At 41.4% G+C, this 230686-nt stretch carries 219 protein-coding genes, 1 tRNA gene and 3 riboswitches (2 of these 223 only partly in view); of the genes, 143 read left to right on the top strand and 77 right to left on the bottom strand.

The window, feature by feature from the left end:
- Positions 1-2154: the 3' portion of a S8 family serine peptidase gene (locus ACXAF2_RS08705; RefSeq protein ID WP_475138196.1), read on the top strand. 1992 nt of this gene lie to the left of the window's left edge; 2154 of the gene's 4146 nt are visible here — the last part of the coding sequence; its start codon lies off the left edge, out of view; the stop codon is at positions 2152-2154.
- Positions 2155-2779: 625 nt separating this feature from the next.
- Positions 2780-6943: a S8 family serine peptidase gene (locus ACXAF2_RS08700; protein ID WP_475138195.1), complete on the top strand. Its 4164-nt coding sequence runs from the start codon at positions 2780-2782 to the stop codon at positions 6941-6943.
- 64 nt (positions 6944-7007) lie between these two features.
- Here the strand turns inward: ACXAF2_RS08700 and ACXAF2_RS08695 are convergent, their stop codons facing one another.
- Positions 7008-8234: a helix-turn-helix domain-containing protein gene (locus ACXAF2_RS08695; protein ID WP_475138194.1), complete on the bottom strand. Its 1227-nt coding sequence runs from the start codon at positions 8232-8234 to the stop codon at positions 7008-7010.
- Between the two features lie 235 nt (positions 8235-8469).
- On the opposite strand from ACXAF2_RS08695, the gene ACXAF2_RS08690 reads away from it, so the two are divergent.
- Positions 8470-9726: a helix-turn-helix domain-containing protein gene (locus ACXAF2_RS08690; RefSeq protein WP_475138193.1), complete on the top strand. Its 1257-nt coding sequence runs from the start codon at positions 8470-8472 to the stop codon at positions 9724-9726.
- A 200-nt stretch (positions 9727-9926) separates the two neighbouring features.
- On the opposite strand, the gene ACXAF2_RS08685 is transcribed toward ACXAF2_RS08690, so the two are convergent.
- Entirely contained in the window at positions 9927-13985 is a 4059-nt protein-coding gene (locus tag ACXAF2_RS08685) for a S8 family serine peptidase (protein ID WP_475138192.1), read from the bottom strand.
- A gap of 542 nt (positions 13986-14527) precedes the next feature.
- Between ACXAF2_RS08685 and ACXAF2_RS08680 the strand changes: the two genes are divergently transcribed.
- The 7 genes from ACXAF2_RS08680 to ACXAF2_RS08650 all read left to right on the top strand — a co-directional run bounded on the left by ACXAF2_RS08680 (position 14528) and on the right by ACXAF2_RS08650 (position 24438).
- Entirely contained in the window at positions 14528-18625 is a 4098-nt protein-coding gene (locus ACXAF2_RS08680) for a S8 family serine peptidase (protein WP_475138191.1), read from the top strand.
- A 231-nt stretch (positions 18626-18856) separates the two neighbouring features.
- Positions 18857-20095, top strand: coding sequence for a helix-turn-helix domain-containing protein (locus ACXAF2_RS08675; protein WP_475138190.1), 1239 nt, complete (start codon positions 18857-18859; stop codon positions 20093-20095).
- Between the two features lie 506 nt (positions 20096-20601).
- The gene (locus tag ACXAF2_RS08670) at positions 20602-21141 is read left to right on the top strand and encodes a signal peptidase I (RefSeq protein WP_475138189.1); all 540 of its coding nucleotides are present in this window, start codon (positions 20602-20604) and stop codon (positions 21139-21141) included.
- A 19-nt stretch (positions 21142-21160) separates the two neighbouring features.
- Positions 21161-21874, top strand: a complete 714-nt coding sequence (locus tag ACXAF2_RS08665; protein WP_427599170.1) for a hypothetical protein — start codon at positions 21161-21163, stop codon at positions 21872-21874.
- Between the two features lie 115 nt (positions 21875-21989).
- Complete coding sequence (locus ACXAF2_RS08660) at positions 21990-22490, top strand: protease inhibitor I9 family protein (RefSeq protein ID WP_475138188.1); 501 nt, start codon at positions 21990-21992, stop codon at positions 22488-22490.
- 418 nt (positions 22491-22908) lie between these two features.
- Positions 22909-24138, top strand: coding sequence for a helix-turn-helix domain-containing protein (locus tag ACXAF2_RS08655; protein ID WP_475138187.1), 1230 nt, complete (start codon positions 22909-22911; stop codon positions 24136-24138).
- A 39-nt stretch (positions 24139-24177) separates the two neighbouring features.
- Positions 24178-24438 (top strand): hypothetical protein, encoded by a 261-nt coding sequence (locus ACXAF2_RS08650; protein ID WP_475138186.1) that lies wholly within the window; start codon positions 24178-24180, stop codon positions 24436-24438.
- Between the two features lie 1032 nt (positions 24439-25470).
- Here ACXAF2_RS08650 and ACXAF2_RS08645 read toward each other — a convergent pair.
- Positions 25471-26856: a DUF2254 domain-containing protein gene (locus tag ACXAF2_RS08645; protein WP_475138185.1), complete on the bottom strand. Its 1386-nt coding sequence runs from the start codon at positions 26854-26856 to the stop codon at positions 25471-25473.
- Positions 26857-27111: 255 nt separating this feature from the next.
- Positions 27112-27222, top strand: a riboswitch (SAM riboswitch).
- A gap of 150 nt (positions 27223-27372) precedes the next feature.
- On the opposite strand from ACXAF2_RS08645, the gene ACXAF2_RS08640 reads away from it, so the two are divergent.
- Both ACXAF2_RS08640 and ACXAF2_RS08635 read left to right on the top strand, forming a co-directional pair.
- A complete protein-coding gene (locus ACXAF2_RS08640) occupies positions 27373-28620 on the top strand; it encodes a homoserine dehydrogenase (protein WP_475138184.1) in 1248 nt (415 codons plus the stop codon).
- A 45-nt stretch (positions 28621-28665) separates the two neighbouring features.
- A complete protein-coding gene (locus ACXAF2_RS08635) occupies positions 28666-29862 on the top strand; it encodes an aspartate kinase (RefSeq protein WP_475138183.1) in 1197 nt (398 codons plus the stop codon).
- Positions 29863-29901: 39 nt separating this feature from the next.
- Here the strand turns inward: ACXAF2_RS08635 and ACXAF2_RS08630 are convergent, their stop codons facing one another.
- On the bottom strand, positions 29902-30396 hold the full coding sequence (locus ACXAF2_RS08630; RefSeq protein ID WP_475139161.1) for a L,D-transpeptidase family protein: 495 nt from the start codon (positions 30394-30396) through the stop codon (positions 29902-29904).
- 127 nt (positions 30397-30523) lie between these two features.
- Positions 30524-31162, bottom strand: coding sequence for a spore coat protein (locus ACXAF2_RS08625; protein WP_397548102.1), 639 nt, complete (start codon positions 31160-31162; stop codon positions 30524-30526).
- Positions 31163-31292: 130 nt separating this feature from the next.
- On the opposite strand from ACXAF2_RS08625, the gene ACXAF2_RS08620 reads away from it, so the two are divergent.
- Both ACXAF2_RS08620 and ACXAF2_RS08615 read left to right on the top strand, forming a co-directional pair.
- Complete coding sequence (locus ACXAF2_RS08620; RefSeq protein WP_475138182.1) at positions 31293-31922, top strand: LysE family transporter; 630 nt, start codon at positions 31293-31295, stop codon at positions 31920-31922.
- 64 nt (positions 31923-31986) lie between these two features.
- Positions 31987-32733 (top strand): YqcI/YcgG family protein, encoded by a 747-nt coding sequence (locus ACXAF2_RS08615; RefSeq protein WP_475138181.1) that lies wholly within the window; start codon positions 31987-31989, stop codon positions 32731-32733.
- Here the strand turns inward: ACXAF2_RS08615 and ACXAF2_RS08610 are convergent.
- The gene (locus ACXAF2_RS08610; protein ID WP_475138180.1) at positions 32723-34048 is read right to left on the bottom strand and encodes an amino acid permease; all 1326 of its coding nucleotides are present in this window, start codon (positions 34046-34048) and stop codon (positions 32723-32725) included. The two genes, ACXAF2_RS08615 and ACXAF2_RS08610, sit on opposite strands and share 11 nt — an antisense overlap.
- 126 nt (positions 34049-34174) lie before the next feature.
- Here ACXAF2_RS08610 and ACXAF2_RS08605 point away from each other — a divergent pair, with 126 nt between their 5' ends.
- From ACXAF2_RS08605 to ACXAF2_RS08570, 8 genes are all read left to right on the top strand, one after another.
- Positions 34175-35119: an arginine deiminase family protein gene (locus ACXAF2_RS08605; protein WP_475138179.1), complete on the top strand. Its 945-nt coding sequence runs from the start codon at positions 34175-34177 to the stop codon at positions 35117-35119.
- A 727-nt stretch (positions 35120-35846) separates the two neighbouring features.
- Complete coding sequence (locus ACXAF2_RS08600; protein WP_475138178.1) at positions 35847-37196, top strand: diaminobutyrate--2-oxoglutarate transaminase; 1350 nt, start codon at positions 35847-35849, stop codon at positions 37194-37196.
- A gap of 4 nt (positions 37197-37200) precedes the next feature.
- Positions 37201-38724, top strand: coding sequence for a pyridoxal phosphate-dependent decarboxylase family protein (locus ACXAF2_RS08595; RefSeq protein WP_475138177.1), 1524 nt, complete (start codon positions 37201-37203; stop codon positions 38722-38724).
- Entirely contained in the window at positions 38721-40514 is a 1794-nt protein-coding gene (locus ACXAF2_RS08590) for an IucA/IucC family protein (protein ID WP_475138176.1), read from the top strand. Before ACXAF2_RS08595 ends, ACXAF2_RS08590 begins: the two co-directional genes overlap by 4 nt.
- Complete coding sequence (locus tag ACXAF2_RS08585; protein ID WP_475138175.1) at positions 40504-41091, top strand: GNAT family N-acetyltransferase; 588 nt, start codon at positions 40504-40506, stop codon at positions 41089-41091. Before ACXAF2_RS08590 ends, ACXAF2_RS08585 begins: the two co-directional genes overlap by 11 nt.
- Positions 41066-42412 (top strand): lysine N(6)-hydroxylase/L-ornithine N(5)-oxygenase family protein, encoded by a 1347-nt coding sequence (locus ACXAF2_RS08580; RefSeq protein WP_475138174.1) that lies wholly within the window; start codon positions 41066-41068, stop codon positions 42410-42412. Before ACXAF2_RS08585 ends, ACXAF2_RS08580 begins: the two co-directional genes overlap by 26 nt.
- A 44-nt stretch (positions 42413-42456) precedes the next feature.
- Positions 42457-44271: an IucA/IucC family protein gene (locus tag ACXAF2_RS08575; protein WP_475138173.1), complete on the top strand. Its 1815-nt coding sequence runs from the start codon at positions 42457-42459 to the stop codon at positions 44269-44271.
- 51 nt (positions 44272-44322) lie between these two features.
- Positions 44323-45558, top strand: coding sequence for an aspartate kinase (locus tag ACXAF2_RS08570; protein ID WP_475138172.1), 1236 nt, complete (start codon positions 44323-44325; stop codon positions 45556-45558).
- 287 nt (positions 45559-45845) lie between these two features.
- Here the strand turns inward: ACXAF2_RS08570 and ACXAF2_RS08565 are convergent, their stop codons facing one another.
- On the bottom strand, positions 45846-47489 hold the full coding sequence (locus ACXAF2_RS08565; RefSeq protein WP_475138171.1) for a M4 family metallopeptidase: 1644 nt from the start codon (positions 47487-47489) through the stop codon (positions 45846-45848).
- 358 nt (positions 47490-47847) lie between these two features.
- Between ACXAF2_RS08565 and ACXAF2_RS08560 the strand changes: the two genes are divergently transcribed.
- The gene (locus ACXAF2_RS08560) at positions 47848-48738 is read left to right on the top strand and encodes a TIGR01777 family oxidoreductase (RefSeq protein ID WP_475138170.1); all 891 of its coding nucleotides are present in this window, start codon (positions 47848-47850) and stop codon (positions 48736-48738) included.
- Positions 48739-48779: 41 nt separating this feature from the next.
- Here the strand turns inward: ACXAF2_RS08560 and ACXAF2_RS08555 are convergent, their stop codons facing one another.
- Complete coding sequence (locus ACXAF2_RS08555) at positions 48780-49151, bottom strand: winged helix-turn-helix transcriptional regulator (RefSeq protein ID WP_475138169.1); 372 nt, start codon at positions 49149-49151, stop codon at positions 48780-48782.
- Between the two features lie 174 nt (positions 49152-49325).
- Here ACXAF2_RS08555 and ACXAF2_RS08550 point away from each other — a divergent pair, with 174 nt between their 5' ends.
- On the top strand, positions 49326-50306 hold the full coding sequence (locus ACXAF2_RS08550; protein WP_475138168.1) for a zinc-binding dehydrogenase: 981 nt from the start codon (positions 49326-49328) through the stop codon (positions 50304-50306).
- 47 nt (positions 50307-50353) lie between these two features.
- Here ACXAF2_RS08550 and ACXAF2_RS08545 read toward each other — a convergent pair whose 3' ends face one another.
- Both ACXAF2_RS08545 and ACXAF2_RS08540 read right to left on the bottom strand, forming a co-directional pair.
- A complete protein-coding gene (locus ACXAF2_RS08545) occupies positions 50354-51109 on the bottom strand; it encodes a sugar phosphate isomerase/epimerase family protein (protein WP_475138167.1) in 756 nt (251 codons plus the stop codon).
- A 21-nt stretch (positions 51110-51130) separates the two neighbouring features.
- The gene (locus tag ACXAF2_RS08540; RefSeq protein ID WP_475138166.1) at positions 51131-51565 is read right to left on the bottom strand and encodes a MarR family winged helix-turn-helix transcriptional regulator; all 435 of its coding nucleotides are present in this window, start codon (positions 51563-51565) and stop codon (positions 51131-51133) included.
- A gap of 171 nt (positions 51566-51736) precedes the next feature.
- Between ACXAF2_RS08540 and ACXAF2_RS08535 the strand changes: the two genes are divergently transcribed.
- From ACXAF2_RS08535 to ACXAF2_RS08525, 3 genes are all read left to right on the top strand, one after another.
- The gene (locus ACXAF2_RS08535; protein WP_475138165.1) at positions 51737-52942 is read left to right on the top strand and encodes an MFS transporter; all 1206 of its coding nucleotides are present in this window, start codon (positions 51737-51739) and stop codon (positions 52940-52942) included.
- Between the two features lie 165 nt (positions 52943-53107).
- On the top strand, positions 53108-53575 hold the full coding sequence (locus tag ACXAF2_RS08530) for a flavodoxin (RefSeq protein ID WP_475138164.1): 468 nt from the start codon (positions 53108-53110) through the stop codon (positions 53573-53575).
- A 17-nt stretch (positions 53576-53592) separates the two neighbouring features.
- Positions 53593-54354 (top strand): PD-(D/E)XK nuclease family protein, encoded by a 762-nt coding sequence (locus tag ACXAF2_RS08525; RefSeq protein WP_475138163.1) that lies wholly within the window; start codon positions 53593-53595, stop codon positions 54352-54354.
- A gap of 41 nt (positions 54355-54395) precedes the next feature.
- Here the strand turns inward: ACXAF2_RS08525 and ACXAF2_RS08520 are convergent, their stop codons facing one another.
- Complete coding sequence (locus ACXAF2_RS08520) at positions 54396-54671, bottom strand: hypothetical protein (RefSeq protein WP_475138162.1); 276 nt, start codon at positions 54669-54671, stop codon at positions 54396-54398.
- A gap of 143 nt (positions 54672-54814) precedes the next feature.
- Between ACXAF2_RS08520 and ACXAF2_RS08515 the strand changes: the two genes are divergently transcribed.
- On the top strand, positions 54815-54970 hold the full coding sequence (locus tag ACXAF2_RS08515; RefSeq protein WP_082051198.1) for a DUF1540 domain-containing protein: 156 nt from the start codon (positions 54815-54817) through the stop codon (positions 54968-54970).
- A gap of 1441 nt (positions 54971-56411) precedes the next feature.
- Entirely contained in the window at positions 56412-61064 is a 4653-nt protein-coding gene (locus tag ACXAF2_RS08510; protein ID WP_475138161.1) for a S8 family serine peptidase, read from the top strand.
- A 72-nt stretch (positions 61065-61136) separates the two neighbouring features.
- Here ACXAF2_RS08510 and ACXAF2_RS08505 read toward each other — a convergent pair whose 3' ends face one another.
- Positions 61137-61319, bottom strand: a complete 183-nt coding sequence (locus tag ACXAF2_RS08505; protein WP_475139160.1) for an IS3 family transposase — start codon at positions 61317-61319, stop codon at positions 61137-61139.
- A gap of 366 nt (positions 61320-61685) precedes the next feature.
- The gene (locus ACXAF2_RS08500) at positions 61686-62888 is read right to left on the bottom strand and encodes an MFS transporter (protein WP_475138160.1); all 1203 of its coding nucleotides are present in this window, start codon (positions 62886-62888) and stop codon (positions 61686-61688) included.
- 68 nt (positions 62889-62956) lie between these two features.
- On the opposite strand from ACXAF2_RS08500, the gene ACXAF2_RS08495 reads away from it, so the two are divergent.
- Positions 62957-63247 carry a hypothetical protein gene (locus ACXAF2_RS08495; protein ID WP_475138159.1) on the top strand — a complete coding sequence of 97 codons (291 nt, stop codon included), beginning with the start codon at positions 62957-62959 and terminating at the stop codon, positions 63245-63247.
- A 7-nt stretch (positions 63248-63254) separates the two neighbouring features.
- Here ACXAF2_RS08495 and ACXAF2_RS08490 read toward each other — a convergent pair whose 3' ends face one another.
- Complete coding sequence (locus tag ACXAF2_RS08490) at positions 63255-63569, bottom strand: winged helix-turn-helix transcriptional regulator (protein ID WP_148970114.1); 315 nt, start codon at positions 63567-63569, stop codon at positions 63255-63257.
- 160 nt (positions 63570-63729) lie between these two features.
- On the opposite strand from ACXAF2_RS08490, the gene ACXAF2_RS08485 reads away from it, so the two are divergent.
- A complete protein-coding gene (locus ACXAF2_RS08485; RefSeq protein ID WP_475138158.1) occupies positions 63730-64578 on the top strand; it encodes a VOC family protein in 849 nt (282 codons plus the stop codon).
- Between the two features lie 122 nt (positions 64579-64700).
- Here ACXAF2_RS08485 and ACXAF2_RS08480 read toward each other — a convergent pair whose 3' ends face one another.
- The 3 genes from ACXAF2_RS08480 to ACXAF2_RS08470 all read right to left on the bottom strand — a co-directional run bounded on the left by ACXAF2_RS08480 (position 64701) and on the right by ACXAF2_RS08470 (position 66802).
- Positions 64701-64961: a spore coat protein gene (locus ACXAF2_RS08480; protein ID WP_475138157.1), complete on the bottom strand. Its 261-nt coding sequence runs from the start codon at positions 64959-64961 to the stop codon at positions 64701-64703.
- A 157-nt stretch (positions 64962-65118) separates the two neighbouring features.
- Positions 65119-65661, bottom strand: coding sequence for a DUF6944 family repetitive protein (locus ACXAF2_RS08475; protein ID WP_475138156.1), 543 nt, complete (start codon positions 65659-65661; stop codon positions 65119-65121).
- 58 nt (positions 65662-65719) lie between these two features.
- Entirely contained in the window at positions 65720-66802 is a 1083-nt protein-coding gene (locus ACXAF2_RS08470) for an MBL fold metallo-hydrolase (RefSeq protein ID WP_475138155.1), read from the bottom strand.
- 162 nt (positions 66803-66964) lie between these two features.
- Between ACXAF2_RS08470 and ACXAF2_RS08465 the strand changes: the two genes are divergently transcribed.
- Genes ACXAF2_RS08465 through ACXAF2_RS08445 form a run of 5 tightly spaced genes read left to right on the top strand, consistent with a single transcriptional unit; the run spans position 66965 to position 71014 of the window.
- Positions 66965-67480, top strand: coding sequence for a DM13 domain-containing protein (locus tag ACXAF2_RS08465; protein WP_475138154.1), 516 nt, complete (start codon positions 66965-66967; stop codon positions 67478-67480).
- A 13-nt stretch (positions 67481-67493) separates the two neighbouring features.
- Entirely contained in the window at positions 67494-68201 is a 708-nt protein-coding gene (locus tag ACXAF2_RS08460; RefSeq protein WP_475138153.1) for a response regulator transcription factor, read from the top strand.
- Complete coding sequence (locus ACXAF2_RS08455; RefSeq protein WP_475138152.1) at positions 68191-69240, top strand: sensor histidine kinase; 1050 nt, start codon at positions 68191-68193, stop codon at positions 69238-69240. The genes ACXAF2_RS08460 and ACXAF2_RS08455 overlap by 11 nt, the downstream gene beginning before the upstream one ends.
- Positions 69240-70382 (top strand): peptide-methionine (R)-S-oxide reductase MsrB, encoded by a 1143-nt coding sequence (msrB, locus tag ACXAF2_RS08450; protein ID WP_475138151.1) that lies wholly within the window; start codon positions 69240-69242, stop codon positions 70380-70382. The genes ACXAF2_RS08455 and msrB overlap by 1 nt, the downstream gene beginning before the upstream one ends.
- Positions 70379-71014, top strand: a complete 636-nt coding sequence (locus tag ACXAF2_RS08445; RefSeq protein WP_475138150.1) for a Crp/Fnr family transcriptional regulator — start codon at positions 70379-70381, stop codon at positions 71012-71014. Before msrB ends, ACXAF2_RS08445 begins: the two co-directional genes overlap by 4 nt.
- 17 nt (positions 71015-71031) lie before the next feature.
- Here ACXAF2_RS08445 and ACXAF2_RS08440 read toward each other — a convergent pair whose 3' ends face one another.
- The 3 genes from ACXAF2_RS08440 to ACXAF2_RS08430 form a co-directional block, all read right to left on the bottom strand.
- Positions 71032-72222 carry an NAD(P)/FAD-dependent oxidoreductase gene (locus ACXAF2_RS08440; protein WP_475138149.1) on the bottom strand — a complete coding sequence of 397 codons (1191 nt, stop codon included), beginning with the start codon at positions 72220-72222 and terminating at the stop codon, positions 71032-71034.
- 254 nt (positions 72223-72476) lie between these two features.
- Entirely contained in the window at positions 72477-72887 is a 411-nt protein-coding gene (locus ACXAF2_RS08435; RefSeq protein WP_475139158.1) for a VOC family protein, read from the bottom strand.
- A gap of 133 nt (positions 72888-73020) precedes the next feature.
- Positions 73021-73443 (bottom strand): organic hydroperoxide resistance protein, encoded by a 423-nt coding sequence (locus ACXAF2_RS08430; protein ID WP_475138148.1) that lies wholly within the window; start codon positions 73441-73443, stop codon positions 73021-73023.
- A gap of 177 nt (positions 73444-73620) precedes the next feature.
- Here ACXAF2_RS08430 and ACXAF2_RS08425 point away from each other — a divergent pair, with 177 nt between their 5' ends.
- Positions 73621-74049, top strand: a complete 429-nt coding sequence (locus ACXAF2_RS08425; protein WP_475138147.1) for a MarR family winged helix-turn-helix transcriptional regulator — start codon at positions 73621-73623, stop codon at positions 74047-74049.
- 114 nt (positions 74050-74163) lie between these two features.
- On the opposite strand, the gene ACXAF2_RS08420 is transcribed toward ACXAF2_RS08425, so the two are convergent.
- Positions 74164-74700 (bottom strand): flavodoxin family protein, encoded by a 537-nt coding sequence (locus ACXAF2_RS08420; RefSeq protein ID WP_475138146.1) that lies wholly within the window; start codon positions 74698-74700, stop codon positions 74164-74166.
- Between the two features lie 78 nt (positions 74701-74778).
- Entirely contained in the window at positions 74779-75234 is a 456-nt protein-coding gene (locus tag ACXAF2_RS08415; protein WP_475138145.1) for a hypothetical protein, read from the bottom strand.
- A gap of 89 nt (positions 75235-75323) precedes the next feature.
- Here ACXAF2_RS08415 and ACXAF2_RS08410 point away from each other — a divergent pair, with 89 nt between their 5' ends.
- The 4 genes from ACXAF2_RS08410 to ACXAF2_RS08395 all read left to right on the top strand — a co-directional run bounded on the left by ACXAF2_RS08410 (position 75324) and on the right by ACXAF2_RS08395 (position 81131).
- Positions 75324-76775: a DEAD/DEAH box helicase gene (locus tag ACXAF2_RS08410; RefSeq protein ID WP_475138144.1), complete on the top strand. Its 1452-nt coding sequence runs from the start codon at positions 75324-75326 to the stop codon at positions 76773-76775.
- Between the two features lie 183 nt (positions 76776-76958).
- Positions 76959-78539, top strand: a complete 1581-nt coding sequence (locus ACXAF2_RS08405; protein WP_475138143.1) for a long-chain-fatty-acid--CoA ligase — start codon at positions 76959-76961, stop codon at positions 78537-78539.
- Positions 78540-78718: 179 nt separating this feature from the next.
- A complete protein-coding gene (locus ACXAF2_RS08400; RefSeq protein ID WP_475138142.1) occupies positions 78719-79576 on the top strand; it encodes a dimethylarginine dimethylaminohydrolase family protein in 858 nt (285 codons plus the stop codon).
- Positions 79577-79751: 175 nt separating this feature from the next.
- Positions 79752-81131 carry an alkaline phosphatase gene (locus ACXAF2_RS08395; RefSeq protein ID WP_475138141.1) on the top strand — a complete coding sequence of 460 codons (1380 nt, stop codon included), beginning with the start codon at positions 79752-79754 and terminating at the stop codon, positions 81129-81131.
- A gap of 65 nt (positions 81132-81196) precedes the next feature.
- Here ACXAF2_RS08395 and ACXAF2_RS08390 read toward each other — a convergent pair whose 3' ends face one another.
- On the bottom strand, positions 81197-81376 hold the full coding sequence (locus ACXAF2_RS08390) for an H-type small acid-soluble spore protein (RefSeq protein ID WP_475138140.1): 180 nt from the start codon (positions 81374-81376) through the stop codon (positions 81197-81199).
- A 115-nt stretch (positions 81377-81491) separates the two neighbouring features.
- Between ACXAF2_RS08390 and ACXAF2_RS08385 the strand changes: the two genes are divergently transcribed.
- Positions 81492-81647 carry a hypothetical protein gene (locus ACXAF2_RS08385; protein ID WP_475138139.1) on the top strand — a complete coding sequence of 52 codons (156 nt, stop codon included), beginning with the start codon at positions 81492-81494 and terminating at the stop codon, positions 81645-81647.
- A gap of 46 nt (positions 81648-81693) precedes the next feature.
- On the opposite strand, the gene ACXAF2_RS08380 is transcribed toward ACXAF2_RS08385, so the two are convergent.
- On the bottom strand, positions 81694-81834 hold the full coding sequence (locus ACXAF2_RS08380; RefSeq protein WP_475138138.1) for a hypothetical protein: 141 nt from the start codon (positions 81832-81834) through the stop codon (positions 81694-81696).
- A gap of 188 nt (positions 81835-82022) precedes the next feature.
- On the opposite strand from ACXAF2_RS08380, the gene ACXAF2_RS08375 reads away from it, so the two are divergent.
- The 5 genes from ACXAF2_RS08375 to ACXAF2_RS08355 all read left to right on the top strand — a co-directional run bounded on the left by ACXAF2_RS08375 (position 82023) and on the right by ACXAF2_RS08355 (position 88038).
- A complete protein-coding gene (locus ACXAF2_RS08375) occupies positions 82023-83021 on the top strand; it encodes a permease (protein ID WP_475138137.1) in 999 nt (332 codons plus the stop codon).
- A gap of 14 nt (positions 83022-83035) precedes the next feature.
- Positions 83036-83938, top strand: a complete 903-nt coding sequence (locus ACXAF2_RS08370) for a TIGR03943 family putative permease subunit (RefSeq protein ID WP_475138136.1) — start codon at positions 83036-83038, stop codon at positions 83936-83938.
- 96 nt (positions 83939-84034) lie between these two features.
- Positions 84035-85192 (top strand): FAD-dependent oxidoreductase, encoded by a 1158-nt coding sequence (locus ACXAF2_RS08365; protein ID WP_475138135.1) that lies wholly within the window; start codon positions 84035-84037, stop codon positions 85190-85192.
- Positions 85193-85234: 42 nt separating this feature from the next.
- Positions 85235-86416 carry a GTP-binding protein gene (locus tag ACXAF2_RS08360; RefSeq protein WP_475139156.1) on the top strand — a complete coding sequence of 394 codons (1182 nt, stop codon included), beginning with the start codon at positions 85235-85237 and terminating at the stop codon, positions 86414-86416.
- A 197-nt stretch (positions 86417-86613) separates the two neighbouring features.
- Positions 86614-88038 carry an esterase/lipase family protein gene (locus tag ACXAF2_RS08355; protein ID WP_475138134.1) on the top strand — a complete coding sequence of 475 codons (1425 nt, stop codon included), beginning with the start codon at positions 86614-86616 and terminating at the stop codon, positions 88036-88038.
- A 61-nt stretch (positions 88039-88099) separates the two neighbouring features.
- Here the strand turns inward: ACXAF2_RS08355 and ACXAF2_RS08350 are convergent, their stop codons facing one another.
- Entirely contained in the window at positions 88100-88414 is a 315-nt protein-coding gene (locus ACXAF2_RS08350) for a thioredoxin family protein (protein ID WP_475138133.1), read from the bottom strand.
- Positions 88415-88537: 123 nt separating this feature from the next.
- On the opposite strand from ACXAF2_RS08350, the gene ACXAF2_RS08345 reads away from it, so the two are divergent.
- Complete coding sequence (locus ACXAF2_RS08345; protein WP_475139154.1) at positions 88538-89578, top strand: oxidoreductase; 1041 nt, start codon at positions 88538-88540, stop codon at positions 89576-89578.
- A gap of 43 nt (positions 89579-89621) precedes the next feature.
- Here ACXAF2_RS08345 and ACXAF2_RS08340 read toward each other — a convergent pair whose 3' ends face one another.
- The 4 genes from ACXAF2_RS08340 to ACXAF2_RS08325 form a co-directional block, all read right to left on the bottom strand.
- Complete coding sequence (locus tag ACXAF2_RS08340; protein ID WP_475138132.1) at positions 89622-90722, bottom strand: Ger(x)C family spore germination protein; 1101 nt, start codon at positions 90720-90722, stop codon at positions 89622-89624.
- A gap of 2 nt (positions 90723-90724) precedes the next feature.
- Complete coding sequence (locus tag ACXAF2_RS08335; protein WP_475138131.1) at positions 90725-91810, bottom strand: GerAB/ArcD/ProY family transporter; 1086 nt, start codon at positions 91808-91810, stop codon at positions 90725-90727.
- Between the two features lie 17 nt (positions 91811-91827).
- Positions 91828-93333, bottom strand: a complete 1506-nt coding sequence (locus ACXAF2_RS08330) for a spore germination protein (RefSeq protein ID WP_475138130.1) — start codon at positions 93331-93333, stop codon at positions 91828-91830.
- Positions 93334-93534: 201 nt separating this feature from the next.
- A complete protein-coding gene (locus ACXAF2_RS08325; protein WP_475138129.1) occupies positions 93535-94497 on the bottom strand; it encodes an ABC transporter substrate-binding protein in 963 nt (320 codons plus the stop codon).
- A gap of 228 nt (positions 94498-94725) precedes the next feature.
- Here ACXAF2_RS08325 and ACXAF2_RS08320 point away from each other — a divergent pair, with 228 nt between their 5' ends.
- The 5 genes from ACXAF2_RS08320 to ACXAF2_RS08300 are packed head-to-tail and all read left to right on the top strand — an operon-like array spanning position 94726 to position 98655.
- The gene (locus ACXAF2_RS08320) at positions 94726-95712 is read left to right on the top strand and encodes a FecCD family ABC transporter permease (protein WP_475138128.1); all 987 of its coding nucleotides are present in this window, start codon (positions 94726-94728) and stop codon (positions 95710-95712) included.
- A gap of 3 nt (positions 95713-95715) precedes the next feature.
- Positions 95716-96771 carry a FecCD family ABC transporter permease gene (locus ACXAF2_RS08315; protein ID WP_475138127.1) on the top strand — a complete coding sequence of 352 codons (1056 nt, stop codon included), beginning with the start codon at positions 95716-95718 and terminating at the stop codon, positions 96769-96771.
- Between the two features lie 15 nt (positions 96772-96786).
- Positions 96787-97605 (top strand): ABC transporter ATP-binding protein, encoded by an 819-nt coding sequence (locus ACXAF2_RS08310; protein WP_475138126.1) that lies wholly within the window; start codon positions 96787-96789, stop codon positions 97603-97605.
- Positions 97602-98363 carry a siderophore-iron reductase FhuF gene (gene fhuF / locus ACXAF2_RS08305; RefSeq protein ID WP_475138125.1) on the top strand — a complete coding sequence of 254 codons (762 nt, stop codon included), beginning with the start codon at positions 97602-97604 and terminating at the stop codon, positions 98361-98363. The genes ACXAF2_RS08310 and fhuF overlap by 4 nt, the downstream gene beginning before the upstream one ends.
- Before the next feature lie 25 nt (positions 98364-98388).
- Complete coding sequence (locus tag ACXAF2_RS08300; protein WP_475139152.1) at positions 98389-98655, top strand: DUF2573 family protein; 267 nt, start codon at positions 98389-98391, stop codon at positions 98653-98655.
- Positions 98656-98927: 272 nt separating this feature from the next.
- Here the strand turns inward: ACXAF2_RS08300 and ACXAF2_RS08295 are convergent, their stop codons facing one another.
- Together ACXAF2_RS08295 and ACXAF2_RS08290 are read right to left on the bottom strand one after the other, a co-directional pair.
- Positions 98928-99275, bottom strand: a complete 348-nt coding sequence (locus ACXAF2_RS08295; protein ID WP_148970081.1) for a spore coat protein — start codon at positions 99273-99275, stop codon at positions 98928-98930.
- 16 nt (positions 99276-99291) lie between these two features.
- Entirely contained in the window at positions 99292-99555 is a 264-nt protein-coding gene (locus tag ACXAF2_RS08290) for a hypothetical protein (RefSeq protein WP_113969038.1), read from the bottom strand.
- A gap of 315 nt (positions 99556-99870) precedes the next feature.
- Between ACXAF2_RS08290 and ACXAF2_RS08285 the strand changes: the two genes are divergently transcribed.
- From ACXAF2_RS08285 to ACXAF2_RS08275, 3 genes are all read left to right on the top strand, one after another.
- Positions 99871-100788, top strand: coding sequence for a proline dehydrogenase family protein (locus ACXAF2_RS08285; RefSeq protein WP_475138124.1), 918 nt, complete (start codon positions 99871-99873; stop codon positions 100786-100788).
- 82 nt (positions 100789-100870) lie between these two features.
- Positions 100871-101386 (top strand): N-acetyltransferase family protein, encoded by a 516-nt coding sequence (locus ACXAF2_RS08280; protein ID WP_475138123.1) that lies wholly within the window; start codon positions 100871-100873, stop codon positions 101384-101386.
- 156 nt (positions 101387-101542) lie between these two features.
- Positions 101543-103006 carry a potassium/proton antiporter gene (locus ACXAF2_RS08275; RefSeq protein ID WP_475138122.1) on the top strand — a complete coding sequence of 488 codons (1464 nt, stop codon included), beginning with the start codon at positions 101543-101545 and terminating at the stop codon, positions 103004-103006.
- Positions 103007-103123: 117 nt separating this feature from the next.
- Here ACXAF2_RS08275 and ACXAF2_RS08270 read toward each other — a convergent pair whose 3' ends face one another.
- From ACXAF2_RS08270 to ACXAF2_RS08260, 3 genes are all read right to left on the bottom strand, one after another.
- Positions 103124-103750 carry a YczE/YyaS/YitT family protein gene (locus ACXAF2_RS08270; RefSeq protein ID WP_475138121.1) on the bottom strand — a complete coding sequence of 209 codons (627 nt, stop codon included), beginning with the start codon at positions 103748-103750 and terminating at the stop codon, positions 103124-103126.
- A gap of 367 nt (positions 103751-104117) precedes the next feature.
- On the bottom strand, positions 104118-104255 hold the full coding sequence (locus ACXAF2_RS08265) for a YuzL family protein (RefSeq protein ID WP_475138120.1): 138 nt from the start codon (positions 104253-104255) through the stop codon (positions 104118-104120).
- Between the two features lie 67 nt (positions 104256-104322).
- The gene (locus ACXAF2_RS08260; RefSeq protein WP_475138119.1) at positions 104323-105924 is read right to left on the bottom strand and encodes a bifunctional metallophosphatase/5'-nucleotidase; all 1602 of its coding nucleotides are present in this window, start codon (positions 105922-105924) and stop codon (positions 104323-104325) included.
- A gap of 245 nt (positions 105925-106169) precedes the next feature.
- Here ACXAF2_RS08260 and ACXAF2_RS08255 point away from each other — a divergent pair, with 245 nt between their 5' ends.
- The 31 genes from ACXAF2_RS08255 (at position 106170) to ACXAF2_RS08105 (ending at position 135584) form a co-directional block, all read left to right on the top strand.
- Entirely contained in the window at positions 106170-108554 is a 2385-nt protein-coding gene (locus ACXAF2_RS08255; RefSeq protein WP_475138118.1) for a 3-hydroxyacyl-CoA dehydrogenase/enoyl-CoA hydratase family protein, read from the top strand.
- A gap of 37 nt (positions 108555-108591) precedes the next feature.
- Positions 108592-109770, top strand: coding sequence for an acetyl-CoA C-acetyltransferase (locus ACXAF2_RS08250; RefSeq protein ID WP_475138117.1), 1179 nt, complete (start codon positions 108592-108594; stop codon positions 109768-109770).
- A 70-nt stretch (positions 109771-109840) separates the two neighbouring features.
- The gene (locus ACXAF2_RS08245; protein WP_475138116.1) at positions 109841-111625 is read left to right on the top strand and encodes an acyl-CoA dehydrogenase family protein; all 1785 of its coding nucleotides are present in this window, start codon (positions 109841-109843) and stop codon (positions 111623-111625) included.
- Between the two features lie 157 nt (positions 111626-111782).
- Entirely contained in the window at positions 111783-112562 is a 780-nt protein-coding gene (locus ACXAF2_RS08240; protein WP_475138115.1) for an SDR family NAD(P)-dependent oxidoreductase, read from the top strand.
- Between the two features lie 32 nt (positions 112563-112594).
- Positions 112595-112897: an ArsR/SmtB family transcription factor gene (locus ACXAF2_RS08235; RefSeq protein WP_475138114.1), complete on the top strand. Its 303-nt coding sequence runs from the start codon at positions 112595-112597 to the stop codon at positions 112895-112897.
- 117 nt (positions 112898-113014) lie between these two features.
- Positions 113015-113371, top strand: a complete 357-nt coding sequence (locus ACXAF2_RS08230) for an arsenate reductase family protein (protein WP_475138113.1) — start codon at positions 113015-113017, stop codon at positions 113369-113371.
- A gap of 128 nt (positions 113372-113499) precedes the next feature.
- Positions 113500-113883, top strand: coding sequence for a glycine cleavage system protein GcvH (gcvH, locus tag ACXAF2_RS08225; RefSeq protein ID WP_044338178.1), 384 nt, complete (start codon positions 113500-113502; stop codon positions 113881-113883).
- Positions 113884-113981: 98 nt separating this feature from the next.
- On the top strand, positions 113982-114218 hold the full coding sequence (locus ACXAF2_RS08220; RefSeq protein WP_475138112.1) for a YusG family protein: 237 nt from the start codon (positions 113982-113984) through the stop codon (positions 114216-114218).
- A gap of 182 nt (positions 114219-114400) precedes the next feature.
- On the top strand, positions 114401-114760 hold the full coding sequence (locus ACXAF2_RS08215; RefSeq protein ID WP_148970066.1) for a toprim domain-containing protein: 360 nt from the start codon (positions 114401-114403) through the stop codon (positions 114758-114760).
- 5 nt (positions 114761-114765) lie between these two features.
- Positions 114766-115080, top strand: coding sequence for a thioredoxin family protein (locus tag ACXAF2_RS08210; RefSeq protein WP_475139150.1), 315 nt, complete (start codon positions 114766-114768; stop codon positions 115078-115080).
- Positions 115081-115358: 278 nt separating this feature from the next.
- The gene (locus tag ACXAF2_RS08205; RefSeq protein WP_475138111.1) at positions 115359-115709 is read left to right on the top strand and encodes an SCP2 sterol-binding domain-containing protein; all 351 of its coding nucleotides are present in this window, start codon (positions 115359-115361) and stop codon (positions 115707-115709) included.
- A gap of 110 nt (positions 115710-115819) precedes the next feature.
- Positions 115820-115926: riboswitch (SAM riboswitch) on the top strand.
- A 149-nt stretch (positions 115927-116075) separates the two neighbouring features.
- Entirely contained in the window at positions 116076-117098 is a 1023-nt protein-coding gene (locus ACXAF2_RS08200) for a methionine ABC transporter ATP-binding protein (protein ID WP_475138110.1), read from the top strand.
- Positions 117095-117763 carry a methionine ABC transporter permease gene (locus tag ACXAF2_RS08195; protein WP_148970063.1) on the top strand — a complete coding sequence of 223 codons (669 nt, stop codon included), beginning with the start codon at positions 117095-117097 and terminating at the stop codon, positions 117761-117763. Before ACXAF2_RS08200 ends, ACXAF2_RS08195 begins: the two co-directional genes overlap by 4 nt.
- 15 nt (positions 117764-117778) lie before the next feature.
- A complete protein-coding gene (locus tag ACXAF2_RS08190) occupies positions 117779-118600 on the top strand; it encodes a MetQ/NlpA family ABC transporter substrate-binding protein (RefSeq protein WP_475138109.1) in 822 nt (273 codons plus the stop codon).
- Positions 118601-118738: 138 nt separating this feature from the next.
- Positions 118739-119104 carry a carboxymuconolactone decarboxylase family protein gene (locus tag ACXAF2_RS08185; protein ID WP_187443384.1) on the top strand — a complete coding sequence of 122 codons (366 nt, stop codon included), beginning with the start codon at positions 118739-118741 and terminating at the stop codon, positions 119102-119104.
- Between the two features lie 913 nt (positions 119105-120017).
- On the top strand, positions 120018-120164 hold the full coding sequence (locus ACXAF2_RS08180; RefSeq protein WP_475138108.1) for a YuzK family famiily protein: 147 nt from the start codon (positions 120018-120020) through the stop codon (positions 120162-120164).
- A gap of 338 nt (positions 120165-120502) precedes the next feature.
- A complete protein-coding gene (gene sufC / locus ACXAF2_RS08175) occupies positions 120503-121288 on the top strand; it encodes a Fe-S cluster assembly ATPase SufC (protein WP_044338171.1) in 786 nt (261 codons plus the stop codon).
- 17 nt (positions 121289-121305) lie between these two features.
- Positions 121306-122616: a Fe-S cluster assembly protein SufD gene (sufD, locus tag ACXAF2_RS08170; RefSeq protein WP_475138107.1), complete on the top strand. Its 1311-nt coding sequence runs from the start codon at positions 121306-121308 to the stop codon at positions 122614-122616.
- Complete coding sequence (locus ACXAF2_RS08165; protein ID WP_475138106.1) at positions 122616-123845, top strand: cysteine desulfurase; 1230 nt, start codon at positions 122616-122618, stop codon at positions 123843-123845. Before sufD ends, ACXAF2_RS08165 begins: the two co-directional genes overlap by 1 nt.
- Positions 123835-124275 carry a Fe-S cluster assembly sulfur transfer protein SufU gene (gene sufU / locus ACXAF2_RS08160; RefSeq protein WP_475138105.1) on the top strand — a complete coding sequence of 147 codons (441 nt, stop codon included), beginning with the start codon at positions 123835-123837 and terminating at the stop codon, positions 124273-124275. Before ACXAF2_RS08165 ends, sufU begins: the two co-directional genes overlap by 11 nt.
- A gap of 39 nt (positions 124276-124314) precedes the next feature.
- On the top strand, positions 124315-125712 hold the full coding sequence (gene sufB / locus ACXAF2_RS08155) for a Fe-S cluster assembly protein SufB (protein ID WP_044338167.1): 1398 nt from the start codon (positions 124315-124317) through the stop codon (positions 125710-125712).
- Between the two features lie 152 nt (positions 125713-125864).
- The gene (locus ACXAF2_RS08150; protein ID WP_475138104.1) at positions 125865-126707 is read left to right on the top strand and encodes a DUF72 domain-containing protein; all 843 of its coding nucleotides are present in this window, start codon (positions 125865-125867) and stop codon (positions 126705-126707) included.
- A 21-nt stretch (positions 126708-126728) separates the two neighbouring features.
- Complete coding sequence (locus tag ACXAF2_RS08145; RefSeq protein WP_475138103.1) at positions 126729-127553, top strand: sulfite exporter TauE/SafE family protein; 825 nt, start codon at positions 126729-126731, stop codon at positions 127551-127553.
- Between the two features lie 27 nt (positions 127554-127580).
- Complete coding sequence (locus tag ACXAF2_RS08140) at positions 127581-128933, top strand: bifunctional metallophosphatase/5'-nucleotidase (protein ID WP_475138102.1); 1353 nt, start codon at positions 127581-127583, stop codon at positions 128931-128933.
- Positions 128934-128989: 56 nt separating this feature from the next.
- A complete protein-coding gene (locus tag ACXAF2_RS08135; protein WP_475138101.1) occupies positions 128990-129292 on the top strand; it encodes a YunC family protein in 303 nt (100 codons plus the stop codon).
- A 193-nt stretch (positions 129293-129485) separates the two neighbouring features.
- The gene (locus ACXAF2_RS08130) at positions 129486-130598 is read left to right on the top strand and encodes an HD-GYP domain-containing protein (protein ID WP_475138100.1); all 1113 of its coding nucleotides are present in this window, start codon (positions 129486-129488) and stop codon (positions 130596-130598) included.
- Between the two features lie 59 nt (positions 130599-130657).
- Positions 130658-131422 carry a sporulation protein YunB gene (yunB, locus tag ACXAF2_RS08125; RefSeq protein ID WP_148970790.1) on the top strand — a complete coding sequence of 255 codons (765 nt, stop codon included), beginning with the start codon at positions 130658-130660 and terminating at the stop codon, positions 131420-131422.
- 79 nt (positions 131423-131501) lie between these two features.
- Positions 131502-131683: riboswitch (Lysine riboswitch) on the top strand.
- A gap of 115 nt (positions 131684-131798) precedes the next feature.
- A complete protein-coding gene (locus ACXAF2_RS08120; protein ID WP_475138099.1) occupies positions 131799-133364 on the top strand; it encodes a Na+/H+ antiporter NhaC family protein in 1566 nt (521 codons plus the stop codon).
- 120 nt (positions 133365-133484) lie between these two features.
- Positions 133485-133703: a hypothetical protein gene (locus tag ACXAF2_RS08115; protein WP_475138098.1), complete on the top strand. Its 219-nt coding sequence runs from the start codon at positions 133485-133487 to the stop codon at positions 133701-133703.
- Between the two features lie 245 nt (positions 133704-133948).
- Positions 133949-135475, top strand: coding sequence for a sodium-dependent transporter (locus ACXAF2_RS08110; RefSeq protein WP_475138097.1), 1527 nt, complete (start codon positions 133949-133951; stop codon positions 135473-135475).
- Between the two features lies 1 nt (position 135476).
- On the top strand, positions 135477-135584 hold the full coding sequence (locus ACXAF2_RS08105) for a methionine/alanine import family NSS transporter small subunit (protein WP_201714229.1): 108 nt from the start codon (positions 135477-135479) through the stop codon (positions 135582-135584).
- Between the two features lie 47 nt (positions 135585-135631).
- On the opposite strand, the gene ACXAF2_RS08100 is transcribed toward ACXAF2_RS08105, so the two are convergent.
- A complete protein-coding gene (locus ACXAF2_RS08100; protein ID WP_475139149.1) occupies positions 135632-136591 on the bottom strand; it encodes a M23 family metallopeptidase in 960 nt (319 codons plus the stop codon).
- Between the two features lie 268 nt (positions 136592-136859).
- Between ACXAF2_RS08100 and lipA the strand changes: the two genes are divergently transcribed.
- Entirely contained in the window at positions 136860-137777 is a 918-nt protein-coding gene (gene lipA / locus ACXAF2_RS08095) for a lipoyl synthase (RefSeq protein ID WP_148970786.1), read from the top strand.
- A gap of 115 nt (positions 137778-137892) precedes the next feature.
- Here the strand turns inward: lipA and ACXAF2_RS08090 are convergent, their stop codons facing one another.
- Positions 137893-138612, bottom strand: a complete 720-nt coding sequence (locus ACXAF2_RS08090; RefSeq protein ID WP_475138096.1) for a YhcN/YlaJ family sporulation lipoprotein — start codon at positions 138610-138612, stop codon at positions 137893-137895.
- A 111-nt stretch (positions 138613-138723) separates the two neighbouring features.
- Here ACXAF2_RS08090 and ACXAF2_RS08085 point away from each other — a divergent pair, with 111 nt between their 5' ends.
- On the top strand, positions 138724-138999 hold the full coding sequence (locus ACXAF2_RS08085) for a YutD family protein (RefSeq protein ID WP_475139147.1): 276 nt from the start codon (positions 138724-138726) through the stop codon (positions 138997-138999).
- Positions 139000-139043: 44 nt separating this feature from the next.
- Here the strand turns inward: ACXAF2_RS08085 and ACXAF2_RS08080 are convergent, their stop codons facing one another.
- Positions 139044-139346, bottom strand: a complete 303-nt coding sequence (locus ACXAF2_RS08080; protein WP_475138095.1) for a cytosolic protein — start codon at positions 139344-139346, stop codon at positions 139044-139046.
- A 77-nt stretch (positions 139347-139423) separates the two neighbouring features.
- A complete protein-coding gene (locus tag ACXAF2_RS08075; protein WP_148970783.1) occupies positions 139424-139693 on the bottom strand; it encodes a DUF3055 domain-containing protein in 270 nt (89 codons plus the stop codon).
- Positions 139694-139824: 131 nt separating this feature from the next.
- On the opposite strand from ACXAF2_RS08075, the gene ACXAF2_RS08070 reads away from it, so the two are divergent.
- From ACXAF2_RS08070 to ACXAF2_RS08060, 3 genes are all read left to right on the top strand, one after another.
- Positions 139825-140262 (top strand): DUF86 domain-containing protein, encoded by a 438-nt coding sequence (locus ACXAF2_RS08070; protein WP_475138094.1) that lies wholly within the window; start codon positions 139825-139827, stop codon positions 140260-140262.
- Positions 140263-140392: 130 nt separating this feature from the next.
- The gene (locus ACXAF2_RS08065) at positions 140393-141157 is read left to right on the top strand and encodes a TIGR01457 family HAD-type hydrolase (protein ID WP_475138093.1); all 765 of its coding nucleotides are present in this window, start codon (positions 140393-140395) and stop codon (positions 141155-141157) included.
- Positions 141158-141742: 585 nt separating this feature from the next.
- Positions 141743-141994, top strand: coding sequence for a helix-turn-helix domain-containing protein (locus ACXAF2_RS08060; protein ID WP_098350080.1), 252 nt, complete (start codon positions 141743-141745; stop codon positions 141992-141994).
- Here ACXAF2_RS08060 and sda read toward each other — a convergent pair.
- Positions 141991-142113, bottom strand: a complete 123-nt coding sequence (gene sda, locus ACXAF2_RS08055; RefSeq protein WP_113969158.1) for a sporulation histidine kinase inhibitor Sda — start codon at positions 142111-142113, stop codon at positions 141991-141993. The genes ACXAF2_RS08060 and sda overlap by 4 nt on opposite strands.
- Before the next feature lie 318 nt (positions 142114-142431).
- Positions 142432-142932 carry a phosphatidylglycerophosphatase A family protein gene (locus ACXAF2_RS08050; RefSeq protein ID WP_113968983.1) on the bottom strand — a complete coding sequence of 167 codons (501 nt, stop codon included), beginning with the start codon at positions 142930-142932 and terminating at the stop codon, positions 142432-142434.
- Positions 142933-143219: 287 nt separating this feature from the next.
- On the opposite strand from ACXAF2_RS08050, the gene yutH reads away from it, so the two are divergent.
- Positions 143220-144221, top strand: a complete 1002-nt coding sequence (gene yutH / locus ACXAF2_RS08045; RefSeq protein WP_475138092.1) for a spore coat putative kinase YutH — start codon at positions 143220-143222, stop codon at positions 144219-144221.
- A gap of 90 nt (positions 144222-144311) precedes the next feature.
- Positions 144312-145274 (top strand): 2-hydroxyacid dehydrogenase, encoded by a 963-nt coding sequence (locus tag ACXAF2_RS08040; RefSeq protein WP_475138091.1) that lies wholly within the window; start codon positions 144312-144314, stop codon positions 145272-145274.
- A gap of 49 nt (positions 145275-145323) precedes the next feature.
- Here ACXAF2_RS08040 and ACXAF2_RS08035 read toward each other — a convergent pair whose 3' ends face one another.
- On the bottom strand, positions 145324-145560 hold the full coding sequence (locus ACXAF2_RS08035) for a NifU family protein (RefSeq protein WP_034763763.1): 237 nt from the start codon (positions 145558-145560) through the stop codon (positions 145324-145326).
- Between the two features lie 833 nt (positions 145561-146393).
- On the opposite strand from ACXAF2_RS08035, the gene ACXAF2_RS08030 reads away from it, so the two are divergent.
- The gene (locus ACXAF2_RS08030) at positions 146394-146720 is read left to right on the top strand and encodes a YuzD family protein (RefSeq protein ID WP_475138090.1); all 327 of its coding nucleotides are present in this window, start codon (positions 146394-146396) and stop codon (positions 146718-146720) included.
- An 88-nt stretch (positions 146721-146808) separates the two neighbouring features.
- On the opposite strand, the gene ACXAF2_RS08025 is transcribed toward ACXAF2_RS08030, so the two are convergent.
- Positions 146809-147876 carry an NAD(P)/FAD-dependent oxidoreductase gene (locus ACXAF2_RS08025; RefSeq protein WP_148970776.1) on the bottom strand — a complete coding sequence of 356 codons (1068 nt, stop codon included), beginning with the start codon at positions 147874-147876 and terminating at the stop codon, positions 146809-146811.
- Positions 147877-148207: 331 nt separating this feature from the next.
- Here ACXAF2_RS08025 and ACXAF2_RS08020 point away from each other — a divergent pair, with 331 nt between their 5' ends.
- Positions 148208-148444, top strand: a complete 237-nt coding sequence (locus tag ACXAF2_RS08020; protein ID WP_173107417.1) for a YuzB family protein — start codon at positions 148208-148210, stop codon at positions 148442-148444.
- Between the two features lie 95 nt (positions 148445-148539).
- Here the strand turns inward: ACXAF2_RS08020 and ACXAF2_RS08015 are convergent, their stop codons facing one another.
- Positions 148540-149238, bottom strand: a complete 699-nt coding sequence (locus ACXAF2_RS08015; RefSeq protein ID WP_475138089.1) for a DUF2225 domain-containing protein — start codon at positions 149236-149238, stop codon at positions 148540-148542.
- A 217-nt stretch (positions 149239-149455) separates the two neighbouring features.
- Here ACXAF2_RS08015 and ACXAF2_RS08010 point away from each other — a divergent pair, with 217 nt between their 5' ends.
- Positions 149456-149818: a HesB/IscA family protein gene (locus ACXAF2_RS08010; RefSeq protein ID WP_148995260.1), complete on the top strand. Its 363-nt coding sequence runs from the start codon at positions 149456-149458 to the stop codon at positions 149816-149818.
- Positions 149819-149867: 49 nt separating this feature from the next.
- On the opposite strand, the gene ACXAF2_RS08005 is transcribed toward ACXAF2_RS08010, so the two are convergent.
- On the bottom strand, positions 149868-150512 hold the full coding sequence (locus ACXAF2_RS08005; RefSeq protein ID WP_475138088.1) for an SDR family oxidoreductase: 645 nt from the start codon (positions 150510-150512) through the stop codon (positions 149868-149870).
- Positions 150513-150772: 260 nt separating this feature from the next.
- Complete coding sequence (locus ACXAF2_RS08000; protein ID WP_475138087.1) at positions 150773-151771, bottom strand: NAD(P)/FAD-dependent oxidoreductase; 999 nt, start codon at positions 151769-151771, stop codon at positions 150773-150775.
- A 498-nt stretch (positions 151772-152269) separates the two neighbouring features.
- On the opposite strand from ACXAF2_RS08000, the gene ACXAF2_RS07995 reads away from it, so the two are divergent.
- The 5 genes from ACXAF2_RS07995 to ACXAF2_RS07975 all read left to right on the top strand — a co-directional run bounded on the left by ACXAF2_RS07995 (position 152270) and on the right by ACXAF2_RS07975 (position 155825).
- Positions 152270-153487, top strand: a complete 1218-nt coding sequence (locus ACXAF2_RS07995; RefSeq protein ID WP_148970826.1) for an NAD(P)/FAD-dependent oxidoreductase — start codon at positions 152270-152272, stop codon at positions 153485-153487.
- 59 nt (positions 153488-153546) lie between these two features.
- Positions 153547-154050 (top strand): NUDIX domain-containing protein, encoded by a 504-nt coding sequence (locus ACXAF2_RS07990; RefSeq protein WP_475138086.1) that lies wholly within the window; start codon positions 153547-153549, stop codon positions 154048-154050.
- A gap of 158 nt (positions 154051-154208) precedes the next feature.
- Entirely contained in the window at positions 154209-154334 is a 126-nt protein-coding gene (locus ACXAF2_RS07985) for a YuiA family protein (RefSeq protein WP_475138085.1), read from the top strand.
- Positions 154335-154548: 214 nt separating this feature from the next.
- Positions 154549-154866, top strand: coding sequence for a YuiB family protein (locus tag ACXAF2_RS07980; protein WP_475138084.1), 318 nt, complete (start codon positions 154549-154551; stop codon positions 154864-154866).
- A gap of 254 nt (positions 154867-155120) precedes the next feature.
- Positions 155121-155825 (top strand): 3D domain-containing protein, encoded by a 705-nt coding sequence (locus tag ACXAF2_RS07975; RefSeq protein WP_475138083.1) that lies wholly within the window; start codon positions 155121-155123, stop codon positions 155823-155825.
- Positions 155826-155871: 46 nt separating this feature from the next.
- Here ACXAF2_RS07975 and ACXAF2_RS07970 read toward each other — a convergent pair whose 3' ends face one another.
- Positions 155872-156660, bottom strand: a complete 789-nt coding sequence (locus tag ACXAF2_RS07970; protein ID WP_475138082.1) for a cobalamin-binding protein — start codon at positions 156658-156660, stop codon at positions 155872-155874.
- Between the two features lie 10 nt (positions 156661-156670).
- Positions 156671-157150, bottom strand: coding sequence for a divergent PAP2 family protein (locus tag ACXAF2_RS07965; RefSeq protein ID WP_475138081.1), 480 nt, complete (start codon positions 157148-157150; stop codon positions 156671-156673).
- A gap of 157 nt (positions 157151-157307) precedes the next feature.
- Between ACXAF2_RS07965 and ACXAF2_RS07960 the strand changes: the two genes are divergently transcribed.
- Both ACXAF2_RS07960 and ACXAF2_RS07955 read left to right on the top strand, forming a co-directional pair.
- Positions 157308-158813 carry a leucyl aminopeptidase gene (locus ACXAF2_RS07960; RefSeq protein ID WP_475138080.1) on the top strand — a complete coding sequence of 502 codons (1506 nt, stop codon included), beginning with the start codon at positions 157308-157310 and terminating at the stop codon, positions 158811-158813.
- Between the two features lie 395 nt (positions 158814-159208).
- Positions 159209-160525, top strand: coding sequence for a Na+/H+ antiporter family protein (locus ACXAF2_RS07955; protein WP_475138079.1), 1317 nt, complete (start codon positions 159209-159211; stop codon positions 160523-160525).
- Positions 160526-160759: 234 nt separating this feature from the next.
- On the opposite strand, the gene ACXAF2_RS07950 is transcribed toward ACXAF2_RS07955, so the two are convergent.
- The gene (locus tag ACXAF2_RS07950; RefSeq protein WP_475138078.1) at positions 160760-161146 is read right to left on the bottom strand and encodes a YuzC family spore coat inner layer protein; all 387 of its coding nucleotides are present in this window, start codon (positions 161144-161146) and stop codon (positions 160760-160762) included.
- Between the two features lie 175 nt (positions 161147-161321).
- Between ACXAF2_RS07950 and ACXAF2_RS07945 the strand changes: the two genes are divergently transcribed.
- Both ACXAF2_RS07945 and ACXAF2_RS07940 read left to right on the top strand, forming a co-directional pair.
- The gene (locus ACXAF2_RS07945) at positions 161322-161705 is read left to right on the top strand and encodes a PaaI family thioesterase (protein ID WP_475138077.1); all 384 of its coding nucleotides are present in this window, start codon (positions 161322-161324) and stop codon (positions 161703-161705) included.
- Between the two features lie 85 nt (positions 161706-161790).
- Positions 161791-162159 (top strand): DUF2188 domain-containing protein, encoded by a 369-nt coding sequence (locus tag ACXAF2_RS07940; protein ID WP_475138076.1) that lies wholly within the window; start codon positions 161791-161793, stop codon positions 162157-162159.
- Positions 162160-162217: 58 nt separating this feature from the next.
- Here ACXAF2_RS07940 and mnhG read toward each other — a convergent pair whose 3' ends face one another.
- Genes mnhG through ACXAF2_RS07905 form a run of 7 tightly spaced genes read right to left on the bottom strand, consistent with a single transcriptional unit; the run spans position 162218 to position 167976 of the window.
- Positions 162218-162580 carry a monovalent cation/H(+) antiporter subunit G gene (gene mnhG, locus ACXAF2_RS07935; protein ID WP_148970747.1) on the bottom strand — a complete coding sequence of 121 codons (363 nt, stop codon included), beginning with the start codon at positions 162578-162580 and terminating at the stop codon, positions 162218-162220.
- Positions 162564-162848, bottom strand: coding sequence for a Na(+)/H(+) antiporter subunit F1 (locus tag ACXAF2_RS07930; RefSeq protein WP_113968950.1), 285 nt, complete (start codon positions 162846-162848; stop codon positions 162564-162566). Before ACXAF2_RS07930 ends, mnhG begins: the two co-directional genes overlap by 17 nt.
- A complete protein-coding gene (locus tag ACXAF2_RS07925) occupies positions 162848-163324 on the bottom strand; it encodes a Na+/H+ antiporter subunit E (RefSeq protein WP_475138075.1) in 477 nt (158 codons plus the stop codon). Before ACXAF2_RS07925 ends, ACXAF2_RS07930 begins: the two co-directional genes overlap by 1 nt.
- A 6-nt stretch (positions 163325-163330) precedes the next feature.
- The gene (locus ACXAF2_RS07920; RefSeq protein ID WP_475138074.1) at positions 163331-164812 is read right to left on the bottom strand and encodes a Na+/H+ antiporter subunit D; all 1482 of its coding nucleotides are present in this window, start codon (positions 164810-164812) and stop codon (positions 163331-163333) included.
- Positions 164805-165146, bottom strand: coding sequence for a Na(+)/H(+) antiporter subunit C (locus ACXAF2_RS07915; protein WP_044338125.1), 342 nt, complete (start codon positions 165144-165146; stop codon positions 164805-164807). The genes ACXAF2_RS07920 and ACXAF2_RS07915 overlap by 8 nt, the downstream gene beginning before the upstream one ends.
- Positions 165146-165574: a Na(+)/H(+) antiporter subunit B gene (locus ACXAF2_RS07910; RefSeq protein ID WP_148970744.1), complete on the bottom strand. Its 429-nt coding sequence runs from the start codon at positions 165572-165574 to the stop codon at positions 165146-165148. Before ACXAF2_RS07910 ends, ACXAF2_RS07915 begins: the two co-directional genes overlap by 1 nt.
- The gene (locus tag ACXAF2_RS07905) at positions 165571-167976 is read right to left on the bottom strand and encodes a Na+/H+ antiporter subunit A (protein ID WP_475138073.1); all 2406 of its coding nucleotides are present in this window, start codon (positions 167974-167976) and stop codon (positions 165571-165573) included. The genes ACXAF2_RS07910 and ACXAF2_RS07905 overlap by 4 nt, the downstream gene beginning before the upstream one ends.
- A 305-nt stretch (positions 167977-168281) precedes the next feature.
- Here ACXAF2_RS07905 and ACXAF2_RS07900 point away from each other — a divergent pair, with 305 nt between their 5' ends.
- Together ACXAF2_RS07900 and ACXAF2_RS07895 are read left to right on the top strand one after the other, a co-directional pair.
- On the top strand, positions 168282-168539 hold the full coding sequence (locus tag ACXAF2_RS07900) for a hypothetical protein (protein WP_475138072.1): 258 nt from the start codon (positions 168282-168284) through the stop codon (positions 168537-168539).
- 165 nt (positions 168540-168704) lie between these two features.
- Positions 168705-169280 carry a DUF5366 family protein gene (locus ACXAF2_RS07895; protein ID WP_475138071.1) on the top strand — a complete coding sequence of 192 codons (576 nt, stop codon included), beginning with the start codon at positions 168705-168707 and terminating at the stop codon, positions 169278-169280.
- A gap of 35 nt (positions 169281-169315) precedes the next feature.
- Here the strand turns inward: ACXAF2_RS07895 and ACXAF2_RS07890 are convergent, their stop codons facing one another.
- Together ACXAF2_RS07890 and ACXAF2_RS07885 are read right to left on the bottom strand one after the other, a co-directional pair.
- Positions 169316-171163: a transglycosylase domain-containing protein gene (locus ACXAF2_RS07890; protein WP_475138070.1), complete on the bottom strand. Its 1848-nt coding sequence runs from the start codon at positions 171161-171163 to the stop codon at positions 169316-169318.
- Positions 171164-171179: 16 nt separating this feature from the next.
- The gene (locus ACXAF2_RS07885; RefSeq protein WP_475139145.1) at positions 171180-172391 is read right to left on the bottom strand and encodes an MFS transporter; all 1212 of its coding nucleotides are present in this window, start codon (positions 172389-172391) and stop codon (positions 171180-171182) included.
- Between the two features lie 255 nt (positions 172392-172646).
- Here ACXAF2_RS07885 and kapD point away from each other — a divergent pair, with 255 nt between their 5' ends.
- Positions 172647-173267 (top strand): 3'-5' exonuclease KapD, encoded by a 621-nt coding sequence (kapD, locus tag ACXAF2_RS07880; RefSeq protein WP_475138069.1) that lies wholly within the window; start codon positions 172647-172649, stop codon positions 173265-173267.
- A gap of 44 nt (positions 173268-173311) precedes the next feature.
- Here the strand turns inward: kapD and kapB are convergent, their stop codons facing one another.
- Positions 173312-173710 (bottom strand): kinase-associated lipoprotein KapB, encoded by a 399-nt coding sequence (gene kapB, locus ACXAF2_RS07875; protein ID WP_475138068.1) that lies wholly within the window; start codon positions 173708-173710, stop codon positions 173312-173314.
- A 95-nt stretch (positions 173711-173805) separates the two neighbouring features.
- Here kapB and ACXAF2_RS07870 point away from each other — a divergent pair, with 95 nt between their 5' ends.
- The 3 genes from ACXAF2_RS07870 to ACXAF2_RS07860 all read left to right on the top strand — a co-directional run bounded on the left by ACXAF2_RS07870 (position 173806) and on the right by ACXAF2_RS07860 (position 175666).
- Entirely contained in the window at positions 173806-174546 is a 741-nt protein-coding gene (locus ACXAF2_RS07870) for a peptidylprolyl isomerase (protein WP_475138067.1), read from the top strand.
- A gap of 210 nt (positions 174547-174756) precedes the next feature.
- On the top strand, positions 174757-174960 hold the full coding sequence (locus tag ACXAF2_RS07865) for a hypothetical protein (protein WP_148970735.1): 204 nt from the start codon (positions 174757-174759) through the stop codon (positions 174958-174960).
- Between the two features lie 175 nt (positions 174961-175135).
- The gene (locus tag ACXAF2_RS07860; protein WP_475138066.1) at positions 175136-175666 is read left to right on the top strand and encodes a superoxide dismutase family protein; all 531 of its coding nucleotides are present in this window, start codon (positions 175136-175138) and stop codon (positions 175664-175666) included.
- 161 nt (positions 175667-175827) lie between these two features.
- Here ACXAF2_RS07860 and ACXAF2_RS07855 read toward each other — a convergent pair whose 3' ends face one another.
- Both ACXAF2_RS07855 and ACXAF2_RS07850 read right to left on the bottom strand, forming a co-directional pair.
- The gene (locus ACXAF2_RS07855) at positions 175828-176991 is read right to left on the bottom strand and encodes a MalY/PatB family protein (protein WP_475138065.1); all 1164 of its coding nucleotides are present in this window, start codon (positions 176989-176991) and stop codon (positions 175828-175830) included.
- A 126-nt stretch (positions 176992-177117) separates the two neighbouring features.
- Entirely contained in the window at positions 177118-178026 is a 909-nt protein-coding gene (locus tag ACXAF2_RS07850) for an alpha/beta fold hydrolase (protein ID WP_475138064.1), read from the bottom strand.
- Between the two features lie 199 nt (positions 178027-178225).
- On the opposite strand from ACXAF2_RS07850, the gene ACXAF2_RS07845 reads away from it, so the two are divergent.
- Both ACXAF2_RS07845 and ACXAF2_RS07840 read left to right on the top strand, forming a co-directional pair.
- Positions 178226-178726 carry an Lrp/AsnC family transcriptional regulator gene (locus tag ACXAF2_RS07845; RefSeq protein ID WP_475138063.1) on the top strand — a complete coding sequence of 167 codons (501 nt, stop codon included), beginning with the start codon at positions 178226-178228 and terminating at the stop codon, positions 178724-178726.
- The gene (locus ACXAF2_RS07840) at positions 178723-179892 is read left to right on the top strand and encodes an aminotransferase (protein ID WP_475138062.1); all 1170 of its coding nucleotides are present in this window, start codon (positions 178723-178725) and stop codon (positions 179890-179892) included. Before ACXAF2_RS07845 ends, ACXAF2_RS07840 begins: the two co-directional genes overlap by 4 nt.
- Before the next feature lie 182 nt (positions 179893-180074).
- On the opposite strand, the gene ACXAF2_RS07835 is transcribed toward ACXAF2_RS07840, so the two are convergent.
- Both ACXAF2_RS07835 and ACXAF2_RS07830 read right to left on the bottom strand, forming a co-directional pair.
- Positions 180075-180446, bottom strand: a complete 372-nt coding sequence (locus ACXAF2_RS07835) for a helix-turn-helix domain-containing protein (RefSeq protein ID WP_475138061.1) — start codon at positions 180444-180446, stop codon at positions 180075-180077.
- Between the two features lie 130 nt (positions 180447-180576).
- Positions 180577-181905, bottom strand: a complete 1329-nt coding sequence (locus ACXAF2_RS07830) for a sodium-dependent transporter (RefSeq protein WP_475138060.1) — start codon at positions 181903-181905, stop codon at positions 180577-180579.
- Between the two features lie 344 nt (positions 181906-182249).
- Here ACXAF2_RS07830 and ACXAF2_RS07825 point away from each other — a divergent pair, with 344 nt between their 5' ends.
- The 8 genes from ACXAF2_RS07825 (at position 182250) to ACXAF2_RS07790 (ending at position 189566) form a co-directional block, all read left to right on the top strand.
- A complete protein-coding gene (locus ACXAF2_RS07825; protein WP_148970727.1) occupies positions 182250-182534 on the top strand; it encodes a spore morphogenesis/germination protein YwcE in 285 nt (94 codons plus the stop codon).
- Between the two features lie 143 nt (positions 182535-182677).
- A complete protein-coding gene (locus ACXAF2_RS07820; RefSeq protein WP_475138059.1) occupies positions 182678-183235 on the top strand; it encodes an RNA polymerase sigma factor in 558 nt (185 codons plus the stop codon).
- Positions 183228-184481, top strand: a complete 1254-nt coding sequence (locus ACXAF2_RS07815) for a hypothetical protein (RefSeq protein WP_475138058.1) — start codon at positions 183228-183230, stop codon at positions 184479-184481. Before ACXAF2_RS07820 ends, ACXAF2_RS07815 begins: the two co-directional genes overlap by 8 nt.
- A 209-nt stretch (positions 184482-184690) precedes the next feature.
- Positions 184691-185107: a S1 domain-containing post-transcriptional regulator GSP13 gene (yugI, locus tag ACXAF2_RS07810; RefSeq protein WP_044338107.1), complete on the top strand. Its 417-nt coding sequence runs from the start codon at positions 184691-184693 to the stop codon at positions 185105-185107.
- Between the two features lie 159 nt (positions 185108-185266).
- The gene (locus tag ACXAF2_RS07805) at positions 185267-185836 is read left to right on the top strand and encodes an MEDS domain-containing protein (RefSeq protein ID WP_475138057.1); all 570 of its coding nucleotides are present in this window, start codon (positions 185267-185269) and stop codon (positions 185834-185836) included.
- A gap of 201 nt (positions 185837-186037) precedes the next feature.
- Positions 186038-187558, top strand: a complete 1521-nt coding sequence (gene adh, locus ACXAF2_RS07800; protein ID WP_475138056.1) for an aldehyde dehydrogenase — start codon at positions 186038-186040, stop codon at positions 187556-187558.
- Position 187559: 1 nt separating this feature from the next.
- A complete protein-coding gene (locus ACXAF2_RS07795; protein ID WP_475138055.1) occupies positions 187560-187892 on the top strand; it encodes a DUF779 domain-containing protein in 333 nt (110 codons plus the stop codon).
- 213 nt (positions 187893-188105) lie between these two features.
- On the top strand, positions 188106-189566 hold the full coding sequence (locus tag ACXAF2_RS07790; RefSeq protein WP_475138054.1) for a catalase: 1461 nt from the start codon (positions 188106-188108) through the stop codon (positions 189564-189566).
- 325 nt (positions 189567-189891) lie between these two features.
- Here the strand turns inward: ACXAF2_RS07790 and ACXAF2_RS07785 are convergent, their stop codons facing one another.
- The gene (locus ACXAF2_RS07785; RefSeq protein ID WP_475138053.1) at positions 189892-191274 is read right to left on the bottom strand and encodes a sigma-54 interaction domain-containing protein; all 1383 of its coding nucleotides are present in this window, start codon (positions 191272-191274) and stop codon (positions 189892-189894) included.
- A gap of 298 nt (positions 191275-191572) precedes the next feature.
- Here ACXAF2_RS07785 and ACXAF2_RS07780 point away from each other — a divergent pair, with 298 nt between their 5' ends.
- From ACXAF2_RS07780 to ACXAF2_RS07770, 3 genes are all read left to right on the top strand, one after another.
- Positions 191573-192766: an ornithine--oxo-acid transaminase gene (locus ACXAF2_RS07780; protein WP_475138052.1), complete on the top strand. Its 1194-nt coding sequence runs from the start codon at positions 191573-191575 to the stop codon at positions 192764-192766.
- 151 nt (positions 192767-192917) lie between these two features.
- On the top strand, positions 192918-194162 hold the full coding sequence (locus tag ACXAF2_RS07775) for a Glu/Leu/Phe/Val family dehydrogenase (RefSeq protein WP_148970825.1): 1245 nt from the start codon (positions 192918-192920) through the stop codon (positions 194160-194162).
- A gap of 221 nt (positions 194163-194383) precedes the next feature.
- On the top strand, positions 194384-195775 hold the full coding sequence (locus tag ACXAF2_RS07770) for an aldehyde dehydrogenase (RefSeq protein ID WP_475139143.1): 1392 nt from the start codon (positions 194384-194386) through the stop codon (positions 195773-195775).
- 95 nt (positions 195776-195870) lie between these two features.
- Here the strand turns inward: ACXAF2_RS07770 and ACXAF2_RS07765 are convergent, their stop codons facing one another.
- Entirely contained in the window at positions 195871-196104 is a 234-nt protein-coding gene (locus ACXAF2_RS07765; protein WP_044338099.1) for a DUF378 domain-containing protein, read from the bottom strand.
- 199 nt (positions 196105-196303) lie between these two features.
- Here ACXAF2_RS07765 and ACXAF2_RS07760 point away from each other — a divergent pair, with 199 nt between their 5' ends.
- The 3 genes from ACXAF2_RS07760 to ACXAF2_RS07750 all read left to right on the top strand — a co-directional run bounded on the left by ACXAF2_RS07760 (position 196304) and on the right by ACXAF2_RS07750 (position 199519).
- The gene (locus ACXAF2_RS07760) at positions 196304-197467 is read left to right on the top strand and encodes an iron-containing alcohol dehydrogenase (RefSeq protein ID WP_475138051.1); all 1164 of its coding nucleotides are present in this window, start codon (positions 196304-196306) and stop codon (positions 197465-197467) included.
- A 204-nt stretch (positions 197468-197671) separates the two neighbouring features.
- Positions 197672-199021 carry a glucose-6-phosphate isomerase gene (locus tag ACXAF2_RS07755; RefSeq protein WP_475138050.1) on the top strand — a complete coding sequence of 450 codons (1350 nt, stop codon included), beginning with the start codon at positions 197672-197674 and terminating at the stop codon, positions 199019-199021.
- Between the two features lie 90 nt (positions 199022-199111).
- Positions 199112-199519, top strand: a complete 408-nt coding sequence (locus tag ACXAF2_RS07750) for a YugN-like family protein (RefSeq protein ID WP_475138049.1) — start codon at positions 199112-199114, stop codon at positions 199517-199519.
- Here ACXAF2_RS07750 and ACXAF2_RS07745 read toward each other — a convergent pair.
- The 6 genes from ACXAF2_RS07745 to nagA form a co-directional block, all read right to left on the bottom strand.
- Complete coding sequence (locus ACXAF2_RS07745) at positions 199512-200504, bottom strand: potassium channel family protein (protein ID WP_475138048.1); 993 nt, start codon at positions 200502-200504, stop codon at positions 199512-199514. The genes ACXAF2_RS07750 and ACXAF2_RS07745 overlap by 8 nt on opposite strands.
- 62 nt (positions 200505-200566) lie before the next feature.
- A complete protein-coding gene (locus ACXAF2_RS07740) occupies positions 200567-201109 on the bottom strand; it encodes a GNAT family N-acetyltransferase (protein ID WP_475138047.1) in 543 nt (180 codons plus the stop codon).
- Between the two features lie 190 nt (positions 201110-201299).
- Positions 201300-202517: a lactate 2-monooxygenase gene (locus ACXAF2_RS07735; RefSeq protein ID WP_475138046.1), complete on the bottom strand. Its 1218-nt coding sequence runs from the start codon at positions 202515-202517 to the stop codon at positions 201300-201302.
- A gap of 253 nt (positions 202518-202770) precedes the next feature.
- Positions 202771-202843: transfer RNA gene (locus tag ACXAF2_RS07730), tRNA-Ala, on the bottom strand.
- 152 nt (positions 202844-202995) lie between these two features.
- Positions 202996-203745: a glucosamine-6-phosphate deaminase gene (gene nagB / locus ACXAF2_RS07725; RefSeq protein WP_475138045.1), complete on the bottom strand. Its 750-nt coding sequence runs from the start codon at positions 203743-203745 to the stop codon at positions 202996-202998.
- The gene (gene nagA, locus ACXAF2_RS07720; RefSeq protein ID WP_475138044.1) at positions 203732-204940 is read right to left on the bottom strand and encodes an N-acetylglucosamine-6-phosphate deacetylase; all 1209 of its coding nucleotides are present in this window, start codon (positions 204938-204940) and stop codon (positions 203732-203734) included. The genes nagB and nagA overlap by 14 nt, the downstream gene beginning before the upstream one ends.
- A 229-nt stretch (positions 204941-205169) precedes the next feature.
- Here nagA and nagE point away from each other — a divergent pair, with 229 nt between their 5' ends.
- On the top strand, positions 205170-206552 hold the full coding sequence (gene nagE, locus ACXAF2_RS07715) for an N-acetylglucosamine-specific PTS transporter subunit IIBC (protein WP_475138043.1): 1383 nt from the start codon (positions 205170-205172) through the stop codon (positions 206550-206552).
- A 139-nt stretch (positions 206553-206691) separates the two neighbouring features.
- The gene (locus tag ACXAF2_RS07710) at positions 206692-207417 is read left to right on the top strand and encodes a GntR family transcriptional regulator (RefSeq protein ID WP_475138042.1); all 726 of its coding nucleotides are present in this window, start codon (positions 206692-206694) and stop codon (positions 207415-207417) included.
- A gap of 46 nt (positions 207418-207463) precedes the next feature.
- Here ACXAF2_RS07710 and ACXAF2_RS07705 read toward each other — a convergent pair whose 3' ends face one another.
- On the bottom strand, positions 207464-208207 hold the full coding sequence (locus tag ACXAF2_RS07705; protein ID WP_475138041.1) for an SIS domain-containing protein: 744 nt from the start codon (positions 208205-208207) through the stop codon (positions 207464-207466).
- Between the two features lie 53 nt (positions 208208-208260).
- On the bottom strand, positions 208261-208494 hold the full coding sequence (locus ACXAF2_RS07700; RefSeq protein WP_475138040.1) for a YczI family protein: 234 nt from the start codon (positions 208492-208494) through the stop codon (positions 208261-208263).
- A 197-nt stretch (positions 208495-208691) separates the two neighbouring features.
- Here ACXAF2_RS07700 and ACXAF2_RS07695 point away from each other — a divergent pair, with 197 nt between their 5' ends.
- Both ACXAF2_RS07695 and ACXAF2_RS07690 read left to right on the top strand, forming a co-directional pair.
- The gene (locus ACXAF2_RS07695) at positions 208692-209651 is read left to right on the top strand and encodes an aminoimidazole riboside kinase (protein WP_475138039.1); all 960 of its coding nucleotides are present in this window, start codon (positions 208692-208694) and stop codon (positions 209649-209651) included.
- A gap of 242 nt (positions 209652-209893) precedes the next feature.
- A complete protein-coding gene (locus tag ACXAF2_RS07690) occupies positions 209894-210715 on the top strand; it encodes a Cof-type HAD-IIB family hydrolase (RefSeq protein ID WP_475138038.1) in 822 nt (273 codons plus the stop codon).
- 87 nt (positions 210716-210802) lie between these two features.
- Here the strand turns inward: ACXAF2_RS07690 and ACXAF2_RS07685 are convergent, their stop codons facing one another.
- Positions 210803-211219, bottom strand: a complete 417-nt coding sequence (locus tag ACXAF2_RS07685; RefSeq protein ID WP_475138037.1) for a CotY/CotZ family spore coat protein — start codon at positions 211217-211219, stop codon at positions 210803-210805.
- A gap of 81 nt (positions 211220-211300) precedes the next feature.
- On the bottom strand, positions 211301-212503 hold the full coding sequence (locus ACXAF2_RS07680) for an ATP-grasp domain-containing protein (RefSeq protein WP_475138036.1): 1203 nt from the start codon (positions 212501-212503) through the stop codon (positions 211301-211303).
- A gap of 328 nt (positions 212504-212831) precedes the next feature.
- On the opposite strand from ACXAF2_RS07680, the gene ACXAF2_RS07675 reads away from it, so the two are divergent.
- Positions 212832-214082 carry an ATP-grasp domain-containing protein gene (locus ACXAF2_RS07675; RefSeq protein WP_475138035.1) on the top strand — a complete coding sequence of 417 codons (1251 nt, stop codon included), beginning with the start codon at positions 212832-212834 and terminating at the stop codon, positions 214080-214082.
- Positions 214083-214240: 158 nt separating this feature from the next.
- Here ACXAF2_RS07675 and ACXAF2_RS07670 read toward each other — a convergent pair whose 3' ends face one another.
- The 3 genes from ACXAF2_RS07670 to ACXAF2_RS07660 all read right to left on the bottom strand — a co-directional run bounded on the left by ACXAF2_RS07670 (position 214241) and on the right by ACXAF2_RS07660 (position 218523).
- A complete protein-coding gene (locus ACXAF2_RS07670) occupies positions 214241-215347 on the bottom strand; it encodes a UDP-N-acetylmuramoyl-tripeptide--D-alanyl-D-alanine ligase (RefSeq protein WP_475138034.1) in 1107 nt (368 codons plus the stop codon).
- A gap of 20 nt (positions 215348-215367) precedes the next feature.
- Entirely contained in the window at positions 215368-216411 is a 1044-nt protein-coding gene (locus tag ACXAF2_RS07665; RefSeq protein WP_475138033.1) for a YheC/YheD family endospore coat-associated protein, read from the bottom strand.
- 108 nt (positions 216412-216519) lie between these two features.
- Positions 216520-218523: a DUF2817 domain-containing protein gene (locus ACXAF2_RS07660; protein WP_475138032.1), complete on the bottom strand. Its 2004-nt coding sequence runs from the start codon at positions 218521-218523 to the stop codon at positions 216520-216522.
- A 271-nt stretch (positions 218524-218794) separates the two neighbouring features.
- Here ACXAF2_RS07660 and ACXAF2_RS07655 point away from each other — a divergent pair, with 271 nt between their 5' ends.
- From ACXAF2_RS07655 to pfkB, 10 genes are all read left to right on the top strand, one after another.
- Positions 218795-219187, top strand: coding sequence for a GNAT family N-acetyltransferase (locus ACXAF2_RS07655; protein WP_475138031.1), 393 nt, complete (start codon positions 218795-218797; stop codon positions 219185-219187).
- 26 nt (positions 219188-219213) lie between these two features.
- Positions 219214-220605, top strand: a complete 1392-nt coding sequence (locus ACXAF2_RS07650; protein ID WP_475138030.1) for a UDP-N-acetylmuramoyl-tripeptide--D-alanyl-D-alanine ligase — start codon at positions 219214-219216, stop codon at positions 220603-220605.
- 24 nt (positions 220606-220629) lie between these two features.
- Positions 220630-222048 (top strand): Mur ligase family protein, encoded by a 1419-nt coding sequence (locus ACXAF2_RS07645; protein WP_475138029.1) that lies wholly within the window; start codon positions 220630-220632, stop codon positions 222046-222048.
- Between the two features lie 21 nt (positions 222049-222069).
- Positions 222070-223455 (top strand): Mur ligase family protein, encoded by a 1386-nt coding sequence (locus tag ACXAF2_RS07640; protein ID WP_475138028.1) that lies wholly within the window; start codon positions 222070-222072, stop codon positions 223453-223455.
- 152 nt (positions 223456-223607) lie between these two features.
- On the top strand, positions 223608-225089 hold the full coding sequence (locus ACXAF2_RS07635) for a C40 family peptidase (RefSeq protein WP_475138027.1): 1482 nt from the start codon (positions 223608-223610) through the stop codon (positions 225087-225089).
- A gap of 173 nt (positions 225090-225262) precedes the next feature.
- The gene (locus ACXAF2_RS07630; protein WP_475138026.1) at positions 225263-226138 is read left to right on the top strand and encodes an ABC transporter permease subunit; all 876 of its coding nucleotides are present in this window, start codon (positions 225263-225265) and stop codon (positions 226136-226138) included.
- Between the two features lies 1 nt (position 226139).
- Complete coding sequence (locus ACXAF2_RS07625) at positions 226140-227147, top strand: ABC transporter permease (protein ID WP_475138025.1); 1008 nt, start codon at positions 226140-226142, stop codon at positions 227145-227147.
- A 422-nt stretch (positions 227148-227569) separates the two neighbouring features.
- Positions 227570-229549, top strand: coding sequence for a lipoteichoic acid synthase (ltaS, locus tag ACXAF2_RS07620; RefSeq protein WP_475138024.1), 1980 nt, complete (start codon positions 227570-227572; stop codon positions 229547-229549).
- 344 nt (positions 229550-229893) lie between these two features.
- Positions 229894-230646: a DeoR/GlpR family DNA-binding transcription regulator gene (locus ACXAF2_RS07615; protein ID WP_475138023.1), complete on the top strand. Its 753-nt coding sequence runs from the start codon at positions 229894-229896 to the stop codon at positions 230644-230646.
- Positions 230643-230686: the beginning of a 1-phosphofructokinase gene (gene pfkB / locus ACXAF2_RS07610; protein ID WP_475138022.1), read on the top strand. The gene runs 868 nt beyond the window's last position; 44 of the gene's 912 nt are visible here — the first part of the coding sequence; the start codon lies at positions 230643-230645; its stop codon lies beyond the right edge, outside the window. Before ACXAF2_RS07615 ends, pfkB begins: the two co-directional genes overlap by 4 nt.

The following is a 230686-nucleotide window of genomic DNA, read 5'->3' as shown; positions in this document are numbered from 1 at the left end:
ACGAGTGATGGAGGAGCCAAGACTCTTGCAGATGAGGGAATCCATACGATTAAAGACACGACTGGTGCCTTAAGCTTTGGCGCGCATGCTCCAGATGGAAAGCATTTAAGAGAGACCCGTTCTGTCACGCTCTACAACAACAGCAAAGAAACAAAAACCTACGATGTGAAAGTCGAGTTCCAAACACTTGAGGAAAGATTCGAGGGGGATTATTCTCATGTAGCCAAGGATGCGGCTGCTAACGGTGTAACGGTGGAGACAAAAGAAACATTGAAAGTAAAGGCAGGTAAGAAAAAGAAAACCGCAGTAACAATGTTAGTTCCGAAAACGGCTGAATTAGGAAACTATGAAGGCTATGTGGTGTACACGAATAAAGACAATCCGAATGAAACGTATCGAGTTCCATTTGGTATTCATACGGCAGAAGAGGGCATTGACCATATTGAGGTAAATCCGCCTGCTTTTACGACCGCTGTCGAGGCTGGTTATAATGGTATCCGATGGTCAGTTGGCCTTAACTTCCAATTAAAATCTCATATGCGTTCGATGGATCTCTTCCTTGTCAATCCAAAAACGAATAAAGAAATCGGTTTTCTTGGTTCATTTGACGGTATGGGTGCTGATGAAAATATTGAATATTATCTAAGAGGTGTGCTGAATGAAGGATATTACCACCCGTTAACGGGAAATCCAGATCAGCCAATCGCGTATGATAAGGAACAAACCGAGCCAGGATTGTACAAAATCAGGATGGTAGGGACAAATGATAAAGGGGAAATCTTTACGTCAGATGCACCGGTTTACTATAGCGTTACGCAGCCTACCCTCGATCTCAACGTGGACTCTGGTGTAGTAGAATATAGTCCGGATCAAACAACGGTACCATTAACAGGTTCGGTTTACGATCCAGGGATTGAAGAAATGAAAGCTGGCGGTATGGATGTGTCTCAGGCCGATAATACATTTTACTATCACTTTGGTAGATTCCCAACCGAAGTTCCATTAGACGCTGACGGAAACTTTACGACAGAACTTACACTGCCGGATGTACCAGTGCTTCCAGTGAAAATGTATGCACAAAACAAGGCTACAGTGCAAAACTATTCTAGCTATAAACATGTGTACTATGTGAAACAAGGCACGCAGTATGGAAGTGCGATTCCAGATAAAAAGAACGTAAAAACGGGCGATAATGTCACGGTTACCCTGGCGATGAACAATATGACAAACATGAAGCAAGCCGTATATTCCTTCGTAAACCCATTGAACGTCGACACCAAAAGCATTACACCACACACGACATTGGATGGAAAAGTGGATATTAAAACAGAGAATACAGAGGTAACCATAGAAGGACAGAAGAGAATACAAACGACCATTACCGCTACTTTAACCGGTGATGCCGCACAAACGGGGCAATCAGGCAAGGTTCCAATGGTAGATGTCACATACAAAGTAAAAGAGGATTCTGCCTTAGGGGATATGGGCTTAACACAATTCAATGGTACGTACACCAATACAGATGATAAGATGAATTCCGCCACGGGTATTAGTATTCCCTATCATGTGGAACGGACATATTCCATTTTGAAATCTCATGTATTTCCAGAAGCATTTAAGAATCCTTGGGTGCCAACTGAGCCATTAACACAATTTGATTATGTAAAAGCGGGCGCGAAAGTGAAAGTAACAGATGAAGCAGGAAAAGAATATCCAACCGATTTTGGAATTGTTCACCATACGACTAATGCTTTCTTCTTAACTCGATTACCAATAACGGATAAACCATTCACAGTAGAGATGGAGATGCCGGGACATTTCAAGGTGAAGAAAACCTTCACAGTCGGATTGAAAGAAAATGGAGAATTGAAACCATACGCAAAAGCAATCTTTCCAGAACCTGCACATGCGGGAGATGTGAACCAAGATCATGTAATTGATGTGAAAGACGCACTTTCCATTCAATCAAATTGGAACACAGACAAACGCGAAGCAGATATTAACTTCGATGGAGTAGTAGGCGTAAAGGATATGCAATTTGTCATCAACAATTATTTAATGCAAAATCCTTGGATGGATAACTCTCCTGAACCTCTGAAAACACAAAATGGACAAACATTAGAAAGTGTGCTGGAGGAATTAAATATTCAGTAAGGAAAAGAGGAGAGCAACGGCCAATGGCCGTTGCTTTTTTGATGGGAGAAAAACATCTTGCGGGAAGAATGAACGACAGTTCAAATAGAATACTAGAAAGAAAGCATTAGTGTTTACAGGTGTAATTTTTTAAAGTGATCGAAAATGCGACGCAGAATTATTCTTTTATTTTCAAACAAAACATAAGGTTGTATCAAAAGGGAAGGGAATTTTATAGGGGATTGTTGGTCCTTTTTCCTACTACTATCCTATTAGAAAATAGGATATGTGTTACTGCCTTAGAGAGTATCTTATAAATATCCTTGTTTAGTATACGCTATCTTTTACGTTACTACCGTGCTGTTCAAGGAACAAGCCTTTTCACACGTCTACTTAAATAGGAATCATATCTTTGAAGTCTACTGAACCTTTTTAACTGCAAAATGATCTGTTGATGTAAGATCAAATGTCATCTATTGAACTTTTTATCCGAAAAGGCTTGATGTTATAGCACAATTCCCCCCATTGCTGCTACATAGTAGTTTATTTAAACTTTGAGATAGGGTACCCATTCGTTTTGGAACAATCACTTGTTAACAGGTGTAATAGTAGTGTTTAACAAATAATCACGATCAGGGGGAACGATATGAATAGAAGAAAGCTCAAACCTATATTTAAGGGGACGTTAATTGCTAGTTTGCTAGTTTCCGCAGGAGCGCCATCTGGGGCTATTGCCGAGAATGATATTCAGAATAAACAGAAAACAATAGAGCAAACGCTGATAAATTTAACTGATCAGCAAAGGAAGGCATTGAAACAACTGGAAACATCACCAGGGTTCACCATTTCACCGGATATCAATCAAAACAGTTCTGAAATGGTAAAGGTAATCGTTGAATTTAATCAAGCTCCCCCAGAGGTTCAGGTAGCAAAAGAAGCTGTTAAAGGGAAAAGAATGTCTCTTTCTGCTGCTAAAGATAAAGCAAAACTTGAGCATGACACGTTTAAAAGAGAATGGAAAAAAGCCAAAAAACTGAATAGACCGAATGAAGAAAATATGAACGATGCCAAAGTTACCAGAGAATACCATGAGTCATTCAATGGGGTAGCGATGGAATTACCAGGAAGGGCAGTGCAAGAGTTGCTCAGTACTGGAGTCGTTAAGCGTATTTGGAAGGATAATGGAATAAACCTTGACCTCCCGCAAGAGGTAAAAGAGATGAACTCGGGTATACCATCAAAGGTCGATGACAGCCTTCCTCAAATCGGTGCAGACAAGCTTCATCAAGAGAACATTACGGGGACAGGGGTTAAAGTAGGGGTCATTGATACTGGCGTTGACTATAATCATCCAGATTTAAGAGGTGCATATAAAGGCGGATATGATTTTGTCGATAATGACTCGGATCCCATGGAGACGACTCTTAAAGACTGGAAGGATTCCGGGAAGCCTGAATACAATGGTTCTAGTTATTATACATACCATGGAACTCATGTAGCCGGATCCATTGCAGGACAAAAGGAAAACAGCTCGGCCTCTTCTGTTGAGGGGGTAGCCCCTGGAGTTGATCTCTACGCTTACCGGGTATTGGGTCCATATGGAAGTGGATCGAATGCCGCGGTCATGGCAGGAATTGAGAAGGCTGTAACAGATGGTATGGATGTGATCAACCTGTCCCTGGGTTCGGATGTCAATGACCCTCTTAATCCAACGTCTATAGCGATTAACAATGCGATGCTTTCAGGTGTTGTTGCGGTCGTTGCTTCAGGAAACGCAGGACCTGGTGAAAAAACACTGGGATCTCCAGGAGCAGCTGCCTTTGGGATAACAGTAGGAGCTAGCGATGTGTCATTAACAATCCCGACAATTAGTGCCAATGTTGGAAACCAAGAAATAGTGGATATGAAGCTGTTAGCCCGAAATTATACAGATCAATTGGAAGACCTCCAGAATATGACCCTTCCAATTGTAGATGCAGGGATAGGTACAAAAGGCGATTTTACTAATAAAGATGTGACTGGTAAGGTAGCGCTAATTGAACGTGGATCGATTACGTTCGATGAAAAAGTACAAAATGCACGAGCTGCAGGTGCAAAAGCAGCGATTGTTTATAATAACGTAGATGGTGAAATAGAAGCTTATATAGGGGAAGGTACTAATTATATTCCTGCTTTCCGCATATCCAAGTCTGCTGGTGAACAACTTAAATCACAATCAGAAATCACCTTTGAGACATTAGGCAGCATCAAGACGGAAGGTGATCACTTAGCGGAATTCAGTTCCAGAGGACCTGCTAACGGGAATGATGACATTAAACCAGATGTCACAGCACCAGGCGTAGCGATCTTCTCGACCCTACCTGAGTTTATCAATGACCCCCAAGATGGAGAAAATTATGATACGGCATTTGGCCGTCTCAGTGGTACATCAATGGCATCGCCTCACGTAGCAGGCGCAGCAGCACTCATCTTACAAGCACATCCCGAATATACACCTTTTGAGGTTAAGGAAGCATTAATGAATACGGCTGATGAAATGAATGGTGAGTATTCAGTCAATGAAGTTGGCGCAGGGAGAATTGATGTCCATGAGGCAGTCCATTCTGATATATTGATTAAGGTTCTGGACAAAACGCTGCATGAACAAGATGGAAACTTTGTCGAAATCGATGAAGAAACGGGTTCAATTGCTTTCGGAAGTCACTATATTCAGGATGGTGAACAAGTCGAAGACAGCAGAAAAGTGGTTATTCGAAACCTCAATGAAGAAGATGCAAAGGAATTTACCACTACGGTTGAATTTTTACCAGCTAAGGGAGAAATTCAAGATGCCGGCAAAAACGGCGTAGAAGTGGAGCTTCAACATTCAGTTAGGATCGAAGCGGGTAAATCTGCAGAGGTTGAGCCGACAATTCTTGTTTCAGACAGTGCGGAATTCGGAAGGTATGAAGGATATATTCACCTTGTAAATCCGAAAAATGAAGAAGAGCACTACCAAATACCTTTTTCAGTCCGTGTGGCAGATAAAGGACTAGAGAAGATGGAATTGACAAGACCGATGATAACGAATGATACATCGAAGTTGCATCCGTATACGACTCCATATACCAATGTGATTGTCAAATTATCAAGTCCATTAAAGACCATTGATATGTTAGTGAAAGATGGAAAATCTGGAGAACCAGTCGGATTAATTGGAACCATTAATGCAAGTCATTTATTGACGGGCATTGACTATTTTGGGAGTCAATTTGTTAAGGGAGAGGTGTACCCATTCACCAACGATCCTTCAAACCCAATTTCTGATAAAAAGGTGAAATTGCCTGAAGGAGATTATTTGTTCGAAATGATTGGGTACGATGAGCAAGGTAAACCACACAGTAAAGAAGCAATTTTCATGATTGACAATACGCCTCCGAAAGTGGAACTTGACATGGAACCTGGTCTTTATGAAGTGACCGATTCGATGTTTACAGAAGAAGAAGGGCTAGAAGGACCTGCGGTATGGGTACATGGAAATGTATATGATTCAACTGTCGATGCCCTTAAAGAAAAAGGGGTGGACATTGATCAATCCAGGAATGGTGTACTTTGGTATGAGTACTCGTTCTATAACCATTATTTTCTTAATGTAGATGGGGAAGGGAACTTTAGATTTCCTGCATCGAAGGAAAGAATGGACCAGATGACATATTTAGATTCCAACCTGTTTGTATTTGATAATGCGACAGCATCAGAAGGATATCCAGAAGGTATAAAAAAATACATGTTCATAAGAGAAGGAACGGAATATGCTGTTCCTAGTTATGACAAAGAGAAGGTCCGTCTGGGTGACGAAATTACAATGACTTTGAATTTAAACAATGTTAAGCAGCTCGCCTCCGGTGAATTCAGCGTACCTTACTATAAAGATTTACTTGAATTTAAAAATGTAAAAGTCAATGATACATTTATAAAATATGCCGATCAAAAAGGTGTAGAAGTAAACCTGAATGAGCCAACATTAAATGCTGGGAACGTTAAAGTAGGGGCTTCGATTCATCAGAATGACTTAACGATCGATAAAGATATTCCATTCTTGGATGTCACATTTAAAGTCATCAATGATGAGTACTATGCTCAAGAAAACATAACATTTGATACGAGTTCCTTTAAGTATAAGAAAACTTCAGATTCTAACCCAACTATTATTCGTGTAATGAAAGACGAGTCATTTAGAATTCTGGCTGGCCATTCTATTGTGAATGGAAATATCAAACCTGAAGCTTTCTTAAAAGAGAATGGGCAGTTGGATCATTCTGCTGACTACTCTAAACTTGGAGCGAAAGTATATGCAAAAGCTTCAGATGGTAAAACCTTTGAAGCGTCTGAGATTTTCGATACTGGATACTTTACAATCGATGACCTTCCGTTATCAGAAAATGAATATGAAATTTACGTAGACATACCAGGTCACCTCACTAGCAAGTATACGACAAAACTAGTGAGAAACGTCGATGGAGAAATGGCAGGTGTGCGAATGTACGCAACTATGGACAAGTCCCCAGCTGGTGATGTAACAGGAGATGAGATGATTGATATCAGAGATGCGATTATCTCAGTGTTCTCATACGGGAAAGAAAATCTCGGGGTAAACAAGGGCGACCTTAATCAAGACGGTAAAGTTGATGAATCAGATCTTCGTTTGATCGAGAAAAACTTCCTGGAAAAAGGACCTGATGTCAAAGAGAATAAAAAGCCAAAAGAAAAACAAGGAAAGATTACGTTGGAAAAGTTATTCCATTCAATTGGTCTTGAAACAAGAGAATAGTGAACAAAATAAAAATGCCAGGGGCGAACTCCTGGCATTCTTTTATGACGTTTCCATTATTTAATTAATCCGCCAATACTTTTGACGCCAGCTCAAGAGCTTTACTCTTTTCATCTTTTTTTACGTAATAATGAAAGAGTTCTTTTTCGTATTGTTTTAATAAAGATACATAACCAGACTGTTTAAAGTATGGAAGGGCGTTAGTGATTAGGTAGTTAAAATATTCAGTGTGATGATGGTTGATTAAATGGAGAAGAAGTTTGAAGCTGATCGAATATATATATTCCTTCATTTCCCTTGCAAGGGATAACCCCTCATATACTAGCTTCTCCAATTCTTTTTTCGCCATTAGGTTACCATCAAGGCAGCTCCGGATGAATCCTTCCAGGGAGGTTAAATAAAAGGAGGATTTTTTTTCCTTCAGATCCATGGATTGTTCATATAGTCGTTTAGCAGTTTCATATTCGTTTCGATTATAGAATTCATAGGCTAAGTTATGGAGCAGCCGTGCTTTCTTATCATAAGCATGACACAGATCGCAAGTATGAAGTAGAGCCTCGTATTCCTCGACTTTCAGTTGGAAATCACGACATCCATCACTTTCCCGTGTACTTAACATAATCATTTCTGCATCAATGATTTTAAGGACATTATTGTTATTGATGAAAGAACGCAATGATTTTTCTGCATAGTAATAGGCCATTACCCTTGATCCTGCCGCAAGATAGGCAGTAGCTAACGTTAAATAATATTCTTCATTCTTGTAATCTTCAATGTTAATAGATACTAAGGTCTCAAAGGCTTTTACTATATCCTTTTTAGATAAGTAATAAATGCCTGATAAATGCTTCAATAAGTTATTTTCATAAGGTGGTAAATGCTTATACTTCTTTTTTATGGCTTTAAGAATTTTGTCTGCCGGTTTCAAGTCTTGATGCAGTAAGTGGTATCTTGCGTTCAGCAGTTCATAAAGGATTTGATAGTCACTGATTTTTATTAATGGTTCTTTCTCCAGTTTGTTTTTAAGTGTTTCGATTTCTTTATCTCTCTGCCTTATCATTGAATCATGCCAGGAATGAAGGAGTCTCTTGATGTTTTTATACCGGATGAATTCCTCTTCTACATCAATCCCGAGCCGTTTAGAAAATAACAAGGTAATTTCTGAAGAATAATCTGTCTTCCCCTGTTCAATTTTGCTAACATGAGTATTTGAGCAGATCCCATATCCAAGCTGTTCCTGTGTCAATTTAGCTTTTTGGCGATAAAACTTTATGATTTTTCCTTTATGCATACAACATTCACTCCATAATTGAAAGGATAATAACAATAAGAAACCTCACTTGAAAGAACATCCTGTAGCGGACATCAAAGCATATACAGTACTGAACTCTTTCTATCTTTTTCCTTTGATTATAATTGAATTTGATGGGATAATATTTTTGAAAAATTCTATCAAATCTCTCCTTTCACAAATCCATCGTTACCATTAACTCCATTTGGTTACATCAAAGGAACGGGTGAATTAAATGAATGCAGCTCTCTATCAAGAAATTCAAAAGTATATGGAAAAGAAAAATTGGAATAAAACAGAACTTTCGAAGATTACAGGTATTCATATAAGCGAGATCAGTCGCATTCTTAACCACAGACAGCCCCTTTCACTTCAAAACCTGGATGCAATGACAGCTGCATTTGGCGAATCAGAAGGCACCCTTTATCCATACTATTTGGAGGAATGCTTAAATGAAGGAAAACGGGTGGACAAACGAAGAAGTGTCCAGTTCTTGTATAAGTGTGCTGCTGAAGGGTATGAGAAGTATTCCAATAAAATGGTAGATATCATGTTGGAAGAACGGTCTAAAACGATTAGAAAGAAAAATTTATTATATATATTTTCCGTTGCAGAAAAACTTTTTGAAGAAGGAAAGGGAAAGCAGGCCCTCCCTCTCTATGAAGTGTTGATCGAGAGCGAATCAGATCGATTCTCAGAAAAAGTAGCCGTAAGCTATTTCAGAAGGTTTTATATCGTAAAAGGAACAGACAAAGGGCAGCATGCTCTGTCTCAATTGTTAGACCAACTAGCCTACATGCCTGTTGACATTAGGAAGGAATCCTATATGTGGATAATGGCAGATTACTATCGACGTGAAGATTGGAGACAGGTCCTGAATTATGCAGAAAAACTGGAAAAAATGGCGGCTGAAGGGGAATATTATGGACGGGCACTCATGTATAAGGGTTTCGCTCTTTCCAGATTAGGTGCCTCTCTTGAAAAAGTGTTAAGTTTGATCGATCAATATTCACAAGTGAACAACTACTACGCAGAAACAGCTGTCGGAAACCGCTATGCAGCCTTATTGGATTCTGGAAAGTTGGATTATGCCGATGAATATCTCTCATGGTTGGAAAAAAGGGATGATGTGTATGCAGGATTACCGCGAATTTTCGAGACATACGTCCGCTTAAATCGGATAGAAGATGCAAAAAACTTGATGGAAAGATTCAGTCATGTGATTCAAGATATGGCTGTAAGTAAGGAGCCATGGTTAAAAGAGAAACGGTATCTGGATTTTCGCTACGCATTTGCTTTGTTTCAATGTAAAAGCAACCAGTATGATAGAGGGTTGAACGTATTATTGGAAGTAGCCGAATCATCTTTGAGAATAGGGAATATTGAAAGGTTCAAAAAATGTTTATTGGCTTTCTGGGAATATAGAACCCATGCAACACCCCAACATGATGAGAACTATTGCCTGTTATTAAGGGAAGGAAATAGGAGATAACAATATAGGCGTTGATTACAATTGGAAGGGTTGAAACAGGTTGATCCTTAGGTAATGGGAGAAGGGATCGATAAAAAAACAACCGTACTCGTGAACATCCTGAACATGAGTACGGTTCCTTCAGAACTAGACATTTATTGAAAAATTCAACTGCTACTCACTATTTTGTAAACAACAAATTCTTCATAAACGCCTTTGATTTAGTTTGTCATTCCTAATTCCTTTTTCACTTTCTCAAGTGTCATCCCTTGATCGTTTTTAACAACATCTTTTAACTCATCCAATGTATGATTACGCATAAGATAATTCGTCTCAACATAACTCCAATCTTTTTGATCGACAATGCCATCATCATTAATGTCTGCCGAGCGATCATCGGATTGCCATTTTTCTTTTAAAAATAGGGCATCAAAGATATCAATGACATCGTCTTGATTCACGTCCCCTGCATAAGTGAAGGCAGTAGTGTTAGTTAACGTTCCTGTGAGTTGTCCATCTTCCTCTGTATTGACCATAATCTTTTCATAATAAGGGAAGTGACCAGGTATGTTGACCTTGAGAGTATATGGCTCAGGGTTAACTGGAATGTTATCGTATCGGAAGAATCCACGAGTACTAATATCAGTCGTGTATTCTGTTCCATCGGGACTAACCAGCTCAACTGAAGCGCCAACCTGTGTATAATCCCTTGAGAAATCAATGGACGTATCAGGTTTTAAGAATCCTTGTCCTACAAAGCCTCCAGTAATAATCCCAGTTTGATTCAGTAATTTCAAACCTTCAATGTATCCTTGGGCAGGTACCGTTTTACCATTGGCGTCAATGTATCTGTTGCTAGTAGAGTTAAAACCTGCGAAATTGGTCCATTTATTATCAGTCACTTTAAAGGTGACATCTAACATAGGAATATCCCCGTTTATTTCTTGATCCTCATTCAGGGTAAGATCTATTTTTGCGTTGGAAAAGGATCCAATCGACAAATCGGTTTGTAGGTCAACGTCATAATCGGATAAAGCAGCGTTTTTCTTTATATCCAGGATTTCCATTGAATCAATATAGTAGAAAGTGAATTTCGCTTCTTTTAATTGTTTTACGTTGTTTGCAGTCATTGTAAACGTAACAATGTCTCCCGGCTTCGCAGACTTTTGATCATAGGTTCCGGTCATATAGGCAGTACCTTCTGGAACAAAATGATAAGTCTTTCTTTCTGTCTTGTTGGTAGCAGCATCGAAGCCTTCTAATCGTGCCAAATTGTTGGTAGGTCTGACAAGGGGAATTTCCTTTTCAAATGTTCCATCTGCATTTGGACGAATCAGGTTATCCGGAAACATGCTGTACAAATATTCATATGCGAAATTATCTGTTTGACTAATATCAATTCCAGCAGCCTGAATATCATCCACTTCATTGTCAATCAAGGTTCCGGTTATCGGATACGTTTGTTGACCTTCAGCGAACTCATAAACAAGTTGATCATCAATGCTTGTCTTCATTTCTGGAGTAGTATTGTCGACGAAAATGTCATCACTTTCTGTAAAGGTCTTACCGTTTTCATTTGTTGCAATGAACTTGAGCTTATAATGGCCTTGATCGGCTAATTTTTCTTTTAAATGGATAGGGTAATCCTCATCTCCAGTGAATGGGTAATAATTCCCCCCATAACCGTATAGTCCATAAGGGACACCAATCTGTAGGTCGCTGCCATTGAAATACCCGACATAACCAATGTCTTCACCTGTTTCGCCATCGGCTAAAACAACATCTACTTGTTCTACCTTTGAATTCAGCTGAAAGCCGAATGTGGCAACCGGAAATGAACCAACATAGCTTCCTGGATTGGTCGTTAATACTTGCTTATCTAATTGTAAAAAGTCGAATCCCTCTTTCGCTACTCTGATTGAAAATGGAATTTGGTACGTTTCTTCAGGATCGTTTACATTCGTATAAGTGATATATCCTTCATAAAAACCTTGATCAGCTGTTTTAGGGATCATCACAAAGGCATTGGTTTTCTTCGTTTTACCCGCTTTAACAGAAATCTTCTTATCAAACACCACATGAACACCGTTTTTGTCGGCCTTTAATGAATGGTTTGTAAATTCAACCTCACCAGTAAAGGTCTTCTTTTCATTTCCATGATTACTTACTTCAATGGTACGCTGGTCACGAATCGCTTGCCCGTCGTTGTATTGCAGTCCAAATCCGATAGAACCTGTTTTCTCATCAATCAACACTTCTTCACCGTTTGCAATGTTGGTTGTTTCATCGATGACTTGGAATTTCATAGAAGAATGGATCGCCTCATATGGGTCGACTCTACCCGCACCGACTTCAAACACGCTATAATCACCATTTAACGGATCCGCGGTGTTCATAAGAATGGTTTTGATGTCTTCTGGTTTTAGGTCTGGATTGGCTTCTAATAGTAATGCAGCCATTCCTGCTACTTGAGGGGATGCCATGGAGGTTCCGGATAATCGTTGATAGGCATATTCATAATTCTCTGATTCCTCATGGTTTACCATATAAGATGGAACCGTGGACTGAATACCAACTCCCGGTGCCGTCACTTCAGGCTTGATATCATAATTAAATTTAGATGGACCTCTTGAACTGAAATCAGCTAAATGATCCCCTTCTGTTTTAACCGTTCCTATTTTATTAAATGTAAATTCGTTAGAATCCGATAATTCTTCAAGTAAAGATTCTCCATCACTTTTAGTCAAACCGAATGCAGGAATGAAGTCTTTGTTTTCACCTAGAAAGTATGGGATTTGTCCCTCACCTTCATTATTGTAAATAAAGATCGCTTTAGCACCATGCAGTTTTGCAAATTTGATCTTGTCATTAAATGTGATTTCTCCACGACTGACGAGAACAATTTTACCCTCCACATCTTTACCGGTATAATCCTCAGGTTTACCTAATCCCACCTCTACGATAGGGAGTGTTTGACCTTCAAAATCTTCTATTCTATCACTGTAGTGCCTCCCCAATAACTGAAGAGCGACAGATTGTGTAGAAAGTTTCCCTTCGTATGTATCGATATCGAGGGGAGTATCACTGGCACCGACTGTAAGAGCTAAAGCAGAGGAAGCGGGTGATCCGAGAGTGTAGGCTGCGTTTCCTGAATTTCCTGCGGCTACCACAGTCGTGACTCCGCTCAAAACGGCGTTGTTGACAGCGACACTCGTTGGGAAATAGGGATCATTAATGGAAGCACCTAATGACATGTTGATGATGTCCATCCCATCTTCAACTGCCTGATCGATCCCTTTAAGCACATTTTCAGTCATTCCACTGCCGTATGGACCTAATACTCTATACGCATGAATTTCTGCGTCTGGAGCGACTCCTGTCGTCGCATAGTCACTTTTATTTGTCCCTTGACCAGCAATAATTCCAGAAACATGGGTTCCGTGTTGAGTATAGTAGGCGTTTCCGTTTGAGATTTCTGGTTTTCTTGAATTCTCCCAATCCTCATATGTTGTTTCCATTGGGTCTTCATCGTTATCGACAAAGTCATACCCGCCTTTGTAGGCCTGTTTTAAATCAGGGTGGTTGTAATCAATTCCTGTATCGATTACCCCGATTTTTAGACCTTCACCGGTTAAGCCTTCTTGATGCAGGCGGTCAACTCCTAAGTAAGGATTACTGTCGGCCATTCTAGTAGAGATATTAAGGCTTGAAACTTCTTTTTTACTTGGTGGTTCTATACTTACCGCTTCATTCCCCCAAATCGTTTTTACTGCTTCTGTTTGTAAGAGCGATTCTATTTTGTTTGCCGGCAAAGTCATCGCTACCCCGTTAAAGGCCTCTGTGTAATGATATTTAATGTCATAAGACTTATCATTTTCACCTTCGAATATTTTACCGAGATCCTCTTTAAATTTCTTTTGTTCTTTTGCTATGTTATCTTTAGCTTTTGTCTTTGATAAAACTTCTCCTTTTAAGCTTGCTTGAAGCTGGGCAACTTTGACAGGCTTATGATGAAACTCCACTATGATTGAGATATCCTCCTCTGTATCTAAGTGGATGGATGGGGACAATTGTAATCCAGTCTTGTTATTCAACTCTAAATCTTTTAGCGCTTTTCTCTGGGAATCAGTCAGGTGTTTTAGAGCGTTCAAACTTGATAGGGGACTAGTGTCGATTGTCTCGCCGTTAACACTACTAGGAATGGATGCTACGGTACTAAATACCATTCCAAATGATAGACCAGCTACTGTTACTTTTTTAAACAACTTTTGCTTGTACAAATCATTCACTCCTCTTTTTTCTTAATTAAGAAAAGGTAATATTTTCTTAATATTTAAAATCATCACATAAATGTATTTTAGTGTGTATGGGGATAATTAAGAAAAAAACGTTGTTAAAAAATAACAAATAAACATGCAAAAAGAACTATACATATGTGTAAATGGCAGTGTCTGAGTATGAATGAATGATCTGGTTAGTCCTTTTGAAGGTTTCAATTTTCCCAAATAACTGATGTAAAGGGTGAATAATTGAAGTTGAACGATAATAGTAAAAATTAAGAAAAGGATTGTTGAATAGAAAAATGTTCTTTATCCCCCAACTTTTATAGGTTAAAAGTTTCAGTTCAATTGAACTATTTATTGTTTAGGTGATGTTCATTCCATCTCAAATGATTGATTTTTCAGAGTTATAATAGGGGAAAGATACAACAATTTACAATAATTCCTAAGTTTCGTCTCCCTTTATTGACAAAATTCCCCCCAATGACTTATTTGTTATTCGACAATATAATGAACTTAAGAAAGTAAAAGGGGTTGAATTCATGAGAAACAGCAAATATCCAAAAATTGCATTAAGTGTAGGACTTCTTTTAGGGGCAGCAGCACCTTTAAGTTCTGAACCTGCAGTACATGCAGAGGCAGAGTCCAACGCTATGAAGGTCCTGGCTGGTCTCTCAAAGGAGCAGCTTGAAGCTTTACATAAACTGGAGGCTAATCGTTCTATCAAGGGTCTTCAGTTATCAAGAGATATTGACTTGAAGAGTGAAGAGAACGTGACCGTTATTGTCGAATTTGATCAGCTGCCTGCAAAAGCAGAACAAATTCAACAATCCCTAAAGGGGAAAGAGGTTTCTCTTGAAACGGCAAAGAAAAAGGTAGAAGAGTCCCATAAAAAGTTTAAAAAAGACTTAGATACTAAAATTGGGAAAAAGACGAAATCTGGTAAAGATCCTTATGAAATTAACTACTCCTATACGAATGCTTTTAATGGAGTAGCGATTACTCTCCCGGGCAATCAAGTTGAAAGTCTAGTAGAATCGGAAGCTGTTAAAGCCGTCTATAGCGAATTAGAGGTTCAACTTACTCCTCCACCTAAACATGATGAAGAAGAAGGATCTACTACAAAAGTGGATAGTATTCCTTTTATGAATGTTGATGAATTACATAAAGAGGGGTTTACAGGTAAAGGGGTCAAGGTTGGAGTGATCGATACAGGAATCGATTATAACCACCCTGATTTAAAAGATGCCTATAAAGGTGGATATGATTTTGTAGACAATGATGACGATCCGATGGAAGCAACGTATGATGACTGGAAAGCTTCTGGATATCCTGAAAACAATCAAGGGAACAGTTATTACACAGATCATGGTACACATGTCTCAGGAACGATTGTGGGTCAAGCTGTAAATGATTCAGATTACAAAGTGATTGGTGTCGCTCCAGATGCGGAATTAAATGTATACCGTGTATTAGGGCCATACGGATCTGGATCAACCAGTAATATACTTGCCGGGATTGACCGTGCTGTGGCAGATGGAATGGATGTCATCAACCTCTCCCTTGGAGCAGCAACGAATAACCCTTTGTATGCAACGAGCATAGCCGTTGATCATGCCGTGTTAAGTGGTGTTACAGCCGTTGTTGCCGCTGGGAACTCTGGGGATCAAGGGAATTATACGTTGGGATCTCCAGGTGCCGCTGCCCTTGCTTTGACGGTAGGAGCAAGTTCTGCACCATCTTTTGTCACGACTTATGATGGCGTGTTCTCTGTGGAAGGTAAGGATCTGGATGGAGTTCTACAATTAATGACCAACAAATGGACGGATGAGTTTAGTAAGCTCCAAGGCCAAAGCTTTGAAATGGTTGAAGTAGGAGAAGGTGGACCTGCTGATTACAACGGGAAAGATGTCGCTGGAAAAGTGGCATTCGTGGCTCGCGGCTCATATGCACTCATCGAAAAAATGGAATACGCGAAACAAAAGGGTGCAAAAGCCGTCATCATTTATAATATGAATCCAGATGAAGGGCATATCCCTCATTATTTAGGCGAAAGCAATGACAATATCCCGACTTTTTCATTAACGAATCAAGATGGTTTAGCAGTGAAAGAACTATTCAAAGATGGAACACCAACCATCACGTTGGGAGAAATGGGGGAAGCGGAAATCAGCGGTGATGAGCTTGCATCCTTCAGTTCAAAAGGTCCTTCAGGAACATTGTATGATATCAAGCCAGAGGTAACGGCACCTGGGGTCAATATTCTCTCAACCGTTCCATCCTATATGCAGAATAAAGAAGATTCATCGGATTATTCACATGCCTATCAACGGTTATCAGGCACATCAATGGCGTCACCTCAAGTAGCAGGGATAGCAGCATTATTACTTCAAGCACATCCTGAATATACGCCAAGCGAAATTAAATCTGTGTTAATGAATACGGCAGATCCATTGAAAAATCAATATAGCGTATTTGAAGTTGGAGCGGGAAGAGTCGATCCAATGCAAGCCATCCATTCGGACACGATGATTTCCGTTCTGGATGAAACGCCATTTATTGAAAACCAGGAAGAAATCATCATTCCGGAACAAACCGGTGGTCTAAGCTACGGTTTTATCCCGTTGGGGAATGAACATATTACAAAAACGACCAATCTATCAATTACAAATAATAGTAATAAAAACAACAAATATGATATTTCAGTAGAATATAATGTGGGGGCAAAGGCTTCTGGGTCTCTGGATGCTGAGGAAAATGGTGTGAGGCTCAATGTACCAAGCTCCATGAAAGTGAAAAAGAATAAAGAAGAACAATTCAATGCGATTCTTACCATCCCGAAAATGGCTCAAAAAGGAACATATGAAGGATACATCGTGATTCAAAATCAAAAGGATCCAGAGGACAGCTATCGTATCCCATTCGGAGCGAAAGTCGTGGAAGAAGGAATCGGGTACTTTGATGTCTATACGAAAAGTATTTCGACTAATCGTGTGAACAATCCTTATAGCAGAAAAGAAACTGATCTTGATTTCAGATTGAATTCCCCGATGGAAAGATTGGATTGGGTATTGGTTGATCCAGATACGAAAGAAGACCTGGGATGGATTACAGGTGTGAATGCAGCAGGAGCTGCAATCGATGTCGATTATTATATTGAAGAAGGGTTCTATGGTTATTATTATCCATTAACGGGACATGATAAGAAGCCGATTAGCTATACAAAAGTGAGAGTGGAAGATGGCATTTATGATGTGAAGATGATCGGAACGACGAAAGATGGAAAGCAGTTCACCAAAACATCAACCATCAGCTTGGATAACGGAGCACCAACAGTTGTTTATGATCAGACGAACGCAATGCCAGCTGGTGACTTCCCGATTGTAGAGCTGGAAGAAGGCCAAGAAACAGTCACTTTATCAGGAACATTATTGGATTCAGAAATAGAGGAAACGGCAAAGACCGATATCCCGCTCACTCAAGCAAGTAATAATATATGGTATGGTCAGAATGGTCCGAACTATCGACTGCAGGTGGATGAAAATGGACAGTTTTCAAAGGAAATCAGTGTAAAAACGTCATCCATCAGAGAAATCCAATATTTAGGAGCTGATTATGCTGGAAACACAGCTATTCCTAAAGTGGTCTACTATGCACCTAAGGGACTTCAATATGTTTTCGCGAAACCAGATAAAGAAGCTTACCAAATGGGTGACAAGATCACCTATACTTTCTACGCTAACAATTTAGAAAACGCCCATGACTTTTCAATGTATACCTACAACTCAAGTAAGTTTTTGGATTCAGTTGAGTTCCATTTAGCGGATGGTTTACCAGAGGGGACAGAATTGAATGTGACAAAAACCGGTACAACAAGTGTCAGAAATGATATTGAGATTAACATTCCAGGTGAAGGGGTATCAGGTGACGTTGCATTATTCAAGATTGTAGCTGATACGAATGAGCAGGAGTTTTTCAATACGTATTCTCCATTGTTCAGTAGTGTGAGTACGATGAAGATTAATGATGGACCACGGATCCCGACAAAAATGGGAGCTCACCCAGTCTATCCGAAAGTATCAAAGGTTAATGCAGGATTTATAGGCGCAGAGGGACTCCTGACAGATGCAGGTCGCTTTGATTATAGCCGGGATTACACACAGATAGGTGCCACTATACACTTAGAGGATACAAATGGAAATACTTATCCTGTCACCATACCGAAAAACGGTGTTATTACTATCGAACAACTACCATCATCTGTACAGAAGTATACCGTCGTTACGGATGTACCAGGACACTACACAACATATACACCACTTGAAGCGGGACGTACAGAAAATGGTGTAGATATTGGTGAATACATCACTTATTATATGGCCGTTTCCAAGCCTGGAGATATCAATAAAGACAATACCATCGATATTCACGATGCACTACTGCTTCAAGATCATTGGGGAACGGACTATCGAAATACGGATATCAATTTCGATGGTACGACAGATGAAAAAGACTTTACACTCCTTGAGAAGTATTACTTATCTGAAAATGATTTTGTATTAGATACTCCAGATCCTCAATCTGAAGTAGATGGTATAACAATTGACTCGATTAAAGGGGAATTGGGGATTAATCCTTAACGGTTTCATTTCAAAACACTTTGATGAACGTCATCAACCAGAAGAAAGAGTAGTCCGTTAAGGGCTGCTCTTTTTTCGTGAATGAAAATTCATCGAGATTACACTTACTCCCACTTTGAAAAGTCCGAATAGACAAAAAATAACACTGTTTTATTGAAGATTGAAAAGGTATGATGATAAAAAAGAGGTAATCAAAAATACAATTAGTATAATCTTTCGGGAGTGGATTCGATGAGTTTAGGACTACTTATAAAATTTTACAGAGAGAAAAATGAACTAACACAGGAAGAACTCGGAAAAGGGATTTGTTCCGTTACTCATATCAGTAAAATTGAGCGTGGCAACACCCAATATTCTCCTGAAATCACACATATGCTAAGCGAGAAACTCGGAATCGATCTGGAAAAGGAAATGCAGTCCCTTCAGAAATATGAGCGATTGCTTGAGCAATGGCACGATAGCATGGTATTACAACAAGTAAGTGAGATTGAACGTTTAAAAGACGAGGTAGAAAAGAATTCATTATTTCTCATCCAATCTGTTAAGAATAAGTATTTTTTATTACAATCCAGATATAACCTTTTGCAAGGGAACATCGCCCAAGCAGAAACGCTGCTGGATAAAATGAATAAACACCGTAAAGAATTAAACACTTATGAACTTCACCTCCTTCATCACCTTCTCGGAATCACAGCAGGAATAAAAGGAGACTTCAAGAAGTCACTCGAATATCTGCTTCAAATCAATGAAAAAGAATATTTAAATCATGAATTTTTCTATCAAATCGCCATCGCCTATCATAACCTTCAATTTAAAGTAAAGGCCTATTACTATAGTGAAGTCGCACTTGATTACTTCAGGAAAACGAATAACTTTAAAAAGGTCATTGACGCTGAAACCATCAAGTTGATAAACGAAGGAAGAAACGAACTTTGGGATTTCGAGGAACTGGTAGAACGGTATAATCGCTTAATTGCACAGTGTGATATTCTCAATGAAACGTCAAAAAAAGCGGCTTTATTAAGCAACTTAGCATACGAACACTCGTTTGTTGAAGACAATGAAAGGGCAAAAATGTACTACAAGAAGACGTTATCTTTATTGGAGAGTAACCAAAAGTCACCTATTTATCTTAATAATCTGATTGGGTACGTATACTGCAGTTTACATATCGAAGGAAATCAAGAAGAAGAGAACCTCAAACAACTGATAGAGTCAGGCACACAATTCGCAAAGGAAATTAACGATCAAAGCAGTTTTCTATTCTTCAAAATGCTTCGCTTGTTACATGAGGATAAAAAAGAGTTGTATTATCAGTTTATTGAAGAAAAAATCATTCCCATGCTGGAGGGGAGTGGAAAACATCAACAGCTGCATACGTATGAAAAAACGATGTATCAGCATTATTTAGATAAGGGAAATCAAGAGAAAGCCCTTCTTTATGCAGGTAGGTTAATTGAAAATTGTTAAGTCGTGAGTGTAAAACACTGAAATGAAAAACGGGTTGATCTAAACCAAGAGTACGGGAAAAAGTACCTTGGTTTTTTGATTTAGAGAAGTAGAAAACACTAATAAACCATCAAACAATCATAAATAGGGATGTTTTTTATCTAGATATGACAAAGAATGATAAGTTGACGGAAATTTTTTTACTATTCAACATTACTTTTCAAAAAGATGCCTCTAATCGACAATAATTGGGGGATTAAGATAGTAAAAAAAGACCGGTTGTTTTATCATATTCTCTGATTTTTCTTTAGAATAAAGTAACTTCTTCACTTTTAACGATAGTATATAACAGGTATTAATACCTATGAATCCGAAATCATAATCATGTGTATACCCCAATACACCAAGACTTAAAGCTATGTCATAATAAAGGTAGAAATCAGAATCTTAATTAAATTCTGATTAGGAAAACTTCTTTTGCTAGACCAATTATTTTTTTACAGCACAACCAGAATAGAGGGTGAGAAATGGAGCAGGTAGTGAAAATTGTCAAAAAAGCCATACCAATTGTAATCTTTTTATTCATCATGATGATCATCGTTTCCATCTTCATAAGCCTGAACAGCAGTAAACCGCTATCCTTTTTTGGATACAAGCCGTTAACCGTATTGTCGAATAGTATGGCTCCTACCTTTGAGGCTGGAGACGTGATCATTACCCGAGAGATGGATGCAGAAGATCTTAAAGAGGGAGATATCATCTCCTATTACAACCAGGAGAATAACCTGATTACTCACAGAATCACCTCCATTGTTGGGGAAGACGGAGTAAAGCACTTCTATACTCAAGGTGATAACAACAATACGGTGGATGAAGATGTTACAACGGCAGATGAAATCGTAGGGAAGGAACTTTTTCATATTCCAAATCTCGGTTTTCTTTCTCAATATACGAAAGGCCCGATGGGTTTCTTACTATTCATCATTGTTCCATTAACGGGGTATGTGTGTTTGACGGTTTATGAAAAAATCAAACCGAAGAAGCAAGAGGAGTATACCAAATCATAATAAATAATGGGGGATTGACATGTTTAAGTTGAAGAATGCATTTTTGGGAAGCGCTTTAGTAGGAGCAATCGTAGTATCTGGAAGCTTTGGTACATATTCTTGGTTCACATCCGAGACAAATGCCACAGGAGAGATCACAAACGGTACATTGGAAATCAACAACTCACAAGACATGGAAACCAAGATCATCGAAGCTACTGGGTTTGCCCCTTCTCAATTAAAGTACGGTGAATGGTTAAAGATTGAAAACACAGGTGATATGGATGCTTATCTTAAAGCTACATATAACCAGTCTCTAAGTGCAGATGTACCTTTAGATGCCTATAAAGTAGGGTATATCGCTTATAAGTTCTCTGAAGGACAAGAAATGACAGACGATATCCTGGAAGAATCAAGAATCTACTTAGATGAGTTATTCAATGGAACAACCAATGAAGTAAAATCTATGTCCAAAGCGATTGCTCCTGGTGTTGAAATGGTTGTCGGATTTGTAGAGGAAGAAGACGTTCAACCTGCTGCAAAAGGTATGAGCGGGAAAGCCAAGATGGTACTAGGAGATGGTTCTAAAGAGGGCGAGAAGCATGAATTCTGGCAATTAAATGATGACCAATACATTGACCTTTCTTTCGCAATCAAACTGGACGAAAAAGCTGGTAATGAATATCAAGGAGTTTCATACACATCGAATTTGAATGTAACAGCCAAGCAAATGGATGATGGAGCAAAAAACTAAGGTATCCCTAAAATAGAATAACTTCGTGAAACACGTTTGAAAAGACAATCGATAGGAGACAATCCTCATAGATTGTCTTTTTTTTCAACTCTTAAATAAAGGAGATTTAAAGTTAATGAAGAAGTGCTACTGGAGTGTCCCATTCCTGCTCTTGATGATGTACATGGGAGGGTGTCAGGAGAACGTAGGGGAGAATGCCTATCAAAACGAGGAAGAGGCGGTGAAAGAGACAATGAATTCGTCGGTCAAAGTTGATCCATCGATTAACCTTTCAAGTGAGAAGGTTGTTTCCGTTATTATTGAGTTTAAGACAAAACCTGCACAAATCGCCGTTCTGGAAGCAGAAGCTCAGGGCGTGAATATGACCTTGGACAAAGCCAAGGAACACGTTGAACAAAGTCATCGGGCTTTCGAACAGGAACTTCATGCCTTTCTGGATGATAATGAAGTGGAATATCGCATCAAACACAGGTATAAGATAGCCTTCAATGGGGTGTCAATGGAATTACCGGCAAATGAAATTAAGAGATTAATGGGCTCTTCTGTTATTTCAAAGATTTATCCAAACCAGGAAATCCAATTGGATCCTCCTATCCAACCTTCAGATCAAATGTAAATAAAGAAACCCCTCACACCTTGAATCAGAAAGGTGTGAGGGGTTTCTTTTTATCTAATAAAAAGATCCCAATCATTTTCGGAAAATAGCATAAAAAATGTGCAAGAAATCGGGAAAATAGATAAGGTCTAAAGAACTAATCCCGTTTTATTCACAAATCCATATTATTAAAAAACTATAAAAATTTGTAACAAATAGTGCCAGTATTTCATTGGAAAGCACTTAAAACAGTCAAGTGAACAATATATTATGAATAAAGAACTAGGTAAAAAGGTCCTCTTTGGGCTTTGTGAACCCTGCTGAAAACCCCAATTTTTTCATGATCACTTATTAGTATAATAGGAGTATAACGTATATTGAAATAAAGAATTTGGATGGAATGAATTATCGTAAACTACATCACCCTGGAGGTTAAATCATGCATATTGGGACATTTGTAAAGTATTATAGGATCTTTAAGGGGATGACCCAAAAGCAGGTGGGAGATGGGATCTGTACCCCTGGACATATCAGTAAGATTGAAAGCGGACACTTACAGATTACGAAAGACAAAATTGAATTGTTCAATCAAAGGTTAAATGTGAACGTTGAGAAAGAGTTAAAGGCATATAAAAAATTACAATTAGATTTGGAATTGTGGCATGATGTCATGATCAAGCAGGTAAACGGAAAAATTGAATTATTGAAGGATACCATCGAACAAAATCCATTAACCAAAATTGAAACCCTTAACGGTACCTTTAAGCTACTGAAAGCAAGGTACTTTATCATGAAAGGGGAAGTAAAAGAAGCTGCCTTCTATTTAAGTCAGTTTTCCAATAAGCGCCTGTCCTTCCATATGTTCAATTACGATTTTCAGTTATACTATCATATTAAAGGCATGTATGAGCTTGCCAAAGGGAATCCACAAACAGCCCTGAAGTATTTGGAGAAAATAGATCGAGAGATATACTCAAACCCTGAAGCCTACTATTATATGTCAGTTGGATATCATGATCTTGGGCAGCATGATAAGTCCCTGCGATATAGTCAGCTGGCTCTTAACTATTTCAAGGAAACGTTTAATTTTACGAGATGTATAGACGCTGCTACGATTCAATTGGTAGCTGAAAGTAGAAGCGAAGAATCAAGTCTGGCCACGTTGGTAGAGAAATATGATGAGTTGATCCAACATTGTGATAATCTGCATGATCATAGGAGAAAAGCCGTTCTTCACCTGAATTTAGGGAATCTTTATCGAGATGTCTTTGATGATAGAAAGGCAAGGGACGCATTTCAAACGGCATATGGGTTATTGAAGCATGAGTCCTATAAAGAGGTGTATGTAAACAGCCTGTTTGGCTATATTGATAGTTCCATGAATATAGACGGTTCAGGAAATAATGAAAAATATGCAAGTTTAATAGAAGAGGGACAGGCATCTTTGAGAGATATGAAGAATTCCTGCATGGAAACTTTCTTTACGATGCTTGAGAAAAGAGTTCAAGAGGGAGAGCAAGCATATTATCAATATATCGAGAAGGTCATCATCCCCCTAATGAAGGAAGAAGGGCAATACGCTCAGTGCAACTATTACATTCAAAAACTCTACATGCATAATCAAATGGACGGGATAGAGGCAAAAGGGAAAGAATGCGTGTTAAGCTGAAGGTAATATGATCAGACATTACAGAAAAGGAGTGGTTTGATGGAAAACCCGGATCGTTTAATTTCTTCATTTGATGAGGTGACATTAAGTGATTATAAGATGCCCATCATCTGTATTTATTCCAATCCGCAAGATTATCAAGGCATGTTTGTAGCAAGGCTATTCGATGTCAATCAACCGACCCATTATATTTTGATGAGACCTACATTAGAAGCAGTCAGAAGTGAAATTCCCGAACGTTTCTCCCTAGTTCCGAAAGCACAAGGGGAAGATTCCAGTATCGTCGAAACATGGATTTAATTCCTTGTAAAAAAGCTTCATCTCTCTAAACGTAACCCGTTCGGTTGATAAGGAGAAAGATACAATTCACAACTAAAATAGAATGCTTATTAACACATCAACTAACACAAAAAATAGCAGACCAAATGGTGAAACTTTTGGTCTTCTATTTTTGTTATGTAGTGTTTTTCAACAGGATATTTCGAAGATGCTGCCGCGAGGTTACTTGAAGAAGCTCATGATAAGATATAATTATATATCACAAGCAAGTATGCGAAAAAATTCACCCTTGAAATTGTAATCGGGGAGAAGGTACAAATTACAAACGATTATAGCGTTCCAAAAATTGAGGCTGAAATTGCACAATTAATGAAAAACTGTAAAAGAGAAGATCGGATGTGGCTATAAATTCTATTAGCAGATACGAAAGATGGGAAGATGAAGAGTGAGTAATCAGGGATAGAAAAATAAGCGGAGATTTTACTGTTATATGGAGATTAGAAGTAGTTTTGGGGGAAATTAAGTGGAGTTTTCCCTCTATACAAGGCAAAGCTACTTATTTTCACGTTTTTCGAGTCAAATAAGAGGATTTTTTCCCTTTATTTAAGCTGTTTTCAGTACTAGCTGCTAATTAAGGGAATTTTTTTCCCCTATAAACCTCATTTAGCAGAGAACCTGGTTTCATTGTTTAAGAATGCAAAAGTTTAACGGGAAACCTGATGTTCAACTATTCAGCGATCGTGGGCTTTCATGAAATACCAAAGGATCATACAACTTGGATGTTCCTATTTTCATCTTCAGTATTATTTTCAACAATGGAATTCACAACCCTTTTAGCAGTCGTGATTAAATTTATTCATTACTGCTAAAAGGGTTGTTAAAACCGATGTTAATTTGTATGCTAAGACACTCTTTTAAAGTTATAAACGTTGTCATATCAATAAAAAAAGGAGGAGCGAATGAACGTGCTAATTCCACCTCCAAAAGCAATGTTATTATTTTACGTTTACTCCCGCTCAACCGAACGGGTTACTCTAAAAGAGATGAAGCTTTTTACGTATTTTCATTGGCAGAAGGATAGAATTTACTTTCGATTTTCTTATATTCCCTAAGGTTTTCAGTTAAGCGTGCCAGCTTATGAACTTCTTGAAGAAGAAACGTTTTATCTAATTCATAGATGACCTCCCTTTCAATATGATCAATGGTATTACAGGCAAATTCCCAGATGTGCTTGTGTTTGGATGGCTGGATGGATTCTGCAATGAGCGCCAGTGCCCGCACAATGTCTGTAATGATTAAATGATTGTCTTTAGCATAATGTCGGATATAGCCAAACCCGCGATACAAGTAATAATCAAATGCTTCGGACTGGAGAACGACTCGGACTCTTCCTTCCCTATCGATCAAATAAGGAGTGAAGGATAAGTGATCCTCCACTGTCAGCATAAGGTCAGCCATTTGATCAATCGTATTAGAGGCGGTTTTTGGATCATCATTCCCGAGAGCTTTGATCGCCACTTCAGCCAGCTTGTGAATTCCCATTTGCAGGTCCTGGATTTCGGTCTCTTTATGCCCCATTTCAATGAAAGTGAGATAGAAACCATCCGAAACATCGTTGGTCTCAGGTCCCCAAATACTCATGATTTCATTACCGGCCAATATATAATCTCCGACTTTGTAATGAAGCTGAATGATGAGGTTATCCTGCTTAGCCCGTTCGATCATTCCATGGAAGTCGATTAACTGAATATATCCCGATTCCCTTGCCTGTAAGTGAATGATGTTCTCCTTCTCATGTTCCATAAGATCGCCATTTTCTGTTGTTCGGTGGGTTTCTAAATCATTTTTTAACGTCTGGTGGATCATCACTTCAGAAACCTGCTTCATATTGTACGTAATATTGTGTACCTGCATCCAGGTGGAAGCATGGTTAATGAAGAAGATAAATGTCACAGCAGTAAGGAAAGCAAGTCCGATCGTCATGATCGGCGCAGCAACAAACAGTTCTTCCTTTGAATCACCGATAAAAAGAAAGAGGAGAAGTACGTAAACAAAGCTGCCATTAAAAATTCCCAGGGCATGCTGTGTTTGTTTGTCCGAAATGAAGTCCAGGAGCATCCTGGGTGAAAATTGACCACTGAACATCGTGAGTACAACAAGCAGTGAATTCAAGGTGAAAGCACTGAGCGTCAGGATGGCCCCGATGAGTGTACTGACAAGCATGCGTGTAACAGATGCATCCATACTTAAGAAATCGGGTGTAAATTGAGAGATGTCGGCATACAGATCTAAAAAGAGGGTGAGTGCGACAAGCAGTATGGAAAAACAAATATAAAAGAACGGCATATACCATATGGTCAGCCGAATCTCCCGCATTCTTTGACGCTTGGACATGACCATATATTTTCTAATGGATAAGGGAAGCAATTTTTTCAACATAATTGATTTGGTTCCTTTCAAATACAGGGATATGGATTAGTTTTCCCCGCCAGGACATGTTAAAACGTCTCTTTGCAAAATAGATTTATAGGTTCTTAGACAAAGCTGAATAATAAGTGATAGGAAATATAACTGTCTTTGTCATTAGAAAGAATTTTTTAAAAATACTAAAAATAGTATTGACGAGTGAATAAATCCCCTATATAATCCAATTCATACTCAAATAGCAAGTAATACCAAAACGAAACATGATATCTCTTATCAAGAGCGGCGGAGGGATAGGCCCGATGAAGCCCGGCAACCTGCAGGATCAGACTGTAAAGGTGCCAATTCCTACAGATTCCAAACGAATCTGGAAGATAAGGGGAGGAGCATGCTCATTTAGCCCTCTTCTTAAAAGAAGAGGGCTTTTCTGTATACCTTTTTCTTTTCCGCTCATATACCTTAAGTGGATCTTCAACTGGAATGAATCATTCTTATGTACTAAATAAAAAATCGATAAAAGGAGAATGAATGATGTCAACGATTAATGTGGCACTTCTGGGGTTCGGAACGGTAGGGCAAGGGGTCTGTGAAGCAATCGATACTCATCAGGACAGATTGAAGGAAGTACTGGGTAAAGAGGTGAAGGTAAAGGCGATTCTTATTAAAGACCCCACAAAAGAGCGAAGGATTGAATCATCCATCCTCGTCACAACGGATTTTCAAGAAATCTTGGATATCCCGGACCTGCACGTGATCTTTGAAGCGATCGTGGGGGAAGAACCGAGCTTTACGTATTTAACACAAGCTATTGAGAAAGGGCTTCATATCGTCACGGCTAATAAAGCGATGTTTGCCAAATATGGTCCTGAACTATTAGATAAGGCGAAAAGGAAGGGGGTATCGGTCGGATTTGAAGCGACGACAGCCGGAGGGATCCCCGTGATCGGCAGTATCAGGCAGCTTCTGAAAGTGAATGAGATCAAACAAATTCAAGGGATTCTGAATGGGACGTCCAACTTCATTTTATCTCAAATGAGAAAAAGAGGTCTTGCCTTTGAGACAGCCTTAAAGATTTCTCAGGAGAAAGGATACGCTGAAGCCGATCCGACAAATGACATCGAAGGCTATGATGCGTTCTATAAATTGCTTATTTTAAGTCAGACGGCCTTTGGCAGACAGCCCGATTGGAAAAATATCCGACGAAAGGGGATATCCCACCTGACTGCAGAATGGCTTCAGGCAGCGGAATCCTTTCGGCTACGGTTTAAGCACGTAGGTTCTCTCCAGCGGGATTCAATCAATCATATCAGAGGAGAAGTAGAGCCCACTCTTGTCCATGATACCCATCCCTTTTACGGTGTGGAGGATGTGGAAAATGCCATTTCCCTTAAGGGGAGTCTTGTAGGAAGAATCACCCTTCTTGGTCCGGGCGCTGGAAAGTTACCTACTGGAAGCGCCATGGTAGAGGATTTTCTGTCGTTGATAGAGAGAAAGTATACCGATTCTGCCGAAAGTACCGTGAATACGGAAGAGGTTCTTGATGAGAGCAATCACCAATGGGTCTTAAGAGTCCGTGAAAATGAGGAGTATCAAAACTGGATCCCATCGTTCATATTGAAGGATCGTATTCAACTGGGGGATTACTTGTACGTATTTGTTGAAGGAAGAAAAGAGACAATGGAATCGCTCCTTGTGACACACGACCATATTCAAGCCGTTCCTATTTTAAATGAAATTCCGTTGGAAAATGAAGTGAAAACTGGCGTTGCAGTTTCTTAGAAGTAGTCTTTAATAAATAAGATCTGATGGAAAGTAGGGGTATCATTGAGTATGATCGTTCAAAAGTTTGGTGGAACCTCTGTTGGTTCTACAGATCGGATCAAGCGCATGGTCTTTCATGTCATGAAAGAAAGAGAAAAAGGTCATGATGTAGTGGTAGTGGTATCAGCCATGAATAAAACGACTGATACACTGGTAAGGTTGGCAGGAGAACTCTCAGCAAAGCCAAATAAGAGAGAGATGGATATGCTCTTAAGTACCGGGGAGCAGGTGACGATCTCCCTTTTGACAATGGCCCTCCATCATAAGGGGCTGGAAGCCGTATCCCTCACTGGCAGACAGGCGGGAATTCAAACCGATGGAGTATTTGGGAATGCCAAGATTACCTCGATCAATACCGATCGGATAAAATCGGAATTATCAAAAGGACGAATCGTCGTGGTAGCAGGTTTTCAAGGAATCACGGATAAAGGAGAAGTGACTACATTAGGGAGGGGCGGTTCTGATACGACGGCAGCCGCTCTTGCTGCCGCTTTAAAAGCGGATAGGTGTGACATTTATACGGATGTAGATGGGGTGTATACGTCGGATCCGCGAATCGTTCCCCGGGCAGCGAAAATTGACACCCTTTCCTATGATGAGATGCTGCGTTTAGCCATCATGGGAGCTGGTGTCCTGCATCCGAGGGCGATTAAACATGCAAGGGAACATCATGTTCCGCTTGTGGTCTGTTCCAGTTTGATTGAGGGGCGTGGGACCGTCATTAGTGGAAGAACACAGAGAAATGCCCCTATTGTGGGAGTGGCCTATCAGAGTGATATTTCTGTTCTGACAATAATGGACTGTAATGGTGGAGAGTCACTGATTCTTTATGATCTCGATTCCCATCATATTGAGACAGAAATCATTAAATATCAGGAAAGCCTTGTGCTCATCGTTAAAGATCAGGATTTTCATGAAGTAAAAAAGATCGTTGGACAATATAACCAGGCATACTCTCATATAGAGGAAAGAAAGGACCTATCTAAGGTATCCGTGATCGGTCAGATCAACTCTTCACAGGAGGTAAGAGAAAAGGTTACCAACGTTTTTCATGACTACCATATTGCAAAGGCGTCCATTTGGGAATCCCCTGTAGGATTAAGTACACTCGTTGATAGATGCGACGTAGAAAAAGCAGCCAGAGTCCTTCATATGCACTTCGGTTTGGACTATGTGGAATCAAGGAGAGCTGTTTTGTAAAAGGAAAAAGTGTATAGGCACTCCTATACACTTTTTTACCTATGGACTGATCAAAACAGGTGTACCGATTGGAACGATTCCCGCTAACTCCTCGACGTCTTTGTTATACATTCGTATACATCCCTTGGACACGGCATTTCCAATCGAGCTTGGGTCATTGGTCCCGTGAATCCCGTAACTTTCTTTCGATAAACTCATCCACATCGTTCCAAAAGGTCCGCCGGGATTTGGTGCTTTGTTAATGATGATAAATTCCCCAATGGGAGTTTCAAAGAGTACTCTCCCCACTGCAATGGGATACTGCTTGATTTGAACCCCATCCTTGAACAAACGGAGCCACCGATTGTTAACAGAAACCTGAATGCGGTAAGGATTATTGGTTGTATCCGGAATCCCTGGTATCGTAATCGTTTGACCTGGATAAATCACATCCGGATCAATACCGGGATTGGCATTAAGTATAGTAGGTAACGGAGTCCTGTAATCCCTTGATATTTGACTGAGTGTTTCCCCCACTCTGACTGTGTGAATCAGCTCAAACACCTCCCAATTTCACTCTCCCTCTATCCTATGTGCGAGAGAGAAAGTCGTTCAAGAAGATGAATAAGTAAAAAAGCCTGTGCCTCTTAAAATAAAAGAGACGACAGGCATCCATCCAACGTTATTGAGGCATGTTTTGTTGTGGAACGGTTGTATAGCTTTGGAGCATAAGGGTCATATCCTGGTCGTTTAATTGAGGGACCTGATAATAGCCGTGTTTATTTTGATAAAGGTAGATCTCATAGCTCATTTCAATGAAATTCGGGACGCTGTCAGCTACGACACGCCGTAATACAGGGTTTGTCATCTCAAGGGCTGTCATGGCAAGAAGCATGGCCAATGACTTGGTTTGTCCCAACATATAAGCAGACAAGCCTTTATCGGAAAGATCATTGACCGATTGATTCGGTTTTTTAGGTGCTCCTGGCTTGATGCCGTATGTGGTGGTATTGGTTTGAGTCATTTTGTATTGTTGGGTTGGAACGATGGGATCATGCCCTGTCGAAAAGCTGCCCACAATCGTATTATACATAGTCGTGACGAATGTTGACTGGCGCTTTAGTATATCCTTTAGTTCAGGATCTTGAATGTGCTGATCATACATTTGATACTGATCTAGCATGCTGATGATCCCTGCTATGATCTCATGGGCATCAAAGAGCTCATGTCCCCCATGGTTTTTACTTTGAGTGTTCATCATATTCGGGGGCATCTGGGTTCCTGGTGGTGTCATATTCGATTGTTGTCCTTGGTTTTGCATCATTTTTTCCTCCTTGAAAATAGCATCGATGATTAGAATATCCTTATTACACACAATTATGTATTTCGGTTTAATACTTGGCAGCCTGTCCGAATACAATAGGAAGAAGTCAATTTGAAGGTGGTCGAAGATGAGTATATTCATAAGCTATATCATTTTGGGATTATCGCTTTCTGCCCCAATGGGACCGATAAATGCCGCTCAACTGGACAAGGGGATCCGCTTCGGCTTTTTCCATGCCTGGCTTGTGGGGATAGGGGGAATGGTAGCGGATGGGATTTTTATGCTTCTGATTTACTTCGGAGTCTCTCAATTTATTGATACACCGGTCATTAAATTGTCCTTGTGGGTATTCGGGTTCTTTGTATTGACGTATACAGGGATTGAAGGCATCTTGAAATCGGGATCCATTACAAAACCCTCTCATCAAAGTCTGCATGAAACGAAAGGAAAAGCTTTTCGTACAGGCTTCTTTATGGCCATTTCCAATCCATTAAGCATTCTGTTCTGGCTTGGTATCTATGGTTCTATATTAGCCCATACTTCCGGCTCCTATGAAGCAGGTCAGCTCTTCCTTTATAGCATGGGGATTTTTCTGGGTATCACCATTTGGGATCTTACAATGGCCGGGGTGGCGACAGGGGCGAGGAAGTTGGTCAGTCCAGGGATTTTGAGGGGCATATCGATTATTTCCGGTCTCATTTTGATGGGGTTTGGGATCTACTTCGGTGTCCAGGCCTGCCGTTTATTATTCGGCTAGACAGACACCCACGATGTTCCTTCCTAATAGGATAAATGTGTACTATTTAGGAGGGATCGGCTATATGTTATGGTCTAAAAGTTTGATCGAACAACTAGGGGAGGAACTCGCTCCATGGCAAAGAGCAGCCTACGGGCATTTCTCGGCCGCGATGTGCGATGAAGAAAATCCTTATCCATGCGTACCTGGAAAACAAGGCTTTCAGACAGATACATTACGCTTCGGGTTTGCAGAAGATCCAAGAAAACCAGCAGCTTCTGAGAAACTTGCCTGCTTACTTAAACAGTATGGTCAAATCTCAATGGATACAGGGAAGTATGCATCGCTTGTTGTCTTTTTTAATTCAGAGGAGATAGTGGCTGAAAAACAATCGGTTGATTCTTATCAGGATATATTCTGGGGGCTGTTGAATCGGGTTCATGAATTGGATGAATCACCATGGCCGGAAGGTATTGCGAAGGACCCCCATCATCATACATGGGAATTTTGTTTTGACGGGGAGCCTTACTTTGCCTTCTGTGCAACACCTGCCCATACCGTGCGGAAAAGCCGTCATTTTCCTTATTTTCTTGTAGCCTTCCAGCCCCGGTGGGTGTTCGATGAAATCAACTCTTCCACAGCATTTGGCCAGAAATTAAAGAAAGTGATACGGAAGCGGCTCATTGAGTATGATGAGGCAGAACCCCATCCCAGCCTTAAATGGTATGGTCAGGAAGACAACTATGAGTGGAAACAGTATTATCTGAGTGATGATGATTCATCTCTATCGAAATGCCCATTTTTAAATAAGCAAAAGAAAATCAAGAGTTAAAGCGTTCCGGCTTAACTCTTTTTTCTTTTACAATTGTCGCCATCGCAATCAGCGCAATGAAGCCGATGCTTACAAAAAATCCAATGCGACTTACATGATCAAGAAGCGTGCCGCTGATTGCCAGTAAAATGAGGATGAGTGCAACGATTGTTTGGAATCGGTCCCACCAACCGCTGCTCAGCAGCTTGTGAAAGGAAGCAAGAATAAACATCCACGTGTACAGAAGCATGAGTCCCGCTGCTGTAGTGACATACTCAAATAATTTGTCAGGAAGTAGCATGGCGATCATTATCGAAGCAGCGACAACAAGCGTGATGAGTCCGAAAGCAGGGATGGGGACCTTCCATTTCCCCTTTTTGGCGAAAACCTTAGGAGCATCCCCTTCTTCAGCCAATGACACCAGCATCGTCGTGACTGCATATAAGGAAGCGACCATGGTGGAGAACCCCGCAATAATCAGTATGGCGTTGAATACATGGGGGACCCAGGGAAGGTCATATTGTTTAAGCGCCGTTAGAAATGGACTTTCATTCGGATGAATCCTGCCTAACGGTACGATCTTTAAGACGAGATAAAAAGATAGTAGGTAAAGGATGGTCAGGATGAGAAGCATGATATTCCCTGACTTTGGGGCATCCTTCGGGTCTTTAAGCTCCTGAGCCATCAGTCCCATCACTTCAATTCCCCCGAATCCATAAAAGGCAAAAAGAAGTGCGAGCCATAAACCCTTTCCACCGTGTGGCAGTATTTCTGTTAATGGAGATTGAAGCGTTTGGGCAGTATCACCGGTTCCTAACCACCCGAACATGGCGGCAACTGCGATGATGACAAACATAACGATGGCTGCTACTTTCATGATTCCAAACAGATTCTCCATCTGCTCCACTTTCTGGACGCCCATCAATATGATCAATAATCCAAGGCTTGCAAACCCGGCAGTGAACATCCATAGAGGAATGGAAGGAAACCAGAATTGAGCAAATAGAGCAAGAGCGGTTAGTTGACTCCCCATAATGAGCATTTCTGCCGACCAATAGACCCATCCGTTACTGAACCCTGCCCATGATCCGTAAGCCTGCTTTGCATAAGTACGGAAGGATCCCTTTTCCGGATGATGGGCCGTTAATTTTGCAAGGGCTTGAAACACTAACCATGTTCCAATTCCCGCCACGAAATAAGCAATCAAAACAGAGGACCCCGCTCGTTGAATAGGTATGGCTGATCCGAGAAAGTAACCTGTTCCAATGATACAGCCCACCCCGATTAATGAAAGCTGCCACCATGTAAGATTTGTTTGATTCGTACATTTACTCATTTGTTTTCACCTGACCTTTACGCTTCATAGTTTGACGTAGAGGCTCATGAATTATGTGAAGGGAACAGAATGATTTCCCCTACGAAAGGAGAAAGTAAAGGATACTGATACTAAGGAGGCTTGCTCATGATTAAGGTTCATCCGAATTGCTGGAGTGAACATGGAGAGTTAAAGACGGTGATGGTATGCTCGCCCTCTTCATTGGACATTCCTGACCAAAGAACGGCGGATTACGTTGGATGGGAAAAGCCTGTGAACCAGGATATTGCGAAAGAAAATCATGAAGGTATGAAGAAGGCCATGGAAGACGCAGGAATAACAGTTATTGACTATTCCCTGTACTTAAAGGGAGATAAGGCTGAACTTAATCATCAACTTATCAATAGGGTATTTGTGAGGGACCTGGCATGCGTATATGGAAATACTGTCATTCCGGGTAATGCGGGGATTACCATGAGGGCACCTGAATACGTACATAGTCATGAGCTGTTTCGAACTTGGTTTGACGAAAAGACGTTTTCAATCAAGGAGAATAACCGATTGAAGGCATTGGAAAATGGGGATGTATTCGTTCTGAATAAAGAGGCTGTCTTTATTAATACTGGAATGCGGACAAGTATAGAAAGTATTGAAGAGATTCAACAGGAGATCTTTCAGGCCGGTTTCTCAGAGATCGGGGTCATCGACTTGCCGCGAACCGGCGAAACCATGCATTTGGACATGAACTGCAATGTAGCCGGATCCGACCTTCTCATAGCCAAGAGCTATATGAGGCTCTTTCCAGTACAAATCATCACAGAAAATGGTGGCAGGTACGTGATGATGGAGGAATTCATCCGACGTCATGGCTTCGACGTTCTATGGACGGATGATGTAAAACACACGGTCGCGGATATCAATTTTCTGAACTTGGATCCCGAGACCCTATTAGTCAGCACCAAAGCCAATAAGAAGATATTGAAAGATCATCCGACATTAAAAGGGAAGAAATTGATAGAAGTCGATGTGAATGAACTTGAGAAAGGTGGAGGAGGGATTAGGTGTATGACACTGCCACTAGAAAGAAATTGAAAATTGAAGAGCTGACTAGAACAAATAAACTGGAGATTACTTCTCCGGTTTTTTTATTGCAATCGATCATTCTCAGTTAAACGTATTGGATGAAATGAGTTAACACCACTATTCTCCTGGTTTTAGGACTGGGACAATAGGATCATTATTTCACTTTAATAAAAGATAAAATGTAATTTTATGGATATTTCTACGAAGACACGTTTATGGTGCTTATTCATTATTAGAAACTCATGCTTATTAAGTTGATTGGAACGGAAGGTGCTCGATTCCTGCGGGAATAGCGGGAAAGTCCGAAAAGCGGAGGCGGCTTGCTCAGCCCCGACAAGCATAAGATGAATGGTCCGGGAAGGCGTTCTTTGCCTTCTTGGACCATTTAGCTTATGACCTCGAGGGGCTAGCCGCCGGAGCTGGACAGTTGAGACCCCACAGGGCAAAGCCCGAGGAGGCTCAACTCACGCCCCGCGGAAAGCGAGCACCTGGAGTGGAAATCAACCACTACTCGCTTTATCAAGTCCAACGATGTTTACGAAAATAGCCAAATGAAAGTTTCCTTTTTACAAGGATACAGGGACGACTACCTGAAAGTGGGGACTCATACAAATAGTCTAGAAATAATGAAAAATAATTGAGAATAGTTATCAACTACTATTGACATTGATAATCATTATCAATTAAGATGACGTTGGAAGCAAAAGCCAATCAATCACGAAAGGAAGATTTGATTATGAATGTACAAAGTGCCATTTCAAATAGAGAATTACTGGATCAACAAGAGAGACGCGAGTCAAATGCGAGATCCTATCCGAGAAGAATCCCACTGGCAATCAGTGAAGCAGAGGGAATCTATGTCACGGACATGGAAGGGAATAAATACTTGGATTGCTTAGCGGGAGCGGGAACATTAGCGCTGGGTCACAATCACCCGGCGGTCATTGAGGCCATGGAGCAAGTGATCCGTGATAAACGGCCATTACATACGTTAGATATTACGACGCCAGTGAAAGAGGAATTTGTGAATGAATTATTCTCCTCGTTGCCGGAAGGATTTCGTGATCGTGCGAAGATCCAATTTTGTGGGCCGACAGGCGGCGATGCGATTGAAGCTGCGTTGAAATTAGTGAAGACGGCAACCGGGAGACAAAGTATTCTTACGTTTCAAGGCGGATACCACGGTGCCACTCACGGAACGATGTCGATCAGCGGAAATCTGGGTCCAAAAAAGAACGTACAAGGACTGATGCCTGATACTCACTTCTTACCTTATCCTTATACATACCGTTGCCCATTTGGAATAGGAGGAGAAGAGAGCCATCGCATCAGCAGTCAATACATCGAGAATCTTCTGGATGACCCCGAGAGTGGAATATTACCACCGGCTGCCATGATATTTGAAACGGTCCAAGGTGAAGGTGGCTCCATACCGGCACCAATCGAATGGATCCGGGAAATGAGAAGAATCACTGAAGAACGTGGAATTCCACTCATCATCGACGAAGTACAGACGGGAATCGGACGCACTGGAGAACTATTTTCCTTTGAGCATGCTGGAATCGTACCCGATGTGTTTGTTCTTTCAAAAGCAATCGGTGGAAGTCTTCCTCTATCTGTCGTGATCTATGACCGCGACCTGGATGCCTGGGAACCGGGGGCCCATATCGGCACATTCAGAGGAAATCAAATGGCCATGGCAGCAGGGACCGCAACATTGAAGTTCATGAAGGAAAATCGCTTGGTTGCCCACGCCGGGGAAATGGGACAGAGACTTCTTCATTCCTTAAAAGAGCTTCAACAAGAATTTCCTGAGATAGGGGATGTAAGGGGCAGAGGACTGATGGTAGGTGTGGAAATCATAGATCCGGCTAAACCTCATTCAGCGAGCGGAAGTCAGCCGGCTAATCCTGAAGTCGCAAGCGGAATCCAACGTGAATGCTTCAAGCGGGGATTAATCCTTGAGGTAGGGGGAAGACATGGGGCAGTTGTCCGTTTCCTTCCGCCATTGATCATTACAGAAAAGCAAGTCGATGAAGTGGTATCGATATTCAGAGAAGCCTTAATCGCCTCTCTTGCGGAGTGAAATCATGAAAATGAAAACAATCGAAAGAAAAACCAGCCAGGACTCCTTCTTTTTGCATCAAGGGGAAGAAGGAATCCGTGCATTTAATGAACTGATAGAAGGAGCTAGCAGAAAACTGCAAAAGCTATATGAAGATACCGGGAAACCTTTTATCGGAAAAATGCCCGGTGCAATAAAAGAAGAAATCAAACCGATCATGGCGATTACTCCTGAAGGGAAATCCTTTGCAGAAGTCCTGGATGAAATCGATGAACCGATTTTAAAAAACAGTCTTCATATATCCCACCAGAAGAGTATGGCCCATTTACATTGTCCTCCTCTGCTTCCTGGAGTGGCGGCGGAATTGATCATCGGAACGCTCAATCAATCTATGGATTCCTGGGATCAGAGTACGGCTGCCACTTATGTGGAAGCGGAAATGGTGAAGTGGTTAACAGAAAAAATAAAGCTGCCGGCATCATCCAGCGGAGTCTTTACAAGTGGTGGAACCCAATCCAATTATATGGGACTCCTGTTGGCACGCGATGCCTTCTGTCATTCGAAATGGAACCATAACGTACAACGGGATGGTTTACCCGAAGGCTTTAATCGATTAAGGATTCTTTGTTCAGAAGAGGCCCATTTCACTGTGAAGAAAGCAGCTTCCCAACTAGGGTTGGGAGAACAAGCGGTTGTGACGGTTAAGACCGATGAAAATCATCGGATGAGCGTCCGGGAAGTGTATGAAACACTCCAGAAGCTTGATCAGGAGAACTTATTGCCCTTTGCCCTTGTTGCTACGTGTGGGACCACCGATTTCGGAAGTATCGACCCAATGGGGGAATTGGCAGAAATCGCACGCGGGCAAGGGCTGTGGTTCCATATCGATGCCGCATACGGCGGTGGACTGATGCTGAGTCATTCTCATGCGGACAAACTGAAAGGGTTGGAGAACGCCGACTCCATTACGGTGGATTTCCACAAATTATTTTACCAGCCGATCAGTTGCGGAGCTTTCCTCGTTAAGGATGAGGTCAATTTCCGTTATCTATCCTATCATGCTGATTACTTGAATCCCATCAAAGACGATGAAGAGGGCATCTTGAACCTGGTGAATAAGTCGGTTCAAACAACGAGAAGATTTGATGCGTTAAAACTGTATCTGTCATTAAAGACAGTAGGGACGGACCTTTTTGGAGGAATGATCGATGAAACGGTGAAGCTCGCCAGATACACAGCTTCTCATATGGAAGAATTAGAGGACATTGTGATTCAAAACCCTGAGCCGGAAATCAATACAGTCATCTTTCGCTATCAGCCAAAAGGGATGGAGGGAAAGGGTCTGGATCTCAATCATTTGAACCGGACGATCCAGCAAACCCTTCTTTATAAAGGGAAAGGTGTTATTGCGAAAACAGTGATTAAGGGTCAGACTTTCTTGAAATTGACGTTATTAAATCCAAGAACAAAGCCGGAAGATATTCATTCCCTTCTACACGAGATTGAAGAAGTCGGCACTGAATTAGTAAATGGAGGGGTTAAACATTGAGAAACACTAAGGAAATTGCTGAACATGCAACGATGCAAAGCTTTCTGAATTGCTATTTAAGAGAAACAGGGAACTACACTGAAGAGAGCCGCTACGATAATGATCCGTCATTTGGGCAATTTGAGAAAGTCATCGTCTCTCATTTGGTCCTGCAGCAGATTGAACTGATTATACCAGTGAAATATTGGTCTCTTACGGATCGTCATCTATTCGGCTTCCCTCTCTATTACCGGGTAGGGAAAAGCGAATTGAAACCACTCGACTACATTACCCTTACAACACTAGTGGTAAAAGAGTTCTTACTTGATAAGAGTCAAAATGGTGCAGAGGACGAACTGCTTTTAAGAGTGATCTTAAGCTGTCGGAGTATAAAAAGCTATGTTGAAAGTCGGGTACAGGACAACGAGGTACTTACAAATGAAGAATTCGACTACATCGATGCTGAGCAGTCCCTTCTATTCGGACATATGCTTCATCCAACCCCGAAAAGTAAACAAGGCCTGACGGAACAAGAAGATCATCTGTATTCTCCTGAATATAAAGGAGAATTTCAGCTACATTACTTTAGTGCGGAAAAATCGTTGGTAGAACAGGATTCAAGTGCCGACAAATCTGCAGCTTCCATCATTTTTGAAGAGTTAATGGATGATTCCGGTGTAGACCAGAAATGGTTACAGAAGCTGATGGAAGAGGGTGGACGCGTCTTGCTTCCTGTACACCCCCTTCAAGTGAAGACAGTACTGGAAAAGGTGTACGTTCAAGACCTGATGGAAGAAGGAAGACTGGAATACATCGGTCCGTTAGGGAAGCGCTTCACGGCTACGTCATCATTCAGAACGGTCTATAGCAAAGATTCTCGATACATGTATAAATTCTCCGTCCCTGTCAAAATCACAAACTCTCTTCGCATCAACCAAAAGAAGGAACTGGCAAGGGGAGTAGAGGTTTCGAGATTACTAGAAACGGAAGTGGGAAAAAGCCTTAACAGAGAGTTCCCACGATTTAAGGTCATCCAGGACCCTGCTTATTTAAACTTGGACTTGAAAGAAGAAGTTTCAGGGTTTGAGCTTGTCATCAGGGAAAATCCTTTCTATGAAAACAGTCGCGATACCAGCTTGATCGCAGCCCTATGCCAGGACCATGCTTATGGAGGAAAAGCCAGAATACATTCCATCATTAAAGGGATAGCGCAAAGAGAGAATAGAAGTCTGGAAGAAGTGAGCCTGGATTGGTTCGATCGATACTTATCCCTGACGCTTGATCCGATGATCTGGTTGTTCCACACGTACGGGATCGCCCTGGAAGCCCATCAGCAAAACTCGGTGATACAACTGAGGAACGGTTACCCTGAAACCTTCTATTACAGAGATAATCAGGGATACTATTATAGCGAATCTAAAGTAGAAAAACTAAAAGAATTCCTTCCAGAATTAAATCAAGAAAGCGACACCGTTTGTGCCGATGAAGTGGCAGAGGAACGATTGCGTTATTACTTCTTCTTTAACCATTTATTCGGACTGGTCAATGGTTTTGGAACAAGTGGTCTCATCGATGAAGAGAAACTTATGAATCTTGTAAAGGAACGTCTGGAGTACCATGAACAGCAGTGGGGGGAAGATTCCAATCTATTGAGCAGTTTATTATATCAACCGGTCCTTCCATGCAAAGCGAATCTATTGACCCGATTTTATGACATGGATGAACTGGTCGGTCCGATGGAAGCTCAATCGGTCTATACAATGGTGAAGAATCCCCTTGCCAAAGAGGTGGAAATCCATCATGTCCTTTGACTACGAAGTGTATGATCAAGAAATCCAAAAGACGATTCAATTTAAGAAGATTGATTTTGACCGGGACGCGGAGCTTATTCACAAATGGATGATGGAGGAGCATGTCCATCCATTCTGGAATTTAAATATTCCCTTTGAAACGTTCCAAGACCATTTAAAAAAAGCAATGTCTGATTCACATCAAACCCTGTACGCAGGGTATCTTGACGGTGTGGCGATGAGTTACTGGGAGGCCTATTGGGTAAAGGGCGACGTGGTCGAGGAAACGTATACTCCTGCTCCTTTCGACCAGGGAGTGCATCTGTTAATTGGAGAGAGGGAGTATCTTGGTAAAGGACTTTCCCTTCCGTTATTACGGACGATGGTTTCGTATCAGTTTCAAGAAAAGAAGACGACTAAAGTCATAGCGGAGCCGGATATTCGAAATGACAAAATGATCCATGTTTTTGAGAAATGCGGTTTTAAACCGGTTAAACCGATTACTCTCCCGGACAAAACAGGTCTGCTCATGTTTTGTGAAAGAAGCGAATTTGAAAAGAGGTGGCTGAATGATGGACTTCACGAACAGATCAAATGAATTATATGACGTCATCGGGATCGGATTGGGTCCGTTTAATCTGGGGTTAGCTGCCTTATTGGATTCGGTACCCGAAGTGAAAAGCGTATTTTTGGAAAAGAAGAAAGCCTTCAATTGGCATCCGGGCATGCTGATAGACGGAACGACCTTACAAGTGCCGTTCTTTGCGGATTTAGTCAGTATGGCAGATGTGCGAAGTGATTACAGTTTTCTCCGCTACCTTGAGGCTCATAACCGCTTATACCACTTCTATTTTCTGGAGAAATTTCATATCCCGCGGAAAGAATATAACCATTACTGCCAGTGGGTGAGTGAGCAGTTGGATACATGCCGATTCGGAATGGATGTCCAAAGTGTCGTCCCGGTCCAATTGGGAAGTGGGGACAGCGTATATGAAGTCACCGTGTGGAACGATGCCCTTCAACAAACTGAGACAATGTTTACGAAACATCTCGTACTTGGAATAGGTTCTGTTCCTTCTGTACCTGAAGCTTTTCAGGGAATGCTGGGAAAATCCGTATTTCACAGTGCCGATTATTTATCCAATAAGGAGGTATGCGCAAATGCTGAATCTGTTGCTGTGATCGGATCCGGCCAAAGTGCAGCAGAAGTGTTTCTTGATGTAGCCAAAGAGCAGGAGATTCAAGGGTTTTCACTGCAATGGTATACACGTTCAAAGGGATTCTTCCCGATGGAATATTCAAAACTCGGCCTTGAGTATTTCTCACCCGATTATACCCGTTTCTTTTATCAGCTCCCACAGGAAAAGAAGGATCAGCTCTTAAAGGAACAAGACCTTCTGTATAAAGGCATCAGTTCAGAGACGATCGCCGATATATATGATTATTTATATGAACGATCCGTCGGAAACGAGGAGCCGGACATCTGCTTACAGGCCATGACAGAGATCGTCGGAATCGAAAAAAATGAAACAGGGTTTGAACTTCAGGGCTATCACCGGATCAAGGATGAACATTTCGTAGATAAGGCAGATATCATCATTCTTGGCACTGGCTATAAGCCTGCATTCCCGGGATTCCTTTCAAAAATGAAAGAGTGGATTGCATGGGATGAATATGGCAGATACAAAGTGCAAGAAGATTATCGATTGGAGACCTATGTAGAAGGTCCGGGTGAAATTTTTGTTCAGAACGGTGAAATGCATACTCATGGAGTCGGGGCACCTGATCTTGGACTCGGTGCACACCGTAATGCGATCATCATCAATACCATTACAGGGAGAGACGTATATCCGGTTCAGAACAAAACTGTGTTTCAAACCTTTGGAACGAAAGCGGCTCACATTCCGGTACCTCTCTGATGCAAAGGAAACAGAAACATAGACTAAGTGAAAGTAGGGATAATATGTTATTCAGTGAAGAAATTCAACGTGTTTTTAAGAGTGATAGCTGGACGAAAGTAAACAAGAAATTGATTGGTAAAATGCTGTCTGAGTATATGTATGAAGATATGATTCGTCCTGAATCCCTCTCGGAAAATGGGGAAGATATTGAATATTCCCTGCAGGTCACAGATTCCAAGTACTATCACTATATCGCACAAAAACGATTGTTTGATAGTTTCGATGTGAAATGGACGACGGTATATATCGTTGAAAATGGAGGAAGAAAGGAAGCGGATAGCGCAATAGAGCTGTTGGTCGATCTCCAGGGGGTCATCGGGATGTCATCTGAGACGGCGGGGCACTTAATCAAGGAAATGAACAGCACATTAATAGCCGATGCCCATCTTCTTGAAAAAGAAACGAAAACATCGGACGAACTGATTCATGAAGGCTATGCCACCCTCGAAGGGTATATGACAGGGCACCCATGGATTACATATAACAAAGGGAGAATCGGGTTCGGATATGATGATTACCTTGCCTTTGCTCCTGAACAGCAGAAGGAGGTCCAGCTTTCCTGGATTGCTGTTCACAAGGACCTTGCAACGTTTCAATCGGTTGAAGGATTGGATTATGAAGCGTTGATCGCAGGTGAACTTAGTGAGGAAGACTGTATCCGCTTTGACAAAATCGTCAAACAAAATGGAAACGAACCATCGGAATACTATTTCTTGCCGGTGCACGAGTGGCAATGGAAAAACACACTCATTCAGAATTTTCCTGAGGAGCTGGCCATGGGTCGCATCATTCCTTTAGGAAAGGGAGAAGACAGCTACCTTCCACAGCAGTCGATCCGCACATTTGTGAATACAACGAACAAAGATAAGCATCATGTGAAGCTTCCGATGAGTATTTTGAACACGCTGGTTTATCGGGGACTGCCATCTGAACGAACGCTGATTGCTCCTAAGGTGACAGAGTTCATTAAAGGAATGGCTGAAAAGGATTCATTCTTAAAAGATGAATGCCGGGTCATCCTGCCAGGGGAAAATGCCAGTATGAATGTAAATCACCGCTACTACACACAATTAAAGCAGGCACCTTATCAATACTTGGAGATGCTCGGAACCATATGGAGAGAAAGCATCTACACGTATTTAGAAGACGGGGAACAAGCGATTACATTGGCCGCCTTATTGTATGAGGATCATAACAATAAACCGTATGTTGTCAGTTTAATTGAACAATCAGGCCTGGACTCAGAAGAATGGATGAAACAATTTTTCAAAGTCGCAATGGACCCTCTTCTCCATTACCTTTACCAATATGGAACGGTTTTTTCTCCCCATGGACAAAATACAATTGTCGTGTTGAAGGAAGGGAAACCACACCGATTAGCCATTAAAGATTTTGTGGATGACGTCAATATTTCAGACCAGGATTTCCCTGAGCTGCAAGGGCTGTCATCTGAATTTAAAGCGGTCCTTCGAACAGAGCCGCCTGAAGGGCTGACGCAGTTCATCTTCACGGGTCTCTTTATTTGTCACTTGAGATACTTGAGCAACTTATTGAAAAATAATCAAATGATGGAAGAAGAAACCTTCTGGGGTCTTCTTGCTGACTCAATACTTAACTATCAGGAAAGATTCCCGCAATTACAAGAACGTTTCAAGCTATTTGATTTCTTTAAACCAGAGCTGACGAAATTATGCCTGAACCGGAATCGTATGGTGGACTACGGATACTCTGATGACGAAGACCGTCCACACGCTTCCGAATTCGGGAAAGTAACAAACGCTTTGGCTGCATATAAACTAAACACGACTGTTGGATAATCGGATCCTCCAATCAAACGCGTGAATTTTAAACAGGAAGGAGGAGCACCTTTGAGTACAGTTGTTGTGCAGAAATTCGGTGGAACCTCTGTTGGTTCAACCGAGCGCATAAAACGTATGGCAGACAGAGTCATACAGGAAAAGAAAAAAGGTCATGACGTCGTTGTAGTCGTTTCTGCAATGGGCAAAACCACCGATGCACTTGTGAAAATGGTCGGTGATATCACAAGTGAACCAAGTAAGCGGGAGATGGATATGTTACTGTCAACAGGAGAACAGGTTACGATTTCCCTCCTTACAATGGCTCTTCATCAGCATGGGGTGGAGGCAATTTCTTTCACAGGATGGCAGGCAGGTATCCAAACGGATTCCGTCCTTGGAAATGCTCATGTTCAATCTATCGATACGAAACGCATCAGGAACGAATTAGATAATGGACAAGTGGTTGTGGTGGCAGGTTTCCAAGGAGTGACGGAGGATGGGGACATCTCCACACTGGGAAGAGGAGGATCAGATATCACGGCAGCTGCTCTTGCATCGGCGTTACAAGCAGAACGGTGTGAGATTTATACCGATGTGGATGGAGTGTATACCTCTGATCCCAGATTTGTACCTAAAGCATCAAAAATCACTTCCCTTTCTTATGAAGATATGCAGAACTTGGCTGCCATGGGAGCGGGTGTCCTTCATCCAAGGGCAGTCAAACATGCGAAGAAATTCGGAGTTCCACTGATAGTGAAATCCAGTTTTGAAAATGGCAGGGGAACCATGATCCATGGAAAGGCAAAGCTGAAGGAATCAACCCCTGTCATCGGTATCACATTCGAAAAGGATATTAATCGAATTGAACTATTTGATTGTGAAGATATTGAAAGGTTACAGAAAGCATTAATGTGTGAATTGGCATCTCGTCACATTCAGGCCGATCTTTATAAACAAAGTTGTAGAAATGTCCTGTCCTTATTGATCAAAGGAAACGATCATCAAGAGGTATTATCGATATTAAATGAAGAAAAAGATAAAGAGAATTGGGTGTACTCACGAATCGAAGGGAAAAGCGGTCTGTCAAAGGTGTCGGCTATCGGACAAAATATTAAATCACAGCCAATCATTAAAATGAAGATGTGCAAGATTTTATTGGAAAATGCCGTTAGAGTGAAACTGGTAGGTGAGTCTGCCATAAGCATAACGGCAGTCGTTGAGAAAAGTCAGGTCCAGCTGGCCGCAGAACGTTTGCATACCGGGTTTGGGTTGGATTATGAAGTCGTGATGAAGGCCTCAGTGTGAATCAAAGGTGCTTGCAACCATTATAGGAGCCATGTACTACCATAAGTGAAAAGGAGAAAAAATCGATTTCATCAAAATCGATTTTTTCTCCTTTTTTTACGTAGTTACGATAAGATTCAACATCATTTCCTGGGAAAAGATGTTGAATCTTGTTGATATCATGATAGGCTTCAACCATTTAGAAATCACATATACTTTATTCCGTCCCGTTCGATTATCCGGATAGAGTTATTTCTCCACTTGTTCAAATATATCTTCATCATAAGGAGAAACCATTTTATCTTGAATTAATACACCCCAACAGCATCCCATGCTCCTTTAACGGAATTGTAAGTAGCACTTCCATTACCGTAAAGATCTGCAGCCGACTGTAGAAGAGCCGCACGAGCATAACTGAAGTTACTTGTTGGTGTTAAGTAAACAGTTAAAGCACGATAGTAGATTTTTTCTGCTTTGGTTTTACCAATACTTGAGATCGTGTTGTAAGCCGCTTTATTTGGAATACCAGAGTTTGTATGAACGCCTCCGTTATCGGAGGAAGTGTTCACATAGTCATTCATATGAGCAGGCTGTCCATATTGAGTAGGGTTCGATAGACTGCGAAGAGCGTCTCCTGAGATGCCTGGAGTGTAGATATCTTCACCTAATAAGTAATCACCCGGATCTAAGAAATAACCAAAAACATCCGAGAATGATTCGTTCAAAGCACCAGATTGATATTGATATTGTAATCCGGCAGTACGTTCCGTTACGGCATGAGTCAATTCATGGGCAACGACATCCAATGCACCCGATAGGGAAGTGAAGGTTGTTCCGTCCCCATCGCCATATACCATTTGGGAACCATTCCAGAACGCGTTATTGTAATTCGAGCCGTAATGGACAGTGGAACGGATGGTAGCCCCGTTATTGTCATAGCTATTTCGGTTATGGGTATTCTTATAGTAGTCATATACTTTGCCTGCATACGCATGGGCATCTACTTCAGCCGCTTGGGAGTAAGCAGTCCACGCATTATTGCTATCGACTGTGTAGCTTCCTGGAAGACTTGAACCGTTTTGAGCGGTACGGGTTTCGATGACACCATTCATCGGCTTCGTCACATCATATAAGTAATAAGTACCATTTGAATAATAAGTATTAAGATCTTTATAGTCATCCAATACGCCATATCCGTAACCGGTTGTAGCAGCATCCGTCACTGCGTTGTAAGCTTCCACGATGGAGCCGTCAGTCGCATCGACGTACACCTGCCAGTTTGCTCCATACGGTTGGATGAATTGAAGCTGTACTTTATAAGCAAGCGTGAACTTCCCATCCTTTTCATGAATCACAAGATCATTTTTAACGTTTGTGTTTTCAACTTCACTGTCTTTCTTAGCATCAAGGGCATGTGCGTCGTGGGTACCTGCCACTGTGTCTGCTTCAGAAACACCAATGTACTTCCATGCTAAATCTGCAGCTGACTTTTGATTGATTTTTGATTTGGTATTGGTTACTTGTTTAGAAGCTTCTTTATAAAGTTGACCCGTTGTAGCCGTGACTTCATTCTTTTTATTTGTATGGACAATGAAGATCGCTCCATCAACAGGGACACCGTTCACTGCTTGTGTGAATTTATAATGTGACATTCCCAGTTCATCTGTCGTCTTTTCCAGCAATGTCAATTCAGAATGAGGATCTATGGCAAATAGCCCTTTATTATCTTTCAGGAATTTTTTAATATCTTTATCGTTCTTTACAATCCCTTTTGATAGTTTACCAGATAAGAAGCTAGGTCCTTTTTTATCTATGTTCATGACCTTTTGATGAACGTCCATTTTTGAAGTAATAGAATCTGAAGACTGAGCAAATGTGGTGGCACCTGTAAAGGATGCGCTGAATACAAGAGAAGTACCTAGTGCTAAACTAACGAGTTTCTTTTTCGACATAATTACAATTTCCCCTTTTGATCATAGATTTGAGAAATAGCTATTTCTTTTGGCCCCGGCGGCTAATTAGTAGTCTAGTAAAAAATGGTAAGATTGACAATGAAAAAAATGGTAATATTCAGTATATTTTAACTATTAAAAATTCTTCAGGTGTCATATTTTCTAATTTTCCGGGGGGATTCTACAGTTATCTATTCATTTCGAGGAAAAATATTTTTCTGGGAATATTCCACTATTTTTTGTGCATAGATGAATATAATAGAGTTTTAGTTTAAGTGAATAGAAAAATTTGGTATAGTTTATGTGAAGGTATTCACATGGAAATTGCGTAATATAAACTTGGGAGTGGGCTGCTAATATGGAAAAGAAACTCGTTATAGCTGGTGGAACTGGTTTTATTGGTCAGTATCTTCAAACGAAATTTCAAGAGTCAGATTATAAGGTGACCATAATTTCTAGACATGCCCCTTACGTAACGTGGGATCGCACAGAAGATATTGTCGAGGCATTGGAAGGTGCCGAACTCCTCATTAATCTTGCAGGTAAATCTGTAGACTGTCGTTACAATGAGAAAAATAAAGCAGAAATTTTTCAATCCAGAACTGGGACAACCAGGATACTCGGGGATGCCCTGTTAAAGTGTGGAAACCCTCCCTCCCTATGGATAAATTCCAGTACTGCAACGATCTATCGCCATGCAGAAGATAGGCCGATGACGGAGGAAACAGGGGAAATCGGTGCAGGTTTTTCTGTAGAAGTAGCGAAGGAGTGGGAGAAGGCTTTCTTTTCATTTGATTTACCCTGTACTCGGCAAGCGGCCTTACGTATCGCCATCGTATTAGGTTCGGGTGGAGGAGTGATGAACCCCTACAAAAATTTGGTCAAGTTTGGGTTGGGAGGAGTGCAGGGACCGGGGAATCAGATGTTTAGTTGGATTCATATCGAAGACTTGTTCAGGATCATTTTATTTCTCAAAGACAAGAAGGGGTTAAGTGGTGTATTCAATTGCTCTTCTCCAGATCCTGTCACCAATCGAGAGTTTATGGAACACTTGCGTACTGTCATGAATAAGAAAGCAGGGCTGTCGACCTCAAAGAGGATGCTAGAAATTGGTGCTTTCTTTATTAAAACGGAACCCGAATTGGTACTAAAAAGCAGGTGGGTCGTTCCGAAAAGATTGGAAGAAGAGGGGTACCAGTTTAAATATGAAACGGTGGAAAAAGCCCTTCGGCATATACTTTCCCATTAGTCACAAAAAAGGACTTAACCAAATTTGGCAAGTCCTTTTCATCAATTCTCCATGAAATCATATGAAGTCCAACAGCGATTCATCGCAATGCCTTTTTGCTTTGCATACTCATCGCCCCATTTACACATTTCAAAAAGGGTCGTTTGCAGTTTTTTCCCCATTTCTGTCGTAGAATATTCAACACGTGGAGGAACTTCCTGATACACCTTACGGGCGACCAGTCCATGTTCCTCCAGCTCCCGAAGCTGCTGCGTGAGCATTTTTTGCGAGATATTTGGCATGGAGCGCTTTAGCTCATTAAACCTCTTGACTTCTTCATTTAAATTCCAAAGAATGAGTACCTTCCATTTCCCTCCGATGACGTCGATGACCAGATCGATGGCGCATTGGTATTCCTGATTAAGTTGTTTCATAGTACCTCCTTGAATAGGCGGAAGTTGGATCATTTAACTTACTGAGATACTTCCCAGGTTCCTAAACGGTAACTAGGATACTAAATAGTGCCTACTTGTGGTTTTTCCTTACAGTATATATTATATACCACGAGAAGAAAATCATTAAAATACTCTCCAAGGAGATGAATGTATATGAAAGCACTGCTTTTAAAAGATAAAGGATTATGGAAGGACATGAAGGTTGAGGACATGGAGACACCTTCACCACAAAAAGGGGAATTGCTTGTTGAAGTCCATGCTGTCGGTTTGAACCCGGTTGATTATAAAACAGCAACCAACGGAATGCCAGTCTGGTCTTATCCGCATATTCTCGGTCTTGATGTGGCAGGAGTGGTTGTAGAGGCAGGGGAGGGAGTGAACGGTTGGAAGAAAGGTGATCGTGTCGTTTACCATGGAGACTTCACCAAAAAAGGTGGCTATGCAGAATATGCGGTTATTAATGCTCATACCGTTTCCCGTATTCCTGAACAAGTTTCATTTGAAGACGCTGCTGCCCTTCCAACAGCGGGATATACAGCCTATCAGGGGCTTCACCGTAAACTGCCGTTGGACAAGATCGACACGATCCTGATTCATGGGGGAGCAGGCGGTGTCGGAGGATTTGGTGTCCAGCTTGCCAAGCTTGCTGGCAAATCAGTAATTTCCACTGCTTCCTCCCATAATCATGATTATGTAAAATCACTTGGCGCAGATTACGTAATCGACTATCGAGAAGAAGACGTGAATGCAAGAGTGATGGAAATAACAAATGGACGTGGAGTGGACGCCGTTGTAGATGCGGTGAGTAGACAAAGTGCTACAGACTCATTAGAGGCACTGGCGTATATGGGTCACATGGTTTACATTGCGGGAGCTCCTGATTTTACAAAAGTTAAACCATTCACAAAGGTTGTATCCTATCATGAAATCGCCCTGGGATCTGCCCATCAATCGAATGACATGGTTGCCCAAAAGGATTATGCTGTAATAGGAGACCAAATGCTTTCCTTAGTAGAGGAAGGGAAAATAGACACAATGTTAACAGAAGTAGTGAGATTGGAAGAAGTTCCTGACGCACTGATACGTTTATCAGAACGCCATGTAAAAGGAAAGATCGTGGCCAAATTAAAATAATGGTGATGAAAAAGGAGAGCCTGTTTTGTCAGGCTCTCCTTTTTCCATTATATTTTGTTCTGACGTAAATAATCTAAACTCATCCGGACGCTTTCAATAGGGGAGACCCTGGACTCATCCTGCTCGACGATCCACCAATCCACATCACTGTGAATACCATAGTCGAGAACAGAAGTGAGATCAACACCGCCCGTTCCCAGTTCGGCAAAAAATCTTTCCCCATCCGTCGTCATGTCTTTCAAATGTACAAGGGGGGTTCGTCCCTGATATCGTTTCAGCCATTCGACCGGTTCTTCTCCTGCAAAGGTCAGCCAGTAAATATCGAACTCTGCTTTCACCCAGTGAGGGTTCGTTTCATTCAGAATCATTTCCAGTGCCGGTTTCCCGTTTGATAAGGTCGTCAATTCGAATTCGTGATTGTGATAGCAAAGGGTGACTCCTTCGTTGAAACATTTTTCCCCAAATGAATTTAAATCATCAATCAATTGAATATAGTGCTTCTCTGTTCTTTCTTCAGGTGAAAGATACGGACAAACAATGTAGCGGCTTCCAAGCTCCAGTTGATCATGAATCACTTTGTCGACATCGGTTCTTAATTCAGATAGAGGAATATGACTTGAAGCGGCACGAAGATTCAGACTATCGAGTGTGCCCTTAAGCTCTTTCGGGGATAATCCTCCATAGCCGGCAATTTCCACACCGGCATATCCTAACCGGGCTACTTTTTGAAGGGTGCCTGTAAAATCTTTTTCCGTTTCGTTGCGCAATGTATACATTTGCAGGGCAATCGGTATTTGTTTCATGTCCAACCTCCTATTGCTACGCTATTTTCCAGTAATGTTCTCATTCATTTGAGCAAGAACACTCTTATATACTTCTAAGTCCTCCTCTGAAATCCCTTTAAGGATCGTCTCTTCATATAATCCTTCTATAAAAGGAGACAGTTCATCCTTGGTAGCCATTCCTTTTTTCGATATGAAAATGAGAAATGATCTTTTATCATCAAGGTTTCTTTGTTTGTAAATCAATTCCTTCCGTTCCAAAATGTCTAAGATCCTCGTTACGGTCGGCTGGTCTTTTTCTGATTTCATCGCAAGTTCTTTTTGACTAATTCCATCCTGCTCCGCTAATCGCTTCAACACCGTCCATTGCTCGGGTGTCACATCAAATTCCTTCAGATGAAAAGTAAGGAATCGAATAATATTCTTTACTGTATGGCTCGTATACAAACCAATGGATTCATCACGGGACATCGTCATTATTTTTCACCTACTACATTCATTTTCTTTTCTTTATCATACATGAAATTCAGGATGATATGAGAGGTTCGATAAAAGTAATTCTATATAGTTGTTGTAACAACTATATTTACAAATATACATGTTGTAGATATAATTAGTATGACAACTATTTGAATGAAGGAGAATTCTATGAGTCATTCCAATCAAACAACTATATGGACACGGCCATTTTTCATGGCATTAGTGAATAATTTTTTTATCTTTTTAGTTTTCTATTCGTTGTTAACCGTCCTGCCACTTTATGTGATCGATGAGCTTCACGGAACGGAAGGGGAGGCAGGTCTCGTTACAACGATTTTTTTACTTTCGGCCATCATTGTTCGACCTTTCTCCGGGAAGATCATTGAGCTGTTTGGAAAGAAAAAGACGCTGATCATTAGTGTCATGTTTTTTGGGATTTCATCATTCATTTACTTCTGGGTGAATGATTATTATCTTTTAATGGGGCTTCGTTTTTTTCACGGCATATGGTTTAGTATTGGCACAACGGTTTTAGTTGCGATTGCCGCAGACATGATCCCTCCCCACAGGAAAGGGGAAGGTCTTGGTTATTTTGCCATGTCAATGAACTTAGCCGTGGTAGTCGGACCGTTTATTTCGTTAGCACTTATTCAATGGATCCCTTATTCAGCATTGTTTTTGGGTCTTGCCTTTGTAATCGTCATTGGATTCCTTTGTTCATTCGGCATTCAAGTTTCGGAGGGAGACAGGGAGGAGACGAAAGGGTCTGGACGATTAACGTTTAAGGACTTGATAGAAGTTAAAGCGATTCCCATTTCCCTGGTAGGATTTTTAACCTCCTTCGCTTACTCCGGGATCATGTCGTTTATATCCGTCTATGCCAAATCTGTCGGTCTATTCGAATCCGTCAGCTTATTCTTTGTCGTCTTTGCAGCTGCTATGCTGTTTTCGCGACCTTATACAGGTCGCTTATATGACAGGTCAGGACCAAACGCGGTCATCTATCCGTCCCTTATTATTTTTGCCATCGGTTTGATTCTTTTGAGTGTCACTCATTCAGTCCTTTTATTATTGGTTGCAGGAACGCTTATCGGACTTGGTTACGGTGCATTGCTTCCGAGTTTTCAAACCATGTCCATTCAGGCTGCCCCTAAGAGGAGAACAGGGCATGCGACCGCTACGTTTTATATTTTTTATGACCTTGGCATTGCCGTTGGATCATTTGTATTGGGAGTCGTTTCATCCCAGTTTGGATTTTCCGCTTTGTACATCATTTGCAGTGGAATGATCTTCGTCACGATCGTGGTTTATAAAGTAGTAACCAATCGTGGGAAGCATGATGAAAATCAGAAAGCGGGCGTATTGGAATTGTAAACGAATATGTAAGTTAGCACATCTCAAGACAGGGGTGCTTTTTATTTACATTCTAATTGAGAATAATTTTCAATTAATAGTTGACAAATGGAAGGAAAGTTTGTATGGTTTACTTATAATGATAATGATAATTATTATCAATTAGGTATGCAGTGGAGGTTTATCATGACCAATAAAATTATAATGATCTATGCAAGCATGAGTGGAAATACAGAAGAAATGGCGACGGCCATCGAGACAGGTGTGAAGGAAGCCGGAGCTGAAATCGATGTAATTGATATAAATGACTGTCCAAATGTTCAGGTCCTTGAAGAATACGCAGGAATCCTGTTAGGGGCATATACCTGGGGGGATGGAGAGCTTCCATATGAGTTTGAGGGTTTTTACGATGACATGGACGAAGTGGATTTAACGTCTAAGATTGCCGCAAGCTTCGGTTCCTGTGACTCTTTTTATCCTAAGTACGGGGCAGCGGTGGATTTATTAAATGAGAAATTGCAAGAAAGAGGAGCCCGTTTGATTCATGATGGTTTGAAAGTGGAATTAACACCAGAGGATGAAGATGAGGAGGCGTGCAAAGAATTTGGGCGCACATTTGCTAGTGAGCTCTTGTTCAGTAAACAAGAGGGCTAGAGAAAGGAGAGGCATTCGTGAACTATTCACTTTCGATTAAAACATTATCGGATATACATTTAAAAGAATTCATCAATTGTCCCCACAAGTTTTACTATCACTACATCCAGCGTGAAGAAGCAAGTAAAGTTGAATGGAAGAAAGTTATGCAGTTCATTGTGAACCAAGTAGTGAAGGACTTCTTTATGCTTCCCGTCAAAATGAGGACTCCCATCAAAGCACTTGAACTCATCGAGAAGCACCTTACCTCGATTAAAACAAACATCTTTGATTCGAAGATTGATTATTACTTAGTGGTGGCAAAAGTGACGGATTACTTAATGCAGGATTTAACGCAGAACTATGGGACATTACCGCCTCTTTTTATAAATGAAAAGTTTCGACAATACTTCGAAGAGCTTGAAACTCACTTATCCCTCACGATAGAAGTGGCAGAATGGGAACAAGAATCGTTCACAGTCACCAAGTATCTTGTCGATACCAATCACGAAATGATCACCTTGTATTATTATTTGACAGTGGTTTTCTGTGAACGATCCTTTGGAAGACTTCCTTCGTCGATCAGAATCGTTTCCTTGTTAAATGGAGAAGAATTCGTCCATTCCCCGTCACCGACAGAAATGAAGAAAGGATTGCATTACATAGAGAAATTAAAAGATATGCTGTCTGCACCTCTATCATCCAGTACCAAACCGAATGGGGAAGTATGTTTGAGCTGTCCTTTTGTGGAGGTATGTGCCAATAATGAAATAGAATTTCTTTTTCAAAAAAAGCATTAAAAGAAGAAGAGGACTTACCGTATTTCGGTAAGTCCTCTTTCTCATTCAATTAAAGTGGATGCTGATTGTTTATCAAAATTTATTCGGGCAACTTTCTTCTCGTTTTTAAACAATATATAATGGGCGGTGGCAACTTTTTCTTCAACATAATCAATAGAGAAAGTCCCTGATGGATCTGTAAGACTCCCAATTGCGCGGGATAAATGATCGATCACATGCTTTAAATGATCTGTCTTCTTCAATTCATTATCAGAATTCATTTGATCCATGATTTCAAATGCAAGATTTTGAACATGATACAGACGTCTTTGCTCCATACTGAAGATTCTCCCTTCATATCAAACATATCTCTTTGATTATATGGTGAAAGCTTCAGATATATGATGATTACTCCCCAAGAATCAGGTATGAAACAGGGTGAAATAGTACACTCTAAAGATAATAAGGGAGGTGTTTGAAAATGGCACAAGACGTATTATGTGAAGTAAGCAACTGCAAATACAACCGTGAAGGCAAGAAGTGCTCCGCAGACCAGATTTTCGTTGTCAGTCATAAGGGAAACAAAGCCCACAACAGTGAAGAAACTGATTGTAAAACATTCGACCCTGGTATGTAATGGAAGAGAAGGCAACCATAGGCGTGGTTGTCTTCTTTTTATATAGTATTGATAATAATTCTCATTCTTATACAAAAAATGCTCACAATAGTGAGCTATTAGTATGGAACTAGCCTACTTATCACCTATTTTATAGGAGATATGAACATTCATTATTTCTCATATAAGGAATATGAACCAGCTGAGAAGCTTTTCAGCCTTAATGCAAAACAGAGGTCGCCTTGACATGTGTCCTGGAGTGTTTTTTACTGGTATCAATCGAAAAAAATCTGGGCCGAACTTTTACAAGCGGGTTGGAGAAGTATTATTGTGGTAATCTTTGTGTTCTTCGGAACCTTTTAAAAAGGAATTATTTAATGGTTTGGGGCCTGGCAGATGTTTATCTGCTAGGCATTTCTTGTTTATTTTGAGAAAAGTCCTGTTTCAGCTTGATTTCGTGCTGATAGCCGATTTTTTTCTAACGTATTTTTTCCTGTTTCAAATATATCTGTCACATATCTATGTGTACGGTCTTCGCATGATATCAACATTTTAGCAATTTCACAGTGTTAATGGGATCAAGCCTGTCAAAAAAATCAAAAAGAGAGGTAATGAAGCAATGGAAAGAAACCTGCATAATATCAGCTTGTAAAGATTATAACGAAAAGCTTACTCATTCTGGTGTTAACGGTGAAAGATTAGCATAGGCTGGATGAGCTTTCAAAAGTTTGCCTTTTGTAAAGTGTTGGAGTCACACGCCCAGGCTATTTATCAGATGAAAAAGAGCAAAAGAATTAGTGGCGTACTGGATGGAGAGTAACGACTTGGATGTATCAAACGAACCGGCCCTATTAATAAGCAGATTCGGGTCCATGTAGAATTCTAGCAATGGTCTAAAAACGACATAATAAGCATTTTTTTTCGAAGAATAATAGAAAGTATCGAAGCATGAAATACTCTTAGTTTATGTCATCTTATTGGTAGATAGTGTAATGGTCAGATTGTCACTTTGTGCTGAACTTTTCCTACTTATAGATTGTACAGTTTATCTACTTTTCATTTTTTCCTGTGTGCCTGATAATCGAAATGATTACTATTTTCCCAAGGGTAAAACCTAGCGAGTTGTTTTGCAAAAAAAGTGTAAGTATTTTTATGGGAATTTGTTGAAAAGAGTAGAAATAAGGCAAAAAAAAGAGAGTGAAAACCCCATCTCGATTATGGGTATTTAGTTCTAAAGTAGTGAGATAACTATAAACTTAAGCTACCTTACTAGGGGGAAGAAAAAAACATACCCCAAAAGTCATAGATAAAACCCCGATAGCTACTAATAGTAAAGCGTAATATGATATTGAATATAATTTTCAAAATCTTAAGAAAGGAAGAGTTTATTACTAGTATTCTGAAACATAGGGTAGGGGGGACATTTTGTTTTTAAAAAAAATAGAGAGAAAGGGAGAGTCGATTGAAAAAACGTCAAAAATTGAAAAAGTTCTTAGCCATAGGGATGGTATCATTATTAACCATTTCAGGTTCATCGACTTTTGTAGGAGCTACAAGTGTAGGAACTGCAAATATTGAATCGGTTAAACCTGATGAACTGATTAGGCGAGACCGATCAGTTCAAGAGAGTGAAGTTATACCAACAGAACTAAAAGAAAATGAGAAAGTTCGTGTTATCGTTGAATTAGAAGGAGAACCAGCAATCTCCTATTCTATTGAAAAAGGTATAAAATATAAAGATTTATCAGAAACAAAAAAAGTAGAGTTGCAATCAGAAGTTCAAGATGAACAAAAAGAGTTTATAACAGATGTTAAAGAAGAGAAAATCGATTTTAAAGTTGAAAACAAATTTACAACAGTTGTTAACGGTGTCAGTGGAGAAATCGAGTATGGTCAGATTGATGATCTTGAGAGTTTACCTAATGTAGAATCTGTCAATCTAGTAAATGAATATGAAAGACCGAAAGAAAAACCAAATATGGAGACTAGTAAAAAAATGGTCCAAGCCATTCAAACGTGGAATACTGGTTATGATGGAAAAGGAATGGTTGTTGGTGTCATTGACACAGGAGTTGATCCCTCTCATCCAGATATGACACTAAGCCCGGATCCTAAGCATAAACTTACTAAGGAAAAAACGGATTCAATAATCTCAGAAAATAGCCTACCTGGACAATATCATAGTTTAAAAGTTCCGTATGGCTATAACTATGCAGATAAAAATCAAGAAGTTCGTGATCTTGGTCCAGATGCCTCGATGCACGGGATGCACGTTGCTGGAACTGTTGGAGCAAATGGTGACGAAAGTGGAAACGGCATTAAAGGTGTTGCTCCAGAAGCACAGTTATTAGCACTAAAAGTATTCAGTAACGATCCTGTTATGCCTACTACTTGGGGCGACATTTATGTAAAAGCGATAGACGATGGGATTAAGTTAGGTGCGGATGTTTTGAATATGAGCTTAGGTGCAAGCGCTGGATTTGTTGCTCCTGATAATTTGGAGCAACAAGCAATTGAAAGAGCTGTTAACAGTGGAGTATTAATGGTGATTTCTGCTGGAAACTCTGATCGGATCGGTAGTGGAGGTCCTAATCCATTAGCATCTAACCCTGATATTGGTCTAGTTGGGTCTCCCAGTGTGGCAACTAACTCTATTTCAGTAGCAAATATTGAAAATAACTTTATTCATTTAGACCAAATGAATGTGAAAATTGGAGACGAAACGCTTCCAATTCCGTTTAAGAAACAATCTTCTCCAGATCCATTGGAGGTATTTAGTACTGATAAGGAACTTGATGTAGTCTATGTTGGTAGTGGGACGTATCATGAATATGAGGGTAAAGATGTAAAAGGTAAAATTGTTTATGCAGTGAGGTCTTCAAGTATTATAGCCTATGATACTATTCGATATTATGCTCAAGAATATGGTGCTGCCGGGGTTATCGTCAGAGGACATGTTTCCCATGGAGACTATGTAAGCATGAAATTAACAAACCCAAAAATCCCGCTTGTTTCTATAGGAATTAGTGAAGGGAATACTCTTGAGGAGAAAATAAAAGCTGCAGGTGGTACAGGGAAGGTTACATTTACTGGTGATGAAACGTCGGTTGTAAATAGCGCTGCAGGTAGAATGTCAACTTCAACTTCTTGGGGTGTGACTCCTAGCTTGGAATTAAAGCCTGAAATCACTGCACCAGGGGGACAAATTTACTCAACCTTAAATGACGGAAAGTATGGACTAATGAGTGGAACTTCAATGGCTGCACCTCATGTGTCAGGGGGAGCTGCATTAGTACTTCAAAAAGTTCAAGAATTATTCCCGAAATTACAGGGCGCGGATAAAGTAAAAAGAGTTAAAACGCTCCTGATGAATACAGCTAAACCAGTTCAAGATCCAGATAACAATAATAATTTTTACTCTCCACGTAGACAAGGTGCTGGCATTATGCAGCTACATGCAGCAATTAATGCACCTGTTTACGTTGTGCGAAAAGGCACAAATGATGCAAAAGTTGAATTGAAAGAAATCAATAAAGACAAATTTGAAATGACGTTAACGGCAACCAACTTTAGCGATAAAGATGTGACGTACAATGTGGACACATCCGTTTTAACAGATGCCATTTCAGATGGAAGAAACGCCCTGAAATCGCAGGTGATTTCTAAAGCCGCTGTTAGAACTGATTCACCGACTCTAACATTATTTCCAGGTCAATCAAAAGATTTTACAATAAGAATTGACCTAACAAATGCTAAAGCTGAGTTAGAAGCAGCAATGAAAAATGGTTATTTTGTAGAAGGATTTATCACTCTGAAAAATGAATCTCAGGATGCCGCACTTCCGGATATTTCTGTACCTTATGTAGGTTTTAAAGGTGATTGGAATGCACCTCCAGTGCTTGACGCTACAAGGTTTGATCCTTCCCTTTCATACTACGGTTATTCGGGCTTTGTTGATCACAAAAATGTATTTACGGGTAAAAATTACTTAACAAATGAATACAGTATAGAAAAATTAGCGATTTCTCCAAATGGAGATAATCGAAAGGAATCAATTGCACCTATACTTCAATTTTTAAGAAATAGTAAAACGGTTGAATATAGCATTACAGATGCAAATGGGAATACACTCCGTAAGTTAGGAACAGATAAGGAGCAACGTAAGAATGACTCCACTTATACATTTGAACCTACTTATACTAGATGGGATGGAAAGGTAAATAATAAGTTAGTTCCAGAGGGTTTATATTACTATACCATCAAAACACAAGTGGACAACCCTGGTGAGTCACAACAAGTAGTAAAATTCCCTGTATCTGTTGATACCACTGAACCCGTTATCTCAAATGTTGCTTACAGTAAGAAAAAGCTCTATCTTAATGCTCAGGATAGCAAAGGCAGTGGTATTGATGAGATCTTGATTTATAATCGTGACGATAAAACAGAGATGATAGATTGGATCATTCCACCTAAAGGAAAAACAGAGTTCGAGGTTGATTTAACAAAGTTTAACATCTTGGACAATATTCGGATTGTTGTATATGACAATGCAGGAAATAGATCTGAATTTAATGTATATGCTCCTGATAATACGATTCCATATATTTTTTCGGATTCACCAGCACCAAACGGTCAGTATAGGACCCGTTCAAAACCTTTAACAGGATACGTAACGGACGATTCATTAGTAAAACATTTAAAAGTCAGAAGTGACAAACTTGTTGGTGGTCCAGTAAAGAATCTGGAATTAATATATGACCCAGACTTAAAGCGTTATAATTTCTCCACGCAGATCACCTTTAGTGAAGACGGTGTTCATGAAGTGTTCTTTGAAGGCGAAGATGTAGTTGGAAATAAAATTGAATTCCTTCGAAGAATCTATATCGATACTCAAAAGGCTGACCTTACAATTACAGGTTTACCAGAGAATAATATTGTTGCAAAAGATGGTGAGGATCCAGAAGTAACGGTATCTATTTCTGACAACTTTGATGCCTTCCGTTTAACAGTGAATGGAAGCGAAGAAGCTAGTAGAGGTTTTGAACAACCGTATGAGCAAAGACATTTAAATTACGAGCATAAAATGACGCTAAAATTAGTTGAAGGTAGGAATGATTTTGAATTTAAAGTAACAGACTTATCAGGAAATATTACATGGAAAACTGTTTCAATTATTAAAGGAGATACTTCTGATCAAAAACCTCAAATCCAAAAGCTAGTTGGAAAAACGCGCTATACAACCGCTGTGGAAATATCCAAAGCTGGCTGGGACAAATCTGATACAGTGTTTTTAGTAAATGGATTGGGCATTGCAGATGGACTAACGGCTACACCACTAGCGTCAGCGAAGGATGCTCCTATCCTGTTAACAACCAAAAACTCTTTGCCGGAGGAGACTCTTGCTGAAATCGAGCGGCTTCAAGCGAAGAAGATTGTTTTCATTGGCGGATCGGGTGTTATTTCAGAACAACTAAAGAGTAGTCTCACTGCTAAAGGATATCAGGTAAATCGAATTGGCGGGAAGACTCGATATGAAACTTCACTTCTTATTGCCCAGGAGCTTGATAAGCTAATCGATACCCAAATAGTATATATGGCATATGGACACGGAGAACCGGATGCTTTATCCATTGCAGCTCAATCTGGAAAAGCAAAACAGCCGATTATTTTAACTGAGAAAAATGCTGTACCTTCAAAAACCTATACATGGTTAAAAGGTGAAGCATTAGAAAATGCTTATTTTATCGGCGGTAAAGGGGTCGTATCCCCAGCCATCCTGGATGATATGAACGATATTACAGGCAAAAATGTATTAGACAATCGTCTAAGCGGTGTAAATCGCCAGGAAACCAATGCAAAAGTAATACAGACGTTTTATAAGCAAGAAGAATTGCGAACAATCATGGTAGCTCACTCTAATACAGATAAATTGGTGGATGCTTTGGCAGCAGGGCCACTGGCTTCTAAATACAATGTACCGGTATTATTAGTGTCAAGTAAACTTGACACATCACAATTCAATGCTTTAAAAGGAAAACGAGCAAATGATGTTTATCAGATTGGCGGAGGTATTGATAGTTCTGTTATAAATGGGGTTGTAAATTTATTGAATTAAGGAAGAGATATAAAGAATATATAAATAAGCCATCTGAACTGTACCCTTAAAATAGACAGTAAAATAAATGACCTAAACTGCTAAGAGGTGACCCCGGAATTGTTCTGGGGTCATTCTATTTAATCCCCATTGATACCTTGAGGAATTGTAGTACTCCACGTAATCTTCTACTTTAATTTGTAATATATCTAGTGTTCTACAACTAGTGGCATCCAAATGTCTTTCATATGTCCAAAGAATAATCCATAGATGCATTATCCCAACAGTTTCCATTATGGGACATAGATTGATTAATCCCAAGTTTTTGCCCCTCTTATGAAATTCAGGGTGTGTATAGTGAACACCCTGATCCGAGTGAAGGATTGCTTCTGAGTGGGCGTTATTGTCCAAAGATTCTTTTAGTTTTTAAGCGTTTGATAAACAATGCTCAACTCTTCTGATGTTGATAAGTAGTTGTTCAGCCATAGCAGAGCACACAACAACGAAGAAGCGGATTGTAATACATTCAAAGCTGGTATGTAATGGAAGAGAAGGCAACCATAGGCGTGGTTGTCTTCTTTTTAAATAGTATTGATAATAATTCTCATTCATATACAAAAAAAGCTCACAAAAGTGAGCTGATCAACTTGCCTGTTCAGATAATGTGGTCGTTTTGAGCTGTCGGTATTTTGAATAGAACAGTCCTGTCATCATAAGGGACAGACATCCGAATAATACCGTCATGATTTGGAGCCCGACGAGATCCAGCAGCAATCCTGTGAGAAGGAGCACAATCTGGAAAATCAGTCTGTCGAGCATATTACGGAACGAGAAGAAACGGCCGTGAAATTCTTTCGGTATTCGAGTCTGAAAAATCGTGGCAGCAGTTGGGAAGAAACATCCCACTGCAAATCCAAACACTGTAAACGCAAGCACCGACAAGAACGGACTGGTTGCAAAATAAAGAATCATTTGCGCAATCCCAATGATGAAGCTAAAAAAGAATAATATTTTATAGGGTGACATTTTTTCACCCAGTTTCTTGACGGCAAAAGCACCTGTCATAAAGGCAATCCCTTCGGCGGTATAGATCCAACCTTTAATCGATGAGCTCTCCTGAAGCTCGCTGATGTTGATGACCATTAAGTTGAACCCGCCGATAAATAGTAGTGGGATCAGCGTCATCACAAGAGTCATAAATACGATCGGAAGCCCTTTTATGACAGGAAATACTTCATTGAAGCTTGCCCCTTTTGGTTTTTGACCTTGGTGAGAGGAGGTCGCCGTTTCTTCAATTGATAAGAACCAGGTCATCACAAATAGTGCCAGATACGCCACTAATGAGAGAACGTATACCATCGTTAAAGATATGATCACTAATAGGACGCCTGCTAACGCAGTTCCAAGGATCCTTGAGAGCGTGGCAACATTCATGTGGACCCCATTCATTTGCAGTAAATCCTTCTCTTTCACCACCATCGGAATGGCAGCTTGCAGAGCAGGAAAATAGAAGGCAGCAGAGATTTGAATGCTCACTAAGAAAACGACCATCCATAGCACCGAGCCGGTATCAATCGCAATCAACATGAAAATAACACTTAATGCCCTGGTGAAGCCTGAGATGAGCATCACTGTCTTTTTATTTGCCTGATCTGTTATTCTGCCGGCTAAAGGTCCAACAGCAAGTCCCGCAAGCAGTCCGGAAGCGAGAATCACCGATTTCAGAAAATCGGAAGGCACCTTTTCCTGCATGAACTCCAGATTACCGATGATCCCCAACCATAATCCGAGACCTGCTATAAATTCACCTATCAACAATATCCATACATTTTTATTTTTCCACATATAGGTCCGTCCCTCGCAGTCGATTTATTTCGCTTCTCTAAATATACTATGGCAGGAGGGGAATGGGAATGATTTTTTTGGTTGGGATTGATGTAGTTATCTGGAAGAAAAGGCAGTTCGCTGATAATAATAATGCTCATATCCAAGCCATTAAGGACTATGAACTTTTGATAGGACTTACCATAAGTAATGCGGAACTAAGAAAATTTTTAAAAATCAATTCCTCTCATGTTGCAAAAAGACTCCTCCAATCCCTAAAGCTCCCCACAACAGGCACCAAAAAAGGAACACAATACATCCTATCATCCGATGAAAGTCCGACCCGAAAACACAAACAAAAAAACCCGTCAACAATCTGACGAGTTTTCATTCCTTCTCAATCCACTCCTGGGACCACTTTTCTATATCTTTCATTAAGGGCTCTAAAGAATACCCTTTTTTAGTTAGTGAATATTCAATACGCACGGGTGTTTCCGGATAGACGTCCCTCTGTACGATGCCTTCTTCTTCAAGGTCCTTCAGTCGCTCGGAAAGAAGCCTGCCGCTGATGCCTATTGCGTCTTTGATGGTACAGTTTCGTTGTGGTCCGGAAAGCAATTGATAAATGATGAGTGCTGTCCATCGTTGACTTAAGATGCTGATGGCTTTCTCGAACCTTGGACAAATTTCTGACTGATTCATTCTGTCAATGCCTCCTTCTTTGTTACTAGTATACCACATGATCACCATATTAGTAATTTAATTACTTGACGAAATTAAGTTATTAAAATAATATAAGTTACATAAAGTAACTTAATTTAATAATAAAATAAATTGAAAGCAAACAAAAGGGGAGATAAAGATGAACTTTCATAAAGAACCACATACATTCGTTGGGGAAGTAAATATTAAAGTTGAGAATTTAGAGCGATCTCTTTCCTTTTACCAAGAGGTAGTCGGATTTAAAGTGATGGAACAAACAGAAAATAGAGCGACTCTGACGGCAGATGGAATCCACCCATTACTATCTCTGGAACAACCGGTAAATGTTACACCTAAGGAGCCGAGAACGACAGGGTTGTACCATTTTGCCCTGTTGTTGCCGAATAGAACAGAGCTTGGGAAAATAATAGATCATCTAATAAAGCTTAATATTCAACTGGGCTCTTCTGATCATCTGGTCAGTGAAGCTCTGTATTTATCTGATCCGGATGGAAATGGGATCGAGATCTACAGGGACCGTCCTTCATCGGAATGGACATGGAATGGCGATCAGGTAAAGATGGCCGTTGATCCAATCGATGCAAGGGGGATATTGGCTGAGGCAATGGGACAACCGTGGGAAGGACTTCCTGCCGGTACGGTCATGGGTCATATCCATTTGCATGTTTCTGATTTGAAATCAACGGAGGAATTTTACGGGAAGGGACTTGGTTTCGATGTAGTCAGCCGATTTGGAAGTCAGGCACTTTTTATTTCAACGGGTGGATATCATCACCATATTGGACTGAACACCTGGAATGGGGCAGGAGCTCCGGGACCAGCTGAAAACAGTGTCGGTTTAAACTGGTTCACTATTCACTTCCCAACCGTAGAAAAACGAACCACCATCATCCGACAGCTTCAATCCATAGGAGCGACCATCCGCGAACAGAACGGAAAAATCCTGGCCGAAGACCCATCAGGCAACCGGATTTATCTAAGCGTGTAAGAGAAGAGGGACGGACCTCAATATGAGGTCTGTCCCTCTTGATGGATAAATATAAGGAATATCTTAAAAAGGAGCCTTAAGCGCATTGAATGTGGCGCTGGCTCCTTTTTTGTATGATTTTATTAATAATAATAAGGGTAAGGAGGATAACCATAGTAAGGTGGAGGATATCCGTATCCATATCCATATGAGTATGGACTCAATAGTGCAGCTCCAAGCAGTCCACCGGCGAGGCCACCTAAAAATGGGTTGAATCCAAATCCAAACGGTCTTCTTCCAAACCCACCAAACCCAGGCCTGCCAAATCCCACTCGTCCGATCGGGCGTCGTACATCATGATAATTGAAAAAATTTTCATTATTTACAGTGTGAAAGTCATTCATAACATAAACCTCCTCTCTATCTAGGTTATGAATATTCGCCCGGATTCGAAATGGACTGGGCATTAACCTATCTGGAGAGATTTTGTAAAAAAACCTATGGTTATCCACAGCTAAGCTGGTTGTATACATTCTCACATATGGAGTATGTATAACAAACTCAGGAGGAAGATTCCTTCGTTTGCACCAAAGCAGATATGACCGAACCGATTGCCTGGATCCAGCTCCCCACTACATTGATATTCCCGCTGTCTCTTTCATTTAACTCAAGGATGTCTGAGATGGCCTGTAGAGAGTTACCGATAATCTGGAGGAGATTGCCGTAAATCGAATAAAGCTCTTCTAACGTATGTTCTTCATTAAATGAATCGGCGAGAGCTGCCCCTCCACCCAATGCCTGGAGAAGATTTCCCTTAATATTCAACTCTCGCTTCGTCGTGTCATTAAACTTAAGCAGTATGCCGGCTATAACAGTGACGTTACCTATCGCTTGAATTTCATTTCCTGCTTTCGTCAGGGTGAAGTCATCTATTGCATCTGCCTGTAATGCATTTCCCGTTGCCTGTAGTTCATTTCCTACGAGATTGAACGACTGTAAAGTATCTTCTGGAATGCTTTTAATAGGGGTACTGCCAATAGCGGCAAGGACCGTCCCGATTGCCGCAACCCATGCTCCGAACGTGAGTTTTTGTTCATTGCTCATAGTATAATCGCCTACTTTAAGGTTCTTAGATATTGTATACAACTAGACGATGGTTGGTTCATTCCCACCATATTGAAGAGGGGTAGGAATCACCTTCTAGTGGAAAAGTTTCTCCGATTCGAGGGGTAACAACATGAACCCCTTGTTCTGTGCCGCTTTTCGTCACTCTCATGATTGGATCTGTCCATTCATGAAAAGATAACGTGAAAGCACCCCAATGAATGGGCAGTAGCCACTTCCCTTTCACATCAAGATGGGCTTGTACAGTCTCTTCCGGACACATATGTATCGGTGCCCATCTGGGATCATATTGACCACATTCCATCAGGGACAAATCGAATGGTCCATATACACTGCCGATTTCTTTAAAATGAGGGCCGTATCCACTATCACCGCTAAAAAAGAGTCTGGAAGAGTTTCCGATGATACACCATGAACACCATAAGGTAGCATTACGATCATGTAAGCTTCTGCCGGAAAAATGTCGTGCCGGGGTACACGCCAGAGTAAGACCATTCCATTCAACCTCGTCCCACCAATCAAGCTCTACAATGTGATCAGAATGGATTCCCCATCTCTCAAGGTGACTCCCTACTCCGATGGGAACAAAGAACTGATTTACTTTGCCTCGAAGCCTTCGAATCGTACCATAATCCAGATGATCGTAATGATCATGTGAAAAGATCACAGCATCAATAGAAGGGAGTTCATCCATTTGAAAAGGAAGGTCTTTGCTATACCGCTTCCCGCCTATCCAAGGAAACGGGGATGGCGCACGACCAAACATGGGGTCAAGAAGTAGTCTTTTTCCATCGATCTCAATCATCGATGCTGAGTGCCCAAACCAGGTTACATTCGTAACGTATTGAGGATGTTTATAGGACGGAAATCCGACTCCTGGAATATCGGTATCAGGTTTGCGGTTGGCATTTCTTTTCATAAGATCCCGAATCATTGTAAGAGACGTGGAAAAGCTGGTATCCATAGTAGTTGGGATGGGATTTTTAAATGAGCCTTTTGTATGCTGGGGAGAGGACTGAACACGTTGAAGGGAAGGCTTCTCACCAAATGCAGGATAAAACCGGATAACCAGGAAGGCAATCACGATCAAAGCGGCTAGCAAACATATAGATATTAGCATGGATTTTCTCCTTTTCATTCGATATCTATTACTATCTCAGATAAGCTTGCGACTGTCCAAAATGAAGAGAGTATCACATTTAAGAATTATTTAAGATTTTCGTTAAGGATCCATAAGGTTTGTTTATTATACTATCGTTAATCATAACGAGGGGATGAGCAAATGAAAAAATGGATGATTGGAATTGTTGTAGTAGGAGTTTTAGGAGTGGGGTGGTGGCTGGTTTCTCCGTTATTTTTAGATAAGGTGGTGAATGAAGACCCTGTTTCATCGTCTTCTGGCTCAAATATGAATGAAGAAGAGAATACTATGAAAGAAACCGATTCGTCTTCGCCAGACGAAATGACAAACGATACAATGAAAGTAGATGAATTAGTCGGGATTTTTCAAGGCTCAGATGAAAATCACGTCGCAAAAGGAAAAGTAAGTATATCAGAAAAAAATATCCGATTGGAAAATTTTGAAGTGACCAATGGACCGGATCTATACGTTTACTTAGTAGAAGAAGATCAGGAAACAAAAGAAGGGATTTCACTGGGGGAATTAAAGGGGAATATCGGCAATCAAAATTATGAGATTCCAGCAGGTCATTCTGCATCATCAGGAATGGAAATTGTGATTTGGTGTAAACAATTTAATGTGGATTTCGGCCGTGCTGAGTTAGGCAAGGCAATGTAAAGGAGAGTAACCCATGGCAAACAAAGTGCTGTTAGTAGATGATGAAGAGAATATTGTGGATGTATGCTCACGGTATCTCATGAGGGAGGGGTATGAAGTGAGTACTGCCTCAAATGGATATGAGGCAATCGAACGATACAATACGTTCCAACCGGACATCGTGATACTGGATATTATGATGCCTGAAATGGATGGGTGGCAGGCAGCTGAAAAGATAAGGGAAGACAGCGACACACCCATCATCATGCTGACAGCATTGGGGCAGGAGAAGGATCGGATTTATGGGTTGACGATAGGTGCGGATGACTATGTCACCAAACCATTCAGTCCCCGGGAATTATTGCTTCGTGTTAAAAACGTATTAAGAAGGACCTATTCCACTCCAAACCGGGAAGCTCAAAGGGAAATTCTTAAGTGGAATGACTTACTCATTGATCGGGATAAACGGAAAGTGGTCGTTACTGGGAGAGAAATTGACATGACCGTGAAAGAATTCGATTTATTAACCCTGTTAGCAGAGCATCCTTCACAGGTGTTCTCCAAATCCCAGTTGCTCGAAACCTTATGGGGGTATGAATATCTAGGTGATGCGAATACGATCAATGTTCATATTCGCAGGTTAAGAGAAAAGATAGAGGTCGATCCTTCTGAGCCTCAATGGATAAAAACCGTGTGGGGAATAGGGTATAAGTTTGAGGGGCAGCAGCATTATGAAAATTAGAACCCTCCTTATTTTGGCCAACACGATTTCGCTCTCCGTAATCTTAGTATTTCTCACAATCTCGTATGTTCAGATGTTTATCTCAACCAATATCATCATCCTGCTTTCCCTTATTACGCTTGGAGCGGGGATCCTATCCTTTGCCGTCAATTTGATGATCACATCGCCTTTGTTAAAATCTGTAAAGCAGATGAGCAATGAAGCAGAGCGGATGGCTAAGGGTGACTTTGATGTGAAGGTGACAGAGGCAGGGCCTCAGGAAATTCGGGAGCTCGCTGCTAACTTTAATCATATGTCCACTAGAATAGAAGCAATGTTCGACGAATTAAAGGAATCAGAGAAGTTCAAAAGTGAACTGATCGCCAATGTTTCACATGATTTAAGAACACCGTTATCATCGATCCATTCTTTTGTTGCCGCTTTGAACGATGACATTATAGAAGATCCAGAAGCACGGAAGAGATATTACGAGACCATTTTGTCTGAAACCGAAAAACTGGGTCTATTAATTGAAGAAGTACTGGAGTTCTCACAGTTGGAAAACAGGAAACTGCCATGGAATCCGCATCCGACACCAATCGATAAACTCCTGATCGAAACCATTCAGCAGTTCGAAAGGGTTTTACAAGAGAAGCAGGTTGAAGTGATTGTACAGTACGATGAAGATTTACCTCTGGTTCCTTTGATGCCTGTTCAAATCAAAAGAGTGATGACGAACTTCATACAAAATGCCCTATCCTTTTCTCCTGATCAGACGTCAATTGAAATGAAAGCAGTAAAGGATGGAGAGATGATGAACTTTTCGGTCACAGACGAAGGAAAGGGTGTTCCCCTTGAAGAACAGGCATCGATTTTTCAGCGTTTTTATCGGGTAGAGAAGTCCCGTAACAAAGCAGGAGGAGGATCTGGTTTGGGGCTATCCATAAGTAAAGAAATTGTTGAACTTCATGGTGGAGAGATCGGAGTCGAAAGTGATGGTGAGTCGGGCAGCACCTTTTGGTTCCGCTTGCCTTTAGAAATGAGTAAGGAGGAGAGATGATGAAAAAAGTGATGATTGGAATCGGTCTGATGCTGGTAGTGAGTCTGGCGATTTTTTTCGGACCTAAACTTTATGCAAGCATGACCCAGAAGTCTTTGGGAAGTGAACCTGTAAAGACTGCTATGGTGGATGACGAACATGCGGTTGCGACCTTTGCGGGAGGATGCTTCTGGTGCATGGAGCCACCTTTTGAAAAATTGGATGGTGTGTATTCCGTCATTTCAGGATACACAGGAGGCGAGGAAAAGAATCCGACCTATGATGAAGTTTCCACGAAGCAGACGGGTCATGTGGAAGCCGTTCAAATTGAATATAATCCTAAAGTGATCACGTATGAGCAACTATTAAAGATTTTCTGGAGACAAATCGATCCTACTGATAATGGTGGACAATTCGTCGACCGTGGGCCTCAATACGTGAGTGGTATCTTCACTCATAGTGAAGAACAGGAGAAAATAGCACAGCAATCAAAGCAGGAGTTAGCAGACACAGGGCGTTTTAAAGAAGAGATCGTGACAGAGATCCAACCTGCTGCCACCTTTTACAAAGCAGAAGAGTACCATCAGGATTATTATAAGAAAAATGAATTAAGCTATAAGTTTTACCGAAACAACTCAGGAAGAGATGACTTTCTTGATGAAGCTTGGGGAGAGGACCGAAACATCAAGCTTGAGACAAAGCCCCTTTATCCTTCTTACACAGAAGAAGAATTGAAAGAAAGACTTACAGATATCCAATACAAAGTGACCCGGGAAGACGGTACCGAGAAAGCATTTGATAATGAATATTGGGACAACAAAGAAGAAGGGATCTATGTGGATATCGTTTCAGGGGAACCTCTCTTCAGTTCAAAAGATAAATATAAAAGTGGAACCGGATGGCCGAGCTTCACGAAGCCCCTGGTAAAAGAAAACATTATGGAAGTGGAAGATCGCACACTATTTATGGTGCGGACCGAGGTAAGGAGTAAACACGCAGACTCCCATCTGGGCCATGTGTTCGATGATGGTCCTGAGCCAACAGGTTTAAGATATTGCATGAATTCAGCAGCCCTTCGATTTGTCCCGAAAGATGAGTTGGAAAATCAAGGATACGGTGAGTTCGTTTCTCATTTTGAAAAAGTGGAGGGGGAGTCGTCTTGAATGCAGCAACCTCTTTACGATCTGCATCAGCCAACAGTGATCTTCGGGGAAAGCTCGCAAACTACACAAAAAAAGAAGTGATCTTTCAACCTTTTTCACTTAGTCAAAATCTGTATAGGATTCAATCAGGGAAAATAAAGCTATACAAGAACAGTGAGGATGGACGGAAAACCATCCTCACCATGCTGGGGGAGGGAGATTTCTTCAGTAATATAGCGCGTTTCAGCTTAGACGACGAGGGAGTTTACGCAGAAGCTATCGATGAAACGATCTTAACAGTCATCCCTCTTAAACAACTGGATAGCTTAAGCGTGTCCCAACCTGCTTTTCTTGCAGAGCTCTTCTACACCTTCAATCAACATATGAAACAACGAAACATGTTCCTCGAACGCATCATGCACGCACCGGTTAAAGAACGAATCCTTTACCTCATGTCATACCTCATGAAGAACTTTGGAGAAAAACAAGGGGGATTCATGAAATTAACGGTCCCCCTAACCCACCAGGACATCGCAAGCTTCATTGGCTCTACAAGAGAAACGGTGACCAGCCTCACGAAAGAACTGATAACAGAAGGACACATCCAAAAACAAGATAAGCACTATCTTTTGATGGGAGGGAAGGACCTTTAAAGGTCCTTCCCTTATTTTCACCTGTCTAATTTAACGATGTCTGCGTCTGGGTTTGGACGGTTTATGATGAGATCACGGATGATGTTAGATCCGAGCATACTGTATACCGTGCCGTTTCCACCGTAGCCTAATAAGTAATATGTTCGTTCTTTTTCAGGATGCTTTCCTATATAAGGGAGGTTGTCCAACGATTCTCCGAAGCTTGCTCCCCATGCATAGTCCATTTTGATGTCCAGGTCGGGAAATAGCTTTTGAACCTCTTTCTCAATTTGTTTTCCCCTTTTTACAATTTGTTTCTCATTCTGAGGTGCCTCGGGAGGATCTTCATCCATGCCCCCTGCAATGATTCGATTATCCACTGTAGTGCGCATATATAAATAGGGGCGTTTCGTCTCCCAGATAAGGGCACGTTCATGCCATTGGGATAAACCTTCAACGGGCTCAGTGGCAATGGCATAAGATCGATTGATATCAGTGCCTATTTTCTTATCGATCGGAGTAGTTTCGTAGCCGGTTGCATGAACCAAGTGAGATGCCTGAATAATACCTTCAGAAGTATGGATGTTGACACCGTCAGCATTCTCTTCTACCCGCCCTGCTTCAAGGTTTTCAAAGATTGTTGTCTTTTGACCTGCCTTTAAATAGTCAATCATTCCGTTCACAAATCGATATGGATTTACTTCTGCATCTCCATGGGTGATCAATGCTCCTGGTTTTGAAAAAGGCAAGCGCTGTTTGATTTCTTTCTTGGACCAATATTCTACTGGAAAGCCATTTTCCTTTAATACTTTGTATTCTTTTTTCAGTTTTGATAGATGACGGTTAGAGCTCGCATAGTAGATACTCTTCCTCCGGATGAATTCTGGAGACACTGGTAAATTCATAGCGACTCTTTCAAGGTTATCAATCGCTTCAAGACACAACTTATAAAAGCGGACAGCTTTTTCTTCTCCAATTTGATCAATCAGATCATGGAGCATGATATCGTTGGAAAATTGCAGTAAACCAGTGTTAGCAGCCGAACTTCCTGAAGCCATTCTCCGTTTTTCAATGATTGCAACGTTCAAACCCGCTTCGGTTAGAGAAAAGGCACATAGTACCCCGGACATTCCTCCCCCTATAATGGCTACATCATAATGTTTATCAAAGTTTCTTTTTTTATCTTTTAATGTAGTAGGCCAATATAAGCGGCCATTATGCAGATTCATTTTGGTTCCCCCAATAAATATCGATATTTAAATGATGTTCATATTCCATTCCCTTTTACAGTCTTGGATAAAACATATATTTTTTACGCAGGGTCTTAGTGGGTTCAATCATCATATAAGTATTGTGGGATTTATTTAAATGAAGATACTGAGATATTTCAGTCGGAAGAAATTCAATCGAAATGTATTAGTTTAAACGTGGAAAAACGGCTACTGCATAGATTATGTATGTTGAAGATGCAGTAGCCGATGAGTTATTTTTTCGTGTAATTCAAGTCCCAAATGATTCCATAAGGATCTTTCACCTTTGCATATTTAGCGCCCCAGAACGTGTCTTGAAGTTCCATAACCACGGTTCCTTTTTCAGTTAAACGGTGATAATAAGTATCGATGTCCTCTTCACTTTCAAGCTCAAGGACAAGGGAGATATTGTTCCCTACCGTTGGCTGGTGACCCGGAAAGCTATCTGACATCATAAAGGAAAGCTCTCCTTTTTTAAAGTGAGCATGCATGATTTGATCAGCGATTTCCGGTGGACTTGGGTAATCGGCCTCGCCAAAAGTTTGAACCGCCAATACTTCTCCTTCAAACACCTCTTTGTAATAGTCTAATGCCTCTTTCGCTTCGCCACTAAAACTAAAATAAGGTGCAGCCTGATGTTTCATCATTTCACCACTCCAGTTCGTATGAATTATATTACATCTTTATTATAGTCCAAACCGTTATGTAAAAACAAGAACAAATGTTCGTGTTTATATAAAAAAAGGATAGGCAGTTAACTGCCTATCCACGTACTATTTATAACAATTCTGTATTTAATTCAACATCGATATTGCCACTCGTTGCTTTAGAATATGGGCAAACTCCGTGTGCTTTTTCAACTAATTGCTTCGCTTCATCTAATTCAACACCACTTACTGCTACTGCTAACACAACGCCGAGTTTGAATCCGCCATCTGTATCTTTTCCAAGGGAAACTTCAGCTGACACTTTCGATTCAATCTTTTTCTTTTCTTGACGTGCCACTAGGTTAAGAGCGCTATCGAAACAAGCCGCATATCCAGCTGCGAACAATTGTTCAGGATTGGTTGCTCCTTCAGCTCCAGAACCTCCAAGTGATTTAGGCATTGCCAATCCGACATCCAGAACTCCGTCACTGCTTGTTACTTTTCCTGCGCGTCCACCTGTTGCTGTTGCTTTTGCTGTGTATAATGCTTCCATTTCATTCACTCCTCATTTGGTTTTTTGATCGTGCACAATTTAATATTACAAAATTAATATTAACGGGTTTGTTTTTGGTTGTCAACTATTAAGTTGTGTAAAATTGAATTTGATAATTGATATCTTTTTTTGTATGATGATCTCAGGTTAGTTTGTTCAAGAAAGGAATTCGCATGTATGAAAAATCCATTATTATTAGAGAATCAAATATGTTTTAAGATTTATACAGCAGAGCGGGAGATTACCAAGTTATATCGAGGACTGCTTGAAGAAATCGGCGTGACTTATCCGCAATACCTTGCATTGTTAGTGCTGTGGGAAGATGGAACGGTATCTGTAAAAGAATTGGGTCGGAAATTGTTCTTGGACTCGGGCACGTTAACTCCGATGCTGAAAAGAATGGAATCGAACGGACTCGTCGAGCGTCACCGGTCTGTTGAAGATGAGCGGAGCGTTGTGATTTCTCTTACAAAAAAAGGAGAAGCGATGAAAGAAAAAGCTGCTTGTGTTCCGACTCGGTTGCTCGAGGGATTAGAGATGGATGGGGAAGAGTTGGAGAGATTGGATCAGACATTGACGACGATACTGGGAAGACTGCAGGGATAGTAGAGAGAAGGGATGACTTTGGTCATCTTTTTTTGTGGAAATTGGAGAATCATGGGAAGTTTCCTTATCAATGTAGAATTAACAAAAAAAGATGACCCCTTAAAAGGGATCATCTCATTTAAATAACGCATTCCAACGCTCAGCCTTTTCAAGTGCTGCTATGTCATTCACAATCTCTCCAGGCTTCACTCCTGCACCAATCATATAGTCTGCAAATTCCATATTGACGAATTCAAAAATGTAATTGAACTGCTGTACCAGGGGCAGGCCTTTAATCTTTGCAGAGCTTCCACCGGTTATCACTACATATGCTTTTTTCTTCGTAAGCTCTTCTTTTAAGTTAAAGCGCTCATCGCGCAGGTACTGACTCCAGCGGTCGAAGAAGTTTTTCATGGGACCACTCATTCCGTACCAATAAAGAGGTGTAGCAAATAGTAATACGTCATGCTCTTCTATTAATTGGACAAGCTTTTCGTAATCATCATCAACAGGAGAGAATCCGCCTTCTGAATGTCTTAAGTCTTCGATTGGTTCAATATGCAGGTCCGCAAGTGATACGACAGTGTGATCGGTTCCTTCTATGATTTTTTTAGCGAGGTATTCTGAGTTGCCGTTTTTTCGCGTGCTTCCTAAAAGGGCTAATACTTTCATTTATCAACACTCCTCAGTGAATTCAAATTTACAGTTTGGCCATTTTTTCTAGTATTCCATATGAAAATTGACCTCTTATCAGCGTCTGCGAAACCCTTCCTCACGTAAATACAGCGCAGCTTCATCGTACCCGCCAAAGCTGTCTTCCAGGTTATCACCGGCATAAATATTCCAGCGGTCATCTTCTTCTATCAACTTGAGAGAATGCCCTTCTGCATCTTTCCACATCTGTTCCACTGGAGGCACGATTTCTTCTTCCGTTGCCAAATGATCAATGGAAGCCCTGATGATTTTACGCAGTTCGTCACCCGAGAAATCACGAATATTCACGAGTCCTTTTTTATTGGCTTCAAAATCGGGAAGACTGCCCGTATAAACAAAACCGTTTCCATTCGGATGAAGGTGGTACACCACTGTCGTCTTTTCATAGAGACTTTCTTCAAAGTGGAAATTCACCCGATTCAGTGAAACGTCCTTCCGTGTAAGCTCAGGAAACTCTTCTATAATGGTTAATTTATCTTCAAATGGTAACATCATATTCCTCATTTCATTTTACGATTTTCCCATTATAACATAGTGCCCTATTTTCTAAAGAGAGTTAAAGGTATAATGGGAACAAAGAGGTGACCCCATTGAATGATTTTACTTCCTTAGGAATTGAACCTAAGTACGTCAATGCGTTAAAAGAACAATCGATTTCAGAACCAACACCGATCCAGAGCGAAACCATCCCTGTGTTATTAAATGGTGAAGATGTGATCGGACAGGCACAGACAGGAACGGGAAAAACGATGGCTTTTCTCCTGCCTATGCTTGCCAAAATTGATCCAGCAAGAGATGAGATCCAATCTCTTATTGTGACTCCGACGAGGGAGCTCGCGATTCAAGTAACGGCTGAGTTGAATCAGATTCTTTCTTCTACGGAAGATGACATAAATGTATTAGCTGTGTACGGCGGCCAAGATGTTGAGAAGCAGATAAAGCGACTGAAGAATAAAGCGATTCATATCGTAATTGGAACACCTGGTCGTTTACTTGATCACGTTCGCCGGGAGACTGTGGACTTTTCAAACGTATCGTTCCTTGTCCTGGATGAAGCGGACCAAATGCTTCATATCGGTTTTTTTGATGAAGTCGAGTCGATCATTCGTGAGACGCCGTTTACCCGTCAAACCGCGCTATTCTCTGCGACGATGTCAAAGGATATCCGAAAGATCGGCAAGCGCTATATGAACAATCCGCATAATGTACAGATTCGCGAAAAAGAAAAGATTGTACAGGAAATCCAGCAGGAAATCGTGGAAACGACGGATCGTCAGAAATTAGATGCCCTCAGTCAAACGATTCATGACGTTCAGCCGTTTTTAGGCATCATTTTCTGCCGAACGAAAAGAAGGGTCAGCAAGCTGCTGGGAGATCTGAAAGCGAAAGGATTCCTGGTGGACGAACTGCACGGTGACTTATCTCAAGCGAAACGAGAGGGAGTGATGAAGAAGTTCAGAGACGCGAAACTTCAGCTTCTTATTGCGACCGACGTGGCGGCTCGTGGCCTTGACGTTGAAGGAGTCACTCATGTGTTCAACTATGATATCCCTCAAGATGTGGAAAGCTATATTCACAGAATCGGACGTACGGGCCGTGCCGGAAAGGACGGGCTTGCCATCACCTTTGTTGCACTAAAGGATAAACAGGATCTTGAGATGATTGAAAAAGGCATAGGCCGTTCCTTGCCTCGTCGTGTCGTGGAGGTCGCTCCTTCTAAGGAAACCGCCAATGTGCATAAGGGATCCAATGAAAGTGCGAAGGATAGACGCGAAAAGAATATCCAAGCGAATAAAGAGCGAAAAGCAAGGTCCCCGCGTCGAGGGCTGTCTCGTAACAGTGAAGGTGGAGATTCTTCACGCAGTCGTCGATCGAGAAGGGAAGAATCATCATCCCGACGTGTAGGAGACTCAGCCAGTTCCTCAAGAGGCAGACAATCCAGACCAAACGATTCTGGCAAACCTGGAAGAAACAACTCCAGCGGAAAAAGAGACAGCCCAGGCAAATCCTCTTTAAATAGAAGAGGACGCTAACTTAAAAAAGCATGATGACACATTGGTCATCATGCTTTTTTTATTGAAAATCATTCAGCAAATACTGGTCCACTATAAAAACAGTACACCTATATAAATTCAGAATATTCCCATTTTACTGCTGAATCTGCTAAAATATTGATATAAACAGTCATTAACGAACAGAAGGGATGGGTTGTACATATGCATGTACCTTTAGTGTTGACGGATTTTTTAGATCGGGCAGTCGAGCAATATGGAGAAAAAGTTGCGATTATTGACGATGTGAAGCGTTTGACATATAAGCAGCTGAATGCCCGTGTGAATCAACTGTCTAGAGGACTGATGGAATTGGGGATTGAAAAAGGGGACAAGGTTGCGTACCTGGCTCCCAATACAACCGAGATGCTGGAGGGTTTCTATGGAGTCTATGGTGTAGGAGGGATCATGACGCCGCTTAATACGCGCTTAAAACCGGCGGATTATCAATTTATCCTCACTCATAGCGAGAGCAAAGCATTATTTGTGGATGAGGAACTTTATCCCCTGGTGCAGCCGATTTTGTCTAACGTGCCGAATTTGAATCATATTGTGATCCATGGTGAGTCCAGAGATGGATATCCCGGCTATGACGAGTGGCGCGGCTCATTCAGCGACGAAGCTTTCAATCGAGTAGACCTGGAAGAAACCGATATCGCTTCATTATTATATACAAGTGGAACGACAGGGGATCCGAAGGGAGTGCTCCTCACACACCGTTCAAATTATCTGCATGCCTTATCTTCCATGCATCATTTGCGGGTTTCCGATAAGGACACCTTGCTTCACGTGCTGCCTATGTTCCATGTGAACGGATGGGGATCTCCTTTTTACTATACGGCCAACGGTGCTACCCAGGTGATGATCAGAAAAGTAGACCCTGAGATGATTTTAGATAAGGTCGAGAAACATGGCGTAACGGTTATGCATATGGCGCCGACGGTTCTGAATATGCTTTTGGAAAATTATCCGGACAGGGAGCGGACTATATCACAAAATGTAAGGGTTGTCATTGCGGGCTCGGCTCCTCCTCCAGCCTTTGTCCGAAAGGTGGAAGAGGATCTGAAATGGGAGTTCATCCAGGTGTACGGAATGACAGAAATCTCTCCACTTATCACTACGTCCATCCTGAGATCTTCAGAACAGGACAGACCAAAGGAAGAAAAGTACCGGTTAAAGGCGAAAGCCGGATACAGTATGATTGGCAGCAAGGTGAAAGTAGTGGATGAGGTCGGAGACGAAGTGCCCCGTAACGGGAAAGCAATCGGAGAAATCGTTACCAGAACGAATACGGTGATGGAAGGATATTATAAAAATCCTGAAGCCACCAATCAAGCCATTCGAGGTGGATGGCTCCATACAGGTGACATGGCGACCGTTGACCATGATGGCTTCATAGAAATTGTCGATAGGATGAAAGACGTGATCATCAGCGGGGGAGAAAACATCTCTTCTATTGAAGTAGAGGGGGCTCTCTATGAACATGACAGTGTACTAGAAGCAGCGGTCGTAGCCATCCCCCATGAGCGTTGGGGTGAAGTGCCCCATGCGGTGGTTGTTATCAGGGAGGGTCACAGCTTAACGGAAAAAGAGCTTATCGAATTCAGCAGAGAAAAGCTTGCCCACTTCAAAGCACCGAAGAGTATTACCTTTGCAAAAGAATTACCCAAGACCGCTTCAGGAAAAATCCAAAAGGTTGTGATCCGAAAAGAATTCTGGAAGGATCAGGACCGGATGGTTCATTAATGGATGGAGGCGTGCGGATGCATGTCTTTTTCGTCAGGACAAATGCCCTTATTTCTTAATTACAGGATGCCCGTCGTGCCTGTTTAGGCTTCTTCAGCATATTTTATAAAAAGGAAGTTTTATCAGCATAATAACAGGGAAAAGCAGTTTTTAAGAGTAGACAAATGGAGGGCGTAAAGATGAGTTTAAATTCCCCGTTGGTTCCAAATCAAAAAACACATTGTGCCAATGAGTATGGAAAGTTAAAGAAAGTGGTCGTTGTTTCACCTGAAAATATGCAAATAAATGAAATCATAAATGAGACTCAAAAGCATTTCCTGAAGGAAAATATCAATATAGATAAAGCGGTTCTGCAGCATAAAAACTTTGTTGATACATTAGAGAAAAATGGTTCGGAGGTCATTCACCTGCAACCATCACCAGAGTTTAATGAACAAGTCTTCACAAGGGACGTCGGTTTCACGATTCATGATCAGTTCTTCGTTGCATCGATGAATACCGATGTCAGGCGGGGCGAAGTGAAAACGCTGAAGAAATGGCTGGAAACCAATGAAGTGCCTTATAATGAACTTCTCCATTCCATTGAAGGAGGGGATGTGCTCGTTGATGAGCAGAATATTTGGATCGGGGTGAGTGGACGGACGAACCAATTGGCCATCCAATCCTTACGAAACCAGCTCCCCCAATTTACCGTTCATGAATTACCTTTAAAAGAAGGTATCCTCCATTTAGATTGTGTATTTACGATCATTTCAAAGGATTGGGCCCTTGTATATCCACCGGCCTTTACGAAAGAGGATCTTGAAACAATCAAGAAACATTATCATATCATCACCGTGTCGGAAGACGAACAATTTCAAATGGGACCCAATGTATTAGCAATCGGTAATGAAAAAATCATCAGCCTTACTCAAAACCAAGACTTGAATGAACGAATCAGATCGAAGGGTTTTGACGTAATTGAACTGGATTTATCCGAAATTATCAAGTCAGGTGGATCATTCCGATGTTGTACGCTCCCTCTGATTAGAGAGTAGATGAGGTATTATTGACTATGAACGAAATAGATTTATTAATGGAAAACAGGTGCTTTATACCTGTTTTTCTTCATTTTACAGAAGCTTTACACTCCTGTATTCCTTTTGCAAATGACTCTTCACATTTCCCCTTTATCCTGCAAATGTAGTCGAATTTACAGGAGGTAGGGAACAAATGAAAAAATCTATGAAGAAAATTATTCCGTTAGCTGTTGTGTCAACGTTGGCTCTAGGAACTGTAATAGGGATGAACCAAGACAATTCAGAAGCACAAGCGAAGGATTCCAAGAAAGGTAAAGCTAAAAACGTCATCTTTATGATCGGTGATGGAATGGGCGTTCCTTACACAACGGCTCTTCGCTATATGAGCGATAATCCAGAAACAGTTGAAATGGAAAAAACGGCATTTGATCCTTACCTTGTCGGATTACAATCCACTTATCCAGAGGATGAGAAAGAAAACGTAACAGACTCAGCAGCTGCTGCAACGGCGATGAGCGGTGGAGTCAAAACATATAATAATGCAATAGCAGTCGATAATGATAAAACCGATGTTAAAACCGTATTAGAACAGGCGAAAGAAAACGGTATGTCTACAGGAATCGTGGCTACTTCAGAAATCACCCATGCGACTCCAGCCTCTTATGGAGCCCATGAAGAGCAGCGAAAAAGCGAAAATGCGATTGCGGATGACTACTATGATGAAATGATTAACGGTGAACATAAGATTGACGTCATGCTGGGCGGAGGGACGGACTTCTTCGAACGTGATGACCGAAATCTTGCCAAGCAGTTCCAAGAGGATGGGTACAGCTATGTGAAATCCGCTGAAGAACTTAAAAATGATGACAACAAACAAGTTCTTGGTCTTTTCTCTGAAGTGGGAATGGACAAGATGATCGACCGTGATGAAGAACAGCCTAGCTTAGCGGATATGACGACATCTGCACTTGACCGTTTAAAAGGTGACAAGGACGGGTTTTTCCTGATGGTGGAAGGCAGTCAAATCGACTGGGCTGGTCACGATAATGATGTGGTCGGGGCTATGAGTGAAATGAGAGATTTTGAAAAGGCATTTGAAGAAGTAAGGGACTTCGCGAAAAAAAATGGTGAAACACTTGTTATTGTTACAGCTGACCACTCAACCGGCGGCTTTTCCATTGGATCAGATGGTGAGTACAATTGGGATCCTTCTGCTATTCAAGCCGCAAAACGCACTCCTGACTATATGGCAGAACAAATCGTAAATGGTGCATCAGTCGAAGAAACATTAGCCGAAAATATCGATCTTGAGTTGACGGAAGAGGAAATCGCTTCTGTGAAAGAAGCAGCAGAAAAAGGTGATCAAACCGAAATCGATAATGCCATCGAGAAAATCTTTGACAAACGTTCAGGTACTGGCTGGACAACGGATGGTCATACAGGAGATGACGTTCCTGTCTATGCATTTGGTCCACAAAAAGAGAAATTCTCCGGCATGATCGATAACACAGATCAAGCGAAAATGATCTTTGAATTATTGAAGAATAAAGGAAAAATCAAAGATAAGAAATAAGCTTAATTGAGATTAGACCATGCATCTCCCTCCTTAGGGGGTGGACTGCATGGTCTTTTTTTTGATTATACTTCTTCTAAATCCGAGACACTTACTTCAGAACGCTCTTCTAATGGTCCCCGGAGATGAACAACGGCTGTTTTTCCGTCTTCATTTATAGAGTCAATCCATACAGAAGCATCCTTATATTTTACTTCAATGTCAGCTGAAGAAGATAAAATTTGTTTTACACGGTTAGAATCCATTTTTCATTTCCTCCTTAGATTTTATTTCCATAGGTTAGTTTGTCCTTTTTCAAGAGAAAAATGAGCGTATATTTCTTTTGGATACTGAAACGCTAGTAGGGAAAGGATGATGGTCATGAAGAGGAAGGATGAAAGAACATCCACTACAGAAACGAACATGGAATTAAATGAAAGATTTTATGGACGAAATGAAAAAGAGGTCGATCCAGCACCGCCCACATATATTCAGAATAACACAGCCGCGGTGAGGATTACTGGGAACGAAGAATAAGACAATAAACCAAAACCTGCCTGATGATTCATCAGGCAGGTTTTCCTTACTTCGTCTTATTACGCTGATCTTTATTATGCTTATTCCCCTTACTATTGTCTCCACTCGTAATTTCTTTAGCAAACTCCGTCGTTCCACGCTTAGGTGAATTTTGGTTTTCGCTGCCTTTGTTGAACTTTTTCGTCATATGAATCCCCTCCAATCTATTCAATTCATCAATAGTTTTTGAAGAAAAACAACAGGTTATACAAAATTGAAATGTTAAAGAAAGATTAAAAAATAATTTAGCATAGTTTTTTGGGACAAGAATAAGTTATAATATAAACCGAAATGATTACGATTAAATTTTTAACTTAAGAAAGGAAACGTAAATGAATGAATTCTTTGAGGAGTTTTAGTCAAGAAATGACAGGGATACTATTATTCATGTTATTTATTGTTCTTTTTTTAGCTGGAGATTGGGTGAAAGATTATTTACCGGACGAGCTTCTTACTTCTTCGATGGTGAATGTCATTACGATATTCCTGAGCATCTTGTTAGAAGCGATCCCATTTATCTTAATTGGTGTCTTCGCATCCGCACTTATTCAAGTCTTTGTTTCTGAGAGTCTATTACAAAGAATCATCCCGAAGAGGTTTCCTTACCTGGCTCTGTTTCCTGCAGCTGTGGTGGGAGCATTGCTTCCAGTTTGTGAATGTGCCATTGTACCGGTGGCAAGAAGGCTGATAAAGAAAGGAATGCCTGCTCATCTTGCGATTGTCGTCATGGTCACGGCGCCTATTTTAAATCCGATTGTCTTCGCGTCTACTTATTATGCGTTCCAAAATAATATGACGGTTGTCTTTGGAAGAATGGGAATTGCTTTAATAGCAGCCTTAATCATTGGGGCACTTTTGTACAGGTTTTATGGAAAAAGAAACCCGCTTATACAGAAAGAGCATCAACACGAGCATCATCATGATCACTCTTCCAATAAACTAATGCAGACGATTGTACATGCCAGTGATGAATTTTTTGACATGGGTAAATACCTAATTATCGGAGCATTCGTTGCAGCTGGATTTCAGACATATCTGGATAGGGAGCTGCTTGTGGGGATAGGGACGAACGAGGTACTGGCTCCGGCAGTCATGATGGGGTTTGCCTATATTATTTCTTTATGTTCGGAGGCTGATGCATTCGTGGCATCGTCGTTCGGAAGTATATTTTCCGCATCGTCCATATTGGCATTTCTAGTATATGGTCCTATGATTGATTTCAAGAATACTTTATTGATGCTTGCATACTTTAATAAAAAATTTGTACTGATCTTTATTGGGGTCGTGACGATTGTTGTGTATACATGCACATTGGTATTCCAATTATTTGTATAAAGGAGGCGAGAGGTATGAAACCATCGATACAATTTCATACATTCATCCGGGGAATCATCTTAATCGGATATGCCCTGTTGGTATTGAAACTATTCTTAACGTTTAATCTGCAAAACTTTGTTGCACCCAAAATGCACGGATACATGTATTTTGCTCTGGGGGTTTTCATTCTCCTCGGGGCGATCCAAATCATCCGGGGTACATCTTCAGCTTCTGCAAAAGAACATCATTGTGATTGTGAAGGTCATGAACTGCCGAAAGGATTCATCAGGTCCAGCATGGTATATGCCCTGTTTATTTTTCCCATAGTGGTCGGGTTCCTGCTGCCGGATAACTTATTAGATAGTTCCGTTGCGGCTAAGAGAGGGGTGAAAGTAGGGAATAGTTTATTTTCAACACCTCCATCCAGTGAACAAAAAGGGATAAATCAAGATGAGGGTGCTGAAAAAAGTTCGTTTGAAACTGAGCCCACCCTCAGTCCTTATGATGAGTTTCCAGTTGAAAAGGATTTCGACAAGCTGAAAGAAATCGTTCATAACAATGAAAAAATAATTGTAAGAGATGAACAATATATTCAAACATTAAGTATTGTGGACGAAGAGTTGGACAATTTCGTTGGAAAAGAAATTCAGCTTACGGGCTTTGTTTATAAAGATGAAGGATTTGCAGAAGATGAACTGGTGATTTCCCGCTTTACTGTGACGTGTTGCGTAGCAGATGCCTCTGTTTATGGATTGTTGGCCCGGGATTCAGGACTGAGTAAACTTGAACCGGATACGTGGATTAACGTGAGTGGCGTGATCGATAAGGTGGATTTCAATGGTCAGGCAATGCCGGTTTTAAAGAATCCCGTATTTGAAGTCATAGAGCCGCCTGCTAATCCTTATGTAGAGGAGTTCTATATAAAAATTGAATAAATAAGAGAATCCTTACTTGTAAGTAGGTAAGGATTCTCTTATAATGTATAAATCGTAATTATTACGTTTTAATAATCGTAATCAGGTGGTGATCATATGTTTGATTGGATCATAATCGGTGGAGGGATCCATGGATGTACAGTGGCTACGTATCTTGTGAAGAAAAAAAAGGTGCCAATTCATAAAATATGTGTAATCGATCCTTACCCAGAGCCTTTATTTAAGTGGAAAAGGCTGACAGGATTAATTGATATGCCATATTTACGCTCACCTTTTGTCCACCATTTGGATACACATCCCTTTAGTCTGCAATCCTTTAAGAAGGATGAAGGAGAATATTTTTACGGGCCGTATAAGCGGCCGGCTCTTTCTCTATTCAATCAACACAGTTCTACAGTATTAGATGAAATTGAACTCTCTAAAGCGTGGTTTCAGGGAAAGGTGAAACACGTTGAGAAAGGGCGAAATGAGTGGATAGTGAGAACCAGTGGTTTGGACCATTTTCTTGGAAAAAACATTGTGATTGCAACGGGAATGAATAATCAATTAGCATATCCAAGTTGGGGAAGTGATCTTGTTGCGGCTCGTCCAGAACAAGTTGGCCATTTATTTGCTGAGTCTCTTCCGATCATAGAGCCACCAATCGTCGTGATTGGAGGGGGTATCTCCGCTGCTCACCTTGTGATTAAGCTATGCAAACAATACCCTGGACAGGTTTATCAAATTGCCAGGCAGCCTTATAAAGTTCACGATTTTGACAGTGATCCCGGCTGGCTTGGACCTAAGTATCTGAGCGGCTTTGAAAAGCTTACCAGGTATGAAGAAAGAAGAGATGTCATCGATCAGGCGAGGCATAAAGGGTCTATGCCAAGTGAATTAGCCAATAAGTTGAGAAAATTGAAGCGAGACAATACGTTCACCTTTATCCAAGATGAAATTCAATCATGGAATGTATCAGGTGATGAAATAACACTCCATTTAACGGAAGAAAAGTCGAAACTAAAAGCGAAGACCATCCTATTTGCCACTGGATTTTCTAAAGAGGTCATGCAGGTGGACTGGCTCCAAAAACTTATCAAAGAGGAAAAGTTAACATGTGCGAAATGTGGTTTTCCGGTAGTGAAAGAAGACTTGTCATGGTGTAATCATTTATTTGTGACAGGACCACTGGCTGAGTTGGAAATCGGACCGGTCTCACGTAATATTTCCGGTGCAAGGAAAGCAGCAGAAAGAATAGTAAATCACACGATTTAAATCGTAATGATTACGATATTTAAAGGGAGATGAATGGTTATGATGAAAGTACCAGTAACAGTATTAAGCGGTTATTTAGGATCAGGAAAGACGACATTGTTAAATCATATTTTACATAACCGTGAAGAAAAGCGAATAGCGGTCATTGTGAATGATATGAGTGAAGTGAATATCGACGCGTCACTCGTGAAAAGTGGTGGATTTACCAGAACAGAAGAAAAATTAGTCGAGCTTCAAAATGGTTGTATTTGCTGCACCTTGAGGGAAGATTTAATGAAAGAAGTACAGCGATTGGTCGATCAGGGGAATATTGATTATATTGTGATTGAGTCTACCGGAATCTCGGAACCTATTCCCGTAGCTCAAACATTCACATATATGGATGAGGAGATGGATATTGATTTAACGAGAAATACAAGACTGGATACGATGGTGACGGTTGTGGATGCCAACCGATTCTGGCATGATTTTGCAAGTGGTGAAACTCTGCTGGACCGCAAGCAAGCAACAGACGAAGGGGATACAAGGGAAGTAGTAGATTTACTGATTGATCAAATCGAGTTTGCGAATGTGATTGTGTTAAATAAAATAGATTTAGTGGAAGAAGTGGATGTTATAGAATTAAAAGCTGTTCTTCATAAGTTGAACACGGAAGCGAGAATCATTGAAGCTTCACATTCCAACATTTCACTAGATCAAGTACTGAATACCCGATTATTCGATTTTGAGAAATCCAGCGAGGCAGCCGGGTGGATAAAAGAGTTACAAGAAGAACACACACCCGAGACTGAAGAATATGGAATCTCTTCTTTCGTCTATCGCCGTAACAAGCCATTTCATCCTGAACGTTTTATGTCATGGATGGAGGAGTGGCCGGTAGACATCGTGCGTGCAAAGGGCTTCTTTTGGCTGCCGACCCGAAACGACATGACGGGCTTAATATCTCAGGCAGGTCCATCGATCATCATTCAGGGGGCAGGGGAATGGGTAGCTGCTTATCCTGAAAATGAGAAAAAGGAAATCCTTGCTGAAGAAGTGGAATTAGCTGAGAAATGGGATCCTGTTTATGGGGACCGAATGAACGAAATCGTATTTATCGGCCTTGAGATGAACAGGGAAGAAATAGAGAAGTCGTTAGATCGTTGTTTGTTGACGGATAAAGAAATGAAAGGGGATTGGACGAAATTCAAAGACCCGATCCCTGCTTTTACGGTGGAAGACTGATAGACAAAAAAGTCAGGCGCATGAACGTGTCTGGCTTTTTCATTCGTCTTCTTTTTGACTTCGTATTAATGAAGGATATTGAAACCTATGATAGGACATGAAAGTTATATCTTTATTCCTATATTTAACATTCCTACTGATATTTTTATTCTTCTAAACGATAATGAAGATAGGATATCAAAAGGGAGGTAAAGAAATTGCATGAGAAAATGGATGGGATTCAGAATACGTCAGGAATACCGGGCAGGTGGTTTGTGGATGAAGTGGCAGAAGGATCGGAGGGCTATCCGATTTTATTTATTCATGGGATTCATGCCTCTTCGGACACGTGGATAAGAGAAAATGATCTACAGGAATTTTCGCGGAAATATGGACACCAAGCCGTTTTTATTGATTTGCATCCAGACGAAGATATGTGGAAAAATGGGCAGCTTTTAGAGGAAAAGCTTCGTGAGATTTATGACCATTTTAAGAGGAAGGTAGTGGTTGTGGGCCATAGTAAAGGAGGGATCGATGTTCAAGCCGCGTTGGTTCATTATGGTGCCGGACCATATGTAGAGAGGGTCATCACTCTTTCGTCTCCTCATCATGGATCAGAGCTTGCAGACCTTACCTATAGTAAATGGGCCGGCTGGTTAACCGATGCTTTAAAAAGCAAAGATAATGCCGTGTTCTCCTTGCAAACGGGATATATGAAATCTTTCCGTTCCCAGACGGATGAACTTGAACGTGCAAAAGCCACCCCATTCTATACATTCGGTGGTACAGGATGGGGAGGGATGAATTCTGCATTGTATTGGGGCGGGTTATACTTAAGCCGATTTGGACAAAGCGATGGAGCGGTATTAGTAACAAGTTCACGCCTTCCTTATGGGGATGAGGTGAGTATCCAAGACTGGTCTCATACGACGATAAAAGAAGGCGGAGAGATTTTTCCTTATATGAAGGACCTCTTAACGGAACAGGTACAAGAGGTATCCTATGCTACCATGAACTGGCTTGCAAATGAGGGAGAAACATCGGTCCTCCATAGGGGCGGGGAATTTGTAGGCGTTGGAGTGGAGAAGTTTTCAGTGGAGGAAGAGGTAGAAAGAATTTCGGTGGACTGGATCAGTGATCAACAGGTTACGGTCTATGAGCTCATTAGCCCGAACGGACAAGTGTATAAACAATTCATGATTACGGAAGATGCGACAGGCTATTTCCCTGGAGCTTATCATCATTCCATTATCATTTCAAAGCCACTTTTAGGGGAGTGGGAAATGAGGGCAACTAATAGTCATAGTGAAAAATATATGCTGACCATTCTGTTTCAGAAAGGGGTTAGTAAAGGGGAGAAACAACTGGAGGGGGATGGAGAACCTATAATGGTTTCGTGGAATTTATACGACAAACCTGTAAAGAAAACATATACCATTCACCATATTCCAACGAAGAGTGGAAAGAAAAACCAAACCACCCTCATTACAACTGAAGATCTATCTTCTCTGCCACTCGCAGAATTTGAAGAAGGAGTCCATAACATCACCATCGATATAGAAGGGGAAACCCAGGAGGGAAACAAATTTCAGAGAACGATTATTCAAACCGTTTATGTAGATGGGAAGGGGAATATTTATTAATGGTTTGAGGTCATTAAATGCAAGGTCCGTCCCTCTGCATAAACGGGGACGGACCTATGGATTATAGTGCGCTTAGGAATTCTGTTACTTGTTCTGGTGTTTTGGCGTTGGCACTGTGCAGGTGAGCGATTTTTTCGCCGTTTTTGTAGACAAGCAGGCTTGGGATGCCCATGACGTCATATTTTTCGGCGATTTCAGGAAATTCGTCTTTATTGATGTCGTACCATTTATATTGACCGAACTTTTCCATGATCTCATCAATGAACATATCCATACGACGGCAGTCAGGACACCAGTCGGCGTGGAATTTCACGATCACCGGCTCTGCTGAGCTGATTAAATCTTCAAAGGTTTCTTTGTTTTTGATTGATTGCATGCTGCTAACCTCCCTTTGGTATTATTTTATACAATACATCGATCAATTGTAAAACGAATCATTTTTCGTCTAGACTTGTACATGATAATATGGGAATACATTTTGAAAGAAAAAGGTGACATTATGCAACCGATTAACGTTGGATTAGTAGGATACGGTTTTTCAGGACAAAGCTTTCATCGCCCGTTGCTCTCACACTTGGAGGAATTTCATATCGAAGCGGTACTTTCTTCTGATGAAGGGAAAGTGCTGAAAGACATTGAGGGGGCGACTGTGGTTTCATCCCTTGATGATTTACTTCAACAAGACATTGAATTAGTTGTGATCACAACTCCAAACCATCTTCACTACAGGATGATTAAGCAGTCATTGCTTGCTGATAAACATGTAGTGGTAGAGAAGCCATTTGTGACAAATAGTGTGGAAGGGGAAGAGCTGTTAGCTTTAGCGAAAGAGAGAGGTTTGCATCTTTCCGTATTCCATAACCGCCGTTGGGATGCCGACTTTTTAACCATCGAAAAATTACTTGAGGAAAATGCTTTAGGAAAAGTCTATTCATATGAAGCCCACTTCGACCGTTTCCGTCCGAATATTAAAGATCGTTGGAAAGAAAATAAAATCGAGGGAGCAGGTGTATTATACGATTTAGGTTCTCACCTCCTTGATCAAGCACTCACCCTGTTTGGTACACCAAATTGGGTGCAGGCAGATGTGTTCCCACAGAGAAATCCGGAGAAAGCGGAAGACTATTTCCACATTACACTCGGGTATGACGTATTGAGAGTACAATTATTCTCACGTTCTATAGTCCTTGATCCCGGACCACGCTATCAGGTTCATGGATTACAGGGTAGCTATGTGAAGCACGGAATGGATCGTCAGGAAGAAGATTTGAAAGCTGGCAGAAACCCTCTTGATGAAGAGTGGGGAATGGAAGACGAAGAAAACTGGGGTACTCTGACAACCCTATCTGGTGAAGAAGTGACCTCAGAAGTCATTCCTTCTGAAAAGGGGGATTATACTCAGTTCTACCTGGGGATATATAGAACCTTAAGGGGAAACAACCCTCTTCCAGTGAAACCAGAGGATGCTTTACTCGTGATCAAAATCATTGAAGCATGTAAAGAGAGTGCAGAGAGCAAACGTGTTATTCAACTGAAATAGAGTAGAAAGGCTCCCCACAATAGGGAGCCTTTCTTTATTGATGCTATTCTACCGTACCAGCTTCCAAGATTTGAACCTTTGCGTCCACATTGAATTTTACACGGGGATAAATGCTTTCTTTCCACTCTTTAATATCAAATCCACGTACACCATGTTTCTGGTTTTGACCGATGCCGACAGGGTCGATGCCTAATTCCTGAAATTCCTTCAGCATGGCTAAGCATTTTCCTTCAATATCTTTTTTCATTTTTTTCTCAACTTCCACTACTTTATCAGGAGTCAATTTTTTTCCTGTGTATTCCCTGACGATTCCTCTGATTTTGATCTTCATTGTGACTTCCACTGGATCTGCTTTATGCTTTACGATTATCTTGTGCTTTGAAATCAGGCTCGTAACAGAAGCCTCAACGACTTTCTCTGCATGTCCGGGCTTTTTCCCCATTTTTATCACATGGCTTCCTTCTGCGAGTTTATCCACTAGTAATTTAAAGAAAAACATATCGGCAGCAGGAATTTTTTTGACCATTTTGTCTTTATCAAAGAGGGCTATACCTGTAATCGCTACACTTTCATTTGACAGTTGCTTTAATATGGGCAGATACGGTGTTTGTCCCTCTTGAAAATAGTCGAACAGAAATAAATGGAGGTTGGTCTCCGGTAATTCCCTGCGGGTGATATTGTGGTGAATAAGGTTGGATATGTAGGTTCCATTTCCTCTTAATCCGTAATTTCCTTTGATCAGTTCACCTGCATTTCCTTCGGTAATCGTAATATATACTCTTGCTCCCACACTGGCATCTCTTTGCAGGGAATCACCAATATCTATGATTCCTTTTCGTGCAAGTTCTTCTCCGATCAGCACTACATCCAAACTTCCCCTTACAAGGGGTTGTTGAGATCTTCTCTCTAATTTTTCTAAAACCTCTCTGGTGGAAGTAGCCTCAGCAGAGAGGGTTCCATTTTGAATGGATTTATCCGCTACATAGATGGGGAAGAGGGCTGTTCCCCTTATTTTATTTTCCCCCGCGTAGTCGTAAGCCTTTCCCGTTTCGATATATAAATCATCCAGAATTTCCCTCTCAACGCAACCTGTCAGGAGCACAAGGCAAAAGAGAACATAGCCAATTAGTTTTAGGGGTTTCACTGCTATTTATGCCTCACTTTCTTCATGATGATGACCAGTATTAAGAGTGCGGGTACATATAAATAGTTAATATAAAAACCAATCTTGTTTGTCATATCATTTAATACATTCACTTCTTTTCGATCTGTAAAAAAGGACAGTGTTGATAAGCAGATAAGACAGATGATGAGCAATGTATGCTTGTGCTTTATTGGAGTCATTCGTTTTAATATTCTGCTTGCACACCAGATCGAGATACATACGTTAGGGAGAATGACGAGGCACCAGTTGGCTATCCCGATATATTCAAATCGTTCAACAAATGGCATTTCAACGATTTTCCACATGGAGAGGGTGGCCCATACGGTCTTCTCCAATTGTTTCTGACTGAAAAATGCGAATGTAATGACTGCGATAAACGTATAGACAGTTGTCGTGACAAATAATCCCCAATGAGCATATTTCTGAGATTGTTTTGCGTTTTTCACGAATGGATAGAGCATCAAGATGGATTCATAACCTAAGTAGGTAAGAGACATATTCTTAGTGGATATGAGCAAATCTTTGACTGTATGATCGAAAACGGGCAAAACATTACGAAAATCTGCGAATTGGAACGTAAACCCGAAAGTCAAGAGCAAATAACTAGGTAGGATCGTTCCAAAAAAGGCCGTCCCGGTAATCGTCCTTACGCCGCCTTTTACGATATAGTAAACGAGCATAAGGAAGATCAGTGAAAAGATGAAGGTACTTAATCTCGGATACAACCATACTTGGAGTACCTCGATATATGTTCGCAATATGGTGATCACAAGCAGGCTGAAATAAAAGACGAAAATTAAATTAAATAGATTCCCGATCCATTTTCCAAAGGCAAGAGTATGAGCAGAAACAAGATCTCCACCAGATTTTTCTAAAATAAGGTACATCATGACCATTAAAATGTGAGTGAGGAGACCGGCTAGTATGACGGATATCCATCCATCATATCCGGCATTTTTCGAGATGACCCTTTGAAACCCTAGGACTCCTCCGCCCACTTGAATGGAATGAATGAGAAAGAATACAAGGAAAGGGGATATTTTTCTTCTATCTGGAATCGGTTGCATCTGATCACCTCCGACCTTTATTCATCGATATCTAGCTTTTTCTTTCCTTCAGATGGGCGGAACCGGTATGGTTTCTGTGTTCTTAAATACTCCGGACGACCTGCTTGCTTGTTAAATGGAAACCGGATCAGAGCGTCTTTAAAATCCTTCATTCTCGGTGGATAGAGCGGCTCCAGGAACGGTCTGCCGAGGGAGGTTAATTGTAAGAGATGTCCCATAAGCAGGCAGAAGCAGAAGACGATACCCAATAATCCCCAAAGTTGCGCGAACAACAAGAAGGGAAATCGCAGCAAACGGATCGTATTACCCATGCGGTATACGGGTGTTGTAAAGGAAGCAAGAGCTGCAAGGGCAACTAAAATGAGCAAGACGTTACTCGTAATTCCGGCTTCAACCGATGCGGTCCCGATTACGATCCCTCCAACGATACCGATGGTTTGACCGACCTTTGTTGGCAGGCGGGCTCCTGCTTCACGCAACAGTTCAATTGTTAATTCAAGAAATAGTGCCTCTAAAATAGGAGGCAAAGGGATTTCTTGCCTGGATGTGATAAGAGTCGCCATTAAATCCTTTGGAATGAGCTCATAATGATATGTCAATGCAGCAACGTAAATCGGTGTAATCAAAATCGAAAACGCCACAGCGAAAACACGTACTAGACGAAGGAATGAGGCAATTGAGAAATTTAAGAAATAATCCTCATATGCATTAAAGAACTCGACGAGAGTTGTCGGTCCAATCAAGGCATGAGGAGAACCGTCTACCATAACAGAGACTTTTCCCTCCACCAGTACAGATGCGACTCGATCGGGTCGTTCTGAATCCAATAGCTGTGGGAAAGGGGAATAGCTATTATCGGAAATGAGCTGTTCAATGAATGAACTATCCATGATTTGATCGAAATCCAGTCCTTGTAAGCGTTGACGAACCGTATTCACATTGGCTTCATCTACTAATCCATCAAGATAAACCAGGGCGATTCTCGTGTGAGTCAATTTTCCTACATTGAATTCCTCCACTATTAGCTCTTTGATAGGAAGGCGCTTGCGAAGCAAATTCAAGTTGTCACTGAGTGATTCCACAAAAGCCTCTTTTGGACCGACCACACTGAATTCCACTTCAGGTTGGGAAACTTTTCTCCCCATTTCATTTTTTGTAGCGATGAAAGCGAATTTACGGTTGGTGGCATCCATCGTTAACAAGGTATACCCATTAAAAAGCTTTTGTTCGATATCCGCCTCATCTTTCGAGATTTGAATATCCAAAACGGGTACCAGTGTTTTTAGATCATCAAATGAGTGGAAGTCTTTGGAAAGCAGGGAGGGAAGAACATCCTCCTGCAGAATCTTCCCATCAATAAGTGTAGTAATGAAATGCAAACTGAATTTAACCCCTGTATGAGGGTTTTGGTAGAAGGCTTGTTTATAGTCAGCCGATTTCTCAGCTTCTTGCTTAAAGTTTTCATAGGTTTGTTTTTTCTTCGTCTTATCGTCTTTTTTCTTGTTCTTAAAGAATGGAAACATACTAATCCCTCATGTTCGATGTATGGTCTATCCTGTAGTGTTTCCGAAAATAGGAGAATTATGAAAAAGGATGGGGGATGTGGGAAAAAACGTTAAGGGCTGCTTTATAAAAGGAGGGATTCGTTTGAGGTGGGTCAATCCAGGTTGGGGCTGAATTAAAAAAGACTGGAAAAGGGAACTCCCTTTTCCAGTCTCATGTCGTTATTCCTGTTCCAGGAAAAACTTTTCGATATCATCAAGCATCGCATTTGCTGCCACGACACCACCTGCAGTGTTCCAAATCGCGTCACTTACCTCGTATACCTTGTCTTGTTTTGCTACTTCAAGGTTTTGGAATAGAGGATCGTTCAGCCATTCTTCAGCAAGCTTGTTTGCTTCTCCATCACCCGTTTCATATGTGAAGTAGAATAATACATCTCCATCCATTGCCGGGATGCGTTCTTTCGTCACACCTTTTTCAGCAAAGTCATCAACATCCTGGCCTTCTGGACGGGCAAATCCTAATTGCTCCAGAATTACACCAGAGAATGAATCTTTATGGTAGATACGTACGTCACCTGCTAAAAAGCGGACCATAGAAACTTTCTGATTCAGCTTGTCACCAAGTTTACCTTTAATATCTTCAATTCGCTGGTCATACTCGGCTAAAACTTCTTGACCTTTTTCTTCTTTGTTCAGTGCTTTAGCGTATAATTCAAAGTTCTCTTTCCAGTTACCGCGTAATGTTTCAGCCATCACCGTTGGAGCGATGTCTTTCAACTGATTGTATTGTTCCTCTTGACGCATTTTGTTTCCGATAATAAGATCCGGCTGAAGTTTAGCGATAGCTTCCATGTTTAATTCACTTTCAGTCCCGACTACTTCAACGTCTTTCATATCGTCGGCAATATGATCGTACCAAGGATCACCTGTCCAGGATTGTACGGCACCAACAGGTGTCACGTCCATAGAAAGAAGGGCTTCTGTTCCTTCATTTGTAAGGATGACAACCTTTTTAGGAGTTCCTTCGATTTCAGTCGTACCCATTGCGTGTTCTACTGTGTAGGTTTCTTCTTTTTTATCATCGTTCCCTGCAGAATCTTCTTTATCTTCTTTATTACCGCAAGCTGCTAAAAAAAGAAGTGAAGCGATAAGGAATAAAGATAATAAACTTCTTAATTTCATATGTATGAATCCTCCTGAAAATGATATATGGTTGATAATGATTATCAATTACACTTTTTATATTAGATGAGAAGGTTTTCATTGTCAATACTTAAATGATAATGATTTTCAAAATCATTGACGGTTGTTTCATTCTTATTTAAAATAGTAATGAAAGAAAAGAACGTGAACATTAATAGATTTTCCTTTCTTATTGATTTCAATAAGGGATAGAAAGGTTAACACATAATGAAAACTCAAAAACAATTTCTTCTGTTTATAGCAACCATTCTTATTCTCATAGCGTGCATAGGAATCAGCATTGTCTACGGGTATACGGATACGTCGTGGAGGATAGCTCTTGAAGCGTTTACCAACCCGGATGGATCGACGGAGCATATCGTGCTCCAGACGATTCGTTTACCGCGTGCACTTATTGCTGCGACAGTAGGGGCATCCCTCGCAATTTCAGGAGTCCTGATGCAAACTTTGACCAAGAATCCGTTAGCATCTCCCGGTATTTTCGGAATCAATGCCGGTGGTGCCTTTATGGTGGTAGTGGCGGTTACGTTATTTGGTGTAACCAATCTTCAATCCTTTACGTGGCTGGCGTTTCTGGGAGCGGGACTTGCTGCCGTAGGAGTGTATGTCATCAGTTCCGTCGGGAATAACGGCTTGACCCCCATGAAGCTGACGTTAGCAGGGGCTGCCATAACGGCAATGTTTTCTTCATTTACACAGGGTTTGCTTGTACTGAATGAAGCAGCATTAGAACAGGTTTTGTTCTGGCTTGCAGGATCTGTTCAAGGGAGAAGCCTGGATATTTTATCCGGAGTATTTCCTTATATCGTGGCAGGATGGATCCTTGCTCTCATGTTGGCAGGTAAAATGAATATACTTGCCATGGGAGAAGATGTTGCCAAAGGGTTGGGACTTAAAACAGCCTTGATTAAATTTATTGCACTACTTGTGGTCGTGCTCCTGGCCGGAGGTTCTGTAGCCATTGCAGGACCAATAGGGTTTATCGGGATTGTCATTCCCCACCTTGCGAGAAAAATCATCGGGGTAGATCATCGCTGGTTGATTCCTTACTCAGGGTTGCTCGGAGCGATATTACTTTTGGCCGCTGACATCGGAGCCCGTTACATCATCATGCCCCAGGAGGTGCCGGTTGGTGTTATGACAGCCATTATTGGTGCACCATTCTTCGTGTACGTTGCAAGGAAGGGGTTTTAACCGATGAATAAGTTTATTGGGAAACGCTGGCTCGAGGACCGGGTTTCTATGCTCGTTGATCTATCAGCAATGAAGAAAATCATGATATTAGGTGTCATCACTTTACTCGTCCTTATTATGAGTACAGGTATTGGTGACTTGAAAATAGCCCCCTGGAAGGTCGTAAGCGTCTTCTTTGGAGGAGGAACAAGCTTAGAACAGCTTGTCGTTACATCATTTCGACTTCCCCGGATAATCATTGCTCTGCTCGCCGGGATGGCATTGGCCGTTGCAGGCGGTATTTTGCAAGGAATGATCCGAAACCCTTTGGCGTCCCCGGACATAATCGGGATCACCGGAGGGGCGGGTGCGGCGGTCGTCGCTTTCCTGACACTTTTCAGTAACGATGATAATACCTTGATGGTCAGTATAAAGTGGATGCCTGTTGCAGCATTTATCGGTGCAGCTATCATTGCCTTTTTAGTCTATTTCTTGGCATGGAGAAAAGGTGTATCCCCTGTCAGGCTCGTATTGATCGGAATCGGGATATCAGCTTTGACACAAGCATTGACTACATTGCTTATGATCCTAGGCCCTATATATAGAGCCAGTCAAGCAAATATATGGATTACAGGTACCGTTAACGGATCCGACTGGCAGGATGTGTGGATCCTTCTTCCTTGGAGCCTGATTTTTATTGTGTTGAGCTTTTTTATTACCCGTCAATTGAATATCCAGGAACTTGGAGAAGAAATCGCTACAAGTGTTGGAGGGAACGTTCAGAGACAACGCTTTTTACTTCTCCTTATGTCAACGGCTCTAGTGGGTGGCGCGGTTGCCTTTGCAGGGGGAATCGGCTTTGTAGGTCTGATGGCTCCTCATATGGCAAGAAGAATGGTAGGATCATCTTTCGGTGCGTTACTTCCGACTGCCGCTTTTATAGGTGGTATTCTCGTGATGGTGGCAGATCTGATCGGCCGGACATTATTCCTGCCGCTTGAAGTTCCAGCCGGAGTATTTACAGCCGCAATTGGAGCACCTTATTTTATCTATTTATTATTTAAAACAAGAAATTCTTAAAGGAGTTGGCCATTAATGAGTGACATTTTACAAACGAAGGATTTAACTCTATCTTACGGGGACCGAACGATCATTGATGAACTGAATATTGACATTCCAAAAGGGGAGATTTCTGTCTTCATCGGAGGGAATGGCTGCGGGAAATCCACTCTTCTTCGGTCCATTGCCAGATTGCTTAAACCGAAACAAGGGTCGGTTCTGTTGGATGGGGAAGCAATCTCTCGTTTATCAACGAAAGAAGTCGCTCGTAAAATGGCCATTCTCCCTCAATCGCCAACGGCACCCGAGGGCTTGACCGTCCTGCAGCTGGTCAAGCAAGGTCGGTATCCTCACCAGACATGGCTCAAGCAGTGGTCCCATAAGGATGAAGAAATTGTCCAGGACGCACTGAAGGCAACGAAGATGGAAGAGCTGCAGCACCGGAAAGTGGATGAACTTTCAGGAGGACAGAGACAGCGTGCTTGGATTGCGTTGACATTGGCACAAGACACAGACATCATCCTGTTGGATGAACCTACTACTTATCTCGATATGACCCATCAAATTGAAATTCTTGATTTATTATTTGAACTCAACGAGAAAGAACAGCGAACCATCGTCATGGTCCTGCACGATCTTAATTTAGCCTGTCGCTATGCCCATAATATTATCGCCATCCGTGATAAGCAAATTTATGCCCAAGGGAAGCCAGAAGATGTGATCAGCTGTGAACTTGTGAAGAATGTATTTGATATGGATTGTCAGGTATCACGTGATCCTTTGTTTGGAACGCCGTTATGCATCCCATTTGGTAAAGGTCGCTGCATTCTGAATGCTGTGGGTGAGACGGGATGATGAATGCCCTCACCCAGGGACAGTGGGAGACTCTTAAGAAATATCGTTTTCATAGAGAGTGGGATCCTGCTTTTAAAGGGGAAGAGGCAAGCTCATTCCTGAGGGAGATTGCTATGAAAGCCTATCTAACCAGCAGGCTTTCGGCAATTGGGACAGATGATCTTAAGGTAGCAGCGTCCTTATTCATGAAACGCTATGCTTTCATAGCAGCAATGGGATTAATGGCAATGACGTATTGGAATAAGAAATTAAACCTCAACCCTGAAAACCTGATCTTGGTGGACGGAGACAGAAATGGACTATGGATGCCTCAGTTTTATTTGAAAGATGCAACCGTTACTGAATTCACTTCCACCGGGGAGAAAGAGGAATATATTCAGTCGATCTTTCGAGAGCATCTTAATGGAGTGATACAGTCGTTAAAGAAAACGACAAAGCAGTCAAATCTTATTCTTTGGGAAAATATCGCGGTTTATGTTTTCTGGATTTTTGAGAGTGATGATGTTCTTTTAAACGAAGGAATGAGAGCACAGCGAGATCAACAATTCCACCAGCTGCTATCTGATGAAAACAGCCGATGGTTCGGGCGGTATCATAAAAATCCATTGGCCCGTTACTATAGTGAAAAAGTAAATGTAGAAGCTGTGCCGGAAAAGGTCCGTGTTCGTAAAACCTGTTGCTTATCCTATAGATTGGAAAATAGGGAGCAATATCGTTGTAAAACATGTCCGCAAACCTGTCGAGTGAAAAGGACATAGCTCAATATTCACAAGGAGGTATATGATAATGAAAGAGTTCCCGGAACAATTTGATGCATTGGTAGAAAAATACACAGAGTTGTTAGTTGGTGATACCGATTCGGACAAGAAAGAAATGGTGACCCAATACGCTCTATACTCCTTCATCGCGAAGAATATGCCCGCACTCGTGAAGCATTGGAATTCATTATATCCAGATGGTAAAGGTGAGATGAAACGAATCGTCGGCGAGATCAAAGAGATGAATGAAGCTCATCGTTCTGAAATGAATGGGAAAAAGAAGGATGAGTAAGAGGTTTTTATATGTAAGGTGCCCTTTATTGTTTAAGAGGGTGCTTTTTTTATTGGATTTTGTCTGGAGTGGGGAGGTAGAGGAAGATTATTTTTAACGGGTTTGTGGGATTTACTATCGATATTGCCTCGTACATTATCGACTTTCAAAATTGTATTTTCAATCCGGAAAAAATGACCAATCTTATCCCGAAAGCCACAAACTCGCAGCCATACCAGCCTCACCCCGCACGTTCCCAATAAAAAAGGCAGACCATCGTCTGCCTTCTGACATTATTGAACCTGCCCACCATACCCATATGGGAATTGGGAAGAATACTGCTGGTGCTGCTGATAGGATTGTTGAATCTTTTGACTGTCGGCAGCTTCGAGCTTGTACCACCCTTTGCGGAACATTTCATTGTATAGCTCGCGTTGAGCATTTTGGGTTTCGTTAAAAATCGTGAGCAGATCTTGATATAACGCTTGATGACTTGCTTCGTTCAAAGCCGTACAGTAAGAAGCAGTCATGTATTTCTCGTGGGATAGCACATCCGTTATAAAGTCTCGATCATTCATCTGCGGCGTTTCCGGTACTTGTGTTTGCGGGTTTTGGATTTTTTGCTGATTCTGTTGATTCATTTATGGGTACTCCTTTCTACATCATGTTTTGGTTTTGATTGGTCGTATTCAAATGTGCAAGTAGTTGTTGGTAGTGACGTTGATGCATCTGTCCGCATTTATCCAACTCAGCTTTAATCTCAGTATCCTGACAGTGTGCAGCTGCAAAATGGCACTTCTTCATGGCATTAAGATTCCATGCAAGCATGTCATTTAAATATAAAGAATCCTTCGTTGTAAGCATTTGCGGTGGTTCAGTATAGGCTTGTGGCTGGCTTCCTTGTTGAGGTTGTTGTTGCATTTTCTTTTCCTCCTTTTCAATCTTTGACTACCCTTTCTTAGTATGGTCGATAGGTAATATTACCCTGTATACGACCCCTTAAGAAAGTTTTATAATCATAGGGCAAAGGTTATTTTTCCTAATGCTCAGCATGATTATTCACGTGTTTACAAATTTCGATAATATTCTACTAAGAAAGTATTGAAAGTATATTCAAAACGTTTAAAAGGTGATAAAATATTCATAAGTATATAATAGTATGAACTTTTTCTTTTTTAGCAATGAAGAAAACGTTTTCATAGTATGATATATATGTTTTTTCAGGGGGTAAGCAACATGGAGCAAGCAATGCGTAATTTCTTTTTATTCCTTTCAAAAAATAAGTCGATGACGAAACTGGCTAAGAAATATGGCCTGCGTTTTGGAGCCGGCCGATTCGTTGCAGGATCTTCCATTCTGCAGGCAGTTGAGGTTATCCGTGAACTGAATAGTCAGAATCTTGTTGTAACGATCGACTATTTAGGTGAGTTTGTGGACAATGAACAAGAAGCAAACGAAATGGCCCTGGAATGTGTAGAGGCTATTCGTGCAATCGGGAAAGAAAACCTGAAATCTCAATTATCCCTGAAGATGACATCAATGGGGTTGGATATTTCCGAAGAGATTGTCATGAAGAATATGAGGTTGATTCTTGATGAAGCAACCAAGCAAAATGTATTTGTGACCATTGATATGGAAGACTATTCCCGCTGTGGAAAGACCATTGATATCTTCAAGCGGTTAAAGTCAGAATATGATAATATCGGCACGGTAATACAAGCCTATTTATATAGAACAGAAAAGGATATGGATGATCTGAATGCGTATTCCCCCAACCTGCGTCTAGTAAAAGGGGCCTATAAAGAATCACATGAAGTTGCGTTTCCCGAGAAGAAGGATGTAGACGATAATTTCAAAAAAATTATTAAAACTCATCTGTTGAACGGCAATTATACGGCTATTGCCACTCACGATGATGAGATGATCGAATATACGAAGAGACTCGTGGAAGAGTACAACATTCCTCGTGATCAATTTGAGTTTCAAATGCTTTTCGGCATTCGTGTAGAGCGCCAGCATGAACTGGTCAAAGAAGGCTATAAAATGCGCGTATACGTTCCATACGGTACGGATTGGTACGGATACTTTATGAGAAGACTGGCTGAAAGACCGGCAAATGTCGCCTTTGTTCTAAAAGGGGTCATAAAGAAATAATAGTAGATAGTATTAAGACTCTATGGATGTTCATGGAGTCTTTTTTGTCTATTCGTTCTCATGGGAAGGAGGTTAAGGAACAATGATCATTGTCCCTTTTCGAGTAGAAGGAAAGTATTTTAAGAAAATAATCAGTCTTTATTGCCAGCTCTTTGAGGTGGATCCTGCCGGCATGGAACAACAGTTTAAACGTCATTCTACGTACCCGCAATTTGAAGGGTATCTCGCTATTGTGGGTGATGAAGTCGCAGGGTACGTATATGGATATTCCTCTGAAAAAGGACAATATTACCACGAACTTTTATCCCGGCATCTACACCGGAATCGTGAATGGATGGAGAATTGCATGGAGCTGGTAGAACTTGGCGTGCATCCCGATTACAGAGGAAAAGGTATTGCGAAACGATTGATGGGAATATTATTGCAGAATAGAAGAGAGGAAAGAGCACTTCTAACGACCCGCAAGGATAATCAATCAGCCATTGACTTTTATCATTCTCAAGACTGGAAAACCCTTCGTGATGGATTCTTTCCGAATATCCCACATGAATATATCATCATGGGGAAACATTTATGCAGAAAGGACAGGAGGCGTTGATTTGCGCTTAACTTCTGAATAGTATGAGGGAAATGGAGTTCATCCCGCTCATACGTTTTGATTCTTATGGCCACAGGCAAGGCTTTTTAATTGTTACGTTATTCACAATATTATATAATAAAGGAGTATATTCTTCATGAAATAAGAGGCGATAAAATGGAAATTACCATTGATAACTTGACTTTACTGCTTGGCCTCTTGCTTTTAGTCGGTGTCATAACCGCCAAGTTCTCCACACGGTTAGGCGTTCCCTCACTAATATTATTTATCATCGTAGGCATGGTATTAAATACATATTTCTTCTTCGATAATGCTCCAATGACACAATTTATCGGAACACTTGCTTTAATCATCATCCTGTTTGAAGGTGGACTTCAGACGAAATGGAGCAATGTGAAAAGTGTCTATAAACCATCATTATCACTGGCAACCATTGGAGTCATTGTAACCACCCTTTCAATTGGGGTGGCAGCAAAATTCATCCTCGATGTAAGCTGGCTGGAAGGGATGTTATTTGGGGCAATCGTTGGTTCAACGGACGCTGCAGCGGTTTTCTCCGTTTTAGGGAACAAAAATATCAAACCTAAAATTTCATCTACACTGGAAGCAGAATCAGGCAGTAACGACCCGATGGCCATCTTTTTGACGGTAGCTTTTTTGCAATTGATCCAATTTCCAGGATTAAATCCTGCTACCTTGATTTTAAGCTTTTTTTGGCAAATGGGTATGGGATTAGTACTTGGACTGGCGCTGGGGTGGGCATCAGTATGGATCATCAATCGGATTAACCTTGATTCATCCGGGTTGTATCCTGTTCTGTCCATTTCACTGGCCATCTTCACATACGCTTTTACGAGCATACTTGAAGCGAGCGGTCTGTTAGCTGTCTATATCATGGCAATCGTAGTCGGAAATCAGGAATTGACCTACCGACATTCGATTGTCCGCTTTAATGAAGGATTTGCCTGGATGATGCAAATCGTCATGTTTATCTTGCTGGGGTTATTGGTTTTTCCTCAGCATTTGCCAAGCATTGCGTGGCAAGGAATCGTCCTATCGATTCTATTGATTGTAGTAGCGAGACCACTGGGAGTGTATTTAAGCCTTGCCCTGGCAAAGAACTTCTCGATAAAAGAAAAATTCTTCATCTCTTGGGCTGGTTTGAAGGGCGCGGTACCAATCGTATTGGCAACGTATCCAATGGTTGCCAATATTGAAAACAATGAAGTCATCTTCAACGTCGTGTTTTTCGTTGTTCTTCTATCCGCTCTGATACAAGGAACGACCATCTCACCTTTAGCCAACTACCTTAAGCTTGCAGGAGAAGAAAGACCTCCTGTCGCTCATAGCATAGAACTCGTTTCAATTGGTAAAACAAACAATGAAATGCTCGAAGTTCTCATTAACGACGATGCCTATATTACAAACAAGGCGATTAGAGACATCAATCTTCCTGAGAAAACATTGATTTCAGCGGTTATTCGAAACAATGAACTGATCACTCCAATGGGAGACACCGTCATCAAAGCAAATGACACACTTTATGTGCTTGCAAATAAGAGCCAGAGAAAGCGTATCAATGAGCTCTTGAATTCTAAAGGGGGATTAAGGTCCACATAAACAGATCAATTGAATCCGGGCACGTGCCACCCCTCATTCAGGATGAGCCAAAATCTATCAATATGTCACAAAATAAAAAGCAATCTTCCACTTGGAAGATTGCTTTTCTATTATTGATTAGTCAGCAGAAACGGTTGCTTTACCCATTGATTTTCTTTCAAAGAGCTGTTCAAAAATCGGGAAGCTATATTGAACCACGAATCCTAATAGGAGCGTAACAATGATCGTACCGATTCCGATATCTCCCTTAAACAGGAATGCCAGTGACAGGGCAAATCCCTCACTGATGATTCGCGAATTACGAAGGTTTAATCCGAAACGCGTATGGATGGCCACCATAAGTGTATCCATCGGACTTGCCGGGAATTTAGCCTGCAAGTAAATCGCAATCCCAAGTCCCATTGTCAAAATCCCTGAAGCAAGGGTGAACACCTGATTCATCAGCATCTCAGGAGCGTAATTATTAAAGACAACCAGTAACCAAAAATCAATCAAAAGGCCAATCACAAGAATGGACCCCGCAGCCAAAACATCAGGCTTCTTCTTCATAATAAGAGCATTAAGGCCGATCAGTACAATCCCATTTATGAAAACTGCGGTTCCAACCGTAATCCCAAACATATTCGATTCCCCAACGGCCAGGGCATCCCAGGCAGAAGCACCAAGACCAGATTTAATAATCAAGGCAACCCCCATCGTCAAAATAAAAAGTCCAATCGTAAAAAACATAAGTCTGCGCTTCATTATATAGTCTCCTTCTCTGTAACCGTTATCATTACTGTACTTTAAAAAACAGACGAGCTACCTTAGGTGGTGCTGATAAAGTAGGAGGTCTGACAACTTAAAATTTATATTCTTAGTTTACTGTAAAAGTGGGAACAAGGCAAAGTTAATTTTTGCATGGGGAGGGGGAAAATTTGGGGATTAGTGTGTGTGGTTAGGAAGGCAAGGGAATAGTGTTTGCGTTTAGCGGAATTTGTCGAACGGTCGATAAAGTTCCCAAAGCTTTTTAAATCACAATTGAATCGTCAATCACACACTATCACATCACCATACCACACAAAAACAGCACCCGATCAAAAAGATCAGGTGCTGTTTTTACTGAACAATACTATGGTTGCTTTTTAAATTGATTGTTTTGACTGTTTCTTTTCCCTCCGCCGGACATCTCAACGGTAGGACCAGCGTCTCCCTTCATGCTTGCTGCACTCACTCCAGCCTTGGAAGGATTTTTCTTATGCTTAGCCATGTCGAACACCTCCATTACTAAGATTCCCATATCCGTTTAGAATTATGAAAAAGAAGAGGGACGGACCTCAAAATGAGGTCCGTCCCTCTTCGTCGACCACAACTTTCCAATTGTGGTTACAGGCAGCTTTTATGGTTTGATACTTGTGGAAGTAGTCAGCAATCAACTCGGTCATGTCGATTTGTATTTCTTTGATGATCTTCTTGTTTTTGAACATGGTGTATTCGCCACCGCCTCCTGCACGATAATTGTTCATGACGACTTGATAGTGCTGTTCTTCTGCTAATGGTTCCCCATTGCATAAGAGGGAAGTGACTCGTTCTCCTATTGGATGGCTGATATTCAACACGTAGTCAATTCCTTCCCACATATCATAATTATAATGCTGAGGCTTAGGGGTGGTGAAATCCGGGTTCACACTAAGCCCACCTTCTTGGTTTACAGCAAAATAAGATGCTGAGCGCTCAAGGGCAAGTCGTATGTCTCTACCTGTCAGCTCAAGAACGGTTAAGGTATTGGGATAGATGTAGTTAGACACGATGTCCCTCAATGTGACATTACTCGGCAGGCCCTGTTGCGATTCACTGAATAGTGCCGTTGCTGAAATGGAAACGTCTGCTGCCTCCAATTGGACGCGCTGGATGAACTCAATGAATGGATGTTCCTTGATACGAGCCTCGAATATATCTTCTATCTGCATATTTCCTTCAATCTTACCTATGGGCTGGTCCAGCCAGGATTGTGTTTTGCTTTCAATGTCACGGGCGATGGAAAGGACCTTTTTATCGGCCTCAATTCCATCCATTGCAATGACCTGGGGCTCTTTGTTTATAATAGTCCATCCTTGCTTGTTATGTTTTAACTCAATCGTCACTTTTCCGATGCTCTCACCATGCATTCCCGGCTGAACGATTGAAACCCCATTGATGGTGCCCTCAAGCTTTCTGTGTTGATGACCAGTCAGCAGCACATCAATTCCTTTTACTTCATGACAAATTTTATAGCCCTGGTTTTCACCAGTTTGTCGTTCAGTTGGGGAACCGGTTTGAATATCCTTTTCAAATCCCCCATGATACGAAACAATCATTACGTCAGGTTTTTCTACTGTGTGGATGTAGGAAACCCAATTCCGTGTGGAGGTAAAGGCATCTTCAAATGACAAATCGACAATGTGAGAGGGATTTTCCCAGTTTGGAATATAATGTGTCGTTACACCAAGTACAGCTGCTTTCACCCCATTTGGGAACACTTTGATAAAGTAAGGGAGTCCGAACAATGGTTTCATGGTCCCCTTATCGAGAATGTTAGCGGCCAAAAAAGGATATTCTGCTTCTTGATGAGCTTTACGTAAGGGTCCCACCCCATAATTGAATTCATGATTGCCAATCACGACTGCATCATAATTCAATTCATGTAAAATCGAAACAAAAGGGTTTGGCAAATGACGAGCTTGTTTCATATAATAATAAGTAAGGGGGGTGCCTTGATAGAGATCCCCGTTATCTATGACCAACAGATTGCCGGTCTGTTTTCGTACTTCTCTTATATAGGTAGCGATGTTACCTAATCCAACGGTCGCCTTTTTCTTCGTTCCATATAAGTAAGGGAATATGTGGCCATGTATATCACTGGTTTCTAGAATGGTGATAGATGTCGTCTGCTTTTTCATTCGATCCTCCATATCCTTGACATTTTCTGTATCTAATTGTGTTATCAAGTTTACATTATTCAGAAAGAACTTGACACCGTAAAAACATCAAAGTTTTTGTAAAATTTATCATTTTTAGTCTTTTAAATATTGCGATATTTTAGAAAATCAGCTATATTAGATGTAACAGGAACTCATTCGAGTCTTTTTTTTGAGTAAAAAATGAATGAGTATTCATTCAAAGTGTGTATAAGGGGGAAATACCAATGGTTCGTAGAATTCAGAAAGCCGCAGTGTTAGGATCAGGAGTCATGGGTTCAGGAATTGCCGCTCATCTTGCAAATATCGGCATCCCGACAATGTTATTAGATATCGTACCAAGAGAATTAACCGACGAACATAAAGCAAAGGGTCTGACAGAAGAGAGCAAGGCGTTTCGTAATCAATTTAGTGAAAACGCTTTAAAAAAGCTTTTTAAACAAAAACCGGCGCCATTGACATCAAAGCAAAATGCTTCACTCATTACAGCAGGCAACTTCGAGGATGATCTTCAGAATATCGGGGATTGTGACTGGGTCATTGAGGTAGTCGTTGAGAATTTAGATATCAAGAAGAAAGTGTTTGAGCAAGTGGAACGATACCGGAAACCGGGTAGCATCATCAGTTCAAATACATCCGGGATTTCAATTGAGGCAATGTCAGAAGGACGAAGCGATGATTTCCAGAAGAATTTCTTAGGCACGCACTTCTTTAATCCGCCTCGCTACTTAAAGCTTCTTGAAGTGATTCCGACGAAGAAAACGGATCCGGAAGTAGTCAGTTTCATGAAGACATTTGGTGAAGACATCCTTGGTAAGGGTGTCGTGATGGCGAAAGATACGCCGAACTTCATAGCAAATCGCATCGGAACGTATGGATTGCTCATCACTGTTCAAGAAATGTTGAAAGGCGGCTACTCTGTAGGAGAAGTTGATTCTATCACGGGACCGACGATCGGAAGGCCGAAAAGTGCCACTTTCCGTACACTTGATGTAGTCGGGCTCGATACATTCGCACATGTAGCGAAAAATGTGTACGACCAAGTGGAAGGTGAAGAGCAGAAAGTGTTTGAAGTACCGGCCTTCATGCAGAAGATGCTTGAAAACGGATGGCTCGGAAGCAAGAGCGGACAGGGCTTCTTCCTGAAACAAGGAAAAGAGATCCTGGAGCTTAATCCTGAAACGTTGGATTATCAGCCACGTCAGAAGCTGAAAACGGCCTCTCTTGAAATGGCGAAAAATGAAAAAGGATTAAAGAATAAAATAAAATCACTTGTGTATGCGAAAGATCAAGCAGGCACGCTTCTATGGAATATCGTGTCCCCGGTGTTAAACTATTCAGCCCAGCTGCATGGTGAAATCGCTGATGATATCGTAGGCATCGACCAGGCCATGAAGTGGGGCTTCGGATGGGAATTGGGCCCATTTGAAACATGGGATGCCATCGGTGTTGAAAAATCTGTAACTCGCATGAAGGAAGAAGGCCTCATGGTACCTGAGTGGGTGGAAACGATGCTCGCTGAAGGTCATACCTCTTTCTATAAAGAAGAAAATGGTGAGCGTTACTTCTACCACAATGGAGATTACCAACTTGTAGAGCGAAACCCGAAGGCGATCGACTTAAAGGCGCTTAAGACGCAAGGGAAGCTGATCAAAAAGAATTCGGGAGCAAGCTTAATTGATATCGGTGACGGAATCGCTCTACTTGAATTCCATTCTCCAAATAACGCCATTGGAATGGATATTACGCAAATGATTAATTTTGCAGTGGATGAAGTAGAGAAGAACTATAAAGGACTCATTATTGGAAACCAGGGCAAGAACTTCTGTGTAGGAGCTAATCTTGCCATGATTCTAATGGAAGCACAGGATGACAACGTATTTGAAATCGATATGGTCGTCAGACACTTCCAGCAGGCGATGATGAAGATCAAATATTCAACGAAACCAGTTGTAGCAGCACCATTCGGCATGACATTAGGCGGAGGGAGCGAAGTTTGCTTACCGGCTGCCCACATCCAGGCTTCAATGGAAACGTACATGGGCTTAGTGGAAGTCGGTGTTGGATTGATTCCTGGAGGCGGCGGAAACAAAGAGCTTTATATGAAGCACTTAGCGAACCTTCCAAATGGAGTGGAATTCGACCTGCAAAAAGTAGCCAATAAAGTATTCGAATCGATTGCTATGGCCAAGGTATCCACATCCGGTGATGAAGCAAGGGAAAACAACTTCTTAAATAAAGCAGATGGAGTAAGTGTAAACAATGATCATCTGTTATACGATGCCAAACAGGCTGCACTAAACCTATATGAAGGTGGATATTCAGCACCGATCCGTAAGAAAGTACCTGTTGTGGGTGAAACGGGATATGCAACTCTTCTTCTTGGAGCTCAATCCATGCTCCAATCAGGATTTATTTCAGAACACGATCTGATGATCGCGAAAAAGCTTGCTTACGTAATCGCAGGTGGAAAAGTACCATATGGAACAGAAGTAGACGAACAGTACCTGTTGGATCTTGAAAGGGAAGCCTTCCTGAGTCTTGTTGCTCAGCCGAAATCACAACAAAGGATGCAGCACATGCTTGTAAAAGGAAAACCATTACGCAATTAATCAGCGTTTATACCATATTAGAAAGCGGGGGAATTTCATGCGCGAAGCAGTCATTGTTGCTGGTGCAAGAACACCAGTCGGAAAATCAAGAAAAGGATCATTAGCACAGGTGCGTCCAGATGATCTTGGGGCACTTGTAGTTAAAGAAACCCTCAAACGTGCAGGAAACTATGAAGGCAATATCGATGATCTGATCATCGGATGTGCGATGCCTGAAGCAGAACAAGGGTTAAACATGGCAAGAAATATCGGTGGCCTTGCGGGCTTGCCTGATTCAGTACCGGCAATCACGATTAACCGTTATTGTTCATCTGGACTGCAATCCATTGCTTATGCTGCAGAAAAAATCATGCTTGGGCACTCAGATACAGCGATTGCAGGTGGAGCTGAATCCATGAGTCTTGTTCCCATGATGGGTCACGTAGTCCGTCCCAATGCCAAGCTCGCAGAAAATGCGCCTCAATACTATATGAGTATGGGGCATACAGCCGAGCAGGTGGCAAGGAAGTTCGGTGTATCCCGAGAAGATCAGGATGCATTTGCGGTAAGAAGTCACCAAAAAGCGGCAAAAGCGATTGCCGCAGGGAAATTCGACGATGAAATCGTACCGGTTGATGTGCTTCATCGTTCAGTAAGCAATGAAAATAAACTGGTGGAGAAATCATTCCAGTTTTCAAAAGATGAAGGTGTACGGGCTGAAACAAGCTCGGAAGTTCTGGCTAAGTTACGCCCGGCTTTCAATGTGAAGGGCTCTGTAACGGCAGGGAACTCTTCCCAGACGAGTGACGGAGCAGCAGCTGTCATGGTAATGGATAGAGAAAAGGCTGGTTCATTAGGACTCCAACCAATGGCGAAGTTCAGAAGCTTTGCAGTAGCCGGAGTGCCACCGGAAATCATGGGTATCGGTCCAGTCGAAGCGATTCCACGTGCATTGAAGATGGCAGGGTTGGAGCTGTCGGATATCGGACTATTTGAGCTGAACGAAGCATTCGCTTCTCAATCCATCCAAGTCATTCGTCAGCTGGGTCTGGACGAAGAAAAAGTGAACGTAAACGGTGGAGCCATCGCTCTTGGTCATCCACTTGGTTGTACAGGTGCCAAGCTGACCCTTTCCCTTGTACATGAAATGAAACGCAGAAACCAGCAATTCGGTATCGTCACCATGTGCATCGGCGGCGGAATGGGAGCAGCCGGCGTCTTTGAATTAATAGGTTAATAGGAGGGACGGACCTCGAATACCGAGGCCCCCTGCTCCTTCAAAATAATAATTTTTAGGGGGATTCGAAATGGCGAATCAAACAGAAAAGCTGATCAAAGGTGGAAGTTTTTTAATTGAAGATGTAAGCTGTGAGCAAGTTTTCACACCGGAGGAATACTCCGATGAACAAAAAATGATTGCCAAAACAACCGAGGATTATGTATTAAATGAAGTGGTACCTGTCATCGATAATCTGGAAAACCATGAATTTGACCACTCTGTTCGCCTGTTAAAAGAAGCGGGGGATCTTGGACTTCTGGGTGCAGATGTTCCTGAAGAGTACGGCGGATTGGGATTGGATAAAGTAAGCTCTGCACTGATTGCTGAAAAAATGTCACGTGCAGGCGGATTCTCCATCTCTCACGGTGCACACGTTGGGATCGGGTCACTGCCAATCGTTCTGTTCGGTAATGAAGAGCAAAAGCAAAAATACCTTCCTCCATTGGCGACTGGTGAAAAACTGGCAGCATACGCATTAACGGAGCCGGGTTCAGGTTCAGATGCCCTGGGTGCTAAAACGACAGCTAAATTGAATGCAGAAGGTACTCACTATATTTTAAATGGTGAAAAACAGTGGATCACAAACTCTGCATTTGCTGATGTATTCGTTGTGTATGCAAAAATCGATGGGGAGCATTTCTCGGCGTTCATCGTAGAAAAAGAGTTCCCTGGCGTTTCAACTGGTCCGGAAGAGAAGAAAATGGGTATCAAAAGCTCATCCACCCGTACATTAATCCTGGAAGATGCTGAAATTCCAGTAGAAAATCTTCTTGGTGATGCAGGGAAAGGTCACATCATTGCTTTTAATATCTTAAACATCGGCCGCTATAAATTAGGGGTGGGTGCTGTTGGAGCAAGCAAACGTGCGTTTGAAGTAACTGTACAATACACAAACCAACGTCAGCAATTCAAAACGCCAATCTCTGGATTTAACTTAACAAAAGAAAAATTATCGACAATGGCGGCAAAATTATACGCAGCAGAAAGCTCCGTTTACCGTACAGTAGGATTGTTCGAGGAGCGTATGAGCAAACTTACGGATGAAGAAGTGAAGAATGGAACTGAAGTGGCAAAATCGATTGCAGAATACGCCATTGAGTGTTCACTGAATAAATTCTTCGCAACAGAAGTACTGGATTATGTAGTCGATGAAGGTGTTCAACTTCACGGAGGATACGGGTTCATGCAGGAATACGAGATTGAAAGAATGTACCGTGACTCCCGTATCAACCGTATTTTTGAAGGAACGAATGAAATCAACCGTCTTCTGGTTCCTGGTACGTACCTTCGTAAAGCAATGAAAGGTGAACTTCCATTACTTCAAAAAGCACAGGCCCTTCAAGAGGAATTAATGATGCTTATGCCTGAAGAAGTAGGAGATGAACCGCTTGCTCAAGAAAAATACCTTGTGAAAAATGCGAAGAAAATCGGCTTGATGCTATCGGGCTTAGCGGCTCAAAAATTCGGTAAAGCTCTTGAAAAAGAGCAGGAAATCCTTGTGAACATTGCTGATATCGTTTCAAACGCATACGCGATGGAGTCCGTTGTTCTCAGAACAGAAAAAGCGATTCAGAAAGGTGGAGTAGAGAAAGCTCAGCAAAAACTTCTTTACACACAAATCTTCTGTCAAGAGGCATTCAACGAGATTGAACAGCATGCAAAAGAAACGCTGGTAGCAACTGAAACAGGTGACACACTGCGCATGATGCTCTCAGCACTGCGTAAATTTACCCGCCATACGCCAATCAACGTGATTGCAGTCAAACGTGCAGCATCAGAAAAGCTGATCGACGCAGAAAAATATACAGTATAATTAAGTAGTTAAAGGGACGGACCTCTGAATGGAGGTCCGTCCCTTTATGTGTAAAGTAAATCTCCCAACTTGACATACCTATCACAGTGAATTATTATATGTTTAAACACTTAAACGTTTAAGTGTTTAAACATTAAAGATAAGGTGGTAATCATAGATGAATAAAACCGTTTTAATTACAGGTGCTTCAAGTGGTATAGGTTTGCACTTTAGTCATAAATTTGCAGGTTCAGGTCATGATGTGATTCTTGTAGCAAGAAGTGAGGAGAAACTTCGTACTCTATCAAAAGAAATAGAAAGTAAGTACGGTGTGAAATCCTATGTCATACCATCAGACCTTTCCAAACCAGGAGCATCTGAAACGTTATATGAAGAAGTCAAAGCAAAAGGGATCCACGTTGATTTCCTAATCAATAATGCAGGCTTCGGTTTGTTTGGTGAATTCGATCAAACAGTGCTCTCAAAAGAGCTGGACATGATTCAAGTGAATATTACTGCCCTTACCGAGCTAAGTAAGTATTTTGGAAAAGAAATGGTAAACGAAAAACGTGGACAAATCCTAAATGTAGCATCAACAGCCGCATTCCAGCCGGGTCCGTTAATGGCCGTTTACTATGCTACAAAAGCGTATGTCCTTTCATTCTCAGAAGCTCTGGCGAATGAATGGGGACCACACGGAGTGAAAGTGACCGCTTTGTGTCCCGGAGCTACCCAAACGGGATTCAGCGATGCAGCTGACCTGCAGTCTTCAAAACTATTTCAGTCTGATGTGATGAGTGTCGAAGAAGTGGTAGAAGAGGGGTATTACCAAATGATGACGAAGAACAAAACCGTTATCATCCCGGGTTTTAAAAACAGAATGCTGACTCAATCCGTTCGATTTATGCCGAGGAAATTGGTCGCAAATATTGTTCGTAAAGTACAAGAACGGGTATAATTGTATGTGAATGAGTTTGAAGGGAGAAGACTATGGGTCAAAAAGCAATCGATACATTTCGTGCTTGCATTCCATTATTCCAAGCACTGAGTGATCCTTATCGTCAGGACATAATATTACTTCTTGCCGAACAAGAACCTCTTACGGTCAATCAAATAACTGAAAATCTAACATTATCGCGCCCTGCTGTTTCTCACCATCTAAAGATCCTGAGAGATCAGCAATTAGTGTCACTAGAGCAAAAGGGCACGCAGCGCTTCTATTCTCTTGAATTGGAAAATGCAACCGTCCTTCTGAAGGAACTGGTTGAGACGGTTGAAAAACAATGTGAGTAATGTTTCACAAAAGAAGGATAATAATGAATATTGTCGAATGTAGAGATAGATTCGTGCAATACAGAATGCTGGATGGAGCCTTGCTTCATCCAGATCATAGTGAAAGGTGGTGGAATGATGTCATTGACTTTTTATTCTTATCCCAAGTGTGGTACATGCCGCAAAGCAAAGAAGTGGCTGGAAGATCAAGATTTAGCAATGAATGAAATACATATTGTGGAAAACCCGCCGTCAAAAGAAGAGCTCAAAAGCCTATATGAAAAGAGTGAGTTATCTCTTAAAAAGTTCTTCAATACAAGTGGTAAAAAGTATCGTGAACTAGGCTTGAAGGATAAAGTGAACTCTGCTTCTGATGAGGAATTATTAGAAATTCTTTCCTCAGACGGGATGCTGATCAAGCGTCCAATTACAACAGATGGAAACAAGGTGACAGTAGGTTTCAAGGAAGAAACCTTTGAAGAAACCTGGAAGTAAAAAGAGGTCTGCGATTACCAAATCATGGACAATGAAAAAGTTTCATTATTCGCGCTTAGTTTTCTTGCTTTTTCAATGAAAAGTGTGTCAATATTAGGTTGTATAACTAGCATTTGGAGGGATAGAGAATGAGTACACCGAAAGAACTTCGTTATTCAGAAGAACATGAGTGGGTCAAGGTTGAAGGGGAAAATGTACGCGTAGGAATCACATCATTTGCACAATCTGAACTGGGCGATATCGTATTCGTTGAGTTACCAGAGGTTGGAGATGAGATCAAAGCGGACGAGCCATTCGGTAGTGTTGAATCGGTTAAAACCGTTTCTGAGCTATATGCACCTGTATCTGGTAAGGTGGTAGAAGTGAATGAAGAGCTATCAGATAGCCCTGAATTCGTGAACGAATCACCTTATGAAAAAGCATGGATGATCGTTGTTGAACCTTCAGATGCTGGAGAAGTAGACAAGCTTATGACAGCTGAACAGTATGACGAAATGATTAATGAAGGGTAATTTGTTCCATGCACCTTGAGAATTTCTCAAGGTGTTTTGTTTTTTATTTTGGGTACCATATAAGTAGACGTTTTTTCACATAGAAAGGATGAATACCAATGGTACTTGAGCCTAGGAAATTAGATGTAACCAATAGAGTGACAGGAAAACTTAAAGATGGTGAAGTAGAATTATATTTGGATAATCAGCCGATCGGCAGAATGGCTTTGCCTCTTGACGGAATAACCATGGAGCCGAACTTTGAAGCAAGAGAAAATAAAATATATCAAAACTATACCTCCACAGAAGGCGATCAAGCAAGATATACCGATTGTGATGAGGGTGGCTGGTGTTAGAAAGGCTCGTGGTGCCAGATTCATTTGCGAATCTGGCACCATTTGTATAAATTAGATGGTTTATGCAAACCGCTTGCACTTTTTTTTATAAACATGAGAAAATATAAGTAGAAAGTGGACATCATCTCTTGTTATTTGAATATACTATCGTAATCTTATTTATGAAAGATAAGGTGATGATCATGATGGAACTTGACGAAAAAGTAATCATTGTCGAAGGGACAACGGACAAACGAAAAGTAAGAGATATCATTAAAGAACCGATTGAAATTATTTGTACAAACGGGACCATTAGCATTACGAAAATGGACGAACTCATTGATGCTTTATTGGAAAGGGATGTCTATATATTAGTAGATGCTGATGATGCAGGGGAAAAACTACGTAAGCAATTTAAACGTGAGTTTCCTGAAGCTGAACATTTGTATATTGATCGAATGTACAAGGAAGTGGCCGCAGCTCCGGAGTATCACCTCGCATCCGTTCTTATTGGAGCTAATATAGACGTTCATAAAGAATTTTTAGGAAAAAGGATGATCTAGTTTTGATTGAGGTAAGTAGTACCGAAATTTTAAAACAATCGATAGAAGACCATGCGTTCGAAGCTGTTTATTTATATACACCGATGTGTGGTACCTGTCAGGTTGCAAGCAAGATGATTGACGTCGTGGAGAAGCTTCCACAATCCTTTCATTTTTCGAAGGCAAACCTGAATTACTTGCCCCAATTTGCAGAAGAGCAATCCATCGAAAGTGTACCCTGTCTACTTTTATTTAAAGATGGCGTTGAACAGGAAAGGATTTATGCTTTTCAATCCGTACCATTTTTATATGAAACCCTAAACAAGACGGTGGATAGTTAAAGGGATAAGAGACCTTTTGGGAGAAGGTCTTTTTTATTTGTCTACATTCACCTATTTCTTCATGAAATCCAATTATAGAACGATTTTCTTTCTACATACGAAGACATATTTCTCGGGAAATGTTGCGAATGACATCATTTTTTGACTGGTTATCATCCAAATTCTTACTGTTCGACAAATTAGATGGATCTGTTCAAAACATGTCGAGAAAGTATAAGAGGGGAAAATACCTAAAAGTGGAATTGTAATTATATAGAAGTTTCACTGGGAGGGTATTCATGCGAATAAATTTAGAGGAATTAGTAGATCAATGTCATTCAAGGTATCACTTACGACTCTTATTTCCAGATAGCCCGTTTATTCTTCAGTTTGATTGTGGAAAAAAATTGTACGGTATTTCGATTTCGAGCAAGGGGTGCACAGTGTTGGATGATTTGAATAGGGAGGCTCATTTCGTCATTGAAGGAATGGAGGAAACAGTGGTTTCATTACTAACAGGAGAAGAGCGCTTGTCTCAGCTGATTGAGGAGGGGTCCCTGGAAGTAAGGGGAGGATATCGCCCGCTCTTATTTGTGGAGTCGGTTCTTTGGCTAACAAGATCCAGAGAAAAAGAGCCCGTTGAAGTTTAAACATCAAGCAGAAAAAAATAATTGACACACTCTATATCCGGTGATAGAATCTCTCTTGTAGCAAATTTTCAGAGTCTTTAACTATTCAAATAATTTAATAATATACTTTACTCTTATTTAGAGAGGTGGAGGGACGTGCCCTATGAAGCCCGGCAACCGTCAATGAAAATTGAAATGGTGCCAATTCACTCAAAGCATTTGCTTTGAAAGATGAGAGAAAGGATAGTCCTATATGATTATGCCTTTCTGCTTATCGCAGGAAGGCATTTTTTTGCTTTTAGAAAAAGGAGCAGGAAACATCAGGTAAGTACAACTATAATTCTGATTAAACAGGTCGTTTTACTCCGAAAGAAGGTGGCATACAACATGATTACCATTTCAGATGTGAAGAAAATATATCAATCCAAATCGGGTCCGATCTCAGCCGTTGATGGGGTCAACATTGATATTGCCCAAGGAGAAATTTTTGGGGTGATTGGCTATAGTGGGGCAGGTAAGAGTACGCTGATCCGGATGCTTAATGGTCTTGAAGTTCCTACAGATGGGATAGTGGACGTGAATGGTCAAATCGTTTCCCAGGTAAAGGGGAAAAAACTGAGGGAAGCAAGACAGTCAATAGGCATGATTTTTCAACACTTTAATCTCCTCTGGTCTCGTACTGTAATAGAAAATATCCAGTTCCCATTAGAAATTGCTGGAGTATCAAAGAAAGAGAGAGTTCAAAGAGCTAATGAATTATTGAAGCTTGTAGGTTTGGAAGGCAGAGGAGATGCCTATCCGTCTCAACTGAGCGGCGGACAGAAACAACGAGTGGGGATTGCAAGATCCCTTGCTAACAATCCCGATGTCCTTCTATGTGATGAGGCTACTTCCGCTTTAGATCCACAAACAACCGATTCCATCCTTGATTTATTGGTGGATATTAATAAACGCTTAGGGCTGACGATTGTCCTGATCACTCATGAAATGCACGTGATCCAGAAGATCTGTCACCGTGTTGCAGTCATGGAACAGGGAAAAGTCGTGGAACTCGGGGGTGTATTGGAAGTGTTCAGAAATCCACAAGAGCAAGTGACAAAGCGTTTCGTAAGAGAAGTCTCGGAGGTAAAGGAAACGGGTGAAACCATTGATCACTTACTGACCCAATATCCTAATGGAAAAGTGCTCAAATTTACTTTTGTAGGTGAATCAACTGAGCAGCCGCTCATCACCACGCTGATAAGGAAGTTTGATTTAGGCGTAAACATCCTGCAAGGACAAATCTCCCAAACCCAAAAAGGTGCCTATGGAACGTTATTTGTTCACCTTGATGGGGATGAACAAACCATTAACGATGCATTGGCGTTTGCTCATACGCAACTGGTTCAAGTGGAGGTGTTGAGAGGGTGATTGAAAATTTATTTCCAAATGTAGATTGGGAGAAGATGTGGGAAGCAACTCTCGAAACCCTGTATATGACCGGGATGTCTGTATTGATTACCTTTGTACTCGGAATGATCCTTGGGATTTTACTCTTCCTTACTTCCAAAGAAAATCTATGGGATAACAAACTGACATATACGATAACAAGTGCAGTCGTAAATGTGTTCAGATCGATTCCATTCATTATATTGATCGTGCTGTTAATTCCGTTCACCAAGTTTTTATTGGACACAATCCGTGGAGCGAATGCAGCTCTGCCCGCACTGATCATCGGGGCTGCTCCATTTTACGCCCGCATGGTAGAAATAGCTTTAAGAGAAGTGAACAAAGGCGTCATCGAGGCAGCGAAAGCGATGGGGGCGAAGACGAGCACAATTATATGGAAGGTACTCATACCTGAATCCATGCCGGCTTTGATTTCAGGGATTACGGTGACAGCCATAGCCCTTGTTGGATACACGGCAATGGCAGGGGTCATCGGAGCAGGAGGACTTGGTAACTTAGCTTATTTAGACGGCTTCCAACGAAGCAGGGAAGACGTGACGATCGCCGCAACCATTATGATTTTACTCATTGTGTTTGCAATTCAGATATTGGGTGATTTCTTTACAAATAAATTAGATAAACGATAAAAGGAGAGAAATTTAATGAAAAAATGGGTAGCAGGAGTTATAGCAGCAACAAGTATTTTTGGTTTGGCAGCATGTGGGGGCGGCTCAGGCTCTGGAAATGACGAAAAGGAATTGGTAGTAGGAGCTTCTAATATTCCACATGCTGAAATCCTTGAAAAAGTGAAGCCTGTTTTAGAAGAGAAAGGGATCGACTTGCAAATTGAAACGTATCAAGACTATATCCTCCCTAATAAAGATCTGGATAATGGAGACATTGACGCAAACTATTTCCAAACCACACCTTATATGGATTTGCAAATAAAGGAAAATGATTACGATTTTGTCAATGCAGGTGGAATTCATATTGAGCCGATCGGTGTTTATTCTAAAAAATACAAATCTCTCGAGGAGCTTCCTGAAGGCGCTACGATCTTAATGAGTAACTCTGTATCGGATCATGGACGTATCCTTACATTATTAGAGAAAAAAGGCCTCATCACGTTAAAGGATGGGGTGGAAAATACGCAAGCCCAACTTGAAGACATTAAAGAAAACCCTAGAAACCTTCAATTTGATTATGAGTACGAAGCAGCCCTTCTCCCACAAATGTATGAAAATGAAGAAGGGGACGCGGTTGTCATAAATTCTAACTATGCCATTGATGCAGGATTGAAGCCTCTTGAAGATTCAATTGCCATTGAAGATAGTAACTCTCCTTATGTGAATGTGATTGCAGTTAACAAAGGGGATGAAAGCAAAGAGGAAGTAAAAGCTCTAGTGGAAGCTTTGCGTTCGAAAGAAATCCAGGACTTCATTAATGAAGAATGGGATGGCGCGGTTGTGCCGGTAAGTGAATAAAGTGTGCAAACCCGATTCTGTCACTGTACAGAATCGGGTTTTTCATTGAAAGGTCTACCCAAACTTTTTAACATAATCATATCCTGATTGGTTCATACTATTTTCGATGAATCTATTTCAGAAATGGAGCTGATTGAAATGCAGATGGAACCAAGAAATACAACAGAAGCTGCCCTTCATGATTATAAAATGGGACTTGGAATCTTCACTGAAAAAATGCCTGAGCTTGCCGAACAGTATAATACATTCACTGAGCACTGCTTTAGAGAAGGAGTTCTTTCTAAAAAAGAAAAGCAGTTGATCGCATTAGGAATCAGTCTTTATTCCCAGGATGAATATTGCATCATCTACCACACAAAAGGATGCCTTGATCAAGGATGTTCAGAAGAAGAAATCCTTGAAGCAATCGGAGTAACAGCTGCATTTGGAGGCGGAGCGGTCATGAGTCAGGCTGTCACATTAATCCAGCAATCGATTCAGGATTTGAATCAGTTAAAGCAATAAGTGAACGATAAAATCAAGGGGGAGAAATCCTCCTTGATTTTTTGAAGAAATTTGATGGTTCAACAACCAAACTTCTATTTGTAGTAGAAGAGGTAAAGTTCTTTATTGGATCTATTCAATAGGTTCTATTCGTAAAGTTTTTTATTTATTAACATGAATCTGAGAGGGCTCTGTCAACCAGTTTATGTTAGATGGTGAGGGGAACTGCTCCGCTTGCAGCTAGCGTTCGGCCAAGCCTCCTCAGCTTAGCCGAACGGGGTCTCGGCACGCCCGTACTTCTGCAGGAGTCTGCGCAGTTCCCTCACCATCTTTAATGGAATTTTCATGACAGAGCTTCAAGGTGTGCAATAAAACAAGGCAATAGAAAAATTCTTCTTCCTTAAAAGGAAAATCAATCTCTACTTACCTTACATAAGATTGTTTACTAAAATTCTTGTTTTAATGGTTTTCCATTAAGGGTTCATGCTCAGAAAGTTTATTCTCGCTGCAGGATGATCGACTCCTGCGGGAATAGCTGGACAGGTGAGACCCCGGAGGCGCAGCCGAGGAGGCTCACCGCCAGCCCCGGGGAAAGCGAGCATCCTGTAGCGGAAATCAACTATTGCTTTCTCCTCTACAATAGCAACAAACTTTACGAAAATAGCCTTCCAAAAATGAATTCTTATTCAAAAAGATAAATTTTTATTAATATAGCTATTAATTGGCAGTATAATGGCGGAATTTTGTGAAAACTTAAAGGTAACCCCTTGAGGTTAGGGTGAAAAGGATGAATTTAAGAAAAAATGACCCTATACTGGTTTTGTCTTGTGAGCGAGGGGGTAGTATAGTTGTAAAGTAATTAAAAACCTGAAAGGAATGATTCATTATCGACTCTCTTGAGAGTATCTCGTACACAAGTGAAATGGAAAAAGCAATGCATGGAGCCCATGGGATTGGTTATGAGGTGTACAAACGAAAGCATGATGTCAGAATGCAAGTAGAGAAAAGAAGAGAGCAGGAATATAAGGAAAGCAGAAGAATGATTGCGGCACTTGATCGTAAGGTGCATGCTAATATATAATAAGGAAGAAAAAAGGAAACCAGTGTAGAGGATGCACTGGTTTTTTATTGTTATGCAATCAACGTTAATCCTCAATAAGCGGACATTCTCATACGTTTCACTTTATATCAGTATCGGTATGTTCCCAATGGCAATAAACCGGACAAGAAATCCCTACATCTTTCCTTTATTTTAAGCTAACAATAGAAAAGGATTATCTTGTCAAGTTTACACTATCTGTATAGTTGAAAAAGTTGATTATAGCTTTTATTTGTTATAAGATTAGAATGAGAATAAATTGAGAATGATTAAAGAATTTAATTCTTAAATTCATTATAAAGTCACGGAGGTAAATACACATGGCAGGTTCTACTTTAACAATTAAAGATCTTCATGTTGAGATTGAAGGAAAGGAAATCCTGAAAGGGGTTAACCTTGAAATTAAAGGTGGCGAGATCCACGCAGTAATGGGACCAAATGGTACAGGTAAATCTACTTTATCTTCTGCTATCATGGGTCATCCAAAGTATGAAGTGACAAAAGGAAGCATTCACTTTGACGGTGAAGATGTGCTTGAAATGGAAGTGGATGAGCGCGCTCGCGTAGGTCTATTCCTTGCAATGCAGTATCCAAGCGAAATCAACGGTGTAACAAATGCAGACTTCTTACGTTCAGCAATCAACAGCCGTCGCGAAGAAGGCGAAGAGATTTCTCTTATGAAATTCATCCGCAAAATGGATTCCGAAATGGAATACCTGGAAATGGATCCGGATATGGCACAGCGTTACTTAAATGAAGGATTCTCTGGTGGAGAGAAGAAGCGTAATGAAATCCTTCAATTAATGATGTTACAACCTAAGATTGCCATTCTTGACGAGATTGACTCTGGTCTTGATATCGATGCCCTTAAAGTTGTATCAAAAGGAATCAATAAAATGCGCGGTGAGGATTTCGGTTGCTTGATCATCACTCACTATCAGCGTCTTCTTAACTACATCACTCCTGATCATGTTCACGTTATGATGCAAGGACGCATTGTGAAATCAGGCGGGGAAGAATTAGCTCAACGCCTTGAAGCAGAAGGATATGACTGGATTAAAGAAGAGTTAGGAATCAAAGACGAAACTGTTGGCCAAGAAGCGTAAGTGTTAGGGGGATGAAAATGACTGTAGAAACGAAACTACCAGTAGAACAGGACTATGTCAGCTCCTACTCAAAACAACTCGGAGAGCCCGAATGGTTAACGACCCTTCGCACAGATGCCTTTGATAAAGTAAAGGATCTAAGTCTTCCAGTTGCTGATAAAACGAAAATCACGAATTGGAATTTTACTCAATTCCAAAAGCATACAGTGGAAAGTGATACGTTCTCATCATTGAGTGAGCTGCCGGATGAAGCAAAAGAATTAGTTGATATAGAAAGCAATGACCAAAGTCTTTATATTCAACGAAATAATACACCTGCTTTTCTTTCTCTTTCAAACGAATTAAAAGACAATGGTGTTATTTTTACGGATATTTTTACAGCTGTAAAAGAACACGGTGAGCTTGTACAGAAGTATTTCATGACTGAAGGTGTGAAAACGGATGAACACAAGCTTACAGCCCTTCATGCAGCATTGATGAATGGGGGAGTGTTCCTTTACATTCCAAAAAATGTGGAATTGACTCAACCGATTCAAGCGGTTTACGTTCATGACAATGCAGAAGTAGCGATGTTCAACCACGTATTAGTGGTGGCTGAAGATAACAGCTCTGTAACGTATGTTGAAAACTACATTTCTACAACAAATGTTGAAAACGGCGTATACAACATCATTACTGAAGTTTTGGCAAACAATAATGCTAAAGTGGAATACGGTGCTGTGGATAATTTAGCAAGCGGATTAACAACGTATGTTAACCGTCGTGGAATCGCACAAAGAGATGCTCGCATCGAGTGGGCTCTTGGATTAATGAACGATGGAGACACTGTTTCAGAAAACGTGACGAATCTTATGGGTGATGGCTCATATGGTGATACAAAAACCGTTGTCGTTGGACGCGGAAAACAGAAACAAAACTTCACAACGAAGGTTGTTCACTTCGGTAAAAACTCAGAAGGATACATCCTTAAGCATGGAGTTATGAAAGACGAAGCATCCTCCATCTTCAATGGTATCGGTAAAATTGAACACGGTGCGTCTAAGTCGAATGCAGAGCAGGAATCTCGCGTATTGATGCTCAGTGAAAAAGCACGTGGAGATGCGAATCCGATTCTTCTAATCGATGAAGATGATGTAACGGCAGGACATGCTGCTTCTGTGGGCCGAGTGGATCCGCTGCAACTTTACTACCTAATGAGTCGTGGTATTCCGCAACATGAAGCGGAACGTCTTGTTATTCATGGCTTCTTGGCTCCCGTGGTTAAACAATTGCCGATTGAAGGAGTTAAGAAACAACTTGTTGAGGTTATCGAAAGGAAAGTAAACTAATGGATGTAAAAGAGATTCGTAAACAATTTCCGATTCTCGACCAGGAAGTAAATGGCCATCCACTTGTTTATCTTGACAGTGCCGCAACATCGCAAAAACCGGTTTCCGTTATCGAAGCGATGAATGACTATTATCGTGGGTATAACTCGAATGTTCACCGTGGTGTTCATACTCTTGGGACGAGAGCGACAGATGGATATGAAGGTGCCCGTGAAAAGGTCCGTAATTTCATTAATGCTTCGTCCACTCAAGAAGTGATCTTTACCCGTGGGACGACAACAGCAATCAATACAGTTGCAGCAAGCTACGGTCGCGCCAATCTGTCCGAGGGTGACGAAATTGTGATCACTCACATGGAGCATCACAGTAATATCATACCTTGGCAGCAATTAGCCAAAGAAACCGGAGCCGCGTTAAAATATGTTCCCCTTCAAGAGGATGGGACAATAGCGATTGAAGATGTCAGAGCTACCGTGTCATCTCAAACGAAGATTGTATCGATCATGATGGTTTCAAACGTGCTTGGCACAATGAATCCAATTAAAGAAATCACCAAGATTGCTCATGAAAATGAAGCAGTCATGGTCGTTGACGGAGCGCAGGCTGCTCCACACATGAAAGTCGACGTGCAAGACCTCGACTGTGATTTCTTTGCCTTTTCAGGTCATAAGATGGTAGGTCCTACAGGGATCGGTGTACTTTACGGTAAGAAAAAACACCTGAACAAAATGGAACCGGTAGAATTCGGTGGAGAAATGATCGACTTTGTCGGGCTTCAGGAATCCACTTGGAAAGAGCTACCGTGGAAGTTTGAAGGTGGTACACCAATCATTGCAGGTGCCATTGGACTTGGAGCTGCGATTGATTTCCTTGAAGAAGTAGGACTTCATAACATTGAAGAACATGAACATAAGCTTGCGGCTTATGCATTGGAGAAAATGAATGAAGTCGAAGGTATGAAAATTTTTGGACCAAGTGATCCCGGAAAACGGGCAGGTCTTGTTACGTTTAACATTGATGATGTTCATCCGCATGATGTGGCAACCGTACTTGATGCTGAAGGGATTGCCGTTCGCGCGGGTCATCACTGTGCACAACCTCTGATGAAGTGGTTGAACGTATCCGCAACAGCACGTGCCAGCTTCTACCTCTATAATACGGAAGAAGATATTGATAAACTTGTTGCAGGCCTATTGAAGACAAAGGAGTTTTTCAGCGATGTCTTTTAATAATTTAGATCAGTTGTATCGACAAGTCATCATGGATCATTATAAGAATCCACGAAATAAAGGTTCTTTAGAGGATGGAAGCTTTACCATCGATATGAATAACCCTACTTGTGGAGATCGCATACACCTGACTTTAAAGGTTGCAGATGGTGTCGTACAGGATGCGAAGTTTGATGGGGAAGGGTGTTCGATCTCCATGGCTTCTGCTTCAATGATGACCCAGGCGGTTAAAGGGAAAGAGATTGAGAAAGCATTGAAGCTTTCCAAGATCTTCTCAGATATGATGCAAGGCAATGACTATGACGACGATGTGGATTTAGGAGATATTGAAGCATTACAAGGAGTCGCGAAATTTCCTGCCCGTATCAAATGTGCGACATTGGCATGGAAAGCGATGGAAAAAGGAGTGTCAGAGGAAGAGCAGGAATGATGCTCTCCTTCGGCACTACCAAAGAATGGAGGAATCAACATGGCTAAGAAAGCGCCTGAGATTGGGGATTATAAATATGGATTCAGCGACAAAGACGTCTCAATTTTCCGTTCGAAACGTGGTTTGACGCGCGAAATCGTAGAAGAAATCTCCCGCATGAAAGAAGAACCTCAATGGATGCTTGATTTCCGTTTGAAGTCACTTGAGCATTTTTATAATATGTCTATGCCTCAATGGGGTGGAGACATGCAGGAACTGAACTTTGATGAGATCACGTACTATGTGAAGCCTTCTGAAAAGTCAGAACGCAGCTGGGATGAAGTACCTGAAGAAATCAAGCAAACGTTTGATAAATTAGGTATTCCGGAAGCAGAGCAAAAGTATCTTGCAGGGGTATCTGCACAGTATGAATCAGAGGTTGTATACCACAACATGCAAGAAGACCTTGAAGAGATGGGCATCGTATTCAAAGATACAGATTCTGCCCTTAAAGAGAATGAAGAACTTTTCCGCGAGCACTGGGCAAAGGTTATTCCTCCAACGGATAACAAGTTCGCTGCCCTTAACTCAGCGGTATGGTCCGGTGGATCTTTCATTTATGTTCCTAAAGGAATCAAGGTGGACACACCACTTCAAGCTTATTTCCGTATCAACTCAGAGAACATGGGTCAATTCGAGCGTACGCTGATCATCGTGGATGAAGGCGCAAGTGTTCACTATGTTGAGGGTTGTACAGCACCGGTTTACACAACGAATTCCCTTCACTCTGCAGTCGTTGAAATCATCATCAAGAAAGATGCGTACTGCCGTTATACAACGATTCAAAACTGGGCGAACAACGTGTTCAACCTCGTTACGAAACGTGCTGTATGTGAAGCGAACGCAACGATGGAATGGGTAGATGGAAACATCGGTTCTAAATTAACGATGAAATACCCTGCGGTTATCCTTAAAGGTGAAGGCGCACGTGGAATGACACTATCCATCGCACTCGCAGGTAAAGGTCAGCACCAGGATGCCGGAGCGAAAATGATTCACCTGGCACCGAATACATCTTCTACAATCGTTTCTAAATCCATCTCCAAGCATGGTGGTAAAGTAACGTACCGTGGAATTGTACACTTTGGCCGTAAAGCGGAAGGCGCACGTTCAAACATTGAGTGTGATACGCTGATCATGGATAACCAATCCACTTCCGATACGATCCCTTACAACGAAATTCTTAACGATAACATCTCGTTAGAACACGAAGCGAAGGTATCAAAAGTATCCGAAGAACAATTATTCTATCTTATGAGCCGTGGTATTTCAGAGGAAGAAGCAACAGAAATGATCGTAATGGGCTTCATCGAGCCATTCACGAAAGAACTTCCAATGGAATACGCAGTCGAAATGAACCGCCTGATCAAGTTCGAAATGGAAGGTTCAATCGGTTAATCTATCATTCAAACTCCCTTGATGTTTCATCAAGGGAGTTTTTTCTGTTTTCAGTAAATCACCGCTATTCTTCCTCAATGAATCCAAACATAAGAATTTACATTTCCCTTATGATAAAATGGACATGTTCATAATAAAGCAGGTGAATGAAGATGATATACATAGGAGTAACAGGCTGGGGAGATCATGATACCCTTTATGAAAATGTTTCCCAGAGAGATAAATTAAAAGAATACGGTGCACATTTTCCCATTGTCGAGGTGGACACAACTTTCTATGCTGTCCAGCCTCTTCGTAATGCTGAAAAATGGGTAAGGGAAACACCCCAGGACTTTAAGTTTATTGTAAAGGCTTATCAGGGAATGACGGGGCATCAGCGGGGAGAGATCCCTTTTGAAACAAAAGAAGAGATGTTCAATGCCTTTAAGGAATCCCTTGTTCCGTACGTGGATGCAGGAAAATTGGCGATGGTTCTGCTTCAATTTCCCCCTTGGTACGATTGTAAAAAGGAGCATGTTGACTATATCCGGTACTGCAAGGGACAGCTAGAGGGATTTCCACTATCGTTGGAGTTTCGCCATCAAAGCTGGTTCAGACCGGAATTCCGGGATAAGACATTGACGTTTATGAACAAGGAAGGGTGGATCCATAGCATTTGCGATGAGCCTCAAGCAGGAGAAGGATCTGTACCACGGGTATTGGAAACCACTCATAAGGATGCCACACTCATTCGTTTTCACGGCAGGAATCTTTACGGCTGGAATAAACCGAATGGGGAAGACTGGCGGGAGGTTCGTTATTTATATCGCTATAATCGTGCTGAACTGGAGGAATGGATTCCGCATATTCATCAGTTGCACAAAAACTCTAAAGATCTATATATTCTTTTCAATAATAATTCTGGTGGAGATGCCGCTGACAACGCGAAAGAGCTCATTGAATTATTGGACCTTGAATATGGAGGGCTTGCACCAAAGCAACTGGATTTATTTTAGCTGACAGGAGATGAAAGACAGATGGAATGGATCGTTCTTCTATCAATCGGACTTTTAGCAGGAGCGATAGGATCCCTCGTAGGGCTGGGCGGAGGAGTCATCATTGTTCCTGCCCTGATCTATTTCGGTACATATACAAGCTTGATTGAGGGAATGAATCCTCAGACAGCTGTAGGAACATCGTTGGTCATTATGATTTTCACAGGGTTATCATCCACCCTGGCTTATTTAAAGCATAAGACCGTTGATTATAAAAGCGGCCTGATCTTCTTTGCCGGAAGTGGACCTGGATCAATACTTGGAGCTTGGGTAAACAAGGGATTGAACATGGAAAGCTTTAATTTATATTTCGGTATATTTATGATTCTGATTGCCATTGTGCTCATGATAAGAAACAAGTTAAAGCCTATTGAGAAATTCAAGGATGCATCTTTTCAACGGGAATTTACCGATCCTGGGGGAAACACTTTTCGATATGGGTATCCTCCTGTATTAGGTGCGGCTATTGCCTTTGTAGTTGGATTTACATCTGGTTTATTTGGCATCGGCGGTGGATCATTAATGGTACCTGCCATGATCTTGATTTTTCTTTTCCCACCTCATGTAGCCGTCGCCACATCGATGTTCATGATTTTTTTATCGGCATTGGTCAGTTCAGGGACGCATGTCATGTTTGGAAATGTAAAGTGGTTATATGCACTTGCACTCATTCCTGGCGCCTGGATAGGGGCAAAGTTTGGGGCCTATTTGAATATGAAGCTTGAATCAAAAGTATTAGTGAGCGTTTTACGGATTATATTAATTTTAATTGGAATTCGTTTGATTTACCAAGGTATTACAGGATAACATACCTCCAATAGGAGTGAGAATATAGTGAAAGAAACCATTCATATTTATCATACAAACGACCTTCACAGTCATTTTGAGAATTGGTCAAGGATTCGGGAATTTTTGAAGAAAAGAAAACAATGGCATCTGGATGAAGGGGAGCCTGTTTATCTATTTGATATTGGAGATCATGTAGACCGCTGGCATCCATTAAGTGAAGCGACTTTAGGAAAAGGAAACATCGGTTTTCTAAATGAAGTCGGCTTTGATGCAGTAACCATTGGGAACAATGAAGGAATTACACTGGATTATGAAGGTTTAAACAGCCTGTATGAAAATGCAGATTTTCACGTGATTGTAGGCAATCTATTAGACCAGGCATCGCAGCTTCCAAGCTGGGTCAAAAAATATCATATTTTTCAAACGAATAGTGGCATGAAAATTGGCGTCATCGGATTGACAGCTTATTTTAAACCTTTTTATAAAGCCCTCGGCTGGAATATTACCTCGCCGCTGGATGAACTTGAGAAATTGGTTCAAGAGCTTCACCCTCGTGTGGATATGGTGATTCTTCTATCTCACCTGGGGATTCGGGATGATGAGTTGATTGCAGCGCAATTTCCCGAAATTGACGTTATCCTTGGAGCTCATACCCATCATGTGTTGCATCAAGGAAAAGAAATTAAGGGAACGATGCTTGGCGCAGCAGGAAAGTATGGTCATTATGTTGGTCATATGATGATAGAGGTTGACACAGCCCAAAAAAAGATAGTCGGTAAAAAAGCACAGCTTTATGAACAGCAGGAACTTCCCGTTGTCGAAAAGGAAGAGCAGGAAAATCTCGAGTGGTATCAGGAGGGGGAGGCTTTATTAGGGGAGAAAGTAACCGAGCTCGCCGAACCCCTGGCAGTGGATTGGTTTCATCCTTCTCCACTTCCGGATCTGTTATGCGATGGTCTTGCTGAATGGTGCGAGGCTGATTGTGCCTTTCTCAATTCAGGCTTGCTCATTGAAGGACTGGAAGATGGGGCAGTGACGAAACAGGATCTGCATCGGATCCTGCCTCATCCCATCAATCCATGTCTCATCGAGGTGAAGGGGGCAGAGCTGAAGGAAATCATTAAACAGACATTTAATGAGGAATGGCCGCATCTTCAAGTAAAGGGGTTAGGATTCAGAGGCAAGGTGATGGGCCGGTTTGTATATACGAATATTCAAATCAATGGCCATGAAATCTTAATTGGTCAAAAGCCGATTGATCCACAGAAGATATACAAGCTTGCCTTACCAGATATGTTCACGTTTGGACACTTCTTTCCAGATCTTCAAAGACTGGAGAAAAAATACTTTATGCCTGAGTTTTTACGGGATGTCCTTCAGTGGAAATTAAAGCAGTAAATGTATCACCGTTTCCTTCCTCGTATCATACATATGAGGGAAAGGAGCGATGGCACATGATGAATGTATCTCCGATTACCATTCAGGGACATACCTTTTTAGCGATTTCTGTTGAACTGCCCAAAACCAATCTCCTCGTTGTAACGAGTGATATGGGTTATATAATGTGTGGAGCACTTGACGTAGCGTTACTAAATGAGAAGTTGAAAGACAGAGGAATCATTGCAGGCAGAGCCGTCGGTGTAAAAACAATCGATCAGCTTCTGGACGCACCTCTTGAATCCATCACCTATGAGGCAGAAAATCGCGGCATTACACCTGGCATGATCGGCCGGGATGCATTGTTGAAAATGATATAAGGATAAATTGGACCAGTTGCTTTTTTTAGAGCGCTGGTTTTTTGTTGGATGGATAGTACCATTTTCTTTATATTCTTTCATGAATAATTAACAATATATCAGGAAATACACCTTGCAAGTACGTTTTTATCCTTTATAATGGAGATACTAGGAAATTTTGTCGAAAAATGAAAGAATTACATAGGAGAATTCTATGAGGCTTATATCAACTAGGGCTTTGAAACCGGGCATGGTTCTAGCTACAACCGTATATAATATGAGAGGTCAAGCTTTAATTCATGATAACGTTCCGATTACAGAACGCATGATTTTCAGGTTGCAGGAGCTTAGTATTCAGTATGTCTATATTGAAGACTCCCTTTCGAAGGGAATCCATGTAAAGGGAACTGTTTCGAGTAAGGTGAGACAGCAAGCTGTAAATAATATTGAGATGGCCTTTAATCAACTAAGCGTATCGAAAGCGCCACCAGGTGTGCTTATGATTGAAGATAGTGCCAAGCAATTGAAGCAGGTGATTGATGTAGTCTTGTCTGAAGTAAAGGCGAATCATGATCTCCTAACCATTTTGACGGATGTTTTCACATATGACTCCTATATTTTTCATCATTCATTTAATGTGACTTTGTATACGTTATCCATAGGTCTGGAACTTAAACTGTCCACTAAACAGCTCGAGCAGTTAGGCGTGGGAGCAATTTTGCATGATATCGGTAAGATGCTTGTGCCGGAGGAAATTCTTCTGAAGCCAGGAAAGCTGACAGAAGACGAATTTTGTGAAATCAAGAAGCATTCAGAACACGGTTTTGAGATTTTGCGACAGCTTCATTCTGTGTCCCTGATCATTGCACACTGCGCATACCAGCACCATGAGCGGCTTGATGGATCCGGTTATCCACGAGGAATCAAAGGTGAGGATATCCACCCCTTTGCAAAAATCATTGCGGTGGCCGATGTATTCGACGCCATGACGTCAAATCGTGTATATCGGAAAGCCATGCTTCCACATCAAGCGCTGGAGGTATTATATGCAGGAAGCGGTACTTTGTTTGATACAAATGTGATTGAAGCCTTCAGGTCTTCTGTTGCCATTTATCCAAATGGGATGGTTGTCGAGCTGAATGATGGCCGAAAAGGAATTGTGACCGATCAAAATAAAGGTGTAACGGATCGACCGGTGATCCGGATCATAGAAGAAGATGGACAGGAAATACAAACTCCTTATCCCATGGATTTAAGTACGGAATTGGATAAGGTAATTACCGGATTTGATCCGGATTATGAACCACAATCTCTTAAAATTAAATAATTTTCTTGCGTTAAACCCCTCTTACTTTGCATACAAATAGCTTGTAAGGGGGGATTTTTTTGTCAAAGTTTAAAACATACAAACCCCGAAGAGGAGGGCCGCTGCCTTTTCGATATGTGATGATCATCACGATTCTATTCTTTATGATTTCAACTGGATTCGGATTGTGGATCATTAACAAAGGTTTGAAACCGACACTGCTTGCTTATGCTGAAACTCAAACCAGCAGGATCGGTACGTTGGTTATCAATAAAGCAATAAACAAAAAAATTGCAGATGTTCTTGATATTTCGGATATAACGGAAGAAGTGAAGAATACAGAAGGCGATATTGTTTCATTTAAATATAATACTCAGACCATCAACCGGGTTCAGGCTGAAATCACCAACTTAGTTCAGCAAAATCTACAAGAAGCAGAGGAAGGAAATTTAGAAAACCTTGAATTTATTACCGAAGTGGAAATCGATGAAGGAAAGTCAAAAGCAGCGAAGGGCATCACATACTCTGTCCCTCTTGGGCAAGCGACCAACAACGTGTTACTCGGAAACCTTGGTCCAAAAGTGCCGATTCGCTTTCACTCGATCGGAGATGTCCGTTCTGATATTAAAACTACGGTAGAGCAATTCGGGATTAATAATGCCGTTGTAAAAGTGTTTGTCGAGCTTGAAGTCAATGTCCAGATCATCATTCCATTTGCAACGAAAACCGAAACCATCAAGCAGGATATTTTGGTTGCCATGGGTACCGTTCACCTGGATGTACCTCAGTTTTATAACAATGGTGGTGGTGAATCCAGTCCTTCTATTGAAATTCCCACAAATTAGTCAGGAAAAAAAGTTGTCAAAAGAATGATAGTTTGTTATATTAATAAAGAAAATTTTATAACACACCACATCATCAGTCCGATGGGGTAGAGGCGCAGGGTTCAAGAGTAAGCTGTTTGAGGATGACAACTGAGAGAACAGATGAAAGGGAACTTTTGCCGAAGTAAATATACATGTCGAATGTGTATTTGCTGGGGTTATCTTGAAGAAGGATAACACTGTCATTATAGGGAATCTCTATAATGGGGAGCTACAGATCGTGATGGAGCACTTAAATTACTTATTAAGGTAATGATAGCTTCTCTATCGTTGCCTTTTTTTATTATCCTCTGTCATGCTACGATGGTTCCCCCCTATCAAATAGGAGGAGGACACTATGGAAAACACGATTTACTCATTATTACCACCCCTTTTAGCCATTCTTATGGTTATACTCACGAGACGGGTTCTACTTTCACTTGGAGTAGGAATCGTTGCGTCTGCCTTTCTGTTAGCAGATTTCTCAATAACGAAAACATTCAGTTTTATGTGGGACGCCTTTAAAGGCATCTTCGTCGCAGATGGAGCGCTCAACACCTGGAATGTCTATATTATCTTCTTCTTGCTTATTCTTGGTGTCATCACTGCATTTGTGAATATTTCCGGCGGTAGCCGCGCATTCGGTGAATGGGCGATGAAACGCGTGAAAACGAGAAAAGGTGCACAGCTCCTTGCAGCCGTTTTAGGTATCATAATTTTTATTGATGACTATTTTAACGCTCTTGCTGTTGGGCAGGTTTCCAGACCCATTACAGATCGTCACAAAATTTCACGTGCCAAACTAGCCTATATCATCGACTCGACATCGGCACCGATTTGTGTCGTTTCACCAATCTCAAGTTGGGGAGCGTACATCATCGGTATTATCGGTTCGATTCTGGCTGCACACAGTATCACAGAGTACACTGCATTTTCAGCCTTCGTTCAAATGATTCCAATGAATCTTTATGTCTGGGCAGCTGTTCTGCTTGTCATCATGGTTGCTGCTAAAGGCTTGGACTTTGGAAAGATGAAAGAGCATGAAGTAAGAGCCCTTGAAACGGGAGCCCTTTATGATCCTGAAAAAGAGATTCCAGGCGAATTGAAAAATGATCTGCCTGTCAGCTCAAAAGGATCAGTTGGTGATCTTGTCTGGCCGATCGTAGCACTTGTTATCGGTACAATTGGAATGATGCTCTGGACAGGATATCAAGCCGTTGGATCATTTGACATCCTGCCGATTTTTGAAAATACAGATGTAACGAAATCATTATTATATGGTGGGTTATTCGGTCTCCTTGTTGCGCTGATCTTCTTCATCCGTCAAGTCAGCTTGAAAGGAATCGAAGGTAAAGCAGTTGGAGTAGCAGTAGTGGAAGGGATCAAATCCATGTTACCTGCCGTTTACATCCTTATCTTCGCCTGGACGATCGTCACATTGATCGATCAATTGCAAACAGGTACGTATCTTGCGGGTCTGGTTGAACAATCAAGCTTACCGATGCAGGCACTTCCAGTCATTTTGTTCTTAGTTGCCGGAATCATGGCATTCTCGACGGGAACTTCATGGGGATCTTTCGGAATCTTACTTCCGATCGCCGGGGAAATTGCTGCAGCGACAGATGTAAGTATCTTACTTCCTGCTATGGCAGCTGTATTAGCCGGATCCGTATTGGGAGATCACTGTTCTCCAATCTCGGATACAACCATCCTTTCCTCTACAGGAGCAGGAAGCAATCATATCGATCACGTTCTTACACAGCTTCCATACGCCTTAATCGGGGCGGTTGCTGCTTCAATTGGATATCTTGTATTAGGATTCACTGGAAGCACATTATTCGGTCTTGGTGTTGTGATCATCTTAATCATCGCATTCGCTTTTCTGTTTGGTGAAAAAGCAAAACCGGCTGTTTCAGAACAATAATAAAGAGGCTGGGACAAAAGTGTTTTAGTCTAAGTAAACCCGAACCAATCCGCTTCTTAGAGGCAGAGTGGTCCGGGTTTATTTATATTTGGTCCATTTGATTTTAGCAGTCTCCAGCGGTTGATTGGAGTGCAAGACGAAGACTCCTGCGGGAAAAGTAGCTTATGTGAGACCCCGCAGGCTTGCCGAGGAGGCTCACGGGCTACCCGCGGAAAGCGTAGTCTTGCACGGAAATCATTAGCGGTATTAACAACTAACACTTCTATTGTTCGTCTTTATTTCGTGATTTTTAGTTTTTTCCCAGCCTCTTTTTATTATGTAATCTTGGATATTCATTAAAACCCGTGACGGTATCCCAAAACCCACCTCAACCTTTCCGATCATTAATCCATCATGTTTCGACAAAATTCTTATAGTGAAATAGTACCTGTCCCATTTTTAAAAAATCTCTGTAAAAGCTTCAAAATAGCTTTGACAATTGCCGTGGAACTAGCTATACTGACTTTAGATTATAAATAATCTGAAAATATAAAAATTTCAAATACCTTAAATTGGTAGTTGGAAAGAACTAGGGGGGAACCAACATGGAGAAACGTGCCCAGTTTGGAACACGAGCAGGATTTATTCTTGCTGCTGTCGGGTCAGCAATCGGTTTGGGAAACATTTGGCGTTTTCCGGCAGTAGCGTATGAAAATGGTGGAGGAGCATTCTTTATTCCTTATTTATTCGCTCTTCTTACAGCGGGAATTCCATTATTAGTGCTTGAATTTACGTTAGGTCATAAGTACCGTGGATCGGCACCACTATCTTATTTCCGTCTTAATAGGAAATCAGAGTGGCTTGGCTGGTGGCAAGTATTAATTGCATTTGTTATTTCTACCTATTATGCCGTCATCATCGCATGGGCGATGTCATACAGTGTATTTTCTTTCAATTTAGGTTGGGGGAAGGATACAGAGTCATTCTTATTCAACGACTATTTGAAGCTTACGGTTGATCCTGGTCAGACGGGCAGTATCGTTCCTGGAGTATTCATTCCACTTGTATTGGTATGGGTGATTACGTTAGGAATTCTTTTCAAAGGTGTAAAGAAGGGAATCGAAGTAGCGAATAAAATCTTTATTCCGGCACTAGTTATTTTATTCTTAATCATTGTTGTTCGCGCTTTAACGTTACCTGGAGCATTGGATGGTTTAGATGCATTCTTCAAACCGGATTTCAGCAAAATAGCTGACCCTGGTGTTTGGGTAGCGGCATACGGACAAATTTTCTTCAGTTTATCCATTGCATTTGCGATTATGATTACGTATTCCAGTTACCTTCCGAAGAAATCGGATATTACGAACAATGCGTTCATCACTGGCTTCAGTAACTCAGGGTTCGAATTGCTTGCAGGTATTGGGGTATTTGCTGCTTTAGGTTTCATGGCTCAATCTCAAGGTGTAGGTGTGCAGGAAGTAGTAAGTGGCGGAGTTGGACTGGCGTTTGTGGTATTCCCGCAAATCATTAACGAATTCCCGGCTCTTAACGGTTTATTCGGATTCCTGTTCTTTGCTTCCCTGGTTTTAGCGGGGCTGTCATCACTCATCTCGATTACGGAAACGTATGTAGCAGGGGTTTCTGAAAAGTTCGGAATTTCCCGTACGAAAGCCGTTCTATTCGGTGGAGGTCTTTCTGCTATCATTTCAATCTTATTTGCCACTCAGGGTGGATTGCTCTTCCTGGATGCGGCAGATTACTTTATCAACCAGTTTGGTGTAGCATTCGCCGGACTAGTTGAAGTATTAGTAATTGCCTGGTTCCTGCGTAAGTTAGGTACATTCCAATCTCACGCTAATGGAATCTCTGATATTCAGCTTGGTGCATGGTGGAAAGTATGTTTAGGAGTCATCACACCAATCGTTCTTGGTTGGATGATGTTCGGATTATTCAAAATGAATTTATTAAGAGAATTTGAAACTGAAACCGGAAACTATGGAGGTTACTCAGATGCCTTTATCCTTTACAGTGGATGGTTTGTAGCAGGATTTGCAATTCTTGCAGGTGTTGCCTTCTCATTCAAACGCTGGCATGCCAAAACAGAAGCTGAAAGCTATAAGGAGGTAAGCTAACATGACTGGTAGCGCAATTGCAATGATGGTTGTAGGGATGGTCATCATTTGGGGTGGATTAGCAGCTAGTATCATGAATGCTGTTTCCAAATCCAAAAAACAAGTGTAAAGAGTCAAAAGATGAAGCAGACGATGGGTTAACCATTGTCTGCTTTTTTAATGTTTTTTGCTTTTGATTCTGTCTTGACGTTCCCACATTCGTAAGTGAGGGTATGGGTCAAAGGACCATTCCGTTAAACCATTATCCTTGTACATTCCGTAGTGCAGATGGGGAGGGAATTTCCCTGATGTCCCTGGGGGTCCGTATCCAGAGCTACCGACACCGCCAATAACCATCCCCGGTTCCACCACTTGACCTACATGAAGATCTTTAGAGAAACCACTAAGGTGGGCAAAATAATGATAGGTATTATTAATGTCACGTATGCCGATACGCCAGCCTCCATATCGGTTCCATCCTTTCATCTCGATGATTCCATACGATGTTGCTCTTACAGGTACACCATAATCAGCAAAAAGGTCCGTCCCTTCATGAATCCGTCTTCCTCCCCAACCACGGGCGTCACCCCAAGTGTTCCGGTAACTGTAATTGAATCTGAGGGGAAGGGGGAAGGCTTTCTGGTTTAAATGGATGGTCCCGTATTGTTTATAGATTTTTGCATTTCCCATAATGATACTGACCGTTTTATCCCGTTTGTAGTAGTCCCACAGAGCGAGCTTGAAATTATCCCGGTCGATTCCGTAGCGTAATATAAAATCTGTCAAAGCAGCCAGTATATCTTCATCACTCTTAAGGCTTGCTTTTCCATCGAAGTCTCCATCCCGGCCAATCCCGTTAAATAGGGCAATGGTTTCAGGATTGTCGTCTTCCTGGGTAGGATTCAGAGGGCCGACCCATTTTTCAGGCTCCATATAGATTGATATAAGTGAAGAGGGCTTTTCCCTGTCTTTGCGGGCAAACCGTAGACTGCGTTCATACTGATCAACAGCAGCAAGATAGTACCAGGGAATATGAGTCAGAGCCTCGCTTTTCTGAAATAACTCCATCCTTTTCGTGTGAACCTGTTCGTCTGTCAGTTTTTCTGCAGCAAAGGTTTGATAAGGGCTTATCAACATGAAGAAAGCCACAAAGGCTAAGACCAATCGTTTGTACAAAATTATCCCTCCATTTTTAGGGTCCTACTACTAGTTTGTATCGTTCATCGGGATTCATAATCATCAATAAATGGTAATAGGGTATCACATGCTTGTTTTCACTTTTTTAGTATGATAAAGTGACAAAAGAAGTATATTGATGATGGCTTTTTTTACATAAGATGAACGATTTAGAAAGCGTTTCACTCTTTGCCTAAGTCAGAATTATTTAGGATTGGAGATGAGGGGTATGAGTAAGAAAGATGAGCACATTCGTAAACCGGATTGGCTTAAAATTAAGCTGAATACGAATGATAACTATATGGGCCTAAAGAAAATGATGCGTGAAAACAACCTTCACACGGTTTGTGAAGAGGCTCGTTGTCCTAATATTCATGAATGTTGGGGAACTAGAAGAACAGCTACCTTCATGATTCTTGGAGATATTTGTACACGAGCATGCCGTTTCTGCGCAGTGAAAACGGGCCTTCCAACTGAATTAGATCTGAAAGAACCAGAACGCGTGGCAGATTCTGTTCAATTAATGAACCTGAAGCACGTAGTTATTACAGCTGTTGCACGTGATGATCTGAAAGATGGTGGATCGCAGGTATTTGCTGAAACGGTTCGTGCCATTCGTCGTAAGAGCCCGTTCACTTCCATTGAAGTATTACCTTCCGATATGGGTGGAGTTTTTGATAATATCAAAACATTGATGGATGCAAAGCCAGACATCATGAACTACAATGTCGAAACCGTTCGTCGCTTGACTCCAAGAGTTCGTGCCCGCGCTACCTACGATCGCACATTGGAATTCCTGCGCCGTGCAAAAGAATTAAATCCGGAAATTCCAACAAAATCAAGTATCATGGTTGGTCTTGGGGAAACGAAGGAAGAAATTCTTGAAACAATGGATGATTTGCGTGCCAATCATGTTGATATTGTGACATTAGGTCAATACCTGCAACCATCGAAGAAACACTTGAAGGTGCAGAAATATTATCACCCTGATGAGTTTGCTGAACTACGTGAAGCTGCGATGGAAAAAGGCTTCAGTCACTGTGAAGCAGGACCACTCGTTCGATCTTCCTACCATGCCGATGAGCAAGTTAATGCAGCTGCCAAAGCAAGACAAGCAGCAGGAGAGCAAGAAGTTCAAAAGGCATAATTTTTCATATATAAAAGGACTGACTTGAAGGAGAAGATCTCTAACAGTCAGTCCTTTTTGTAGCAAAGAATATGGCATCCTGCAATGTTTGATGCCTGTCTCTACTGTCTTCTAATTATTCGACCATGTTATCTGTGTTATCTTTTCGCTTTTGGCGGTCTTTGTTGATTTTGTGGACGTCGTCGTCCTGCATTTCGTATTTCTCAGATGTCATTTCACCATTTGGATTTTCACCTGCGTCTACATTTCTTCCCTGAGGAGAATCCTGCAGCATAAGGTTGATGGTATCATCAATGGCTGTGTTGGCGTTACGGCTATCGCTATCCATTTTGGCCAGGTTTTCTACATTGCGCATCAGGCTCTTGTCATCGGTCACATATACATGGTACCAACGGGGAATAACCGACATCGCTGTTTTCTTTACTTGATCGGCTACTTCAAAGCGGCCATCTTTATCCTTTTTGTCCGTCACGTATGAAATCAGCACTTCTTCATCAGTGACAAGAGTGGAACAATCCTTGACATCTGGAAGGGATACACTCATTTTGCTGATCGTGTCGGCTACTTGTTCACGATTGATGCTGTACATATCCTTTGTGGAAATAGTTTGACCACCTGTAGGACTTTTCTGTTGGCGGACATAGCCAAAATCCTCACCGCGGTGAGCTCCTTTTTTCGTCCAGCTATTTTCGTTGTACAGGTCCTCGCGGTCATTCACGTTAATGGTATTTCCATTGTCGTGAAACATTTCTTCATTGGCCGTGTCAATTCCATCACAAGCAGTTCCGATTAGAGCAATACTTAGTACAGTTGTACCAAGAATGAATTTATTCAAGTTAAACACCCCCTATTTGATAGGGTGACCATGTCTTATGACAATTTTTCATAGTAATTAATGGACAATCCGTTATAATTTAAGATAAGGAAATGAAAGTGGGTGGACAAGATGATTTGTGTGCAGAATACATGCTACAAAATCGTTGAGGAATTTAGAGACGGGTTCAACGAGGAAGCATTTAAGGAAAGATATAGTGACATCTTAAGTAAATACGACTTTATCCTTGGGGATTGGGGATATGGCCAGCTCCGCTTAAAAGGGTTCTTTGATGATCATAATCAAAAAGCCTCTTTTGATACAAAGGTGAGCACACATAAGGATTACTTGTATGAATACTGTAACTTTGGCTGCGCTTATTTTCTTGTAAAAAAAGTAAATAAATAATGATGGAAAAGGAACAAACCGTCCAGTTTGTTCCTTTTGTTCCTTTACTTATTTTCAGTATATGGAGGTTCTTCATTCACATCGGGATCTGCATGAACAGGGTGTGATCCAGGCTCCTGACGTGGGATATCCTGATGAAGTGATTTGTTTTCATAGTTGAAAGCACTGTAATATCGCTGCCCTTCTTTCCAAGGAGTGCTCTTGTTCTCAACGGGAGTATGCTTTCCTCGGGGAGCGCCATATGGCCCTTCTGGCAGTGTTTCTGGCACGATGAAATTGCGGTAGGTTTCAACGTTGGAAAAGTCACTATATACTTCATCTTCTTTGTCTCTTGGTTCTCTACTCATTATATCTCCCACCTTTCATACTTGTAGTATGTGAGAGTGGGGTGTACTTCATTCTTAATAGTCCGCTGTAAGAGCGACTACATAATGATTTCTCCTAGAAAGTCCCTTAATTCATCGGCTTCTTCCTCCGTTAGCTTGAAGACACTTTCTACATATCCAGGTTCATCCAGGTCATCCCTGCCGACGATCGCAAATCGACTGCCTTGAAGGTCTAGTACTAAAGATTTTCCGTAATAGCGAGCTGTCTGGGTAATCGCTAAGTCGTAACGCTGATTTTCCCCCATAAAACTCACAAAGCGTGTTTTTGTATTTTCTGTATCATCGTATAAATAGAATCGTTCACTCATGACGATGTCCTCCTCTTTTTTTGCTTATTTCATCATAACAAACTGAGCTTAGAAATGCAGGATGTACCTGTATGACAGAGAAGAAAATATGTTAAAATAAAGGGAGGATCGTTCATAGAGAGGGGTGCACCATGTATTTTGTAGATAGAGAAAAAATCGAGGAAATATTATTGTATATGAATGAGCAGTTAAAGACTGTTAGTGAACATGATCAATGGGACGGGATATTAGAAAAATTAGCTTTGGAGCGAATGGTTCACACGATTATTGAATCTATACTCGATGTGGGAAACAGTATGATCGACGGTTTCATTATGAGAGACCCGGGAAGCTATGAGGATATTATTGATATTCTTCTGGATGAAAAGGTCATTGGAGACAAGATGAGTGAGGATCTTAAACGTCTTGTAGCAGAGCGTAAGGTTCTTGTTCAAGAATATACGAACATCCAACATGAGCAATTACATACGATTTTAAACGAGGTATTCCTCTCATTAGAGAAGTTTCCCCAACAGGTTCGCAGCTACCTTGAAAATGAATTGGGACCTGTGTCTGCATTTAAAAATTAATCAGCATTTGACAGCGCTTTCTATATAGGGAGCGTTTTGTTTTATTTATGGAATGTATTTTACCGAAAATAGCACAGGCCCTACAGGTATTTGGACATACTATACACAAGTATACGGAGGTACAAAATGAATGAAGGAATATAAAGGTTACTTAATTGATTTAGATGGAACAATGTATAAAGGAAAAGAGAAAATCGAAGAAGCAGGAGATTTTGTTAAACGATTACAAAAAAAGGGATTACCTTACCTGTTTGTCACCAATAATTCTTCGAGAAGACCGGAACAGGTTGCTGAAAAATTGCAGTCCTTTGATATCCCTGCCACGAAGGAACAGGTATTTACTACGTCAATGGCGACAGCTCAGTTTATGGCGAAGAAAAAGCCAAATGGGACGGCGTATGTCATCGGGGAAGAAGGAATCCGTTCGGCACTGGAGGAAAATGGCATCACCCTTCAGGATGAGAAACCTGATTTTGTGGTAGTGGGAATTGATCGTGATATTAATTACGAGAAGCTATCCCTTGCTTGTTTAGGCGTGAGAAATGGAGCTACCTTTATTTCAACCAATGGGGATATCGCGATTCCGACTGAAAGAGGGCTGCTTCCGGGGAACGGTTCCCTTACGTCAGTTGTCACAGTTTCCACACAAACTGAACCAGTCTTTATCGGGAAGCCTGAATCGATCATTATGGAGCAGGCGCTATCTGTACTGGGGGTGCCTAAGAAAGATACGTTAATGGTTGGGGATAATTATGATACAGATATACTAGCGGGGATAAACGCCGGACTTGATACACTGCTTGTTCATACAGGTGTAACAACGAAAGAAGCTTTGAGTGCGAAGCATATTCAGCCAACCTATACAATTGAAACGTTAGATGATTGGGATATATAATATTAAAGAAAGTGGGGGCTGTATTTATAGCCGCCACTTCCTTTAAACCCTTCTGAGTACTCAAATAGAAAAAAATTCTTGTATTAGTAACATATTCATAATAGACAACATTCGTCCGTATAAGTAAAATAGAACTAGTGTTAAAAGAAGTAATCAAAATACTATTTATACTCCGGGACCTATGTAATGGTCTTTTTAACGACTATCTATGCCTCTATAGATAGTGGGTGAGTATAATAATAGCAGGTACGAAAATTATACTCCTAAAGTATTATGTGATTTTTCCTCTAACTAACTTTTCCATTACAGATATTTGAGTACTCAGAAGGACTAGAAAGACAGGATTTGAAAAAACAATAAGAAAATAAAGATTTTTCTTAAAAAATATTACGAAATGAAGTGTAAAGGTATTTAACTAGGGTAAACATCTAAGGTAGTAGGGGACTATTAGCGTTGATACCTTTTCAATTTCTAACTATTCTTTACGAATGCAAACAACTTTAAGAATGAAAGTCACTGTTTCTTAATTGATTTTCGAAACATTCCACGTCATTTCTAAAGAATTTTTAAAAGGGTAGTGAGGTAATGAGTATTACAGTTACAGGACTTGTCGGAAAGAAAATAAGGCACCATAGAAGAGCAAAAGAAATCACCATACAAGAATTAAGTCACAAATGTGGATTAACGGTTAATTATATTTCGTTGATTGAAAAGGGAGAGGCGAACCCGTCCCTGAACAAGTTGAATGCCATCGTGTGTGCTCTGGATGTACAGTGGGAAGACATTATGCCGACTTGCGAGGAACACGAAGACATCTACAATCAAACGATTCTTTAATGAACTAATTTTCTCTTTTTAATTTCTTGTTCGATCAGAATGATGAATTCATTACTGAGTTTTAACTGTTTTGCTTTCTTATAAGCATCAATAAGGGCCTGGTCACTTAGGAGCCGGATAGGGTTTCACCTCAATTATTCTTCGTATGTAGCATGTGAAATTCTCTCGAATCTCATAAAAGTGATAGCCTTTATTTGATGTTTATTCACACAGAAGCCTTGTTACAACTATATTGATGTTAATTACAACTATAGTTGTAATTATATAAAACTATTCATCGATGTGCAATAATAAAGTTAGTTAAATGGATCTATTTATATGTAGTATGTAATCTTTTAGGAATACAGTATGATTATTTTGTTAGCGTATTTATCCACTTCTTCTATCACTAAAAAATCAGACGACCCATGTCGTCTGATTTGGATACTTCTTCAGCCTCATTCTGCGCATTTCGCCCTGTGTGCCAACCGACTGGAAGCAGCCGCTGCGATAGCTCCGACAATATCATCCAGAAAGGTATGACACATACCAGATGATTTATCATTTAGCCTCTCCAGAATTCCAGGTTTTTGCTTGTCGATATATCCGTAGTTTGTAAATCCGATCGATCCATATACATTCACAATCGAAAAGGCCAGGATTTCATCCACACCGTATAGTCCTTCATCTACCTCAATAATCGCTTGAAGCGGTTCTTCAAGCATCTTTTTCTCAGCCAATATATCAAGTTGAATACCTGTCAGTATTGCATTCTGTACTTCCCGCTTCGTTAACACACGTTCAACATTATAGACACATTCCTTTAGTTCAAGATCAGGATGATATTTTTGTTGAAGGTACATGACCAATTGAGCGATATCTTCAATCTCCACTCCTCTTTCATGCAGCCATTTACGTGCCGTTTTCTCTAATAAATCCATTGATTCTTTATCCTTCATCCTATTCACCTTTTCTTTGAAAGATTATAAAACCCCTATTTCGATTAGACGAAGCCTTGTTTTACACATATGATTCCTATTTAAAAAATAGACATAATAATAGCTTCTACTCTCATTCTTGCCCATCTCCAGTTTGAGATATTCATAAATGTCTTTAAAGGTTATATTCATATAATGCGTGTCCTTCAAAATGAAGGAAATGACAATATGAAAAACAGTTTTTGACACAGATACAGATCACCCTGCGAAAAAGAAAAAGACGGTCACGTTAGATAGGAGAGATCAATATGTCTCAAGAAATATTAATCAATCATTTTGGATTGCACCCAGAGAGGGCATTCTTTGATGGAATGATGAATCGATATATGGTTGGGGGGTTAGTATATAGTATTGTCGGCGTAACGAATATGGAACAAGAAACCTTAGTGGAACTCTACAAATTGGCAGAACACCTTAAAAGTCAGGGGGACCGCCATGTTTCAACCTTCGTTCCTAACAACGAAGGGAGATTTCTTGTTGTAGAAAAAGATCAAGACTTTGTGGTGCTGCGAAATGAAAGCATTCAATCCCCCCCAGATAATAAGCTGGGAAGAAAGTTAAGTAAATTCCATTTCAGGGGACGGACCTTTGAAGAAAAAGTCGAGAAAATAAATCGTATGGGCCAGTGGAAGAGTCTGTGGGAAAAGCGGCTGGACCAGTTAGAAAAAGCGTACTATCAGGTTATACAGGATCAGCCGGTTGATGAGTTTGAGCGGCGTTTTGTTGAGAGCTATCCTTATTACAGTGCTTTGTCAGAAAACGCCATTCAGTACCTGGTGGATACAGAGCTTGATGAGGACCCAAAGCAAGAGGATGCAGGCACGATTTGCCACGAACGTTTTCTTCAATCGACATGGGGGACTGAAGTGTGCATTCATTTTCCATTTCAGTGGGTGTTCGATCACTGCAGTAGGGACATAGCGGAGTGGGTGAGAGAAAGATATTTCATGAAAAGCCAAACGTTTCACCCTGAGCTTCAGGAATTTATGAGAGAGTATGAATCCATCACCCCACTTTCACCATTCTCATGGAGACTGTTGTATTCACGACTTCTGTTTCCTCTGCATTATTTCGAATGCATCGAGGAATATTATATTTCAGAATCTGAGCAGAAGAAGAAGGTAGTAGAAGAGAGGCTGGAGAACTATTTGAAAAATTCCCATCAATATGAGGCATTCCTGTCTGACTTTTACCATATGTCGGAAGTTCCGGTGAAAAAATGGGGAATTCCACTTGTTGCATGGCTTTAAACGATCAATGTCTTCACAGACCCGAACCCCCTGTATACCTTCATTTTTATGCTAAACTGTAGGAAAGCGAAGTGAAGGTAGGGAATCCATATGAAGCCATCCATATACATTACGAGAAAATTGCCTGAATCAGTGATTACACCATTGCAGAATGAATTTGAAGTCGACATGTGGGAACATGAGGATGTTCCGGTACCAAGGGATATTCTTCTCCGTAAAGCAGAGAGCGCTACTGCTTTACTTACTATGCTGTCTGACCGGATAGACAAGGAGCTATTACAGAAATCTCCTTCTTTGAAGGTCGTGGCCAATCTTGCTGTTGGCTATGACAATATAGATCTGGAAGCGGCAAAGGAATTGTGCGTAACCATTTGCAACACGCCTGATGTCCTAACGGAAACGACTGCCGACCTAACATTTGCTCTGTTAATGGCGACGGCAAGACGAATCGTTGAAGCGGATCGTTATATTAAAGAAGGAAAGTGGAAAAGCTGGTCACCGCTTCTCCTTTCCGGCATGGATATTCATCACAAAACCATCGGCATCGTCGGAATGGGAAGTATCGGCGAAGCAGTGGCCAGAAGAGCCAAGGGGTTCAATATGAATGTTCTGTATCATAATCGTTCCAGGAAGCATGAAGCGGAAAGAGCCCTTGGAGTAAAATATTCAACATTTGAAGACCTTTTAATCCAGTCGGATTTTGTCGTTGTGCTTGCTCCACTGAATGCGGAAACGCAAGGCATGTTCCAGGAAGAGCAATTCACCATGATGAAAAAAACAGGGATTTTCATCAATGCAGCCCGTGGTGCAATTGTAAATGAAGAGGCATTAGAAAAAGCATTGAAGAGGGGTGACATTGCAGGTGCTGGATTGGATGTATTCGAAGCAGAGCCGATTGATGCCGATCATCCTCTTCTTGCATTAGATCAAGTTGTCGCCATCCCCCATATTGGCAGCTCTTCGAAAGAAACTCGTTATGAAATGATGGCCTTATGCGTTGAGAACATTCTGGCAGTAATAAAAGGAGATCAACCGAAGACAGAAGTACAATGAAAAAAAAGCCTAAATCCGATTAAGGATTTAGGCTTTAAGGTGTATTGGATTAGAATACTTGCTCTACTTCAACAATACCAGGAACTTCTTCCACTAAAGCGCGTTCGATTCCTGCTTTTAGTGTGATTGTTGAACTTGGGCAGCTTCCACAAGCACCTAGAAGGCGTAATTTAACGATTCCGTCTTCAACGTCCACTAGTTCACAGTCTCCACCATCGCGAAGTAGGAACGGACGTAATTTATCTAATACTTCCTGAACTGGTGCAATCATTTCGTTTTCAGCCATAATTATCTACTCCTTTCCTTACTCTCTATTATAATGACATATTCACAAAAAATCTATCAACCTGCAAACTATTGGGAATTTCTTTTTTGGAAATTGATTATTACGGAAATCCCACTGACTTTGAGTAACTCCAAGAAAAGTGAATTTACCATGAGTTTAGTGTAAAAACATGGACCGTTCCTTTCCGCTCCAGGCACTTGCTTTCCGCGGGGAGGAAGTCAAGCCTCCTCAGGCTTTGCCCTGCGGGGTCTCGACTTTTCCTCTACATCCGCAGGAGTCAAGTGCCTTCCGCTCCAATCCACTCTGTGCTTCTATTTTAAGACAATTTCAATCTTGAGAAACTTCACATCAAGCTTCTGCCTGTGTTATCCCAATAGACCTATGTCATTCAATTCTCTTCAGGGAGAATCAATTTTTAAAAACTGAAATACATTTCGCAGTGTTGGATTTCCCCTTTTGTTCTAGAAGAGTTGTAAAAATCACTTGGAGATAATTTTAATTAGACTGTTTTCTCTCTTATAAGCTAGGTCACGAAATCTTCAATGGATGGTGGGGGAACTGCGGAGACTCCTGCGGAAGTACGGTCGTGCCGAGACCCCGGAAGCGAAGCTGAGGAGGCTCGGCCAAGCGGAGCGGTTCCCCTCACCATCCAGCACATACTGGATGACAGAGCACATAGCAGTTCTCATGTAATAAAAAGAAAAGCTTTGCGAACAGCGCATAAGAAATTTTTTAAAAGCAATTTCCAGTACAGAAATTCATACATTATCGTTCCAACCAGGCTGCTTTTTTTGTAAAATAAACATGAGAGGGAAAACAAAGGGGAGAGAGAAATGGAGCGTAAGCCTGTAGAACTTTATGTATATGGGGCAGAAATACTTTGTCCAAGCTGCGTGAATTTACCATCATCGAAAGAAACGTACGAATGGCTTGAGGCTGCTGTCAGTCGGAAGTACCCAAACCAGCCATTCGTGATTAAATATGTAGATATTCACAATCCTCCTGAAGATGAAGTCGTTAAGCAATTTGCTACAAGAGTCATCGAAGAGGATATGTTTTATCCGATTGTCCTGTTAGAAGGAAATATTGTCGGCGAAGGGAATCCCCGTTTAAAAACGATTTACTCTGAGCTTGAAAAGTATGGGTATAAAGCGGTTTAATTCGTGGGAATTGAAATAGGCTTTTTTCGATGGATTATAGAGCTGCACCAAAAAAAGAACCGCACATCAATCGCGGTTCTTTTTTACATCAACCATTATGATACTTATACATCCACAACACACCGGATTTCAACAGTCGAGCAACACGACCTGTGATGGAGCGCTCGTTTACCAGGCCGAAACCATGTTTCTTTCCGAGTGAACCGAGAATTCCTTTAAGTTTGATCTTAGGTAATTCTGCAGGGAGTTCTTCGTTTTTCCAACGTTTAAGTAAAACTGTCACGATTTGTTCTGCTTGTCCCTCAGCCAGTTGAGCACTTGGAGCTTGAGGAAGGCTTGCGCAGTCACCAACCACGTACACATTTTCATCCTGAGGCAGGTTATGATACTTTGTCAGAATGACGCGACCGCTTGCATCTTTTTCAACATTCATATCGCGGACGACCTTGCTTGGCTGAATACCTGCCGTCCATACGATGGCATCGCAAAAGATTTGTTCTTCATGATTATGAAGCGTATTTGGTTCCACTCTTGTAATATTCGAACCATTGACGATGTCAACGTCATTTTCGTCGAACCAACTGTGAACATAAGAGCTTAGACGCTCAGGGAAGGCATTAAGAATACGCGGACCTCGATCGAATAGCTTTATTTTCAAATCAGAACGGCTCTCACGAAGCTCACTCGCAAGCTCGATCCCGCTTAAACCGGCTCCAACGATTCCTACGATCGAACCAGCTGGAAGATTACATAAGGTTTGATATGTCTTACGGGATTTTTCAATTGTTTGAATGGAGTACGTATGTTCATCTGCACCAGGTACATTATGATACTTATCCTCACAACCGAGTCCTATCACCAGGTCGTCATACGGAACTGGATCTTGATCTTTCATATTTACGAGTTTGTTTTCCATGTCCACTCCGGAAATATCTCCGTACACGTAGGATAAACGGGCATGTTCCGGGAATGATACGCGTACATGTTGATCTGAAATCGTACCAGCGGCTAAAGCATAGTATTCCGTCTTAAGGCAGTGGTAAGGATTTCGATCAATCAGGGTAATCGATACATCTTCAGGTAATTGGTTGGGTAATAAGCGAAGAAGAACGCGCATGTTCCCATATCCTCCGCCAAGCAGCACTAATTGTTTCATGAAAAATTTCCCCTTTTTTGCACTCTACATTATGAATGAAATAGTGTGTTTGTATGTGATGTATATCCCATAAATAGTATGGGACGGGATTGAAAGGACATTCACGCCGAAACGGGTCCTGAAAAAGTAAGCATTTTCAATATGAAGCATAATTCGCGCAATTATCATATTAGTAAACCTATTAACATTAAAAGTATATCGAAATAACGGCATTTTCACAACAGAAATAAGCGAAAATGTTCACAATCTGTTATACCATTACATGGAACTGAAATGATTGACGATAATGATAAAAAAAGGTAGCATAACAAAGAGTAGTGAGGTGATAGAATTGAAACCTATTATAGAATTTTGTATAAGCAATCTTGCTAGTGGTGCGCAAAAAGCGCTTGAAATATTAGAGAGGGACCCCAACCTTGATGTTATTGAGTATGGATGCCTGGGTTATTGCGGAAAATGCGCCCAATCCTTTTATGCTCTCGTCAATGGTGAAGTGGTAACAGGGGATACACCTGAAGAACTGGTGGATCATATCTATCAATTTCTTGAAGAGAATCCGATGTTCTAAAAAAAAGCTGGTCTTTCGACTGGCTTATTTTTTTGGCTTTTTAAACTGTGTATGTGTTCTGGAATGTAAAAAAACCAGTGGACACTGGTTTACTTCTACAAAGACTTTGCTTCTTTATAACGATCCCGAATTTCGTACCAGCTCTCTCTGGCCATTTCAACAATCTTCGGTTCAGTGGAGAGATGTTGTTTACTAATGATTTTAGATAAATATACGACCGATTCCTCGATTTTATCCTGTCTTCTTAATAATTCCGCTATGATATACAGTAGTTTAGTTTCGGACATCGAAGAACCTGATACGCCGTCAGTCAAATAGGCATCAATATATTCATGTGTAGCAAGGTTAATGAATCGTCTTTCCTGTTCTTTTTCACCTGTCTTTCGATAAAGCCAGGCAGTCCGGAGATATAAGCCTGCTATGGTCACCTTTTTCTCTTTTTTAATAAGGGCACAGTAGGCGGCCAATTTATATGTATTTATCCCATCGTCATATGACCTCAGCTTTCCATAATCCTGTGGCTGCCAGTGCAGGCTGATTTTCTTTTCCAGATCTGCTTTGAGAACAGGAGGTATGTACGCTGTGAAATCATCTGTATATGAGAATCCACACTTTGGACAAACAGAAACGTTATAGAGTAAAGGGTTGACATCCTTTGAATCATACAGGGGACAAAAGTCACTGTCGTATCCAACTACCTTCACAAAACGGGATCTGATCCTTGTTGTACTGTACGAGTGTTTACACGAAAGACACCGTGTTTTTTTATCATAAAAGGGTGTCACTACCGTCATGAATACCACCTCATAATCGGGACTATTTTCCCTTATTATACCTCGAGGGAAGGATGAAGGACCAGTGTTTTTGAAGGGGATAAGTAAAAAAGTCACGGTTTACTGATAAGGATAAAAAGTTTCCTTCCAATCATTCACCAAAGCCCCTTTGGTTGAGTAGTAAAATAGAAAGGAGTATACTAAGAAGTAAGAAATGAAAAGGTTGGGGGTGTAATGAATGAGTGAAGTAGTCATTCTGACAGAAGCCGCGGCCCTTCAGATTAAAGATATGATGAAGGAACATGAGGAAACAGATGCCATGTTGCGAGTAGCGGTTAAAGGGGGAGGCTGTAGCGGCCTTTCTTATGGAATGGGGTTTGAACATGAGCTTCAAGATGGAGATACAACACTGGAACAGCATGGAATCAAACTTGTTGTAGCTAAAAATGATGCTGCTATTTTGAACGGTACTAAAATAGATTATAAGCAGTCCATGATGGGCGGCGGATTTACGATTGATAATCCGAACGCCATCGCATCATGCGGATGCGGATCATCGTTCGTGACGGCGACGAATAAAGGTACGCCTGAGAATTGCTGATAACTAAGAGGGACGGACCTCCACTTTGGAGGTCCGTCCCTTTTTATGATTAATGGATATTTTTTAGCGCTTCTTCAACAGGCGTGTCACCGCTCAGGATTTCGAATACTTTGTGGTTTGTTTCTTCTGTGGTCAAGGAATCGACGAGTACTTTTGCGACATCTTCACGTGATATGTTTCTGCTTTTGTCTTCAATGGAGGTAGAAGCTTCAATCTTTCCTTTCCCTTCGTCGAATGAAAGGGCGCCTGGTCGGACGATTGTGTAATTAAGACCGCTTTCCTTCAAATAGGCATCCGCTGCTCCTTTCGCTTTTAAATAAAACTGAATTGCATCCGGACCGCTTGACGGGTTATCTGCACCCATTGAGCTAAGCATCACAAAGCGCTCAATTCCCATCTTCTTCGCGTAATCCACTGCTTTCTTTGCACCTTCCTGATCGATTGTAAGGGTCTTATCGTCTCCTGTTGAACCACCGCTGCCAGCTGCAAAAATAACGGCATTTACATTTTCAAGAGCGTAAGAAAAGTCCTGTTCGAGATCTGCAACAATCGGTCTTGCCCCTAAGTCTTCCATATCCTTTGCCTGTTCTGTCTTTCGAATCATGGCTCTCACGAAATGCTGACTGCTGCTTGAAAGCTCTTTCACTATGTGTCGGCCGGTATGACCGTTTGCTCCAATAACTAGTACATTCATGCATCCATCATCCTTTATTTAAGTTTTTTATCCTATTATTGGTCTACCCATTCACTGCTAAAATAAACAATTTGATGGGGAGGTGTAATAAGGGTCATGTTTGTACACAATATTTCTTCGATTGGATCATCTGTTTCATAAAAGCGGGAATAATTTTGATGTTTTCACTTGTGGTGTTCTTCCGTATCCCTGCTGTTGGTTACATTCAAATTAAAAAGAGGCTCAGGTATAAATATCCTGAACCTCTCGTATAGTGGTCTTTAGTCTGTGAACATGGATGTACTGTGCATTGGTTGGACTCTTGCTTTCGGATCCATATAAGCTTTAGCATTATTCACCGCTGTCGGTGCTTCGCCAAATCCACTTGCAATAAGTTTGACTTTCCCATCATAGGTACTGATATCGCCAGCTGCATAAATGCCGGGAATATTCGTTTCCATTCTAGAGTTAACGACGATCGAATTCTTTTCGATTTCCAGTCCCCAATCCTTGATCGGGCCAAGAGAAGAAACAAAGCCAAAGTTAACAATCAGTTCATCGAGATCGAGAATTTCTTTCTCATCACCCTTTGTTTCTTCCAAAATCAGCTGATTGATTTTGTTCTCATCGACAACCAACTCTGACGGAACATACGGAGTTTTAAGCTCCACGGTTGAGTTGTGCAAATTCTCCACACTATGTTCATGGGCTCTGAATTTATCTCTTCTGTGTACGAGGTAGACTTTTTCTGCGATCGGCTCGAGCATAAGTGCCCAGTCAACGGCTGAATCGCCACCACCGCAAATCACAACCTTCTTATCCCTGAAATGCTCCAAGTTATCAACAAAGTAATGAAGATTCTTACCTTCAAAACTAGACGCGTGCTCAAGTTCCAGGCGGCGAGGCTGGAAGGCACCGTTCCCTGCTGTGATGATGATTGTCCTGGAAAAATGAATCTCTTTATCGGTTGTGAGCTTAAACATGCCATCAGCCTGTTTTTCTACACCTTCCACAGCTTGCTCTAAACAAATCGTCGTCTCAAATTTAGCCATCTGCTCTTTTAGATTATTTACAAGGTCCTGGGCTTTCACTTTAGGAAAACCTGCAACATCATATATGTATTTCTCAGGATATAAAGTAGCCAGCTGGCCCCCGAGTTGTGGTAGACTTTCAATAATCTTAACTGATGCTTTTCTCATGCCGCCATAGAACGCCGTAAACAGACCTGTAGGACCGCCGCCTATGATCGTAATATCATACACTTTTTGATCTTCCTTCAACTAGATCCCTCCAACAATTAAGATGTATTTCACTTTCGTTTATTTTATCACAGAGCAATCGATTCTTCACAATAATTGAAATTATAATTGGGAATAATCAGTCTCTTTGATGAGATCCCCTACGACTATTGAATGAGTCATTCGATCATTTATTTAAATATTCTTAAGTTTTCAATTTCCTATATATATCTTGAAAATGCATGATAAAAAGAATATTATGTAATGTAGGCATAATGTTAAGAATTTATGACAATTCTCGCATAAGAATGTAGTAGTTCGTGAAATACGTCACATACTTTCTTGTTTATCGTTTTTATTTATTTTTCATATTATACTTTCCTCTTAAATGAAGGAAAACTTCTCGTTTGATTTGTTTCAGTTTCTTGTCTATAGGGAAAAAGGTAATAGCATCAGATTGAACGGGATAAAAAAGCATGATGTGGAGGACTCTAAGAGTATCCAAAGCAAATTTATCAAAAAAAGGTGGATGTGATTCAGTTGAGAAAGCCAAGAATCGTTGTATTAGGTGCAGGTTATGGTGGATTAATGACGGTAACTCGTCTTCAAAAACAATTAGGTACAAATGAAGCAGAAATTATTTTAGTTAATAAAAATGATTATCACTACGAAACCACTTGGTTACACGAAGCTTCTGCAGGTACACTGCATCATGATCGTGTACGTTACAACATAAAAGATGTTGTCAACACAAGCAAAGTAAATTTCTTACAAGCTACTGTTGAAGATATTAAGGTAGAAGAAAAGAAAGTCATCACAAGTAACGGTGAAGTAGAATTCGATTACCTGGTTGTTGCATTAGGTGCAGAATCTGAGACATTCGGCATCCAGGGTCTTCATGAGCATGCATTCATGATTTCGAACATCAACTCTGCCCGTCAAATCCGTGAGCATATTGAATTACAGTTTGCTACGTATAAAAACGAAGAAGAAAAGAAAGATGACCGACTTACAATCGTTGTAGGAGGAGCAGGATTCACTGGAATCGAATTCTTGGGTGAATTAGGTAACCGTGTTCCTGAACTTTGTCATGAATATGATATCGATCGCAAGAAGGTTCGTATCGTGTGCGTGGAAGCAGCACCAATGATACTTCCTGGATTCGATCCTGAGCTAGTGAAATACGCACGTGCCAAGCTTGAGAAAAAAGGTGTTGAATTCCACATCGGAACTCCACTTAAAGAAGCGAAAGCTGACAGCGTCCTAATCGCTAAGGGTGAAGATGAAGTAGAAGAAATCAAGGCCGGTACCATCGTATGGGCTGCAGGTGTACGCGGTAACTCCATCATCGAAAGAGCTGGGATTGAAAACATGCGTGCCCGTGTGAAAATCAACAAAGATCTTCGCGCTCCAGGTCATGACAACATCTTCATCATCGGTGACTGTTCACTTATGATCAATGAAGAAACAGAACGTCCATATCCACCGACTGCACAAATCGCGATGCAGCAAGGTGAAGTATGTGCCCGCAATATTGCTGCTTTACTGCACGGTAAAGATCACATGGAAGAGTTCACTCCAGACATCAAAGGAACAGTATGTTCACTGGGTGAAGACGATGCAATCGGTGTCGTTTACGGTAAGAAAATCACTGGAACAAAAGCTTCTTTCATGAAGAAAGTAGTCGACAACCGCGCGCTTTACATGGTTGGCGGACCATCTCTTGTCTTCAAAAAAGGGAAGTTCAAGTTCTTTTAAGTCCTAAATCATATAGTGAAAAGCAGGGTGGTTTCCGCTCTGCTTTTTATTGTGGGGAAATGTTACGGAGGTGTTCGAGAGTGAAAAGGGGAAAGGTTTGGCTTGCGGTGGCCGGACTCGTAATTGATGAGAATGGTAAATGGCTTGTGGTAAAAAAGAAATACAGTGGTCTGAAAGGAATGTGGTCCCTGCCTGCTGGTTTCGTCAATGCTGGAGAAGCAGTCGATGATGCGGTTATGAGAGAAGTAAGGGAGGAAACGGGATTACAAACAAGCATCAAAGGGATTGTAGGAGTCCGGTCAGGTGTCATCCAAGACGATGTCAGTGATAACATGCTGATCTTTCTGTTGGAAAACAAGGAAACTTCTTCTATTCAAATCCAAGAAAAAGAATTGTGGGATGTTGGGTGGAAGTCACCTCAGGAATTGTTAGAAGATGAAAAAACGTCCGTAATGGTGCATGAGATGATCAAACAGGTGGCTGACCAAACTATATTAAGCCCGATGGAAGGGATTAATCCAGGAGACCAATTTGCCTACACAAAGTACACATTATTTTTATAAAATTCTGTAAATTTTAAGAAAAAAAGAGATAATGAAAGAAAAACACAAATGTATTCGCTTTCTTAACGGTACATCCCCTCTCATGTCCCTTTTCTTTATTGGAGATAGATGATATATTATCAGAAAATTAAGAAATTAAAGAAAAGGGAGAGGGAATTATGAGAGCTACTGCAAGTACTAAAACGAAATACTGTCTTTATTGTTCAGGAAAAGGATACTTTCAGCTAGTATTGGGTGGTTCTGAAACGTGTCCGTGCTGCTGCGGCAGTGGGAAACAGAAATAAGCCCTAACAGATAGAATGAAAAGCAGACCTGATGAAGGTGGATACTTCCCATTGGAGGTATGGATCCTGATTTGGGTCTGTTTTTATATGGTTCCCTGATATGGAACATATGTTTATTTTGTGAATAAGCTACAAATCTTCTTGAAAATATTGACGCTTTCATTACACTCGGGGTACACTAATCTTTAGTGTTTATGGAGGTGTAAGCGGAAAAATGCCTATACATGTGATGTTAATTTCGATGCTTCTATTTTTTGTTCTATTTTTCGGAATAGGCTTTTTGTTAAATATGTTATTGCGCATGACCTGGATTATGGCCATCATTTATCCTATTGTCGTCATTTTTATTGTGGATGATGTTCGTTTTATAGATTATTTCCGAAATGCCGGCGAGTCGATTTCTGAATTGGGTACGAAAATCAGCCACTTGGCTGTAGCCGATCTTGTGATCTTAGGAAGTGGGCTGGCAGGAGCGATTCTTTCAGGAGTCGTGATGAGAATTTTAAGAGCAAAAGGGTATCGAATGTTTTAACCTCATCCGTTTAACCGAGGGATTTTTCCCTAAGTTGAACGGTTTTTTTATTATGATTTTTTTCGGAAATTGTGCATACTAGTTGAAGGAGGAAATAGGTTATACCTACTGTAAAGTCGCCTATGGGCGGTGAAACTCCTCTATAGGGAATGCTAACGATAATTTCCAAATATTGAAACTATTCGATTTTTTTCTCAATTTATGCATATATCTCCTCCTGGTTGGGAAGTATTAAAGGTGGGAGGAGTGAATACATGAATTTGTTTAAAACTTGGACGAAGAGATTCGTTATGGTCAGTTTGTTCATCCTGGCACTGGGAACCACTTTTCAATCAGTCTCCGGAGTAGAGGCCCAAACCTTTAAAACCTGGTTGATGGATAAGGGTGACCGTGATCAAACCAGTTTGAATTATAAAGAGCATCAGACAAATCGTTTAGGATTGTCATTTAAATTTCTAAAAAAGCTGGCAGGCTTTGAAACTCAGATATCTGCGAGTACGCCTGTTGAACCGAGGACGTTGGAAGAGTCCGTTGATTGGGATCAGTATACCAAGCATAAGGTCGTAGCCACAGGCTATACAGCCGGGATTGAATCGACCGGGAAGAATCCTGGGCATCCCCTATACGGAATTACATATTCAGGAGTGAAAGTGAAACGTGATTTATATTCTACGATTGCAGCCGATCTTTCCGTTTATCCTATTGGTACCATTCTTTTTATCCCCCATTATGGATATGGGGTTGTAGCTGATAAAGGGAGCGCTATTAAGGGGAATAGACTGGATCTCTATTATGAGACAGTCGATGATGTGTATAGTGAATGGGGGAAACAGACGCTGGATGTGTATGTGATCCAGATGGGTTCAGGTGAGTTATCCGAACAGCAATTAGTAGATCTAAATGAAAATAAATCCATGCAGGTTTTTAGGCAGCAGATTTTATCACCTAAAGAAGAATAATCAGGAAAAGCACGCAGTTCAAGATGAACTGCGTGCTTTTTTAACATCATTGGAGCTCTTTATACAATTCTGGATGAAGCATCCCTGCAAGCTTGACAGCTCCCTTTAATAGAAGTGGGGACGGCCTGCAATAGAGGGATTCTTCGAGGACAAATATTCGATCCTGTTGAACAGCTCTCAAGTCGTTCCACCCTGGACGCTTCTTCACGATATCAGGGTTAACCCGTTTCTGCTGAACGCCGACCCAGGCAAGACAGATATAGTCGGGGTCACGCTTTTGTACATCTTCCCAATCCGTTTGAACACTCGCAAGATCCACATCTTCATATAGATTTAGGGCCCCGATCATCTCGCTCAATTCGGTTAACCAGTTGATCTTACCAGGGGTGAAAACAGGCTTTGGCCACCATTCCCAGTAAAGAGAGGGAGGGTGTTGAACCCCGGAACCCACCGTTTTTAAGCGTGTTACGGTTTGCAGAAATTCACTCTGACGGCTCATGGCATGTTCTTCGATTCCACACGCTTTTCCCACCATTAAAAGATCTTCTGCTATATCAGAAAAGCTCTGAGGATTTAACGTAATATGGGGGATGTTCCGCTTATCCAGATTTTCTATGTTTTTTTCCATTCCAGGTACACTTAATGAAGAAAGGACCAAATCAGGCTTCAAGGACTCCAGCTTATCCATATTAATGGAAAGATCAGGTCCGAGCCTGGGAAGTGATTGTACCTCTTCAGGGTAATCGGAGTAATCATCGACTCCTACGAGGAGTGGAGTTAATCCGAGGTAATCGATTATTTCTGTATTACTTGGACAGATTGAAACAATTCTCATCGTGCCACTCCTATGCATAAAAGAAATAATGAAGAATAAGGGTCAGAATAATCCCGGAAAGGCCACCAAAGAACACTTCAATGGGTTTGTGTCCGAGTAATTCCTTCAATTCCTTGCGCTTTTCCTGTTCGGGTTTGTTCTGCCAGCCTTTTGCTTCTGACATGAACCTTTGGAAATCGACCATCAATCGATTCAGGACAATCGCTTGTTCTCCTGCCTGCCTTCTGACACCCGTTGCGTCAAACATCGTAATGATGGCAAACATGGCGGAAACTGCAAAGATTGGTGAATCCACGCCTACTTCCAAGGCTACTCCAGTAGACAATGCCGTTACGGCCGCTGAATGGGAACTCGGCATCCCGCCTGTTGAGGTAATTAATGACCAATTTAATTCCCTGGTCGCGATAAACTGTATGGGAACCTTAACAAACTGAGCAAAAAAGATTGAAAATAAAGATGCCCATAATGGAAAATTAAAAAATACTTCCATGCTGTGAAATGCCACCCTTTCAATTGTTTGAATACAAATAATGTTCTCATTATATCATACCCTATTTACCTCTTTAATTAACTTTGTGGATCGGTTTGTTAGAAAGTCGAAATAATGGGACATTTTCGCTATAATAGAGGGTGGAGGTGTCGGATAAATGAAATTTTCGATTAATCAAAATGAATGGACAGCTGCTAATCAGGAGTGCCTGGTTGTTGGGGTTCACACTCAGCCAACATTTGAAGGGAAGCTGAAAGAGCTTGACCTCAAGTTCGAGGGCTATCTTACACAGCTGGTAAAAGACGGAGACATATCTTCAAAAGCAAAGAAAGTAACCAAAGTACATACGTTTGGAAAACTCAAAACGAAGAGATTATTGTTCGTTGGACTAGGAAAACAAAAAGATCTTACATTTGATACTTTAAAAGAATCGTTAGGTGTAGCATCAAAAGCTTTAAAGCGGATGAAGATATCTTCTTTTTCAGTGGCACTGGATACGTTTGTTTCTGAAGAAATGGTAGCAACAGATGCAGCTCATGCATTTATGGAAGCCTTTACGATGTCTACATATGAATTCCATGGCTATAAGAAAAAATCAAATCAACCGGAAGTACACGTAGAATCGATTGAGTTCTTTACAAGTTCAGACTCTAAAGAAGTAGAGACGGCTTTACATATCGGATCCGCCTTTGGTAACGGAGTCAATTCAGCTCGTACGCTGGTGAACACTCCTGGAAATCTATTAACCTCTACTAAATTAGCCGAATACGCGCTTGAATTAGCTGAGCGATATAACTTTGAAATTGAAATCTTGGATAAAGAAGAGATGGAGCATTTGGGAATGGGCGCACTGCTCGCTGTAAACCAGGGATCTGTTGAACCTCCAAAAATGATCGTTCTTAAGTACAACGGGAAAGATGAGTGGAAAGATGTCATCGGTTTAGTTGGAAAAGGAATCACCTTCGATACAGGCGGTTATTCTATTAAACCTAAAGATGGAATCGTCGGGATGAAAGCAGATATGGGTGGAGCAGCGGCGGTTCTTGGTGCGATGGAAATCATCGGTGAAATCCAACCGGAACAAAACGTAGTTGCCGTCATTCCTTCAACAGACAATATGGTGAGCGGCTCTGCATTCAAGCCTGACGATGTAATTACATCAATGAGCGGTAAAACCATTGAAGTGTTAAATACAGACGCTGAGGGCCGTCTCGCACTTGCTGACGGTATGACCTATGCAAAGCATCAAGGAGCAAATTATTTAGTGGACGTTGCAACTTTAACCGGTGGAGTCATCATTGCTCTGGGTGAGGACAAAACGGGGGCACTCACGAATAATGAAGCGTTCTTCGAGCAAGTGCTGGAAGCGTCAGGGGAATCAGGTGAATACATCTGGCAGCTCCCTTATACGGAAAACGACAAGAAGCGAGTTCGAGGAAGTGATATTGCCGACCTGAACAACTCACCGGGACGAGCTGGTCACGCCATCATGGGTGGGGCATTTGTCGGAGAGTTCGCCGAAGGACTTCCTTGGGTGCACCTTGATATCGCAGGTACGGCGACCACGAAAGGAAGCTATGAACTTGGTCCTAAAGGCGGAACGGGTGTCATGGCAAGAACCCTTGCACTATTAGTCGAGCGTTTTGTGCCCTTAGAGAAATAATGTGAAGGAATGGAGAGTCTTTTTTCAGTGTTTAAGCATGATGACACTGAAAGAAGGCTTTTTTTGTGAGCATTCATGATTGGGGTGGCTGAAATTGTAAATCATACGCGGGTCCCGAGTGGGGTAAGCTGGTAATCCGGCCGTTTATGACCAGAATTCGGACGGAATAGGTCAAAATCCAGCCGATTCACAATTGCTGGTAACCTAACCCGATCCTCCCCAGGAACCCATCTACGACTAAAAATTCCCCCCCTCCCTTTTTACTCTGCTAAAGTGTTGACAAACTCTCTTTATCTTGTTAAAGTTGAAATCGTGATTTTATTACTCTACCAATTTAGTGAACTAAAGCGTAACGATAAATCGTTGTATGGGGAATTTTGAGGAGGAAGGTAGTTATGAACGCAGTTGTTATAGCGGTTCTTGTCATGCTTGTACTAAGTCTGGTACGCGTGAATGTTGTATTCGCTCTGATCACTGGTGCATTAGTCGGAGGTTTGACTGGTGGACTGGGATTAAACGAGACGATATCCATATTTACTGAAGGAATCAGCGGCGGGGCTAGTATCGCCTTGAGTTATGCATTACTGGGTGGATTCGCGGTGGCGATTTCCTACACGGGAATTCCGAATCTGCTTGTTGACTGGGTACTTAAAGTAGTTGGGAAAAAAGGCGATTCTAGAAAGACAGCCCTTTCGAAAGCACTTATCGTTTTATCTATTTTAATCATGGCTTGTTTCTCACAAAATGTGATTCCGATTCACATTGCCTTTATTCCTATTTTGATTCCGCCTTTATTAAAGGTGATGACAGAATTACGGATGGACAGACGTTTAATCGCATCCGTGATTACGTTTGGATTAACGGCACCATATATTCTTTTGCCAGTTGGATTCGGCTTGCAGTTCCATGAAATCATTGCTCAGAACATGGGTTCAAGCGGTATGGATATTGCATTGGGGGATATTCCAAAAGCGATGCTAATCCCAGTAGGGGGCATGGTGATCGGGTTACTTATCGCCGTGTTTGTGAGTTATCGTAAACCAAGGGAATACATTGAAGCAGAAGAAGTGATCGCAGAAGAAAAGGTCGTGTACAATAAAAGAGCGATGATTTTCGCTCTCGTTTCCATCGTTGTCGCTCTATATGTACAGCTTCAGCTGGAATCAATGATCTTCGGTGCATTAGCTGGTATTGCCGTTCTATACATCACAGGATCGGTTAAATGGAAAGAGGCTGACGGGTTACTGAATGATGGAATGAAAATGATGGCCTTCATAGGCTTTGTGATGATTACTGCTTCAGGCTTTGCAGAAGTGGTAAAAGCAACGGGCGATGTCGAAACATTGGTTGAAGCGACTGCTGACGTAATCGGTGGAAACCAGGCATTAGCTGCTCTGATCATGTTGATTGTAGGACTTCTGGTGACGATGGGGATCGGATCTTCATTCGCTACGATTCCAATTATCGCAGCCATTTTCGTACCGCTTGCCATGGAGCTTGGATTCAGTCCCCTCGCAACGATTGCGATTGTCGGAACCGCAGGGGCACTTGGTGACGCAGGTTCCCCGGCATCGGACAGTACGCTCGGACCGACATCCGGATTAAATGCGGATGGACAGCATAACCACAGTTGGGACACATGTGTACCAACATTCTTACACTACAATATTCCACTGATACTATTCGGATGGATTGCAGCTATTATTCTATAGAAAGCAAGGGGACATGTGCCCCTGCTTTTTTTATTTCACAGTCACTTCAGGCGAAATAGTATGTTTCACACTCTTAGCTCAATGCCCGTATTATTATTTCCCCCAAACGGTTATAGAGGATTTCCGGGTTATTACCTAATTATTATTAAGTAGAAATGAATAAATGAGAATAGCAGTGCCATCACTGGACACTGCTATTCTTTCGTTATAGGTAATAAGGGTGGAGCACATACACTACATCCACCGGACAATCACAATCAAATGACAGCAATCCACCTGGCCAAGCTTCTCATCGAAGACTAAACGCACGCCGTCAGGATTGAATGAGACGACGGGCTGTACTTTTGTGTTGATGGTTTGAAGTAGTTTATGTACTTCAGGGAGGTTTGATTGCTGTGCAGCACTCATAAACTTCTTTGAAAAATCTTTAGAGTTATTAATTCGTTGCAGAACCTTTTGGGCATCCTCCATCAAGCTTAACGTTTTACCTGCTGAAGACATGAACGTGTTGCTATCAACAGGAGGATAATTGCGATTATATGAAAAAACAGGCTGTGTCCTTGAATAAATAGGCGGGTAGGGGCGTTGAACAGGCGGGTAAAAAGGATGGTATCGATACATAACATAACCCCTTTCTTTGGAATGCTCTAAGGAAATGTATGAAAATGAAGAGGGAATTATTCATGAAACAAATGGTAGAAGGGAAGTGCAGACAAGCCCTTTTAGGGAAAATAAAGGATTTTCGCAGACTCTCTAGAACAGATAGTAGAGAAGAAAATAATATGAGGTGATTCATATGAATATGGAAAATACATTGATCAGTACGTTAGGAATTGAGTTTGTGGAACTTGGGGAAGGGAAAGTAATTGCGACGATGCCGGTGAACGAAAACACGAGGCAGCCATTCGGATTCCTTCATGGAGGAGCATCAGTGGCACTTGCAGAAACGGTTGCCAGTGTCGGGGCGGTACAATTAATTGATCTGGAAAAGGAGATTTGCTTCGGTTTGGAGATCAATGCCAATCATATTAAAGCAAAGCGTGAAGGCCTTGTTACCGCCACAGGAACGGTGATGCACCAAGGGAGAACCACTATGGTTTGGGAAATTAAGATCACGGATGAGGACGATCAAATGATCTGTGTTTCAAGATGTACGATGGCAGTTGTGCCAAAACGCTAAGTGAAAATCTTACATATCAGAATGTTTAAAAAGTGAATAAATGGGAAATCAATAACTAACCATTTGATTAGGAGGCTTTTATTTAATGAGTTGGACAAAAAATGATTATCCCGATTCACTGAAAAACCTGCCTGGGGATGTTCGGAACAAAGCCATTGAGATTGCCAATGCTCTTCTCGATGAAGGGTATGAAGAGGGACGTGCGATTGCGATTGCCACCGACCGGGCCCATAAGTCTGAAGAAGGTAATACTACGGATAAAACCGAATATCATGTCAGCCCACATGACGACGGCTGGCAGTTAAAGAAAGCAGACGGACAACGTGCCATCCTGGTAGAAGAGACGAAGGATAAGCTGTTGACTAAGGCAAAGGACTATGTGACGGATCATTCTGGCACGCTTGTTGTACACAAGCAGGATGGAAGTGTTGAGAATCATTTGTATCAGCGATAGGAAAAAGGCTTGACCAACCGAGAGAAATCTCGTGAGGTCAAGCCTTTTTGTATGTTTCTTATTGACTGTTTTGACGATCGTATTCTTTTTTATCTTTCAGATCATCCTGGACACTTTTGTCCCAGAGCTTAACCCCAGAATTATAGGCAGCCCTTGAGATGAGGTGTCCGGCAACAGGTGCTGTCACAAAGATGAAGACGATTGTCAGAATCAGTCTCGAATTAAAGTGCCCATGCTCCAAATAAAAGTAAAGGAATGTTGCCAAGAGAATCGACATCACGCCAAGTGTCGCACTTTTAGAAGCCGCATGATTTCTCGTATATACATCCGGGAGTCTCAGCAAACCAAAGGCAGTGACCAGGCTGAGAAACCCTCCTACTACTAAGAAGAACCCGATGAAAAATCTAATGATCTCGCTCACGTTCGATGATCTCCCCTTTCTCTAAGAACTTTGAAAAGGCAACGGTTCCTAAGAAAGCCAGAATCCCGAGAAGGAGAATAACTTCCAAAAAGGCGTAAGTATCGAGCATCATGGATACGAGGGCGATGATGGCAATCAGATTGATACCGATTGCATCCAGGGCTACCACACGGTCAGGGGTGGTTGGCCCTTTCACAACCCTGTATACAAGTCCCAGCATGGATAGGGAGACGCATAGCAGTGTGATTTGAAAAATCGTGTGTAACATTAGCGACTCACCTCCATAATGGCTTTTTCAAAGGAATTTTTAATCTCATCAATGGCTTGATCCGCATCAGGGATATCGATGGCATGGACATAAAGGATGTTATTATCATACGATATATCCATCACGAGTGTCCCGGGTGTCAAGGTAATGAGATTAGCTAATAAGGTAATCTCCCAATCCGTTTTTAAGTCTGTCGGTAAAGCAAAGATTCCCGGTTGGAAATCAAGCTTCGGTCTCAGTATCGTTTTCAAGACCGAGATGTTAGCAAGGATCAGTTCTTTTAAAAACAGGAAGAATAAATTGATCACGGCAGCCACGCGTAATAAATAAAATCGTGAGTTGAAAAATCTTCTGAATGCAAAAATCACAAGCAATCCTAGTAAATAGCCAATAATAAATGACTGAGAAGTAAAGGATACCGAAAGAAACATCCAGACAAAGGCCAGGAAAAAGTTTAATAAAATTTGAAATGCCATTCTACATTACTCCTTTAACACTGCGTCTATATAGAGATTCGGATTTACCAGTACTTCTGCTGCTTGTGAGAATAAAGGACGAACCGCCTCGGCACCAAAACCGTAACATACGGCTAACACGACGAGTAGAGCGGATGTCATCCATAAGTAACGGGCGTGACCTTTTGAAACTCCGTTGTATTCTTTCGGAGTTCCCCATATACCGTTCAGGAAGATTTTGATAACAGAATACAGGACCATTAGACTCGATGCCAGTATGACACCAGCACCTACATAGGCTTCTGCAGCAAAGCTTCCTCTTAGAATTAATAGTTTCCCTATGAACCCACTCAAAGGAGGGATACCTGCCAAGGAGAAGGCTGCAACAAGGAACGTCCAGCCGAGCCAAGGGTACTCTTTGATGAGGCCGCCCATTTTCTTGAGGTTGGTTGTCCCGGTTATGGCAATCATCACTCCAACCAGGAGGAATAGAGCCGCTTTAATAATCATGTCATGAACGAGATAGTAAACCGCCCCTTCTAATGCTTCAGGGTTCATGGTTGACACCCCGAACAAGATCACACCGACTGCAATGATGATGTTGTAGATGATGATCTTCTTAACATCCCAATACGCGATGGCCCCGATACAGCCAAGGACGATTGTCAGGATGGCTAACATACTCAGGATTTCATGAGTATACCCGATGTCATGATAGAAGAATAACGTGTATGTTCGTAAAATCGAATAGATCCCCACTTTCGTGAGCAAGGCACCGAATAAAGCAAGCACCGGTGTTGGTGGTGCGTAATACGAGCCAGGCAGCCAAAAGTAAAGCGGGAAAATCGCCCCCTTAAGTCCAAAGACTAAGAGAAACATGATAGCGATCGCTGTAAGTATCCCCGGCTGATTCACATCAGCAATCTTTCTCGAAATATCTGCCATATTCAATGTCCCTACCACTGAATACAAGTACGCCACGGCAATGACGAATAGAGCAGAGGAGATGACATTCACGAGAATGTATTTGATTCCCTCACGCAATTGAGCCTTCGTCCCGCCTAGAACGAGCAATACATATGAACTCATCAGCATCACTTCGAAAAAGACGAAGAGGTTAAAGATATCCCCGGTTGTGAATGCCCCGTTCACTCCCACCAATAGGAACTGAACAACAGGGTAGTAGTAGAATCGTTCTCTATCTGCCCCTATCGACTTAAAGGAATACAGTAACACGACCAATGTGATGATGCTTGTCGTCGTCACCAGTAAAGCAGAGAGCATATCAGAAACGAGTGTAATCCCAAAAGGGGCCACCCAGCTTCCTAAGTTAATCGTTTGTATTCCATCATTATTGATGGTGTTGATAAGTACAAGGGATGCTGCAATGGTAGCCAGAGTTGATAGGCTTGAAATTCCACGTTGTACTTTTATATATTTGCTGACAAACATTAAGATAATCGCCGTAAATAACGGGATTAAAATAGGTAGTATTAATAAGTTAGTCATTTCCTTCGTTTCCTCTCATTTGATCCATATTATCCGTTCCAAGCTCTTGATATGCCCGATAAGCAAGAACAAGGAAGAAAGCTGTCACTCCAAAGCTGATAACAATCGCTGTTAGAATCAATGCTTGTGGTAACGGATCGACATAAGATTTTGCGTGTTCGCCAAGAAGAGGTGCAGCTCCTCCTTTTAGACCACTAATCGAAAGAAGTAAAAGATGCGCGCCGTGACTCAACAATGCTGTCCCAATGATGATTCGGAGCAAGCTTTTGGATAGCATTAAGTAAACGGCGATCGTAATAAGGATTCCGACAACAATGGCCATTAATATTTCCATTATTCGCTCACTCCAATCGTTTGAATAATGGTCATCGTGACACCGATGACAACCAGATACACTCCCGTATCAAATAAAACGGCTGTATGCAGGGATGTCTTTCCTAACAGCGGAAGATGGAAATAATCATACGCGTGAGTCAGGAAAGGCACATCAAACAGAAGTGCCCCCGCAGAAGTCGCTACTGCCAGGAGTAAACCAATCGCAGTAATGATTTTATAATCCACCGGCAGGATATTAGCTACCGTTTTGATATCATACGCCAACAACAGTAGTACAAGCGCAGCCGACGTCATCAATCCTCCAATAAAGCCTCCACCCGGGGTATAGTGCCCGGCGAAGAAAAGTCTCAGAGAAAACAGGATAATGATGAATGCGACAACGTTCGTTACGGTTTGTAAGATGACGTCATTCGTTTTTGTTTTCATCCTTCTTTCCCCCTTGTCAGACGCAATTTAATCATGGAGAAAATACCAAGTGCGGCGATCGCCAATACACAAATTTCAAATAATGTATCAAATCCACGAAAGTCAACGAGTATAACGTTTACCATATTCTTACCGCCGGCTTCTTCATAGACATTCTCGATGTAATAGCTTGAAATGGAATCGAAAAGTTTTGTGCTGTATGCAGAAATCGCAAACAAGGTAACGACTAGACCCACACCGATTGCAATCAAAGCATTTCCAAGCTTAAATCTCATTCGTTCTTCATGCCTGCTTAATGGAGGCAAGTGATAGAAGCAGAGTAAGAATAGAGCAACGGACACGGTCTCGATCACAAGCTGTGTCAGAGCAAGATCCGGAGCACGGAATAATACGAAGAATAAAGAAACCGTATATCCGGCAGCTCCCAGCGCAATGATCGACGTTAATCGTGACTTTGCAAACAGGATGGTAACAGAGCTGATAACAAGTAAAAGCGCTATGGCCACCTCATAGACTCCAATCGGAGCCAATTCATCCGTGTTGATCGCAAATGCCCCTTTAAACCACAAACTAAACAGTAATATGGCGGTTAAGAAGGAGAAGATATATACGAGATACGTACGGATAAAACCTGTCATATAGCCTTTTGTAAAGCTGTAAGCTCCGCGTTCGGCTCCGATTAATCCACCATCATAAAATGAATTCAAGGTGAAACGGTCCGGTATCCAGGTGTATATTTTTCTCCAACTTGGCAGTAGGAGATATAACAGAATTCCAAATAGAATGACTCCAAAAGTCATAAACAGTTCAGGCGTAAAACCATGCCAGAATGAAATATGGGTCTTGACTGCATGTCCTTCCTGAATAAGGCTTGGAGTAATGGCAGCCACTGCCGGAGCGATGATTCGTTCTGACAGGATATTTGGAAAGAAACCAAAAATAATCACAAGTGAAGCCAGGATGATTGGAGAAATAAGCATTCCAAGAGGAGCTTCATGTGGTTTCTTTTCCAATTTCTCTGGTTGATGCTTACCAGTAAAGGTTTTAAACACAAGAATCATGCTGTAAATAAACGTGAATACACTACCGACCCAGGCAAGGATCGGGAAAATCATACCCACTGTATCCAGGTTGAATATATCCATTTCAAGTACCCGTACCATTCCTGTAAAGAACATTTCTTTACTAAGGAACCCATTAAAGGGAGGAAGTCCTGCCATGGAGAAGGCTCCGATGATCGCAATGGTGAAGGTAATCGGCATGAAATTCATCAACCCGCCAAGCTTACGGATATCCCTGGTGCCTGTTTCATGATCAATAATTCCGACAACCATAAACAAGCTTCCTTTGAAGGTCGCGTGATTGATCAAATGGAAAACGGCAGCAAGGGTCGCAACCATATAAATATTTTCATCTAATTCACTGTAGTGGAGGGCAGCCGCGCCGACTCCCAATAAAGACATGATCAGACCAAGTTGACTGACGGTTGAAAACGCAAGTATTCCTTTAAGGTCTGTTTGTTTCACAGCATTAAAGGAACCCCAGAACAGTGTAAAGATACCGAATCCGCCCACAAGCCACAACCATACACTTGATTCAGCGAATACAGGACTCATGCGGGCAACAAGATAAATTCCGGCTTTTACCATTGTGGCAGAATGCAGGTACGCACTGACCGGTGTCGGTGCCTCCATGGCATCCGGTAACCAAATATGGAACGGGAATTGAGCGGACTTCGTGAAAGCCCCCAACAAGATCAGAAGTAATGCTGGAAGGAAAAGAGCTTCTGTCATGAGCTGATCGGATTGCATGACTAATTCCCTGATGCTGAAGGTCCCACCCATCAGATAGAGAAGTATGAATCCTCCAAGCATGCTCAATCCACCGAATACGGTAATGAGCATGGATTTCTGGGCACCGTATCTGGAACGCTCACGGTGATACCAGTATCCGATCAATAAGAATGAGGATATGGATGTGAATTCCCAGAACATATAAAGAACGATCAAGTTATCCGATAGGACAACTCCTAACATCGCACCCATGAACATCATTAAATACACATAGAAATTATGTAGTTGTTCCTTCTTTTTATCTAAGTAATAAATTGAGTACAGGACAACCAATGATCCGATCCCTGTGATGAGCAAGGCGAAAAGTAAACCAAGACCATCAACATAAGCGATAAAGTTGATCCCGAAGGACGGCATCCATTCCAAAGTTTCTTTAACGGTGTCCCCATTCTTAGTGATGGAGATGAATTGGAAGAAGTAAGTAAATAAAGCTACCGGAAGCAGTAAAACGAACCAACCAGTATGTACATTCCGAAATGCCTTATAAAGAAATGGAATGAGTATGGCAAATAAAAAAGGCGATACAATAGCCCAATGTAACAAAGTCATATAAAACCCCCCTCATGTAAAATTCATTTATTCTAAAGCATGGTCTAATGTCTTTCCTGTTTTAAAATATGCATCTTATTTCAAAAACCTCGACCGAAGCTGAACCTCAAAGAGCATTATAACGTAAAAAATAAATGCTTGCATTACTCAGGATTCCATTCGTATCAGATTGTTCATGAAGTATTAAATATGTAGATAGACGGAAAATACCAACGGAAATTTGTTGGTTTTTTTCATGTGATTCCAACCAACTACAGAATAGTTTCGGTTAAATTGGAGAATCCTATCCATAAGGTGGTGAAATTATGAAAAAGAAAACGGTAGCGGTTACAACCATATTCTTTACTTTTTTTGGCTTTGCGTGGTTAATTGAATCGCAAGATCGGTTTAATAGAGGCATGATCGAAATGGAAGACCCGACCAGTATGAACATCAGGCCCGTTCAATATGGTGAAACGGAAGAAGTGGAAGAAGAAATGACGAAAGACCCCATACGCCAAAGACAACCATTTGGATCGAGAGAATATATCCGTGTCGTGCCACATTCCAATCCTCAGCAATAAATGACTGTCCTTTCTGCAATCATGGAAGGGCCGGTCTTTTTGTGCTTTCCGTAAAACAAGTGATAGGTATTAAGTCATTGTTTCTTCTGATTCTATACCCTTTTCAAGATACTCATAAACGATTATGATGAGAGTGGTCAAAGAATCGTTATGGGAGAGTTATTAGTGAAAAATACATACTTAACAAGCTATTTGCCTCTTTTCTCTATATTATTGTTTAGCCTTACATTTTCTGTTTATGGTGTGGAAGTATTCGTAGACATCTTTAAGAAGATTGGTGTCTATCCCGGAATGAGGGAATTTTTATCGGATATGCAATTGAAGCTCGCGATTTTGATCCTATTAATGGTTGCTTTTTTTATGGTATTTGCTGCCTTGAAGCTGATAGCGGAGACGATCAATGGTATTTCGATGCTGTTTTTTTCTATGGATTCAAATGGAGAATTGTATAACCGTGTTCGAACAGGCTCGATGATTTATTTTATCGGTGGCCTGGTGTCTGTTCTGAGTCTGAAATCCTTCCTGGGATTGTTGATTATCTTTGCGTTGAGCTCGGTCGTTTATTTTATTTATTTTGTTTATAAAATAAGTCCGTCCCTCTCGAAAATGGGGATCTTCGGTGTCGTTGGTTTACAGGTGTTTTCATGGTCATCCTTATTTTTAACGATATTTTTTGTGTGTTTGAAATTATACAATGGCGTGATGGCGAGTTTGCCGGTTATGTCGAAGGTGAAGTTATAGACAAAGAGTCTGCAGTACCTACTGCAGACTCTTTGTCATTCCATGATCTGCTTCCAAATCTTATGACTTGGTCGCCTTTGTTCTATATGACTCATATTACGGGGAATGTCATGTCCGACCCATACACCGGTAGTGAGTGAATCTGTTATTCCCATGACCCAGTAGTCATGATAATTATTGGTGGTTCCTGTCTTAATCCCAACATAGGGCTTAGATACGTAAGCTGCTCTCCCGGTTCCGGAAATAGCGGCTTCGCCCAGCATTTCTCTCATTTTAGAGGTTGTATCTGTGGACCAAACCTTCATCGGCTCGTTCTTCCATTGATAAAGGATGTTTCCTTTATTGTCCTTCACATGTATGATCGCATGACTTTCCTGATACTTCCCATCAATAAAGGAAGTATAAGCATCCGTCATTTCAAGGGGACTCATTCCATAGGTGAATCCCCCTACGGAGGCTGCATAGGTTTGATCCTCGCTTAACACCTTCTCAAATGAAAAAGGGGATAACGATTTGAAAGCTTCTTCAATTCCTGTTTTTTGCATTAAGCGCAATGACGGGGCGTTATACGATTGTGCTAACGATTGTTTTATCGTAACGGTTCCGGGCTGGACTCCCCCATAGTTTATCGGGCAATAGTCACCTATACAGTACCGGTTCGCATTTACTTTTTCAGTGATGGAAGCCCGGTATTTTTCGATATACGGACCATATACGAGAAGTGGTTTTATCACTGACCCAGGCTGCCTGAAAGCTTGAAATGCGTGGTGGAAGTTATATTTCTGGTAGTTCCTTCCTCCTGTTATTGCCGCGATGGTCCTTGTCTGGTTGTCGATGGTGACAGTGGCCCCTTGTAACTCTTTCTGAAGTTGTCCATTTAAAGCCTTCACACTTTTTTGTTGCAGCTCAGGGTTCAGTCCGGTTTGAATTTGAACTCCTGAGGAGATCACTTGTTGAAAACGTTCATCGAGCTTCTGTGCAACTTTCTCCTTTTCCTTTGGAGAGGAGGCATTTGTCAGTTCCACTTTGTAGCCCTCGTGAATCGAAATCAGCTCTTTTAATTCACTTTCCACATAAAAAGCATAATCAGGATATAAATCGATCTTTTTGCGAATGTTTAGGCTAATCGGTACTTTTTTCATTTTTTCCGCTTCTTCTTCGGATAGCTTACCCGTACTGACGAGAATATCCAGAAGACGTTCCTGACGAACTTTCGTTTGCTCGAAATGATCGATGGGATCATATTTTCCCGGGTTATTGGGAATCGATGCAATGAACGCCATCTCTGCCTGATTGAGTTCCGTTACACTCTTCTGGAAGTAGTATTGTGACGCTGTTTCAATCCCGTAAACGCCATTACTGAAGTAAATGACATTCAGGTAAAGCTCTAATATTTCATCTTTTGATAACGATTTTTCAATTTCATGGGCGTAAAAGAGCTCGGTCAATTTACGATTGTAGGTTTTTTCTTGACCCAGATACAGGTTTCTTGCAAGTTGCTGTGTAATCGTGCTCCCCCCCTGTTGGATGTGGGTGAACACCAGGTTTTTTACGACAGCCCGAAGAATCGCTCCGGCATCGAATCCGACATGTTCATAAAAATGCTGATCCTCTGAAGCGACAAGAATATCCTTTATGAAAGGGGGGATCTGCTCATCCGGAATATAGATTCGAAACGGGCGGTTCACTTCCGAAAATACCTTCCCGTTCTGATCCAGCAGTAAACTGGTACGATTTACATTGACGTTATCGGTCCTTACCGATTGTTCTAATTCATTTTGAAAGCTTTGTACTTTGTTCCATTCATCCGTCGTAAAAAATAATGTGGTAAAAAAGATGAACATAACACTAATGACCGTTATATAACCTGCGAAAATTCTCATTTCTCACTCTACTTTTCTAGTAATCTTTCACATGGCTGGTTGTTTCAGAATGACGCATACTCCACCATAATAATCCAAAAGCGCATAAGAATAAAGCACCTGTTACATAAAAAACGGAAGAAATACCAATATATCCTGACACGATCCCGCCAAAAGCGGGTCCGACCACGTTTCCGAGAAAACGAAAACTCTGATTATATCCGAGTACTTCCCCTTGCATACTAATGGGGGCTTCCTGACGGATATAAGCTGTCACACATGGAATCATTCCGCCGATCGCGATGCCGAACAAGAACCGGAACAGGACGAGCTGCCACAGTTCTACAGCCAGTGCTTGGGGCACGATGAAAATGGAGGCCAGGACAAGGAGGATTGATAACACCTTTTCATAACCGATATCATCACCAAGCTGACCCCATCGCCGTGTCGCAAGTAAATTACCAAATCCGGTTGCAGAGAAAGCGATTCCAGCCAGAAATGCGAGATTCGTAGAAGAGGTAAGTTCATCTACATAGAGGGCGAGGAGCGGTTGAATGCTAAAGTTTGCTACCTGAATAAGGAATGACAATAAGAGAACCGTCACTAATAATTTGTGACTGAAAATATGCTGAAGCACTTCAATACTTGAATACTTGTTTCGCTGGTTCCGCTGCTCTTTGCTCCGTTGCTCGTCAATGCCAAGTAAAACAACGGTTGCTGCTATGGCAATGGAGAGGGAGGTGAATATGAATGTGTAGGAAAAGCCTACATTATCAGCGAGTAACCCACCGATGACTGGACCGAATAGCCCTCCTGAAACAGTTCCCATTTGCAGGGTGCCAAGCGTACGTCCTGCTTCTTCCTTTGGAGTCTGAGCCGAAATAAGGGCCATCGAAGTGGGAATGAAACCTGTCACCGCACCCATGATCATACGAAGGACGAAAAGCCCCCAAACGGAATCCATAAAGCCCATTAGAAAAATCGACGTGGCAATTCCATACCCTGTAATAAGAAGGATCGGTTTATAGCCGAAGCGGTCTCCGATCCGCCCCCATAAAGGAGAAATAAAGAAAGCTGTTAAGAATGTAACCCCGAACACAAATCCTGACCAGCGTTGAACGTATTCATGACTGTACGTACCAAAGGTTTCAATATAAAGAGACAAAAACGGCAAAACCATCGTCGCACTTGCCGCAACCAGGAAATTGGCCATAAGCATAATCGTCAAATTCTTTTTTTTGATTGAAATGGTTAACACCTTCTGTATGGATTTTATTTCGTATACCTAAATATTCATTTTATTAAAGATTGAGGCTCCAGTCCACCGAATAACATTTATTCACGGGGAAAACCGGGAATTAGTCATAATCTATAGGTTCATCATGATATAATGTAAGAATAAGAAGTGTGGAAAATTGGAGTCAGTACCGATTTTATTTTTATGATGAATTCTTTTTATTATAGATAAATTGGGGTCTTATCTAGATTTTGAGGAGGGAGTATAGTGGCGAAACCGGAACAGCTTGTGTTTATAGATTTTGAGTTTTCTATGCCGGAACGACATAGAGTCCCCAAAGGTTTTTTTCCTGAGATTATTGAAGCTGGTGTCGTGGTGGTTGAGAAAGGGAAAGTGACCAATTCGTTTTCATCTTATGTGAAACCGACTGCGTTTCCCAAACTGACCAACCGCTGTAAACGGTTCTTATCGATTAAGCAGCAGGAAGTCGATTCGGGAATTTCATTTCAATGTTTGATTGACTATTTTTCCGGGTTGAATGCAAGAGGGATCGACAAAGTAGTGACGTGGGGAAATATGGACATGAAGGTACTGCGTGATAACTGTGCACAGTCCGGCATTCCATTTCCTTTCCAAGCTCAATTCGTCGACCTGTCCATGGAATATAAACGATTCTTTGGTGATCAAAACCAAACCGGGCTATGGAAAGCAGTCCAGGAATACGGGAGGGAAGGAGTCGGAAAGCATCATAAAGCTTTAGATGATGCCCTCACCACCCACCATATCTACAATCTGGTCGAAAAAGACAAAAAATACCTCGATAAAGCGGAACCAACCACCATCGGGGAAAGAATAGACCTGTCCAAATTTTACAACCAGCTTGCATAACGAGATGAGGGACGGACCTTCCTAAGGTCCGTCCCTCATCTATGTTAAAATGTCAGGCTATACATCAGTTCGTATTCTTTTTGGATGGACCTGAGGGTTTCCAGGCTCTTTCTGGCGTGGGGGGTTGGGTCTTCTTCCAGCTCTTTCTTAAGTGTAAGATATGAAGAGACAAGTGATTCATTATAATCTGGAATGTTCCCGTCAAACGGCTTCACCATCTTCTCGGGCATATTTGCCTGCTCGCGGTGTGCAAGGGCTTTTCGTTCGTGAAACAGTGGAACATCCACTTCCTGGGGATTGTGTAAATCGCCTTGCCGTGGATGCTTCAAGACGGAGAGAATTTTCACCACATAGGCTCCTGGACGTTCTCCGGTTACTTCCCCGATATACTTGCCCGTTTTATAAAAAGCTGTGACATAATCACCAATTTGTATGTTTTTCATAAAAAAACCTCCTCTAATACTTCAATCTTTATTATAATGAAAGCGGAATGAATGTTGAAAGAACTACTATAAAGGTAACATGTGGAGGTACATATATGAAGCGTCTGATGATCGTGATCCTGTGTTTATTAGGTTTAGTACTTGCCTCTTGTGGACAAACAGAGAAAGAAGATACCACTAAAGATGAAACGAAACAAACAGAAGAAAACAAGAATACGGCAGAAGACTCCAAAGGAGATGACACAATGACATACCCTCAGCTTACAACAGAAGTTGCTGAAAACGAAAAATTGGTAGAAATGAAAACCTCGATGGGAACGATCAAGATCAAGCTTTTCCCTGAGCAGGCACCTAAAACCGTTGAGAACTTTATCACACATAGTGAAAACGGCTATTATGACGGACTTAAATTCCATCGCGTGATCAAAGACTTCATGATCCAGGGGGGAGACCCGAATGGAAACGGAACGGGTGGAGAAAGTATTTATGGTGAATCCTTTGAAGATGAATTCTCACCTGAATTATTCAATCTTCGCGGTGCCCTTTCAATGGCAAATGCCGGCCCGGATTCGAATGGAAGTCAATTCTTCATCGTGCAAAAGGATGACATCGACCCACAGTTTGAAGACCAAATGAAATCAGCTGGTTTCCCTGAAGAAATCATTGAAGCTTATATGGAGAATGGTGGAACCCCTTGGCTTGACCAAAAACATACGGTCTTTGGACAAGTGGTTGAAGGAATGGACATCGTCGATGAAATGGCCAATGTAGAAGTTGGTGAGAATGATCTTCCAAAAGAAGATATTGTGATTGAAAATATTAAGGTTGTAAAATAGTAGTGAGAGAGCTTTAAACCTATTTGTGGTTTAGAGCTCTTTTTTTTGGTGGAGGCTCTACTAGGGTGAACGGATATTTCCTCGGAAATTGTCGAGGCTTGTTTCGGGCCTGTTCAATAAATCGTTAAAAACGTAGCGATTTCAAGTTGGTTTGTTCGTTACGGTGTTGGTATAATAGACGAATAGATTGTTTTTTGAAAGGAGCTTACGATGCTTTCTTATTATGTATTAAACTTATTTCTATACTTTCCTGAAGATAAGTCGGAATATATCCCTGCAAGCATTACGATGGCCATCTTCTTAATAGCTGCCTTATTGACGTTCCGTTTAATTATAAAGGTTTCAAAACGTGAAGAATTGAAAACGAAGAAAATGGAAGAGGAAGCCGGGAAGCATAACAGGGAATCAGAATAAAAAGAGTCGAACACGCTTAAATGTAAAGCGTGTTTTTTTGTTGTGTTGATTCAACACTACTTTCATCTATCACCGCCCCCGACCCAATAGCTTCTTTTCGGGTGAAAAAGAGGAATACTTTTCCCCTCAAACGTCAACAATGGTGGAAGAGAATGAGATTTGGAGGAAGTGCGAAATGAAAAAATCATCACTATTATATATGATCATGATAAGTGTATTACTTGGGGCATGTGCCATCGAAAACCCTAAAAAGGTAGAAGTGGAATTGAAAAACGAGAACGGGGATTCACTTGGAAAAGCGACCCTGCAAGAGAAGTCGGATGGAGTGGAAGTCGGGTTGGACCTTGAAGGTTTGCCGCCCGGTGAACATGGAATTCACATACACGAAAAAGGAGCATGTGAGCGACCGGATTTCGTATCTGCAGGGAATCACTTCAATCCTGATGATAAAAAACATGGACTTCTACATCCTGAGGGAGCACATGGGGGCGATCTTCCTAATATCATTGTCGAGGATGATGGCACAGCAAAAGTCAAACTGATGGCAGGTGGTGTCACCTTGACGAAAGGGAAGACGTCCCTTTTCACTAAAGATGGGACGTCTTTGATCATCGATGAAAATAAAGACGATGGGATGACCCAGCCTTCAGGAGATTCCGGTAAACGTATTGCCTGCGGGGAAATTGTAAGTGATAAGAAGAAGTAGAATGAGTGTGGAGTTGTAACACAGTGTGTACCCGGGATAAATGACTGGAACGTACCAGGTACAAATGAATATAAAAAAATGCCCATCGACCAAAGCGATGGCTTCACTCCTACAAAACAAAAAACGGGAAGAGTTGCCGGCAACTCTTCCCGTTTTTTACATTAGCTTAAAGCTTTTCGCAACCTCTCCAACCCATCGATCAACGTTCCTCTTGGACAGGCAATATTCATTCGAACAAAGCCTTCCCCACCAGGTCCGTATTTTGTTCCCGGTTCCAATGCGAGTTTTCCTTTGTCCAATAGACGCTCCTTCAGCTCTTCATCAGAGAGTTCCAACTTGGTACAATCTATCCAGAGCAAATAGGTTCCTTCAGGGTCCACCAATTGGAGATGGGGCAGGTGATCTCCAATAAATTCCTTCGTGACTCTCACGTTTTCCTGCAGGTACGCAAGTATTTCTTCCAACCATGCCCCGCCAAAACGATAGGCTGCTTCCATTCCGACAATCCCAAACGTATTGAGAGTAAAGAAGCCCTGTTTTTTATGAATGGCGGCGATTTTTTCACGGAGATCCGAATTGGGAGTGATCATGGCTGAAGCTTGTAATCCTGCAAGGTTGAAGGTTTTGCTTGGTGCGATGCACGTGATCGTGATATCTCTGAACGAGTCATGAAGAGAAGCCAGTGGAATATGGGTATCCGTTTCATAAACCAGATCTGAATGAATTTCATCCGACACGATCACGACATTGTACTGATGGCATAATTCAGCTATTTTCATTAGCTCTTCTTTCTTCCATACCCGACCGCTCGGATTGTGTGGATTACATAATAAGAAGAGCTTCACACCCTTTTTTAAAGCTTCTTCAAACGCACCAAAGTCGATAGAATACCTTCCGTCAACATAATCCAGTTGAGCATTTACAATTTCACGGTCATTGTCCTCTACCAGGCTGAAAAAGGGTGTATAGACAGGGGATTGTACGAGCACTTTATCTCCCGGAACAGTAAGTGCCTGAATAATGGTGGAAATCGCCGGCACGACTCCTGGACTATATTGGATCCACGTCTTCTCAATGTCCCAGCCGTGACGTTTTTGGACCCATTGCTTAATGCTTGCTGCCGTTTCATTTCCAACAAAGGTGTAACCAAAGATCCCGTGTTTCAGCCGATCCTGCAGGGCATCCAACACATCTTGTGGCGGCAGGAAATCCATATCTGCCACCCACATAGGCAGAACATCGTCACTCCCAAACACCGTCTTCGTCAGGTCCCATTTAACGGAGGAAGACCCTTTTCGGTTGATGATCTCTTCGAATTTACTCACGAATGTTTCCCCTTTCTACATATGTAATGATTAATACAATCATATGATGGAATCGAAAAAGATGAAAATGATTTGTTTAACGGATCGTGTTCGATTTAACTTTTAACATAAAAAAGGGACTTCTCCCTACGTTTCAGATATGAGCGTTTGGGATAGTCCTTTTTTGTATAGCGGCTGTGTCCCGGAATCTTCTGTCATTCCTTCAATAGTGGCCGATACAAATTGATGAATGTGTTCCAATACTTCTTCAGGCTTCTCTTCAGGAACGAGATGGCCTGTTTCTTCCAGAACCACGAGCCTTGAGTTCGGGATATCCTGTTTCAGCTTATGTCCCGTGGATAAGGGGACCACTCTGTCATGCTCTCCCCAGACAAGGAGGCAAGGTGTTTGAATGTTGCGCAAATCGTTCCCCGTTAAGTCTCCTTCACGATCTCGAATCATCCTCGTCAATGCCTTGAAGATATCATCCTCCAAAAATGGTTTCAGATACCCAAACATCATTTCATCATCGATCATTCTTGAATCATGTACAACATTTTCAAGATTATTCCGTACCCCTGATCGTGTAAGCCACAGTTTTACATACAGATGGAAAAAGGGAATATAGCTCAGCATCGTGACAGGCCACTTCATTTTCTTGAGATAGCCGGAGCTGCACAGGAGTACGCCCTTTTCGACTAGGGAAGGTGCTTTCTTCATCACGTTCAGAGCGATCTGACCTCCCATTGAATGACCCGTTAAGTGGACATTGCTAACATTCAAGTGGTCTAATAAGGCGATGACCGTGTTGGCCAGGTTATCATAAGAATAGATAAATCGATTGTTCTTCTCGCTGTTCCCAAAGGGAGGGAGATCGATGGAAATGACATTATAATTTTCTTTCAAAAGAGGAGTAAGCCGTCTAAAGCTAAAGGTTGATGATAGAAATCCATGAAGAAGGACGAAGGTTTCCGTGGCTTCAGGATGCTGATGATGTTCAAAATAAACATTGGCACCATTCACCTGAACCACCTTTGCAAAGTCTTGTTCTTGCATACTTCGTCACTCCTCTCTACTAGTTTACAGATATTTTACCCCTATTTCTGCATTTAACACCTGAATTCCAAAGTTGTCTCATATCCAATGGTAATTATGGATGTAATGGGGAAAATAGATATAAAATGAGGATCCCTCTTTTCATAACAGTTACTTCTGATATAATAAAACCATTTAGTGGTGATGAGGAGGAAGCAGAATGCAACTAAGAGAAATGGAGCTTGATTTGGTAAGGATTTTACAGAAAGATGCCAGGATTTCCACAGAGAATATAGCGAAAATGCTTCAAGTAACAACAGAGGAAATAGAGAATGCGATTGAAAGACTTGAAAAAGACAATGTTCTTGTCAGATATAGTTCCGTTGTGGATTGGTCCAAAATAGAAGGTCATGAAGGGGTAACGGCGATGATCGATGTAAAAGTCGCTCCGAAACGGGGAGTGGGATTCGATGAAGTTGCCCATCGTATTTATCGTTACAAAGAAGTAAAAAGTGTTTATCTAATGTCTGGGGCATATGACCTTTCTGTAACGGTGGAAGGTCGAACCATGCATGAAGTTGCTACATTCGTTTCTGAAAAACTATCTACTCTGGATTCCGTTTTATCTACAACAACTCATTTTCAATTGAAGAAATACAAGCATGACGGCACCATCTTTGGTGATTATGGTGAAGATAAACGAATTGTGGTGTCTCCATGAAAACAAAGACATCGTACATATCTCAATCTGTGAAAAACTTAAAGCCTTCCGGCATCCGGAAATTCTTTGATTTGGCAGCAAATATGGAAGGGGTCATATCGCTCGGGGTTGGGGAACCGGATTTCATTACCTCCTGGACGGTGCGGGAAGCTGCAATTCTTTCCTTAGAGCAAGGCTATACCTCCTATACAGCGAACGCAGGTCTGCTGGAGCTAAGGAAGAAGATTGCCGCGTATATGAAAGAGAGCTACTCCGTAGACTACGATCCTAAAGAAGAGATCATTGTAACAGTCGGTGCCTCTCAAGCCCTTGATATCAGTCTGCGGGCCATCATTGATCAAGGAGATGAGGTCATTGTGGTGGAACCTGGCTTCGTTTCCTATGTACCACTTGTTCAATTGGCAGGTGGAGTAGCTGTAACGGTCGGAACCAAGCCGGAAAATGACTTCAAAGTCACAGCTGAAGAACTCGAAGCAGCCATCACTCCGCGTACAAAAGCCGTCTTATTATGTTCGCCCAATAATCCAACGGGGACGGTCCTTGAAAGAGAAAACCTGGAAGAGCTAGCAGAGGTGATTCGAAAGCATGATCTGGTTGTTCTTTCAGATGAGATTTACTCTGAGCTTGCTTATGATCATCTCCACGTGTCCATTGCTTCTTTAAAGGACATGAGAAAAAGAACCCTTGTAATCAATGGATTCTCAAAAGGGTTTGCCATGACGGGCTGGAGACTTGGGTTTATTTGTGCTCCTGAAGAGATCGCTTCATCCTTACTTAAAATTCATCAATACGCCATGATGTGTGCGTCCACGCCTGCTCAGCATGCTGCTGTGGAGGCACTCGATAAAGGGATGGATGATGTGATGGAAATGAAGAGAAGCTACCGTCATCGACGACACTATTTTGTTGACTCCCTCAATGAGTTCGGATTAACCTGCCATACCCCTGGGGGAGCATTCTATGCCTTTCCTTCCATTAAAAAAACAGGAATGTCTTCAGAGGAATTTGCAGAAAAGCTTCTTATGGAAGAGAAAGTTGCCGTTGTACCCGGCAATGTGTTCGGTAAAGGTGGGGAAGGATATATACGTTGTTCTTATGCCTCAAGTATGGAGCAGCTGCAGGAAGCCGTGAAACGGATGAAGCGTTTTGTTGAGAATCATAGTTAGAAAAAGAAGGATGCCAGGCACAAAAGAACACATTTGTGCCTGGTACCTTTTTTAATTGGGCAAAAAAAATAGGACGATAAAATATCGTCCAACAAATGAAAACAAAAGGGGGAATACTTAGAAAGCTTATTTTCAGTATGACCCCTTTTTTCACTATCTATACATCATTTCATAAAAAGTTTTTAGCTTTCGCTCTTTTCATATTTCAGTTCATACAACATTTGCATCACACGCAGGAAATCTTCTTCAGAGAATTCCTTCGCCTTACGGAGGATCAGTTTAGTTCGTTTTGGTCCCAATTCTTTGATCAGCAGTTCCATTTCAGCGTCAACGCCTGTTGGAGGGTGATCTTTTACTTCCCTTTCCAGCAGTTCGGAAGCAGGTATATCAAGTACAGTTGAAAGCTTAAGAATCGTTTGTGTATCGGGAATCTGAAGATCGGATTCATACTTTTCAATCGTCTTTGTGCCTAGTCTGGCCCTTAAAGCAAGCTCCTGTTGAGATAGTTTGCGCTCTTCGCGTACCCGTTTTAAATTCTCACCAAAGTGTGACATGCTAAAGTCCCTCCCCATAGAATACCTTCCTTATATCTACAGTTTATCACCATTTGGAAAAAAATAGCCCTGCTTATCGTGAACAAAATGTTAAAAATAAAAGGTCCGTCTTCAGTGACGGACCTGTCATTTAAGATATGAAAACAAGTATGATGGCTACTGGTACGATGTAGCGCAATAGAAAAATCCAGCTGTTGAACAGGACCGGTGATATAGACGAACCAGATTGGATTTCGTTCCATACATCTTCTCGCTTTAATCGGTAGGAGACGAAAATACTGATTAATAATGCCCCGATTGGCAATCCAAAATTACTCGTAATATAATCGGCAAAGTCAAAGAAGTTCTTTCCTTGAATGAGGAAATCTCCGAATACACCAAATGAAAGGGCACTTGGAATACCTGCAAAGAAAACCAGAATTCCGATTAACCATGTAAATGGCTTTCGTTTCGATTGATTCCCTTTCGACAGGGCCGCGACCCCGATTTCAAGTATGGAGAAAGCAGATGTCAGGGTTGCAAACAACAGTAAAATCAGGAACACTGTTAAGAAAATGCCACCGAATGCAATTTCATTAAAAACGGCTGGCAGGACAACAAAAGCAATTCCCGGTCCTTCATCCGGTTGAAAACCAAGGGCGTACACAGCAGGGAAAATGACCAATCCTGCCAATAATGAAATAAAGATATTTAATCCGGATACACTGATGGCGGATCTTGGCATGCTGTCCTCTTTTGAAAGATAGGATGCATACGTCACCATGACAGAAAGTCCGACGGTAAGTGCAAAAAATGCTTGTCCTAACGCAAGCAATACCGTTTCTCCATTTAAATAGCTCCAGTCCGGAAATAACAGGAAGCGGACACCTTCCATCGCCCCTTCCAAGGTAAGGGACCTGATGACTAAAATAATAAATAAAATAAATAATGCCGGCATCATATAACGGCTTGCCCGTTCAATCCCTTTTTGAATCCCGCCTTGTACGACCAGTATCGTAATGACGATAAAGAGGAATTGTGCAATCAGCACTTCTTTTGGATTTGCAATGATGTTCTCGAATAAGGTTCCGTACTCCTCCTGAGATTTCCCGATTAAAGAGCCTGTCACACTCCGGGCCAAGTAAGAAAGGATCCATCCGCCTACAACACTGTAAAAAGATAATATGATAAAAGAAACAACCGTTCCTAAATAGCCGATCCAGTGCCAATAAGACTGTGGCGCCAATTTTTTGTAGGAAGTAACGGCGTCGGCTCCCGCCCGTCTTCCGATGACAAACTCTGCCAGAAGAATGGGCGCACCGATCAAAACGGTGAAAAGGATAAAGAGTAAGAAGAAGACACCTCCTCCATTTGCACCTGCCATATACGGGAATTTCCAAATGGCACCGAGCCCTATAGCAGAACCGGCCGCTGCCAGGATGAAACCAATCTTAGAAGTCCATTGTTCTTTTTTGGCCAAGTTTAAGATCCTCCTTTCGAAAAAATAAGATTTTTCAATCGTACTATGTTTTATACCCTCTGTACACCGGATTTTTAAATTTTCAATATATAAGAAAGATGGGGCTGAATGCCATTAAATGAGTGATAGCGAACAATATGGCAACATCTATTTCCATTTATTATGTGTGAAAACGTTTGTAATCATTACAATTAACCTAATTTCTAGAAAACCAGTCAAAAACATGATGAATGGGCTGGAAATTTCTCTAAAATGTAGTATACTAATTGTAACAGAACGTTCACAAATTATTCTTTTTTTCGCCATAATTGAAAGCGTTTACTATTGGATTGGAGGAATTTACTATGGATGTATTTCTTGTATATCTATTTATCGCAACGGCTACACCACTGTTTCTTTGGATCGAACATCGTAAGTGGGCGGTTCTTCATATCCCATTTGTTATAGCCTTATGGGCAGTGTTTATTTATTACGTAGCGGTTCCGGAACTTGGGGGATGGGGTCATGTAACACTTTGGAGCCTGTTTGTTGCCAATCTTGCATTCGCCCATATTGCAGCCTTCATGCTGTATGCCTTACCATTTATTCAAAAGCAACGAAAGAAGAAATCAATCACTGTAAAGAATTAGTCTGATCCAATTAGAATTGGGTTGGTCTTTTTTTTTGTCTTTTTATTTAAAAAGAATGAATTCAATGGTAAATAAATGAAACAAAATCCACATCACATTCGTTACATAAATGAAAGCATCGAAGGGAAAGGGGGAAGATTCGAGTGGAAAATGAGCACTTGATCGAACGTGCGAAAAAAGGAGATCTGCAGGCATATAGGCATTTAATCACTTATTATTCTCCCATCGTTGAACGGTTTGCGTATCAGATGGGGAATTCCATCGCTGATATACCGGATATCACCCAGGAAGTGTTCATTCGTGTATACAGGTTTCTGGACGGGTTCTCATATGCGAAGTTTACTACCTGGCTTTATAAAATTACTTTGAATGTGTCGAGGGACTTTAAACGAAAAGAAAATCAGCACAACAATCGAGTGAAAAAAATTGGGAATGAACCTTCAGAAAACGTCATTACTCCTCAAGAACGTATCCTGAGGCAGGAAGAGGATCGTATGCTGCACGAATGCATTCAAAAGCTGGATGGTAAATATCAACTACCAATCATCCTCTATTATTTTCATGAAAAGAAGTATGAAGAAATAGCTGAAATACTGTCAATCAATTTATCTACTGTTAAAACAAGACTGTTAAGAGGCAAAAACCTCTTGAAAAAAGAACTGGAAGAGGCTGAAAAAAGGGAGGGGAGATTGAATGGATGACAAAATGCTTGAAAAACGCATGGAATTATTGAATCAATCGTATAAGAAAATTCCGGATCAGACCAATCCTTCAGACATCATACAAGCCATAAAACAAGAAGGAAAATCCCAAAAGAAGCGCCCACTTATTCATTGGCCATACGTCGCAAGCTTCATTGGTGTGCTTCTCATCGGTGCGGTTCTCATCCTGCAGCTTACGATGGATGAACCGGGAAGACAGAGTGGGAATCAAGCTGATTATGCCGGTGAGTCAGACCAACGACTTCAAAGGGAAATAGAAGATGCAAAAGCTCAATATGATCTTAGGAAAATTCAAGCAATGGAACGGATCGGGTTTACGGAAAGCATATTTAATTCGACTGAGATCGCCCGGGGTGCAGGGAGGCAGCTCACATATATCGAATCCATTCCAATGCGGGACTTCTCAAATGAAAGAAAACTGGATTGGGTCCAGAGAGCGAGTGACGAATTGAATCAGATATTGGCTACTCCTGATGTGATGATGAAAAATCTGAAAGCTCCTTTAACGAAGGAAGAAGCAGAAGTATGGGTTGATGATTTTATTAAAAAGGAACAAGAAATCCTCCCGCTATATGAGGACGAGTTGAATAAGTATGGTGAATATTGGAAGCCTTTCGTTGAGAACGGAGAATTCAATATGAAGGAGTTCAACCAGATGAAAAACGACTATCCCCCCAAACTATGGTTGTTACGGGATGGAATATTCAATAATGCAGTAAAGCTATCGTATAACAGTGAAACGGACCGGCTTGAAACGACATTGGATGTGGAGTACTTCAGGATGATCACGAATCGTGAAGCCTTACCGGAAGGATATGAATTGTATATGATTACCCGATTTGACCCAGTCATTAAAGCAGGAGAATTTACAGGGACATGGAAAGAAGCAGCTGATCGCTTGATGGACTACGAGAAGATGTTAAAGGAACTGCCGGATGACTCAAGATTCAGGGTAGAAGTGAAGCATGAATACGACCTTCTATATCAATATTTTACAGAGGGGAATGTGTACCAGCCAATCTTTGACGAAAGTGGTAAATTGAAATCACATGTAGAAGAAACCTACCGTTATATGCTGAAGGAGTTCCCAGATTACACAACAACCCTTCATCTGAAAGAAGTATATGAGGAGTTAAGACGTGTAAATTTCGTTAAGCCAGATCGTTGGGTTCAGACGACACCGGTCATTTTGTCTTCAGAGACAGAAGAACGATATAAGGACTAATAATGAATGCTAAGTTTACACTGTTTTAATAATTTTAATAATTGGGAAGCATAACTAGTGAGAAAGCAATTATAGGTGGAAAATCGAAGAAAAATGGGTTTAGTTGCAAAGGTCTGACAGAATAAACTTTTGCCGAATCACGGATTCTATGATATAATCTACAATTGCGTGTAAAGACGAAAAATAATATATATACTAGGAGTGTTACCATGACTACAAAATTCGAAACAGGAACTGTTGTAACAGGTAAAGTTACAGGCATTCAACCATACGGTGCGTTCGTTGCACTTGACGAAGAAACACAAGGATTAGTTCATATCTCTGAAATCACTCACGGCTTTGTTAAAGATGTAAGCGAGCACCTTTCAGTAGGCGACGAAGTAAAGGTTAAAGTATTATCAGTGGACGAAGCAGCTGGTAAAATCAGCCTTTCTATCCGTGCTACAGAAGAAGCTCCTGCAGCACCTCAAGCAAAACCTGCAGCAGCGAAAAAACCTCGCCGTCAAGGTCAAGGAAGTGTAAAGCAAGCAAACGAAGAAACAACACCAGCTGGCTTCAACACTCTTAAAGACAAGCTTGAAGAGTGGATCGAACAATCAGAACGTGAAGACCTAATTAAGAAATAATATCAATAGTAAGGAGACTGTCTTTCTTATAGGCAGTCTTTTTTTTATGATCTTATTTCAAATTTCTTACAATCGTATGAATTCCTTTTATAAAAGAGGGTTTTACAAATATATTATAGAAATAGTACTACAAGAGATAAATTGGGGAGGTGGTAAAATTTGAAAGAGAAGATAAGTAAGCTTATAGCCGGCAATGAGTGTACTCATGTTCTTTATCCTTATCAAGACAGAAAACGGTATTTGAATAATGCCATAACGTATACACTTGAAGGAATTGAAAACGGGGAAATCGTCATCTTAATTGAAAACGAAAGAAATATGAATGTATTACAAAAACGCCTAAACACCCAATTAACAAGTAAACAATTGGAGAAAGTCCATGCTATCAGTAACTTTGAATTTTATCAATCAAGCGGAAGTTATCACCCTCCAGCCATTTATGAGCAATTAAAGAAAACCATTGCCCCTTATTTAGAACATGGAATTTCTTTCCGATCCTGGACCAATGTCGAATGGGGGACATTGGAAGATCCTTGTTCCATCATCGAGTGGTTCGAAACAGAAACCGATCAAGTGGTTCATGAGCATAATATGACCGTAGTCTGTGCGTATGATTCAGAAAAGATGCCGGATCATCTGGAAGAGGCACTAAAGAAAAATCATGGACATCTTATGTCTGATGAGGATATTGTGCCCTCGAAAGTATACAGTAAAATTAAATATTCATAAAAAACACGTTGGTTCTCATGATGAGATCATCGTGTTTTTTTTGATGAGGGGAATCTGCCTATTGGTAGAGAACTTTATCATGAATTAACGAAAAATAAAGAATTTTTGAACAATATACTTGTCCGTACCTCCTAAATGACCTATAATAATAATGAAAGCGCTTAATTAACAGAAAAATACATAATTACAGGAGGATCTTAGATGCTTTATAATAATCCGAATACTGAAGGTTCATTGGTACAATTTAAGGACAAGTATGAGAACTTTATTGGTGGAGAATATGTGCCGCCGGCAAGTGGAGAATACTTTGAAAATGTATCACCTGTCACGGGGAAAGTTTTCACGAAAATTGCCCGTTCAAACAAAGAGGATGTCGAAAAGGCATTGGATGCAGCACATGCAGCGAAAGACGCATGGGGGAAAACCTCTGCTACGGAAAGATCCATCATCTTAAATAAAATCGCCGATCGTATAGAAGAAAACTTAGAAATGCTTGCTGTAGCCGAAACTTGGGATAATGGTAAGCCTGTTCGTGAAACATTAGCGGCAGACTTACCACTTGCGATTGATCACTTCCGTTATTTCGCCGGATGTATCAGAGGCCAGGAAGGATCTCTTGGTGAGATCGATAATGATACGGTCTCTTATCATTTCCATGAGCCAATCGGGGTTGTGGCCCAAATCATTCCTTGGAACTTCCCGATTCTGATGGGTGTATGGAAGATTGCACCTGCCCTTGCTGCAGGAAACTGTGTAGTCTTGAAACCTGCTGAGCAAACACCGGCTTCCATCATGGTTCTGATTGAACTCATTGAAGACCTGCTGCCTAAAGGTGTACTGAATGTGGTACAAGGGTTTGGAGTGGAAGCAGGGAAACCCCTTGCGCAAAGTAAGCGTGTTGGTAAGGTAGCTTTCACAGGTGAAACGACTACAGGTCGCCTGATCATGCAATATGCTTCTCAAAACATTATCCCTGTTACGTTAGAACTTGGTGGTAAATCACCTAATATCTTCTTTGAAGATGTAATGGACCAGGATGATGATTTCCTTGATAAAGCAGTTGAAGGTTTCGTGATGTTTGCACTTAATCAAGGAGAAGTGTGTACATGTCCTTCAAGGGCGCTGATCCAGGAGTCGATCTACGATAAATTCATGGAGCGTGCAATCGAACGCGTGAAACAAATCAAGCAGGGGAACCCGTTGGATTCAGATACAATGCTGGGTGCTCAAGCCTCTCAAGAACAATTGGATAAGATTTTATCTTATATTGAAATTGGGAAAGAAGAAGGAGCGGAATTACTCATCGGTGGTGAGCAAAATACGCTGGATGGAGATCAGGAAGCAGGTTTCTATGTGAAGCCGACCGTCTTCAAAGGCAACAACAAAATGCGTATTTTCCAGGAAGAAATCTTTGGGCCAGTTGTTTCCGTTACAACGTTCAAAACGAAAGAAGAAGCCCTTGAAATCGCCAATGATACTCTTTATGGACTTGGAGCAGGTGTATGGACGCGTGACATGAACACGGCTTACCGTTTCGGTAGAGAGGTTCAAGCAGGACGCGTATGGACGAACTGTTATCACCAATACCCGGCACATGCGGCATTCGGTGGATACAAAATGTCCGGTATCGGTCGTGAAAATCATAAAATGATGCTATCACACTATCAACAAACGAAGAATTTACTAGTTAGCTATAGCCCTAAAGCGTTAGGATTCTTCTAAAATGGAACAGCGACTAGAGGCAACAGAACAAGCCCTCCATCTCATTGAAACGTTAAAAGGCAAGCATGGTGCTCTCCTGTTTCATCAGTCTGGGGGATGTTGTGATGGCAGTTCTCCTATGTGTTTAAGTCAGGATGATTTAATCATCGGTGACAGTGATGTATTAGTAGGTACTGTAGCCGACTGTCCGTTTTATATGAACGAACAGCAATATGAGTATTGGAAGCATTTCCGGATCATATTGGATGTCAGGGAAGGAAGGGGAGGAGTGTTCTCTTTGGAATCAACGGAAGGCGTACGCTTTATCACGGATTCTAAATTGATCAAACCATAAACGTGAAGGTTTTGGTTCTACTCTTCCAAACCCGATAATATTTTTTAGAGACAACCTATACTATAGGTTGTCTCTTTTTTTATGCCTGATTTCGTTAATTTTAATGATTACTAATTTAAAATAATTATAATTTGTGATTGACTTTCATTCTCAAATAGTTAAAATAAAACTATAATCACTTAATAATAATTATAATCTAAAGGAGTGTTTTTAGTGGATAAAAGAAAACTCACAACGAATCAAGGTGCCCCGATCGGCGATAACCAGAACTCAATAACAGCTGGGGAAAGAGGACCTGCACTGCTTGAAGATTATCAGCTAATTGAGAAATTGGCTCACTTCGATCGTGAAAGAGTTCCTGAAAGAGTCGTTCACGCCCGAGGAGCGGGTGCGCATGGCGTATTCATTACCAAAAATAGCATGAAAAAATATACAAAAGCCGCACTTTTTCAGGAGGCAGGAAAAGAAACACCTGTATTTGCCCGTTTTTCCACTGTCGTCCATGGCCAGCATTCTCCTGAAACCTTACGGGATCCCCGTGGATTTGCCGTGAAATTTTATACAGAAGAAGGGAACTGGGATTTTGTCGGGAATAACCTTCCTGTCTTCTTTATTCGTGATGCCATGAAGTTCCCCGATATGGTTCATTCATTAAAGCCAAATCCACAAACAAATATCCAAGAACCTGAGAGATACTGGGATTTCATGTCCTTGACGCCGGAATCAACCAATATGCTCCTGCATCTCTACACGGATGAAGGGATCCCTGCGAACTATAGACAAATGCGCGGAACCAGTGTACATGCGTATAAATGGGTGAATGCAGCTGGGAATACAGTGTACGTAAAGCTTCGATGGAAGCCGAAACAAGGTATTGAGAATTTATCTGCGGAAAAAGCAGCTGAGATTCAAGGGGAAGATTTTAACCATGCAAGCCGTGATCTATATGATTCGATTGAAAAAGGAGATTTCCCTGAATGGGATCTGTATGTTCAGGTACTGGACCCAATGGATATGGATTCCTTTGATTTCGATCCTCTTGATGCGACGAAGGACTGGTCAGAAGATGACATCCCATCTCACTTTGTCGGTACGATGATTTTAAATGAAAATCCAGAAAACATCTTTGCGGAAACGGAATCAGTGGGCTTCAATCCGGGAGTGCTTGTGAACGGAATGCTCCCTTCTGAAGATAAGCTGCTGCAAGGAAGGCTATTCTCCTATTCTGATACACAGCGCTACCGGATAGGTGCCAACTACCTACAGCTCCCGATCAACTGTCCATTCGCACAGGTGGCGAATAATCAAAGGGACGGACATATGCCGTTCAAGCAACAGACGGGTTCAGTGAACTATGAGCCGAACAGCTTCGTTGATACACCAAAAGAAGTGGCGGGATATTCGGAAATACATCAGCCGATGACGGGTGAAAGAGGAAGGCAGAAAATCCGGAAAACAGATGATTTCGGTCAGGCCGGCCGTATTTACAGAAGCTACCCGGATGAGGTGAAAGAGCAAGTAGTGAAGAATATTTCCAGTGAACTGTCACAAATCAATGAAAGAATAGCCTTGCGCGCGGTGTGTAATTTCTTCCGGGCAGATGTAGAGCTCGGTAAGAAGCTTGCGGAGAGTATTGGTGTGGATTTGACTCCTTATTTGCAGCATATGGAATAAGCATGGAGGAGTGAGTGCTGGTCTTTTTGTCAGTGGAGTTATGCTGATGAAGGGGCTGGTGCTCTTTTTTTATGTTTGGTTTTATGGAGATTTACTTTCAATCATCATATGGATTTACAGCCATTCTTAGAGAATTATAGGTATAAACTGTTATCAGGATTTATTCGACATTCATAGCAATATATCAACCTAACTTTCATTTTAGCAACCGTATTTTCAGGTTTCCCAAAAACGACAAAAATCGCATTTTCAAACAACTCCAATCAACCCCATCACCCCCAAAAACAAAAAGCCACTCCTCAAAAAAGAGAAGTGGCCACCACCATCAAAATGAAGTGCGTTCTATCCCGTACTTCCTAATCCGATACTGTAGATTCTGCCTGCTCATCCCAAGGGATTTCGCCGTTTTGGTAATATTAAAGTCATGGTATTTCAACGCTTTTTGAATATAATAGGTTTCCGCTTCTTCCATGAAAATTTCCAGTGGCTTGATTTCGGTTCCGGATTGGTAGAGGAACTCGGATTCATCCTGATTTTCTTCTCCAGTCGCCGTATGATGAATCCTCTGCCTGAATCCGAATGGAAGGTGGTTGAAACCAATCTCCTCTTCAAAGCCAACAAGATTATACGCTCCCTCGATGACATGCTCAAGTTCCCTCACATTGCCCGGCCAGTCATACTGCTGGAAAATCTCCCTCACTTCATTCGAAATCCCTTTGATACTCATGGCGAAATGGTGGTTGAACCGGTCAATGAAATAATTCACAATCTCCGGTAAATCTTCTTTTCTCGCACGGAGAGAGGGGATGAAGATGGAAACAATGCTCAGCCTGTAATAGAGGTCCTTTAATAACCGTCCTTCTGCGATGGCGTCGATGGGATCCTCGTTCACCGTCGCCATCACCCGCACATCGTATGGAAGGTCCGTCCCCCGGGAAAAGAAGTTTAATAGCTTCTCCTGAAGGGAAGGGGTTAAGGAGTTGATTTCATCGAGCAGGAGCGTTCCTCCCTGTGCTTGTTGGAAGAGGGATGGCCGGTGATCTTCCGGGTTGCTGCCTTCCCGCTCTTCATGAAAAAGGATTTCTTCAAGCATATCATCACGTAATGATGAACAGTTCTGGGTGATGAAGGGACGGTTGGCGCGTGCGCTGTCGTTATGGATGCTTTGAGCGAAAAGCTCTTTGCCGGTCCCGATTTCACCACAGATCAACACAGGGGAAGAAGTCCTTGCAGCCCGCTTTCCGGTTTCGACTGCGTCCTGCAGGCGGTCATGCTTACCGATGATGCTATCAAAGGTATATAAGCTGCTCGGGCGCTTATGTAATTGATCCCTCATCACCTTTTCGAGCTTGGTGATGTCCCTGGCAATTTCGATCGCTCCAATCAACACCTCCTCATGAAAGATAGGGAATGTATCGTTCATTGTAGTGATTTCAATTCCATTTATATTAAAGTAAGTTTGCTTCACGTTGAGGGTAGGTTCCTTTGTGCTGAGAACTTTAAGAAGAGTACTTTCCTCTTCGGAATGAAATTGGAAAACATCCAGCAAATTTTTATCAAGGACGTCTTCGATTTCCATGCCTTCGATTTCCCTCATTTTACGATTGTAGATGATGGTTCTACCGGTAGAATCGATGACATGAACGCCTGATTCGAGGTGTTCAGCGACTTTTTCGTACATATACAAACGCTTTTCAGATTCCAGCATGCTGTCTCACTCCTCTTCTTTTTCAATAGTTCTTACTGCAAAATCTATCGTCAATAAAAAATGATTTTGAGCGGATTTTCCATCCGGCCGTTGCTGAATTTAAGACTCTTAAGGAATTGAATCGGCAAAAAGAGCGGAATTATAAAAAATTTTTAAAAAACTCTTGAAAAACGCAACTATCTTTTGCATTATTATAAGTGTAAGGGTTTTCTAAATGCAAATTTTTTTTGCATACCTGTTAACTAGCCTCGTCATATGGCATTAAAAATAAAATGCTTTTAAGCAAGGAGGAACTTTCATGGCAGTAAGTACTCATTCAATTATTGAACAAACCGAAAAATATGGTGCGAAAAACTATCATCCCCTACCAATCGTTATTTCAGAAGCGGAGGGTGTATGGGTCAAGGATCCGGAAGGCAATAAGTATATGGATATGCTTAGCGCTTATTCAGCGGTCAACCAGGGACATCGTCATCCAAAGATCATCCAGGCGTTAAAAGATCAAGCAGACCGTGTGACACTGACGTCACGTGCGTTCCACAACGATCAATTAGCCCCTTGGTATGAGAAGATTTGTAAGATGACTGGTAAAGACATGGCTCTTCCAATGAATACGGGTGCAGAGGCCGTGGAAACGGCGATCAAGACAGCTCGCCGCTGGGCGTATGATGTGAAAGGTGTAGCAGAAAACAGTGCGGAAATCATCGCGTGTAACGGGAACTTCCACGGAAGAACGATGACAGCTGTTTCCCTTTCTTCAGAAGAAGAATACAAGCGTGGTTTCGGCCCGATGCTTCCAGGAATCAACTTGATTCCATACGGTGATCTGGATGCGTTAAAAGAAGCCATCACACCAAATACAGCCGCTTTCCTAATCGAACCGATCCAGGGGGAAGCAGGGATCGTATTCCCTCCTAAAGGCTTCATGAAAGCAGCGTATGAATTATGTAAAGAAAACAACGTTCTATTCATTGCAGACGAAATTCAGGCAGGTCTTGCCCGCTCAGGGAAAATGTTCGCGTGTGAGTGGGAAGATGTTGACCCTGACATGTACATTTTAGGAAAAGCACTTGGAGGCGGAGTGTTCCCGATTTCATGTGTTGTGGCTAGTGAAGACGTATTAGGCGTATTCAATCCTGGCTCCCACGGTTCTACTTTCGGAGGGAATCCGATGGCATGTGCGGTTTCTGTCGCGTCACTGGATGTATTGATCGATGAAAACCTGGCAGACCGTTCTCTGCAATTGGGAGAATACTTTATGAGTAAACTTCGTGAGATAGATAATCCTATGATTAAGGAAGTTCGTGGCAGCGGATTATTTATCGGAGTGGAACTGAAAGAACCAGCCCGTAAATACTGTGAACAACTGAAAGAAGAAGGACTGCTTTGTAAGGAAACACATGATACAGTCATCCGTTTCGCTCCACCACTTGTCATCTCACAAGAAGATCTGGATTGGGCAATTGAAAGAATCAAAAAAGTATTGTCTTAATTCCCTCTGGGGTAAAAAGTTTTTTTCTTAAATAGACTGGAACAGGCATGAAAATAAAAATTATTTCTTTCCCCAGTCAATGGTTAAAGATACGGTAATATGTTACAATTACAACGTTTCAGATCACATAATAAAGAGGCGAATGTTTACAATGGGAGAAAACCTTAATCTGTTTACTTCTACACAGCATGTCATCAATGATGCTTTATCGAAGCTTGGATATACGGAAGAAATGTATGAACTTCTGAAAGAGCCGATTCGTATGTTGACCGTTCGTATCCCGGTTCGAATGGACGATGGCAGTATCAAAGTATTTACGGGCTACCGTGCACAACATAATGACGCAGTCGGACCTACCAAGGGCGGAGTACGATTCCACCCTGAAGTGGATGAAGAGGAAGTAAAGGCTTTATCCATGTGGATGAGCTTAAAATGCGGAATTGTTGATTTGCCATACGGTGGAGGGAAAGGCGGGATCATCTGTGATCCAAGAACGATGTCTTTCACCGAACTGGAAAAGCTAAGCCGCGGTTATGTTCGTGCCATCAGTCAAATTGTCGGTCCTACAAAGGATATTCCGGCACCGGATGTATACACAAACTCTCAAATCATGGCTTGGATGATGGATGAGTACAGCCGTCTTCGTGAAAATGACTCACCAGGATTCATTACAGGAAAACCGATTGTTCTTGGTGGTTCCCAAGGTCGTGAAAAGGCAACGGCTCAAGGTGTTACCATCTGTATTGACCAAGCTGCAAAGAAACGTGGCATTGACATCAAAGGTGCACGCGTCGTCATCCAAGGTTTTGGAAATGCCGGCAGTTTCTTAGCGAAGTTCATGCACGATGCCGGTGCAAAGGTCATTGCCATTTCCGATGCCCATGGTGCCCTTCATGATCCGGCTGGTTTGGATATTGATTATCTGTTAGACCGTCGGGATAGCTTCGGTACAGTAACGACCCTATTTGAAAACACGATTTCAAATAAGGAATTGCTGGAGCTGGAGTGTGACATCCTTGTCCCTGCTGCGATTTCAAACCAGATCACTGAAGAGAATGTCTATGATATTAAAGCATCCATTGTGGTAGAAGCTGCAAACGGTCCGACTACCTTTGAAGCAACACGAATTCTTTCTGAAAGAGGAATCCTGCTTGTTCCAGACGTACTGGCAAGTGCCGGTGGAGTAACGGTTTCATATTTCGAATGGGTTCAGAATAATCAGGGGTATTATTGGACGGAGGAAGAAGTAAACGAGAAGCTTCATGCTAAACTTGTCGAAGCTTTCAACAATGTATACGAAACATCTCAGAATCGTCGAGTGAATATGCGACTCGCCGCATACATGGTCGGCGCACGCAAAATGGCTGAAGCCTCTAGATTCAGAGGTTGGGTGTAACGATCGCATAAGATAAGAACGTATTCTCAATTTATTGGGGATACGTTCTTTTTTCGGTTTTAAAGGATTTATTTCTTTAATAACGAAATGATTAGAGAGCATCAATTTTGGGTAAAATCATTGAAATTGACAACGGATGCAAAACATCGTACGATATTTACGTTCTTATGTTTAAACTAATGAACATTAAACATTTTGGAGGGATTCATGTGACAACTGAAATGATTATAGAAGAAGCGTCTATTGAAGCGGTTGAATCAACACTTCAACATCATAAGCAATTTTTTAAGTCCGGGGTTACGAGGCCACTACAATATAGAAAAGACTTGTTAGAGAAGTTCTCAGCAGTCATAAAAAATCATGAAGCAGAAATCATTGATGCATTGAAAAAAGATTTAAATAAATCTGAGATGGAAACGTATGCGACAGAAATCGGAATCCTGCTTGAAGAAATTCGGTTCGTTCTGAAGAATATCGACGAATGGGCAGAACCTAAAAAGGTCAAGACGGCGAAAACACATATTGGCTCGAAAGCCTATACCGTCCCGGAGCCTTACGGGGTAACACTGATCATCGCACCTTGGAATTACCCGATCCAACTTGCACTTGCTCCTGTCATTGGAGCGATCGCAGCCGGTAATACAGCCATCATTAAACCATCAGAATTAACTCCTTCTACATCAGCTTTATTAGCGGAAATGATCAATACTCATTTTGATCCAAGACAGCTCCTCGTCATTGAAGGAGGAGTGGAGACGACACAGCATCTCCTGAAACAGCCTTTCGATTATATTTTCTTTACCGGGAGCGTCCCAGTCGGAAAAGTGGTGATGGAAGCAGCAGCAAAGCAGTTGATTCCCGTCACTCTTGAATTGGGCGGGAAAAGCCCGTGTATCGTGGATGAAACGGCTGATATTCCTCTGGCTGCCAAGCGCATCGCATTCGGGAAAGTGACGAATGCCGGACAAACGTGTATAGCACCTGACTACCTGTTTATTCATAAAAGCAAGAAAGATGAATTTATCACTGAATTTAAGAAAACGGTTATTGAATTTTATGGAACTGAACCATTAAAGAGTGATAAATTTGGTCGGATTGTTAATGATCGTCATTTCAATCGTTTAACAAGCTATTTGGAAGATGGTGAAATCCTTTTAGGAGGGAATGTGGATTCTGGGAGCTTAAAAATTGAACCGACTTTAATGAAGCCAAGAGATTTTACCGTACCGGTGATGCAGGATGAGATTTTCGGCCCTGTTTTCCCAGTCCTAGAATATGAGGAGCTTGATGAAGTCATTGACTTTGTGACAGAGCGGCCGAAACCATTGGCCCTTTATTTGTTTACTAGCAATCCAATTACAGAAGAGAGAATCAACGGATCGATTTCATACGGTGGCGGTTGTGTAAATGATACACTGATGCACATCGTTACACCGTATCTTCCTTTCGGGGGAGTAGGGGAGAGTGGGATTGGAAATTATCATGGAGAATCAAGCTTCTCAACCTTCTCTCATTACAAAAGCATCTTAAAACAGACGACGAAGTTTGACTTAAGCTTCCGTTATCCAAGTGGAAGATTTGGTATGCAGATCATTAAGAAGTTACTGAAATAAGAAAGGTGACCCAGAGGATGGGTCACCTTTTTGACTTTTTAAGCGAAGGATCAAAGTGTAATCCTCGTTCATTTTGATGTTGTTTTGAACATCATTTATCTTGTTGGTTCAGTATGAGGTTCTCTTTCAAGCTCTTCCGTCGGTTTAAATAACAGTCCAAGGTTAATTAGACCGGCAATACCAACTAAACCGTATATGATTCGTGATAGAGCGGCATCTTGACCACCAAAGATGGCTGCAACAAGATCGAATTGAAAGAAGCCGATAAGTCCCCAGTTCACAGCACCAATGATGGTAAGAACCAAAGCAATACGTTGAATGGCACTCATGTTGTTTTCCTCCTTATTGAATGGCTCATTTATAAGTTTCCCATTGCTCCTATTCCTATTCAATTTAAATGCAACAAAATTTCCTTATGCAAGTTCTTTGCATTTGGGGGACGATATATTCGATAATAGGAAATGTGTTGAAGACATTTTGGGTAACGAAATAATTCGTCCCTTATAAAATACAAGGAGGTAACAAAATATGAATGAATTTACTTTTTACAATCCAACCAAATTGATTTTTGGAAAAGGGCAAGTAGAACAGCTGAAAGAATTGGTACCTCAATATGGCAAAAAAGTGCTTGTCGTGTATGGTGGCGGAAGCATTAAGCGTAATGGGTTATACGATCAGGTAATGTCTGTATTGAAGGATATTGATAGTGAAGTATTCGAACTTTCCGGAGTAGAACCGAATCCACGTCTTTCCACAGTCAGACGAGGTGTAGAGATAAGTAAAGAAAATAATATTGAATTTATTTTAGCTGTCGGTGGGGGAAGTGTCATCGACTGTACAAAAGCAATTGCTGCAGGTGCAAAGTATGATGGTGATGCATGGGATCTTGTAACGAAGAAAGCTTTTGCAAAAGAAGCTCTTCCATTCGGAACGGTCCTGACTCTTGCAGCGACCGGCTCTGAAATGAATGCAGGATCTGTTATCACGAATTGGGAAACGAATGAGAAATATGGTTGGGGCAGCCCGGTGACATTCCCGCAATTCTCTATCCTGGATCCGGTAAATACCTTCACAGTACCGAAAGATCATACAATCTACGGTATGGTAGACATGATGAGTCACGTGTTTGAACAATATTTCAATAATGCAACCAACACACCACTTCAGGACCGTATGTGTGAGTCCGTTCTGACTACGGTTATTGAAACAGCTCCGAAGTTGATTAATGATCTTGAGAACTATGAGCTTCGTGAGACGATTCTGTACTCTGGAACAATTGCCCTTAATGGAATGCTGCAAATGGGATACAACGGTGACTGGGCCAGCCATAATATCGAACATGCCGTGTCTGCTGTATATGACATCCCTCATGCAGGTGGACTTGCGATCCTATTCCCTAACTGGATGAAGCATAATTTGAATGTGAATCCTGCCCGATTTGCCCAACTTGCAGAACGAGTATTCAATGTCGACCCTGCCGGTAAGTCAGAAGAAGAAGTGGCACTGGAAGGAATCGAAAAGCTTCGTGAATTCTGGACGAGCATCGGTGCCCCATCCCGATTGGCAGACTATGATATCGACGACAGTCAACTGGACCTGATGGCAGACAAAGCCATGGTGAACGGCGAATTCGGTAACTTCAATAAATTAAACAAAGACGACGTACTAGCGATCTTGAGAGCATCACTTTAATGAAATGTGGGAGGGACGGACCTTGCGAAGGTCCGTCCCTCTTTATTGGTTTGTTCAGCAATAATTAGGGGAATTATATTCGGGTGAGAACAGTTGTTGAAAAAATTTTCAATGCACACGCTTACATAAAGGAGGCTTTCTTGATTCTCGGGTCAGCTTTCGATAAAGTGAGATAGAAGAAAATATTTTAATCGGAGGATGGTTATGACACACATTCGTTTTGATTATTCAAAAGCGTTATCGTTTTTTGGAGAACATGAACTTACATACTTAAGTGATGCCGTGAAGGTTGCTCATCATTCGTTACACGAACAAACAGGTGCAGGGAACGACTTCCTGGGATGGATCGACCTTCCTGTTGAGTACGATAAAGAAGAGTTTTCACGCATTCAGAAATCAGCAGAGAAAATAAAAAATGATTCCGATGTCCTTCTTGTCATTGGTATTGGTGGATCTTATTTGGGAGCCCGTGCAGCGATTGAAATGCTGAACCACAGCTTCTACAATGCTCTTCCGAAAGAAAAGCGTTCCACTCCACAAGTCTTGTTTGTTGGACAAAATATCAGCTCCACATACATGAGGGACTTAATGGACCTTCTTGATGGAAAAGACTTCTCCATCAATGTGATTTCAAAGTCTGGTACAACGACAGAACCGGCACTTGCCTTCCGTATCTTCCGCAATAAGCTTGAAGAAAAATACGGTGTTGAGGAAGCCCGCAAACGCATCTATGCGACAACGGATAAATCCAAGGGTGCCCTTAAAACGTTGGCAACGGACGAAGGCTATGAAACATTCGTTGTTCCTGATGATATCGGTGGACGTTACTCTGTTCTGACAGCCGTTGGACTGCTTCCGATTGCTGTAAGTGGAGTGGAAATCGAGACGATGATGAACGGTGCTGCACAGGCCCGTGAAGATTTCAGTAAATCTGAACTTACAGAGAACCCTGCTTATCAATATGCAGCGGTTCGTAACGCACTTTACAATAAAGGAAAAACGATCGAAATGCTCATTAACTATGAGCCTGGATTACAATACTTTTCTGAATGGTGGAAACAGCTATTTGGGGAAAGTGAAGGGAAAGACCAAAAAGGTATTTATCCTTCTTCAGCTAACTTCTCAACAGATCTTCATTCTCTTGGACAATATGTTCAAGAAGGACGCCGTGATATTTTTGAAACAGTCATCAAGGTTTCAGAGCCACGTCATGAGCTGAAAATCGAGAAAGCTGACAGTGATTTGGACGGCTTAAACTATCTAGCTGGTGAAACGGTGGATTTTGTAAACAACAAAGCGTTTGAAGGGACATTACTTGCCCATACAGATGGTGGCGTACCAAACCTGATCGTTGAAATTCCGGCAATGGATGCATACACATTCGGTTACCTGGTGTACTTCTTCGAGAAAGCATGTGCCATGAGTGGATACCTGCTGGGTGTGAATCCATTTGATCAACCGGGAGTGGAAGCATACAAAGTGAATATGTTCGCCCTTCTTGGAAAACCAGGCTTTGAAGAGAAGAAGGCGGAGCTTGAAAAACGTCTTAAATAAGGAAAGAGCACTGAGAAATCTCAGTGCTCTTTTTACATTTTTCTTTCACTTTAGGAGAAACTATCCCTAAAAGAAAGGGGATGGATCCACGTGATAGAGCTTTCATCTACTATTGAAGGACAGCATTATCAACTGTATAAGCTTGAACAGCTATTAAAGCCGCTTGGATATTCGATAGGTGGTAATTGGGATTATGATCACGGATATTTCGATTACAAAATTAATGACGAAGTAGGCTACCAATATTTGAGAGTACCGTTTACGTCTGTTGACGGTCAATTGGATTCAAGGGGGGCCACGGTTGAGTTCGGTAAACCGTTCCTTCTTTCTCATAAATACCAGCGCGGCTTGGACGATTACGCATCAACCGGAACCTTCTCAGGCTCGGTTAATCAATTTTCCGAACCACAAGATCCCGATGCAAGCTTCCCGGAAGAATATATTGAAGTCGGGAAAGAACTTGTAAAAGAGCTGGAGAACGTTTTATTCTCTAGTTAGAGATCACAAGCAGTTCATCCGTTTCTTCAACCAAAGTCGTCAAAGGAGGATTCACAGTCGTGTTTTCTCCTTTTTTTATGCCCAATAAGATAATATTGTTCTTCAGAAGGTGTGCACTTAATGAATGAAAATTTTCATTGATGTATTCATCGGAAACAGGGATCAGCTTCAGGTTATTTCCTTTAAGGTGGTTCAACAACTTTAAAATCGTCTTCGACATCCCTTGAGAAATGATACTGTTCATCATCACGTAGCTGGTTTGCATATTCGTTTGAATTACTTCATCGGCACCAGCGCGTTTAGCATTGGGCACTTGATCCTTCTGGAGGATCTCCACGACCGTGTATAAAGCAGGATGATTCCCCTTTATCGCCAGCAGTGTTAAGACAGAATTCATGTCTGCTGTCATCTCATCTTTATTTTGGTCAGCAGTGATAATGGCAATCGAAGCTTCATGAAGGTTCACTTTGTTCAAAATGGCATCCTTAAAAGGCGTACCTCTAACGAAATGAATATGGTTATTATTATAGGGGTTCTTTTGAAGGGTTTCATCGACAAGAATGATCTCACACTGGGATTGAAGAGAAGTCAGCTGGTTAATCACTTCCCGCGTTCGTTCGTTCCAGCCTACTATGACGACATGCTCTTTTCCCTTAAAGGCAGCTCTTCCTTCCAGGTAGGCATTTTGTGTCATGACCGTTTCCGCTGCAAGTGTGACAAAATAAGTTGAAAGAAAGCCTGCACCTACAAGGATGAGAACAATGCCAATCAATCTGCCTTCAAATGATGTAGGAACAAAGTCGCCATACCCCACAGTGGAAGTCGTAATAATCGCCCACCAGATCCCATCGAATAAGGAAGGGAAGGTATCGGGCTCTATGAAATGAATGATGGTTCCAAATGAAAGCATCAATGTAATGGCGATTGTAAATATTCGTATAACTAAAGGCCAGCGCAAGAATCCATGAAACATTTGCTGCACCATACTACCAGCTCCTTTTTCATCTGCACTGACCATTATTGCCTATTCAGGTTCGTCTAAAACTCTTAAAGCCATTCTTTCTTCAATAAACTGTACATATATGCATCATATACTTGATCACCCTGAAGGATATACTCCCTTAGTAAGCCTTCCTGTTTGAAACCGAGTTTTTCAACTACTCGTGATGAAGCCTTATTATAAGGAACGATCACTGCCCCTACACGATTCATTCCTTTATCTATAAATAGATAGCTGAGTAACGGGGAAAGTGCCTCACCCATGATTCCCTTACCCCATTGATCAGGGCTAAGGTCGTATCCGATTTCGCAGCGCTTATACGCTTTCGAAATGCCGTGGAACCCACATGTCCCGATCATCTTATTCGAATGCTTCTCCACGATGGCCCAGCGCATGGGACCTCCTGACTCCAAGTGTTTTTCATAGTTGTCGACCATACTTACCGCCACTTCTTTCGATTCGATCGGATTCATTCCAAAATAGCGGAGAACCTCCCGGGAAGTATAGAGTTCATGAAGAAAATCGACATCTTCTAAAGTGATCTGCCGTAATACGATTCTTTCTGTTTCAAATACTGGATATTTTCCCAAAAATATCAACCCCTTTGTACATGAAAGTATACCATGTCAGGAACGGGAAGGATGGGAAATTTCATAGTATCTTTTACTATTGGTCATGGTTTGTCATATGTGAAAGCAGCATAGATGGAGAATGATTTCTAGGGGGCACAAATGAACTGAACAAAAAAGCCCCTGTCAGTGTTAGACAGAGGCTGATTCATTATGATTTCATTCCCGCAGATTGTGAATCTGTTCTTCCTATCCTTGAAGGAAATGTTCGGTCTTTCACGTCCGTAAGAAGTGATGGATCTAATTCAGAAACGGATGCTTGACCGGAAAGGGCCATCGTCAAGTCGAGATCTGCCAGTACATTCCGGATGACATCCTTCACCCCTTGTTCACCAGCCAGGGTCAATCCATACATATAGGGTCTGCCTAAGAGAACGGAACTCGCTCCCAGGGCCAATGCTTTCACTACATCCGCACCCCGTCGGATTCCACTGTCAAATAGTACAGGGATTCTCCCATTCACAACCTGACAAATCATCGGCAACGAGTCTAAAGCTCCAACGGCCCCGTCAACCTGCCTTCCACCATGATTGGATACAATAATCCCATCCATTCCGTGATCGATGGCAAGGTTTGCGTCATCGGGGTGTAGAATCCCTTTAAGAAAGATCGGCAGGCTTGTATGATCTCGCAGGAACTCCAAGTCATCCCACTTCAAACTGGCATTGCCAAACACTTTGGACCATAGGGTTGCAGCTGCCTTCGCGTCAACTTCAGGGGGATGTTTCAGCATTGAACGAAAGACAGGGTCGCTCACATAATTCCCAACTCCTTCTCCTGACAGAAAGGGAAGATACGCGTTTTCAAGGTCTGATTCACGCCATGCCATCATCGGGGCATCAAGAGTAACGACGATAGCGGAGTATCCGGACGCTTCAGCCCTCCCCAGCATACTGGCTGCAATCTCACGGTCGTTGCTCCAATAAAGCTGAAACCATCTTGGGGAGTTACCCATGACAGAAGCGATTTCCTCCATGGAGTAAGTAGAGGCTGAGCTTGCAATAAACGGAACATTCATGGATGATGCCGCACGTGCAGACGCCAGTTCCCCATCAGGGTGAACGATGGATTGCACTCCGATGGGAGCGAGCATAAGAGGGGAGGAGTAGACTTCTCCCAATACAGTCACTTTCAGATCACGGATTTCAACGTTATTCAGCATACGGGGAACAATCTGCCAGCGGTCGAAGGCATTTCTGTTGGCGCGCATCGTATCTTCACCCCCGGCACCTCCCGCTACATAATAATAAGGACCGTCTTCAAGTTGTTCCCTGGCCTTTTGTTCAAGCTCCTCAAACCGGAATGGAATGGAGGGACGGACCTTCCTCTGATAGATTTCATTTTGGACCTGGTTTCCATACTGATTCATGGTATTCTTCTCCTTTCTTTTTTGCCGGAACAGGTGCAAATAATAAGAAGGAAGCGTATGTAATCGGCGAGCTTTTCCTTATAAGGAAAATGTTACTTATGGAATTCAGAAAAGTCAATTTGTTTTAAGAGAGTAAGAGGCCGATCAAACGACCGGACTCCCATTCATTGTCACTGGATCGATGAACCGCCAACCATCTAAAAACATAAAAAAAGGCGTCCTTATTTGTAAATAAGGACGCCTTTTTTGTGTATGGAGCATAGCGGGATCGAACCGCTGACCTTTTGGCTGCCAGCCAAACGCTCTCCCAGCTGAGCTAATGCCCCGTGAATCGGTCAAGATTAATTATAAGAAATGTTCATAGGGTTCGTCAATCTTTTTTTTTATATTCTCAGATTTCATCTATATAAAGGCGGCGAACCATTGTCCGCCGCCTCCAGACATGGACTAAGTATACTCACTCCACATCTTCATCCTTTCATCTGTTCAACAACTCTAACCCTTTCACCATTGCCAGCGCTTCTTGATCGGCAATCACCGTGACATGCTCGTGGCGATTCAAGATAGAAGCAGGGAAGTTCTCAGAGATTTCTCCTTCTACTAACTTTTTCATGGCCACTTGTTTCGCCTCACCTGAAACAAGGAGAAGGATTTCTTTGCTTTTCATAATCGAAGAAATGCCCATCGTGATGGCTTGAGCAGGTACTTCGTCAATCGAGTTAAAATAACGGGCATTCGCCTCACGTGTAGACTCGGCAAGCTCGACAATGTGGGTGTTGGATTCAAAAGAAGTACCTGGTTCATTAAATCCGATATGTCCGTTGCTGCCGATTCCCAGTATTTGAAGGTCGATTCCGCCATGTAAACGGATTTTTTCATCATATGCCTCACATTCCTTTTGGAGGTCGACCGCTTTTCCAGAAGGGATATGGGTGTTTTCTGAATCTATATCAATATGTTTAAATAGGTGGTCATTCATGTAATGGTAGTAGCTGTTAGGGTGTTTACCAGATAATCCGATGTATTCGTCCAGGTTAAACGAAGATACATGTTGATAGGAGGTCCTGTTCTGTTTATGGTCATTGATCAATGCTTCATAAAGCCCTTGTGGTGTTCCCCCTGTGGCTAATCCAAGGGTCAGCTTATCAGATGTTTTCACCTTGGATAATAGATAGTCTGCAGCGACTTGACTCATTTCATGGTAGTCTTTCACTTCAATTAGTTTCATGAGTATCATCCTCTCGAATATAGGCTATTTTTCCTTTACATATCGTTGTGTATACGTCTTTGTTTTCGTCTAATATGACGATATCTGCATCTTTCCGTGGAGCAAGGCTCCCTTTTCGATCAAAGACATTTAATTGTCTGGCAGGGTTTTCGGCGGTCATTTTGATCGCGCTTCTCATATCTGCCTTAGTGAATTCCTGGATATTTGTAAAAGCGTCTTTCATCTTCAATACGCTTCCTGCTAACGTGTCTTCGTCCAATAATGCTTTCCCGTCCTTAACCGTCACCATCTGACCGCCAAGATCATACTGGCCATTTCTCAAGCATTTGGCTCTCATGGAATCAGTGATGAGGATTAATCGTTCGTCTGTAATTTGATCGAATGCCAATTGGGCCACTTCCGGACGAACGTGGATGCCGTCTGAAATCAGTTCCACCATTAATTCTTTTCGAAGAAAGGATGCTCCGACGATTCCAGGCTCACGATGATGGAGTCCCGACATTTGGTTGAACAAGTGGGTAACATGGGACAATCCTGCATCGATGGCTTCCCCGACCTGATCATAGGTTGCACTGGAATGACCGACTGAAGCAACAATCCCATTCTCTTTTAAATAACGGATCAGTTCGTATTCATCATCAAGTTCAGGAGCAAGGGTCACCAACTTAATGTTTTCGCCTGAAAGAGCTTGCCAGGTTTTAAATACTTCGACATTTGGCTTCTGGATACGATTCAGAGGCTGTGCACCAGCTTTATCCGGGTTTATGAAGGGACCTTCTAAATGAAGTCCGAGTATTTCTGCCTGACCGCTTCTTTGCTGGTGTGACATATAGTCTGCCGTTGCCTTCAAGGCTTCTTCGATTGCATCGGATGCTTCCGTCATCGTTGTCGCAAGGAAGCTTGTGGTTCCTTCTTTTGGAAGTGTCCCGGTCATCGTGTCGAGAGCTTCACGTGTGGCATCCATTGTGTCGGCACCATTTACGCCATGAATATGAATATCTATCATTCCCGGGACAACACTATACCCATGGGGAAGTGAAATCACTTTATATTCTTCTGTATTGGTTAACTGGGAACGCTCACCCATTTCGGTGATCATTCCATTCTCAATTTTGATATACCCTTTTTCATATTCTGTATCTTCTGCATAGATGTTTCCATCCAGAATAAGCAGCTTTTCTATATTTGAGATCATTGAAATCACTCCTTGAGTACTTTACATTTCTACAATAACACCAGATAGTATAGATGTCTATACCAGTTTATGTTTAAACATTGTCTTTATAATGTAAATGCAATCTAACTTTATGAAATAATAAATCTAACTTTTATATTCATAAAATTGGTATAGACATCTATTCCTTTATGATGATATGATATGGACTGATTAAACGCTTTCAACTGAAACAAAAGGAGAGAATATTATGTTAGGATTCTTACAACGAATCGGTAAATCCCTCATGCTTCCAATCGCGGTGCTTCCTGCAGCAGCATTATTGCTGCGCTTAGGTCAGGATGACTTATTAGGAATCGCGTTCATGTCCGAAGCAGGAGATGCCATATTTAAAAATTTAGCATTAATCTTTGCCATCGGGGTGGCAATCGGATTTTCAAAAGATGGAAATGGTACAGCCGGATTAGCTGGTGCCATTGGTTATTTGGTATTAACGGGTGGGTTAAAAGCCCTTGATCCGGATTCGAATATGGCGATTTTCGGGGGGATCATCTCCGGGGTCGTGGCAGGTTTACTATATAACCGTTTTAATGATATTAAACTTCCGGCCTGGCTGGGATTCTTCGGGGGCAGACGTTTCGTTCCAATCGTAACCGCTGCGTCCATGGTTGCACTCGCAGGGATATTTGGAATCGTCTGGCCGCCGATCCAGAGCGGGATCAACTCCATTGGTGAATGGATCATCGGTGCCGGAGCAACGGGAGTCGGTGTGTTTGGCTTATTGAATCGTCTATTGATCCCGGTGGGGTTACATCACGTATTGAATACACTTGTATGGTTTGAATTTGGAACATTTAAAGATGCAGCGGGAGAAATCGTGAAAGGGGATATCCCACGTTTCTTTGCGAAGGATCCAACAGCCGGGACGTTCCAAACAGGCTTCTTCCCGATCATGATGTTTGGTTTGCCTGCAGCGTGCCTTGCGATGATCGTGACAGCGAAAAAACATTTACGTGCCAATGTATCAGGGATGTTAATCGGATTGGCCGTCACTTCATTCTTAACAGGGATCACAGAGCCGATTGAATTCAGTTTCATGTTCTTATCTCCTGTTCTTTATGGAATTCATGCTGTATTAACAGCAAGTTCAATGGTCATCACGTACGTACTTGGCATCCATCACGGTTTTGGTTTCTCGGCAGGTGCCTTTGATTACATCTTAAACTTTAACATCGGCCAAAAACCTTGGCTGTTATTAGGGGTAGGCATTCTTTATGGAATCATCTATTTCCTCATATTCACCTTCTTGATCAAGAAGTTTAACTTGAAAACTCCAGGTCGTGAAGATGATGAAGATGTGGTAGTAGCAGATGAGAACTCAGGTGGAAATAGTAAATATGAAATAATGGCTGAACATTTCCTGAAGGATCTTGGCGGGAAAGAAAACCTGGCAGTGATCGATAACTGTGCCACACGATTACGATTACAAATCAATGATGTCACACTTGTAGATGAAAAAGCGTTAAAAGCACACGGGGCTAAAGGTGTGATGAAGGTAAACAATAAAAACCTTCAAGTCATTGTCGGGACAGATGTAGAATTTGTTGCAGATGAGTTAAGAAAGTTAAAATAAATGGAGAGAGCAGACGGGTTTGTCGTAATTGGCAAAATCGTCTGCCACTTTCATATAGTCCTCGGATAATTGTCTGTTATAAACAGGGTGTATATACTAAAATAAAAGATAAATCGTTATTTCGAAAGGAGAAGCGTTCGTGGTAAATAAAAATTCTCCTCTTCCTTTGTATTATCAGTTAGAAGAGCACCTAAAACATCTAATACAGTCTGAAGAGTTAAAACCGGGTGATGCCCTTCCGTCTGAGCGGGAGCTGGCTGAATCGTTCAAGATCAGCAGGATGACCGTGAGACAGGCGATTACCAATCTTGTGAATAAAAATGTGTTATTTAGAGAAAAAGGGCGAGGGACATTCGTCTCTCATCGGAAAATCGAACAAAGTCTCCAAGGCTTAACAAGCTTTAGCGAAGACATGAAGAGTCGAGGACTCGAGCCAGGCAACAAATTATTGCATTTTGAAATTTCTCCCGTCGGCGAGGATATTCAGAAGCTTCTTTCGTTAGAAGAAGAGGAACTTGTGTATACAATGAAACGAATCCGTCTTGCAAATGGTGAACCGATGGCACTGGAAACAAGTTATATCCCGGTGAAGCTGCTGCCAGGATTGAATCAGGAAATATTGGGGAAATCACTGTATCATTATATTGAAAGTGAGTTGAACCTTCACATCAGTCATGCCACTCAATCAGTGGAAGCGGCGATTGTGACGGAAGAAGATACGAAGCATTTAAAGGTGAAGAGCGGGGAGCCGGTACTGCTCATCCAACGAGATTCATTTTTAGAAGACGGTACCCCTTTTGAATTAGTACGATCGATTTATCGAGCTGATAAATATAAATTCAAAATCAACTTGGACAGACTGTGAAAAAGAGTAGGAATCCTATTTTATAATGGGCTCCTACTCTTTTTCTCTATAATCCTTTTGTTAACAGAGGAATACGCTTACGATACTTTTTAATTAACTTTTCGTTATGATCATCTGCGCCATCCACGTTTCCACTGATGAAGATAGGCGGTTCAATTCCGTCTATGACCATGTTTTCAATGGCACCTGCCATGATGCTGTTCAATATCGCCGCGCCGATGACGGTTGAAGTTGGAGAGAATGGAACAGACACTCTTGGGTCAGTCAGTACTGCATCTCCTACAACGGAGTGATTATTAATGGCAAGATCCACTACTTCACTCAGAAATTTACCACTGGGATGTCGGGACATCTCCTTCTCTACGTAATCAAAGGAACTGATGGACACAACATAAGCCCCCATTTCTTTGGCGTGAAGAGCTACTTCGATGGGAACGGGATTTTTTCCAGAAGTGGAGAGAACGATCACCACATCATGGGGCTGAATATCTTGCCCATTCATAAACTCACCCGCATACCCTTTCGCTCTTTCTAACTGAGAAGAACGTACGGCTCCTTCATGAAGCATGAGTGGCTCAATCAAAATTGGATTGATCGGAACCAGTCCACCTGCTCTGTAGAACACCTCTTCTCCAAGGACGTGAGAGTGACCGCATCCGAAGAGCTGAATGATTCCATCTTGTTGGATGGAAGAAGATATCTTTTGAGCAAGCTCTGCCATTTTTTCGGCTTCTTCGGTTTGAACAACATGTAACTTTTCCTGAATTTTTTCAAAGTATGTAGAAATCATTTTCTTCCCGCTTTCTTTTTTTCTTTCAGCATATCATATTTCTTGTGAACGTCTTAGAAGAGGGAATAAATACTGACAAATCCTACAAATACTGCTGCAATGAATGAAAAATAGGCAGAAGCTTTCTTGTTGGAATGATATTCGGAAATTCCCATCACAAACATCATGGCACCTAAAGAAAGGAGCATGATGGTCATAATGAACTCAGGTGGATTCTCACTTACTAACCCGTACAGGGCAAAAGCGATAGCGATGGTGGAAAAAAGGATTCTTAACTTGAACAGCATGATATTCACTCCTGACATTATAGATAAGACAATAATAACATTTATTTCCATCATTCTTAATGGTTTTGTGAATGTATAAAGAGCAGGTGAGAGGCACTTGCGTGTGTAATCTTCTTTTCGCTACTTTTGGTGGTCACCAAACTAGTCGGATTTGCTATATTTAAAGTAGAATCCATTAGAACGAGGAGGAACTTGATATGAAACAAGGAATTATCTCACTGGGTGAAGCACTGATCGATTTCATCCCTCTGGACGAACAAAATACTACCTATCAAAAAAGTCCCGGAGGAGCTCCTGCGAATGTGGCGGTTGGACTGGCTAGATTAGGCGCGAGGTCTACCTTTTTAGGAAAAGTGGGAGATGATGTATTAGGGAGGTTCCTGCAAGAGACTCTTCAGGAATATGGGGTTCGGACCAATCAAATGCTTTTAACTCCTGATGCCCGTTCAGGAGTGGTATTTGTTACGAACGGAGAAGACGGGGAGCGCAGCTTTGACTTTTATATTGATCCAAGTGCCGACCGATTCCTCCAGGTGAATGATATAGACGAAGGGGATTTCTTAACCCATAAAATCCTTCATTTTGGTTCCATCTCCATGATCAGCTCTCCGGCGAAGGAAGCGACGCATCATGCTGTGAAAGTAGCGAAAGAGAATGGCTTATTGGTTTCGTATGATCCGAATTTACGATTAGGATTATGGGATTCTGAGGAAAACGCCCGAGAAACGATTAAGAGCATGCTATCTGAAGCGGATGTATTGAAGATTTCTGAGGAGGAACTGGAATTTATCACTGGTGAAAAGGAGATTGAAGCAGGGGTAGCCAAACTGAAAGCATACAATATTCCTTTCTTGATTATCACGATGGGGGCAGAAGGAAGCTTTGTGTACGTAGGTGATGCTCGGAAGTATGTACCTGCCATGAAGGTGAAAGCAGTGGATACAACAGGGGCAGGGGATGCGTTTGTATCCGGAATCCTCTATTCAGTCCATGAATACACTGGGGATTTTGAATCTTTATCAATTGAAGAAGCAGCAGGCATGGCTCAGTTTGCAGCCGTATCAGGTGCACTTGCTGCCTCAACAAAAGGAGCGATGACCGCTCTTCCGACTTTAGAAGAAGTAAACCACCAACTAGGGAAAGATAAAGGCCGATGAAAAAAGATAAACGGCTGCGAAAAATACCACTGAATAAATGGAAAAGTTTAAGAGTGAAGTAGAACAAGATATATACATTTAGGAGCCTCGAATCAGGCTCGATTTACCATTAGAAAATGGAATCTGTACCATGTAAACTTGAAATAGACTGCCGATACGGTGGTCTATTCTCTTTTTCATACTAGTAGATTGATGTTATAGTAAGATAATATAAATCAGATTTCCTGAAAGGATTTTTCATGATGAATTATAAAATGATTGTACTGGACTTAGATGATACATTATTACGAGATGACCAAACGATTTCAAAGCGTACAAAAGATGCTTTGCTTCTGGCACAGGAAGCGGGAGTGAAAGTTGTCCTGGCATCCGGCCGCCCAACGTTTGGAATGAGATGGGTTGCAAAAGAACTGATGCTTGACCAATATGGAAGCTTTATTCTTTCTTTCAATGGATCGAAAATAATAGATTGCAAGACAAACGAAGAGAAATACAGTCGAACAATATCAGCTGAAACCGTTCATCGCTTATACGATTTGAGTAAACGGGAAGAGGTTGGCATTCTGACATATGCTGATGATGCGATTGTTGTGGAAGAACCAAGTGAATTTGCTTCTATTGAAAGTGAACTGACTGGGCTGCCTGTAAAGGTCGTTCCTAACTTTAAAGAAGTGATTCAGGAGCCTGTTGTAAAGGCACTCATGTTAAAAGAAGCGGGACGATTGGTAGAAGTCGAGAAAAAGCTTCAAGCCGAACTGGAAGGTGAACTGAGTGTGATGCGCTCCAAACCATTCTTCCTGGAGTTTACGCAGTTGGGAGTGACGAAAGGGGCAAGCCTTGACTACCTGATCAAGCCAATGGGCTTTAAAGCAGAAGAGGTCATTGCCATCGGAGACAGCTATAACGACCTTACCATGATTGAATTCGCCGGTCTTGGCGTTGCGATGGGAAATGCTCCCGAGGATATTAGAGAGAGAGCTGATTTTGTTACAGCTTCTAATATGGAAGATGGTGTAGCAGAAGTTGTTGAGGAGTTCGTATTGAACAGATTGTCCCGCGTTTAATGGAATTAGGGTGATTGGAGTCCTTGGATTTGACTCTAGTCACCCTTAAATAGAGCCGAACCTAAAAAATCAGATTCAACCCTCCCCCTACTTATCATCGCACTCCCGATCAATTTCAGGAAGTTGCCTGTTGACTAATTTCGGAGGAAGGGGCTGAATTCCGAGAAAACAGTTGCAGTCTATGCTGATACATTTGTCTGTATGAAAAAGTGCAAATAAGTCATCGACATCATTGGTAATGTATCCGTCGATATCCCTTCCGGCCAGGAGCCGCAGTGTTGCACAGCCATCATCGATATCGATGAGCTTAAAGAATATGGTGCAGTTGGAGTGGAAGTGTGCTCGAAACGGCTCGCTATCTTCCTTTGTGTATAGAATAAATGGAATGGTGTCTACCTTGTCGTATTCACAAATGAACTTGAATTTCTGAGTGGCCAAGTGGGATTGTTCCAGTAATAATTCATTCAGGGTTTCACATATACAGCTATCGTGATGACAAATCATCGCCTCAAATCCTCCTTTCACCTGTCTCTTATCATTAGTGTATTTTGGTCTGGAAAAGTGGTGTAGTGCATATATAACGGTTTAGATTGATTCTAAATAAAATTGAATGTCTTTAGAGGCATTTTTTGCACGCCTCTCTGATTCCTGCACGGACTCCCCGCTCGCCATAACATACCCGTAGCGATGCCCCATGGAAGTTGGAGGGCGAAGTGTTTTTCCATTTTTGGGTTTTATATATACTTCAATGATGCCTTCTTGTTGTTCTGCTATATGTTTTCCAATCACATTTAACAGCTTGCCAGTTTTGTTGACAGTCATGTAGTAGGTGTAGATATGTTTTTCCCACTTGCGTTCGCTTTGGTGCGGTATACTAAGATATACCCTTAACGTTTCTTCCACTATGCTCAGTCCATATGCTTCTTCTATCATTTTGTTCATTGCTCCCCCGGAGATTCGAGGGTTGACTTCAATGAGTTTCCATTTATTCTTCACCAGCCGCATTTCTAAATGACAGCTTCCGTTAACAAATCCCAGGTCATTGACAATCTCTCCAACCTTTCTGACTAGTACCGGATAATGGTATACGGATGAAACACTATACCCGGTGACAATGAATCGTTTATGATAGTCGATTTGCTGTTTGACGACCACTGTGATCACGGGCTTGCGTTCTCTGATGACCACTTCTATTAAGTATTGAGGTCCCTCTAAGTATTCTTCTACAAGAAGGCTTGGAGGTTTTTTACGCTTTAATTTTTTTATGCCTGCAGTCAGCTCATCTTGATTACGAATGAGAAGGACATCTTTTGAACCGTTAGAAACGGGTGATTTTAATACAACAGGATAGGAAAAGGTCTTTACACCATCTTTAGGAAAGGGAGGATCCATTTTAATGAAATCAGAAGAATATTCTTTTCCGGTCAGTTTCGTTCGGAGCACTGTTTTATCCATACAATCAGCAATCGGTTCCAAGGAAATGTCCGTTCCACAAAATTCATTAGACAGCCGGGCTGCTACATAAACGTAAGAATCGAGAAAACTGATGATGCACGCAATTTTCTTTCCTTCCTGCTGAAGTGTGGATATACCCCTCCTGATTTCTTCTTCAAGGCTTAAATCTACTTCGTACATTTCGTCGACATCCTCAAAGAGTTCTCTTTCTCTTATAAACTTCCTGCGGTTAGTAAATAGAATAGTGGAATAGCCCAATTTTTTTCCTGCTTCAATACCGTCCCGTGGGGAGCCTGATTGGTTTGTACCTATATAGATGATGTATTCATTCATGGGGGAAAAGCAGCTCCTTTATGTGTTTAGTCTCTACTCAGTATATGAGCTGTTTTTTGATAAGTATGGGCAACTAAAGGTGAAAACAGATAATTGGACGAGAATTTGCTAGACTCCTGTTAAAAAAAGAAGCAGCTTGACTTCCACCGCAAGGATAGGGTGAATAGGAGGGAAGCAGCTCTATACATATATAAAATATTTAGGGATATCATCATTGAATCAGCCTACACCCCCAAAGTATCAACAGAATAAACTGTACAGTAATGCAATGCTCGTACCCATCCTGAGCTTTGAAAGAGAATATGATAAATGAAGGAGCGTACCTTGAATGAAGTCTATCATTTTTATAGAAACCACTAAGTCAGGTTCAAGCAGGGAAGCAATTAAGACGGCAGACAGACTTGGATTTTATACCGTCCTGTTCACTGAAAGACCAAATTTTGTGACAAAGCGGGAGGAATTTCCCGATGTCCATTTGATGAAATTATGCGATCTCAGCGATATGAATGTACTGCAAAAGGAAGTAAAAACCCTGATTTTGAAAGGGGTAGAAATTTCCGCTATTGTAAGCTATGTCGATCCCCATAGCTACACAGCATGTACTCTTGCCGATCACTTTAATTTAAATCATTTTTCAACTGAAGGAATGAAAAATATTCAAAATAAAATTCAATCACGGGAACTGCTGAAGAATTCATCAGTAACTCCAGAATATTGGACGGTTGTAACAAAGGCGGAAAGTGAGGAGTTAGAACCGAAAATCAAGAATAAGTTCCCTCTGGTCATGAAATCCCCAAAATCTACAGGCTCTAAAGATGTATACAAGGTTGAAAATCTAATAGAATATAGGAAGCGGTATAATACGTTGAGTACCCTTTATGAAAATCAGCCGATATTAATAGAAGAATACCTTCCGGAACCTCAGTATCTGGTGGAAGTGGTGGTTCACAAAGGAAAGGTTCATATTATGGCTGTGATCAAACAGGATATTCAATATAATCGACGCTTTATTGTGATGGGTTATAAATTATTACTGAATCCAAGGGTAAGTTTTTCAAATGGTCTGATGAAAGCGATAAAAGAGATCGTTGCTAAGCATGGGCTCGAGACCGGACCTTGTCATTTGGAGCTTCGCCGTAAAGGAAATCAGTGGAAGTTAATTGAAATCAATGCACGTATTTCAGGGGCCGGAATGAATAATATGATCAAAGCAGCCTATGGAATCAATCTGGTTGAAGAAATGTTGAAAATGGCGCTGGGAAATGATCCGGATTTAACGCCTAAGTTTCAAAAGAATGTGTACATGCAGTACGTCACAGTGGAGAAAAAAGGAACACTTAAGAAAGTCACAGGAAAAAGTAAAGCCCTTGCCTCCCAGGGGGTAGTAGAAGTTTATGTCAAGCCCCGTAAAGGATCAGTGATTACACCGCCATTGTCTATGGGACACCGGTACGCTTATGTAACCGCTGTTGGAAATACAGCAATAGAAGCTGAGGCGAACGCGAAGAAAGCAGCTGCAGAAATTCAGTTTTGGATTAAAGAGTCTCCGAAGGAAAAGATTACAACGATCATTCAATAAGAAAGAGGGAGGGTATGCATTTTCCTCCCTTTTTTTACGTACAAGTCAAAAAACCTAGTAAATAAAAACGCCTTGTTTAAGCTTTTTCGGCTTTAAACAAGGCGTATCATTATTATATTCATTTTTTTCTCTTGGGATGGTGTTCAATCTGAAGGCTGTTATCCAAAAATCTCCTTACAATATTCCACCGTATCCACCATCTCAAGGCCGCTTGCTCCTTTAATCAGAATCGTCCAGTTTGGTTGGATGATTTTTTCTAATTTCGTATTTAATTCATTCATAGAATGTCGGTTAAAGTGAAAGATTCTCAGCTTGTTCATACCAGCTTCTCTTGCGCCAGCTCCAATGTTTTTGGAAAGGTTGCCATAAGTAAAGAGGTAATCAATCTTTTTCTCCGCAACGTATCTTCCTATTTCTTTGTGAACGGCTTCATGTTTATCTCCAAAGCCTGCCATACTTCCCAGTACTGCCACTTTCTTTTCACCCTCCAATTGCGTAAGGACGTCGAGTGCTCCTTTCATGGCATCAGGAAAAGCATGTACTGTATCGTCAATCAGCGTGATATTGCTTTTCAGCTGCATAACATCAAGTCTGTGCTTTGGCTTCTTAACTTCATTCATTCCCTGTTTCATTTCTTCAGGCGTAAAGCCGAGAAGGTCCGCAATGGCGATGGCAAGAAGGGCATTGTATACATAAAATTCTCCATGGTATGGAATGGAAAAGGTATGTGATTTACCAGAAAGTTTTAGGTCAAAGCTGATACCTTTCACGCTGTAGCGCAGATTCTTAGCCTGGTAATCTGAAGGGGAATGAATGCTGACCTTCTTCAGTACTCCTGTGAAATTCTTAGTATGAAGAAGGTTTGAATTCTTGTCATCTCCATTTAAGAATAAATGTCCATCACGATCCATTCCCTTAATAAGCTCCGATTTAGCAGCGGCTATTCCTCTGATATCGCCATTGAAGTTGCCGATATGGGCAGTGCCGATATTGGTGATCGCTCCTATGTTAGGCTGGATTATCTTGCAATGCTTTTGGATTACGCCGGGAAACGCCATTCCATATTCAAGTACAATAGCCCGATGAATGAAGTTGATTTCATCCTGGTGCTTTTCTGTATGATCGGTCCGGTTCCAATAATCACTTGATTCGAAGATAATCCAGCGGGTTCTGAGAATAGATGCGATGAATGATTTGGTTGTTGTTTTTCCTGAACTTCCGGTTACAGCAATGATCGGTCTCTCAACGGAGAAATCTTTATCCATAGTAATCCTCCTTTCATTATTCACTTGGATTTTTCCTTGGCTAAATAGATGCAGTATTGGATGGTGTTTTTGACTACATCCATCTCAAGATAAAAGGTAGGGGGACATCCTGGTCTCCAGTTCACTTCATAGATCCATATTTTCCCCAGGTCATCCAAAGCAACATCAATTCCAAGTTCATCAATACTTTCTGAATAACGTTCCATTTGCAATTCGTCCAAATGCCGGGCAAGGAGCAAAGAAAAGTTTTCTAAATAGCGCTTAATGTTAAAGTAATCATGATCTCCAAATTCCTGCTTCAAAAAAGGAACCAGATAATTCATCGAACCACCGTTGTTAATGTTTGAGACAATCGTTCCCGTTGCGCCGATTCTCGGATAGATAGAGGTAATGACCCATTTTCCATTACCGTTTTTCTGAACGTGAAGCCGAAAATCAAATACGCTCCCATCTTTTGTCCTGCAATTGATATAAGGCTGGACGAGAAAATCCTCTTCTTGAATATGATCTGAAACAAATGCCTTTAATTCATCATAGGAATAAAGATGATCGTCCGTGTTGAGTAACACTCTAAAATCATTTCCGACACGTTCAATATAAATGATAGAGATACCTTTACGCCCGTTTACAGGTTTAAAGACAATTTTCCGATAAGCTTCCAAAAAAGAAAAGAAGTGATTCGTCCCTCTTACGACCTCTGAGGGAATCAAATATTGTGTGAACTCTCCAGCTTCCTTCAGTCGTTTATAAACCGCCATTTTATTGCCGATGGAATGGGTGGTAAATGGAATAGTCTTCTTCAGCTTCTGAATTACGTCATTGGATTTAGCAAGCTTTTCAGGGCTTCCTGTGTTATAGATCACATCAGGAAACGGAAAGGTTCCTTCCACCCACTTTCCGTCTTTATATTCAAATCCGGAAATGGTTTTCGTTATAAAATCTACTCCCCCTGGAGAAAAATAGACCATCTGCGTTCCTTCTGCCTTGGCAACAGCTGCATAAGCGTATGATTTAATAACACTATCAGGATGCTTTCGGTGGTGCAGCATTCCAATTCGAATCAATTGACTAACCTCCTTTAAAATATCTTCTTCCTTACTAGTAAATGATGGTCGTCCCGTTGGGGGAACGACACTTGTGATTAGGTATATGCCTTTTTTACATCGTTCAACTCATGAATAAATGGCATTCCATAAAAGTCTATAGAGATAACTTGTGTGTCCCCTGAAGCTAATCTCCAACCCAAACAGAATGACATTTCCCGAAAGGCTTGCGATGATGGCAGCCTTTCCTTGTGCTTGATCATAGTCAGGCCAGTAGCCTGCAAGTAACGAATCAGGATTATTCTTAAATCTTGCGACCACCTTCATATTGCCGGTATTCGTAAACCAGGCTGGCCGGTATACAAAACCGGTATCTTCAGCGTGATATCCTTTGGTTATGGAATGGTCCTCATAGTGGATCTGCACTAATGCATTTTTATTCCAACCGCCTGAATGAACCTCAGCTTCACTCAGCTCAAGAATAGAAGTCAAGGCCTTAGAAGCACCAGCGCCTATTCCGATCACTTTTCCACCCTGTTTTACAAAGGCATGAAGGTTATTTCGGCAGGCTTCCTGTTGAGCGGGGGATTCAAGTACGAAATCGCGGTAAACACTTCTTATTTTTAATGGAGGATAAAATAAGTGCTCATACCCGTTGTAAATAAGAACATTCACAGAGGATAACGCTTTTTCTGAAGCCAGATCCTTCGCCCTGAATTCCTGGAACGTGATATTCATTTGCTGCAGGGCAAGCTTCAACCCCGAATGAGCCTTTTTATGAAAAAGGCCATCATCTATGAGAATGCCTACAGAAACAGGTGCACCTGCGCTTGTTGCTTCAGGTTTAGAGTCTTTTTCTAAATGTTTGAAGGGTTTCATACCTGCATCTACCTTTTCAAATACAGGGTGACAGTTGACCCCCCAGCTTAATGGAAGACTCCAGGAACAAAATTCAGATATTCTTTCAGATCCTGACGAGAGATCTTCCCCTTTCGTGAGGAAACAGTAAGCTATGTTCGCCCGTGCTTGATTCATTGGAACAATGGTGGTGCCTGCTGAAAATGAATGTCCTTCATACGTGAATTCTTTCGTAGAGGAGTACAGCTTTATTCCATTCTTCTGGAGATGTCGCGTTAGTTTCCTGAATTCTGAATGGCGTTCGTGCTTTTCTGTGAGTACGTAGTATTTTGGAAAATGGTCATGTGGGTGAGTGGGATGAACATTCTTGATTCCACGATGGAAAAAGGCTGCTTGATTTTTGTTTAGTTCCTCTTTGTGCTTTGAAATATGGGTAAGAGCAGCTGAAAGAGCTAAAAGAAGCCAGGTGATGCCATCCTCTGAACGGCTCGGTGATTCAATGGTAATCCCAATCGCACCATGCAGCATCGAATACATCGAACAGCAATATGGACTATAGTCATCCCATCCACCTTTTTCATCACGGTAAGGAATGAATGTCCCTTTTAACGACTTAAACCTCTTAGAAGAAAACGTTTCTTTTTCTGCAATTAGAAAGTCTTCCATGCGCCGAGCAAGGGGCAGTGCCCCCTTCAGATATAAATCATATTCATAAGCCGGGTTGTGAGGTGGGGTACAGGGTTCGATCAATCCAATGTGAGAGGATTTCTTCCATACATACCCATGCAAGTCCAAAACGACGGCTGGCTTTTCTTTCACAATGAGATTGACGATGCTCTCTGTTTCAGGCTGTGATTGTGTGATGAAATCCCTGTTTATATCAAATCCCTCTGCATTATAGCGTGTCTTATGCACATATCCGTCGGGATTACAGCAAATGACACAAAATATAATCAATTCATCCAGCCATTTCGTGCTATCACCATCTTGTTGAAACTTATTCAAAAAACGCAGTAAAGCTGTCGATCCGGTGGCTTCATGTCCATGAATGGAAGCGGTAATGACGATTGGTGTTTTCTTGCGTCCCCCTAAAGAGCCTTTCCTTGTTCGGACTATTTTTGTTCCGGGATCGGCAGGCTTTTGAATCGTAACACACCAAATGTCCCGCCCTTCAATGGACTTGCCGATTGAGGAGAGGGAAAGGAATGGACATTGTTTCGTTTTCTTCTCTATTAATGCTTCTAGTTTTCTATAAGAAAGTATAGTACTTCCCATGTAGTCATAGCCTCCTTTCTATAGTTAATTCAAGGGGAGGTCATTCTGCTATGGACAAGTGTCCCTTTAAGACAAAATGATGCATTTTCACTGCCGGATGACTTTCAAACCTCACCCGATGTTCGACTCAGCCGATTTCCTGACAACCACTAGGAACAGCAAACTTGTGGTAACAGCCTTATATAAATAGCCTTTAGCCGTTTCCTCAGTGAAAACTTGTACATATATTAATACATAGAAGAAGGTTAACAGATTAAGAGAGGTGATCCCCATGGATATATCGATTGAGACATCCACATTTAAGGAGCTGGAGCCTCTCATTCTACTTGCTGGTAAAGATGGAATGAGGGTTAATGACGTACCGGGATCTGTGTGGTTTTGTGCAAAAGTGGATGGAGAGATGGCTGGCTTTGTTTCTTGTTATATAAGAGAGAAGCATGGAAAAGCGGTATTTAAAAGTGATTATGTACGGGGGGAATACAGACGGAAGGGCATCTATCGAAAGCTTTTTGAAACGAGATTGAACTACGTGAAGAAATTCAATGTGAGAAAGATTAAAGCTTCCTGTACGAAAATGTCTTTAGAGTGCTTCTTATCTTTCGGTTTTAAGAAAACAGAAAGCAGGTCAAGGAAATATACAGATGTTTTGATGTTTGTAGATTAGATTACTAGATGAGCAGGAGGAACGAAATGATTACGCTGAAATTAACGGATATCAGAAGGCTGTTGAATGGAAGGCTGGTGAGTGGTTCAGAAAATATGGACATCCAGGATGCGATCATATTCCATCAGCATAAGCTAAAGAAGAGTCATACATTGGTTTTCTTGGATAAAAGGAAGGCGATCAGTGAGAAGAAATGGAAGAGAATGATAAGAAATGCTCCTTGTGCTGTGATAACAGATTATGATCAAGATGCTGTACAAGAGGATGAGGGATTGACCATCATCCAAGTAGGAAATGTAAGAGAAGCCTTTATGAAGTTTGTAACAGACTACCGGAAAATATGCTCACTCCCGATTGTTGCCATCACGGGGACATGCGGGAAAACAACGACCCGGGAGATGCTCACACATATTATGGAGGAGAATCATTCTGTCATTTCAACAGAGTGGAATGATAACGCACCCCATAGGTCTTTTGAATACCTGATGAAGATAAATGAAAGTACAGACTTCGGGATATTCGAAACAGGCTTGGGCGGGCCGGGTGATCTGCGCTATCACTGTAAGGTTTATCAACCGGACATAGGGGTCATTACCAACATCGGAAGTTACCATCTTGATCGTTGCAAGACCTTCGAAGGATACCTTGCAGCTAAAGCGGAAATGCTTGAGGGTCTGCAGAATAAAGGCACGCTACTCTTAAATGCAGATGATCCGAACATTTCTAAAATCAGCTTGGAGGAGTATAAAGGAACCGTTCATTATTTCAGTATCCATAAGCATTCCGACTTCAGGGGAACCTCTATATCCATCAGTGAAGAAGGAACCCGTTTCATCATACAAGCAAACGGCAAAGAATACCCTGCCTTTATCCCTGAAATCGGGGAGCATCACGTCTACAATGGATTGGCAGCTTTACGGGCAGCGATGGAACTCGGGGAAGACATTGAAACGGGAATCAGAAGGTTAAGTAGCTTTAAAAATATTGAAAGGCATTTTGAACTGTGTAAAGGACGGAACGGTTCAACCATCATCGATGATACGTGGAACGTCAACCCTACCTCTTTGAGGGAAGCCATTAAAACACTTTCTATTATAGGAAAAGGGAAGAAACGGGTTGCTCTTCTTGGAAATATCGAGAGGCTTGGAACAGAGTCAAAGGATGTACACAAGCAAATCGGAAAATATGTGGTGGAATGTGGAATAGATGTCCTGATCACGTATGGAAAGAAAGCGCAGTATATAGCGGAGCAGGCAGCAAGGGAGAGTCAAGAGATCATCGTGCATCCTTTTACCAGTATAAAAGGGATGGAAAAAACCATTTTGAATCATCTGGATGAAGACACATATGTACTGGTGAAGTGCCGGGCCGGCAGTAGACCCTTGATGAGAGTAAGAAAACGCTTGATGGAACCCTAGTAAGAAAGGTGAAGGGAGGGGTGAATGGTGAAACGTTTACAACTAAAGGAAGTAATAGAAGTGATGGGAGGATGCTTGGTTCATGGTTCAAAGGATGTAGTGGTGAAAGATGCAGTCATTTATCATCTCCATCCCATCATTCAAAGCCACACCATGATCTTCTTAGATAGAAGGAAGCCATTCAACTATGAAAAAATACAACATCTGGAACCCTTTGTCATCATTAGTGATGCAAGGGATAGCAGGGAGAAATATCAGCAAGCCCTTGCGGTGATTGAGGTAGAAAATATCAGAAAGGCTATATTTGCGTTTGCTGAATATTATAGAAGGTTATTCAATATACCCGTTATTGCCATTACTGGAACGGATGGTAAAACAACGACTAAAGATATGATTGTTCATATTTTAAAAAAGCAGTATTCCGTTCAGTCCACTGTAAGAAGCAGAAATGCGCCAAGGAAGTCCTTCGAATATCTGATGGGAATCGATGAGGATACAGACGTTGGCGTCTTCGAAACCGGCTTGGGGGCTCCCGGGAATCTTCGATATCATTGTGATATTTTCCAGCCTACCATCGGAATCATCACGAACATAGGAATCTTTCATTTGGACAAATGTAAAACATTAGAAAATTATGTTTTGGCAAAGGGAGAAATCATTGAAGGTTTAAAGAACAAAGGGACTTTACTGGTAAATGGTGACGATGAAAATATAGCAACACTTCCATTAAAAGACTATAAAGGGAAGCTGGTTTCCTTTGGGAAATCTGCAGGGACAGATTTGAGAGCTACTGATATTAAAATGGATTCAGGTCAAACCACGTTCACGATGACATATGATGATAAACAATATTCCGTGGTTCTGCCTTGTCTCGGCGAGCATCAGGCTTATAATGCAATGGCAGCGATCGGGGCAGTCATGGATGTGGGTGTGGATATATCCAATGCCATCAACGCGTTACAAACGTTTAATGTGCTGGAGAAACACTTGCAAGTGAAGAAGGCGATCAATGGTTCAACCATCATTGATGATTCATGGAGTTTAACTCCCGGAGCATTAAGAGAAGCTTTGAAAGTTCTTCAATCCATTGCAGATGACAGGAAAAAGATTGTATTGATCGGAGATATCGGGCGGCTGGGAGATCACACGGCAAACACTCATTTAGAAGTGGGTGAGATGATCTCGAGGCAAGACATAGATGTTCTGATAACCTATGGGCATAACGCTAAAAGAGTCGCTGAAAGAGTAGCAGAAAAAAACTTTTTCATCCAAGTATACCCATATTTAAATATTAAAGACGTCTATCAAAAGGTCATCTCATTATTATCACCAGATAGTTTATGTTTGTTTAAGTGTTCAAATACAGATAATGACCTAATGAGCCTCAAAGAACATTTTATCAAGAAAGATGACATGGAAAGGAATCAGCATGATGAACGATAACATTAGAACAGGAGTGAGACAATGAAACCTTTGCCACTGAAAGAATTGATCGGTGTGATGAACGGAGAGCTCGTATACGGAGATGAAAATTTCGTCGTGAAGGATGCAATGGTTTCACACTTACACAGAATAAAAGAGAAACATACGTTAATTTTTTTGAAGAAACGCAAAGCCTTTCACATTGATAAGGTGAAAAGATATTCGCCTTATGTCGTCGTAACCGATAAAAGCGATGAAGAACTGAAGGATATAGAAGCTGCCGGTATGATAAGGGTCCAAAATGCAGATGACGCCTTCTGGGCTTTTACCCGGTATTACCGGCAATCATTTGAACTGCCGATCGTCGCGGTGACAGGTACTTGTGGAAAAACCACTACCAAAGAAATGCTCTCCCACCTTTTATCCCCCACACACTCCATTCAATCCACCGTCAGAAGTAGGAATGCCACCAGGAAATCCTTCCAATATCTCATGGGGATCGATGAAAATACAGATGCTGCCGTGTTTGAAACAGGTCTGAATGGTCCGGGAAATCTCCACTATCATTGCAAGGTATTTCAGCCCACGATCGGGATCATTACGACGATCGGTGTCGACCATTTGGATAAGTGCAAGACGTTAGACGGATATATTAAAGCAAAATCCGAGATCGTATCAGGTGTCAGGAAGGGTGGCACTCTGATCTTAAACAGCGAGGATGAAAACACAAAAAAAATATCTCTCACAGATTTTACCGGCGATATCATTTATTGTGGAACAAGTGAAAGTGCTGATTATAGGGCAAGTGACATTGTTTACAAAAAGAACGGAATGTCCTTTACGTTGCATCATATGGAGAAGACTTATAGAACGTATTTACCGGGTTTTGGTGAGCATCAAATTTACAATGCGCTGTTTGCTCTTGCAGCAGCCCATAAAATCGGGCTGAACCTTTCGAAGGCTGTTATACGATTGAGGGCTTTTGAAAATCTGGAACGTCATCTCCAGGTTGAAAAGGGCATCAATGCCTCTACAATCATCGATGACACGTGGAGTTCAAATCCAACATCAGTCGCAGCAGCCATTCAAGTATTGGAAACTCTGGGAAATAATAAAACAAACGCTTTATTATTAGGTGATATTGCCTATTTAGGAAGTCATGTAAGGAAAATTTATCATGATTTAGGAAAATTAATTGCATCTACACAAATCGATATCTTAATTGCAGTCGGAGAAAATACAAAGCATTTAGCAGATCAGGCAAAAAAATATGGGTTTAACGGAAAAGTGTTCACAACAGCTTCTATAGCTCTTGTAAAGGAGTATGTCGAAAACCTGTTAGATGAAAAAACCATTCTTTTGGTTAAGGGTTCTATGATGGATACAGAATTAATAGGGCTTGCAAAGTCTCTTAAAATGAAAGAATAAACTGGTGGGAATAAAGACCTATCCGCTTACCCCTGCATGTATGACAAAGCATCCTTGGCAATTATTACATCCATTTTTGGGTGAAAATCAATGTTATACTTTCTGTGGTTAATTATTAGAAAATTTCACTTTATTCACAGGAGGTTAGAAACATGAAGAAATTTATGACAACAGCGGTTTGCACAGTTGCTTTGACGTTCAGCTCTGTGTCTATTCCGCTTGTGCAGCAAGCAGATGCAGCAACAGCTCCCCAACAAGCTGAGGTAGAGCAGAAAGCTGATAATATCATATCGACTGCAAAGAGTTTAATAGGTAAAGCGACATACGAAAGGTATGTTTATAATCCGCCACACCAATTTGGCTGCAGTGGATTCATATACTATGCCTTCAAACAGAACGGTATCGACCTTGCAACAAGGGATACAAACGTACAGGCTCAATTAGGTGAGTATGTACCAAAGGATCAGCTTCAAAAGGGAGACATTGTTTTCTTTGACTCTAATCCGAATGATAATGATCCTGTGACTCATAATGGAATTTATATAGGCGATAACAAGATCATTCATATGGCAGACGAAGAGAATGATATTCTTATCTCAGACTTGGACGGGAAAGAATATTATCAGAAAAACTATAAAACAGCACGCCGTGTACTTCCTTCCTTTATGTTTGATCAAGCGGCTTCATCTACTGGAGAAAAGGTAGTTGAAATTGCGGAAGGTTTAATTGGAAAAGCATCTTACGGTACGCCTTATAATGAAGAAACCTTGACCTTCAATGGTGCAGGAATGACTTATTATTCGTTTAAGCAAGTAGGAATCGATCTAAAATCAAAAACAGCCAGTGAACAATCAAAACTTGGTGAACCGGTTAAACGTCAAGACCTTCAAAAAGGTGACCTTGTGTTCCTTTCTAATAATTCAAGTAACGGAAAGATTGTTCATGTAGGTGTTTATGCAGGGAATGATCAAATCGTCCACGCTGCAGGGTCCCAATCAGGAATCAAGAAGAGCGTTATTCTTAACGGCTACTACGACGAACATTATGTTACAGCGCGCCGGGTGATTGATGTGAAAGCGACTGATACAGAAGATCAATCTGAAACGACAGAACCTGAAGCACCTTCAGTGGAATCTCAACCGGATGGACAGACACCTACTGCCCCTCAGGAAAAACCTGAAACAGAAACGGATGTTCAACCTGAGGAAAAACCAGAGAACACGGAAGACAAGCCTGCGCCTGCTCAAGATAAAGGCACAGAAGTAGCAAGCATGGCAGAAGATTTAATGGGGAAGGCTCAGTATGGATATTCTTATGATGAAAGTACAATGAGTTTCAACAGTGCGGGACTTGCTTATTATGTATTTAAACAGAGCGGAATCGATCTTCAGGATAAAACCGCAGCAGGTCAAGCGACTAAAGGCCAAAGCGTCAGCAAATCCCAATTGGAGAAAGGCGACTTAGTGTTCTTCTCGAATTCTTCAAGTAATGGGAAAATTGTTAACACCGCGATCTACGTAGGCAACAATGAAGTAATCATGTCTGCCGGCAAGAGCGTGGGGGTAGTGAAGCGAAACCTGGATAGAAGCTGGTATCAAGAAAATTACGTAACTGCCCGCAGAATCATTCAATAGCAAAAGCTTAGAAAAGAAAGGTTTATGTTCGTTTCCAAAGTCTAGATCTAAAATGACCGGAGTCCTTTAAAGGATTTCGGTCATTTTTTGTATGAATTAATAGGGAAAATATGTATAATCACCGGTGATCTATGATACTATTAAAAGTAATAATTTTACAGGAGGACAATCCATTGAGGGGTCTTGGCGGTATTTTACTTAAATTCTTCTTATCTATAGTGGGCATTATTTTTATAGGCGGACTGCCCGTTCTCCTTTCCGGTATAGGCCATCGTGAATTAAGGTTGCAGGCGTATTGGCAATCCATTAAAGAAATCGTGTTTGCCCTGGTTCACCCGGGGGATTTAACATATGTCATTATCGGTGGCCAAAAGGAACGCGACTTGTTTCCTTATTTATGGGAGCCGATCACCTATTCGTTACTCGTGTTGTTTTCTGCCTTTCTTCTGGCCAGCTTCTTAAGTATTCTCCTTACGATCCTCACCATGTTGTTTTCCCAAAAAAACCGGAATCGAATCAAGTTTATGTTTTATTTATTCGAATCTGTTCCGGATGTACTGGTTATCCTGAGTGCTCAATTACTTGTTCTCTTTCTCTATAAACAAACGGGGATACTGTTTTTTGAAATTGCTTCAGTTGATATGGAACGGGCCTTTCTTCTGCCGGTTCTGGTATTGGCGATTCTGCCCACAGTTCAGCTGTTCAGGATATCTATTCTTTCATTTGAGACTGAAGAAAGAAAAGACTATGTCACATTGGCACAATCCATTGGACTCGGGAAACTGGTGATCGTAACCTTTCATATTTTAAGGAATGCGGTTATCTCCGTGTTCTTTCAATCCAAAAAGACCATCTGGTTTATGCTATCTAATTTATTTGTGCTGGAGCTGCTATTCAATATAGCCGGGATAACCCGCTTTTTAAAGTCGACGCTGCAGCCGAAGATGTTTACCATTGCGGTTCTTTCCATTTTCATTCCTTTGTTTGTCTTCTACACAGTGGGAGAAATCGTTCTCTCTAAAAAAGCGAATAAGGGGGAGGAAATATAATATGAAGAAAAGTGTGTGGAAAAATCCATTATTTCTTATCGGATTCACGTTTATAGCTCTCATGCTCGTGTCCAGTTTTATCTATTCGCTGGTGTGGGGGAATGAAGTAAGAAGATTGTATTTCATTAGTATTGATGGTGTTGTCGAGGAATCCTCCCCGATTTCACCGAAATGGCTATTTCCATTTGGAACTGATCCCCAGGGGCTTGATATGCTCGGTAAGATCATCATCGGGGCCAAGTACACGATATTAACCGCATTAGTGATTGCCATTTTACGTGTATTATTAGCGCTTCCGATCGGATTCATTCTCGGGACCTTCCTGGTGAAGTATAAGAAATACATCAATGGCTGGATCGATTCCTTCCATTACATCCCCTTAACGATTCTTGCCTATTTTTTGTTGGAACCGATTCTTTGGGAACCGTTTGGCGGGTTTCCTAATTCAATCGTTGAACGATTCATCATTGAAATATTGATTTTGACCTTCCTTATTGTGCCCATTTTGTCATCTTTGTTTGGCAATGAAGTCTCTATGCTCTACAAACAGGAATTCATCATGAGTGCGAAAACACTTGGAGCGGGAAAATGGCGAATCATTATCAAACATATTTTACCCGGAATGAAAGAAAAGCTTGTAATCGTATTTGGACAGCAATTCATGCAGACCCTGATCATCTTTATTCATTTAGGGTTACTGACCCTGTTCCTTGGGGGAACCGATGTGGACTATCAAATGATCAAAGACCCTCCGAGATCCATTACCTACGAATGGTCAGGGCTGATCGGGGACTCCTTCAGGTACCTTCAAGGAGCACCGTGGGTTCCACTGACTCCGATTCTTTTCTTTTCTGCCACAATGCTATCTATTTCATTGATGATAGAGGGATATGTCCAGACAACGAGCGGCCAATCATATTATAAAGAGAAATTCAAAGCGGCTTATCGTCCTTTTAAGGAAAGAAAAAATCCACCGGTGCAGGCAGACTTTGAAAAAGTGAAAATGTAGAGGGGATTTCGCATAATACTAGTGGAAGAAAATAAAAGAACTTGGTAAAAATTTCAGTGTATCTCTAGGTTTGTAAAAGAGAATTATGGGGAATAAGTTTACACTGTGTAAACAATATAGAAACACTATTAACATTTCTAGTATATATATCCACAAGATTGGGAATGTATGGGTCGTTCACGAATCGTTCAAAATGAACAAAGCCTTGACAGTTCAAGCTTTCCCGGTTAGTTTGTTACGGAATGTCGAATTTTAATGAAATATTTTTGTTACGAATCTCAACAAAATGTTATACACATGAAATTATTTTTTGTTATAATACTCGTTGTTGATTCAAATGAATTTACATTTGCTAAACAAATTCTTAATAAACTTTCAGTCCTACATGATTCAATAAATACTAATTAAAAAGGTGATGAAGCATGAACTTCTTAAAAAGACAGTTTGATGATATGCGTACTGGGAAGTTATCGTTCTTCTTTACAGTCGTTATACTATTTTGGATTAAGACTTATGCCGTATATTTAGCTGAATTTAACCTGGGAATACAAAATGCGCTTCAGCATTTTCTTTTATTTTTTAACCCATTAAGTTCTGCCCTCTTATTCTTTGCCTTCGCATTATTCTGGAAAGGCAAAGGAAGATATATTGCGTTTATCGTTATTAATTTGTTAATGTCCTTCGTTCTATACGCGAACGTCGTGTACTACCGATTCTTTAATGACTTTATTACAGTACCTGTTATTTTACAGGCGAAAACGAATAACGGTCTTGGTGGCAGTGCGCTTGAATTGATCAGTCCGCTCGATATTTTATATTTCTTAGATCTATTCATCATCATTGGATTGATGGTTCTCAAGAAAGTGAAGCCACAGGAGAAATTGCGTTTCCGTTCAGTATTTGCGGTCATGACATCTGCAGTCCTTGTGTTCTTATTGAACTTAGGATTAGCAAACATTGATCGTCCTGAATTATTGACTCGCAGTTTTGACCGTAACTATTTGGTGAAGTATCTTGGTACTCACAACTTTACGATTTATGATATTGTTCAAAACTCTAAAACGTCTGCTAAGCGTGCGATGGCCGACAGTAATGAAGTGTCAGAAGTTGAAAATTACGTAAAAGCAAATAAAGTAGAACCAAATCCTGAATACTTTGGTAAAGCAAAAGGGAAAAACGTTATCTACATCTCCATGGAGTCCCTGCAAACATTTATGATCGGCAGAGAGTTAAATGGAGAGGAAGTTACACCATTCTTGAACTCTCTTGTGGATAGTAAAGAAGCGATGTACTTTGATAACTTCTTCCATCAAACAGGTCAGGGGAAAACATCAGATTCTGAGTTTATTATTGAAAACTCATTATTCCCTCTTCCTCAAGGTGCTGTATTCATGACTCATGCTAACAACACGTATCAATCAGCTCCTTCTATTCTAAAAGGAAAAGGATATACGTCAGCGGTATTCCATGGTAACTACAAAACATTCTGGAACCGTTCTGAGATGTACCGTTCAATGGGGTACGACAAATTTTTCGATGCAACGTATTATGATATGAGTAATCCAGAAGAACAGCTTCCTTATGGATTAAAGGATAAGCCGTTCTTTGAAGATTCAATTCCGATGCTGGAAAGCTTAAAACAACCGTTCTACACGAAATTCATTACGTTATCCAATCACTTCCCGTTTGACCGTCATGAGGAAGATGCTAATTTCCCTCAGGGTGAAACAGGTAACGGTGTAGTGGATCGATATTTCCAAACATCTCATTACATGGATCAGGTATTGAAAGACTTTGTGAATGATTTAAAAGAAAAAGGTCTATATGAAGATACGATGATCGTTCTTTATGGTGATCACTATGGAATTTCTGATAACCATAATAAGGCGATGTCCGAGGTATTAGGTAAAGAAGTGGGTAACTATGAAAGTGCTCAGCTGCAACGGGTACCATTGTTCATTCTTAACTCTGGAGCAGAAGGTGGAGTTAATCATACGTATGGTGGACAGATTGATCTTCGACCTACACTTATGCACCTTCTCGGAGAAGAGACAAAAGATTATCTAAGCTTCGGTCAGGACCTGCTTTCTGAAGAGCGCAAGCAAATCGTACCTTTCCGTAATGGTGATGTCATTACAGATAAGTACTCTGAAATTAAAGGAGTCTGCTACGATAACGAAACAGGTCAACCTGTAGAAGAAGGAAACAATGCATGTGAAGAAGCAAGTAAGGAAGCGAACAAACGTTTAGAGCTTTCCGATAAGGTGGTTTATGAAGATTTACTTCGTTTCTATAAACCCCAAGGGTATAAACCGATAGATCGTTCAGATTATCAGTATAATAATCCTAATCCAAAGAGCTCAGAAAATCCTGAAGCTTCACAAGAAGAAAATCACGAATAAAATAGGTATCTTTAAGCAAGCTCCATCCACCGGTTTTGGTGAGATGGAGCTTGTTTTTTTGTTGGTTGGGTTGATCGGTTTGTGAAGGGGGCGGGTTCAACCGTCGAATGAACCGATAGGGTTTGACAGGCAAATATCGGCATGGATTTGACAGACGAATAATGGCTCGAATGTAACAGTTGAATATTGAAAGAAATTCAACAGGAGAATCAATCAAGAAACGGATGATCGTTTTTGATTGATTTATGATAGAAGATGATTACTTTTGATTAAAAATGATTGATTTTTGTAACCGTTCTCATTATAATGAGAGTAATAAGAAACGGAGAAAGTAGGAGAATGCTATGTTAACGGAGGAACGACATCGAATCATCTTAGACTTATTGAAGGAGAAAGATGCGATAAAAATCCAAGAGATTGTGGATGTGACGAACGCTTCTGAGTCAACGATCCGCCGGGACTTAACACAGCTCGAGCAAGAGAAGTTTCTGAAACGTATTCATGGTGGGGCTGCTAGGCTTCAAGGTAAATTGCAGGAATTGAGCGTTTCTGAAAAATCATCCAAAAGCTTTCATGAAAAGCAGTCCATCGGTCAATATGCTGCTTCTTTGGTGGAAGAAGGCGATTGCATCTTTTTGGATGCAGGCACGACGACCTTGAGTCTCATCGACCATCTTCCGGAAATGGATATAGTGGTTGTAACGAATGGATTAACCCATGTGGACACACTCATTCAAAAAGGATTTAAAACGTATATGATCGGCGGATACGTAAAGCCGGTGACCAGAGCGATGGTCGGAAGTGGAGCGGTTGAATCCTTGCGCCAGTATCGATTTGATAAAGCATTTATGGGGGCGAACGGGGTTCATGCTCAATATGGATTCACGACTCCGGATCCCGAGGAAGCTCAAGTAAAGCGCATGGCCATTGAATTATCAAGAGAAGCCATGTTCTTAACGGATGACTCCAAATTTGGAGAAATTGCATTTAGCAAAATTGTGGATCTCGATAAAGCCATGATTATAACGAACGCATTGGACGGGGAACATGACACGGCAATGATGAAACAAACTACGATAAAGGTTGTGGCACCATGATATATACCTTAACACTGAACCCTTCTGTTGATTACATTAT

It is taken from the genome of Rossellomorea sp. ABR4_004, from assembly GCF_056159585.1.
This window is presented reverse-complemented; position numbering and strand designations above follow the sequence as displayed.

Coding starts and splice junctions, on each gene's coding strand:
- ACXAF2_RS08520 (WP_475138162.1), bottom strand. CDS start 54,671: ATGGAGCAAAGACGTCTGTATCATGTTCAAAATCTTGCATTTGAAATC.
- ACXAF2_RS07925 (WP_475138075.1), bottom strand. CDS start 163,324: ATGGCATTTCAAATTTTATTAAACTTTTTCCTGGCCTTTGTCTGGATG.
- ACXAF2_RS08220 (WP_475138112.1), top strand. CDS start 113,982: ATGGTACTTGAGCCTAGGAAATTAGATGTAACCAATAGAGTGACAGGA.
- ACXAF2_RS08190 (WP_475138109.1), top strand. CDS start 117,779: ATGAAAAAATGGGTAGCAGGAGTTATAGCAGCAACAAGTATTTTTGGT.
- ACXAF2_RS07930 (WP_113968950.1), bottom strand. CDS start 162,848: ATGTTACACACGATTTTTCAAATCACACTGCTATGCGTCTCCCTATCC.
- ACXAF2_RS08230 (WP_475138113.1), top strand. CDS start 113,015: ATGTCATTGACTTTTTATTCTTATCCCAAGTGTGGTACATGCCGCAAA.
- ACXAF2_RS07705 (WP_475138041.1), bottom strand. CDS start 208,207: ATGATTTCTACATACTTTGAAAAAATTCAGGAAAAGTTACATGTTGTT.
- ACXAF2_RS07660 (WP_475138032.1), bottom strand. CDS start 218,523: ATGGGAAGTACTATACTTTCTTATAGAAAACTAGAAGCATTAATAGAG.
- ACXAF2_RS07910 (WP_148970744.1), bottom strand. CDS start 165,574: ATGAAAACAAAAACGAATGACGTCATCTTACAAACCGTAACGAACGTT.
- ACXAF2_RS07680 (WP_475138036.1), bottom strand. CDS start 212,503: ATGAATGAATACATCATCTATATAGGTACAAACCAATCAGGCTCCCCA.
- yugI (WP_044338107.1), top strand. CDS start 184,691: ATGACTACAAAATTCGAAACAGGAACTGTTGTAACAGGTAAAGTTACA.
- ACXAF2_RS08420 (WP_475138146.1), bottom strand. CDS start 74,700: ATGAAAGTATTAGCCCTTTTAGGAAGCACGCGAAAAAACGGCAACTCA.
- ACXAF2_RS08240 (WP_475138115.1), top strand. CDS start 111,783: ATGAATAAAACCGTTTTAATTACAGGTGCTTCAAGTGGTATAGGTTTG.
- ACXAF2_RS08005 (WP_475138088.1), bottom strand. CDS start 150,512: ATGAATGTACTAGTTATTGGAGCAAACGGTCATACCGGCCGACACATA.
- sufD (WP_475138107.1), top strand. CDS start 121,306: ATGACTGTAGAAACGAAACTACCAGTAGAACAGGACTATGTCAGCTCC.
- ACXAF2_RS07975 (WP_475138083.1), top strand. CDS start 155,121: ATGAATTTGTTTAAAACTTGGACGAAGAGATTCGTTATGGTCAGTTTG.
- sufC (WP_044338171.1), top strand. CDS start 120,503: ATGGCAGGTTCTACTTTAACAATTAAAGATCTTCATGTTGAGATTGAA.
- ACXAF2_RS07940 (WP_475138076.1), top strand. CDS start 161,791: ATGAGTTGGACAAAAAATGATTATCCCGATTCACTGAAAAACCTGCCT.
- ACXAF2_RS08650 (WP_475138186.1), top strand. CDS start 24,178: ATGGAAAACCCGGATCGTTTAATTTCTTCATTTGATGAGGTGACATTA.
- ACXAF2_RS08270 (WP_475138121.1), bottom strand. CDS start 103,750: ATGAAGCGCAGACTTATGTTTTTTACGATTGGACTTTTTATTTTGACG.
- adh (WP_475138056.1), top strand. CDS start 186,038: ATGCTTTATAATAATCCGAATACTGAAGGTTCATTGGTACAATTTAAG.
- ACXAF2_RS08655 (WP_475138187.1), top strand. CDS start 22,909: ATGCATATTGGGACATTTGTAAAGTATTATAGGATCTTTAAGGGGATG.
- msrB (WP_475138151.1), top strand. CDS start 69,240: ATGAAAAAAGTGATGATTGGAATCGGTCTGATGCTGGTAGTGAGTCTG.
- ACXAF2_RS08620 (WP_475138182.1), top strand. CDS start 31,293: ATGAGTATATTCATAAGCTATATCATTTTGGGATTATCGCTTTCTGCC.
- ACXAF2_RS08085 (WP_475139147.1), top strand. CDS start 138,724: ATGATTTGTGTGCAGAATACATGCTACAAAATCGTTGAGGAATTTAGA.
- ACXAF2_RS07890 (WP_475138070.1), bottom strand. CDS start 171,163: ATGAGAATTTTCGCAGGTTATATAACGGTCATTAGTGTTATGTTCATC.
- ACXAF2_RS07675 (WP_475138035.1), top strand. CDS start 212,832: ATGAAGTCTATCATTTTTATAGAAACCACTAAGTCAGGTTCAAGCAGG.
- ACXAF2_RS08415 (WP_475138145.1), bottom strand. CDS start 75,234: ATGTTACCATTTGAAGATAAATTAACCATTATAGAAGAGTTTCCTGAG.
- ACXAF2_RS07780 (WP_475138052.1), top strand. CDS start 191,573: ATGGCAGTAAGTACTCATTCAATTATTGAACAAACCGAAAAATATGGT.
- ACXAF2_RS07980 (WP_475138084.1), top strand. CDS start 154,549: ATGCCTATACATGTGATGTTAATTTCGATGCTTCTATTTTTTGTTCTA.
- ACXAF2_RS08370 (WP_475138136.1), top strand. CDS start 83,036: ATGAAACCATCGATACAATTTCATACATTCATCCGGGGAATCATCTTA.
- ACXAF2_RS08070 (WP_475138094.1), top strand. CDS start 139,825: ATGTATTTTGTAGATAGAGAAAAAATCGAGGAAATATTATTGTATATG.
- ACXAF2_RS08010 (WP_148995260.1), top strand. CDS start 149,456: ATGAGTGAAGTAGTCATTCTGACAGAAGCCGCGGCCCTTCAGATTAAA.
- ACXAF2_RS08700 (WP_475138195.1), top strand. CDS start 2,780: ATGAATAGAAGAAAGCTCAAACCTATATTTAAGGGGACGTTAATTGCT.
- ACXAF2_RS07990 (WP_475138086.1), top strand. CDS start 153,547: ATGTTACGGAGGTGTTCGAGAGTGAAAAGGGGAAAGGTTTGGCTTGCG.
- ACXAF2_RS07845 (WP_475138063.1), top strand. CDS start 178,226: ATGCAACTAAGAGAAATGGAGCTTGATTTGGTAAGGATTTTACAGAAA.
- ACXAF2_RS07825 (WP_148970727.1), top strand. CDS start 182,250: ATGGATGTATTTCTTGTATATCTATTTATCGCAACGGCTACACCACTG.
- ACXAF2_RS08515 (WP_082051198.1), top strand. CDS start 54,815: ATGGCACAAGACGTATTATGTGAAGTAAGCAACTGCAAATACAACCGT.
- ACXAF2_RS08540 (WP_475138166.1), bottom strand. CDS start 51,565: ATGACGATGTCCCGTGATGAATCCATTGGTTTGTATACGAGCCATACA.
- ACXAF2_RS07850 (WP_475138064.1), bottom strand. CDS start 178,026: ATGCAAGAACAAGACTTTGCAAAGGTGGTTCAGGTGAATGGTGCCAAT.
- ACXAF2_RS08150 (WP_475138104.1), top strand. CDS start 125,865: ATGATATACATAGGAGTAACAGGCTGGGGAGATCATGATACCCTTTAT.
- ACXAF2_RS07950 (WP_475138078.1), bottom strand. CDS start 161,146: ATGTATCGATACCATCCTTTTTACCCGCCTGTTCAACGCCCCTACCCG.
- gcvH (WP_044338178.1), top strand. CDS start 113,500: ATGAGTACACCGAAAGAACTTCGTTATTCAGAAGAACATGAGTGGGTC.
- ACXAF2_RS08145 (WP_475138103.1), top strand. CDS start 126,729: ATGGAATGGATCGTTCTTCTATCAATCGGACTTTTAGCAGGAGCGATA.
- ACXAF2_RS08580 (WP_475138174.1), top strand. CDS start 41,066: ATGGACTTCACGAACAGATCAAATGAATTATATGACGTCATCGGGATC.
- ACXAF2_RS07915 (WP_044338125.1), bottom strand. CDS start 165,146: ATGGAAATATTAATGGCCATTGTTGTCGGAATCCTTATTACGATCGCC.
- ACXAF2_RS07635 (WP_475138027.1), top strand. CDS start 223,608: ATGAAGAAATTTATGACAACAGCGGTTTGCACAGTTGCTTTGACGTTC.
- ACXAF2_RS07685 (WP_475138037.1), bottom strand. CDS start 211,219: ATGATTTGTCATCACGATAGCTGTATATGTGAAACCCTGAATGAATTA.
- ACXAF2_RS08035 (WP_034763763.1), bottom strand. CDS start 145,560: ATGGCTGAAAACGAAATGATTGCACCAGTTCAGGAAGTATTAGATAAA.
- ACXAF2_RS08255 (WP_475138118.1), top strand. CDS start 106,170: ATGGTTCGTAGAATTCAGAAAGCCGCAGTGTTAGGATCAGGAGTCATG.
- ACXAF2_RS08690 (WP_475138193.1), top strand. CDS start 8,470: ATGAATGCAGCTCTCTATCAAGAAATTCAAAAGTATATGGAAAAGAAA.
- ACXAF2_RS08505 (WP_475139160.1), bottom strand. CDS start 61,319: ATGCATCTATGGATTATTCTTTGGACATATGAAAGACATTTGGATGCC.
- nagB (WP_475138045.1), bottom strand. CDS start 203,745: ATGAAACTAATTGAAGTGAAAGACTACCATGAAATGAGTCAAGTCGCT.
- ACXAF2_RS08595 (WP_475138177.1), top strand. CDS start 37,201: ATGAAAATGAAAACAATCGAAAGAAAAACCAGCCAGGACTCCTTCTTT.
- ACXAF2_RS08425 (WP_475138147.1), top strand. CDS start 73,621: ATGAAAAATCCATTATTATTAGAGAATCAAATATGTTTTAAGATTTAT.
- ACXAF2_RS07815 (WP_475138058.1), top strand. CDS start 183,228: ATGGATGACAAAATGCTTGAAAAACGCATGGAATTATTGAATCAATCG.
- ACXAF2_RS08555 (WP_475138169.1), bottom strand. CDS start 49,151: ATGAAACAACTTAATCAGGAATACCAATGCGCCATCGATCTGGTCATC.
- sufB (WP_044338167.1), top strand. CDS start 124,315: ATGGCTAAGAAAGCGCCTGAGATTGGGGATTATAAATATGGATTCAGC.
- ACXAF2_RS08440 (WP_475138149.1), bottom strand. CDS start 72,222: ATGAATCTGCATAATGGCCGCTTATATTGGCCTACTACATTAAAAGAT.
- ACXAF2_RS08335 (WP_475138131.1), bottom strand. CDS start 91,810: ATGCAACCGATTCCAGATAGAAGAAAAATATCCCCTTTCCTTGTATTC.
- ACXAF2_RS08660 (WP_475138188.1), top strand. CDS start 21,990: ATGAAGAAGTGCTACTGGAGTGTCCCATTCCTGCTCTTGATGATGTAC.
- ACXAF2_RS08575 (WP_475138173.1), top strand. CDS start 42,457: ATGTTATTCAGTGAAGAAATTCAACGTGTTTTTAAGAGTGATAGCTGG.
- ACXAF2_RS08500 (WP_475138160.1), bottom strand. CDS start 62,888: ATGTGGAAAAATAAAAATGTATGGATATTGTTGATAGGTGAATTTATA.
- ACXAF2_RS08535 (WP_475138165.1), top strand. CDS start 51,737: ATGAGTCATTCCAATCAAACAACTATATGGACACGGCCATTTTTCATG.
- ACXAF2_RS08455 (WP_475138152.1), top strand. CDS start 68,191: ATGAAAATTAGAACCCTCCTTATTTTGGCCAACACGATTTCGCTCTCC.
- ACXAF2_RS07785 (WP_475138053.1), bottom strand. CDS start 191,274: ATGCTGGAATCTGAAAAGCGTTTGTATATGTACGAAAAAGTCGCTGAA.
- ACXAF2_RS08215 (WP_148970066.1), top strand. CDS start 114,401: ATGATGGAACTTGACGAAAAAGTAATCATTGTCGAAGGGACAACGGAC.
- ACXAF2_RS08135 (WP_475138101.1), top strand. CDS start 128,990: ATGATGAATGTATCTCCGATTACCATTCAGGGACATACCTTTTTAGCG.
- ACXAF2_RS08100 (WP_475139149.1), bottom strand. CDS start 136,591: ATGTTGATAAGCCCTTATCAAACCTTTGCTGCAGAAAAACTGACAGAC.
- ACXAF2_RS08285 (WP_475138124.1), top strand. CDS start 99,871: ATGGAGCAAGCAATGCGTAATTTCTTTTTATTCCTTTCAAAAAATAAG.
- ltaS (WP_475138024.1), top strand. CDS start 227,570: ATGAACTTCTTAAAAAGACAGTTTGATGATATGCGTACTGGGAAGTTA.
- ACXAF2_RS07985 (WP_475138085.1), top strand. CDS start 154,209: ATGAGAGCTACTGCAAGTACTAAAACGAAATACTGTCTTTATTGTTCA.
- ACXAF2_RS08260 (WP_475138119.1), bottom strand. CDS start 105,924: ATGAAAAAGCAGACGACATCTATCACCATTCTAGAAACCAGTGATATA.
- ACXAF2_RS08495 (WP_475138159.1), top strand. CDS start 62,957: ATGATTTTTTTGGTTGGGATTGATGTAGTTATCTGGAAGAAAAGGCAG.
- ACXAF2_RS08645 (WP_475138185.1), bottom strand. CDS start 26,856: ATGTTGAAAAAATTGCTTCCCTTATCCATTAGAAAATATATGGTCATG.
- nagA (WP_475138044.1), bottom strand. CDS start 204,940: ATGATCTCAAATATAGAAAAGCTGCTTATTCTGGATGGAAACATCTAT.
- ACXAF2_RS08275 (WP_475138122.1), top strand. CDS start 101,543: ATGGAAATTACCATTGATAACTTGACTTTACTGCTTGGCCTCTTGCTT.
- ACXAF2_RS07835 (WP_475138061.1), bottom strand. CDS start 180,446: ATGTCACACTTTGGTGAGAATTTAAAACGGGTACGCGAAGAGCGCAAA.
- ACXAF2_RS07770 (WP_475139143.1), top strand. CDS start 194,384: ATGATTATAGAAGAAGCGTCTATTGAAGCGGTTGAATCAACACTTCAA.
- ACXAF2_RS07860 (WP_475138066.1), top strand. CDS start 175,136: ATGAAAAAATCATCACTATTATATATGATCATGATAAGTGTATTACTT.
- ACXAF2_RS08180 (WP_475138108.1), top strand. CDS start 120,018: ATGCATGGAGCCCATGGGATTGGTTATGAGGTGTACAAACGAAAGCAT.
- ACXAF2_RS08565 (WP_475138171.1), bottom strand. CDS start 47,489: ATGTCGAAAAAGAAACTCGTTAGTTTAGCACTAGGTACTTCTCTTGTA.
- ACXAF2_RS08470 (WP_475138155.1), bottom strand. CDS start 66,802: ATGCTAATATCTATATGTTTGCTAGCCGCTTTGATCGTGATTGCCTTC.
- ACXAF2_RS08205 (WP_475138111.1), top strand. CDS start 115,359: ATGCGAATAAATTTAGAGGAATTAGTAGATCAATGTCATTCAAGGTAT.
- ACXAF2_RS08325 (WP_475138129.1), bottom strand. CDS start 94,497: ATGAAATTAAGAAGTTTATTATCTTTATTCCTTATCGCTTCACTTCTT.
- ACXAF2_RS08015 (WP_475138089.1), bottom strand. CDS start 149,238: ATGACGGTAGTGACACCCTTTTATGATAAAAAAACACGGTGTCTTTCG.
- ACXAF2_RS08400 (WP_475138142.1), top strand. CDS start 78,719: ATGAGTTTAAATTCCCCGTTGGTTCCAAATCAAAAAACACATTGTGCC.
- ACXAF2_RS07670 (WP_475138034.1), bottom strand. CDS start 215,347: ATGGATAAAGATTTCTCCGTTGAGAGACCGATCATTGCTGTAACCGGA.
- ACXAF2_RS08545 (WP_475138167.1), bottom strand. CDS start 51,109: ATGAAACAAATACCGATTGCCCTGCAAATGTATACATTGCGCAACGAA.
- ACXAF2_RS08405 (WP_475138143.1), top strand. CDS start 76,959: ATGCATGTACCTTTAGTGTTGACGGATTTTTTAGATCGGGCAGTCGAG.
- ACXAF2_RS07960 (WP_475138080.1), top strand. CDS start 157,308: ATGAAATTTTCGATTAATCAAAATGAATGGACAGCTGCTAATCAGGAG.
- ACXAF2_RS08065 (WP_475138093.1), top strand. CDS start 140,393: ATGAAGGAATATAAAGGTTACTTAATTGATTTAGATGGAACAATGTAT.
- ACXAF2_RS08610 (WP_475138180.1), bottom strand. CDS start 34,048: ATGAGTAAATGTACGAATCAAACAAATCTTACATGGTGGCAGCTTTCA.
- ACXAF2_RS08280 (WP_475138123.1), top strand. CDS start 100,871: ATGATCATTGTCCCTTTTCGAGTAGAAGGAAAGTATTTTAAGAAAATA.
- ACXAF2_RS07645 (WP_475138029.1), top strand. CDS start 220,630: ATGGTGAAACGTTTACAACTAAAGGAAGTAATAGAAGTGATGGGAGGA.
- ACXAF2_RS08625 (WP_397548102.1), bottom strand. CDS start 31,162: ATGCAAAACCAAGGACAACAATCGAATATGACACCACCAGGAACCCAG.
- ACXAF2_RS07760 (WP_475138051.1), top strand. CDS start 196,304: ATGAATGAATTTACTTTTTACAATCCAACCAAATTGATTTTTGGAAAA.
- ACXAF2_RS08615 (WP_475138181.1), top strand. CDS start 31,987: ATGTTATGGTCTAAAAGTTTGATCGAACAACTAGGGGAGGAACTCGCT.
- ACXAF2_RS07955 (WP_475138079.1), top strand. CDS start 159,209: ATGAACGCAGTTGTTATAGCGGTTCTTGTCATGCTTGTACTAAGTCTG.
- ACXAF2_RS08290 (WP_113969038.1), bottom strand. CDS start 99,555: ATGCAACAACAACCTCAACAAGGAAGCCAGCCACAAGCCTATACTGAA.
- ACXAF2_RS07945 (WP_475138077.1), top strand. CDS start 161,322: ATGAATATGGAAAATACATTGATCAGTACGTTAGGAATTGAGTTTGTG.
- ACXAF2_RS08110 (WP_475138097.1), top strand. CDS start 133,949: ATGGAGAAACGTGCCCAGTTTGGAACACGAGCAGGATTTATTCTTGCT.
- ACXAF2_RS08585 (WP_475138175.1), top strand. CDS start 40,504: ATGTCCTTTGACTACGAAGTGTATGATCAAGAAATCCAAAAGACGATT.
- ACXAF2_RS07905 (WP_475138073.1), bottom strand. CDS start 167,976: ATGACTTTGTTACATTGGGCTATTGTATCGCCTTTTTTATTTGCCATA.
- ACXAF2_RS08530 (WP_475138164.1), top strand. CDS start 53,108: ATGACCAATAAAATTATAATGATCTATGCAAGCATGAGTGGAAATACA.
- ACXAF2_RS08675 (WP_475138190.1), top strand. CDS start 18,857: ATGAGTTTAGGACTACTTATAAAATTTTACAGAGAGAAAAATGAACTA.
- ACXAF2_RS08365 (WP_475138135.1), top strand. CDS start 84,035: ATGTTTGATTGGATCATAATCGGTGGAGGGATCCATGGATGTACAGTG.
- ACXAF2_RS08120 (WP_475138099.1), top strand. CDS start 131,799: ATGGAAAACACGATTTACTCATTATTACCACCCCTTTTAGCCATTCTT.
- ACXAF2_RS07920 (WP_475138074.1), bottom strand. CDS start 164,812: ATGACTAACTTATTAATACTACCTATTTTAATCCCGTTATTTACGGCG.
- ACXAF2_RS08235 (WP_475138114.1), top strand. CDS start 112,595: ATGGGTCAAAAAGCAATCGATACATTTCGTGCTTGCATTCCATTATTC.
- ACXAF2_RS08360 (WP_475139156.1), top strand. CDS start 85,235: ATGAAAGTACCAGTAACAGTATTAAGCGGTTATTTAGGATCAGGAAAG.
- ACXAF2_RS07970 (WP_475138082.1), bottom strand. CDS start 156,660: ATGAGAATTGTTTCAATCTGTCCAAGTAATACAGAAATAATCGATTAC.
- ACXAF2_RS08670 (WP_475138189.1), top strand. CDS start 20,602: ATGGAGCAGGTAGTGAAAATTGTCAAAAAAGCCATACCAATTGTAATC.
- ACXAF2_RS08200 (WP_475138110.1), top strand. CDS start 116,076: ATGATTACCATTTCAGATGTGAAGAAAATATATCAATCCAAATCGGGT.
- ACXAF2_RS08435 (WP_475139158.1), bottom strand. CDS start 72,887: ATGAAACATCAGGCTGCACCTTATTTTAGTTTTAGTGGCGAAGCGAAA.
- ACXAF2_RS08475 (WP_475138156.1), bottom strand. CDS start 65,661: ATGAGCAATGAACAAAAACTCACGTTCGGAGCATGGGTTGCGGCAATC.
- ACXAF2_RS08245 (WP_475138116.1), top strand. CDS start 109,841: ATGGCGAATCAAACAGAAAAGCTGATCAAAGGTGGAAGTTTTTTAATT.
- ACXAF2_RS08330 (WP_475138130.1), bottom strand. CDS start 93,333: ATGTTTCCATTCTTTAAGAACAAGAAAAAAGACGATAAGACGAAGAAA.
- ACXAF2_RS07615 (WP_475138023.1), top strand. CDS start 229,894: ATGTTAACGGAGGAACGACATCGAATCATCTTAGACTTATTGAAGGAG.
- ACXAF2_RS07695 (WP_475138039.1), top strand. CDS start 208,692: ATGAAACAAGGAATTATCTCACTGGGTGAAGCACTGATCGATTTCATC.
- ACXAF2_RS08640 (WP_475138184.1), top strand. CDS start 27,373: ATGTCAACGATTAATGTGGCACTTCTGGGGTTCGGAACGGTAGGGCAA.
- ACXAF2_RS08165 (WP_475138106.1), top strand. CDS start 122,616: ATGGATGTAAAAGAGATTCGTAAACAATTTCCGATTCTCGACCAGGAA.
- ACXAF2_RS07650 (WP_475138030.1), top strand. CDS start 219,214: ATGATTACGCTGAAATTAACGGATATCAGAAGGCTGTTGAATGGAAGG.
- ACXAF2_RS07795 (WP_475138055.1), top strand. CDS start 187,560: ATGGAACAGCGACTAGAGGCAACAGAACAAGCCCTCCATCTCATTGAA.
- ACXAF2_RS08315 (WP_475138127.1), top strand. CDS start 95,716: ATGAATAAGTTTATTGGGAAACGCTGGCTCGAGGACCGGGTTTCTATG.
- ACXAF2_RS08385 (WP_475138139.1), top strand. CDS start 81,492: ATGAAGAGGAAGGATGAAAGAACATCCACTACAGAAACGAACATGGAA.
- sufU (WP_475138105.1), top strand. CDS start 123,835: ATGTCTTTTAATAATTTAGATCAGTTGTATCGACAAGTCATCATGGAT.
- ACXAF2_RS08390 (WP_475138140.1), bottom strand. CDS start 81,376: ATGGATTCTAACCGTGTAAAACAAATTTTATCTTCTTCAGCTGACATT.
- ACXAF2_RS08105 (WP_201714229.1), top strand. CDS start 135,477: ATGACTGGTAGCGCAATTGCAATGATGGTTGTAGGGATGGTCATCATT.
- ACXAF2_RS07755 (WP_475138050.1), top strand. CDS start 197,672: ATGACACACATTCGTTTTGATTATTCAAAAGCGTTATCGTTTTTTGGA.
- ACXAF2_RS08430 (WP_475138148.1), bottom strand. CDS start 73,443: ATGGAAGCATTATACACAGCAAAAGCAACAGCAACAGGTGGACGCGCA.
- ACXAF2_RS08030 (WP_475138090.1), top strand. CDS start 146,394: ATGGAGCGTAAGCCTGTAGAACTTTATGTATATGGGGCAGAAATACTT.
- ACXAF2_RS07965 (WP_475138081.1), bottom strand. CDS start 157,150: ATGGAAGTATTTTTTAATTTTCCATTATGGGCATCTTTATTTTCAATC.
- ACXAF2_RS07745 (WP_475138048.1), bottom strand. CDS start 200,504: ATGGTGCAGCAAATGTTTCATGGATTCTTGCGCTGGCCTTTAGTTATA.
- ACXAF2_RS08605 (WP_475138179.1), top strand. CDS start 34,175: ATGATTAAGGTTCATCCGAATTGCTGGAGTGAACATGGAGAGTTAAAG.
- ACXAF2_RS08490 (WP_148970114.1), bottom strand. CDS start 63,569: ATGAATCAGTCAGAAATTTGTCCAAGGTTCGAGAAAGCCATCAGCATC.
- ACXAF2_RS08665 (WP_427599170.1), top strand. CDS start 21,161: ATGTTTAAGTTGAAGAATGCATTTTTGGGAAGCGCTTTAGTAGGAGCA.
- kapB (WP_475138068.1), bottom strand. CDS start 173,710: ATGAAAAACATACAAATTGGTGATTATGTCACAGCTTTTTATAAAACG.
- ACXAF2_RS08380 (WP_475138138.1), bottom strand. CDS start 81,834: ATGACGAAAAAGTTCAACAAAGGCAGCGAAAACCAAAATTCACCTAAG.
- ACXAF2_RS08025 (WP_148970776.1), bottom strand. CDS start 147,876: ATGAAACAATTAGTGCTGCTTGGCGGAGGATATGGGAACATGCGCGTT.
- ACXAF2_RS07900 (WP_475138072.1), top strand. CDS start 168,282: ATGAAAAAGAAAACGGTAGCGGTTACAACCATATTCTTTACTTTTTTT.
- ACXAF2_RS08550 (WP_475138168.1), top strand. CDS start 49,326: ATGAAAGCACTGCTTTTAAAAGATAAAGGATTATGGAAGGACATGAAG.
- ACXAF2_RS08350 (WP_475138133.1), bottom strand. CDS start 88,414: ATGCAATCAATCAAAAACAAAGAAACCTTTGAAGATTTAATCAGCTCA.
- ACXAF2_RS08075 (WP_148970783.1), bottom strand. CDS start 139,693: ATGAGTGAACGATTCTATTTATACGATGATACAGAAAATACAAAAACA.
- ACXAF2_RS07640 (WP_475138028.1), top strand. CDS start 222,070: ATGAAACCTTTGCCACTGAAAGAATTGATCGGTGTGATGAACGGAGAG.
- ACXAF2_RS08295 (WP_148970081.1), bottom strand. CDS start 99,275: ATGAATCAACAGAATCAGCAAAAAATCCAAAACCCGCAAACACAAGTA.
- ACXAF2_RS08320 (WP_475138128.1), top strand. CDS start 94,726: ATGAAAACTCAAAAACAATTTCTTCTGTTTATAGCAACCATTCTTATT.
- ACXAF2_RS07865 (WP_148970735.1), top strand. CDS start 174,757: ATGCTTTCTTATTATGTATTAAACTTATTTCTATACTTTCCTGAAGAT.
- ACXAF2_RS08465 (WP_475138154.1), top strand. CDS start 66,965: ATGAAAAAATGGATGATTGGAATTGTTGTAGTAGGAGTTTTAGGAGTG.
- ACXAF2_RS08265 (WP_475138120.1), bottom strand. CDS start 104,255: ATGGCTAAGCATAAGAAAAATCCTTCCAAGGCTGGAGTGAGTGCAGCA.
- ACXAF2_RS08560 (WP_475138170.1), top strand. CDS start 47,848: ATGGAAAAGAAACTCGTTATAGCTGGTGGAACTGGTTTTATTGGTCAG.
- ACXAF2_RS08695 (WP_475138194.1), bottom strand. CDS start 8,234: ATGCATAAAGGAAAAATCATAAAGTTTTATCGCCAAAAAGCTAAATTG.
- ACXAF2_RS08185 (WP_187443384.1), top strand. CDS start 118,739: ATGCAGATGGAACCAAGAAATACAACAGAAGCTGCCCTTCATGATTAT.
- nagE (WP_475138043.1), top strand. CDS start 205,170: ATGTTAGGATTCTTACAACGAATCGGTAAATCCCTCATGCTTCCAATC.
- ACXAF2_RS08395 (WP_475138141.1), top strand. CDS start 79,752: ATGAAAAAATCTATGAAGAAAATTATTCCGTTAGCTGTTGTGTCAACG.
- ACXAF2_RS07870 (WP_475138067.1), top strand. CDS start 173,806: ATGAAGCGTCTGATGATCGTGATCCTGTGTTTATTAGGTTTAGTACTT.
- ACXAF2_RS08485 (WP_475138158.1), top strand. CDS start 63,730: ATGAACTTTCATAAAGAACCACATACATTCGTTGGGGAAGTAAATATT.
- ACXAF2_RS07625 (WP_475138025.1), top strand. CDS start 226,140: ATGAAGAAAAGTGTGTGGAAAAATCCATTATTTCTTATCGGATTCACG.
- ACXAF2_RS08460 (WP_475138153.1), top strand. CDS start 67,494: ATGGCAAACAAAGTGCTGTTAGTAGATGATGAAGAGAATATTGTGGAT.
- ACXAF2_RS08375 (WP_475138137.1), top strand. CDS start 82,023: ATGAATTCTTTGAGGAGTTTTAGTCAAGAAATGACAGGGATACTATTA.
- ACXAF2_RS07690 (WP_475138038.1), top strand. CDS start 209,894: ATGAATTATAAAATGATTGTACTGGACTTAGATGATACATTATTACGA.
- ACXAF2_RS08040 (WP_475138091.1), top strand. CDS start 144,312: ATGAAGCCATCCATATACATTACGAGAAAATTGCCTGAATCAGTGATT.
- ACXAF2_RS07735 (WP_475138046.1), bottom strand. CDS start 202,517: ATGAATCAGTATGGAAACCAGGTCCAAAATGAAATCTATCAGAGGAAG.
- ACXAF2_RS07840 (WP_475138062.1), top strand. CDS start 178,723: ATGAAAACAAAGACATCGTACATATCTCAATCTGTGAAAAACTTAAAG.
- ACXAF2_RS08050 (WP_113968983.1), bottom strand. CDS start 142,932: ATGAAGGATAAAGAATCAATGGATTTATTAGAGAAAACGGCACGTAAA.
- lipA (WP_148970786.1), top strand. CDS start 136,860: ATGAGTAAGAAAGATGAGCACATTCGTAAACCGGATTGGCTTAAAATT.
- fhuF (WP_475138125.1), top strand. CDS start 97,602: ATGATGAATGCCCTCACCCAGGGACAGTGGGAGACTCTTAAGAAATAT.
- ACXAF2_RS08680 (WP_475138191.1), top strand. CDS start 14,528: ATGAGAAACAGCAAATATCCAAAAATTGCATTAAGTGTAGGACTTCTT.
- ACXAF2_RS08480 (WP_475138157.1), bottom strand. CDS start 64,961: ATGAATGACTTTCACACTGTAAATAATGAAAATTTTTTCAATTATCAT.
- ACXAF2_RS08060 (WP_098350080.1), top strand. CDS start 141,743: ATGAGTATTACAGTTACAGGACTTGTCGGAAAGAAAATAAGGCACCAT.
- ACXAF2_RS08345 (WP_475139154.1), top strand. CDS start 88,538: ATGCAACCGATTAACGTTGGATTAGTAGGATACGGTTTTTCAGGACAA.
- ACXAF2_RS08250 (WP_475138117.1), top strand. CDS start 108,592: ATGCGCGAAGCAGTCATTGTTGCTGGTGCAAGAACACCAGTCGGAAAA.
- ACXAF2_RS08080 (WP_475138095.1), bottom strand. CDS start 139,346: ATGAGTAGAGAACCAAGAGACAAAGAAGATGAAGTATATAGTGACTTT.
- yutH (WP_475138092.1), top strand. CDS start 143,220: ATGTCTCAAGAAATATTAATCAATCATTTTGGATTGCACCCAGAGAGG.
- ACXAF2_RS07655 (WP_475138031.1), top strand. CDS start 218,795: ATGGATATATCGATTGAGACATCCACATTTAAGGAGCTGGAGCCTCTC.
- ACXAF2_RS08310 (WP_475138126.1), top strand. CDS start 96,787: ATGAGTGACATTTTACAAACGAAGGATTTAACTCTATCTTACGGGGAC.
- ACXAF2_RS07765 (WP_044338099.1), bottom strand. CDS start 196,104: ATGAGTGCCATTCAACGTATTGCTTTGGTTCTTACCATCATTGGTGCT.
- ACXAF2_RS07700 (WP_475138040.1), bottom strand. CDS start 208,494: ATGCTGTTCAAGTTAAGAATCCTTTTTTCCACCATCGCTATCGCTTTT.
- ACXAF2_RS08130 (WP_475138100.1), top strand. CDS start 129,486: ATGAGGCTTATATCAACTAGGGCTTTGAAACCGGGCATGGTTCTAGCT.
- ACXAF2_RS08600 (WP_475138178.1), top strand. CDS start 35,847: ATGAATGTACAAAGTGCCATTTCAAATAGAGAATTACTGGATCAACAA.
- ACXAF2_RS07775 (WP_148970825.1), top strand. CDS start 192,918: ATGGGAGAAAACCTTAATCTGTTTACTTCTACACAGCATGTCATCAAT.